Origin of the sequence: Streptomyces sp. NPDC058663, assembly GCF_042716745.1 — a bacterium.
Classification (GTDB): domain Bacteria; phylum Actinomycetota; class Actinomycetes; order Streptomycetales; family Streptomycetaceae; genus Streptomyces.
This window is the reverse complement of the sequence record NZ_JBHXRV010000001.1, coordinates 55,729-286,414: the sequence shown is the minus strand read 5'-3', so window position 1 is coordinate 286,414 and position 230,686 is coordinate 55,729. Positions and strand designations below refer to the sequence as shown.

At 71.3% G+C, this 230,686-nt stretch carries 175 protein-coding genes and 1 riboswitch (2 of these 176 running past the window's edge); of the genes, 127 read left to right on the top strand and 48 right to left on the bottom strand.

Annotated features, from left to right (window positions below; genetic code table 11):
• The 4 genes from ACFWVV_RS01125 to ACFWVV_RS01110 all read left to right on the top strand — a co-directional run.
• Positions 1–897, top strand: partial view of an IucA/IucC family protein gene (locus tag ACFWVV_RS01125; protein WP_384344119.1) — the 3' end only. 981 nt of this gene lie to the left of the window's left edge; only the last 897 of its 1,878 coding nucleotides appear in the window; its start codon lies beyond the left edge, outside the window; the stop codon is at positions 895–897.
• Between the two features lie 144 nt (positions 898–1,041).
• Complete coding sequence (locus tag ACFWVV_RS01120) at positions 1,042–1,821, top strand: GNAT family N-acetyltransferase (protein ID WP_384343666.1); 780 nt, start codon at positions 1,042–1,044, stop codon at positions 1,819–1,821.
• A gap of 135 nt (positions 1,822–1,956) precedes the next feature.
• Positions 1,957–3,885, top strand: coding sequence for an IucA/IucC family protein (locus tag ACFWVV_RS01115; RefSeq protein ID WP_384343669.1), 1,929 nt, complete (start codon positions 1,957–1,959; stop codon positions 3,883–3,885).
• 38 nt (positions 3,886–3,923) lie between these two features.
• Positions 3,924–5,927 (top strand): ATP-dependent DNA helicase, encoded by a 2,004-nt coding sequence (locus ACFWVV_RS01110; RefSeq protein WP_384343672.1) that lies wholly within the window; start codon positions 3,924–3,926, stop codon positions 5,925–5,927.
• Between the two features lie 183 nt (positions 5,928–6,110).
• Here ACFWVV_RS01110 and lexA read toward each other — a convergent pair whose 3' ends face one another.
• Positions 6,111–6,896: a transcriptional repressor LexA gene (lexA, locus tag ACFWVV_RS01105; protein WP_384343675.1), complete on the bottom strand. Its 786-nt coding sequence runs from the start codon at positions 6,894–6,896 to the stop codon at positions 6,111–6,113.
• 667 nt (positions 6,897–7,563) lie between these two features.
• Here lexA and nrdR point away from each other — a divergent pair.
• Positions 7,564–8,076, top strand: coding sequence for a transcriptional regulator NrdR (gene nrdR / locus ACFWVV_RS01100; RefSeq protein WP_384343678.1), 513 nt, complete (start codon positions 7,564–7,566; stop codon positions 8,074–8,076).
• A 175-nt stretch (positions 8,077–8,251) separates the two neighbouring features.
• Positions 8,252–11,146, top strand: coding sequence for a vitamin B12-dependent ribonucleotide reductase (locus tag ACFWVV_RS01095; RefSeq protein ID WP_384343681.1), 2,895 nt, complete (start codon positions 8,252–8,254; stop codon positions 11,144–11,146).
• Between the two features lie 173 nt (positions 11,147–11,319).
• Here ACFWVV_RS01095 and ACFWVV_RS01090 read toward each other — a convergent pair whose 3' ends face one another.
• Positions 11,320–11,850: a TerD family protein gene (locus ACFWVV_RS01090; RefSeq protein ID WP_384343684.1), complete on the bottom strand. Its 531-nt coding sequence runs from the start codon at positions 11,848–11,850 to the stop codon at positions 11,320–11,322.
• A 131-nt stretch (positions 11,851–11,981) separates the two neighbouring features.
• Between ACFWVV_RS01090 and ACFWVV_RS01085 the strand changes: the two genes are divergently transcribed.
• From ACFWVV_RS01085 to ACFWVV_RS01060, 6 genes are all read left to right on the top strand, one after another.
• A complete protein-coding gene (locus ACFWVV_RS01085; protein WP_384343687.1) occupies positions 11,982–12,587 on the top strand; it encodes a YdbC family protein in 606 nt (201 codons plus the stop codon).
• Positions 12,588–12,730: 143 nt separating this feature from the next.
• The gene (locus tag ACFWVV_RS01080; protein ID WP_384343689.1) at positions 12,731–13,411 is read left to right on the top strand and encodes a histidine phosphatase family protein; all 681 of its coding nucleotides are present in this window, start codon (positions 12,731–12,733) and stop codon (positions 13,409–13,411) included.
• Between the two features lie 11 nt (positions 13,412–13,422).
• Entirely contained in the window at positions 13,423–14,331 is a 909-nt protein-coding gene (locus ACFWVV_RS01075) for an ADP-ribosylglycohydrolase family protein (protein WP_384343692.1), read from the top strand.
• 264 nt (positions 14,332–14,595) lie between these two features.
• Positions 14,596–16,392, top strand: a complete 1,797-nt coding sequence (locus ACFWVV_RS01070; RefSeq protein WP_384344122.1) for a DUF4153 domain-containing protein — start codon at positions 14,596–14,598, stop codon at positions 16,390–16,392.
• Between the two features lie 130 nt (positions 16,393–16,522).
• On the top strand, positions 16,523–17,233 hold the full coding sequence (locus ACFWVV_RS01065) for a ribonuclease HII (protein ID WP_384343695.1): 711 nt from the start codon (positions 16,523–16,525) through the stop codon (positions 17,231–17,233).
• A 125-nt stretch (positions 17,234–17,358) separates the two neighbouring features.
• Entirely contained in the window at positions 17,359–18,051 is a 693-nt protein-coding gene (locus tag ACFWVV_RS01060; protein WP_384343698.1) for a hypothetical protein, read from the top strand.
• A gap of 44 nt (positions 18,052–18,095) precedes the next feature.
• Here the strand turns inward: ACFWVV_RS01060 and ACFWVV_RS01055 are convergent, their stop codons facing one another.
• Together ACFWVV_RS01055 and ACFWVV_RS01050 are read right to left on the bottom strand one after the other, a co-directional pair.
• Entirely contained in the window at positions 18,096–18,725 is a 630-nt protein-coding gene (locus tag ACFWVV_RS01055; protein ID WP_384343701.1) for a hypothetical protein, read from the bottom strand.
• 217 nt (positions 18,726–18,942) lie between these two features.
• Positions 18,943–21,105, bottom strand: coding sequence for a RecQ family ATP-dependent DNA helicase (locus tag ACFWVV_RS01050; RefSeq protein ID WP_384343704.1), 2,163 nt, complete (start codon positions 21,103–21,105; stop codon positions 18,943–18,945).
• A gap of 111 nt (positions 21,106–21,216) precedes the next feature.
• On the opposite strand from ACFWVV_RS01050, the gene ACFWVV_RS01045 reads away from it, so the two are divergent.
• The 7 genes from ACFWVV_RS01045 (at position 21,217) to ACFWVV_RS01015 (ending at position 31,969) form a co-directional block, all read left to right on the top strand.
• Complete coding sequence (locus tag ACFWVV_RS01045; RefSeq protein ID WP_384343707.1) at positions 21,217–22,635, top strand: DUF4192 domain-containing protein; 1,419 nt, start codon at positions 21,217–21,219, stop codon at positions 22,633–22,635.
• 392 nt (positions 22,636–23,027) lie between these two features.
• A complete protein-coding gene (locus tag ACFWVV_RS01040; RefSeq protein WP_384343710.1) occupies positions 23,028–25,067 on the top strand; it encodes a glycogen debranching N-terminal domain-containing protein in 2,040 nt (679 codons plus the stop codon).
• Between the two features lie 109 nt (positions 25,068–25,176).
• Positions 25,177–25,974 carry an NUDIX domain-containing protein gene (locus tag ACFWVV_RS01035; protein WP_384343713.1) on the top strand — a complete coding sequence of 266 codons (798 nt, stop codon included), beginning with the start codon at positions 25,177–25,179 and terminating at the stop codon, positions 25,972–25,974.
• A gap of 178 nt (positions 25,975–26,152) precedes the next feature.
• Positions 26,153–28,033 carry an ATP-binding cassette domain-containing protein gene (locus ACFWVV_RS01030; protein WP_384343716.1) on the top strand — a complete coding sequence of 627 codons (1,881 nt, stop codon included), beginning with the start codon at positions 26,153–26,155 and terminating at the stop codon, positions 28,031–28,033.
• 160 nt (positions 28,034–28,193) lie between these two features.
• Positions 28,194–29,081, top strand: coding sequence for a FadR/GntR family transcriptional regulator (locus tag ACFWVV_RS01025; RefSeq protein ID WP_384343719.1), 888 nt, complete (start codon positions 28,194–28,196; stop codon positions 29,079–29,081).
• A 351-nt stretch (positions 29,082–29,432) separates the two neighbouring features.
• Positions 29,433–30,983, top strand: a complete 1,551-nt coding sequence (locus ACFWVV_RS01020) for an RNA polymerase sigma factor (protein WP_384343721.1) — start codon at positions 29,433–29,435, stop codon at positions 30,981–30,983.
• 155 nt (positions 30,984–31,138) lie between these two features.
• The gene (locus ACFWVV_RS01015; RefSeq protein ID WP_384343724.1) at positions 31,139–31,969 is read left to right on the top strand and encodes a S1 family peptidase; all 831 of its coding nucleotides are present in this window, start codon (positions 31,139–31,141) and stop codon (positions 31,967–31,969) included.
• A gap of 249 nt (positions 31,970–32,218) precedes the next feature.
• On the opposite strand, the gene ACFWVV_RS01010 is transcribed toward ACFWVV_RS01015, so the two are convergent.
• The gene (locus ACFWVV_RS01010) at positions 32,219–32,449 is read right to left on the bottom strand and encodes a hypothetical protein (protein ID WP_384343726.1); all 231 of its coding nucleotides are present in this window, start codon (positions 32,447–32,449) and stop codon (positions 32,219–32,221) included.
• Positions 32,450–32,908: 459 nt separating this feature from the next.
• Between ACFWVV_RS01010 and ACFWVV_RS01005 the strand changes: the two genes are divergently transcribed.
• From ACFWVV_RS01005 to ACFWVV_RS00985, 5 genes are all read left to right on the top strand, one after another.
• Positions 32,909–35,029, top strand: coding sequence for a type IIA DNA topoisomerase subunit B (locus ACFWVV_RS01005; RefSeq protein ID WP_384343729.1), 2,121 nt, complete (start codon positions 32,909–32,911; stop codon positions 35,027–35,029).
• Positions 35,030–35,277: 248 nt separating this feature from the next.
• A complete protein-coding gene (locus ACFWVV_RS01000; RefSeq protein WP_384343732.1) occupies positions 35,278–36,459 on the top strand; it encodes a sensor histidine kinase in 1,182 nt (393 codons plus the stop codon).
• Between the two features lie 122 nt (positions 36,460–36,581).
• A complete protein-coding gene (locus tag ACFWVV_RS00995; protein ID WP_384422580.1) occupies positions 36,582–37,271 on the top strand; it encodes a response regulator in 690 nt (229 codons plus the stop codon).
• Between the two features lie 526 nt (positions 37,272–37,797).
• On the top strand, positions 37,798–38,241 hold the full coding sequence (locus tag ACFWVV_RS00990) for a DUF485 domain-containing protein (RefSeq protein ID WP_384344124.1): 444 nt from the start codon (positions 37,798–37,800) through the stop codon (positions 38,239–38,241).
• Complete coding sequence (locus ACFWVV_RS00985) at positions 38,238–39,836, top strand: cation acetate symporter (RefSeq protein WP_384343737.1); 1,599 nt, start codon at positions 38,238–38,240, stop codon at positions 39,834–39,836. The genes ACFWVV_RS00990 and ACFWVV_RS00985 overlap by 4 nt, the downstream gene beginning before the upstream one ends.
• A gap of 19 nt (positions 39,837–39,855) precedes the next feature.
• Here ACFWVV_RS00985 and ACFWVV_RS00980 read toward each other — a convergent pair whose 3' ends face one another.
• Positions 39,856–41,457 (bottom strand): ATP-binding protein, encoded by a 1,602-nt coding sequence (locus tag ACFWVV_RS00980; protein WP_384343740.1) that lies wholly within the window; start codon positions 41,455–41,457, stop codon positions 39,856–39,858.
• A gap of 418 nt (positions 41,458–41,875) precedes the next feature.
• On the opposite strand from ACFWVV_RS00980, the gene ACFWVV_RS00975 reads away from it, so the two are divergent.
• On the top strand, positions 41,876–42,112 hold the full coding sequence (locus ACFWVV_RS00975; protein WP_384344127.1) for a hypothetical protein: 237 nt from the start codon (positions 41,876–41,878) through the stop codon (positions 42,110–42,112).
• Between the two features lie 181 nt (positions 42,113–42,293).
• On the opposite strand, the gene ACFWVV_RS00970 is transcribed toward ACFWVV_RS00975, so the two are convergent.
• Positions 42,294–42,770 carry a DUF6082 family protein gene (locus ACFWVV_RS00970; RefSeq protein ID WP_384343743.1) on the bottom strand — a complete coding sequence of 159 codons (477 nt, stop codon included), beginning with the start codon at positions 42,768–42,770 and terminating at the stop codon, positions 42,294–42,296.
• 346 nt (positions 42,771–43,116) lie between these two features.
• On the opposite strand from ACFWVV_RS00970, the gene ACFWVV_RS00965 reads away from it, so the two are divergent.
• Entirely contained in the window at positions 43,117–44,370 is a 1,254-nt protein-coding gene (locus tag ACFWVV_RS00965) for a CobW family GTP-binding protein (RefSeq protein ID WP_384343746.1), read from the top strand.
• 77 nt (positions 44,371–44,447) lie between these two features.
• Here ACFWVV_RS00965 and ACFWVV_RS00960 read toward each other — a convergent pair whose 3' ends face one another.
• Positions 44,448–46,901 carry a DNA topoisomerase (ATP-hydrolyzing) subunit A gene (locus ACFWVV_RS00960; protein ID WP_384343749.1) on the bottom strand — a complete coding sequence of 818 codons (2,454 nt, stop codon included), beginning with the start codon at positions 46,899–46,901 and terminating at the stop codon, positions 44,448–44,450.
• Positions 46,902–47,160: 259 nt separating this feature from the next.
• Here ACFWVV_RS00960 and ACFWVV_RS00955 point away from each other — a divergent pair, with 259 nt between their 5' ends.
• The 4 genes from ACFWVV_RS00955 to ACFWVV_RS00940 all read left to right on the top strand — a co-directional run bounded on the left by ACFWVV_RS00955 (position 47,161) and on the right by ACFWVV_RS00940 (position 51,986).
• On the top strand, positions 47,161–48,501 hold the full coding sequence (locus ACFWVV_RS00955) for a M16 family metallopeptidase (protein ID WP_384344130.1): 1,341 nt from the start codon (positions 47,161–47,163) through the stop codon (positions 48,499–48,501).
• A 26-nt stretch (positions 48,502–48,527) separates the two neighbouring features.
• Entirely contained in the window at positions 48,528–49,895 is a 1,368-nt protein-coding gene (locus ACFWVV_RS00950; protein WP_384344133.1) for a M16 family metallopeptidase, read from the top strand.
• A 288-nt stretch (positions 49,896–50,183) separates the two neighbouring features.
• A riboswitch (cyclic di-AMP (ydaO/yuaA leader) is annotated at positions 50,184–50,354 on the top strand.
• Positions 50,355–50,367: 13 nt separating this feature from the next.
• Positions 50,368–51,159 (top strand): M23 family metallopeptidase, encoded by a 792-nt coding sequence (locus ACFWVV_RS00945; RefSeq protein ID WP_384343752.1) that lies wholly within the window; start codon positions 50,368–50,370, stop codon positions 51,157–51,159.
• Positions 51,160–51,326: 167 nt separating this feature from the next.
• On the top strand, positions 51,327–51,986 hold the full coding sequence (locus ACFWVV_RS00940; protein ID WP_384343755.1) for a GntR family transcriptional regulator: 660 nt from the start codon (positions 51,327–51,329) through the stop codon (positions 51,984–51,986).
• Positions 51,987–52,275: 289 nt separating this feature from the next.
• Here the strand turns inward: ACFWVV_RS00940 and ACFWVV_RS00935 are convergent, their stop codons facing one another.
• Entirely contained in the window at positions 52,276–52,557 is a 282-nt protein-coding gene (locus tag ACFWVV_RS00935; RefSeq protein ID WP_384344136.1) for an HPr family phosphocarrier protein, read from the bottom strand.
• Positions 52,558–52,764: 207 nt separating this feature from the next.
• Here ACFWVV_RS00935 and ACFWVV_RS00930 point away from each other — a divergent pair, with 207 nt between their 5' ends.
• The 4 genes from ACFWVV_RS00930 (at position 52,765) to ACFWVV_RS00915 (ending at position 58,374) form a co-directional block, all read left to right on the top strand.
• Positions 52,765–55,830 carry a GNAT family N-acetyltransferase gene (locus ACFWVV_RS00930; RefSeq protein WP_384343758.1) on the top strand — a complete coding sequence of 1,022 codons (3,066 nt, stop codon included), beginning with the start codon at positions 52,765–52,767 and terminating at the stop codon, positions 55,828–55,830.
• A gap of 63 nt (positions 55,831–55,893) precedes the next feature.
• A complete protein-coding gene (locus tag ACFWVV_RS00925; protein WP_384343761.1) occupies positions 55,894–56,490 on the top strand; it encodes a DUF5998 family protein in 597 nt (198 codons plus the stop codon).
• Positions 56,490–57,680 carry an alkaline phosphatase family protein gene (locus ACFWVV_RS00920; protein ID WP_384343764.1) on the top strand — a complete coding sequence of 397 codons (1,191 nt, stop codon included), beginning with the start codon at positions 56,490–56,492 and terminating at the stop codon, positions 57,678–57,680. Before ACFWVV_RS00925 ends, ACFWVV_RS00920 begins: the two co-directional genes overlap by 1 nt.
• A gap of 43 nt (positions 57,681–57,723) precedes the next feature.
• Positions 57,724–58,374 carry a thymidine kinase gene (locus ACFWVV_RS00915; RefSeq protein WP_384343767.1) on the top strand — a complete coding sequence of 217 codons (651 nt, stop codon included), beginning with the start codon at positions 57,724–57,726 and terminating at the stop codon, positions 58,372–58,374.
• 71 nt (positions 58,375–58,445) lie between these two features.
• Here the strand turns inward: ACFWVV_RS00915 and ACFWVV_RS00910 are convergent, their stop codons facing one another.
• The 5 genes from ACFWVV_RS00910 to ACFWVV_RS00890 form a co-directional block, all read right to left on the bottom strand.
• Positions 58,446–59,870 (bottom strand): DUF6177 family protein, encoded by a 1,425-nt coding sequence (locus ACFWVV_RS00910; RefSeq protein ID WP_384343770.1) that lies wholly within the window; start codon positions 59,868–59,870, stop codon positions 58,446–58,448.
• Between the two features lie 131 nt (positions 59,871–60,001).
• On the bottom strand, positions 60,002–63,976 hold the full coding sequence (gene eccCb / locus ACFWVV_RS00905; protein WP_384343773.1) for a type VII secretion protein EccCb: 3,975 nt from the start codon (positions 63,974–63,976) through the stop codon (positions 60,002–60,004).
• A 213-nt stretch (positions 63,977–64,189) separates the two neighbouring features.
• On the bottom strand, positions 64,190–65,437 hold the full coding sequence (locus tag ACFWVV_RS00900; RefSeq protein ID WP_384343776.1) for a MinD/ParA family protein: 1,248 nt from the start codon (positions 65,435–65,437) through the stop codon (positions 64,190–64,192).
• A 134-nt stretch (positions 65,438–65,571) separates the two neighbouring features.
• Positions 65,572–66,912, bottom strand: coding sequence for a type VII secretion integral membrane protein EccD (gene eccD, locus ACFWVV_RS00895; RefSeq protein ID WP_384344139.1), 1,341 nt, complete (start codon positions 66,910–66,912; stop codon positions 65,572–65,574).
• Between the two features lie 11 nt (positions 66,913–66,923).
• Positions 66,924–67,181 (bottom strand): hypothetical protein, encoded by a 258-nt coding sequence (locus tag ACFWVV_RS00890; RefSeq protein ID WP_384343778.1) that lies wholly within the window; start codon positions 67,179–67,181, stop codon positions 66,924–66,926.
• Positions 67,182–67,528: 347 nt separating this feature from the next.
• Here ACFWVV_RS00890 and ACFWVV_RS00885 point away from each other — a divergent pair, with 347 nt between their 5' ends.
• From ACFWVV_RS00885 to ACFWVV_RS00860, 6 genes are all read left to right on the top strand, one after another.
• Entirely contained in the window at positions 67,529–67,861 is a 333-nt protein-coding gene (locus ACFWVV_RS00885; RefSeq protein WP_384343781.1) for a hypothetical protein, read from the top strand.
• A gap of 22 nt (positions 67,862–67,883) precedes the next feature.
• A complete protein-coding gene (locus tag ACFWVV_RS00880; protein WP_384343784.1) occupies positions 67,884–68,195 on the top strand; it encodes a pore-forming ESAT-6 family protein in 312 nt (103 codons plus the stop codon).
• 184 nt (positions 68,196–68,379) lie between these two features.
• Entirely contained in the window at positions 68,380–68,772 is a 393-nt protein-coding gene (locus tag ACFWVV_RS00875) for a DUF6507 family protein (protein ID WP_384343787.1), read from the top strand.
• A complete protein-coding gene (locus tag ACFWVV_RS00870) occupies positions 68,769–71,396 on the top strand; it encodes a hypothetical protein (protein WP_384343791.1) in 2,628 nt (875 codons plus the stop codon). The genes ACFWVV_RS00875 and ACFWVV_RS00870 overlap by 4 nt, the downstream gene beginning before the upstream one ends.
• On the top strand, positions 71,393–72,406 hold the full coding sequence (locus ACFWVV_RS00865; protein WP_384343793.1) for a hypothetical protein: 1,014 nt from the start codon (positions 71,393–71,395) through the stop codon (positions 72,404–72,406). Before ACFWVV_RS00870 ends, ACFWVV_RS00865 begins: the two co-directional genes overlap by 4 nt.
• Before the next feature lie 217 nt (positions 72,407–72,623).
• Positions 72,624–73,463 (top strand): immunity 49 family protein, encoded by an 840-nt coding sequence (locus tag ACFWVV_RS00860; protein WP_384343796.1) that lies wholly within the window; start codon positions 72,624–72,626, stop codon positions 73,461–73,463.
• Positions 73,464–73,597: 134 nt separating this feature from the next.
• Here ACFWVV_RS00860 and ACFWVV_RS00855 read toward each other — a convergent pair whose 3' ends face one another.
• Positions 73,598–74,368 carry a VOC family protein gene (locus ACFWVV_RS00855; protein ID WP_384343799.1) on the bottom strand — a complete coding sequence of 257 codons (771 nt, stop codon included), beginning with the start codon at positions 74,366–74,368 and terminating at the stop codon, positions 73,598–73,600.
• 215 nt (positions 74,369–74,583) lie between these two features.
• Here ACFWVV_RS00855 and ACFWVV_RS00850 point away from each other — a divergent pair, with 215 nt between their 5' ends.
• The gene (locus ACFWVV_RS00850; RefSeq protein WP_384343802.1) at positions 74,584–75,411 is read left to right on the top strand and encodes a sulfurtransferase; all 828 of its coding nucleotides are present in this window, start codon (positions 74,584–74,586) and stop codon (positions 75,409–75,411) included.
• Positions 75,412–75,533: 122 nt separating this feature from the next.
• Here ACFWVV_RS00850 and sepH read toward each other — a convergent pair whose 3' ends face one another.
• Positions 75,534–76,625: a septation protein SepH gene (gene sepH / locus ACFWVV_RS00845; protein ID WP_384343805.1), complete on the bottom strand. Its 1,092-nt coding sequence runs from the start codon at positions 76,623–76,625 to the stop codon at positions 75,534–75,536.
• A gap of 508 nt (positions 76,626–77,133) precedes the next feature.
• Here sepH and ACFWVV_RS00840 point away from each other — a divergent pair.
• A complete protein-coding gene (locus tag ACFWVV_RS00840; protein ID WP_384343808.1) occupies positions 77,134–78,066 on the top strand; it encodes a hypothetical protein in 933 nt (310 codons plus the stop codon).
• Positions 78,067–78,203: 137 nt separating this feature from the next.
• On the opposite strand, the gene ACFWVV_RS00835 is transcribed toward ACFWVV_RS00840, so the two are convergent.
• Both ACFWVV_RS00835 and ACFWVV_RS00830 read right to left on the bottom strand, forming a co-directional pair.
• Complete coding sequence (locus ACFWVV_RS00835; protein WP_384343811.1) at positions 78,204–79,520, bottom strand: D-arabinono-1,4-lactone oxidase; 1,317 nt, start codon at positions 79,518–79,520, stop codon at positions 78,204–78,206.
• Positions 79,483–80,727 carry an MFS transporter gene (locus ACFWVV_RS00830; RefSeq protein WP_384343814.1) on the bottom strand — a complete coding sequence of 415 codons (1,245 nt, stop codon included), beginning with the start codon at positions 80,725–80,727 and terminating at the stop codon, positions 79,483–79,485. Before ACFWVV_RS00830 ends, ACFWVV_RS00835 begins: the two co-directional genes overlap by 38 nt.
• Positions 80,728–81,098: 371 nt before the next feature.
• On the opposite strand from ACFWVV_RS00830, the gene ACFWVV_RS00825 reads away from it, so the two are divergent.
• Both ACFWVV_RS00825 and ACFWVV_RS00820 read left to right on the top strand, forming a co-directional pair.
• Positions 81,099–82,304 carry a ferrochelatase gene (locus ACFWVV_RS00825; RefSeq protein WP_384343817.1) on the top strand — a complete coding sequence of 402 codons (1,206 nt, stop codon included), beginning with the start codon at positions 81,099–81,101 and terminating at the stop codon, positions 82,302–82,304.
• The gene (locus ACFWVV_RS00820; protein ID WP_384343820.1) at positions 82,301–83,128 is read left to right on the top strand and encodes an inositol monophosphatase family protein; all 828 of its coding nucleotides are present in this window, start codon (positions 82,301–82,303) and stop codon (positions 83,126–83,128) included. The genes ACFWVV_RS00825 and ACFWVV_RS00820 overlap by 4 nt, the downstream gene beginning before the upstream one ends.
• A gap of 257 nt (positions 83,129–83,385) precedes the next feature.
• Here ACFWVV_RS00820 and ACFWVV_RS00815 read toward each other — a convergent pair whose 3' ends face one another.
• Positions 83,386–83,559, bottom strand: coding sequence for a hypothetical protein (locus tag ACFWVV_RS00815; RefSeq protein WP_384343823.1), 174 nt, complete (start codon positions 83,557–83,559; stop codon positions 83,386–83,388).
• Positions 83,560–83,934: 375 nt separating this feature from the next.
• Here ACFWVV_RS00815 and ACFWVV_RS00810 point away from each other — a divergent pair, with 375 nt between their 5' ends.
• The 4 genes from ACFWVV_RS00810 (at position 83,935) to ACFWVV_RS00795 (ending at position 87,610) form a co-directional block, all read left to right on the top strand.
• The gene (locus ACFWVV_RS00810) at positions 83,935–84,588 is read left to right on the top strand and encodes a response regulator transcription factor (protein WP_185026810.1); all 654 of its coding nucleotides are present in this window, start codon (positions 83,935–83,937) and stop codon (positions 84,586–84,588) included.
• A 7-nt stretch (positions 84,589–84,595) separates the two neighbouring features.
• Entirely contained in the window at positions 84,596–85,900 is a 1,305-nt protein-coding gene (locus ACFWVV_RS00805; protein WP_384343826.1) for a sensor histidine kinase, read from the top strand.
• Between the two features lie 410 nt (positions 85,901–86,310).
• Positions 86,311–86,607, top strand: a complete 297-nt coding sequence (locus ACFWVV_RS00800) for a DUF4193 domain-containing protein (RefSeq protein WP_185026814.1) — start codon at positions 86,311–86,313, stop codon at positions 86,605–86,607.
• Between the two features lie 13 nt (positions 86,608–86,620).
• Positions 86,621–87,610, top strand: a complete 990-nt coding sequence (locus ACFWVV_RS00795; RefSeq protein WP_384343830.1) for a hypothetical protein — start codon at positions 86,621–86,623, stop codon at positions 87,608–87,610.
• 87 nt (positions 87,611–87,697) lie between these two features.
• Here ACFWVV_RS00795 and ACFWVV_RS00790 read toward each other — a convergent pair whose 3' ends face one another.
• Positions 87,698–88,165 (bottom strand): DUF3093 domain-containing protein, encoded by a 468-nt coding sequence (locus tag ACFWVV_RS00790; RefSeq protein WP_384343832.1) that lies wholly within the window; start codon positions 88,163–88,165, stop codon positions 87,698–87,700.
• A 296-nt stretch (positions 88,166–88,461) separates the two neighbouring features.
• Between ACFWVV_RS00790 and ACFWVV_RS00785 the strand changes: the two genes are divergently transcribed.
• The 7 genes from ACFWVV_RS00785 to ACFWVV_RS00755 all read left to right on the top strand — a co-directional run bounded on the left by ACFWVV_RS00785 (position 88,462) and on the right by ACFWVV_RS00755 (position 95,297).
• Positions 88,462–89,004 carry a PaaI family thioesterase gene (locus ACFWVV_RS00785; protein ID WP_384344142.1) on the top strand — a complete coding sequence of 181 codons (543 nt, stop codon included), beginning with the start codon at positions 88,462–88,464 and terminating at the stop codon, positions 89,002–89,004.
• A complete protein-coding gene (gene dut / locus ACFWVV_RS00780; RefSeq protein ID WP_384343835.1) occupies positions 89,001–89,561 on the top strand; it encodes a dUTP diphosphatase in 561 nt (186 codons plus the stop codon). Before ACFWVV_RS00785 ends, dut begins: the two co-directional genes overlap by 4 nt.
• 1 nt (position 89,562) lies before the next feature.
• Positions 89,563–90,327: a DUF3710 domain-containing protein gene (locus ACFWVV_RS00775; protein WP_384343838.1), complete on the top strand. Its 765-nt coding sequence runs from the start codon at positions 89,563–89,565 to the stop codon at positions 90,325–90,327.
• Positions 90,328–90,569: 242 nt separating this feature from the next.
• Positions 90,570–93,122, top strand: a complete 2,553-nt coding sequence (locus tag ACFWVV_RS00770) for an ATP-binding protein (RefSeq protein ID WP_384343841.1) — start codon at positions 90,570–90,572, stop codon at positions 93,120–93,122.
• A gap of 47 nt (positions 93,123–93,169) precedes the next feature.
• Positions 93,170–93,856 (top strand): response regulator, encoded by a 687-nt coding sequence (locus ACFWVV_RS00765; RefSeq protein ID WP_384343844.1) that lies wholly within the window; start codon positions 93,170–93,172, stop codon positions 93,854–93,856.
• Between the two features lie 205 nt (positions 93,857–94,061).
• Entirely contained in the window at positions 94,062–94,460 is a 399-nt protein-coding gene (locus ACFWVV_RS00760; RefSeq protein ID WP_384343847.1) for an OB-fold nucleic acid binding domain-containing protein, read from the top strand.
• 3 nt (positions 94,461–94,463) lie between these two features.
• Positions 94,464–95,297, top strand: coding sequence for a DUF3159 domain-containing protein (locus tag ACFWVV_RS00755; RefSeq protein WP_384343850.1), 834 nt, complete (start codon positions 94,464–94,466; stop codon positions 95,295–95,297).
• Positions 95,298–95,487: 190 nt separating this feature from the next.
• Here ACFWVV_RS00755 and ACFWVV_RS00750 read toward each other — a convergent pair whose 3' ends face one another.
• Positions 95,488–96,168, bottom strand: coding sequence for a potassium channel family protein (locus ACFWVV_RS00750; RefSeq protein WP_384343853.1), 681 nt, complete (start codon positions 96,166–96,168; stop codon positions 95,488–95,490).
• Positions 96,168–96,833 (bottom strand): potassium channel family protein, encoded by a 666-nt coding sequence (locus ACFWVV_RS00745; RefSeq protein WP_384343856.1) that lies wholly within the window; start codon positions 96,831–96,833, stop codon positions 96,168–96,170. The genes ACFWVV_RS00750 and ACFWVV_RS00745 overlap by 1 nt, the downstream gene beginning before the upstream one ends.
• A 232-nt stretch (positions 96,834–97,065) precedes the next feature.
• Here ACFWVV_RS00745 and ACFWVV_RS00740 point away from each other — a divergent pair, with 232 nt between their 5' ends.
• Positions 97,066–99,108, top strand: coding sequence for an APC family permease (locus tag ACFWVV_RS00740; RefSeq protein ID WP_384343859.1), 2,043 nt, complete (start codon positions 97,066–97,068; stop codon positions 99,106–99,108).
• Between the two features lie 172 nt (positions 99,109–99,280).
• A complete protein-coding gene (locus tag ACFWVV_RS00735) occupies positions 99,281–100,699 on the top strand; it encodes a class I SAM-dependent RNA methyltransferase (RefSeq protein WP_384343862.1) in 1,419 nt (472 codons plus the stop codon).
• 85 nt (positions 100,700–100,784) lie between these two features.
• Here the strand turns inward: ACFWVV_RS00735 and ACFWVV_RS00730 are convergent, their stop codons facing one another.
• The 3 genes from ACFWVV_RS00730 to ACFWVV_RS00720 form a co-directional block, all read right to left on the bottom strand.
• Positions 100,785–102,725 (bottom strand): DNA/RNA helicase domain-containing protein, encoded by a 1,941-nt coding sequence (locus ACFWVV_RS00730; protein WP_384343865.1) that lies wholly within the window; start codon positions 102,723–102,725, stop codon positions 100,785–100,787.
• Positions 102,726–102,897: 172 nt separating this feature from the next.
• On the bottom strand, positions 102,898–103,128 hold the full coding sequence (locus ACFWVV_RS00725; protein WP_384343868.1) for a hypothetical protein: 231 nt from the start codon (positions 103,126–103,128) through the stop codon (positions 102,898–102,900).
• On the bottom strand, positions 103,125–103,406 hold the full coding sequence (locus ACFWVV_RS00720; protein WP_384343871.1) for a hypothetical protein: 282 nt from the start codon (positions 103,404–103,406) through the stop codon (positions 103,125–103,127). Before ACFWVV_RS00720 ends, ACFWVV_RS00725 begins: the two co-directional genes overlap by 4 nt.
• A 223-nt stretch (positions 103,407–103,629) precedes the next feature.
• On the opposite strand from ACFWVV_RS00720, the gene ACFWVV_RS00715 reads away from it, so the two are divergent.
• From ACFWVV_RS00715 to ACFWVV_RS00690, 6 genes are all read left to right on the top strand, one after another.
• Positions 103,630–104,472: a helix-turn-helix domain-containing protein gene (locus tag ACFWVV_RS00715; protein ID WP_384343874.1), complete on the top strand. Its 843-nt coding sequence runs from the start codon at positions 103,630–103,632 to the stop codon at positions 104,470–104,472.
• Positions 104,454–104,663, top strand: coding sequence for a DUF397 domain-containing protein (locus tag ACFWVV_RS00710; protein ID WP_384343877.1), 210 nt, complete (start codon positions 104,454–104,456; stop codon positions 104,661–104,663). The genes ACFWVV_RS00715 and ACFWVV_RS00710 overlap by 19 nt, the downstream gene beginning before the upstream one ends.
• A gap of 314 nt (positions 104,664–104,977) precedes the next feature.
• Entirely contained in the window at positions 104,978–107,056 is a 2,079-nt protein-coding gene (locus tag ACFWVV_RS00705; RefSeq protein ID WP_384343880.1) for a pectinesterase family protein, read from the top strand.
• A 355-nt stretch (positions 107,057–107,411) separates the two neighbouring features.
• Positions 107,412–107,615, top strand: coding sequence for a cold-shock protein (locus ACFWVV_RS00700; protein WP_042169227.1), 204 nt, complete (start codon positions 107,412–107,414; stop codon positions 107,613–107,615).
• Positions 107,616–108,012: 397 nt separating this feature from the next.
• Positions 108,013–108,417 (top strand): CBS domain-containing protein, encoded by a 405-nt coding sequence (locus ACFWVV_RS00695; protein ID WP_384343885.1) that lies wholly within the window; start codon positions 108,013–108,015, stop codon positions 108,415–108,417.
• 50 nt (positions 108,418–108,467) lie between these two features.
• Entirely contained in the window at positions 108,468–108,776 is a 309-nt protein-coding gene (locus ACFWVV_RS00690) for an SCO5918 family protein (RefSeq protein WP_384343888.1), read from the top strand.
• Between the two features lie 129 nt (positions 108,777–108,905).
• Here the strand turns inward: ACFWVV_RS00690 and ACFWVV_RS00685 are convergent, their stop codons facing one another.
• From ACFWVV_RS00685 to ACFWVV_RS00675, 3 genes are all read right to left on the bottom strand, one after another.
• Entirely contained in the window at positions 108,906–109,265 is a 360-nt protein-coding gene (locus ACFWVV_RS00685) for a hypothetical protein (protein ID WP_384343891.1), read from the bottom strand.
• 765 nt (positions 109,266–110,030) lie between these two features.
• Positions 110,031–110,474 carry a hypothetical protein gene (locus ACFWVV_RS00680; RefSeq protein ID WP_384343894.1) on the bottom strand — a complete coding sequence of 148 codons (444 nt, stop codon included), beginning with the start codon at positions 110,472–110,474 and terminating at the stop codon, positions 110,031–110,033.
• 219 nt (positions 110,475–110,693) lie between these two features.
• Positions 110,694–111,932: a PP2C family protein-serine/threonine phosphatase gene (locus tag ACFWVV_RS00675; RefSeq protein ID WP_384344145.1), complete on the bottom strand. Its 1,239-nt coding sequence runs from the start codon at positions 111,930–111,932 to the stop codon at positions 110,694–110,696.
• A 426-nt stretch (positions 111,933–112,358) separates the two neighbouring features.
• On the opposite strand from ACFWVV_RS00675, the gene ACFWVV_RS00670 reads away from it, so the two are divergent.
• From ACFWVV_RS00670 to ACFWVV_RS00645, 6 genes are all read left to right on the top strand, one after another.
• Positions 112,359–113,609, top strand: coding sequence for an aromatic acid exporter family protein (locus ACFWVV_RS00670; RefSeq protein ID WP_384343897.1), 1,251 nt, complete (start codon positions 112,359–112,361; stop codon positions 113,607–113,609).
• Between the two features lie 143 nt (positions 113,610–113,752).
• The gene (locus ACFWVV_RS00665) at positions 113,753–115,117 is read left to right on the top strand and encodes a carbohydrate-binding protein (protein WP_384343900.1); all 1,365 of its coding nucleotides are present in this window, start codon (positions 113,753–113,755) and stop codon (positions 115,115–115,117) included.
• A gap of 217 nt (positions 115,118–115,334) precedes the next feature.
• The gene (locus tag ACFWVV_RS00660; protein ID WP_384343903.1) at positions 115,335–115,724 is read left to right on the top strand and encodes a cell division protein SepF; all 390 of its coding nucleotides are present in this window, start codon (positions 115,335–115,337) and stop codon (positions 115,722–115,724) included.
• A 55-nt stretch (positions 115,725–115,779) separates the two neighbouring features.
• The gene (locus ACFWVV_RS00655) at positions 115,780–116,991 is read left to right on the top strand and encodes an AAA family ATPase (protein ID WP_384343906.1); all 1,212 of its coding nucleotides are present in this window, start codon (positions 115,780–115,782) and stop codon (positions 116,989–116,991) included.
• Between the two features lie 68 nt (positions 116,992–117,059).
• Entirely contained in the window at positions 117,060–117,395 is a 336-nt protein-coding gene (locus ACFWVV_RS00650; RefSeq protein WP_384344148.1) for a nucleotide pyrophosphohydrolase, read from the top strand.
• Positions 117,396–117,739: 344 nt separating this feature from the next.
• Positions 117,740–118,276, top strand: coding sequence for a DUF6099 family protein (locus ACFWVV_RS00645; RefSeq protein ID WP_384343909.1), 537 nt, complete (start codon positions 117,740–117,742; stop codon positions 118,274–118,276).
• A gap of 11 nt (positions 118,277–118,287) precedes the next feature.
• Here the strand turns inward: ACFWVV_RS00645 and ACFWVV_RS00640 are convergent, their stop codons facing one another.
• A complete protein-coding gene (locus ACFWVV_RS00640) occupies positions 118,288–118,686 on the bottom strand; it encodes a hypothetical protein (protein ID WP_384343912.1) in 399 nt (132 codons plus the stop codon).
• 245 nt (positions 118,687–118,931) lie between these two features.
• On the opposite strand from ACFWVV_RS00640, the gene ACFWVV_RS00635 reads away from it, so the two are divergent.
• From ACFWVV_RS00635 to ACFWVV_RS00555, 17 genes are all read left to right on the top strand, one after another.
• Positions 118,932–119,855 carry an LLM class F420-dependent oxidoreductase gene (locus ACFWVV_RS00635; RefSeq protein ID WP_384343915.1) on the top strand — a complete coding sequence of 308 codons (924 nt, stop codon included), beginning with the start codon at positions 118,932–118,934 and terminating at the stop codon, positions 119,853–119,855.
• 73 nt (positions 119,856–119,928) lie between these two features.
• Positions 119,929–120,819, top strand: a complete 891-nt coding sequence (gene mmuM, locus ACFWVV_RS00630; protein WP_384343918.1) for a homocysteine S-methyltransferase — start codon at positions 119,929–119,931, stop codon at positions 120,817–120,819.
• A 216-nt stretch (positions 120,820–121,035) separates the two neighbouring features.
• Positions 121,036–122,568, top strand: a complete 1,533-nt coding sequence (locus tag ACFWVV_RS00625) for a 3' terminal RNA ribose 2'-O-methyltransferase Hen1 (RefSeq protein ID WP_384343921.1) — start codon at positions 121,036–121,038, stop codon at positions 122,566–122,568.
• Entirely contained in the window at positions 122,565–125,117 is a 2,553-nt protein-coding gene (locus ACFWVV_RS00620; protein WP_384343924.1) for a polynucleotide kinase-phosphatase, read from the top strand. Before ACFWVV_RS00625 ends, ACFWVV_RS00620 begins: the two co-directional genes overlap by 4 nt.
• 254 nt (positions 125,118–125,371) lie before the next feature.
• The gene (locus tag ACFWVV_RS00615) at positions 125,372–126,106 is read left to right on the top strand and encodes a Crp/Fnr family transcriptional regulator (protein ID WP_384343927.1); all 735 of its coding nucleotides are present in this window, start codon (positions 125,372–125,374) and stop codon (positions 126,104–126,106) included.
• 68 nt (positions 126,107–126,174) lie between these two features.
• Positions 126,175–127,794 (top strand): hypothetical protein, encoded by a 1,620-nt coding sequence (locus tag ACFWVV_RS00610; RefSeq protein ID WP_384343930.1) that lies wholly within the window; start codon positions 126,175–126,177, stop codon positions 127,792–127,794.
• Positions 127,791–130,232, top strand: a complete 2,442-nt coding sequence (locus ACFWVV_RS00605) for a hypothetical protein (protein ID WP_384343933.1) — start codon at positions 127,791–127,793, stop codon at positions 130,230–130,232. The genes ACFWVV_RS00610 and ACFWVV_RS00605 overlap by 4 nt, the downstream gene beginning before the upstream one ends.
• The gene (locus tag ACFWVV_RS00600; RefSeq protein ID WP_384343936.1) at positions 130,229–131,884 is read left to right on the top strand and encodes a hypothetical protein; all 1,656 of its coding nucleotides are present in this window, start codon (positions 130,229–130,231) and stop codon (positions 131,882–131,884) included. The genes ACFWVV_RS00605 and ACFWVV_RS00600 overlap by 4 nt, the downstream gene beginning before the upstream one ends.
• Positions 131,884–132,450, top strand: a complete 567-nt coding sequence (locus tag ACFWVV_RS00595) for a Pycsar system effector family protein (protein WP_384343939.1) — start codon at positions 131,884–131,886, stop codon at positions 132,448–132,450. The genes ACFWVV_RS00600 and ACFWVV_RS00595 overlap by 1 nt, the downstream gene beginning before the upstream one ends.
• A 19-nt stretch (positions 132,451–132,469) precedes the next feature.
• Positions 132,470–134,932 (top strand): VWA domain-containing protein, encoded by a 2,463-nt coding sequence (locus ACFWVV_RS00590; protein ID WP_384343942.1) that lies wholly within the window; start codon positions 132,470–132,472, stop codon positions 134,930–134,932.
• A gap of 30 nt (positions 134,933–134,962) precedes the next feature.
• A complete protein-coding gene (locus ACFWVV_RS00585; RefSeq protein ID WP_384343945.1) occupies positions 134,963–138,832 on the top strand; it encodes a tubulin-like doman-containing protein in 3,870 nt (1,289 codons plus the stop codon).
• Positions 138,829–141,666, top strand: a complete 2,838-nt coding sequence (locus ACFWVV_RS00580; protein WP_384343948.1) for a hypothetical protein — start codon at positions 138,829–138,831, stop codon at positions 141,664–141,666. The genes ACFWVV_RS00585 and ACFWVV_RS00580 overlap by 4 nt, the downstream gene beginning before the upstream one ends.
• A complete protein-coding gene (locus tag ACFWVV_RS00575; protein ID WP_384343951.1) occupies positions 141,663–143,795 on the top strand; it encodes a hypothetical protein in 2,133 nt (710 codons plus the stop codon). Before ACFWVV_RS00580 ends, ACFWVV_RS00575 begins: the two co-directional genes overlap by 4 nt.
• Entirely contained in the window at positions 143,795–146,515 is a 2,721-nt protein-coding gene (locus ACFWVV_RS00570; protein ID WP_384343953.1) for a hypothetical protein, read from the top strand. The genes ACFWVV_RS00575 and ACFWVV_RS00570 overlap by 1 nt, the downstream gene beginning before the upstream one ends.
• Positions 146,516–146,566: 51 nt before the next feature.
• Positions 146,567–147,799 carry an arginine deiminase gene (locus ACFWVV_RS00565; protein WP_384343956.1) on the top strand — a complete coding sequence of 411 codons (1,233 nt, stop codon included), beginning with the start codon at positions 146,567–146,569 and terminating at the stop codon, positions 147,797–147,799.
• Between the two features lie 111 nt (positions 147,800–147,910).
• A complete protein-coding gene (argF, locus tag ACFWVV_RS00560) occupies positions 147,911–148,930 on the top strand; it encodes an ornithine carbamoyltransferase (protein ID WP_384343959.1) in 1,020 nt (339 codons plus the stop codon).
• A 130-nt stretch (positions 148,931–149,060) separates the two neighbouring features.
• Positions 149,061–150,476: an amino acid permease gene (locus tag ACFWVV_RS00555; RefSeq protein ID WP_384343961.1), complete on the top strand. Its 1,416-nt coding sequence runs from the start codon at positions 149,061–149,063 to the stop codon at positions 150,474–150,476.
• 119 nt (positions 150,477–150,595) lie between these two features.
• On the opposite strand, the gene ACFWVV_RS00550 is transcribed toward ACFWVV_RS00555, so the two are convergent.
• On the bottom strand, positions 150,596–151,024 hold the full coding sequence (locus ACFWVV_RS00550; protein WP_384343964.1) for an ATP-binding protein: 429 nt from the start codon (positions 151,022–151,024) through the stop codon (positions 150,596–150,598).
• Between the two features lie 288 nt (positions 151,025–151,312).
• On the opposite strand from ACFWVV_RS00550, the gene ACFWVV_RS00545 reads away from it, so the two are divergent.
• Both ACFWVV_RS00545 and ACFWVV_RS00540 read left to right on the top strand, forming a co-directional pair.
• The gene (locus tag ACFWVV_RS00545; protein ID WP_384343967.1) at positions 151,313–152,140 is read left to right on the top strand and encodes an enoyl-CoA hydratase family protein; all 828 of its coding nucleotides are present in this window, start codon (positions 151,313–151,315) and stop codon (positions 152,138–152,140) included.
• Positions 152,141–152,142: 2 nt separating this feature from the next.
• Entirely contained in the window at positions 152,143–154,503 is a 2,361-nt protein-coding gene (locus ACFWVV_RS00540; protein ID WP_384343970.1) for a bifunctional salicylyl-CoA 5-hydroxylase/oxidoreductase, read from the top strand.
• On the opposite strand, the gene ACFWVV_RS00535 is transcribed toward ACFWVV_RS00540, so the two are convergent.
• Positions 154,481–155,362, bottom strand: coding sequence for a GNAT family N-acetyltransferase (locus ACFWVV_RS00535; protein ID WP_384343973.1), 882 nt, complete (start codon positions 155,360–155,362; stop codon positions 154,481–154,483). The two genes, ACFWVV_RS00540 and ACFWVV_RS00535, sit on opposite strands and share 23 nt — an antisense overlap.
• A gap of 269 nt (positions 155,363–155,631) precedes the next feature.
• Positions 155,632–157,257 carry an AMP-binding protein gene (locus tag ACFWVV_RS00530; RefSeq protein ID WP_384344150.1) on the bottom strand — a complete coding sequence of 542 codons (1,626 nt, stop codon included), beginning with the start codon at positions 157,255–157,257 and terminating at the stop codon, positions 155,632–155,634.
• Between the two features lie 250 nt (positions 157,258–157,507).
• Between ACFWVV_RS00530 and ACFWVV_RS00525 the strand changes: the two genes are divergently transcribed.
• From ACFWVV_RS00525 to ACFWVV_RS00480, 10 genes are all read left to right on the top strand, one after another.
• Complete coding sequence (locus ACFWVV_RS00525; protein ID WP_384343976.1) at positions 157,508–158,656, top strand: acyl-CoA dehydrogenase family protein; 1,149 nt, start codon at positions 157,508–157,510, stop codon at positions 158,654–158,656.
• Positions 158,657–158,829: 173 nt separating this feature from the next.
• Complete coding sequence (locus ACFWVV_RS00520; RefSeq protein WP_384344152.1) at positions 158,830–159,231, top strand: RidA family protein; 402 nt, start codon at positions 158,830–158,832, stop codon at positions 159,229–159,231.
• Positions 159,232–159,442: 211 nt separating this feature from the next.
• Entirely contained in the window at positions 159,443–160,630 is a 1,188-nt protein-coding gene (locus ACFWVV_RS00515; protein WP_384343979.1) for an NAD(P)/FAD-dependent oxidoreductase, read from the top strand.
• An 82-nt stretch (positions 160,631–160,712) separates the two neighbouring features.
• Entirely contained in the window at positions 160,713–161,045 is a 333-nt protein-coding gene (locus ACFWVV_RS00510) for a (2Fe-2S)-binding protein (protein ID WP_384343982.1), read from the top strand.
• Between the two features lie 112 nt (positions 161,046–161,157).
• On the top strand, positions 161,158–162,693 hold the full coding sequence (locus ACFWVV_RS00505; RefSeq protein ID WP_384344155.1) for an NAD(P)/FAD-dependent oxidoreductase: 1,536 nt from the start codon (positions 161,158–161,160) through the stop codon (positions 162,691–162,693).
• Positions 162,694–162,814: 121 nt separating this feature from the next.
• A complete protein-coding gene (locus ACFWVV_RS00500) occupies positions 162,815–163,741 on the top strand; it encodes a dihydrodipicolinate synthase family protein (RefSeq protein ID WP_384343985.1) in 927 nt (308 codons plus the stop codon).
• 36 nt (positions 163,742–163,777) lie between these two features.
• The gene (locus ACFWVV_RS00495; protein WP_384343988.1) at positions 163,778–164,794 is read left to right on the top strand and encodes a proline racemase family protein; all 1,017 of its coding nucleotides are present in this window, start codon (positions 163,778–163,780) and stop codon (positions 164,792–164,794) included.
• A complete protein-coding gene (locus ACFWVV_RS00490) occupies positions 164,791–166,191 on the top strand; it encodes an aldehyde dehydrogenase family protein (RefSeq protein WP_384343991.1) in 1,401 nt (466 codons plus the stop codon). The genes ACFWVV_RS00495 and ACFWVV_RS00490 overlap by 4 nt, the downstream gene beginning before the upstream one ends.
• Positions 166,192–166,232: 41 nt before the next feature.
• Positions 166,233–166,952: a GntR family transcriptional regulator gene (locus ACFWVV_RS00485; protein WP_384343994.1), complete on the top strand. Its 720-nt coding sequence runs from the start codon at positions 166,233–166,235 to the stop codon at positions 166,950–166,952.
• A gap of 74 nt (positions 166,953–167,026) precedes the next feature.
• The gene (locus tag ACFWVV_RS00480; protein WP_384343997.1) at positions 167,027–167,461 is read left to right on the top strand and encodes a VOC family protein; all 435 of its coding nucleotides are present in this window, start codon (positions 167,027–167,029) and stop codon (positions 167,459–167,461) included.
• 514 nt (positions 167,462–167,975) lie between these two features.
• Here the strand turns inward: ACFWVV_RS00480 and ACFWVV_RS00475 are convergent.
• Positions 167,976–169,367, bottom strand: coding sequence for an aminopeptidase P family protein (locus ACFWVV_RS00475; RefSeq protein WP_384344000.1), 1,392 nt, complete (start codon positions 169,365–169,367; stop codon positions 167,976–167,978).
• A gap of 164 nt (positions 169,368–169,531) precedes the next feature.
• Here ACFWVV_RS00475 and ACFWVV_RS00470 point away from each other — a divergent pair, with 164 nt between their 5' ends.
• From ACFWVV_RS00470 to ACFWVV_RS00445, 6 genes are all read left to right on the top strand, one after another.
• A complete protein-coding gene (locus ACFWVV_RS00470; protein ID WP_384344003.1) occupies positions 169,532–171,871 on the top strand; it encodes a collagenase in 2,340 nt (779 codons plus the stop codon).
• A gap of 138 nt (positions 171,872–172,009) precedes the next feature.
• Positions 172,010–173,764, top strand: coding sequence for an ABC transporter substrate-binding protein (locus ACFWVV_RS00465; RefSeq protein WP_384344006.1), 1,755 nt, complete (start codon positions 172,010–172,012; stop codon positions 173,762–173,764).
• A gap of 13 nt (positions 173,765–173,777) precedes the next feature.
• The gene (locus ACFWVV_RS00460; RefSeq protein WP_384344009.1) at positions 173,778–174,752 is read left to right on the top strand and encodes an ABC transporter permease; all 975 of its coding nucleotides are present in this window, start codon (positions 173,778–173,780) and stop codon (positions 174,750–174,752) included.
• Positions 174,749–175,735, top strand: coding sequence for an ABC transporter permease (locus ACFWVV_RS00455; protein ID WP_384344012.1), 987 nt, complete (start codon positions 174,749–174,751; stop codon positions 175,733–175,735). The genes ACFWVV_RS00460 and ACFWVV_RS00455 overlap by 4 nt, the downstream gene beginning before the upstream one ends.
• The gene (locus ACFWVV_RS00450) at positions 175,735–176,754 is read left to right on the top strand and encodes an ABC transporter ATP-binding protein (protein ID WP_384344015.1); all 1,020 of its coding nucleotides are present in this window, start codon (positions 175,735–175,737) and stop codon (positions 176,752–176,754) included. The genes ACFWVV_RS00455 and ACFWVV_RS00450 overlap by 1 nt, the downstream gene beginning before the upstream one ends.
• Positions 176,751–177,776 (top strand): ABC transporter ATP-binding protein, encoded by a 1,026-nt coding sequence (locus ACFWVV_RS00445; RefSeq protein WP_384344018.1) that lies wholly within the window; start codon positions 176,751–176,753, stop codon positions 177,774–177,776. The genes ACFWVV_RS00450 and ACFWVV_RS00445 overlap by 4 nt, the downstream gene beginning before the upstream one ends.
• Positions 177,777–177,852: 76 nt before the next feature.
• Here the strand turns inward: ACFWVV_RS00445 and ACFWVV_RS00440 are convergent, their stop codons facing one another.
• From ACFWVV_RS00440 to ACFWVV_RS00430, 3 genes are all read right to left on the bottom strand, one after another.
• On the bottom strand, positions 177,853–179,964 hold the full coding sequence (locus tag ACFWVV_RS00440; protein ID WP_384344021.1) for a prolyl oligopeptidase family serine peptidase: 2,112 nt from the start codon (positions 179,962–179,964) through the stop codon (positions 177,853–177,855).
• A gap of 161 nt (positions 179,965–180,125) precedes the next feature.
• Positions 180,126–181,376: a DUF2993 domain-containing protein gene (locus ACFWVV_RS00435; RefSeq protein WP_384344024.1), complete on the bottom strand. Its 1,251-nt coding sequence runs from the start codon at positions 181,374–181,376 to the stop codon at positions 180,126–180,128.
• Between the two features lie 168 nt (positions 181,377–181,544).
• Positions 181,545–182,588 (bottom strand): FAD-dependent oxidoreductase, encoded by a 1,044-nt coding sequence (locus tag ACFWVV_RS00430; protein WP_384344027.1) that lies wholly within the window; start codon positions 182,586–182,588, stop codon positions 181,545–181,547.
• 72 nt (positions 182,589–182,660) lie between these two features.
• Here ACFWVV_RS00430 and ACFWVV_RS00425 point away from each other — a divergent pair, with 72 nt between their 5' ends.
• A complete protein-coding gene (locus ACFWVV_RS00425; RefSeq protein WP_384344030.1) occupies positions 182,661–183,278 on the top strand; it encodes a TetR/AcrR family transcriptional regulator in 618 nt (205 codons plus the stop codon).
• Here the strand turns inward: ACFWVV_RS00425 and ACFWVV_RS00420 are convergent.
• Together ACFWVV_RS00420 and ACFWVV_RS00415 are read right to left on the bottom strand one after the other, a co-directional pair.
• Positions 183,275–184,801 carry a helix-turn-helix domain-containing protein gene (locus tag ACFWVV_RS00420; RefSeq protein WP_384344033.1) on the bottom strand — a complete coding sequence of 509 codons (1,527 nt, stop codon included), beginning with the start codon at positions 184,799–184,801 and terminating at the stop codon, positions 183,275–183,277. The two genes, ACFWVV_RS00425 and ACFWVV_RS00420, sit on opposite strands and share 4 nt — an antisense overlap.
• A gap of 109 nt (positions 184,802–184,910) precedes the next feature.
• Entirely contained in the window at positions 184,911–185,834 is a 924-nt protein-coding gene (locus ACFWVV_RS00415; RefSeq protein ID WP_384344035.1) for a virginiamycin B lyase, read from the bottom strand.
• A gap of 106 nt (positions 185,835–185,940) precedes the next feature.
• Between ACFWVV_RS00415 and ACFWVV_RS00410 the strand changes: the two genes are divergently transcribed.
• Positions 185,941–186,810 carry an LLM class flavin-dependent oxidoreductase gene (locus ACFWVV_RS00410; protein WP_384344038.1) on the top strand — a complete coding sequence of 290 codons (870 nt, stop codon included), beginning with the start codon at positions 185,941–185,943 and terminating at the stop codon, positions 186,808–186,810.
• Positions 186,811–187,075: 265 nt separating this feature from the next.
• On the top strand, positions 187,076–189,886 hold the full coding sequence (locus ACFWVV_RS00405) for an aconitate hydratase (protein ID WP_384344157.1): 2,811 nt from the start codon (positions 187,076–187,078) through the stop codon (positions 189,884–189,886).
• 102 nt (positions 189,887–189,988) lie between these two features.
• On the opposite strand, the gene ACFWVV_RS00400 is transcribed toward ACFWVV_RS00405, so the two are convergent.
• On the bottom strand, positions 189,989–190,921 hold the full coding sequence (locus ACFWVV_RS00400; protein ID WP_384344041.1) for an FG-GAP repeat domain-containing protein: 933 nt from the start codon (positions 190,919–190,921) through the stop codon (positions 189,989–189,991).
• 169 nt (positions 190,922–191,090) lie between these two features.
• Positions 191,091–194,873 (bottom strand): GH92 family glycosyl hydrolase, encoded by a 3,783-nt coding sequence (locus tag ACFWVV_RS00395; protein WP_384344044.1) that lies wholly within the window; start codon positions 194,871–194,873, stop codon positions 191,091–191,093.
• A 519-nt stretch (positions 194,874–195,392) separates the two neighbouring features.
• On the opposite strand from ACFWVV_RS00395, the gene ngcE reads away from it, so the two are divergent.
• From ngcE to ACFWVV_RS00330, 13 genes are all read left to right on the top strand, one after another.
• Complete coding sequence (gene ngcE, locus ACFWVV_RS00390; RefSeq protein ID WP_384344046.1) at positions 195,393–196,823, top strand: N-acetylglucosamine/diacetylchitobiose ABC transporter substrate-binding protein; 1,431 nt, start codon at positions 195,393–195,395, stop codon at positions 196,821–196,823.
• A gap of 128 nt (positions 196,824–196,951) precedes the next feature.
• A complete protein-coding gene (locus ACFWVV_RS00385) occupies positions 196,952–197,956 on the top strand; it encodes a carbohydrate ABC transporter permease (RefSeq protein WP_384344049.1) in 1,005 nt (334 codons plus the stop codon).
• A gap of 28 nt (positions 197,957–197,984) precedes the next feature.
• A complete protein-coding gene (locus ACFWVV_RS00380) occupies positions 197,985–198,893 on the top strand; it encodes a carbohydrate ABC transporter permease (protein WP_384344052.1) in 909 nt (302 codons plus the stop codon).
• Between the two features lie 263 nt (positions 198,894–199,156).
• Positions 199,157–200,425, top strand: a complete 1,269-nt coding sequence (locus ACFWVV_RS00375) for an extracellular solute-binding protein (RefSeq protein WP_384344054.1) — start codon at positions 199,157–199,159, stop codon at positions 200,423–200,425.
• Between the two features lie 55 nt (positions 200,426–200,480).
• Positions 200,481–201,428: a carbohydrate ABC transporter permease gene (locus ACFWVV_RS00370; protein ID WP_384344057.1), complete on the top strand. Its 948-nt coding sequence runs from the start codon at positions 200,481–200,483 to the stop codon at positions 201,426–201,428.
• Positions 201,428–202,306, top strand: coding sequence for a carbohydrate ABC transporter permease (locus tag ACFWVV_RS00365; RefSeq protein WP_384344060.1), 879 nt, complete (start codon positions 201,428–201,430; stop codon positions 202,304–202,306). Before ACFWVV_RS00370 ends, ACFWVV_RS00365 begins: the two co-directional genes overlap by 1 nt.
• 306 nt (positions 202,307–202,612) lie before the next feature.
• A complete protein-coding gene (locus ACFWVV_RS00360) occupies positions 202,613–203,836 on the top strand; it encodes an ROK family protein (protein ID WP_384344063.1) in 1,224 nt (407 codons plus the stop codon).
• Positions 203,837–203,957: 121 nt separating this feature from the next.
• Positions 203,958–205,073, top strand: a complete 1,116-nt coding sequence (locus tag ACFWVV_RS00355; RefSeq protein ID WP_384344066.1) for a substrate-binding domain-containing protein — start codon at positions 203,958–203,960, stop codon at positions 205,071–205,073.
• A 181-nt stretch (positions 205,074–205,254) separates the two neighbouring features.
• Positions 205,255–206,073, top strand: a complete 819-nt coding sequence (locus ACFWVV_RS00350) for an ATP-binding cassette domain-containing protein (protein ID WP_384344069.1) — start codon at positions 205,255–205,257, stop codon at positions 206,071–206,073.
• Positions 206,070–207,386 carry a sugar ABC transporter permease gene (locus ACFWVV_RS00345; RefSeq protein WP_384344072.1) on the top strand — a complete coding sequence of 439 codons (1,317 nt, stop codon included), beginning with the start codon at positions 206,070–206,072 and terminating at the stop codon, positions 207,384–207,386. Before ACFWVV_RS00350 ends, ACFWVV_RS00345 begins: the two co-directional genes overlap by 4 nt.
• A gap of 192 nt (positions 207,387–207,578) precedes the next feature.
• On the top strand, positions 207,579–209,549 hold the full coding sequence (gene dxs, locus ACFWVV_RS00340; protein WP_384344075.1) for a 1-deoxy-D-xylulose-5-phosphate synthase: 1,971 nt from the start codon (positions 207,579–207,581) through the stop codon (positions 209,547–209,549).
• A gap of 272 nt (positions 209,550–209,821) precedes the next feature.
• On the top strand, positions 209,822–211,396 hold the full coding sequence (locus ACFWVV_RS00335; protein WP_384344078.1) for an amino acid permease: 1,575 nt from the start codon (positions 209,822–209,824) through the stop codon (positions 211,394–211,396).
• 197 nt (positions 211,397–211,593) lie between these two features.
• Positions 211,594–213,150 (top strand): glycosyltransferase family 39 protein, encoded by a 1,557-nt coding sequence (locus tag ACFWVV_RS00330; RefSeq protein ID WP_384344081.1) that lies wholly within the window; start codon positions 211,594–211,596, stop codon positions 213,148–213,150.
• A gap of 109 nt (positions 213,151–213,259) precedes the next feature.
• Here the strand turns inward: ACFWVV_RS00330 and ACFWVV_RS00325 are convergent, their stop codons facing one another.
• The 3 genes from ACFWVV_RS00325 to ACFWVV_RS00315 all read right to left on the bottom strand — a co-directional run bounded on the left by ACFWVV_RS00325 (position 213,260) and on the right by ACFWVV_RS00315 (position 217,181).
• A complete protein-coding gene (locus tag ACFWVV_RS00325; protein WP_384344084.1) occupies positions 213,260–213,652 on the bottom strand; it encodes an NTP pyrophosphohydrolase in 393 nt (130 codons plus the stop codon).
• Between the two features lie 179 nt (positions 213,653–213,831).
• The gene (locus ACFWVV_RS00320; RefSeq protein WP_384344086.1) at positions 213,832–215,961 is read right to left on the bottom strand and encodes a 3-hydroxyacyl-CoA dehydrogenase NAD-binding domain-containing protein; all 2,130 of its coding nucleotides are present in this window, start codon (positions 215,959–215,961) and stop codon (positions 213,832–213,834) included.
• Positions 215,958–217,181: a thiolase family protein gene (locus ACFWVV_RS00315; RefSeq protein WP_384344088.1), complete on the bottom strand. Its 1,224-nt coding sequence runs from the start codon at positions 217,179–217,181 to the stop codon at positions 215,958–215,960. Before ACFWVV_RS00315 ends, ACFWVV_RS00320 begins: the two co-directional genes overlap by 4 nt.
• Before the next feature lie 441 nt (positions 217,182–217,622).
• On the opposite strand from ACFWVV_RS00315, the gene ACFWVV_RS00310 reads away from it, so the two are divergent.
• The 6 genes from ACFWVV_RS00310 to ACFWVV_RS00285 all read left to right on the top strand — a co-directional run bounded on the left by ACFWVV_RS00310 (position 217,623) and on the right by ACFWVV_RS00285 (position 224,434).
• On the top strand, positions 217,623–218,813 hold the full coding sequence (locus tag ACFWVV_RS00310) for an SAM-dependent methyltransferase (RefSeq protein WP_384344159.1): 1,191 nt from the start codon (positions 217,623–217,625) through the stop codon (positions 218,811–218,813).
• An 801-nt stretch (positions 218,814–219,614) separates the two neighbouring features.
• A complete protein-coding gene (locus ACFWVV_RS00305; RefSeq protein WP_384344090.1) occupies positions 219,615–221,126 on the top strand; it encodes a glycoside hydrolase family 3 protein in 1,512 nt (503 codons plus the stop codon).
• A gap of 42 nt (positions 221,127–221,168) precedes the next feature.
• Positions 221,169–221,843 (top strand): papain-like cysteine peptidase, encoded by a 675-nt coding sequence (locus ACFWVV_RS00300; protein ID WP_384344092.1) that lies wholly within the window; start codon positions 221,169–221,171, stop codon positions 221,841–221,843.
• A gap of 64 nt (positions 221,844–221,907) precedes the next feature.
• Positions 221,908–222,651 carry a PIG-L deacetylase family protein gene (locus ACFWVV_RS00295; RefSeq protein ID WP_384344095.1) on the top strand — a complete coding sequence of 248 codons (744 nt, stop codon included), beginning with the start codon at positions 221,908–221,910 and terminating at the stop codon, positions 222,649–222,651.
• A complete protein-coding gene (locus ACFWVV_RS00290; RefSeq protein ID WP_384344098.1) occupies positions 222,645–223,514 on the top strand; it encodes an ABC transporter ATP-binding protein in 870 nt (289 codons plus the stop codon). Before ACFWVV_RS00295 ends, ACFWVV_RS00290 begins: the two co-directional genes overlap by 7 nt.
• Entirely contained in the window at positions 223,511–224,434 is a 924-nt protein-coding gene (locus tag ACFWVV_RS00285; protein ID WP_384344101.1) for an ABC transporter permease, read from the top strand. Before ACFWVV_RS00290 ends, ACFWVV_RS00285 begins: the two co-directional genes overlap by 4 nt.
• Positions 224,435–224,569: 135 nt before the next feature.
• On the opposite strand, the gene ACFWVV_RS00280 is transcribed toward ACFWVV_RS00285, so the two are convergent.
• From ACFWVV_RS00280 to ACFWVV_RS00270, 3 genes are all read right to left on the bottom strand, one after another.
• A complete protein-coding gene (locus ACFWVV_RS00280) occupies positions 224,570–225,874 on the bottom strand; it encodes an HRDC domain-containing protein (protein ID WP_384344104.1) in 1,305 nt (434 codons plus the stop codon).
• A 187-nt stretch (positions 225,875–226,061) separates the two neighbouring features.
• Positions 226,062–226,727, bottom strand: a complete 666-nt coding sequence (locus ACFWVV_RS00275) for a LuxR C-terminal-related transcriptional regulator (RefSeq protein WP_384344107.1) — start codon at positions 226,725–226,727, stop codon at positions 226,062–226,064.
• A 336-nt stretch (positions 226,728–227,063) separates the two neighbouring features.
• Entirely contained in the window at positions 227,064–227,768 is a 705-nt protein-coding gene (locus ACFWVV_RS00270) for a DUF3000 domain-containing protein (RefSeq protein WP_384344110.1), read from the bottom strand.
• A gap of 91 nt (positions 227,769–227,859) precedes the next feature.
• On the opposite strand from ACFWVV_RS00270, the gene hemE reads away from it, so the two are divergent.
• A complete protein-coding gene (gene hemE / locus ACFWVV_RS00265) occupies positions 227,860–228,927 on the top strand; it encodes a uroporphyrinogen decarboxylase (RefSeq protein WP_384344113.1) in 1,068 nt (355 codons plus the stop codon).
• 158 nt (positions 228,928–229,085) lie between these two features.
• Here the strand turns inward: hemE and ACFWVV_RS00260 are convergent, their stop codons facing one another.
• Both ACFWVV_RS00260 and ACFWVV_RS00255 read right to left on the bottom strand, forming a co-directional pair.
• Positions 229,086–230,471: an FAD-dependent oxidoreductase gene (locus tag ACFWVV_RS00260; RefSeq protein WP_384356028.1), complete on the bottom strand. Its 1,386-nt coding sequence runs from the start codon at positions 230,469–230,471 to the stop codon at positions 229,086–229,088.
• Positions 230,472–230,602: 131 nt separating this feature from the next.
• On the bottom strand, positions 230,603–230,686 hold the 3' portion of the coding sequence (locus ACFWVV_RS00255; RefSeq protein WP_384356026.1) for a DUF4349 domain-containing protein. The gene runs 1,038 nt beyond the window's last position; only the last 84 of its 1,122 coding nucleotides appear in the window; its start codon lies beyond the right edge, outside the window; the stop codon is at positions 230,603–230,605.

The window sequence follows — 230,686 nt, the reverse complement described above, 5'->3', positions numbered from 1 at the left end:
CTCGGCGTACGCATCACCAACTCCCGCCGGGAGAACCTCCGCAAGGAACTGCACCGGGGTGTTGAGGTGCAGCGCCTGCTGCGCGCCGGTCTCGCCGAGGAATGGCACGCGGTGCACCCGGAGTTCGACATCGTGCGCGACCCGGCCTGGCTCGCCGTGGACGGCCCCGACGGTGAACCCGTGCCCGGACTGGACGTCGTACTGCGGCACAACCCCTTCGGGCCCGACGACGACGCGGTCTGCATCGCGGGCCTCACCGCGCCCCGCCCCTGGCCGGGCAGGACCGGCATGCACTCGCGGCTCGCCGAACTGGTGGCCGGGCTCGCCGCCCGTAGCGGAAGGTCCGCGGGAGCCGTCGCCGCCGAATGGTTCCTGCGCTACCTCGACCACGTCGTACGGCCGGTGCTCTGGCTCGACGGCCGGGCGGGCATCGCGCTGGAAGCGCATCAGCAGAACACCCTGGTCCTGCTCGACCGGGACGGCTGGCCCGTCGGTGGCCGCTACCGCGACAACCAGGGCTACTACTTCCGCGAGTCCCACCGCGACGCACTCCACGCACGGCTGCCCGGCATCGGCGCCCGCAGTGACACCTTCGTCGCCGACGACGTCACCGACGAACGCTTCGCCTACTACCTCGGCATCAACAACATCCTCGGCCTCATCGGCGCGTTCGGCGCCCAGCGCCTCGCCGACGAACGGGTCCTGATCGCCGCGCTGCGCCGGTTCCTCGGCAAGGCCACCGGCCTCGGCTCCGCCCTGCCTGCCCAGCTCCTGGACACCCCGGCACTCCGCTGCAAGGCCAACCTGCTCACCCGGCTGCACGGACTGGACGAGCTGGTGGGGCCGGTCGACACCCAGTCCGTCTACATCACCCTCACCAACCCCCTCCGCAGCTGACCCCCGCACTCCGGTGCCCGTTGCCCCGTCCCCCTGTCCGCGCCTCGCTCCACGTCCCGTTTCTCTCCGAACGTCCCTGTCGTCCCCGGAAGTTCCCGGTCGGCCGGTCCGGCCGACCGAACCGCTGAGAGGAAAGCGCCCGTCGTGCCTCCCCTTGACGCCGGCACCCCCACCGGCACCCCACCCCGCACCCCGACCGAAGCGGGCGCAGAACCCGAAGACCGTGCCGCAGGGGGCGGAGCCGCCCTCCGCACGCCGCCCTGCGAGGAAACCCTGGAACTCCGGCTGCCCGACGAGTTCGTCGCGCGCTTCTGGACCAGCAGCCCCGGACAGGAAGGCGCCGCGGCACGCGGTGACCTCCTGGACGCCCTCGCGGACTGGGGCCCGGCCACCACCCCCGCGGGCGAGTTCCGGCTCGTCCCCGTGCACCCCGCCCACGACCTGGCACTCGTCACCCGGTGGATGAACGACCCCGCCGTCGCCGCCTTCTGGGAACTGTCGGGCGGTGAGGACGTCACCGCCGCCCACCTGCGCGTCCAGCTCGAAGGCGACGGCCGCAGCATCCCCTGCCTGGGAGTTCTCGACGGCAGCCCCATGAGCTACTGGGAGATCTACCGCGCCGACCTCGACCCGCTGGCCCGCCACTACCCGGCCCGCCCGCACGACACCGGCGTCCACCTCCTCCTCGGCGAAGTCGCCGACCGCGGGCGCGGCCTCGGCACCATGCTCCTGCGGGCCGTGGCCGACCTCGTCCTCGACCGGCGCCCGTCCTGCGCCCGCGTCGTCGCCGAACCGGACCTGCGCAACACCCCGTCCGTCGCCGCCTTCCTCCGGGCAGGGTTCCGGCTGGGCGCCGAGGTCGAACTGCCCGACAAGAAGGCCGCGCTGATGATCCGCGACCGCGCCCACCGCCACCAGCTGTAACCGCCCGGCCCCGTCCCCCAAGCCACCGCTGCCCGGCCACCGCTCCGGGCCCCACCCCGGCCCTTGAGCTGCCACCCCGCTCCAGCTGCTTCACCACACCACTCGTTCCGCATCGGTCCACCCCGAGGAGTCACCGTGTCGAAGCCGGCCCCCGTCCCCGTCCCTCCTCCCACCTCCGTCCCGGCCCCCTCGTCCTTACCGACGCAATCGTCCGCCGCGGACCCCGTACCGGCCCACGACCGGCAGTCCGACCCGCCGGCACTCGCCGACCCGCCCGAGCTCACCGCGGACCGCTGGGACCGGGCCGGCCGCCGCCTGCTGGCCAAGACCCTCGCCGAGTTCGCGTACGAAGAGATCGTGGAGCCGGTGCCGGAAACCGTCGGGCAGGCCGCGCCCCGCGAGGACGGCGACCCGTACACACTCCAGCTCGACAACGGCGAAATAGTCTCCTTCCGCGCCCGCCGCGGCTCCTACGGCAGCTGGCAGGTGGCTGCGGAAACCATCGGGATCCAGGACCGGACCGGCGGCTGCCGCCCCTTCCACGACCCGGTGCGGTTTCTGGTACTGGCCCGTCGGCTCCTCGACCTGGACGGTGCCACCCTCGGCCACCTCGTCCGCGAACTCACCGCCACCCTCGCCGCCGACGCCCGCCTCGACCACCGCGCCCTGTCCGCAGCAGCGCTCGCCGACCTCGGCTACGCGGAGCTCGAAGGCCACCAGACCGGGCACCCCTGGCTCGTCCTCAACAAGGGCCGCGTGGGTTTCTCCGCCCAGGACGCCGCCACCTGGGCCCCCGAGGCCCGCACACCCGCCAGACTCCCCTGGATCGCGGTCAGTACCACCCTCGCCCGGTACCAGGGCGTTCCCTCCCTCGCCACCCCGGAACTGCTCTACGACCGCGAGCTCGACAGTCCCACGCGCGCGTGCTTCGACGCCGCCCTGCGCGCGCGGGGCCTGAGCCCCGCCTCGTACCTCTATCTGCCGGTGCACCCCTGGCAGTGGGACGAGTCGGTCCTGCCGCTGTTCGCACCGGCCGTGGCCCGCGACGAGATCGTGCCGCTGCCGGCCGACACCGATCTGCGGCTTCCCCAGCAGTCCATCCGTACGTTCCTGAACGTCAGCCGTCCCGACCGGCACACCGTCAAGCTCCCGCTGTCCGTCCTGAACACGCTCGTCTGGCGCGGCCTGCCCACCGAGCGCACCGTCGCCGCCCCGGCAGTCACCACGTGGGTGCAGGGGCTGTACGAGAGCGACCCGTTCCTCAAGGACGAGTGCCGGGTCGTGCTGCTCGGCGAGGTCGCCTCGGTGGCGGTCGAGCACCCCGTCTACGACCACCTCCCCGAGGCCCCGTACCAGTACAAGGAACTCCTCGGCGCCATCTGGCGCGAACCCCTGGAGAGCCGCCTGGCCCCGGGGGAGCGCGCCCGCACCCTGGCCGCCCTGCTGCACACCGACCCGCACGGCAGGGCCTTCACCGCCGAACTGGTCACCCGCTCCGGCATGGCCCCGGCCGCCTGGCTCCGCCGCCTCTTCGAGGCCTTGCTGCCCCCGCTGCTCCACTTCCTCTACCGGTACGGGACCGTCTTCTCCCCGCACGGCGAGAACGCCATCGTGATCTACGACGAGCACGACGTCCCGGTCCGCCTCGCGATCAAGGACTTCGTCGACGACGTCAACATCAGCGCCGAGCCGCTGCCGGAACACGACGACATGCCCGAGGACGTCCGCAGGACCCTGCTCACCGAGCCGCCGGCCTTCCTCACCCAGTTCATCCAGTCCGGCCTCTTCATCGGAGTGTTCCGCTATCTCGCGCCCCTGTGCGAGTCCCAACTGGGCATTCCTGAGCAGGAGTTCTGGGCTCTCGTACGCGCCGAGATCCTCCGGCACCACGCCCGCTTCCCCGAGCTGAAGGACCGCTTCGAGACCTTCGACCTGCTGGTTCCCCGGCTGGAGCGGCTCTGCCTCAACCGCAACCGCCTGCACACCGACGGATACCGCGACCGGCCGCACCGCCCGCACGCCGCCGTGCACGGCACCGTCCCCAACCCACTGCACCGGCCGTGACCGCCGTTGTCAGTGGTGCGTCGTAGGGTGGTCGAGCTATGACGAAGCCCTCACTCCCCGAGCTCCTCCACGCCGCCGTCGCCTCCGTCGGCGGCGTGGAACGGCCAGGCCAGGTCACCATGGCCCAGGCCGTCGCCGACGCGGTCGACGACAATTCCCACCTGCTCGTCCAGGCGGGCACCGGCACCGGAAAGTCCTTGGGCTATCTGGTGCCGGCGCTGGCCCACGGCGAGCGCGTCGTGGTCGCCACCGCCACGCTGGCCCTCCAGCGCCAGCTCGTGGAGCGCGATCTGCCGCGCACCGTGGAGGCGCTCAAGCCGCTGCTGCGCCGCACCCCGCAGTTCGCCATGCTCAAGGGCCGCTCCAACTACCTCTGCCTGCACCGGCTCCACGAGGGCGCCCCGCAGGACGAGGACGACGGCCTCTTCAACCCCATCGAGCAGTACGACGCCAACGCACCCAGCAGCAAACTCGGCAAGGACCTGCTGCGGATGCGGGACTGGGCCGACGAGACCGAGACGGGCGACCGCGACGACCTCACGCCCGGAGTCTCCGACAAGGCGTGGGGGCAGGTCTCCGTCTCCTCGCGCGAGTGCCTGGGCGCCAGCAAGTGCGCGTACGGCGCGGAGTGCTTCGCGGAAGCGGCGCGCGAGCGGGCCAAGCTGGCCGATGTCGTCGTCACCAACCACGCGCTGCTCGCCATCGACGCCATCGAGGGTGCCCCGGTGCTCCCGTCGCACGAGGTGCTGATCGTCGACGAGGCGCACGAGTTGGTGTCCCGGGTGACGGGCGTCGCCACCGGCGAGCTCACGCCAGGACAGGTCAACCGGGCCGTCCGCCGCGCCGCGAAGATCGTCAACGAGAAGGCCGCGGACGCCCTGCAGACCGCGTCCGACAGTTTCGAGCGGGTGATGGAGCTCTCCCTGCCCGGTCGGCTGGAGGAGATCCCGGAGGACCTCGGCTACGCGCTGATGGCACTCCGCGACGCATCGCGCACCGTCGTGTCCGCCCTCGGTTCGACCCGGGACAAGTCCGTCACCGACGAGGACGCAGTCCGCAAACAGGCCCTCGCGATGATCGAGAACATCCACGGCGTCGCCGAGCGCATCGCCAACGGTTCCGAGTGGGACGTCGTCTGGTTCGAGCGCAACGACCGTTACGGAACGGCCTCGCTGCGGGTCGCCCCGCTCTCGGTCTCCGGGCTGCTGCGCGAGAAGCTCTTCACCGACCGGTCGGTGATCCTCACCTCCGCCACCCTCAAACTGGGCGGCGACTTCAACGGCGTGGGTGCCTCACTGGGCCTGGCCCCCGAGGGCACCCGGGTCGAGACCGGTGAGGGGGATGTCGCCAGTCCGGTCTGGAAGGGACTCGACGTCGGATCGCCCTTCGACTACCCCAAGCAGGGGATCCTGTACGTCGCCAAGCACCTGGCCAAGCCGACCCGGGACTCCGGGCGCGAGGACATGCTCGACGAGCTCGCCGAGCTGATCGAAGCCGCGGGAGGCCGCACGCTCGGCCTGTTCTCCTCCATGAAGGGCGCCCAGACCGCGGCGGAGACCCTCCGCGGCAGGCTCGATGTGCCGATCCTGCTCCAGGGTGAGGACACCCTCGGTGAACTGATCAAGAACTTCGCCGCAGACCCGCAGACCTGCCTCTTCGGCACGCTGTCCCTGTGGCAGGGCGTCGACGTGCCGGGGACGAGCTGCCAGCTCGTGGTGATGGACAAGATCCCGTTCCCCCGCCCCGACGACCCGCTGATGAGCGCCCGCCAGAAGGCGGTGGAGGAGAACGGCGGCAACGGCTTCATGGCCGTCGCGGCGACGCACGCGGCCCTGCTGATGGCCCAGGGCGCCGGCCGTCTGGTGCGGGCCACGGGCGACAAGGGCGTGGTCGCCGTCCTGGACCAGCGCCTCGCCACGGCCCGCTACGGCAGTTACCTCAAGGCGTCGATGCCCGACTTCTGGTTCACCACCGACCGCAACCAGGTCCGTCGCTCGCTCGCCGCGATCGACGCTGCCGCCAAGGCCGCCGAGGGATCCTGACGCCCAGCGGCGCCCGTGGTGTGCGAGGAGCACCCGCAGGTACTGGGGAGTACCCGCAGGTACTGAGGACCCCCCGCAGGCGCGGCGGAGCCACCGGCTCCTCGCGAGGCAGGGAGCGAAAAAGGCCGGGCTCCGGAACCGACGCAGCGTGTTCCGGAGCCCGGCCCTCACCGGCGGACACGGTCAGACCCGCCGGAGCACCGCGACGACCTTGCCGAGGATGGTCGCGTCATCGCCGGGGATCGGCTGGTAGGCGGCGTTGTGCGGCAGCAGCCAGATGTGATGGTCCTCGCGCTTGAACCGCTTCACCGTGGCCTCTCCGTCCAGCATCGCGGCCACGATGTCGCCGTTCTCCGCGACGGGCTGGCGACGGACGGTGACCCAGTCGCCGTCACAGATGGCGGCCTCGATCATCGAGTCGCCGACCACCTTCAGCACGAACAGTTCGCCGTCCCCCACCAGCTGGCGGGGGAGCGGGAAGACGTCCTCGACGGACTCCTCGGCGAGGATCGGGCCACCGGCCGCGATCCGGCCCACCAGCGGCACGTACGACGCGGCGGGCTTGCCCGCGGTGTCGGTGGTCTGCGTGCTGGGCTGGTCGGAGCCGCGCACCTCGTACGCGCGGGGGCGGTGCGGGTCCCGGCGGAGGAAGCCCTTGCGTTCGAGAGCCATCAGCTGGTGGGCGACGGACGAGGTGCTGGAGAGGCCGACCGCCTGACCGATCTCGCGCATGGACGGCGGGTAGCCGCGCCGCTGCACGGAGTCCCGGATGACCTCGATGACCCGCCGCTGCCGGTCCGTGAGGCCCGAGCTGTCGGCCCTGATCCCGGGGGGTCGGCCGGGCAGCGAGCGCGCGGGCTTGGCGCCTTCGGCGTTCGTGTTCGCGTCGTTCATGGCATGCCCCGGCTCAAGTCGGCCCAGGGAGCGGTCCTGGGCTGCGATCGTTGCGCTGTCTGCGGTGGTCGTCATGGTCGGCCCCTCTCGAATGGTCTCCCTGACCGCATAACGGTAGTAGCTTTCGAAAGGTTGCGCCAAACACACGTTCGAGTGAAAAACTGCAGAGTGGCTGCCTTATTCGTACGGATGGGTGTATACGCGAGACTCGGGCCCGCCTCCGTGCCCGATCCTCCGAACGGCAATTCGGCTGATTACGGTAGCCTTCCCTGTCGGGTCGAAAGGCGCTCGAATGCGTTTCGGCGTGTTCCGAGAGTCCTTCCGGGAGGCCCGAAGGGGCCCTGGGAAGGTGCGGAGCGAGGGGTCCCCAGGGGGTCCTGAAGGGCCTGGGTGAGCCCTCGAAGGCTGCCGGCGGTGAGCACTCGAGGGGTGCCTGCAGTGAGCCCGTGACCCCCTCGCCGGCCGTCGGATGCGCCGTCCGGGGGACCGGAAGCCCGGAACCCGCCCCGCGTCCCGTACCCTCGTGGTCGGCCCGCCCGGACCCCTTTCTGCCGCGACACGCGCGTAGGGGTGATGGCCCGGCCAAACCCCAGATCTAGTGGTTGAATCTCCGCAGCTGCCCACAAGTTGTGGTCCGCGGTCTCAGAGGCCCCGGTCATCGCCTATGCTGGGTGCTGCTTCGAAGGTCCGTTCCGGGCCGGACGGAGCTGTTCAATCGTGCCGCGAAGGAGGCCTTGGAACCATGCACTGCCCCTTCTGCAGGCACCCCGACAGTCGAGTGGTCGACAGCCGGACCACGGACGACGGGACGTCGATCCGCAGGCGCCGTCAGTGTCCCGACTGCTCCCGCCGTTTCACGACGGTGGAGACGGCCTCCCTGATGGTGGTCAAGCGCAGCGGGGTGACCGAGCCCTTCAGCCGTACGAAGGTCATCACCGGAGTGCGCAAGGCGTGCCAGGGCCGTCCGGTCACCGAGGACGCCCTCGCCAAGCTCGGCCAGCAGGTCGAGGAGGCGGTGCGGGCGACCGGCAGTGCCGAGCTGACCACCCACGATGTGGGCCTGGCCATTCTGGGGCCCCTCCAGGAGCTCGACGTCGTCGCGTACCTGCGCTTCGCGTCCGTCTACCGGGCCTTCGATTCGCTGGAAGACTTCGAGGCCGCCATCACGGAACTCCGTGACCAGCGGCCGCCCGCTCAGGAGCGTGGGCCCGGTGCACCTCCCGGGGTGCCCGTGCCCGCCGCGGCCGCCGACTAGCGGCCACCGAGCAGATCGGCCCTCCTGCTGATCAGTCGCCGGACGCGAATGCCGGCGGCACCGAGAACCCGTCACGGACGAAGCGCTGCGCGCGACGGCCGGGACATCAGACACACACCGTGCCCCGGGAAGAACTGGGCACTTCTGGGCGTTTTAGCCCGATATGGGAGGCGGCATGACCGAGACGACGAGCGGCCCGGTACGAGGTTCCCGCAACAAGGGATCCAAGACGGCCAAGGGTCTGCGTATCGAGCGCATCCACACCACTCCGGGCGTGCACCCGTACGACGAGGTGGTCTGGGAGCATCGTGACGTCGTCATGACCAACTGGCGCGACGGCTCGATCAACTTCGAGCAGCGTGGCGTCGAGTTCCCCGACTTCTGGTCGGTGAACGCGGTCAACATCGTCACCAGCAAGTACTTCCGCGGCGCCGTCGGCACCCCGCAGCGCGAGACCGGTCTCAAGCAGCTCATCGACCGGATCGTGAAGACGTACCGCAAGGCCGGCGAGGACTACGGCTACTTCGTCTCCCCGGCGGACGCCGAGATCTTCGAGCACGAGCTGGCGTACGCCCTCCTGCACCAGATCTTCAGCTTCAACAGCCCGGTCTGGTTCAACGTCGGCACCCCGCAGCCGCAGCAGGTCTCCGCCTGCTTCATCCTGGCCGTCGACGACTCCATGGAGTCGATTCTCGACTGGTACAAGGAAGAGGGAATGATCTTCAAGGGCGGCTCCGGCGCCGGCCTGAACCTCTCCCGCATCCGCTCCTCCAAGGAGCTCCTGTCCTCGGGCGGCAACGCGTCCGGCCCGGTCTCCTTCATGCGCGGCGCCGACGCCTCCGCCGGAACCATCAAGTCCGGCGGCGCCACCCGCCGTGCGGCCAAGATGGTCATCCTCGACGTCGACCACCCCGACATCGAGAACTTCATCGAGACCAAGGTGAAGGAGGAGGAGAAGATCCGCGCCCTGCGCGACGCGGGCTTCGACATGGACCTGGGCGGCGACGACATCACGTCCGTCCAGTACCAGAACGCCAACAACTCGGTCCGCGTGAACGACGAGTTCATGAAGGCCGTCGAGGCCGGCGGCAAGTTCGGCCTGCGCGCCCGGATGACCGGCGAGGTCATCGAAGAGGTCGAGGCGAAGTCCCTCTTCCGCAAGATGGCCGAGGCCGCCTGGGCCTGCGCCGACCCGGGCATCCAGTACGACGACACCATCAACAAGTGGCACACCTGCCCGGAGTCCGGCCGGATCAACGGCTCGAACCCGTGCAGCGAGTACATGCACCTGGACAACACCTCGTGCAACCTGGCCTCGCTCAACCTCATGAAGTTCCTCAAGGACGACGGCCTGGGCAACCAGTCCTTCGAGTCCGAGCGCTTCGCCAAGGTCGTCGAGCTGGTCATCACCGCGATGGACATCTCGATCTGCTTCGCGGACTTCCCCACCGAGAAGATCGGTGAGAACACCCGCGCCTTCCGCCAGCTGGGCATCGGCTACGCCAACCTGGGCGCCCTCCTGATGGCGACCGGCCACGCGTACGACTCCGACGGCGGCCGCGCGCTCGCCGGTGCGATCACCTCGCTGATGACCGGCACCTCGTACAAGCGCAGCGCCGAGCTGGCGGCGGTCGTCGGCCCGTACGACGGCTACGCCCGCAACGCGCAGCCGCACCAGGCCGTCATGAAGCAGCACGCCGACGCCAATGCGGCGGCCGTCCACGTGGACGACCTGGACAACCCGATCTGGGCCGCCGCCACGGAGGCCTGGCAGGACGTCATCCGGCTCGGCGCGAAGAACGGTTTCCGCAACGCGCAGGCCTCGGTGATCGCCCCCACCGGCACCATCGGCCTCGCGATGTCCTGCGACACCACCGGCCTCGAGCCCGACCTCGCCCTGGTCAAGTTCAAGAAGCTGGTCGGCGGCGGCTCGATGCAGATCGTCAACGGCACCGTCCCGCAGGCACTGCGCCGCCTGGGCTACCAGGAGGAGCAGATCGAGGCGATCGTCGCCCACATCGCCGAGAACGGCAATGTGATCGACGCCCCGAGCCTGAAGACCGAGCACTACGAGGTCTTCGACTGCGCCATGGGCGAGCGTTCCATCTCCGCGATGGGCCACGTCCGCATGATGGCGGCCATCCAGCCGTGGATCTCCGGGGCCCTGTCCAAGACGGTCAACCTGCCGGAGACGGCGACCGTCGAGGACGTCGAGGAGGTCTACTTCGAGGCCTGGAAGCTGGGCGTCAAGGCGCTCGCGATCTACCGCGACAACTGCAAGGTCGGTCAGCCCCTCTCCGCGAAGAAGAAGGAGAAGGAGAAGACCGCGGTCACCGAGAAGGCCGAGACGGAGATCCGCAAGGCCGTCGAGAAGGTCATCGAGTACCGCCCGGTCCGCAAGCGTCTGCCCAAGGGCCGTCCGGGGATCACCACCTCCTTCACGGTCGGTGGCGCCGAGGGCTACATGACCGCCAACTCCTACCCGGACGACGGTCTCGGCGAGGTCTTCCTCAAGATGTCCAAGCAGGGCTCGACCCTCGCGGGCATGATGGACGCCTTCTCGATCGCCGTGTCCGTGGGCCTGCAGTACGGCGTCCCGCTGGAGACGTACGTCTCGAAGTTCACCAACATGCGCTTCGAGCCGGCCGGTATGACGGACGACCCGGACGTGCGGATGGCGCAGTCGATCGTCGACTACATCTTCCGCCGCCTGGCGCTGGACTTCCTCCCCTTCGAGACGCGCTCCGCGCTCGGCATCCACTCGGCCGAGGAGCGCCAGCGTCACCTCGACACCGGTTCGTACGAGCCGTCCCTGAGCGAGGACGAGCTGGACGTGGAAGGTCTTTCGCAGTCCGCGCCGCTCGCGGAGACGGTGACGGCCGTCGCCGCTCCCAAGGCGGAGGCCACTGCTCCGGCTCCCCGGCAGGCGCACAACTCGGCGGAGCTCGTCGAGATGCAGCTCGGCGTCAGCGCCGACGCACCGCTCTGCTTCTCCTGCGGTACGAAGATGCAGCGCGCGGGCAGCTGCTACATCTGCGAGGGCTGCGGCTCGACCAGCGGCTGCAGCTGAGGCCGCAGGCCGACACGCCCTGAGGGCGTGCGGCCGGGAGTGTGAAGCACAGGGCGGCGATTCCCGGGAGGGGGTCGCCGCCCTGTGCCGTGTGCTCCTTGCTGCCGTGTGCGGCTGCCTTCTGCGATGTGTACTCGCGGTGAAGATGCCCTGCCTGGCGCGGGAGGGCGCCGTCAGTCCTGGCGGGCGCCCATCAGCTCGGCGAACTCCGCGGGATCGGCGTCGAAACCCCGGACCGTCTCGCGCAGTTCCCAGGTGCCGTCCGTGTCGCGGACGAATTCGCCGATGGTCGCGGCGGTCGCCCCCGCCAGGGTGGCGAAGTCATTGCTGACGAGCTCGGTGTGGCCCTCCAGGATCCGGATCAGGGTGCTCTGTATGTCGCCGAACTCCTTTCTGCCTTCACGCTGTTGGATCGCCACACCCAGCACCACGCGCGCGTACTTCTCCGCGAGGCGGTCGAGTTCCAGCGTCATCTGCTCGTCCGTGCCGAAGCCCTGGCCGGTCTTGCTGTCCCGGTTGAGGGTGATGGTGCCGTCCGGCGACCGGCTGCCGAAGTGCACCAGGTACGCGGGACTGCCGTACGGCGCGTCCGCCCGGTAGGTCGCGGCGATGATGTCGAGGTCACTGGCCGCCGTGCCGTGCGGGCTGGGATCCCACTTCAGAGTGACCACGGCTTTGGTGATCCCCTTGTTGAAGCTGCTCAACGTGCTTGCCTCCGCTTCCTGTTGTGCGTCGATCCTCACAGGGGAGACCGAGCCGGACAAGTCGTCAGGTGACAGCCGGTGCGGCCGTCGCGGGGTGACCCGCGCCACCCTTGCGGCCGTACGATGGCGCGGTGCTGGTCAAGTGGATTCGCTGCAGTGTTGTCGACCGTCGAGGGTTCGATCGGGGCCAGCGAAAATGGGCGGGGCTGCTCGGCGAACCCGGATTCCGGGGCCAGAGCGGCGGCTGGAGCCGGGGGCGGGACGGGGTGGCCCACGTCTTCGCCTTCTGGGAGAGCCGCGCCTTCTACGACTCCTTCATGGCGCGCTCGCACGACCGGCTCGCGGCCGGTCAGGCAGGCACGTACAAGGACATCCAGGTCAAGCTGTTCGAATACCGTTTCGACGTCAAGACGGGCTTCGAGCCGCGGTTCACCGATGCCGACGTGGTGCGGGTCGCGCACTGCAAGGTGCGCGCGGACCGGGTCGAACATTTCGTGCTGATGCAGCAGAAGGTCTGGAATCCGGCCATGGCCGGCTCGCCCGGCATGCTGCGCGGGCTGTTCGGGGAAGCGCCGGGGAACGAGTTCCTGGTGCTGTCGATGTGGCGGTCGGCCGCCGAGCACGGCAAGTACCGGGCGGACCGGGTGGAGCGGCTCTCGCTGCGCGCACAGACCGAGGCGGACGTGGCGGCGCTGGCCGGCGACGTGGTGGAGCTGGAGCCGACGTGGACGGTGTGAGGGCGTGGGGCTCCTGTGGCGGGCGTTGCCCGGTGGGCGCCCTGGCCGGTGTCCGGCGTCGCTGCACCGGGCAGATACGCCGGATGGGGGCGGGGAGGCCGGCCGGTTGAGCCGCCGCCGCCCACTCGAACTAGGGTTTCGGCATGGCACGACCGCGACGCATCGTCCTCGTCCGGCACGGCGAATCCGAGGGCAACGCCGATGACACCGTGTACGAACGTGAGCCCGACCATGCCCTGAGGCTCACCGACCAGGGCCGGCAGCAGGCCCGGCAAGCGGGGGAGAGACTGAGGGAACTGTTCGGCGACGAAGGGATCAGCGCATACGTCTCCCCCTACCGGCGCACCCACGAGACCTTCCGTGCCTTCGGCCTCGACCCCGCCCAGGTGCGGGTCAGGGAGGAGCCGAGGCTGCGCGAGCAGGACTGGGGGAACTGGCAGGACCGGGACGACGTACGACTGCAGAAGGCGTACCGGGACGCGTACGGGCACTTCTTCTACCGCTTCGCGCAGGGCGAGTCGGGGGCGGACGTCTACGACCGGGTGGGCGCCTTCCTGGAGAGCCTCTACCGCAGTTTCGAGGCCGCGGACCATCCGGAGAACGTCCTGATCGTCACGCACGGTCTGACCATGCGGCTGTTCTGCATGCGCTGGTTCCACTGGCAGGTGGCCGAGTTCGAGGCGCTGTCCAACCCGGGCAACGCCGAAATGCGGGTGCTGGAGCTGGGCGACGACGGACGGTACACACTGGACCGGCCCTTCGAGCGGTGGCGGGCCCCCGAACCGTACGGAATCACTGGGGAGAGGTCGCCGGTCACCGGTTAGAGTGCACCACGATGACCGCTGACTCCGCTTCCGATCCGCGCTCCGCGCGCGCACTGGCCAGCCTGCAAGGGCTGTCCGTGGGAGACGCCCTGGGCTCCCAGTTCTTCGTACCCGCCAACTACCCCCTGCTCAAGCGCCGCGAGCTGCCCGACGGCGACTGGCAGTGGACCGACGACACCGAGATGGCCGCGTCCGTGCTGGCCGTACTCGGCGAGCACCGACGGATCGACCAGGACGCGCTCGCGCGTTCCTTCGCCGAGCACCACGACTTCGACCGCGGGTACGGCCCCGCGGTCAACCGCATGCTGCGGCTGGTCAGGGAGGGCGGTGACTGGCGCGAGCTGGCCGCCGCACTGTTCGACGGCCGCGGCTCCTGGGGCAACGGAGCCGCCATGCGGATCGCGCCGCTCGGCGCCTGGTACGCCGACGATCCGGAACAGGCGACCCATCAGGCCGAGATCTCCGCGTACGTCACCCACCAGCACCGGGAAGCCGTGATGGGCGCGATGGCGGTCGCCGCCGCGGCAGCCCTGGTGGCCGGCCCGGCAGGACCGCCGACCCCGGCCGGGCTGCTCGACGACGTGATCTCCCTCGTCCCGCGCAGTGCGGTCGCGGCCGGACTGCGCAGAGCCCGCAACATGCTCGACTACGACGACGCCACCACGGTCGCCGCCGTGCTCGGCTGCGGGCGGCGCACCAGCGCGCACGACACCGTGCCGTTCGCGCTCTGGTCCGCGGCCCGGGGGCTCGGCGACTTCGAACGGGCCTTCTGGACGACCGCGCAGGTCGGCGGCGACGTCGACACCAACTGCGCCATCGTCGGAGGGGTGCTCGCGGGGGCCGGGGCGGGAAGCCCGCCGGACGCCTGGCTGGAGCGCACCGAGGCCCTGCCCTCGTGGGTGCCGGTCCCGACAGGCTGACTCGACCGCATCGCCGCCCAGGACGGTGGTCTGTCACGGTTGTGTCCGCATCCAGGGGCCGACGGGAACGGGTGTCCAACCGGCGGGCTACCCTGACGGCCACGCCGCTCCGTCGATCTCCACGGGCGTGCGCCGAACGAGACACCGGGCCCTCCCCGCCACGCCTTGCGCGAGACGCGAAGCGCCTGGTCGGGAGGGGGTCCCGTGCCTGACGACGCAGTGCCGACCGAACCGTCCGAGGCGGCAGCCGAACCGTCCGGAGCCATGCCGCCCGGGGCGGCCGCCGCACCGCCCGCAGCGGCACCGGCGGCCGTACCGCCTGCCCCAGCGGCCGTACCGCCCGTACCGCCCGCGGCAGAGCCATCGCGGCCCGCCCCGGCAACGCCACGGCCCGCGTCGCCATCGCCTCAGCCCGTACCGGCGACGCCACGACCCGCACCCGCACCCGCGGCCGTGCCGCCCGGCGCGCGGTCGTACGCGCAGGCGCCGACCGCGGAGCAGCTGCGCCAGCAACAGCAGTGGCAGCAGTGGCAGGCCCACCAGCACTGGCAGCGCGCGCGGCAGCAGAAGGCCGCCGAGCCGCCGGCCTGGCGCGCCGGAGTCCGCCCCGCGCCACCCGCCCGGGTGCGCGCCGCCTCGCTGTGGGCGGCCCTCGCCACCGCAACTCTGAGCGGCCTCTTCCTGGGCGACGGACTCGGCCTGAACCTGCTGGTCGTGGCTGTCCCCGCCGCCCTCGCCGCGTTCTTCGCGGCCCAGGCCGCCGGTCGCCGTGTCCGCCCGTGGACGCTGCTCTGGGGACTCGGAGGGCTCGCGCTCCTCGCGATACCCGTGCTGCGGGACGCGGGCTGGCCGACCTTCCTCGCGGTGGTCTCCGCCCTCGCCCTCGGCTCACTCGCCCTGCACGGCAGCCGGACCTGGCTCGGCATCCTGATCGGCTCCCTGGGCATCGTCGGCTCGGTGGGACCGGGTGTCCGCTGGGGCTGGCGAGGGCTGCGCGAGCGGGCCGACGGTTCCCGGGACCGCTGGGCCCCGGTGGTGCGCACCGTGGCCGTCGCCGTCCTCCTGCTGGTCGTGTTCGGTGCCCTCTTCGTCAGCGCCGACGCTGCTTTCGCCGAGCTCCTCGGCAAGCTGCTGCCGGAGTTCTCGGTCCTCGACGGCCCGTGGCGCGTCCTGCTGTTCGCGCTGGGGCTCGTCGGCGCGCTGGCCGCGGCCCGTACCGCCGCCGCACCGCACCAGTGGGACAAGGCCAGGATCGCCCCGGCACGCGCGCGGGGCCGCATGGAATGGGCCCTTCCGCTCATCGTGCTCAACCTGCTCTTCGCGGCCTTCATCGCCGTGCAGTTCACCGTCCTGTTCGGTGAGTACAAGAAGGTGCTCGACGACGCCGGACTGTCCCACTCCGCCTATGCCAGGCAGGGCTTCTGGCAGCTGCTCTGGGCCACCCTGCTGACCCTCGTCGTGATCGCCCTCGCCAAGCGCTGGGCACCCCGCTCGGACGCCCGCGACGCGACCCTGGTGCGTGCCGTGCTCGGCGTGCTCTGCCTGCTCACCCTGGTCGTGGTCGTCTCCGCGCTGTACCGGATGAACATGTACGTCGACGAGTACGGCCTGACCCGGCTGCGCGTCTCGGTCACCGCGATGGAGCTGTGGCTCGGCGTGGTGATCGTGCTGATCATGGCGTCCGGGGTGTTCGGGGCCCGCTGGCTGCCCCGGGCCGTCGCGGGCAGCGCCGCGGGCGCCGTCCTGGCCTTCGGCCTCGCGTCCCCCGACGCCCTGGTCGCCGAGCGCAACGTCGCGCGCTTCAAGCACGAGAAGGGGATCGACATCGAGTACTTCCGGGACCTGTCGGCCGATGCCGTGCCCGCCCTGGACACGCTTCCCGAGCCGCAGCGGACCTGTGCGCTGCGCGGCATCATGGACGGCCTGGAGAGGGACCCGTGGTACGCCACAAGCCTCGGCCGGCAGCGTGCCCTGGACATCGTCGAGGAGCGCCCGCTCGACCCTGAGGTGACCCACTGCCGGGGACTCGGCACCGGCGGAAACGGGGAGTACGGGCGCTAGAGCCAGGCCCCGTACGGCACGCCGCGGCGTACCGTCGCGGCCCCCGGCCGCCGCCCCGGGGCCGCGAGGACGCCTGCGGGTGGGGCGGGTGTCGCGGCCGGCGCCGGGCGGGCGTACCCTGGCTGGCGCCATGCCGTACGAACCTCCCACTCACACCGTCGAGCGCTCACTGCGCGCCACCACCGGTGCCAAGACCGTTGCCGGGGTCGACGAGGTCGGGCGCGGAGCGTGGGCCGGACCCGTCACCGTGTGTGCCGCCGTCACCGGACTGCGCCGACCGCCCGCCGGACTCACCGACTCCAAGCTCCTCAGCGTCAAACGCCGCGACGCACTCGTGCTGCTGCTGGAGGAGTGGGTCACGTCCTATGCGCTCGGCCACTCCACCCCCGAGGAGATCGACGAGCTCGGGATGACGGCCGCCCTGCGGCTCGCCGCCGAACGTGCGCTAAATGCCTTGCCGGTACGGCCCGATGCGGTCATCCTCGACGGGAAGCACGACTACCTCGGGGCACCCTGGAAGGTCCGTACGGTGATCAAGGGCGATCAGTCCTGCATCGCGGTCGCGGCCGCCTCGGTGATCGCGAAGGTGCGCAGGGACGCGATGATGGCGGAGCTGGACGCGGAGGCCGGGGGCTGTGCGCCCTACGCGTTCGCGGCCAACGCCGGCTATCCGTCGCCCGTGCACAAAGCGGCCCTGGCGGAGCTCGGGCCGACCCCGCACCACCGCCTCTCCTGGTCCTATCTCGACGGACTTCCGCAGTGGCGGCATCTCAAGAAACACCGGATCCCGGCGGAGGCCGCAGCACTGGAAAGCGGGGGCCAACTCGGCTTCGATTTCTGACCGTTCACCGGCTCTGCCGGGCGCGCGGCCCGTTCCGTGCGCCGTAGTGACCCACCACCCGACGCACCATCCACCGGACCACCTGCCGGAGCCTGTCGCACCGGCGTCCCACAGATCTCCATTTCATGCCTCTCATTCCTCAGGAGCCTCAGATTCACGAGAGCGCCCAGGGTCCCCGCAGCACGCCGGCCGCCGGCCGGACCGCGCCGACCCCTCGCCCCGTACCCGGACCGCGTCCCGTGGCGGTGCCGCGCCCCGGTCCCGCACCCCGCCCCGGCCCGCCCGCCCCGCGGACGCGCGCCACGGCCGACCGGCCCCAGGCGCCCCTTGCGGAGAATCGTTCCGCGCCGCGGCCCGCGACGGCCGCTGCCGCCCCGCCGGCCGCCCCTGCCGCCCCGCCGGCGTCCCTTGGCGCCCCGGCCGCGGACCGGCCCCGGATCCAGCTGATTCCGGCTCCCGTGAACGGCGCGCTCGACGCCGCCGAGGAAGCCGTGGACCTGCTGCTCGACTCGGGCCGCGCACCGGGGGACGTACTGGTGCTGACCACGGGTGAACAACACCCCTGGGCGGCACACGAGTTGTCCTTCGGTGACGCGTCCTACTGGGCGCAGCACGACGCCGGTGACGACGTCTTCTACGCGGACATCAGCGCCGCCGGGCGGGCCGCCGCCCGCCCGGTCGTGGTCGTCGCGGTCAACGACAAGGCGGGCGAGGACCTGGTGCGCTCCCTGCCTGCGGTGCGGGAGCGCGCCGGTGTGCTGCTGATCGTCTGCGGCGACGCGGAGCAGATCAACTCGGCTCTCGGCGCCGGCGTCTGAGTCCCGGTCACCCGGCTTCGCTGATCCGGTGGTCTTCCGCCGGATCAGCGGGCCGCCGCCCGGCGCAGGGCATCCGCCGCCCCGCCGCCGGAGCTTTGCAAGGCCGGATCGGTCTCGGCCGTCGAGTCCGCGAGTCCGGCGACCGGTGAACCCGCGTGGGGCCGGCGTCCACCGCGCCCCTCGCCGAGCACCTGCCAGCCGCCCCGCGTCAGGGTGATGTACGCCCCGCAGCGCAGGCCGTGCAGAGTGCAGGCGTCCCGCAGACCCCACATCCACGCCCCGTCCTCCTCCGTCCACCGCTCGTCGCCGTCGCGGCAGTAGAGCAGTACGGCTGTCCGCACGGGAGTACGGCGGCGGAGGTCGTGCGGGATGATCCTGCGCAGGTGGGCGAGGAGCGAGTTGCGCAGTTCCCAGCCGTCCGCAGGGGAGTCGCGCCGGGTGAACGAGGCACTGGCGACCAGCCGTTCCTCGGTGTCCAGCACGGCGACCACGGCGGTCGCGTACGCGGGCGCATGGCGTGCGTACAGGCCGCTGACGACCTCACGCGGGTTGCGCAGCAGGGGAATTCCCGCCGAAGCCCACTCGGCAGGCTCCAGCGTCCGGCCCAGGCGACTGGCCGGATCGGCGGACGACGGGCTCAATGAACTCGGCGACGGAGCGAATCCGAAGGTCACGGTCCTCCCTTCGCATACGCGCCCGCGGCTGCGGGCAAGGTCGAGTGGGGGCGCACCACGGCACAGCCCTTGCGGACCACAGGAAACCGTGCGGGGAGCGCTTCCAATTCTTCCTGGCGCAAGGGAATGCGGCAACGAGCAATTGAGGCGGCCGACCGGATTCTGTGGATACGACACTGATATCCCTGCCCAGTCGAACCGCTCCCGATGCCTCCCGTCACCCCTGAACGGCGAGGACCAGCGGAAACACCCCCTCCGCGCCGGCCCGGCGCAGCAGCCGCGCCGACATGGCGAGCGTCCAGCCGGTGTCGGACAGATCGTCCACCAGCAGTACGGGACCGTCGGCCGAGGCCAGCGACTCGGCCAACTGCTGCGGCACGGTCAGCACCTGGTGCAGCGAGCGGACCCGCTGAGCGCTGTTGGCCTGCGCAAGCGGCGCCCCGGTGGACTCCGGTGCGTACTCCAGCGAACCGAGGAAGGGCATCCGGCCCACCTCGGCGACCCGCATGCCCAGCGAGGAGACCAGCCCCGGCCTGCGGTACGACGGCACCGTGACGACACCGACGGGGCGCGCGGGGGCGTCGTCCCGGCCCGAGGCCCAGCCGCCTGGCCCCTTCGCCCAGTCGGCCAGCACCGTCACCACCGCCTGCAGCACGTCGTCCGGAACAGGGCCGTCCGGAGCTTGGGACGCGAGCATGGGGCGCAGCCGGTTGCCCCAGCCGATGTCCGAGAGACGGCCCAGGGCGCGCCCGGGGAAGGCGACTTCGCCGCGCGGGATGCGGCCCTTCAGATCGACACCCACGGCGGGCAGGCCGGTGGGCCACATCTTCCGCGGCTCCACCTCCACACCGGGGCGGCCGAGCTCCCCGCGGGCGGCGTCCAGCGCGGTGCCCGAGACCTTGTCCTCGAACCTCGGGCCCGCGCAGTTGTCGCAACGGCCGCAGGGAGCGGCCTCCTCGTCGTCCAGCTGCCTGCGCAGGAACTCCATGCGGCACCCGGTCGTCGCCGCGTACTCCCGCATGGCCTGCTGTTCGGAGCTGCGCTGCTCGGCCACCCACGCGTACCGCTCGGCGTCGTACACCCAGGGCCGGCCCGTGGAGGTCCAGCCGCCCTTCTCGCGGTGCACCGCGCCGTCCACGTCGAGGACCTTGAGCATGGCCTCGAGGCGGGTGCGCCGCAGATCCACCATCGGTTCCAGCGCGGGCAGCGACAGCGGCCTCGGGGACTGCGCGAGCGCGTCCAGAGTGCGCCGTACGAGCTCCTCCGGCGGGAAGGAGACCGAGGCGAAGTACCGCCAGATCGCCTCGTCCTCCTTGCCGGGCAGCAGCAGTACTTCCGCGTGCTCCACCCCGCGTCCCGCGCGGCCCACCTGCTGGTAGTAGGCGATCGGGGACGAGGGGGAGCCGAGGTGCACCACGAATCCCAGGTCGGGCTTGTCGAAGCCCATGCCGAGCGCGGAGGTCGCGACCAAGGCCTTCACCCGGTTGGCGAGGAGATCCTCCTCGGCCTGCATACGATCGGCGTTCTCCGTGCGGCCGGTGTACGAGGAGACCGGGTGCCCGCACCGGCGCAGATACGTGGTGACCTCCTCGGCAGCCGCCACGGTCAGGGTGTAGATGATCCCGGAGCCCGGCAGTTCGTTCAGGTGGTCGGCGAGCCAGGCCAGCCTGTTCGCGGCGTCGGGGAGCTGGAGAACGCTCAGGCTCAGGCTCTCCCGGTCCAGCGGGCCCCGCAGGACCAGCGCGTCCGTTTCCGCCCCCGTGCCGAGCTGCTCGGCGACATCGGCGGTCACCCGGGAATTGGCCGTTGCGGTGGTGGCCAGGACCGGAACCCCGGCCGGCAGTTCGGCGAGCATGGTGCGAAGCCGCCGGTAGTCGGGGCGGAAATCGTGCCCCCAGTCCGAGATGCAGTGCGCCTCGTCCACCACCAGGAGCCCGGTGGTGGCGGACACTTCGGGCAGGACGTTGTCCCGGAAGTCGGGGTTGTTCAGACGTTCCGGCGACACGAGGAGCACGTCGACGTCGCCCGCGGCCACTTCGGCCCGGACGGTCTCCCATTCTTCCTGGTTGGACGAGTTGATGGTGCGCGCGCGGATGCCGGCCCTGGCGGCGGCCTCCACCTGGTTGCGCATCAGCGCCAGGAGCGGCGAGACGATCACTGTGGGCCCGTTGCCCTGCGCGCGCAGCAGCGAGGTCGCCACGAAGTACACGGCGGACTTGCCCCACCCGGTCCGCTGCACGACCAGCGCCCTGCGCTTGTCCGCGACGAGCGCCTCGATGGCCCGCCACTGGTCCTCGCGCAGCCGGGCCGTGCCGCTGGGGTCCCCGACGAGGCGGGCGAGTACGGAGTCGGCCGATGCCCTGAGATCTGCGTTGGTCATGCCCCCATGCAACCCGATGGCACCGACATTGCGCGAACGTGCCCCGCAGCCTGTGGATAACCTTATCCACAGGGGCGGCGACCTCGGCGACAGGTGATGCACCGTAGCGGCATGAACACGAACAGTGAACAGCACGGTCCGGCCAACACCGTCGAATCCACCGAGGAGCAGCAGATCACCCTGCGGGGCCCGGCTCAACTGGCAGACGCCCTGCCCTATTTGATGGGTTACTTCCCCAGCGACTCGGTGGTCATGGTGGCCTTGCACGGGCCCCGGGGCCGGTTCGGCGGACGGCTCAGGCTCGGGATCCCGAAATCTCCCCAGGAGTGGGCGCCACTCGCACGGCACCTCGCCGACTGCCTCGTGGCCACCAGTGAACGGCGCAGCGGCCGCCCCGACGGCATCGTCATCTTTCTCTGCCAGGACCCCGCCGAGGGCGAGACCGGCAAGCAGGTGATGGAGCGGCTGCGGACGTTCGCCCAGCGGCTGCGCGTCGCCTGCGGGTCCCTGGAAGTCCCGGTGTTCGAGGCGCTGTGCATTTCCGGCGGCCGGTTCTGGTCCTACTGCTGCCCGGACGGCCGCTGCTGCCCGCCCGAGGGTACGGGTCTGGCCCTGCCCGGTACGTCGGTGATGGCGGCGGCGGCCGCCTACGCGGGAATCCAAGTGCGGGGAACCCTGCGGGAGATGGAGGACCGGCTCACACCCCGGCCGCGTGACCCCGCCTCCCTCCGCGCGCAGGTCCGGGCGCTGGACGGGGCGGGAGGTGCCGTGGTCCCGCGGATCCTCAGTGAGACCGGCCGCACCGAGGTCGCGGAGGAAACCCTCGGTCTGGCCCGGGTCCTGATCAAACGCATCGGACAGGCACCGCCGCCCCGGGGCTCCTGGACCGCTGCGGACCGCGCCGACGACGACCTGATCAGCGACGAGGAGGCGGCCACCCTTGTCGTGGGCCTCCAGGACCGGGAGACCAGGGACCGGGCGGCGGAATGGATGGAGGGTCCCCGGGCGGCCCCCGCACTGCGGCTCTGGCGGGCGCTCGCCAGGCGGTGCGTCGGCCCGTACGACACCTATGCGGCTCCGCCCCTGACCCTCGCCGGCTGGGTCGCCTGGTCCACCGGCGACGAACCGGAGGCCCGTGCCGCACTGGGCCTCGCCCTCGGGGCCGACCCCGAGTACACCTTCGCCCAACTCCTCCACCAGGCCTGCAACGAGGGCCTCGACCCGGAACGGCTGCGCGCCTGCCTGCGCCGGGACCGCTCCGCGCGCCCGGGAGGAGCCGAGGGCGGCACCGAACCGGGATCGGGGAGGAGCCTCCGGCGGGCGTCGGGGGAGCAGCGGTCACGGAGCGTTCGCGCTGTCCGGGGCGCGGGGCGGGGCGGAAAGCCGGTGGGCCGGATCCGGCGGGGCGGCCCGGCCGGCCGGACCCACGTCCCCGCCACCGGGCCGCGGTCCGGGCCGGTGGTGTTCCGGGAAGGGGTGCGGCGGCGGGAGACGCCGCGGACGAGGCGCGGGACCCGGAGCCGGCGATGACGCAGCGGCCCGCGCGGCACCCGCGACGAGCTGGGGCGCGCCGCATCCCCACGGGTTCAGGCCCGCGGAGGTCCACTGGCTGGGTTCCCGTGCGGAGTTCCACCGCCGGGGTGCCGGGGCGGAGTCCCACCGCGCGGGTGCCCGTGCGGGATTCCACCGCCGGGCTGCTCGGGCGGGGTCCTACCGCCCGGGTGCCAGGGCTGAAGGCCTCTGCCGGGGTGCCCGGCTCCCGTCCGCCGGGTTCCCGGGTGCCCCGGCCACCGGTATTCGCCTTCACCGCCCCCATCGGCCGTGACTCCGTTGCCCGTGCCGCCGTTCACCCCTGTGGTGGCGCCGCACGGGCCACGCCGTCACATCGGACGCCCTCCTTCGGAGTGCAGAGAAGGCACCGCATGGCACTCACCGTCCCGCCGTCCTCCGCTGCCGGCGGTACGCCCCCGGCAGCCCGTCGACCTGGCCCGGCAGGCCCTGTCAGAGGCGGCGCCCCGGGAGGCGGGCACCCCGCCGAACTGCCCGCCGTGCACACGATGATCGTCTGCGCCGACCTGCCCTCCCTCGCCCTCTCCGCGCCGCACGGTCAGCTCACCGGAAGCGGACTCGAAGGCTTCTACCAGGCCGGGCGCAGACTGCTCTCGCGCTGCGTGCTGCGGGTGGCCGGCCGCGAGCCTGTCTCCGTGCAGGGCAGGCTGACCGGCGCGGACCGGGCCAGGTTCGTGGCGGTCGTCCGGACTCAGGGCGACGCCGGCCCGGATCCCGGGGTCCTCGTCGAGAGGGTCAGAACCGCCGACGGCATGGAGCGGATCACCTTGCGCAACGCGCTGCCCCGCCCGCTCCAGCTCCCGGTGGAGATCTCGCTGGGCACCGACCTCGCGGACCTGGGCGCCATCGGGGCGGGCCGCCCCGGCCCCGGACTGCCCGCCGGCGTCCACGGCTCCGGCCTGCGCTGGAGCACGGCCCAGGCCGTGTGCGTGGTGACGGCGGTACCGTCACCCGTCGACGCCCTCGCCTCGGCCGGGCTGCTGCGCTGGGACCTGAAGCTGCCACCGGGCGGCTCCACCACCATCGAACTGCGGGTCAGGGCCGACCGGGTGATCCGCTCGGCCGGCCGGGCGGGGACCTGCCCGCTGCCCGACGCGGACGCGGAGGGCGACGATCCCAGGGTGCGGGACTGGTTGCGCACCGCCGTCGATGACTTGCGCTCCCTGCTGCTGCGGGATCCCGCCCACCCCTCGGACATGTACCCGGCGGCCGGAATTCCCTGGCGATGCGGACTCGCCCCCTCCGAGGCGCTCTGGGCGGTCCGGATGGCACTGCCGCTCGGCACCCGGCTGACGGCCGCCACACTGCGCGTCCTCGCGCGCACCCAGCCGGACGGCGACGGCCGCATCCCAGGACCGTTCCGGGACGCGGGACCGCATCTGCCCCCGGGCTGCACCGGCGCCGAGGCCACCCTCGCCTTCCCCGCCGTACTCGCCGAGGCCAGGCGCTGGGGCATCCCCGAACAGGAGCTGGCGGAACTGCTGCCGGCGGCCGAGCGCTGCCTTCGGTGGCTGGACAACGCCCTGGGAAACGGCGTCTACCTGCGCGACGCCGGCCCCGCCGGCCTGTGCCGGGCGGAAACGCAGGCGCACTCCTACCGTGCGGCACTGCTCGGAGCCGACCTGCTGGAGGCGTGCGGGCGGCCGGGCGCCGACGGCTGGCGCGAACGGGCGGCCGCCCTGCGTGACGCCTTCCGCCGCGACTTCTGGATCGAGGACCGCGCGGGTGGCCGCCCGGCAGCTGCCAGGGCGCCCGACGGCCGGCTCGTACCGCACTTCGGGGCAGGCGCCGCGCATCTGCTGGACACCGGTCTGCTGGGAGCGGGGCAGCGGGCTCCCGGGCTGCTCGACAGGGTGCAGACGGAGCAATTGGCCCGCCTGCTCGGCGGTCCGTCCCTGGACACGGGCTGGGGGCTGCGAGGGCTGGGCGCCAAGGAGCCAGCGCACAATCCGTTCGGCCACCGCAGCGGTGCCGTACGGGTCCACGAGACGGCCGTGGCGGTCTCCGGGCTGGCCGCCGCCGGGTACGAGAAGGAGGCGGGAGCTCTGCTGCGGGGCCTGCTGGACGCTGCGGCTGCCTTCGAGTTCCGGCTGCCCGAGATGTACGCGGGGGAGCAGCGCACCGCGGGCAGCCTGCCGTCGCCGCACCCGGCGGCGTGCAGGCCGGCGGCGGTGTCGGCCGCCGCGGGAATCCACCTGCTCGCCACCCTCGTCGGCATCCTCCCGGACGCGCCGGCGGGCACGGTGCGGCTGGCACCGCTCAGCAGCGCACCGCTCGGAGCGCTGCGGCTTTCCGGGCTGCGGGTCGCCGGGGAACCCTTCGCCGTCCGGGTCAGCAGGCTCGGCCTCGGCATGATCGAGGAAGCCGCCGAAGGCCTCCAGCTGGGTGGGTGACGGACCGATGCGGGGCGACGCGGAGCAGGACGCCGCCGACGACGGCGCGAGGTGCAAGGGGAGGTCCGTGGGGACTGTTTATCGTCAGGAAGACGACTATGATCGCGGCATGTCCCCCTACGATCCGTCGGCCTTTCCGCCCTTCGCCGTCACCGTGGATCTGGCCGTGCTCACCGTGCGCCGCCACGCGCTCTGCGCCCTGGTCGTACGCCGGGGGGAGACGCCGTTCCAGGGGCGCTGGGCACTGCCCGGGGGGTTCGTCCGCGCGGACGAGGATCTCGCGGGGGCCGCGGCCAGGGAGCTGGCCGAGGAAACCGGGCTGACCGCGCTGTCGGCCCCGACCTCTCTTTCCGGTCCCACCACACACGACACTTCCGCCTGCACCCTCGGCAACGGCGCTCATCTGGAGCAGTTGGCCACCTACGGCGACCCCGGGCGCGACCCCCGGATGAGGGTGGTGAGCGTCGCGCACCTCGCGCTCGCTCCCGACCTTCCCGCCCCCCGGGCGGGTGGTGACGCGAACAGCGCCCGCTGGGCGCCGGTCGAGGACCTGCTCGGCCACAACGACGGCCGCGGCGAGGGCACACAGGGGGCCCCGCTCGCCTTCGACCACGCGCGGATCCTGGCCGACGGGGTGGAGCGGGCCCGTTCGAAGATCGAGTACTCGTCGCTCGCCACCGCCTTCTGCCCGCCGGAGTTCACGGTCGGTGAGCTGCGCAGGGTGTACGAAGCGGTGTGGGGCGTGGTCCTCGACCCCCGCAACTTCCACCGCAAGGTGACGGGCACCCCTGGTTTCCTGGTCCCCTCCGGCGGTACGACGACCCGTCAGGGGGGCCGTCCCGCCCAGCTGTTCAGGGCGGGCGGAGCCACTGTGCTCAACCCGCCGATGCTGCGCCCCGAGGTCTGATCAGCACACCGCTGCGGGCCGCTCGTGGCCGGTCCTGACACCCGCACTTCTCCTTGCTGCGCAAAAAGTCTGAAATGTCGCGTTATCTTGCTGCGGTACCCGTCCCAGCCGCCGAGCGGTCCCACCTCCCGCGGGAGAGACGGGAGATGCGGGAGACGCAACAGACGCGAGGGAAGCGATGCTCCAGGCCATCGGACTCACCAGCACCCGACGCAGGACCCGCCCGCCCGCCGTGGACGACCTGACCTTCGAGGCCAGGCCCGGCCATGTCACGGCCCTCCTCGGCGCACCCGGCTCCGGCAGGACCACCGCGCTGCGCCTGATGCTCTCGCTCGAACAGGGGCGAGGGATCACCTACTTCAGAGGGCGGCCGCTGCACCGCATCGCCCACCCGGCCCGTGAAGTGGGGGTCCTCCTGGGCGATGTACCCGGCAACCCCTCCCGTACCGCGCACGGTCAGCTCCGGATGCTGTGTGCCGCGGCGGGCGTACCCGCGTCGCGCGTCGACGAACTGCTCGACGTTGTCGGACTCACCGGACTGGGCCGGCAGCGTCTGGGATCGCTCTCGCTGGGCATGGACCGCCGCCTCGGCCTCGCCGCCGCCCTCCTCGCCGACCCGCACACCCTCCTGCTCGACGAGCCCGCAGCGGGACTCTCCCCCCGGGACACCGGATGGCTGTTCGCACTCCTGCGGGCCCATGCTGCACAAGGCGGCACCGTTCTCTACACCACGGGCGACCCCAAGGAGGCAGCCCGTACGGCAGACCGGGTCGTCACCCTCGAAGAGGGCCGCCTCGTCGCCGACCAGGACGCCGCCGACTTCTCCCGCACCCGGCTGCGCCCACGGGTCGCCGTACGCACACCGCAGGCCCTCCGGCTGGGGGCCCTCCTCGGCAAGGAGGCCAGGGCCGACCGCCGCTCCGTGGAGGTCGTTCCCGAGGGCGGCAACCGTCTCTCCGTCTACGGCAGCAGCTGTGCGGAGGTCGGCGACACCGCGTTCCGGCACGGCGTACTTCTGCATCAACTCTCCGACGAGGTCGGGGACATGGGCGGACCAGTCACCTCCGGGGCCCGGCCCGGGGCGGCGGCAGCCCGGAACCCGGAACCCGCCGCCGAGCCCCGGCCCGCGTCCGAGTCCGCATCCGTCGCCGAACCCCGGTCCACCCCCGTGCCTGTATCCACCTCCCTGCCCGTATCCACCCCCGAGCCCGTACCCCACCCCGAGCCCGTACCCACTCCCGCCCCCGAGCCGGGGCGTCCTCGTCCGACCGTCACGCCACGCGCTCTGCGCAGTCCGCTTCGCCCCCTGCGCTACGAGCTGATCCGCACCTTCGGCACCCGGGCCACCCTGGCGACGACCGCCGCCGTCCTCTGCGTCTCCGCCGTCCTCGCGGCTCTCCTCGCGCGCGGCGGCACGACTCCTCTCCCCGTCGCGCTGGCCGCCTGGCCCGACGTACTGCCACTGCCGCCCGCAGCCTTCGGTGCGGGCCTGCTCGGCGCGGTCGCCTTCGGTGACGAGTTCCGCTACCCGGCGCTCGCGGCCTCGAGGGGAACCTCCCCCCGCAAACCAGGACTGCTCCTGGCCAAGCTCGCGGTGTCCGCAGGCCTCGCACTGGCCCTCGCCGTCGGCACCGTCGCGGTCGACTTCCTGCTTCTGCACTTCCTCTACGGAACGGAGCCGGCCCAGATCGCCCCGGGCGCTCCGACCCGCTCAGCGAGCTGGGCGGCGCTCTGTGTGGGCTGCGCCTGGGCCGGGCTGCTCGGCGCCGGGGTGTTCCGGGTCACCACCGCCGGGCTGGCGGCCGTACTCGCCGTTCCCGTCGTCGTCGCACCGGCGGTCCAGTACCTGCTCACGGGTCCGGCCGCACGTTCGATGGCCGGACTCCCGGGCAGACTGCGGGAACTGATGTGGCTGAGACTGCCCGGCGCGACGGACGAGTGGCTGCTGGCCGCACTGCGGATGCTTGCCCAACCGGTCGGTACCGCGCTGGTGTTGTCGCTCCCTGCGCTCCTGTGCGCATATCTGCTCACCTGCCTTCGGCGCAGGGCCCGTTGGTGACCACAACCTGACGCGTAGGAGGCGAATCGGCCACAACTCCCCGGAGACCGCCTATTTCCGGCCGATAAGGCGTCAAGGGGGGAGTGGGCGGTGATCACCCTTTCGTGTGCTTTTCACCAAAGACCTCAAGGGGCACGGAGCTCAAGCCGACAACTGATCCGTGAGTACCCTTGCGCACACCATGATGACCGCCGCCCGCTCCGTCGACTCAGGTCTTCCCGGGCCTGGCGCACTCGACCGCTACCCCTACGCGGAGACGTCCGGCCCCGACCGCGTCGGGCCCCTCGGCTGGGACAGCCCGGAATCCGACCTGGGACGGGTCGGCCGCCGCGCGGCCGGCAACCGCGGGCGAGGCCTCCACGGCCAACTCGTCCAGCAGCTCGGCCAGATGATCGTCTCCGGTGATCTCGGGGCCGACCGCCCGCTCGTACCCGAGGAGATCGGTCAGCGGTTCGAGGTCTCCCGCACCGTCGTCCGCGAATCGCTGCGCGTACTTGAGGCCAAAGGCCTGGTCAGCGCCCGCCCCAATGTGGGCACTCGGGTCCGTCCGGTCAGCGACTGGAACCTGCTCGACCCCGACATCATCGAGTGGCGCGCCTTCGGGCCACAGCGCGACGACCAGCGCCGCGAACTCGCCGAACTCCGCTGGACGATCGAGCCGCTCGCGGCCAGGCTCGCCGCCGGCCACGACCGCGACGACGTGCAGCAGCGGCTCGGCGACATGGTCGAGATCATGGGGCACGCGCTCTCGCAGGGGGACGCACTCACCTTCTCGCGGGCCGATGCCGAATTCCACTCGCTGCTCATCCAACTCGCGGGCAACCGCATGCTGGAACACCTCTCCGGCATCGTTTCGGCTGCCCTGCAGGTGTCCGGAGGCCCGATCTTCGGCTGTGACCGGCCCACCGACGCCTCCCTCTCCCACCACGCCCGGATCGCCGACGCCCTTGCTGCGGGCGATGCTTCGGGGGCCGAGTCGGCGATGCGTCAACTCCTCACGGTGCACCCCGAAGTGGAGCGGGTTGTTCCTGCGCCGCGAGAGCACTGAGGCACGTCCATGGGAAAACCCGGCCCCGTGCCGGCGGTTGTTCCTCGTGTCGCCGGGCCCCTCGGGTCCGGCGACACGAGGGTGGGGCGTCCACTCCCCTCTGCATCATTCGTTGTCATTCCGTGGCGATTCCGTTGTGACTCGGGCCACGAAGATTGGGCGTAACACTCCTCGGAATCCCGCGATGACCTAAGAGGTGACAGCCGAGGAGGAAATGCGGAGCCGCTCACGGCCCCGCCGACCGTCTCAGCTCTTCGCCCGGTCCGCCGGTGCACCCCCAGCCGGTGGTCGTCGGCTCAGGCCCTCGCGGGCGGGGTCGGACGCCATTTCCATCGTTCCGAGAGGTTGTTCGTGTCGGCCAGCACATCCCGTACGCTCCCGCCGGAGATCGCCGAGTCCGAGTCCGTGTTGGCGCTCATCGAGCGGGGGAAGGCTGATGGGCAGATCGCGGGCGACGACGTGCGTCGGGCGTTCGACGCGGACGGGATCCCGCCGACCCAGTGGAAGAGCGTTCTGCGGAGCCTCAACGAGATCCTCGAGGAAGAGGGTGTGACGCTGATGGTCACCGCCGCGGAGACGCCGAAGAGCGTCCGCAAGAGCGCCGCAGCGAACCCCGCCGCCGAGCGGCCCGCCTCCCGGACCGTCGCGGCAAGTGCGTCCGCCCCCAGGACCGTTGCCGCCGCCGCGGCTCCCGCTGCCGGGACGGTGGACGCCGTGGCCGACGAGGAGGGCTCGGCCCCCGTCAAGGAGGCGGCCACGAAGAAGGCGGCCGCCAAGAAGGCCACCGCGAAGAAGACCGCCACGAAGAAGAGCGCCGCGAAGAAGACGGCGGCCAAGAAGGCGGTGGCGAAGAGGGACGCGGAGGGCGACGAGACGGCCGAGGAGACTCCGGGAAAGCCGGGCGAGGAGGAGGAGAGCAGCGAGGGCAAGGGCTTCGTACTCTCCGACGACGACGAGGACGACGCCCCTGCCCAGCAGGTCGCGATCGCGGGCGCCACCGCCGACCCGGTCAAGGACTACCTCAAGCAGATCGGCAAGGTGCCGCTCCTCAACGCCGAGCAGGAGGTGGAGCTGGCCAAACGCATCGAGGCCGGACTGTTCGCCGAGGACAAACTGGCGAACTCCGACAAGCTCGCCCCGAAGCTCAAGCGCGAACTGGAGATCATCTCCCAGGACGGCGGGCGCGCGAAGAACCACCTGCTGGAGGCAAACCTCCGCCTCGTCGTCTCCCTCGCCAAGCGCTACACCGGCCGCGGCATGCTCTTCCTGGACCTGATCCAGGAAGGAAATCTGGGCCTGATCCGTGCGGTCGAGAAGTTCGACTACACCAAGGGCTACAAGTTCTCCACGTACGCGACCTGGTGGATCCGGCAGGCGATCACCCGCGCCATGGCCGACCAGGCCCGCACCATCCGCATCCCGGTGCACATGGTCGAGGTCATCAACAAGCTCGCCCGCGTGCAGCGCCAGATGCTCCAGGACCTGGGCCGCGAGCCCACCCCGGAGGAGCTGGCCAAGGAACTCGACATGACGCCCGAGAAGGTCGTCGAGGTGCAGAAGTACGGCCGCGAGCCGATCTCCCTGCACACCCCGCTCGGCGAGGACGGCGACAGTGAGTTCGGTGACCTCATCGAGGACTCGGAAGCCGTGGTTCCGGCCGACGCCGTCAGCTTCACGCTGCTCCAGGAGCAGCTGCACTCGGTCCTGGACACGCTCTCCGAGCGCGAGGCGGGTGTGGTGTCCATGCGCTTCGGCCTCACGGACGGCCAGCCCAAGACGCTGGACGAGATCGGCAAGGTCTACGGCGTGACGCGTGAGCGCATCCGCCAGATCGAGTCCAAGACGATGTCCAAGCTGCGTCACCCGTCGCGCTCGCAGGTCCTGCGCGACTACCTGGACTGAGCCCGTCCTAGCGGGCCGCCCCGACGTGGCCCGGCCGTGGTGTCAGGCATCCGGCGTACGTCGCTCGGAGGCGGCCCCGGCATGCGCGAGGGTGCGGGGGAATGGGGGCTGGATGACTCTGGGTGTGCAGAGATCACCCCGAGTCAGGAGGACGCATGCGCCTACCCAGCACCCGATCACTCACCGCCGCCCTCACCCTGACCGCAGTTGTGGCCGTATCACCGCTGGTGGCACCGGGCCCGGCCGTCGCGGACGGGGTGGTCATAGGGGGCCAGAAGGTGCGGATCACGGACAGCCCGTGGGCGGTGGCCGTGTCCAGCCGTGACCGGTTCGGGGGTACGCGGGCGGGGCAGTTCTGCGGCGGAGTGGTGGTGGCGCCGACCAAGGTGGTGACGGCGGCCCACTGTCTGGGCCGGGACGTGCTCGGCGTGCCGTTGAGCGCGGTGGGCGATCTGAAGATCATCGCCGGTCGCGGGGAGCTGCGGGGGCCGGGCGGCCGGGAGATCCCGGTGCGCGGAACCTGGATCAATCCGTCGTACGACCCGGTCTCGAACTCGGGTGACGTGGCCGTCCTGACCCTGTCCGCCGCACTGCCCGCCGACCACGTCATGCGGATGGCGGGCCCGCACAGTGCCGCGGCCAGGCCGGGCACCCCCGCCATGGTCTACGGCTGGGGGGACACCACCGGGGGCGGGGACTACGCGACGTCCCTGCGCGCGACGCGGGTGCGGGTCCTGCCGGACGCGGCCTGTACCAGGGCCTACCCCGGGAAGCCGGGCGGAGCCTATCTCCCCGCCACCATGCTCTGCGCGGGAGACCCGGACGGCGGCCGCGACGCCTGTCAGGGCGACAGCGGGGGGCCCCTGGTGGCCAGGGGGCGGCTGATCGGGCTGGTGTCCTGGGGAAGTGGTTGCGGGCAGGCCGAAAACCCCGGGGTGTACACCCGGATTTCGGTGCTGTCCGAGGAGATCGCGAAGAACGGCTGAGGCAGCCGGACGCCGCCCCGCGGGCCCCTGAGGACCCCTAGCGCGCCCGTGCGGGTGGCGGGCCCCGTGGCGCCCCGGCAGGGGGCATGGTGAGCGTTCTGGCGGGGGCTGCGCGGCGGTCCTGGCGGGCCGGCGGAGCGCGACGCCCGGGGCGTACGAGAACGGGCGGCCCGCCCCGCACACCCGGGGTGGGCCGCCCGTCGACCGGTCGTGACCGGTCCTTGGCTCGTCGTGGATGCTCTCAGGGCGTCAGCGTTCGTCGTCCTCTGAGGGCGAAGGCGTGACCGTCAGCCGGTCCGTCTCGTCCTGTATTTCCGCGGCGATCTTCTTGAGCTCGGGCTCGAACTTGCGACCGTGGTGGGCGCAGAAGAGCAGTTCGCCGCCGCTGGCCAGGAGAACGCGCAGGTAAGCCTGGGCGCCGCAGCGGTCGCATCGGTCAGCGGCCGTCAGGGGGCTCGCGGGGGTCAGAACAGTAGTCACGTCGCCTCTTCTCTAGCTCGACGAGCTGTCGTACCAGGGTCAACATCCAACCAGGCCGAAAACGTTCCCGCTCGTGGCTTTTACTTGAAAATTCTTCCGGAGGTCGTCCGGAGTGGTTGTCTGTTGCCGGTTGGCGGCGAATGAGCCGTATTGCGTCGCTTTACGGTTTCGCGTTGCTGGCTTGTCTCTGGTGTGTCGGGGGTGCGTCCGCCCGGCCGGATTGCCGGGTTGTTCATGAGGACGTGCCCGGAGCCTAAATGGTTCATGCCCGGAAGGGAACGTGACATGTGCTTCACTCCCACGAGGGATCGAACGTGTGTACGCGTCTGGACTAGCATGAGTTTTCCCCAGGGTGGCGTTACACCCGCTCTACCAGGCCCCGTTACCCTCTGAGCGGCGACCGACGCCGACCCCGTACCCCACTGGGGCCCATTTGAAATTCAGCGAGGAGCGAACCGCGTGACCGCCGATACGACCGTCCCGTCCACCGCACTGCTGAGCGCTGCGGACCGTGACGGTTCCAATTACACCGCGCGGCACCTGCTCGTCCTCGAAGGCCTTGAGGCGGTCCGCAAGCGTCCCGGCATGTACATCGGGTCCACGGACAGCCGCGGTCTGATGCACTGCCTGTGGGAAATCATCGACAACTCCGTCGACGAGGCCCTCGGCGGTTACTGCGACCGCATCGAGGTGATCCTCCACGAGGACGGCTCGGTGGAGGTCCAGGACAACGGCCGGGGCATCCCCGTCGACGTCGAGCCCAAGACGGGCCTCTCCGGCGTCGAGGTCGTCATGACCAAGCTGCACGCCGGCGGAAAGTTCGGCGGAGGGTCCTACGCGGCCTCCGGCGGTCTGCACGGGGTGGGCGCCTCCGTGGTGAACGCGCTCTCCGCCCGGCTCGACGTCGAGGTCGACCGCAACAGCGCCACGCATGCGATCAGCTTCCGCCGAGGCGTTCCCGGCATCTTCACCGAATCCGGCCCCGAGTCCCCCTTCGACCCGGCGAACGGGCTGCTCAAGGGCAAGCGGGTGCCCAAGACCCGCACCGGCACCCGGGTGCGGTACTGGGCCGACCGGCAGATCTTCCTCAAGGACGCCAAGCTCTCCCTGGACAACCTCTACCAGCGCGCCCGCCAGACGGCGTTCCTGGTTCCGGGCCTGACCATCGTCGTACGGGACGAGCGGGACCTGGAAGGCGTCGGCAAGAGCGAAGAGACGTTCCGCTTCGACGGCGGCATCAGTGAGTTCTGCGAGTACCTCGCGCAGGACAAGGCGATCTGCGACGTCATGCGGCTCACCGGGCAGGGCACCTTCAAGGAGACCGTCCCGGTCCTCGACGAGCGCGGCCACATGACGCCCACCGAGGTCACCCGTGAGCTCGCCGTGGACATCGCGCTGCGCTGGGGGACCGGCTACGACAGCACGGTCAAGTCCTTCGTCAACATCATCGCCACTCCCAAGGGCGGCACCCACGTCTCCGGTTTCGAGCGCTCCCTCACCAAGACGGTGAACGAGTCGCTCCGCTCCGCCAAGCTGCTGCGCGTCGCCGAGGACGACGTCGTCAAGGACGACGCCATGGAGGGCCTCACCGCAGTGGTCACGGTGCGACTCGCCGAGCCGCAGTTCGAGGGCCAGACCAAGGAAGTCCTCGGCACGTCGGCCGCCAACCGCATCGTCGCCAATGTGGTCGCCAAGGAACTCAAGGCGTTCCTGACCTCCACCAAGCGCGACGCCAAGGCGCAGGCACGCTCGGTGATGGAGAAGATCGTCGCCGCCGCGCGCACCCGTATCGCGGCCCGCCAGCACAAGGACGCGCAGCGCCGCAAGACCGCGCTGGAGACGTCCTCGCTGCCGGCCAAGCTGGCCGACTGCCGCAGCGACGACGTGGAGCGCAGCGAGCTCTTCATCGTCGAGGGGGACTCCGCGCTCGGTACGGCCAAGCTGGCCCGGAACTCCGAATTCCAGGCGTTGCTGCCCATCCGCGGCAAGATCCTCAACGTCCAGAAGGCCTCCGTCTCGGACATGCTGAAGAACGCCGAGTGCGGGGCGATCATCCAGGTCATAGGAGCGGGGTCCGGCAGGACCTTCGACATCGACGCGGCGCGGTACGGCAAGATCGTGCTCCTGGTCGACGCCGACGTCGACGGTGCGCACATCCGCATCCTGCTGCTCACGCTCTTCCAGCGGTACATGCGCCCGATGGTGGAGGCGGGACGGGTGTTCGCGGCGGTTCCGCCCCTGCACCGGATCGAGCTCGTCCAGCCCAAGAAGGGCCAGGACAAGTACGTCTACACGTACTCGGACAACGAGCTCCGGCAGACCCTGCTGGAGTTCCAGCGCAAGAACGTCCGGTACAAGGACGACATCCAGCGCTACAAGGGCCTGGGTGAGATGGACGCGGACCAGCTGGCGGAGACGACGCTGGACCCGCGGTTCCGGACGCTGCGCCGCATCAACATCGGGGACCTGGAGTCCGCGGAACAGGTCTTCGACCTCCTCATGGGCAACGAGGTCGCGCCCCGCAAGGAGTTCATCACCAGCGCGGCGGCCACGCTGGACAGGTCGCGCATCGACGCCTGAGCCGGTGCCCGGCCTGGGCGTCAGTGCGTGCCCAGCCCGAGGGTCCGCCGGGGCCGGGGAGGGGCCGGGGCCAGGAGCGGTCGCGGGACCCGGGACCGGCCGCGAGCAGCTGTCCGCCGGGCTGCCGCGCCGCCGCGCTGGCAGATCGCCGCGCCGTCGGCCAGCAGGGATCTCAACCCGTAGGTGGAGCGAAAAGCTCCACCCACGCTCCGATCCGCTGCGCAGGCCGGATCCGTAATGTCGACGGCATGGGATCGCAGACGAAGCAGTCGAGCGGCGGATTCACCGCCTGGCCTCCGCCGGAGGCGCTGTCCCGGCTCGGGGTGCCCCGGGTCCGGATGGCCATCGACCTCGTCATGTGGCTGGGGGTGGGCTTCTGGATTCTCTGGGAGGCATACGACTCGGAGGCCTTCGGCGGGGCCGCCGCGATCGTGCCGCCGCTCGCGCTGGCGACGGTCATCGGCGCAGCCGAGCTGTACGACCGCTGGACCACGCGGCACCGGCTGCTGTTCTCGCTCGGAGTGCTCGGTGGGGTGATCCTGGTGGCCGCGGGGTCGTATGCGGTGCGTGCGGACACCGCCGGGGCCATTCTGCTGATCGTCTGTGCGATCCAGGCCATGCAACGGCTGCCGCTGTCGGTGGGGCTGCCGGCGAGCGCTGTGATCATGAGTGTGCACGCGGTGATGAGCGAGGTGAGCGCACGGGAGATGGCCGTGGTGGGCTTCGGGGTCGTCGCGATCGGATACATGCTGCGTCTGGACGCACAGGCGCGGGGCTCGGGGTTTCGGCTTCTCGCCCAGGAGCGGGCCGCCAGGAAGGCGGAGGCAGAGACGGCGGCACTGGCCGAGCGGGCCCGTATAGCCAGGGAGATACACGACGTTCTGGCGCACAGCCTCTCCGCGCAGATGGTGCACCTGGAGGCGGCCCGGCTGCTGATCGAGCGGGAGCCGCAGGGGCCGTTTCGGGACGGCGTGCTGGAGCGGGTCGTTGCGGCGCGGGGAATGGCTCGTGAGGGGCTCGCGGAGACCCGGCAGGCACTCTCGGCGCTGCGCGGGGACATGGCGCCCGTGGAGGATTACCTGCGGGAGCTGGCGGCCGCGGACAGGGCCGAGGTGCAGGTGGTGGGGACGCGGCAGAAGCTGACCGTCGACGCTTCGCAGGCGATACGGAGGGTGGCGCAGGAGGCGCTGACCAATGTGCGCAAGCACGCACCGGGTGCCGCGGTCCGGCTGGTGCTCACCTACGGTCCGGACCAAGTCGCCCTCGAAGTCAAGGACTCGGGCAGGCCCGATGCGCGCGGGGAGCTGGCTGACACAGGCGCCGGGTACGGTCTGCTCGGGATGCGCGAGCGGGCGGAACTGCTCGGGGGCACGCTGGAGGCCGGCCCGGAGGGGAAGGGGTTCGTGGTGAGGCTGCGGATGCCGGTATGAGGGAAGCGGGCGAGCAGGGCCCTGGGGCGAGGGGCCCCGCCGGGAGGGTTTCCGACGGACCGGGGAGGGGGCCGGGAGACGGTGCAGGGGGCGGTACCGGGGGTGCGTCAGAGGCTGGGGCGATCCGGGTGCTGGTGGTCGACGACCAGGCGATGGTGCGCGAGGGCATCGTGCTGCTGCTCGGGCTGCTTCCCGGGATCGAGGTGGTCGGCTCGGCCGGGGACGGGGAGGAGGCTGTCGCGCTGGTGGCGGAGCACTCGCCGGACGTGGTCCTGATGGACCTGCGGATGCCGCGCTGCGACGGTGTGGAGGCGACCCGCAGGATTCGCGACCGGTATCCGTCGACACAGGTCGTGGTGCTGACGACGTACGCGGACGACGACTGGCTGTTTCCCGCGCTGCGGGCGGGGGCGCGCGGGTACCTCACCAAGGACGCGGGCGGCACGGAGATCGCGCGGGCGGTGCAGGACGTGATGTCGGGGCAGGCGGGGCTCTCGCCCGGCGTGCAGCGCCGGCTCCTCGAGCAGGTCACGGCACCCGTGCCGGAGACGCAGGAACCGGCGGAGTTGCCGGACGGCCTCACGCCGCGCGAGGCCGAGGTGCTGGTGCTGATCGCGGAAGGGATGCCCAACGCGGACATCGCCCAGGCGCTGTGCGTCGGCCCGGCCACGGTGAAGACCCACATCAACAACCTCTTCGCCAAGACCGGAGTGCGCGACCGTACGCAGGCCGTGCGGTACGCCTACCGGCAGGGACTTGCCAGGCCGCCGGGAGTGGACGCGCCGGGGGGACGGGGCGCGGGCGGGGGATAGGCCGTACCGGCGGTCCTTCACGATGGCGTCGCGGGGTGGTACCCGCGCCGTGGCTCACCGCGTGGCGCCACCCGCGCGCCGTGGTTCGCCGGGTATGCCGGACCCGACCCGGCGGGTGAGCCCGGGGCGTCGGCCGGTGCCGATGAGCTCGCTGTGTGGGCCAGACCCGCCGCGCCCTCCAGGCCCGCCGCGCCCTCCAGGCCCGCCGCGCCCTCCAGGCCCGCCGCGCCCTCCAGGCCCGCCGCGTCCACCGGACCAGGCACGCCTTCCAGACCCGCCGAATCCATCGGGCCCGCTGCGTCCTCCAGACCCGCCGCGTCCACCGGACCCGGGGTCTCGAGTGGCCCCGGGGACTGTGCCGGACGGGCATGACGTCGGTGGTGGTTTCACCTAATGGGGTGAAGAAGAGGGGATTGCCGAGCCGAGGAGCTTTCCGGTCTGCCCATCCTGGGGCGCGCGGACCAATCCGGCCGCGGACAAGGAGAGTTGTTCGGTGGACAAGCACGAAGGGCGTGATGCCGCAGCGATGCGGTTCGACGACCCGTGGTATGACGCGCTCGCCTCCGGGTGGGGCGAAATGGACGGTGCGGGCGCCCCGGCGCACGCGGTTCCGCCCGCGCCCACCGCTCCGGAGCGCGAACCCAGTGCGGCCGACATCTATCTGGAAGTGCAGCGCAGCGCGGCATTCCGGCAAGTGCGAAGCCGCTACCGGCGGTTCGTCTTCCCCGCCACCTTCGGATTCCTCGCCTGGTACTTCGCGTACGTCGTCGCGGCGACCGCGGCACCGGAGCTGATGGCCCGGCCGGTGACCGGCGCCATCAACGTCGCCATGGTCGCCGGGCTCGGCCAGTTCCTCACCACTTTCCTGCTGACCTGGGCGTACGCCCGGCACGCCCGGCTGCGCAGGGACCGTGCCGCCCTCGAACTGCGTTGGGACACCCAGGAACTGACCAGGGGGACCACCCGGTGAACCATGGTCACCAGACCCTCGCCCTGCTGCTGTTCAGCGCGTTCGTCGCCACCACCCTCGCGATCACCACCTGGGTGAGCCGCAACCGGCACGGCTCCCCGGAGGAGTTCTACGTGGGCGGCCGCCTCTTCTCCCCCATGGAGAACGGTTTCGCCATCGCGGGCGACTACATGTCCGCCGCCTCCTTCCTCGGCATCTCCGGCCTCATCGCCCTCTACGGCTACGACGGCATGCTCTACTCCGTCGGGTTCCTGGTGGCCTGGCTCCTCGTGCTCTTCCTCGTCGCCGAACTGGTCCGCAACTGCGGCCGGTTCACCCTCGCCGACGTCGTCGCCTCCCGGATGAGCGAGCGGCCGGTACGGATCGCCTCGGGAACGTCCTCGGTCACCGTGTCCGTGCTCTACCTGGTGGCCCAGATGGTCGGCGCGGGTTCGCTCGTCGGGCTGCTGCTCGGCGGCAGCAGCGGCGCCGCCCAGACCTGGACGGTCATCGGTGTCGGCGCCCTGATGGTGATCTACGTGACGCTCGGCGGGATGCGCGCCACCACCTGGATCCAGATCGTCAAAGCCGTCCTGCTGATGGCCGGAGCCCTCACCCTGACCGTGCTCGTACTGGTGCGTTTCCACGGCGACTTCAACCAGCTGCTGAGTACCGCGGCCGACCGCAGCGGGCACGGCAGGGACTTCCTGGCGCCCGGCCTCAGGTACGGCGGGGACTGGACCGCCCGCTTCGACTTCATCAGCCTCGGACTCGCCCTCGTCCTCGGCACGGCGGGACTGCCGCACATCCTGTCGCGCTTCTACACCGTGCCCACCGCGCGTGCCGCCCGCCGGTCCGTGGTCTGGTCGATCGGCCTGATCGGCAGTTTCTACCTGATGACCATCGTGCTGGGCTTCGGTGCCGCCGCCATCCTCGGCACCGACCGGGTACGTGCGTCGAACGCGGCAGGGAACACGGCCGTCCCGCTGCTCGCCGCGGACCTCGGCGGCGGCGACGGTTCCGCAGGAGGAACGGTTCTCTTCGCGGTGGTCGCGGCCATCGCCTTCGCGACCATCCTCGCCGTCGTCGCGGGCATCACCCTGGCGTCCTCCGCCTCCGTCGCCCATGACCTCTACGCCACCCTGCGCAGCCGCAGCCGGCGTGCCAAGCAGTACAGCGAGGTGACCGTCGCCCGGGTCGCGGCAGGCGGCATCGGAGTGGTGGCCATCGCACTGGGCCTGCTCGCCCGCGATCTGAACGTGGCGTTCCTGGTCGGCCTCGCCTTCGCCGTAGCCGCCTCCGCCAACCTCCCCGTGCTGCTCTACTCGCTCTTCTGGCGCAACTTCACCACCCGCGGCGCCGTCTGGTCGGTGTACGGAGGGCTGGTCCCGGCCGTACTGCTCGTGGTGTTCTCGCCGGTGGTCTCCGGCAGCCCCGAAGCGCTGTTCCCGCACGCAGACTTCCAGTTCTTCCCGCTCCAGAACCCCGGCCTCGTCTCGATCCCGCTGGGCTTCCTCACCGGCTGGCTCGGTACCGTCACCTCGTCCGAGCCGCCGGACGAGGCCAAGCACGCGGAGACCGAGGTCCGCTCCCTCACCGGAGCCGGAGCCGCCTGAGAGCGGTCCCGCGTGCCCTTCACGGTCGTACCGCCGCAGCCTCACCGGCCAGGGCCTCCGGCAGTACGACCGTGAACTCGGCGCCGCCGCCCGCCGCTTCGGCGACCCGCGCCGAGCCGCCCTGCCGTTCGGCCAGCCGCCTCACCAGTGCGAGGCCCAGGCCGCGCTTGCCGTGCGCGGGCAGCTCCTTCGTCGACCAGCCCTCCGTGAAAATCAGCTCCCGGTGCTCCGCGGGCACGCCGGACCCGCTGTCCGTCACCCGCAGGACGACCTCGCGGCCCCGCGCGTACAGGGCTACCTCCACCGAAGCGCCGGGTGATCCGGCCGAGGCGTCCAGCGCGTTGTCCACCAGATTGCCCACCACTGTCACCAGCCCGCGCGGGTCCACCAGCCGGTCGGGCAGCAGCGTGCCGTCCGCGAGGCGCAGTACCACGGCGCGTTCCGCGGCGACGGTGGCCTTGCCGACCAGCAGGGCCGCGAGCAGCGGATCATGGATGCGCTCCGTGAACTGTTCGGCGGTGGCCCGGTGCACCCCGGCGACCTCGGTGACGAACTCGGCTGCCTCCTCGTACATCTCCAGCTCCAGCAGCCCCAGCAAGGTGTGCATCCGGTTGGCGTGCTCGTGGTCCTGGGCGCGCAGGGCGTCGATCAGCCCCCGCGTGGAGTCGAGCTCGCGGCCCAGCTGTTCCAGTTCGGTGCGGTCGCGCAGGGTCGCCACGGCCCCGCCGTCGTTGGTGGGCATGCGGTTGGCGACCAGCACGCGGGGACCACGAACGGTCAGCAGGTCGTCGCCGGAGACCCGCCCCAGCAGCACGTCCGCGGTGCGCCCCGGGTCCAGCACCTCCTCCAGCGGCCGTCCGGTGGCCTCCTCGCCGACACCCAGCAGCCGCTGCGCCTCGTCGTTGATCAGCCGCACCCGGCCGCGGGGGTCGAGGGCCACGACCCCCTCGCGGATGCCGTGCAGCATCGCCTCACGTTCGGCGAGCAGGCCTGCGAGGTCGGAGAAGGCCAGGTCGTGGACCTGCCGGTGCAGCCTGCGGGAGATCAGATAGGCAGCCAGGGCGCCAAAGGCGAGCGCCCCGCCCGCGTACACCAGCAGCCCGGGGATCGCCGCGAGCAGCCGTCCGCGCACCGACTCGTACTCGATCCCGACGGAAACGGCCCCGACGATCCGTCCGTGCGTGTCGCGCAGGGGGACCTTGCCCCGTGCGGACCGGCCGAGGGTGCCGTCGTCGATCTCCATGACCTCTGCGCCCGCGAGTGCGTCGCTGGGGTCGGTGGACACCGGCTTGCCGATCTGGCCCCGCGAGGTGTGCGACCAGCGGATGCCGCGCCCGTCCATGATCACGACGTACTCCGCGCCGGTTGCCCGCCTGATCCGTTCGGCCTCCGCCTGCACGGGCCCCCCGGGCACCGCCGGCGAACCCAGCAGCGTCCCCGCGAGCCGCGGCGAGGCGGTCGCCTGGGCGATCGACAGCGCCCGCCGCATCGCCTGGTCGTCGAGCTGCGCCCCCAGCGGGGCGAGGAAGAGGCCGGTGGCCAGCACGGTGACGCCGGCGACGATCGCCAGCTGCAAGAGCAGGAACCGGGAGACGACGCGCTGTGGCCATGGGATGCGCATGGGCGAACCGTAGGTGCAGGTGAGCCGCGAGGCGAGGGCCGGGCCGCCCGCCCGGACCCGCCGCCTCCGCATCCGGCACCCGCGGGCGGTCCCGGGCCGGCGCCGGAGACGGTCCCGCTGCCGCGGCAACGGAGGGGCGGGGGAGGGCTGGTGGGGCCCGACACGGCGGTGTGACCGCATGGGCCTGTGCGGCCTGGGAGAGAGGTCGGCACGTTGTACTGTGATGCGCGCCACCCGTTCTTCGGAGGTGTCCCGCCCGGAACGTCACGAGGCGGGTCCTCGCGTTTTCCTGCGCGGGAGGCCCCCGTGCGCATCGGAGAGCGTCACCCCGTGATCGTGCTCACGGCTCATCACCCTCAGACACCCCTGGTTTGCGCGCTGCCAGGGCACAGCACCCACTGGAAAACCTTTGAAGAACGTGAGCATCGTCCGCAGGATCGGCGCTTCGCCCAAAGAGCGGGGCAGCGCCTCTGGCCAGACCTGTCCGGACATCTTCGAACTCAGCGACGGCAACTTCGCCGTGATCGGCACGGAGTCGACCGCGGTGCTCGACGACGAATTGCCGACGGACGCGGGGCGTGCCGATTACGAGCGGATCGTGGTCATCAGCCGGGAGACCCTGATCAGAGCCAAGGCCGACATCCCGGACAGGTAGGTCCCCCGTGCCGATTGCAAGGTCCGTCCCCTTAGCCGGACCGGTGCCGGAGAGGTGACCTGCAGCCCCGGTCGGGTGACTTGCAGCCCTCGCTCAGGTGACCCAGAGTCCCCGGTCGGGTGACTTGCAGCCCTCGGTCAGGTGACCTGCAGCACCCGGCCAGGCGATCTGCACCCCCCGGTCAGGCGACCCACCAGTTGTCCCTCTCCTCGCTCGCACGCGTGACGATCCGGTCGACCAGGCGTCCCAGCACCGCCTCGGGGGAGTCGGCGGGCAGGCTCTCCCTGTGGTGCTGCGTCGCGTCCCAGAAGTCGCGGAACGCGCGGCTGCGGCAGATGCCGCGCATGTGACCCAGGGCCTCCTCGGTGTTCATGACGCCGATGCGGCAGTAGTGCAGGACGTTGCCGTACACGATGTTGGCGTACAGGAACTGACGCTGCCGCTCCGGCGTCACATCCGTCTCGTAGGTGTTCAGCACTTCGGCGAGCTGCGGGTCGTCCATGGCTTTGTAGAGCAGCTCCGCGTGCAGGTGGTGCTTCTCCATCAGCAGCAGCCGGTGGTGGATCTGTCTCTGCTGCGCCAGCAGCGCGGTGACCGCCGCGCTGAAGAGGAGGCCCGCGGCGAGGTCCCGCAGGCGTCGGTGTTCCTGCCCTGTCATGCACCCACCCCCGAATCACAGGCGATCGTCCACCGGACACCGGGGGACGGACATGGGCATGGGCCGGCGGGCGGTCGTTGACTGCGTTAGCCGCATCCCAGGTTGCCGAGCGGCTCCGATCGGCGGGAGGCGGAGAAGAGGCGCACGGAGGCACGTGTCGTCGCCATGCGCGCCGTGCCGTGTATCTGCCCGGTAACGAGGGCCAACAACCGTTCGCCGCGCCGGACGTCGCTCCACGGGGTGTGCCCGGGGGCGGCGCGCCCCCGCCCCGGTGCCCGGACAGGCGGAGTGCGGTCCGCGGTGTGCGGTGGTGGGCGGGCCGCCGCGCGGCTCTACGATCGGGGCCATGTCCAGGCAACAGATTCCGGTCGTCGTCCTCGCGGGGTTCCTGGGGGCGGGCAAGACGACCCTGCTCAACCACCTTCTGCGGCGCAGCCGTGGCACCCGTATCGGGGCCATCGTGAATGACTTCGGGTCCATCGAGATCGATGCCATGGCGGTGGCCGGGCAGCTCGGGGACTCGACGGTTTCCCTGGGCAACGGCTGTCTGTGCTGTGCCGTGGACGCGAGCGAGCTGGACCTCTACCTGGACAAGCTGGCCGAGCCCGGCGCCGGGATGGATGTGATCGTCATCGAGGCGAGCGGACTGGCCGAGCCGCAGGAACTGGTGAAGATGCTCCTTGCCAGCGAGAACCCGCGGGTGGTCTACGGAGGGCTGGTCGAGGTCGTGGACGCCGCCGAGTTCTCGGCGACCCGGGAACGGCACCCGGAGATCGTGCGCCACCTGGCTGTCGCGGACCTCGTGGTGCTCAACAAGGCGGACCGGGTGGGGGAGCAGGAGCTCGCGTCCCTGCGGGCGGAGCTGGGCACCCTGGGCGGCGGTGCCGTGCTGCCGGTCCAGTACGGGCGGGTCGACCCCGAAGTGCTCTTCGAACGCCGTACCGACGCCGAACACCGGGCGGACGGCTGGCAGTTGAGCTTCGAGGACCTGCGGGCGGAGGTCGAGGAGCCAGAAGTGGAGGAAGGTGTTCCGGGTGACGGTGCAGGCCCCCACGGCAGCGGGTGCGGGGAGGGCTGCGGCCATGGCCACGGTGATGCCGCGCACCTGCACGCCTCCTATGAGAGCGTCGCCTTCAGCTCGCACCTGCCGATGGACCCGGCGCGGCTGATGCGGTTCCTCGACGAGAGGCCCGAGGGCCTCTACCGGATCAAGGGGTACGTCGACTTCGGCGCGGCGGACCCGCGCAACCGGTACGCGGTGCACGCGGTGGGCCGGTTCCTGCGGTTCTACCCGGAGCCGTGGGGCGGCGGGGAGGAACGGCTCACCCAGCTGGTGCTCATCGGCTCGGGGACGGACGGGGCCGCGCTGCACGCCCGCCTGTCTGCCTGCCGGACGGACGAGGGGGCCGTCCCGGACGACCGGAGCGAGCGTGCGATGTGGGGCGTCCTGCGCTACGTACAGCAGCCGGACGACCCCGAGCACGGGGATTCGCAGCAGCCGGAAGCGGGCGACTCGGAACGGGGGACAGGGGCCGCGCCGGGCCCGTACTCGGATCCGGAGGACCCGTACCCGTACGCGGCTCCGCGCGGCCCGTTCTAGCCACCCGGGCCGCCCGGCACGGCGGCCCCTGGGGGCGCAGCGCCGACCTCGGCCGCCGTGCCCCCATCCGCAGGCGCCTACACCGCCCCCGCCAGCGCCGCGACCGGCTTGGCCAGCGGGGTGCCCGAGCCGTCGCGGCGCGGGTCCGGGGCCGGCAGCTCGACGGGGGTGCCGTTCTGCTGGGCGGCCCTGGCCGGAGCCGCGCCCGCCCAGGCCAGCATGAGGACGTCCTCCCCGCGCAGGAACCGCTGGCAGCGGACGCCGCCGGTGGCCCGCCCCTTGCGGGGGTACTGGTCGAACGGGGTGAGCTTCGCCGACGACTCGGCGTCGCCCATCAGCGTGCCCTTCGAGCCCGCCACCGTGAACACCACCGCGTCCACCGCCGGATCGACCGCGCTGAAGGAGATCACCTTGGCGCCGGCGGCCAGCTTGATGCCCGCCATGCCGCCTGCCGGGCGGCCCTGCGGCCGCACCTGCGTGGCCTGGAAGCGCAGCAGTTGCGCGTCGTCGGTGATGAAGACCAGGTCCTCCTCACCGGTGCGCAGTTCCCGCGCGCCCACGATGCGGTCACCGTCCTTGAGGGAGATCACCTCCAACTCGTCCTTGTGGGACGGGTAGTCGGGAACCACCCGCTTGACGACGCCCTGCTCCGTGCCGATCGCCAGGCCCGGCGACGACTCGTCGAGCGTGGTCAGGCAGATGAGCGTCTCGTCGCCGTCCAGGGACAGGAACTCCGACACCGGGGCCCCGCCCGACAGGTTGGGCGCGGCCGCCGTGTCCGGGAGCCGCGGCAGGTCGATGACCGGGAGCCGGAGCAGGCGGCCGGCCGAGGTCACCGCGCCGATGGTGCCGCGGGCCGTCGCGGGGACCGCGGAGACGATCACGTCGTGCTTGGTGCGCCGCGCGTCGTCCAGGGCGAGCGGTTCCCCGTTGGGCGTGCGGGCCAGCAGCCCGGTGGAGGACAGAAGCACCCGGCAGGGGTCGTCCGGGACCTCCAGCGGGACGGCTGCGATCGCCGAGGCGCCCGACTCCAGCAGGACGGTGCGCCGCTCGGTGCCGAACTTCTTGGCCACCGCGGCCAGTTCCCCGGACACCAGCTTGCGCAGCTCCGAGTCGGAATCCAGGATTCCGCTCAGCTCGTCGATCTCGCCGTTGAGCCGGTCGCGCTCGGACTCCAGCTCGATGCGGTCGAACTTGGTCAGCCGGCGCAGCGGAGTGTCCAGGATGTACTGCGTCTGGATCTCGGAGAGACCGAACCGCTCGATCAGCCGCTCCTTGGCCTGCGCCGAGTTCTCGCTGGAGCGGATGAGGCGGATGACCTCGTCGATGTCGATCAGCGCGACGAGCAGGCCCTCGACCAGGTGCAGCCGGTCCCGGCGCTTGGTGCGGCGGAACTCGCTGCGGCGGCGGACCACCTCGAAGCGGTGGTCGAGGTAGACCTCGAGGAGCTCCTTGAGACCCAGGGTGAGGGGCTGCCCGTCCACCAGGGCCACGTTGTTGATGCCGAAGGACTCTTCCATCGGGGTCAGCTTGTAGAGCTGTTCGAGGACGGCTTCGGGCACGAAACCGTTCTTGATCTCGATGACCAGGCGCAGGCCGTGCGAGCGGTCGGTGAGGTCCTTGACGTCGGCGATGCCCTGGATCTTCTTCGCGCCGACCAGGTCCTTGATCTTGGCGATCACCTTCTCCGGGCCGACGGTGAAGGGCAGCTCGGTGACGACCAGGCCCTTGCGGCGCGCCGTCACGTTCTCCACGGCGGCCGTGGCGCGGATCTTGAAGGACCCGCGGCCCTTCTCGTACGCGTCCTTGATGCCGGCCAGGCCGACGATCCGCCCGCCGGTCGGCAGGTCGGGCCCCGGCACGAAGCGCATCAGCGTCTCCAGGTCGGCGCCCGGGTGCTTGATCAGGTGGCGGGCGGCGGCCACGACCTCGCCCAGGTTGTGCGGGGGCATGTTGGTGGCCATGCCGACCGCGATGCCGGTGGCGCCGTTGACCAGGAGGTTCGGGTATGCAGCCGGCAGCGCGACGGGCTCGCGCTCCTTGCCGTCGTAGTTCGGGTTGAAGTCGACCGTGTTCTCGTCGATCGACTCCGTCATCAGCGACGTCGCGTCGGCCATCTTGCACTCGGTGTAACGCATCGCGGCCGGCGGGTCGTCGTTGCCGAGCGAACCGAAGTTGCCGTGCCCGTCGACAAGCGGCAGCCGCATGGAGAACGGCTGTGCCATCCGCACCAGGGCGTCGTAGATCGACGCGTCGCCGTGCGGGTGCAGCTTTCCCATCACCTCGCCGACCACACGGGCGCACTTCACGTACCCCCGGTCGGGGCGCAGGCCCATCTCGTTCATCTGGTAGACGATGCGACGGTGCACCGGCTTCAGTCCGTCCCGGGCGTCCGGCAGGGCGCGCGAGTAGATCACCGAGTAGGCGTACTCGAGGAAGGAGCCCTGCATCTCGTCGACGACGTCGACGTCGAGGATCTTCTCCTCGAACGCCTCGTCAGGCTGCGGGGTCTTCGTGCTGCGGCGGGCCATCGCGGCTGCGGCTCCTTCTCACTGTTCAACGGGCGGCGGTTCGGCGGGCGGGTGATCAGCAAACGGTGGTGCTGACGCGGACCATTGTGGACCGCCGCACCGACAACGCCGACCTCGACCCGTCCGTAGCGGTATTTGGCGCATCCCCGAGAAGAGTGCACGCAACGGGAACTTCGCGGACTGTCACTGCGCTTGCATACAGTGGCAGGACTTAATTGCAGGACTTGTCTCATACGCGATCGAAGGGACGTACATGCCCATGGGTCACACGGCCACAGCGCAGGCCGGCTCCGGCGGCCTGACAGCGACCGAGCACCGGCTTGCGAACGGTCTGCGGGTGATCCTCTCCGAGGACCACCTGACCCCGGTCGCCGCGGTCTGCCTCTGGTACGACGTCGGCTCGCGCCACGAGGTCAAGGGCCGTACCGGCCTGGCCCACCTCTTCGAGCACCTGATGTTCCAGGGCTCCGCCCAGGTGCACGGCAACGGGCACTTCGAGCTGGTGCAGGGCGCCGGCGGTTCGCTCAACGGCACCACCAGCTTCGAGCGCACCAACTACTTCGAGACGATGCCCGCGCACCAGCTTGAGCTGGCGCTGTGGCTGGAAGCCGACCGGATGGGCTCGCTGCTCACCGCGCTCGACGACGAGTCCATGGAGAACCAGCGCGACGTCGTCAAGAACGAGCGCCGCCAGCGGTACGACAACGTGCCCTACGGCACCGCGTTCGAGAAGCTCACCGCCCTGATGTACCCCGAGGGCCACCCCTACCACCACACCCCGATCGGCTCCATGGCCGACCTGGACGCGGCCACGCTGGAGGACGCCCGCGCGTTCTTCCGCACGTACTACGCGCCCAACAACGCGGTGCTGTCGGTCGTCGGCGACATCGACCCCGAGGCGACCCTCGCCTGGATCGAGAAGTACTTCGGCTCGATCCCCTCGCACGACGGCAAGCAGCCGCCGCGCGACGGCTCGCTGCCCGACGTGATCGGCGCCGAACTGCGCGAGGTCGTCGAGGAGGAGGTCCCGGCGCGTGCGCTGATGGCCGCCTACCGGCTGCCCAGCGACGGCACCCGCGAGGCGGACGCCGCCGACCTGGCGCTGACCGTACTCGGCGGCGGGGAGTCCTCCCGGCTGCACAACCGGCTGGTCCGCCGGGACCAGACGGCGGTGGCGGCCGGCTTCGGCCTGCTGCGGCTGTCCGGCGCCCCCTCGCTGGGCTGGCTGGACGTCAAGACGTCCGGCGGCGTCGAGGTCCCGCAGATCGAGGCGGCCGTCGACGAGGAGCTCGCGCGGTTCGCCGCCGAGGGCCCGACGGCCGAGGAGATGGAGCGGGCCCAGGCCCAGCTGGAGCGCGAGTGGCTGGACCGGCTCGGCACGGTGGCCGGCCGCGCCGACGAACTCTGCCGGTACGCCGTACTGTTCGGCGACCCGCAGCTCGCCCTGAGCGCCGTCTCCCGCGTGCTGGAGATCACCGCGGAGGAGGTCAGGGCCGTCGCCGAGGCACGCCTGCGCCCCGACAACCGGGCGGTCCTGGTGTACGAACCGCTCGCCGCCGCCGACGTACCGCACGACACGCAGGAAGGGGCGGACAAGTGACGGAGACCGCAGCCGTGACCAGCGAAATGCAGTTCCACCCGCAGCCGCAGGCTGGCCTCGCGACGCCGTGGGCCTTCCCGGCCCCCGAGCGCGGCGCCCTGCCCAACGGTCTGACCGTGCTCCGCAGCCACCGCCCCGGCCAGCAGCTGGTGGCCGTCGAGGTCTTCCTCGCCGCGCCGCTGGAGGCCGAGCCGGAGGGCCTGGACGGGGTGGCCACGATCATGTCGCGCGCCTTCACCGAAGGCACCGACAAGCACACCGCCGAGGAGTTCGCGGCCGAGCTGGAGCGCTGCGGCGCCACCTTCGACGCGTTCGCCGATCACCCGGGCGTGCGCGTGTCCCTGGAGGTGCCGGTCTCCCGGCTGCCCAAGGCGCTCGGCCTGTTCGCCGACGCCCTGCGCGCCCCCGCCTTCTCGGACGGCGAGATCGAGCGGTTGGTGCGCAACCGGCTCGACGAGATCCCGCACGAGGCGGCGAACCCGTCCCGGCGGGCCGCCAAGCAGCTCTCCAAGGAGCTCTTCCCGGCAGCCCTGCGGATGTCGCGCCCCCGTCAGGGCACCGAGAAGACGGTCAAGAACGTCGACTCCGCCGCCGTGCGCGCCTTCTACGAGGCACACGTCCGTCCGGCCACCGCCACCGCGGTCGTCGTCGGCGACCTGACGGGCACCGACCTGGACGCCGTCCTGGCCGACACCCTGGGCCAGTGGACGGGCAACACCGCGGAGCCGCGCCCGATGACGCCCATCACGGCCGACGACACCGCACGGGTCGTCGTCGTGGACCGTCCGGGCGCCGTGCAGACGCAGCTGCTGATCGGCCGCATCGGCGCCGACCGGCACGACCGTCTGTGGCCCGCCCAGGTCCTCGGTACGTACTGCCTGGGCGGCACCCTCACCTCCCGCCTGGACCGTGTCCTGCGCGAGGAGAAGGGCTACACCTACGGCGTACGCGCCTTCGGCCAGGTGCTGCGGTCCGCCGCCGACGGCAGCGGCGCCGCCATGCTGGCCATCAGCGGTTCCGTGGACACCGAGTCGACGGGACCCGCACTGGACGACCTCTGGAAGGTCCTGCGCAAGCTGGCGGCCGAGGGTCTCACCGACGCCGAGCGCGACGTCGCCGTGCAGAACCTGGTGGGCGTCGCCCCGCTCAAGTACGAGACGGCGTCGGCCGTCGCGGGCACGCTGGCCGACCAGGTCGAGCAGCACCTGCCCGACGACTTCCAGGCCCGGTTCTACGCCCAGCTCGCGCAGACCGGCACGGTGGAAGCCACCGCGGCCGTGGTGAACGCCTTCCCGGTGGACAAGCTGGTCACCGTACTGGTGGGCGACGCCTCCCGGATCGCCGAGCCGGTCCGTGCGCTCGGCATCGGCGAGGTCACGGTCGTCACCGGCTGACGGTGTGTACCGGGGCCGCGGCCCCGGGAGACCGCGCCGGGGCACGTGGTGGATGCCGTGCGGGTGACCGATCAAAGGTCATCCGGCACGGCCTCGCAAAGCAGGACAAGGAGGACCCTGGCGGCAGATAAGTCGCCGGGGTCTTCCTGTATGTCCGCTTTGTTGGGGAGGTGGCGTGTCTGCCGTGTGGGCTGCGTTACAAAATCCCGTCTGTGTTTGGAGATTGAAAGAGAGCCCGCTTAGCGTCGGTCCGGCTGCCCGCCAGAGTGCGCCGCAAACCGCGGCACCGGGCAGCCATCGCCGAGTCCCCGTCAGGCGCGAGCCTGGGGAGCCGGGGACCCATATGAAGTCCCTGGGGTGAATCGGACGCCATTGCCCTTCACGGGCCGGTGGGGTCCGTAGGAGACCTTCCTGCTCCGAACCCGTCAGCTAACCCGGTAGGCGAGAAGGAAGGAAAGGAAACAGCCACTTCATGGCGTTCACCCGTGCCGCCGGGAAGCACCGTCGCCCCTCCGTGCTGTCGCGCAGGAGCGCGAACATCGCCGGAGTCGCCGCCCTCACCACGACCGGCGTCATCGGGACGCTGGCCCCGCAGGCCCTCGCCGCCGAGCAGGACCTGGCCGCCGAGGACACCGGCGCCATCCGCACCGTCGTCATGGACTCGGTGCCGCAGACCCTCTCCGAGAAGGTCGAGGCCCAGGCCGCCGCGCAGCTGGAGGCCTTCGAGAAGGCCGAGGCCGAGCGGAAGGCCGCCGAGGCCCGCAAGGCGGAGGCCAAGCGCAAGGCCGAGGCGAAGATCAAGAAGGAGCGGGAGGAGCGCGAGCGCGCCGCCCGTGAGGCCGAGCGCAAGCGCCTCAACACCTTCCAGCTGCCGGTCGCCGGTTCGTACGTCTCCACCGGCTACCAGACCGGCGGTGCCATGTGGTCCTCCGGCAGCCACTCCGGCGTCGACTTCCACGCCTCCTCCGGCAGCTCCGTCGTCGCCGTGGGCGCGGGCACCGTCGTCGAGGCCGGCTGGGGCGGCGCCTACGGCAACAACGTCGTGATCAGGATGAACGACGGCTCGTACACCCAGTACGGCCACCTCTCCTCGATCGGCGTCTCCGTCGGCCAGTCCGTCACCCCCGGCCAGCAGATAGGCCTCTCCGGGTCCACCGGCAACTCCTCGGGACCGCACCTGCACTTCGAGGCCCGCACCTCCCCCGAGTACGGCTCGGACATCGACCCGGTCGCCTACCTGCGCGGCCACGGCGTCAGCGTCTGACCCGCCCGCTCCGCCCGCTCCGCCCGCTCCTCCCGCTGCGCCCCGGCTCCCCGCGAGCCGGGGCGCAGCTGTTTAACCTGCCGGTGATCTCCCGAATTCCTGCCGTAATTCCCCGGTGTTGTCATGGAGCGGACAGCAGATGCCGGTGGGCAGACGGAGGTTCGGGCATGCGCGTTCCCGCGCGTTCGGTGTGTACGGCGATCCGGGACGACATCGTCTCCGGCGTTCTGCCCCGCGGCAGCCGGCTCACCGAGGAGGTGCTGGCCCGCCGGTACGGCGTCTCGCGCGTCCCGGTCCGGGAGGCGCTGCGCACGCTGCAGGCCGAAGGCTTCGTCACCACCCGCAGGCACATGGGCGCCTGCGTCGCCGAGCCGACCGCGCAGGAGGCCGCCGACCTGCTGGAGCTGCGGGTGATGCTGGTGCCGCTGGGGGCGGCGCGTGCGGCCGTCCGGCGTACCGAGCCGCACCTGAGGGTGTTGGGCGGGCTGGTCAGGCTGGGCCGGGAGCGGGCCCGGCGGCCCGAGGGCGAGGACCTCACGGCGCTCGGCAGCTGGTTCCACGAGACGCTCGCCCAGGCCTCCGCCAGCCCCGGGCTCATCACTCTGCTCACCCAGCTGGGGCACAAGATCGCGTGGATGTACGTCGCCGAGAGCCCGGCCAGGCCCGCCGAGACGTGGGCCGAGCGCGGGGCGATCGTGGACGCGGTGGCGCGGCGGGACGCGGACCGGGCCAGGGCGCTGACCGCTCGGCACGTGGAGCAGGCGGTGTCGGCGTACCGCCTGAGGACCGTGCGGGCCGCCGCGGACCTGGCGGGCGGCAGGAGCTGACGCGGGCCTTGCCGGTCCCGGGCTGTAGGTACCGGTCCGGGCTGTAGGTACCGGTCCGGGCTGTAGGTACCGGTCCGGGCTGTACGTACCGGCCCCGGGCTGTACGTACCGGCCCCGGACCGGTTGCGCCCCGGACCGTCCCCGCCTGCCCCTGGCCGTACCCACCGGCCCCGTATACGAGCGCGGTATACGGGGCCGGGCACGCGGAAGCCGCGGCTCCCGGTGCTGGGAACCGCGGCTGCCGCGGAGATTCGCCCGTACGGGCGCGGCCTTCTGGAGGCCGCGGGGGTCAGACGGTCTCGGGGAGTTCGTCCAGGCCCTCGGCGACCAGCTTCGCGAGGCGGTCCAGGGCGGCGTCCGCGTCGGCGGACTCGGACCCCAGCACGATCTCCTCGCCGCCCTGCGCGCCCAGGCCCAGCAGCGCCAGCATCGAAGCGGCGTTGACCGGGTTGCCGCCCGCCTTGGCGATGGTGACGGGGACGCCGGTGGCCGTGACGGCGCGGACGAAGATGGAGGCGGGGCGGGCGTGCAGGCCCTCGGCCCAGCCGACGGTGACGCGGCGCTCAACCATGGTGTAGCCCTTCGTGTTCATGCTTGGTTGTCTAGACCAGTCTCTCATGTGGTGCGGGCTGCTCTGCCCGGCGGAAGCCTCGGCGAAGATCCCGCCGCACGTCCTGCCGGAAGCCCCGGTGCGGAGTACTGCCGACCGCGCCGCTCCACCCGGAACAGGACCAGACTGCCCCGCACTCTCCGGCCCCGCGAGTCGTAGGCTGCCTCCATGGGCATGGCTGCGGACGATGCGGATCAGGCGAAGCAGGACGCGGGCCCCGGGGCCCCGGAGTTCGTGTACCCGGACCACTGGGAAGCAGACGTGGTGCTGCGCGACGGCGGGACCGCGCGCATCAGGCCCATCACCACCGAGGACGCCGAGCGGCTGGTCAGCTTCTACGAGCAGGTCTCCGACGAGTCGAAGTACTACCGCTTCTTCGCGCCCTACCCGCGGCTCTCCGCCAAGGACGTGCGCCGCTTCACGCACCACGACTACATCGACCGGGTCGGCCTCGCGGTCACCGTCGGCGGAGAGTTCATCGCGACCGTCCGTTACGACCGCATCGACGCCGACGGAATGCCCGCCTCCGGGCCCGGCGCCGACCAGGCCGAGGTCGCCTTCCTCGTGCAGGACGCCCACCAGGGGCGCGGTGTGGCCTCGGCCCTCCTCGAACACATCGGGGCGGTGGCCCGCGAACGGGGCATCCGGCGCTTCGTCGCCGAGGTGCTGCCCGCCAACTCCAAGATGATCAAGGTGTTCACGGACGCCGGCTATCAGCAGCAGCGCTCCTTCGAGGACGGGGTGGTGCGCCTCGAATTCGACCTGGAGCCCACCGACCGCTCCCTGGCCGTGCAGCGCGCCCGCGAGCACCGGGCCGAAATGCGCTCCGTGCAGCGGCTGCTGACGCCCGGCTCGGTGGCCGTGGTCGGCGCGGGCCGGGCGAGCGGAGGCGTGGGCCGCACGGTCCTGCGCAACCTGCTCGCCGCCGGATTCACCGGGCGCACGTACGCGGTGAACGCGGCCCTGCCGCCGGACGTGACCGAGCTGGACGGGGCACCTGCGTACCGGTCCGTCGCGGAGATCGGCGAGGCGGTGGACCTGGCCGTCCTCGTCGTACCGGCGGAGAAGGTTCCCGAGGCCGTCACCGACTGCGGCGAGAGCGGGGTGCGCGGGCTGATCGTCCTGGCCGCCGGGTACGCCGAGAGCGGCGGTGAAGGGCGCGAGCGGCAGCGGGAGTTGGTCCGCAGGGCCCGCTCGTACGGGATGCGGATCATCGGCCCGAACGCCTTCGGCATCATCAACACCTCCGATCTCGTACGCCTCAACGCCTCACTTGCGCCGCAACTGCCGACGCGCGGCCGGATCGGGCTCTTCGCGCAGTCCGGAGCGATCGGCATCGCGCTGCTGTCCGGGCTGCACCGGCGCGGCGCGGGCGTCTCGGCCTTCATCTCGGCCGGAAACCGCGCGGACGTGTCCGGGAACGACTTCCTGCAGTACTGCTACGAGGACCCGGACACCGACACCGTCCTCCTCTACCTCGAATCCATCGGCAACCCGCGGAAGTTCACCCGGCTGGCCCGCCGCACCGCCGCGGCGAAGCCGATCGTGGTCGTCAAGGGCGCACGGCACAGCGGGAGCACCCCGCCGGGGCACGCGGTGCCCGCGGCGCGCATCCCCGACGCCACGGTCTCGGCGCTGTTCCGGCAGGCCGGAGTGATCCGTGTCGACACCGTCACCGAACTCGTCGACGCCGGGCTGATGCTGACCGACCAGCCCCTGCCGCGCGGCCCGCGCACCGCGATCCTCGGCAACTCCGAGTCCCTCGGGCTGCTCACGTACGACGCCTGCCTCGCGGAAGGGCTGCGTCCGCTGCCGCCGCGCGATCTGACCACGGCCGCCACGCCCGCCGACTTCAGGGAGGCGCTGGCCGCCGCGCTGGCGGACCCCGGGTGCGACGCGGTGGTGGTCACCGCCATTCCGTGGGTGGGGGACAACGGGACCACCGAGTCGGGGGACGGGGAGGTCCTGGCCGCGGCGCTGCACGAGGCGGCGGCGACGGCGGAGAAGCCGGTGGCGGTGGTGCACGTGGAGATGGGGGAGCTGGCTCAGGCGCTGGCGGTGGCGGCGAGTACGGGGCCGGGGAGGGGTGCGGGAGCGGGAGCGGAAGCGGGGCGGGGTGCGGCGGACCGGGCCGGGGCGGACCGGGCCGGGATGGGCCGGGGTGGAGCGGACCGGGACGAGGCGGGCCGGGGTGGGGCGGTGGTGCAGGGTGCGGCTCCGCCGGGGGGCCGCCCTGTGCCCACCCGTTCCGCCCCTCAGGGCGGCCCGATCGCCCACAGGGCGGCGGCGGGGGAAGGGGTGGCGTCTGCCCACAGGGCGGCGGCAGAGGTACGCGGGGTGGGCGGGGGGTCCGGTGGGGGGCTGCGGCGGATTCCGGCTTATCCGGCTGCCGAGCGGGCCGTGCGGGCGCTCGCCGAGGCGGTCCGCTACGCCCGGTGGCGGCGGGAGGCCGCCGAGCCGGGGAAGGTGCCCGAGTACGACGACATCGACGAGGCAGGGGCGGCCGCGCAGATCGACGCGCTGCTGACCGCCGACGGAGACCCGCGCGGCCTGCCGCTCAAGGCGGACGCCGCCCGCGAGCTGCTCGGGCGGTACGGGATCGCCGTGCGCGACGCACTGCCCGCACCAGGCCCCGACGCGGCCGTGGCCGCAGCCGGCCGGCTCGGCTACCCCGTCGCGCTCAAGACCACGGCCCCGCACCTGCGCCACCGCCCCGACCTGGGCGGCGTACGGCTGGACCTCGCCGACGAGGACGACCTGCGCCGGGCGTACGCCGAGCTGACCGACGCGCTCGGCAAACCCGAGGAGCTGTCGCTCGTCGTCCAGGCAATGGCGCCGCGCGGCGTCGACACGGTCGTACGGGCCAGCATCGACCCGGCGGCCGGGGCGGTGCTGTCGTTCGGTCTTGCCGGAGCCGCGTCCGAGCTGCTCGGGGACGTGGCGCACCGGCTGGTACCGGCCACCGACCGGGACGCCGCCGAGCTGATCAGGTCGATCAGGACCGCCCCGCTGCTGTTCGGCTGGCGCGGCTCGGCCCCGGTGGACACCCGCTCCCTGGAGGAACTGCTGCTCCGGGTCTCGCGGCTGGTCGACGACCACCCCGAGGTGGTCGGCGTCGCCCTGGAACCCGTGGTCGTGGCCCCCGACGGGCTGTCCGTGCTCGGCGCCACCGTCCGCCTCGCGCCGCCCGCCGTACGGGACGACCTCGGGCCCCGCCGGCTGCCGAGCTACTGAGCCGCACGGGCCGTCCGTAGCTCAAGGGACATCAGGGCTCCCGGGCCCCGTAGGATGGAAGGCATGGCTAAGACCGGTACGACGACCCAGGGGCTGCGCGCGGCGATCGAGCGCAGCGGCTACTACCCGGCTCTTGTGGCCGAAGCGGTGGAGGCCGCTGTCGGCTCGGAGCCCGTCTCTTCGTACCTCGTGCATCAGGAGACCACGTTCGACTCGAACGAGGTCCGCCGTCATGTGACCGTCCTGGTCCTCACCGGCACCCGTTTCATCGTCAGCCACACCGACGAGCAGAACGCCGACACCAGCTCCCCGACGCCCTACGCCACCACCTCCACCGAGTCCGTGAAGCTGGGCCGGATCTCCTCGGTGGTGGTCAGCCGGGTGGTCGCCAACCCGGAGAAGTACGTCCCGGGCACGCTGCCGCGCGAGGTCGTCCTCACCATCGGCTGGGGCGCCGTCGCCCGTCTCGACCTGGAGCCCGCCGCCTGCGGCGACCCCAACTGCGACGCCGACCACGGCTACACCGGCAACTCCACCGCCGACGACCTGAGCCTGCGCGTCAGCGAGGCCGGCGACGGCCCCGACACCGTGAAGCAGACCCTGGTCTTCGCCCAGGCGCTGTCCGAGGCGACCGCCGCGACCGGCTCCGCCGCCCGCTGATGGCGCTGCCCGCCGCCTGGCAGGACCCCGTCCCCCTCGCCCTCGACAGCGCACCGGTCCCGGAGTACGGCTCGGGTTCCCTCGCGGACCTGCTGCCCACCCTGGCCGCAGGCATGGAAGTACCCGGCACGCACGCCGCCATCGGCGAGCTGACCCCCGCCGACCGGAATTGCGTGTTCCTGATCGACGGCCTCGGCTGGGAGCAGATCAAGTCCCACCCGGACGAAGCCCCGTACCTGCACTCCCTGCTGGGCACCTCCCGGGGCGGCACGGGCCGGCCCCTCACGGCCGGTTTCCCCTCCACCACGGCGACCTCGCTCGCCTCGGTGGGCACCGGACTCACCCCCGGCGGCCACGGCCTCGCCGGCTACACCGTCCGCAACCCGGACACCAACGCGCTGATGAACCAGCTGCGTTGGCGTCCCTGGTGCGAGCCGCACGTCTGGCAGCCGCACCCCACGGTCTTCCAGCTCGCGGACGCGGCGGGCGTGCACACCGCGCAGGTGTCGTCCCCGGACTTCCAGCACACCCCGCTCACCAAGGTCGCGCTGAGCGGCGGCACCTTCCAGGGCCGGCTCACCGGCGAGGACCGGATGGACCTCGCCGCCCAGCACCTGGCCGCCGGGGACCGCTCGCTCGTCTACACGTACTACAGCGAGGTCGACGGCAACGGCCACCGCTTCGGCGTCGACTCCGATGCCTGGCGCGGTCAGCTGATGTACGTCGACCGCCTCGCACAGCGCCTCGCGGAGCAGCTCCCGCCGCGCAGTGCCCTCTACGTCACCGCGGACCACGGCATGATCGACATCCCCTTCGACGAGGAGTCGCGCATCGACTTCGACGAGGACTGGGAGCTGAGCGCGGGCGTCGCCCTGCTCGGCGGCGAGGGCCGCGCCCGGCACGTGTACGCCGTCCCGGGCGCCTCCTCGGACGTCCTGACGGTCTGGCGCGAGGTGCTCGGCGAACAGTTCTGGGTGGCGAGCCGCGACGAGGCCATCGAGCTGGGCTGGTTCGGCCCGCACGTCGAGGACCGGGTGCGCGGCCGCATCGGCGACGTCGTCGCCGCAGCCCACGCGGACGTGGTGATCACCGCCTCGCGCAACGAGCCGGGCGAGTCCTCGATGACCGGCATGCACGGCTCGATGACGCCCATCGAGCAGCATGTTCCGCTCCTCGAAGTACGCTCGTAACGCCTCCCCCCGACCCTTCCACGCCCGAAAGGCTCAACTCCTCATGTCCGAGCTGGTCTTCTTCTCCGGAACGATGGACTGCGGGAAGTCGACCCTGGCACTCCAGATCGTCCACAACCGCTCCGCGCGAGGACTGCAGGGTCTGATCTTCACCCGTGACGACCGGGCCGGCCAGGGCAAGCTCTCCTCGCGTCTCGGCCTGGTGACGGAAGCCGTCGAGGCTGCCCCTGGCATGGAGCTGTACGGGTACGTGGTTGACCAGCTCTCGCGCGGCAGCAGGGTCGACTACGTGATCGTGGACGAGGCCCAGTTCCTGGCCCCGGACCAGATCGACCAGCTCGCCCGGGTCGTGGACGACCTCGACCTGGACGTGTTCGCCTTCGGCATCACCACCGACTTCCGCACCCGGCTCTTCCCCGGCTCGCAGCGGCTGATCGAGCTGGCGGACCGGCTGGAGACGCTGCAGGTCGAGGCGATGTGCTGGTGCGGGGCGCGGGCCACGCACAACGCCCGTACGGTCGGCGGCGAGATGGTCGTCGAGGGCGAGCAGGTCGTGGTGGGCGACGTGGCCAGGCCCGCGGTGGAGGTCGGGTACGAGGTGCTGTGCCGGCGGCACCACCGCAGGCGGATGACGAGCGCGTCGGCGCAGACGGGGGTGCTGTCGCCGGACGTGCTGCCGGTTGCCTCCCACTGAGGCAGGGGCAGCGGCGGCTGACGTGAGCGGCAGCGCCGGGCCGTTCGCGGGCGTAAGTCGCCGTCCCGGCGTCATTCGCCCTTGAGGTGCTCCGTCAGCCGGGCGAAGTCCTGCCAGCCGGACAGGTCGCCGGGGTCGGCGCCGAAGGGGTAGTACAGGCCGTGGCGGGTCGCCGGTCCCAGCGGGACGGGGGCGGCGGCAAGGGGCGTACGGCGGGCCCGGTCGCCGGGCATCGCGCGGACCTCGTCGGCGCCGAGGGCGAAACCGGCCGGGACGCCCGGCGGCTCGAAGCGGGGGCGTACGGCCAGATCGCGGGGGGCCTTGCGGATCTGGGCCAGCATCGAGACCAGGTGGTGGCGGGTGGCGAGGGCCTCTGCGGCGGCGGGCAGAGCCTCCAGCGGGGGGTGTTCGCCGGTGCCGTAGCCGAAGGTGACCGTCACGTCCTGTTCGACACCCGCCGTGGTGCGGTGGACGCGCAGGGTGGCCAGGGCGGGCCGGTCCGGGACGCCGGTCACCACGAACCAGGTCGGCTCCGGTGCCCGCTCGCGCGCCAGGTCCGTCAACTGCCGCAGGGACCACGGGGTGTTGGCGGGTTCGGCGGTGCCCCAGCCCGCCGGGGCCCGGCCGGTGAGCGCGTGGAAGACCGCTTCCAGGGGGCCGCCGAGGACGAGCCGTTCGTCGGCGGGGTGGACGGTCCGGAAGGTCAGCGTGAGCTGGCGCTCGGCGGTTTCGGTGACCTCGCGGAAGGTGTCCGCGACCGGCGTCGACTGCTCGTCCTCGCCGGGTACCGGCCGGAACATGCCCTGGTGCCAGTGCAGCACCGCCCCGGTCAGGCCGTCGTAGTACCCGCACTCCTCGTCCTGGACCACCCAGCGCGACGGCGCACGGCTCAGGGGAGGGCGGACCGCAGGGGAGAGGGTGGTGCCCGGCGGGGTGACGATCTGCAGCCCGAGGCCCCCGGCGGCGGTGGCGGTCAGGGCACCGGAGAGCCAGGCGGTCATGGCGATGACCGGGCGGTCCTGGATGACGACGGCCACCTGATCGGTCAGCACGTCCACGGCGGGCTGGGCGTCGGCCGGAGCCAGCGCCGGGCCGGTGTCCTCGCCTCCCGCGGTGACGGCCGGAGGGACCACGTCGAGGGAGCGGGCCGCGCCCGGGGGCCAGACGCTGCCCCGGTTGAGGGCGGCGATGCGGGAGGCGAAGGTTCCGGCGAGGTCCTCCGCCTCCGGGACGCCCGTGGTGGCGCGCGCCTCCGTCCACCAGAACGGCACGGGGGGAGCCTCGGCACCCAGCAGCCGCTCCGCCTCGCCCTCGACCTGGATGAGCAGGGGCGCCTCGACGGCCAGGAGGGGCCGGCCCCGCTCGTCGCAGAGCTGGACGACCGCCCCGTCCCCGGTGGGGCGCACCTGCCGGTCCGGGCCGCCGGCGAGCAGCCCCGCGAGCACGCTCCAGGGGTCGGGCATCTTCGGGGTGAGGGCGACGACGTCCGTGGTCATGCGAGGGAATCCTTGTCGTGCGGGTGCGGGTGCGGGTGCGGGTGCGGGTGCGGGTGCGGGGGTGAGTGGTTCGTGCGGCCAGGTGCTGGGGGGTACGGGCCGTTACGCGGCCCGGCGCTTCGTACGGACGCTCAGCCGGCCGCCCGTACCGTCTGGACCAGCCGCGCGGGCTCCCCGCGCCGTACCAGCACTCCCCGCCCGGTGGGCTGAGCCGACGCGTAGACGCCGGAGAACAGCTGCCCCTCGCCGCGGTCGCCGGACATCACCAGGGCGGCGGCGCCGCTCTCGCGCAGGGTCTGCACCACCGGCTCGTACAGCCCCCGGGACGCACCCGCGACCCGCCGGGTGAGAACGAAGTGCAGGCCGATGTCGGCGGCGGAGGGGAGGTAGGGAAGGAAGGCGGCCAGCGGCTGCTGACCGGCCGTGGTGAGGATGTCGTAGTCGTCGACGAGGACGACGATCCGCGGCCCCGAACCCCAGTTGCCCGGCTCCGTCTCCTCGTTGTCCGCACTCTCGTCGGGCATCCGCTTGGCGAGCTCGGTGGCGATGCCGGCCGACAGGGCGGCGCAGAGCTTCGTGTTGTACGCGTAGCCGCCCCGGTACTCCTCCGGGATCGCCCCGCGCAGCGAGCGCCGCGGGTCCATCACGGCGAAGACCAGGTCGTCCTCGCCGTACCGCTCGATCAGCCCGTCGGCGACGACACGCAGCAGATTGGTCTTGCCGCATTCGCTGTCACCCATGATCAGCAGGTGCTGGTCGCGGCCGAACAGGTCGAGGAGGACGGGGGAGAGGGCGCCCTGGTCCAGGGCGAACGGCACCCGCTTCGGCTCGGCGGCAGGCCCCGGCAGCAGATGCGGCTCCAGCAGATGCGGCAACACTCGTACCGGCCGGGCGACTTCACCCGTCCAGGTGGCCCGCAGGGTGTGGGTGGCGCGCTCCAGTACGCCCCCCAGGCCCACGGTGTCGGCAGTGGCGTCCGTGCGGGGCAGGGCGGTCTGGGCGAAGAGCTTGGTGTCGGTGAGGATGCGGCCGGGCTCGTCGGGGGAGAGGGTCTCGGCGAGCTTGCGGTCGATGCTGGACTCGGACGGGTCGTTGAGCCGGAGCTCCACGCGCGTACCGAAGGCGGACTGGGTGGCGATCCGCACGTCGTTCCAGCGGAGCATCCCCGCCACCACGTGAATGCCGTAGCCGCTGCCGCGCTTGAGGAGATCGGTGACCGCGTCGTCGAGTGCCTCGAAGTCGTCGCGCAGCGCACCGAATCCGTCGATGAGCAGCACCACATCGGTGCAGGGCAGCTCCGGGTGGCGGCCGGCCGCGCGCAGGTCGCGCAGCTGCTCCACGGAGTCGATGCCGTGCTCCCGGAAGAGTTCCTCGCGCTCGGCGAGCATGGTGCGGACCTCTTCGACCGTACGGGCGGCCCGCTCGCGGTCGGCGCGGCCCGCGATGCCGCCGACGTGCGGCAGCCCGCTCAGCGCGGTCAGTCCGCCGCCGACCAGGTCCAGGCCGTAGATGCCGACCTCCTGCGGAGTGTGGGTCAGTGCCAGGGACAGGGCGAGGGTGCGCAGCCAGGTGGTCTTGCCGGACTGGGGGCCGCCGATGAGCGCGGCGTGGCCGCCCGCCACGGTGAGGTCCACGTACCACGGGCCCTGCCACTGCTTGGCCGGATCGTCGAGCAGGCCCATCGGGACCTGGAGCGGACCGCGCCGCCGGGAGAGCTGGATGCCCCGGGCTCCGACCTCCAGCGGGCCCGCGACCCGGTCCAGGGTGAGCGCCTCGGGCAGCGGGGGCAGCCAGATGCGGCGGACCGGATCGGCGGCACCCGTCAACTGGGCCACCATCACCGCAAGTTCCGTGGGTCCGCTCTCCCGTCGGCGTACCGCGGGCTCCTGCGCGGAGGCTCCCGCGTCGGGTTCGCCGAGCGTGTTGAAGGCCTCGTAACCCAGCGCGAGCGGCCCCGTGTCCTCGCTCTCCCGCAGCACCGGGCCCCGGTAGGCGCCCGACACATAGCCTGCCTTGAAGCGTTCGTACGCCGAGGTGTCTACCTTGAGGTAGCCGAAGCCTGGCAACGGCGGCAGATGGAAGGCGTCGGTGGTGTCCAGCACGGTGCGCGACTCCTCGGCGGAGAAGGTGCGCAGCCCGAGCCGGTAGGAGAGGTAGGTGTCGAGCCCCTTGAGCTTGCCGCCCTCGATGCGCTGGCTGGAGAGCAGCAGATGGACACCGATGGAGCGGCCGATCCGGCCGATGGACAGGAAGAGGTCGATGAAGTCCGGTTTGGCCGTGAGGAGTTCACCGAACTCGTCGATCACCACGAACAGGTGCGGCAACGGGTCGAGGTCCGGGCGCTCGCCCGCGCGCAGCGCCGCGTAGTCACCGATGTCGGCGACGTGGCCCGCGTCCTTGAGGACCTGCTGACGGCGCTTGACCTCGCCGGCGAGCGAGGCGTGCACCCGCTCGACGAGACCGACCTGGTTCTCCAGATTGGTGATCACTCCGGCCACGTGCGGCAGTTCGGCGAACGGGGCGAAGGTCGCACCGCCCTTGTAGTCGATCAGGACGAGCGCCAGGTCCTGGGGCGGATGCGTGGCGGCCAGCGCCAGCACCAGGGTGCGCAGCAGTTCCGACTTGCCGGAGCCGGTGGCGCCGACGCACAGACCGTGCGGACCCATGCCCAGCTCCGAGGACTCCTTCAGGTCGAGCAGCACCGGCTCGTGGGAGTCGCTGACGCCGATCGGCACCCGCAGGAACGCGCGTTCACCACGCGGCGCCCACAGCCGGTCCAGATCCAGGTCGGCCACGTCGTCGACGCCCAGCAGCCCGGCGAAGTCCACCGGACCCGACAGCGGGGCATCCGCCAGGGACTCGGCGGACAGCCGCAGCGGGGCGAGCATCCGGGCCAGGCCCTCGGCGGCGGGCAGACTCACCTCGTCCGCGGTGCCGTACGCGAGGACCGGCTCGGGCCCGCGCAGGTCCTCGATGGTCACGCTGTCGCCGTCCACGGTGATCCGTACCGAGACCTGGCCGGGCTCCTGCACCCGCTCCGCCAGCAGGTGCAGCACGCTCACCCCCATCTCGCGCAGGCCCACCGCCTCGTCGGGACGCGGCAGTTCCACCGCGTCCTCGCCGTACCCGTCGCACACCACCAGCAGGCGCGACGTCATGGCCAGGGCGTCCTTTCCGGACAGACCGCGGCGCACCTCGGCGGCGTAGGACGCACGGCGGCGCAGCGCATGGCCGATCAGCCGGGCCAGCCGCTGCGGGGAGGACGCGATCCGGCGGGCGGCGAGGGGACCGTCGAAACTCTCCGCGTCCAGTACGTGCGGCAGCCACTTGACCCACTCCCAGTCGGCCACCTGCTCCTCGGGGACGGACAGGGCGAGTGCCACGTCGTCGGGCGCGTGGCTGACGGCGGTCTGCACGAGCAGGGCGCGCACCACCCGCAGGCAGTCCTCGCGCGGACCGATCACGCTGATGTTGCCGGCCCGGTCCAGCGGGGCGGTCAGCGGGAGCTCGCTGCCGGAGGAGAAGCGGCCCATCAGCGCGGAAGCCTCGTTCAGCATGAAGCGGTCGGGCGGGGTCAGCACCGACGACCCCTGCTCGGCCAGGGCGAGGTCGCGCACCGGCATCTCCCCGGTGCCCAGGCGGACCTGCAGGAAGTCGCTGTCGACGCGGCGCCGCTCCCACAGCCGGGCCGGATCGCGAAGGAGGTCGTAGAGGGCGTCCGGCGGCGGGTTCAGCACCCGGGCCCGCTCCCGCCGCTCGCGCTCCTCGCCCACCAGCTCCTCGCGCAGATCCTCCAGGTACTCCAGATAGGCCTCGCGCTGGGTGCGCCGGGTGCGCTGGGCCTTGCCCTTCTGTGAGAAGACCAGGGCGATCGAACCGATCACGGTGACCACCAGGATCAGGGCCCCGATCGCCGCGAACTGGCTGTTGCGCAGCACCGTCATCATCACCACGGACGACATCACGCCCGCCACCGGCAGCAACGAGGTGGCGATGTTGCCCATCTTGCCCTCGGGCAGGTTGGGCGGGGCCTCGATGCTGCGAGCCGGGGTGGCGACGGGCGGCCGGGTGGTCCTGGCGGGGCGGTGGATCAGTCGGGTGGTCATCGTGGTCCGGTCCTGGTCGTCGTCATCGGAGGGCGGCTCCGGCCCGGGGCGTCGTCGTGGCGAGGGCGGTCCGGTGCTCGGCGTGGGGCGTGGTCCGGTGCTGGGCGTTCTTCCTGGCCCGGTGCTGAACGTTCTGCCCGGCCCGGTGCTGGGCGTTCTTCCTGGCCCGGTGCTGAACGTTCTGCCCGGCCCGGAACCGGTGTGGGCCCCTGCTCAGCGCCGGCTCCGGGAGAGTTGGAGGACCTCGGCGGCGATCCGGGCGGCGGCCTGACGGGTGGAGCGCGCGAGCAGCTCGGTGCGGATCGCACCGCCGCCCGCCAAGTGCCGGTCGTACGGCAGGAGCTGGACGCGGACACCGAGACCCTCCAGCTCCTTGGCTGCCCGGCCGGTGTCGACACCGGCGTGCGGCGTGGACTCAGTGAGCACGACGACCGTGTTCGCCACCACGTGCGGGGGCAGTGTCGCCATCCACCGCAGGACGGAATGGGTACTGGCCACGCCCTCGACGGTGGCGGGCACCACCACCACCCGGGCCTGGGCGGCGGACAAAGCGGTACGGGCCACCTCGGCCGGCAGCGTCTCGCAGTCCACCACGGTGACCCCGAAGTAGCGGCGCAGCGAGACCATGACCTTCTCGTACGTGGGGGTGTCCAGCATCGCCCCGACCTGCCCCCGGCTGCCCGGCAGCAGCCAGGCGTTGTCCGGCAGCTGCACCAGATAGCCGGTCACGTCAAGCAGCGACATCTGCGGCTGGACGATCCGGGCCAGGTCCCCGGCGGTCCAGCGCAGCGACTCCACCCCGAGGCGCAGCGGCAGCGTGCCGAGCGCCGGATCGGCCTCCAGGACCAGCACCGGGTCCTGCCGGTAGTGCGCGTACGTCGTCCCCAGCAGCGCCGCGAGCGTGGTCTTGCCCGCGCCGCCCCTGATCGACGTCACCACGATCTGCCGCCCGGTGATCACCGGCTGCTGCAACGCCTCGGCCGTCCGCGCGGCCTGAGTCACCTCGGCCGCCGCCGAGGACGCCACGGTCCGCCGCACCGCCCGCAGCGCCCGCCCGAGCACCGGCTCGCCCCGCCGGGGCTTGCGCCCGGCGGCGGCCAGCGCCTTCTCCACGGCGGGCCGGGACTCCGGGGTCGGCGGGTGCGGCTGCGGGACGTAACGGGTGGCCTGGTTCTGGGCGTGCGACAGGGGACTCTGGGCGTACGTTGCCGAAGCCGTCGGCGCGTCCAGGGCGGGGGCGGCGTCCGTGCGGGCCGTGCCTGGGCGGGGCGTGCCTGAGCGGGGCGTGCCCGGGCGGGGCGTGCCGGTGGAGGCCGTCGCAGTCGGGGCCGTACCTGCTCCCGCTCCTGCTCCTGCTCCTGCTCGCGGTGCTTGCTCCTGGCCGGGCGCGGAGGTTTCTCCCGTGCCTCCGGCTCTCAGGTCACGCAGTACATCGCCCTGCCAGTTGTTGCCGTTCGGCATGTCCGTCCTTCTCCCCGCCGCCGCTGGTGACCCGCCACCGATGTGACCTCGCCCGGAGCCCGCTTCGGACGAAGCCGATGAATCCGATGAATCCGGTGAATCCGGTGAATCCGATGGAGCCGACGAAGCCGATGTCAAAATCTGTTCAGCAGTTGCCCGTAGATCCCGAAGACCCCGACGGCCAGCGGGAAGAGCGCCACCACTCCCATCGATTCGACGAGGTCGGCGCCCCTGCGCAGCCGTACCCGCACATGCTCCGGTGGCTGCACCGTCAGCACGAGCAGCGGCAGCACCGCGCCCGCGCACAGGACCAGGAGCGGCCCGGCCCCCTGCGTGTGCTGCATCCAGAGCATCACCAGCCGCACGGCCAGCACCCCGGCGGCGACGAACAGCACCACCACCTCGGCGACCAGCGGGAAGGCCCGGGCCCTGGAGAGCAGCACCAGGGTGGTGCACACCGCGAGGAGCACCGTCCAGTACGTCGGCACGGCGGTCAGCGTGAGCAGCCAGCCGGCTCCGGCCGCCGACCCCGCGAGCACCACGGTCGCCAGCGCCAGACCGCGGTGGGTGGCGGCCAGCGCACCGGCCACCTGATGACGGCTGACCGAACTGCCCGCCGAGCGCCGGTCGTCCAGACCGGTCAGCCCCGACGCCATCAGTGCCAGCCGCGGCAGCATCCCGAGCAGCACCACGGACACCACGGCCATGACCGCGCCGAGCTTCGCCGGATCGTCCTGCACGGCCGCGACGGCCTGCCAGACACCGGTCAGCACCGCGGCCGCCCCGGCTCCGACGAGCCCTCCCCGCCCCAGCGGCGAGAACACCCCGAGCAGCAACAGCGCGACCACCAGCGCGACGGCGGCCAGCGCGAGCCGGGCCGTCCCGCCCCAGGCGTACGCGTCCGCAGCCGTCCATGCCGCCAGCACGCCGAGCACACCGGACGTGACGAGCAGCGCCGTCACCAGACCCTTGCCGCCCTTGCCCGTCCTGCCGACGACGGCACCCAGCACGGCGAACAGCACGGCCGCGCAGGCCAGCACCTGGGCCACCGGCCCGGGGGCGAACTCACCCCTCGCGAGCAGCGCCGCGATCACCGCGAAGGCGACCGTGGCCACCCCCGCGCTGAACCGGCGCGCCACGGGCCGCCAGCGCCAGGCCCGCAGGTCGAGATCGTCGGCGACCTCGTCGGTGACGTCGTGCACGATCGGCGCCGGGGGCGCGGCGTGCGCACGCACCAGCCGCAGTACGGCGCCGTCCGCTATGCGTGCCGAGGCCAGGGTGCTGTCGGGCGGCAGCACCCCGCCATCGGCGGTGACCAGCTGCCGGGTCATGGGCCGGGACGCAGCCCGGTCGTCGAGCAATTGGAGGATGTCGGGCAGCAGCAGGCCGACCGGGGTGTCGGACGGCAGGACGGTGTCCGCCCGCCGCCGCTCGCCCACCAGGGTCACCCGGCTCAGCTGCGCGCGGGAGGTCATTGCCGTGTTCGTCACCTGAACTGCTGCTCCTGCCGCTGCTGTTGCTTCTGCTGCTCGGCCTTCTGCTGGGCGAGGGTGTGCTGGATGAAGGACCAGCCGATGCAGCCCGCGCACAGCACGGCCGCGATGGCGATCCCGGCGAACACCTTGCCCAGCCGTTCGTCCGCACTGCGCCGGGACCGCTGCGCACCGAAGAGCAGGGCGTCCCGCAACCGGCGCCTGCGTACCGAAACGGACTCCAGCAGCTGACTGTCGTAATCCCTGGCCATGCAGCCGCCCCGCCCCGTTGCAGAATCCCTTCACTTCGCCTCTGCAACATAAATCATTCGTGAGGGCGCCGTACAACGAGGGTGCGGTGCCTCAGGCAACACCCCGTACAGTCTGCGCATTTCGGACCACCGGGGGGATCCCGCGCTTCTGCCGGGTGGGTACGCTCGCGTGGTGAGCGTCACCAACTTCCGTTCTGCAAGGGATTGCATAGGGTGGCGACGGCATGCGAGCGTGATCAACGATCATGTGGCATGAGTGACGTGTGTGCAATACGTGACTGGTGTGAGGTCGCAGGGGGTCCGGCAGCGATCCGGACGATCGACGAGTGCACGGGGGTGGAATTCCGATGAAGTTCGACATGGGGTCGACGGTCCTCACGGGACTGGTGAAGGACTCGCAAGGATCGAGTGTGGATCTCGGCACGCTGATCCAGCAGTTGATCACCGCGGCGGAGCCGCTGGAGGGCAGGTTCAACGGCGCGGGCAAGGTCGCCTTCGACCGGTTCAAGACCAACTCGGACGAGATCACGGCGGCGCTGAACAGCTCGCTCTCCTCGATCCTGGGCGGTCAGTCCGGAATGGACAGCGCCTTCACCTCGGGCCAGGGCGAGGCCGCGGACAACGCGCGCTCCACCATGGCCGCCGCCAACTTCGACGCCGCCCGCTTCGGCGGCCGCTGACCCACGGGGAGAGAACTCAAGCATGGCCGGCAACACGGACCGCAACAGTTACGACACCACTGCCTCCTCGGATGCGCAGCTCAACATCCAGGCCGTCATCGGCCGTCTGGAACAGGTCATCAGCGACCGCGACCGGCAGGTGAAGGCGGCGATGTCCGACTTCCAGGCCGACGGCGTCTCGGACGAGTACCACGGCAAGGAACTCCGCTGGAACCGCGCTTCGAACGAGGTCCGCTCCATCATCCGGCTGCTGAAGTCCACGCTGGAGAAGAACGACGGCACCGCCCAGCAGACCCTGTCCCGGGCGAAGGCGGCCGTCGACAACATCGGCTGAGGAGCCACGGGGGGCCGCGGCCGCCGCGCGGTCATGGCCACGGCCGCTGCGCGGCCACGGTCTCGGCCACCGCGTCGGCTCCGGCTGTGCGCCGCCGGGGAACGTCCTGGCGCCAGAGCACGCAGAAACGTATCGGCAGATCGGGTGGCGGCGGGTTGCCGCCGCCACAGGGGGTTGTGGGGCAATGACGGCGTGGGACATCACGGCCTCGGGCGTGCAGAAGGTGCTGACGAGCACAGGCAAGGCCGCCGAGTCGATGGGTACGACCGCCGAGGCGATCGGCACCGCGGTGGAACAGGCGGGGAAGACCGCCGGCACGGTCAAGGAGGGCGGCGTCCCGGGTGAGAACACCCCGGGGCTGGTGGCTTCCGGCCTCAACGAGTTCATGAACAAGCGCCAGAGGGACTTCCTCTACCTGGCGCTGCGCGCACGGGACTCCATCACCGGAGCGGTCGAGGCCACCAACGCGTACAACAACGGGCAGTTGGCGATGGCCGCGACGAAGCAGCGCGAGGCGTTCGACGACCCGGACGTCCAGGCCGTACTGGACAAGGCCAGGAAGGACGCCGCCAAGTGAGCGACTCCACCCCCGTCCCCGCATCCGGTGTCCCGCAGTTCACCGGAGACCTGGCCACCCTGGAACAGCAGGTCACCGCTCTGCGCAAGGGCGGCACACAGCTGGCCACCCAGGGCAAGAGCACCCACACCGCCTTCCAGGGGCTGTCCGCCTACTACCAGGCCCCCGAAGCGGACCGGCTGTTCGCCACCACCGCGCCGATCTCCACCCTCGCCCACGACATCGGCGAGGATCTTGGCACCGTCGCCGACGCCCTCGACACCTATGCCACCGCGGTACGTCCGCTGGCCAAGCGCCTGGCGGAACTCAAGGCGGAGGCGCAGACCTTCGCCAGCGAGGCCGCGGCCGACGACACCTGGCGCGAGGACGGCGACAAGGTCGAGGAGAACAACGAGCGGCGCGACGAGATCTCCCGCACCCTCGAAGCGTTCTGGACCGCCGAGATCGAGTGCCACTCCAAGATCGTCAAACTGGTCGACGGCAAGACGTACTCCCTCAACGACGGCTCCAAGAGCGACCACCTGTACGGCTACCGGGCCGATGACCTCAAGGGAGCCAAGGGGCTGCCCTGGGGCGACCCGGTCGTCGAGTCCGTCCGCTGGTACCAGTCCTACGAATACGTCGCCGACTTCGCCACGGGTGTCGTCGTCGACGGCATCGGGGGCACCCTCAAGGGCTTGGGCACCCTGGTGGGCGTGGACGGCTGGGACAAGGCGGGCGAAGCCTGGACGGGCCTGGCCAAACTGGCCACCGGTATCGCCATGGTGGTGGTGCCGGCCGGAGCCGTGGCCCCCGCCCTGCTCGGCGGCGACAAGACCCGCCGCTGGATGATGGACTCGCAGACCGCCCTGAAGGAGACCGGCAAGGCCCTGGTCGCCTGGGACCAGTGGGGCTCGAACCCCGGCCGAGCGGCGGGCGCGGTCACGTTCAACGTCGTCACCACCGTCTTCACCGGAGGCGTCGGTGCGGGTGTCAGCGGTGCCGGCAAGGCGGGCGCGGTCGCCAAGGCGCTCTCCGTCGCCGGCAAGGCAGGCCGCGTCATCGACCCCACCACGTACGTCTTCAAGGCCGGTGCCTATACCGGCACCAAGATCCGTGACCTCTTCGTGGGCCTCAAGAACCTGAAGCAGGTCGACGTCAGCCTGCCGCCCGGCACCATCGAACTGCCCGAAGGCACCCTGCGCAACGCGGACGGCACGGTGACGATCCCCGCGGACGTCACACCCCCCAAGGGGGCCGTCGCACAGCCCAACGGCACCTACACCCTCACCGACGACGCGGTCCCGGCCGGCTCCCTCAGGAACCCCGACGGCTCCGACACCTACCTGACCCCCGAGGGCCACGTCGTCAACGGCAAGGGCGAGGTCCTCTCCGAGCTCAAGAACGCCCCCGACGACATCGTCAACAACCCGGCCACGCACGCGGAACGCCCTGGCGCTCCCTCTCGCGCCGAGACCCCCGGCACTCCCTCCCGCGCCGAGACCCCGGTACCCGAGCGGGTCCTCGTCTCGGTCGGCGCGGACACCGTGCGCGCCACGCCCGGCGGCACCGGCCAACTCGGCGACATGGCACGCCTGGGCGACAACGCACCCGACCACGCACCCCGCATGGGCAACGACACCCCGGGCGGTACGACTCCCGGGGGCTCCGCGGCTACGAACCCCGGTGATGCCGTATCCCGGGGCGACGCTCGCGACCTGCCTGGCAACGGCGCGGACAATCCGTCCCGTGGCGGCTCCGGCAGCTCCGGCGGACCCGAAGCCCCGGGCGGGCCGCGGGGCGACGGTCCTGGTGGGGGCAGCCACGGTGGCGGTGGCCTGGACGACTTGGGGCGTGCGGGCAGCGATGCGGAGCTACCTGGAAGCCAGGCAGACGGACCTCCCAGCGGCACCGATGGCACCGATCAGAGTGCTGGTGACCCAGGTGGTGCGAACGGTGCGTCATCGCAAGGCGACGGTCAGCCCATGCTTCGCGGAGGTAGCGAAGAGCAGGGCGTTCGCGATGGTGTTAAGTCGCTTCCCGGCAAACTCCGTCCAAAACCAGACGTCCTTGAAAGGGCTCTCGAGCGACTCGCTTCAGAACCGGATGGTGCGCAAGTTGCGGAGGTCATTGCCTCGGGACGCTTCAGTGAGAGCGACAAGTTCGGGGAGGTCGTGTCCGCTCTGGGGGCTCGGAAAGCGCAGATGTATCAGCCGAGTGCCGACCAGATCCTTTTCGCGGACGAGCTTGTCCGGAGTGGTGTGCCAGCTCGGTCCATCGACTTTGAGCAGAAGATCCCGGTTGGTGCGGATATGGACATCCGTATCAAGGCCGAGGACGGCTCCATTTACGCCTATCAGATGAAGCATCTGAACGATCCTGCGAATCCGGTTGGGGAGATCACGCGCAACAAGTACCTCCTGCAATTGGCGAGGGCGGAGGCTGACCACCACATCCTGCTGGTGGACGGTGGTCGAGGAACTCGAGCAGACTGGTTGTCCAGGGGGTCCTACGACGAGCTCATGGAGATTCACGGCGGCGCGCGTGGACCCAAGGGGCAAGGAATCACGTTCGTTATCCGCCTGGAGGATGGAACACTGGTGATCCCGCCAGGCAGCAAGACCGACCCCAAGGACATGTTGTGATTACCTCCTCAGACCCCATCGGCGACTGGACTTGGGAAATCACCTCGCACATCGAACGAGTCCGTCCGAGTCGTTCTGTGGAGCTCGCGGCCTCGGTGTGGGAGGTGCTGGCTGCGCATGAGCTGGCAATCCCGGCAGGTAAAGCATGCTTCTCCGTGCATGCTGTTGGTGAGATGCGGAATGCTCGAATCAATGAGACCGGACTGGTTTTCGAGGGGCGCCCGTCGGCGGCTGAGGACAGGCTGACGCAAGCTGTTGAGCGAGTGGAACCCATCGCAGACGAGTCCCTGGTGACTCTTCGCGTCGAATGCCCGGGCCTCTGGTCGGAGCCGATGGGGATCAAGCATCGGGTCGAGAAGCTGTTCGCGATTCAGGTCGATATTTGGAAGGGTCAGCTGATTGTGGTGACCCTGGAGACTTATTCCGACGCATGGCTCACGATGGACACGCGTGAGCATGTGCAGGCCGAGGTATACGCGGAGAATGCGCCGAGGCTTGCCGCTGTCCTGCAGGAAATTTCAGAACTGCTTGGTGTTGCGATCGAGCCCGGAGACCCCAACCGCCACGCGACACCGACAGAAACAGGGTTCGAAGACATTCTGGCCGAAGGGCCTGCCTACAGTGATTCGTGGGGGACTTTTGAAGTACCTGCGCGCTCTCGGCACCTCCTTGCCGGTCTTGACCGTACCGGCGAGGATTACGCGGATATCACTGAGTATCCGGTCCATTATTGCGCTGTCGTAAAAGAGCGAACGCTCGGATACGTATGGGCCTCGCTCGGCGACGATGCTGCAGGCTTTGAGCCCCGAACTGCGGCTGGCGAAGAGGCTTTCGAGGTGGGACGCGGATGGCTGCGATGGTTTCGGAGGGCCCATGAGCAAGGACTCAGCGGGCTCGATGCACTTGCCTGGCTGCGCACCCTTCCGGCGCGCCCGGAACTTGGCTCGCTCGGGACGCTCGAAGAGGCGGCGTCGCTTGACGCCTTGGAGGAGTTGTCCGGAAGGTATTAGTTCCCTGGAGCGATCTGGCGAACCTGAGTCACCTCGGGGAATTCTCCACGTGATGTAAGCCAATTCCTCATGTAAACCAATCCGATTTGGGTCGCCCGCCATGAGGGTCCCCATGCCTGCCGAAGTATATCCTGCAGAGGAACTGGCTCGGGGAATTCCCCACTGATAGGAAATCAATCTGATGCGCGTCCCCCGTCATGAGTATCCCCCAAGTCTCGTGCGAGACATCGACACGGCAGCGGGTGCTGAGGCACTCGCCAGCAATGTTGAGGGGCTGCTGGAGAATATCGAGCGGTCGGACATGGCCCGGCGGCAGGCGTTCGATACCACGCTGATTCTGGCGGAGACGCGCTGCAAGCTGGATCCGGACGCCGAGATGTTCGAGACCTGGGAGGCCTGGGTTACTGCGATGCAGTTGGGGTCGGCCCGGTTCGCCATGGCTATCGCGCCCGAGGGCAGCACGGTGACGTGCCGGATCAAGGAGAAGGAACGGCGCCTTCCCGCCTCCGGGCCTCAGCCTCACGTGAACGCCGGCTCATGGGTGACGGCGTTCTACCTGGCGTTGATCTGCCGGGAGAGTGAACGGCTGAACGAGCTGGCTCAGGTGCCCGTTTCCCTGTTGCGTGAGTCGGGTGCGACGTTCGACGAGTACATCTACTCGTGGGTGGAGACGCTCCAGCGTTTTTGGCTGGGCAGGGATGGCGTGAGCGAGCACCTGGTCGCTGCTGTGGACGGCACCGGTCCCGAGTCGGCCGAGCATGCGGATCAGATCCTGATGTCTTTGGTCCTGTATCCGCCGATCATTCTCTTCTACCGCCTCTTGCGCGGGGATCATACGCAGTTCAACGAGGCGTTGGTGCACGCGGTCAAGTGGCACAGGTCCTACTGGGGTGTGGGCGACGACGACATGGCGATCGACAGCAACGGTTTTGTGGCACTTGGCCCGTTGGCCATTGCCTGCCTGGCCCGGGACCACGGTTTCCCCATCGAGGTCGACTCCGAGTACCTCCCCAAGGCGTTGCTGAACTTCGCCTGGGCGGGCGAGATCGACACCTGAGTCCTGAGTCGGGCAAGCAGCGCAGTCGAACCGGCGTGCGGCGGGGACGTGCCTGCGTCCCTATCGCCTCGACAGCCGCTGTGGCTCGGTGACCTGAGGGGCCCCGGCGCGTCCCGCCCCCGGGCCCCCGGACGTCACATCCCCGCCACGATCGTGAAGACCGCTCCCTCCGGGTCCGCGACCACCGCCTGGCGGCCGTTGGTGCCCTCGCGCGGGGGCTGCACGATGTGGCCGCCGAGCTCGGTGACGAGGCGGGCGGACTCGTCGGTGTCCGCGACCGCGAAATACGTCATCCAGTGCGCACCCCGGTCGCGGGGGAGTGCGTTGCCCACGCCGTGCAGCGAGGCGACCGGGTTCCCGTCGAGCAGCAGGGTGGTGAAGTCGAAGTCGGCGGAGACCACCGCGTCCGTGTCGTAACCGAAGAGCGCCTGGTAGAACTTCATGATGCCCGGGGTCTCGTGCGTCACCAGCTCGTTCCAGACCGGAGTGCCCGGCGCACCCGCGGAGGACGTGCCCAGGTGGACGGCCGCCTGCCAGAGGCCGAAGACCGCGCCCGAGGGGTCCGAGGCGATCGCCAGCCGGCCCGCCTCGCCCGCGTCCAGCGGGCCCACGGCGACCGTCCCGCCGTGACTGACGACGGCCTGGGCGGTGGCCCCCGCGTCGTCGGTCGCCAGGTACGGGGTCCAGGCCGTGGACAGATGGCGGTCGGGCGGCAGCTGGCCGATGCCGGCGACCTCGCGTCCCGCCAGCAGGGCCCGAACGTACGGGCCCAGCTGCTCGGGTCCCGGCCGGAACTCCCAGCCGAACAGGGCACCGTAGAACTCCTGGGTGGTGGCCAGCTGATGCACCATCAGGCTCACCCAGCAGGGAGTGCCGGGCATGTGCCCGGAGGCAGCCTCGGTCATCGTCTCTTCTCCTCGGACCATTCGTGGTGGCCGTACGGGATCACGGGGCGTGCACGCCGTTGTGCGGAACGGATTCGTGCCCCGTGCAGATGCTTGCACCCCCCGGCGCGCGGCGCGCCCCGGCCGCGCCGCGCGTCCCGTTTCGACCTCGTTACGAGGCAGTCCGCCCGAGATACGGCTACGGGCGGACCGGGCACTGCGCGAGGATGGCACGCATGGAACCCATCATCTCCGCGGCAGATCTCGCGGGCGAGTCGGCCGGGGCCCGGCCGCCCGTTCTCCTCGACGTGCGCTGGCGGCTCGGCGGCCCGAACCTCAGGACCGAGTACGAGGCCGGTCATCTGCCGGGCGCCGTATACGTCGACCTGGACACGGAACTCGCAGGTCCGCCGGGTGACGGCGGTCGGCACCCGCTGCCCGACCCGGAGGTTTTCGGGGCCGTGATGCGCCGGGCCGGAGTCTCGGCGGGGACGCCGGTGGTCGTGTACGACGGAGGTCTCGGCTGGGCCGCGGCCCGCGCCTGGTGGCTGCTGCGGTGGGCCGGGCACCGGAACGTACGCGTGCTGGACGGTGGGCTAGCGGCCTGGGAAGGACCGCTGACGACCGAGATTCCCGTGCCCGCACAAGGCGATTTCCGGCCGATTCCGGGCGATCTGGAGCTGCTGAACGCGGATGAGGCGGCCGCTCTCGCGCGCAAGGGGCTGCTGCTGGATGCCCGTGCGGCCGAGCGCTACCGCGGCGATGTGGAGCCCATCGACCGGGTCGGCGGCCACATCCCCGGTGCGGTCTCCGCCCCGACCAGCGAGAACACGGCCGGGGACGGCCGCTTCAGGCCCGCCGCCGAGCTGGCCGCCCGCTTCACCGCCCTGGGAGCGAAGGATGCCTCCGCGGTCGGTGTGTACTGCGGCTCCGGGGTCTCGGGCGCCCACCAGGTGCTGGCCCTGGAGATCGCGGGCATCCCGGCCGCGCTGTACGCGGGGTCGTGGTCCCAGTGGTCCTCGGACGCGTCGCGCCCTGTGGCCACCGGGCCCGAGCCCGGATAGTCGGCCACGGGCCCGAGCCCGGACGACCGCGCAGGGGAGGGGCCCGTACGCCTGGCGTACGGGCCCCTCCCCTGACCGGTGGCTGCTGCTGCCCCTGCGGTGACGGCAGCTTGCAGAAACGCTTACTCCTGCTTCTTCCTGCGCGTACCGAAGACGATCTCGTCCCAGCTCGGCACGGCGGCCCGACGGCCCGGACGCACCCCGTCGGCCTCCGCCTGCCGGTCCGTCGTACCGACCAGCCGGTCCCGGTGCCCGGCCACGGCGCGCGGCATCAGCACGTCCGCGTACGCCGATCCCGCACCGGCGGCCGCGGGCGGCTCCTCGGCCACCGGGTTCTGCTCGTCCAGGTCGAGCGCCGGCGGGGGCTCGGGCGGGGCTGGCGGAGCGGGCCGCTCCGGCACCACCATCTCGCCGCGGAAGCTCGGTACCGCCTCCAGCAGGCTGGTCAGCGAATCGCGCTCACCGCTCCCGTCGTCCGCCTCCATCGCGGGCGGCGGAGCGGGGCGCTCCAGCTGTCGGTCCAGAGCCCGGTCGAGCGGCCGCTCCAGCGAACGGTCGAGGGCACGGTCCAGCGGCCGGTCGCGCGGCAGGCGCGCGATGCGGGGAACGAAGGGGAAACTCGGCTCGGGAGCCGCGGGGAGGTCGTCGCTCTCGCCGATCAGCGAGCGCGCCTCGTCGTCCACGGCCGCGACCAGGCGGCGCGGCGGGTCGTAGGTCCAGCTCGCCGAGTGCGGTTCGCCCGCGACCCGGTAGACGAGCAGCACCTCCCAGGTGCCGTCGTCGCGGCGCCAGGAGTCCCACAGCACGGTTTCCTTGTCGGCGCCGCGCAGCAGCAGCCGCTCCTGCACCGCCTCGCCGAGCTGGGGTCCGGCGTTCTCGCCGGGACGGCGGACCGGGGTCTTGCGGGCGCGCTCGGCCATGAAGGCGCGCTCGGCAAGCACGGGGCCCTCGAAGCGGCGCACCCGGTCGACCGGGATACCGGCCATCTGGGCGACCTCTTCGGCGGAGGCTCCCGCTCGTATCCGCGCCTGGATGTCGCGAGGGCGGAGGTGACTCTCCACCTCGATCTCGATCTGGCCGAGTCGGGCGCGGTCGTTGCGGACGGCGGCACGCAGTCGCTCGTCGATCGGAAGCGTGTACTCCGTGCTGTCCGCAGCCTTCAAAACCAGCCGTGTGCCGTCGTTGCTGACGGCCACGACACGCAGTTCGGGCATGGGGACCTCCCGGGTGGTGCCTGCCGACGTCACGTGCGTCGCTGCTTCCGCTAGTCGAGTGTGGCCTGCCCGGGTGCAGCCTGCCACTACCTTGCCGTGTTGCCCGGCGTGTCGGGCGTTGCGCCCTGGTTCGCCGTTATGGCACGGTGACCTGTTGTCGACGCAAAGTGACTGTTGGTCACCCTGCGTAGCAGGTACCCGTTCGATGCCGTGGCGCCGCCGGTGCGAGTGCCGATTCGGCCCCCTCCCGAAGGGTCCGGACGCCCATGGGGGGACCGGATCCAGGGCTCGCCACAGTACTCCATTTGGGCCACATGGGTGGACCGGCGCGCCACCGGACTTCTGCCCGGCTACCGGAGTTGCCGGGGTCCCGACGGGTCAACCTCATGAGCCCCCTCCTGCCCCGTCGGCAAGGTCATGACGCCGCCGAGTGTCCTGATTCACAGAAAGATCAGAATCGGAACTTTCCGCTCCTCCCAAATGTCTCTTCTGTAGCAAGGTGGAACAGATGGGCAAGCAGAGGCTGGAGATGGACAAGAAGCTGGATACCGGCGAAGAACCGACGAAGCGCCGCATCGATCTGAGCGTGGCTCAGGTGGCGGGCAGCGCCGTGGCCGCCGTGGTCGCCGCCGTGCTGGCGTCCCAGCTCGGGGTGTACGGCACGGTCATCGGCGCCGGCGTCGTGAGCGTGGTCGCCACCAGTGGTGGAACGATTTTCCAGCACGTCTTCAAGCGCACCGGCGAGCAGCTCCGCGAGGTCACGGTGCACGCCAAGCCGAAGGCGGGCCGGCCCTTCCTCGACAACGAGACGCGGGTGCTGCGGACCGTCGAGGTGCCGGCCGATCTTGGCGCCGGGCAGGCGCCGGGCGACGGCGAGTTCACCGAGGCCACCGTGCACGGCACGAAGGTGCGCGGCTGGAAGCGGTCCGCTCTCGCGGCCGCGGCGGTGTTCGCCGTGGCGATGGGCGGGATCACCACGTACGAACTGGTCTCACAGAAGGACCTGAGCGGCGGTGAGGGCACCAGCATCGGGAACTTCGTGCGCGGTGGCGGTGAGCGGAAGACCCCGCCCGCCGAGCAGCCGGCCACCAGTCCCGGCCCCGGTGCCTCCGGACACGGCACCCCCGGCACCGGCGGGAGCACCGGCCCCGGCGCCGGCGAGCAGAGCCCGGGGGCCGGCTCGGGGAACGGCGACAAGCAGACGCCCGCCCCCGGCGCCAGCAGCACGCCCGACCCGGGCAGCAGCGAGGACGGCGCGGTGGACGGCGCGAACGGCGGCGGCTCCCCGTCGTCCACGCCGCCCGCCAAGGAGACGCCCGCGGGCAACGGCGGCGCGGACGGCTCCGACGAAGGGTCCGCCGAAGGCAAGGACGACGGCCCGGGCGGCGCGGAACGCCAGCAGGCCCCGCCCCCGCAGCCCGGCGCCACCAGCGCCCCGTAACGCCTGTGCCCCGTAACGCCTGCGGGGCGTCACTCACCGGCCGGCCTCCCACCGCGCCGCCCCCTGGACCCTCGTACGGCCACCGGAGCCCCGCCACGCGGCGGGGCTCCGGTGCGTGGCGGGGCTCCGGCGCCCGGTCAGTCGCCCAGGACGCGCCGCAGGTAGTCGTTGCCGAACAGGCGGTCCGGATCGAGCCGGTCGCGCAGTGCCGTGAACTCGCCGAAGCGCGGGTAGGCGGCCGCCAGGTACTCGGCGTCACGGGTGTGCAGCTTGCCCCAGTGCGGACGCCCGCCGTGGGCGGTCATGATGCGCTCGACGGCGGTGAAGTACCCCTGGTACGGCGTGCCCTTGTACATGTGGACCGCGAGGTACGTGGTTTCGCGGCCGGACGCGGTGGAGAGCGGGATGTCGTCGGCGGGCGCGGTCCGCACCTCCACCGGGAAGCTGATCTTCAGCGGCGAGCGCTCGATCATCGCGCGCACCTCGCGCAGCGCGTCGACGGTGGCTTCGCGCGGCAGCGCGTACTCCATCTCCACGAAGCGCACCCGGCGCGGGCTCGTGTAGACCTTGTACGGAATGTCCGTGTAGGTGCGCGCGGACAGGGCGCGACTGGAGAGCTGGGCGATGGCGGGGACGGTCCGCGGAACGGCCCGGCCGATCGAATTGACCACCTGGAAGAGCCCGTTGGACATCAGCTCGTCCTCGACCCAGCCCGCGATCCGGCCGGGCGGGGCGGCCGGGCCCAGACTGCGGTTGTTGCGCTTGGTGTTGCAGTTGTCGGTGTGCGGGAACCAGTAGAACTCGAAGTGCTCGTTCTCGGCGACGAGCTCCTCGAAGTCCGACAGGACCGTGCCGAAGGACATCGGCTCCTCGCGCGCGGTGAGGAAGAAGATCGGCTCCACGGCGAAGGTGAGTGCCGTGATGATGCCGAGTGCCCCCAGGCCGATCCGGGCCGCCGCGAAGACCTCCGGGTTCTCCTTCTCCGAGCAGGTCAGGATCCGGCCGTCCGCGGTGATCAGCTCGAGTGCCACGATCTGGGCGGCCAGTGAGGCCGAGGTGCGGCCCGTGCCGTGGGTGCCGGTGCTGGTGGCCCCGGCCACCGTCTGCTCCATGATGTCGCCCATGTTCGTCAGCGACAGCCCCTCACGGGCCAGGGCGACGTTGAGGCGCTTGAGTGGAGTGCCCGCCTCCACGGTGACCGTGCCCGCCTCGCGGTCGATGTCGCGGATGCCGGTGAGGAGGTCGGGGCGGATGTGCGTGCCGTCGGTGGCGGCGATGGCGGTGAACGAGTGGCCGGTGCCGACGGGTTTGAGCCGCAGGCCCTCGGCGGCAGCCCTGCGTACCGTCTCGGCCAGTTCCTCGACGGAGGAGGGGGTGAGGGCCCGCGCGGGGCGGGCGGTGACGTTGCCGGCCCAGTTATGCCACGCGTGGCCCGTCTTCGTGGTGTCGCTCATCGGCGTCGTGCCCTCCCCGAGTCGGTGCCGGCCTGCCCAGCCGGCGGTACCCCAGGAACGCCACCGCGGCCGCGAGAGCCCCCGACAGAACGGGCACCACGTACGCCGCGTCCGCCCCCATCCCGTCGACCGCCCACCCTGCGGCGGACGAGCCGATCGAGATGCCGACGGCGAGCCCGGTGCTGGTCCAGGTCATGCCCTCGGTCAGTTGGGTACGGGGTACGTGCTGTTCGACGAGGGCCATCGTGGTCACCATCGTCGGTGCGACGGCCAGGCCCGAGACGAAGAGCGCCACGGCCAGAAACGGCAGGTTCCCGGCCAGTTGGAGGGGGATCATACTCACGGCCATCGCACAGACACCCAGCAGCCACCGTTTCGTCGGCGGCCCCTGGAGGTGCAGCAGCCCGAACACCGCGCCGGCCAGGCACGAACCGAGGGCGTAGGCCGCGAGCACCAGGCTGGCCATCGCCTTGTGGCCCTGCTCGTCGGCGAAGGCGACCGTCACCACGTCCACCGAGCCGAAGACGGCGCCGGTGGCGACGAAGGTGGCCACCAGCACCTGGAGGCCACCGGACCGCATCGCCGACCCTGTGCCCTGCTGCTGACGCGGGTGCGGTGCGGGTTCGGTGGCCTTCTGGGTGGTCAGCCAGAAGACACCGACGACCAGGAAGCAGCCCGCGATCAGCGGGCCCGCCTCGGGGAACCACGCCGTCGACAGACCGATGGAGACGATCGGGCCGAAGATGAAGCAGATCTCGTCGGCGATGGACTCCCACGAGTAGGCCGTGTGCAGCTCGCGCGGTGAGCCCCGGTAGAGCGCCGCCCAGCGCGCCCGCACCATGGACCCCACGCTGGGCACCGTGCCCGCGCCCGCCGCGAACACGAACAGCGTCCAGTCGGGGGCGCCCTGCTGTGCGCAGACCAGCAGGCCGGCGACGGCGACGGTGGAGATCAGGGTGGCCGGGCGCAGCACCCGGCTCTGCCCGTGCCGGTCGACCAGCCGGGAGATCTGCGGGCCGAAGACGGCCGCCGACATCGCGAGGGTCGCCGAAAGAGCACCCGCCAGCCCGTAACGGCCGGTGAGCTGCGAAATCATCGTGACGATGCCGATGCCCATCATCGACAGCGGCATCCGGCCGAGCAGGCCGGCCGCGGAGAACGCCTTGCTGCCGGGAGCGGCGAAGATGGCACGGTAGGGACTGGACAACTGAGCTTCCGCCGATCAGGCGCGCGGCCGTGGGCGGCGCCGGTCACACACGTACATGGTTCATACAGGTTACGTAGTCCGGCGGGGGAACGGGGGCACGGCCCGGGTCCGGTCCACGAGGGGGCACGGGCCCGGTCCGCGGAAGGGCACGGGCCCGGCCCGCGGTAGGGCCCGGGCCCGGCCCGCGGTAGGGCCCGGGCCCGGTCCGCGGTAGGGCCCGGGCCCGGCCCGCGGTAGGGCCCGGGCCCGGTCCGCGGTAGGGCCCAGGCCCGGTCCCGGCCCGCCTGCGCAAGGGTCCGCCCCGGCCTGCGACATGGCCCGTCCCGGGTGCCGGGCGGCGGATTGTCGGAGGGGGGTGGCAGGATCGATACATGCCTGATCAGCTCGATGCAGCCCCCGACCTCGCGTCCCGCGCGGTGTCCGGCCCCGACTCCGGTGCGACGCCCGACGCGGCTCCCTACGACGCCCTGCTGCTGCTGTCCTTCGGCGGCCCCGAGGGCCCCGACGACGTGGTCCCGTTCCTGCAGAACGTGACGCGCGGCCGGGGCATCCCCGAGGAACGGCTGAAGGAAGTGGGGCAGCACTACTTCCTGTTCGACGGGATCAGCCCGATCAACGGGCAGAACCGCGAGCTGCTCGACGCCCTCCGCGAGGACTTCGCCGGACACGGCCTGGCGGACCTCCCCGTCTACTGGGGCAACCGCAACTGGGCCCCGTACCTGACCGACACCCTGCGCGAGATCACCCGGGACGGACACCGCCGCGTCGCGGTCCTGGCGACCAGCGCGTACGCCTCGTACTCCGGCTGCCGGCAGTACCGGGAGAATCTCGCCGAGTCGATCGCCGCGCTCCGGACGGAAGGACTGCGTCCGCCGCGCGTCGACAAGCTGCGGCACTACTTCAACCATCCCGGTTTCGTCGCCCCGATGGTGGACGGTGTCCTCGCCTCCCTGGCGGAGCTGCCCGAGGCGGTGCGCGCGGGCGCACACCTCGCCTTCACCACGCACTCCATCCCGACCGCCGCGGCCGACACCTCGGGCCCCCGCGAGGCGCACGGCGACGGCGGGGCGTACGTAGCCCAGCACCTGGAGGTCGCCGGCCTGATTGCCGACGCCGTACGGGAGGCGACCGGCGTCGCGGACCGTCCCTGGGAGCTGGTCTACCAGTCGCGCTCCGGCGCGCCGCACATCCCGTGGCTGGAGCCGGACATCTGCGACCACCTGGAGGCGCTGCACGGAGCCGGTGCCCCCGCAGTCGTCATGGTCCCGATCGGCTTCGTCTCCGACCACATGGAGGTGCTGTACGACCTGGACACCGAGGCGACCGCGAAGGCGGCCGAACTCGGGCTGCCGGTGGCCAGGTCGGCGACGGTCGGTGCGGACCCGCGGTTCGCTGCCGCGGTACGGGACCTGGTCCTGGAGCGGGCTGCCACGGAGCGCGGCCGCACGGTTTCGCCGTGTGCGCTCGGCGGGCTCGGCCCGAGCCACGACCTGTGCCCGGTCGGCTGCTGCCCCTCGCGTGCGCCGAAGCCCGCGGCGGCGGGGGCCGACAGCCCGTTCGAGGAGGAGACGGCGTGAGCGGGACAGCGGGCGACGACCTCAAGTCCGAACTCCTGGCCGTCGCCCTGGAGGCCGCCCGGCGGGCCGGTGAGCTGCTGCGGGACGGCCGTCCCGACGACCTCGGGGTGGCCGCCACCAAGACGAGCTCGGTCGACGTCGTCACCGAGATGGACATCGCCGCCGAGAAGCTGATCACCGGCTTCCTCGCCGAGCACCGGCCGGACGACGGCGTCCTCGGCGAGGAGGGCGCCGCGAGAGAGGGCTCCAGCGGGGTGCGCTGGATCGTCGACCCGCTCGACGGCACCGTCAACTACCTGTACGGACTGCCTTCCTGGGCGGTCTCCATCGCCGCCGAGTACCGGGGCGAGACGCTGGCCGGTGTCGTCGAGGCGCCGTTGCGGCGGGAGACGTACCGGGCTGTGCTGGGACGCGGGGCGTTCTGCGTCGGGCCGTCCGGAGCCGCCCGCAGGCTAGCCGTACGGCCCGCGCCGCCGTTGGAGCGGGCGCTGATCGGAACCGGGTTCGGGTACCTGGCCGAGCGGCGGGCCAGGCAGGCGGCGATCGTGGGTCAGCTGATCCCCGGCTTCCGGGACATCAGGCGCGGCGGGTCGGCGGCGATCGACCTCTGCGACGTGGCGGGCGGCCGGCTGGACGGGTACTACGAGCGGGGCCTGAACCCCTGGGACTACGCGGCCGGTGACCTGATCGCCCGTGAGGCGGGGGCGCTGACCGGTGGCCGGCCGGGGGAGCGCCTCTCCACCGAGCTGACCGTCGCGGCCTCGCCGGGCGTCTTCGCCCCGCTCCAGCAGCTGCTGGAGGAGCGGGGAGCCTGGCACGACTAGGACATGCAGGGAGGGCAGCCAGGACGTGCACCGGGCGGGCCCTGCGCCCCTGCGCGGTGCCGGGCAGGGGATTCGGTCCCCTTGCGGGCGCGCGGCGGCCCACAGGCCCTCTCTCCGGCGCGCGTGCCCGCCCCGAGGCCCCCTTCACGAGCCCGGCGCGTGCCCGCGCTCCAAGGCCCCCTCACGGCCCCCGTACCCGCTCACGACGGAGGCCCGCCCCCAGGTCAGGGGCGGGCCTCCGGGCGGTTCCGGTGCCGTCAGGCGGCTGCCGCATCGATCCGCACGCCGTGCTCGGCGGCGATCCGGTGCAGATCGTTGAGCTCTTCCTGCTCGACGTCGACCAGGAAGTCGTCGCCTGCCTCACGGGCCCTGGACAGGTCCGACTGGGCGTCCTTTATGCGGTGCAGGAGACTGGTGGTGAACGCGTCCATGTGCGCCCCCTCGTCATGGGTCGGTGGCACGGGGGTGTGCCGAGGGTGTTTCGATCACGCGCACCTTCCCTCTGGGGGACAGAGCGGGCTGTGGCGTGCCACATACAGGGCGTGATCGCGGGTGTTCTGTCGTCCTCCCCATGGCGCACCTCGGGGAAACCTCAACTGCCCCGGAGAACATGGACGTCGCACCGCCGCTGCCCCCTCCCCGGGCCCGCTCGGGGTACCCCCGCAGGCCGTCTTACAGCCGGTTTACTGCTGAAACGGGCAGGATGGTGCGTGGAAGAGATCCCGCACGGCATGTCCCTGCGGTCACTTGGAATCACCACTGCCCCACGGCACCACTGCCCCACGGCACCAGAGGAAGGAACCGACGTGCGCGTACTCGTCGTCGAGGACGAGCAGCTGCTCGCCGATGCGGTGGCCACCGGACTGCGCCGGGAGGCCATGGCTGTCGACGTCGTGTACGACGGCGCCGCCGCTCTCGAACGGATCGGGGTCAACGACTACGACGTGGTCGTCCTGGACCGCGACCTCCCGCTGGTGCACGGTGACGACGTCTGCCGCAAGATCGTCGAGCTGGGCATGCCCACCCGCGTCCTGATGCTCACCGCGTCCGGCGACGTCAGCGACCGGGTGGAGGGCCTGGAGATCGGGGCCGACGACTACCTGCCCAAGCCCTTCGCCTTCACCGAGCTGACCGCCCGGGTGCGCGCGCTGGGCCGGCGCACGACCGTCGCGCTCCCTCCCGTGCTGGAGCGCTCCGGGATCAAGCTGGACCCCAACCGGCGCGAGGTGTTCCGCGACGGCCGGGAGATCCAGCTCGCGCCCAAGGAGTTCGCGGTCCTGGAGGTGCTCATGCGCAGCGAGGGCGCCGTGGTCTCCGCCGAGCAGCTGCTGGAGAAGGCCTGGGACGAGAACACCGACCCGTTCACCAACGTCGTACGGGTGACGGTGATGACCCTGCGCCGCAAGCTGGGCGAGCCCCCGGTGATCGTCACGGTGCCCGGCTCCGGCTACCGGATCTGAGGCCGAGGTGACGAGCACATCCGCCCCACCAGGCACCCCGCCCAAGCCGAACTGGGACCCCCGCCAGCCCGAGGCGGCCTTCCCGTGGATCCGGTCCACGATCCGGATACGCCTCACCCTGCTGTACGGCGGGATGTTCCTGATCGCGGGCATCCTGCTGCTGTCGATCATCTATCTGCTGACTGCGCAGGCCCTGCGCGACGGCACCCAGCAGCCGGACTTCCAGGTGATCGGTGCGGCGGGCAGCCGGGTCCACCTGGCCAGTGAGGCCTGTCCCGAGCTGGTGAACGCCCGGGACAACGACGAGCTGAACGCGGTCCTGCGCGCCTGTCTCGTCAACACCCGCCAGGAAGCCCTCAACGACCTGCTCAACCGCTCCCTGCTGGCCCTGGTCGGCCTCAGCGTCATCGCCTTCGCCTTCGGGTACGCGATGGCGGGCCGCGTGCTGTCGCCGCTCGGCCGGATCACCCGTACCGCCCGCAGGGTCGCCGGTACGGACCTGTCCCGGCGCATCGAGATGGACGGCCCCGACGACGAGCTGAAGGAGCTCGCGGACACCTTCGACGACATGCTGGACAGGCTGGAGCGGGCCTTCACCGCCCAGCAGCGCTTCGTCGCCAACGCCTCGCACGAGCTGCGCACGCCGCTGGCGATCAACCGGACCCTGCTGGAGGTCCACCTCTCGGACCCCGGAGCCCCGGTGGAGCTCCAGCAGCTGGGCAAGACGCTGCTGGCCACCAACGAACGCAGCGAACAGCTCGTCGAGGGGCTGCTGCTGCTCGCCCGCAGCGACAACCAGATCGTCGAGCGCAAGCCCGTGGACCTGGCGGAGGTGGCCACCCGGGCCCTCGACCAGACCCGCGGCGAGGCCCAGGACAAGGGCGTGGAGCTCCGCGGCGAGCAGAAGGCCGCGGTGGTCCAGGGCAACGGCGTACTGCTGGAGAGGATCGCGCTGAACCTCGTGCAGAACGCGGTCCGGTACAACGTGTCCGCCAAGGATGCGGGGGAAGCGGTATCGGGCGAAGGTGGTGGTGCGGGCCGGGAGAGCGGCTGGGTCGAAGTGACGACCGACATCGAGCACGGTCAGGCGGTACTCGTGGTGTCGAACACAGGTCCCGTGGTTCCCGCGTACGAGATCGACAACCTCTTCGAGCCGTTCAGGAGGCTGCGCACCGAGCGGACGGGCAGTGACAAGGGCGTCGGCCTGGGGCTGTCCATCGCGCGCAGCGTCGCGAGGGCCCACGGAGGCCGTATCATCGCGGAGCCTCGCGAGGGCGGCGGTCTCGTCATGCGCGTGACGCTGCCGGTGTGAGGCACGGAATGTACAGAAGGGCACCTCGGCCCAGTCGCCGAAGTGTTCGCTTTAAGCGGAAACCCCGGGGCGGAAACCTCGGAGTTCCGTGTGTGATCGATCACAGCGCGCACTTTCCTGCCACCTACTCTGCGTGATCACCGACCCTCCGTAAAGCCGGGAAAAGTCCGGGTTTCCAGGGGGTGGGATCACGGGAAGTACACGGGGTGGCGCTCGGGCAGTGCGACATTCGGACCGTGTACGGTCCGATCGCCATCCAGGACGACCACTCCACGGAGTGCGTCTGAGGTGTCGATTGAGTAACAGACCTTGATGTGAGGCAAAATCTCCGCCTCAGGTCGGGCACAAGTCCGGCCTCTCACGCGTTACTGCGCTGGAGACACCGCAACCACCCAGAGGGGGAGAGCGACATGGCAACGGATTACGACACCCCACGTAAGACCGATGACGACCTCAACGAGGACAGCATCGAAGAACTCAAGGCGAGGCGGAACGACAAGTCGAACACGACCGTCGACGTCGACGAGTTCGAGCAGGCTGAAGGCCTGGAGCTGCCCGGCGCGGACCTTTCCAACGAGGAACTGTCCGTCCGTGTGCTGCCCCGGCAGGCCGACGAGTTCACCTGCATGAGCTGCTTCCTGGTCCACCACCGCAGTCAGCTGGCCCGCGAGAAGAACGGCCAGCCGATCTGCCGCGACTGCGACTAGGACGGGGTCGGCCGTGACTGGCGCGACACCGTTCAGGAAGCGGCCTTTCCGGCGCAAGAAGGCGTCGGAGGCACCACAGGAATCACACCCGGAAGGCACGGGCCCGCAGGACGCCGCACTGGCGCCCGGCGAGTCCGCGACTCTCCTGCCGTCCACCTCGTCCACCGGTTCCGAGGTTTCGGCCACCGGACGGGCGGGCGGCGATCGGAGTGACGCCGCCGGCGCACATGACGGCGGGCGGGGCCTTGTGGCCCGGCTCGGCGCATCGAAGGGGTCCGTGACCGGGACCCGGCGTCTGGCGGCCCTCAGACAGGGCGTACGCAAGAGCGGGGAGAGTGCCAGGGCGGGGATCGGCCACCTCGCCGACCGGATCATCGAGAACGCCCCGCGCGTTCCCGTGCGGGACCTGGCGACCCTGCGCCGGCAGTTCCCGGGGCTCACCCCGGACCAGCTGGCGGACAAACTGGTGGCGGGTGCCGCCAACGCCACGTCCACCGTGGGCGCGGGCATCGGAGCGGCCGCGATGCTGCCCGTGCCGCTCGCCATGCCGGCCGAGCTGGCCGCCGAGATCACCGGCGTCGCCGCGATCGAGCTCAAGCTCATCGCGGAGCTGCACGAGGTCTACGGACAGCGCCCGCCGGGCAATCTCAAGCAGCGCACCGTCGCCTATCTCGGCTCCTGGACCGAGGAGCGCGGTGTCGACATCACCAAGCCCACCACGCTGAACCTGGCGCTCGGCGGGCAGATGAAGCGCGAACTGCGCCAGCAGATCATGAAGCGCATGGTGCGCAACCTGCCGAACCTGATGCCGTTCATGGTCGGCGCCGCCGTGGGCGCGGTCATGAACCGCCGCGACACCAGAAAGCTCGCCGAGCACGTCTGCGAGGACCTGCGGCGCAGGCAGATTCCCTGGGACGCTCTGCCGGAGCTGCCCGCGCTGGACCACGCGAAGGAGCTCAGGGAACTGGAGGCAGGCGAGGACCCCGGAAAGCCGGCCGACTGACCCCGGCACGGGCCGGGGATCCGGCGCCGGGCCTGCAGGCGGTGGCATCGGCCCGCAGTCGGCGGTGTCCGCCCCGGGCCGGCCGCGTCAGCCCTCGGCGGGCTCGGCCGTCCTCGTCCGCGCCGCCGCCAGCGTGTCCGCCAGGGCCTGCGGATGGCGGGTCGAGAGGTACGCGTACGGCGTCGGGTCCGAGGGGTCCGTGACGCGGACCCGCAGCGCCGTCGGGATGTAGGCGCGCAGCAGCATGTAGGCGCGCGGGTCGGCCTTGTGGGTGCGCCAGGCGCGGGCCTCCTCGGCGTCCAGCACCTCGGCCTCGCCCAGCGCGGACACCGGAATCCGGGCGTCGCCCGCGATGAGCGAGCCGCCCACCACCCTGATCCGCGCCGAGCCGTACGTGCTCACGGCGACGGCCGACAGCGCGATCCCGCCGATCACCCCGCCCAGCATCGGCAGCAACCCCAGGGGCAGCAGGATCAGCCCGCACGCGATGCCCACCAGGACGGCGATGAACCACCAGGAACGGGGCGCGGTCAGGCGTTCTTCGTAGGACTGCATGCCGTCCAGCTTGGCACGGCGCGGCCCGCGCTCCGCGACGCGGGGCCGGACCTCCGGACGGACACCGGGGAACAGCCCCCGTACCCCGGCCGCGCGGGGCGGGGCCGTACTTCTGGGCGGACAACGGCGAACAGTCCCCGTACCCCGGCCGCACGGGCGGGCCGGCGGCCGGGGACCGACTGCCTTCCAGGAGCCAAACCGAAGTAAGGTCTGCGCCTGTGAGTACTGAGAACCTCCGGGAGTCGACCCCCGGACGCCCGGCCGGCTCCACGGCCCTGACGCCCCCGGCCGAGGCCATAACCCCCGTCCGGCATCCCGAAGCCCCTGCCCCGGGAGAGCTCCTCGGCGCGCACTACGAACACTGCTTCGGCTGCGGCGACGGACAGCCGCACGGGCTGCACCTGCAGGCCAGGGCAGGCGAGGGCGTGTGCGTGAGTGCCGAGTTCACCGTCCAGGCGGCCCACCAGGGAGCCCCCGGGCTCGCCCACGGCGGCGTACTGGCGACGGCTCTGGACGAGACGCTCGGCTCGCTGAACTGGCTGCTGCGGGTGATCGCGGTGACCGGAAGGCTGGAGACCGATTTCGTCCGCCCGGTGCCCGTCGGCACCGTGCTGCACCTCGACGCCGAGGTCACCGCGGTCCACGGGCGGAAGATCTACTCCACGGCGACCGGCCGGATCGGCGGCCCCGAGGGGCCCGTCGCGGTCCGCGCGGACGCCCTCTTCATCGAAGTCAAGGTCGACCACTTCATCGACAACGGCCGCCCGGAGGAGATCCGGGCCGCCATGGCCGACCCCGACCAGGCCAGGCGCGCCCGCGCCTTCGAGGTGAACCCATGAGCCGCAACCCCGTCGACGTACTCATCCGCCGGGTGGACCCCGGCGTACCGCTTCCGTCGTACGGCCACCCCGGTGACGCCGGGGCAGACCTGGTCACCACCGAGGCCTGTGAACTCGCTCCCGGCGAGCGGGCGGTGCTGCCCACCGGAGTCTCGATCGCGCTGCCCGACGGGTACGCCGCCTTCGTGCACCCGCGTTCCGGGCTCGCCGCCCGCTGCGGTCTGGCTCTCGTGAATGCCCCGGGGACGGTGGATGCCGGGTACCGTGGGGAGATCAAGGTGATCGTGGTCAATCTGGACCCGCGCGAGAGCGTGCGGTTCGAGCGGTTCGACCGGATTGCCCAACTGGTCGTCCAGCAGGTCGAGAAGGTGCGCTTCCACGAGGTCGCGGAACTTCCCGGCTCGGCGCGGGCCGAGGGGGGCTTCGGGTCCACCGGCGGCCACGCCGCGGTGGGCGGCCCCGCGGGTGCTCCGGGGGACGGCTCGGTGGACGGCCCGGATGACTCAACGGGTGGGAACTCATACGCTTCGGTCGTTACCGACCGGGAAGGACAGTGACGTGTTCGGACGTCGCAAGAAGAGCGAATCCGCCGAGGACGAGGCGGGCGTGACCGAGCAGGTCGCCGAGGACCGGTCCGACGGTGCCGAGGCCGCGGACGGCGAGCGCAGGGTGAACCTGCCGCCGGCGCCGCGCCCCGACGGCCCCTGGGACGTCTCCGAGGTCTCCGAGCCCGGCCAGGACCGGGTCGACCTGGGCGGCATCTTCGTGCCCGGGGTCGACGGCATGGAGCTGCGGGTGGAGGTCGCGGGCGACGCGATCGTCGCCGCCACGGTCGTCCTGCGGGACAGCGCCATCCAGTTGCAGGCCTTCGCGGCGCCGAAGAAGGAAGGCATCTGGGGCGAGGTCCGCGAGGAGATCGCCACCGGCATCACCGCGCAGGGAGGCGTCATCGACGAGGTCGAGGGGCCGCTGGGCTGGGAGCTGCGCGCCCAGGTCCCCGTACAGCTGCCCGACGGCAACAGCGGTGTGCAGATGGTGCGTTTCGTCGGTGTGGACGGGCCCCGCTGGTTCCTGCGCGGAGTGATCTCCGGTCAGGGCGCGGTGCAGCCGGAGGCCGCGGGCGTCCTGGAGCAGATCTTCCTGGACACCGTGGTCGTCCGGGGCGAGGGGCCGATGGCTCCGCGCGACCCGATCGTCCTGAAGCTTCCCGACGACGCGCAGATGGTCGCCGAGGGCGTCCAGCAGGAGGAGCAGGCGGAGTCCCGCTTCTCCGGCGGCATGGGGCAGCTGCAGCGCGGCCCCGAGATCACCGAGGTGCGCTGAGCGTCTTCGTGCAGGGCGCGTCCGGTTGACGCGCGACGCGTACGCGGCCGGTGGCCCGCATCCCCGAGGGGTGCGGGCCACTGGCCTTTCCGGTCCCCGGCTCCCTTGCCGCCCGCTACATCAGAATCGCGTCAAGGCCACCCCGCCGACCAGGACCATGTCGGATTTGTCGGCATCCCTGGACGTAGGGTCGGCAGCAGCGCACACAGGCTGCCTGTGTCCACGTGAAAGACAATGAGGCCATGGGACGCGGGACACGAGGAAAACTCCGGATCTACCTCGGCGCGGCACCGGGAGTGGGCAAGACGTACGCCATGCTCTCCGAGGCCCACCGCCGGGTGGAGCGCGGTACCGACTGCGTGGTCGCCTTCGTCGAGCACCACGGCCGCCCGCGCACCGAGGTCATGCTGCACGGCCTCGAAGAGGTGCCCCGCCGCGAGATCGCCTACCGCGGCACCACCTTCACCGAGATGGACGTGGACGCCGTCCTGGCCCGCGATCCCGCCGTCGCGCTCGTCGACGAACTGCCGCACACCAACGTCCCCGGTTCCCGCAACGCCAAGCGCTGGCAGGACGTCGAAGTACTCCTCCAGGCCGGCATCGACGTCATATCGACGGTCAACATCCAGCACCTGGAGTCGCTGGGCGACGTGGTCGAGTCGATAACCGGCGTGCGCCAGCGCGAGACCGTCCCCGACGAGGTGGTCCGCCGCGCCGATCAGATAGAGCTGGTCGACATGTCGCCCCAGGCGCTGCGCCGCCGGATGGCGCACGGCAACATCTACCGGCACGACAAGATCGACGCGTCCCTCTCGAACTACTTCCGCCCCGGCAACCTCACCGCCCTGCGCGAGCTGGCCCTGCTGTGGGTCGCCGACCGGGTCGACGAATACCTCCAGCAGTACCGGGGCGAGCACAACATCCGCTCCACCTGGCAGGCCCGCGAGCGGATCGCCGTCGGCCTCACCGGCGGGCCCGAGGGCCGCACCCTCATCCGCCGGGCCTCGCGGATGGCCGCCAAGGGCTCAGGCAGCGAGATCCTCGCCGTGTACGTCGCCCGCAGCGACGGCCTGACCTCCGCGTCCCCCAAGGAGCTCGCCGTCCAGCGCACCCTCGTCGAGGACCTGGGCGGCACCTTCCACCACGTCATAGGCGACGACGTACCGAGTTCCCTGCTGGAGTTCGCCCGCGGGGTCAACGCCACCCAGATCGTGCTCGGCTCCAGCCGCCGCAAGACCTGGCAGTACGTCTTCGGCCCCGGTGTCGGCCAGACCGTCGCCCGCGACTCGGGACCCGACCTCGACGTCCACATCGTCACCCACGACGAGGTCGCCAAGGGCCGCGGCCTCCCGGTCGCCCGGGGCGCCAGACTGGGCGCCTCCCGGATCCTGGCGGGCTGGCTGGTCGGCGTCCTCGGCCCGGTCCTGCTGACCTTCCTGCTGCTCAGCATCTACAACGTCCCCGGCCTCGCCAACGACGTCCTGCTCTACCTCTTCCTGACGGTGCTCGCCGCCCTGCTCGGCGGCCTGTGGCCGGCCCTGGCCGCCGCCGCCTCGGGCTCGCTACTGCTCAACTTCTACTTCACCCCGCCCACCCGCACCCTCACGATCGACGATCCCAAGAACATCGTCGCCATCGTGATCTTCTTCGCGGTCGGCGTCTCCGTCGCCTCCGTCGTCGACCTGGCCGCCCGCCGCACCCACCAGGCGGCCAGGCTGCGCGCCGAGTCCGAGATCCTGTCCTTCCTCGCGGGCAGCGTGCTGCGCGGCGAGACCAGCCTGGACGCCCTGCTGGAGCGGGTCAGGGAGACCTTCTCCATGGAGTCCGTGGCCCTCCTGGAGCGGGCCGGCGACGTCGCCCCCTGGACCTGCGCGGGCAGCGTCGGCCCCCGGCCCGCCGAGCGCCCCGAGGACGCCGAGGTCGACATGCCGGTCGGCGACCACATGGCGCTCGCCCTCTCCGGCCGGGTGCTGCCCGCCGAGGACCGCCGGGTGCTCGCCGCCTTCGCCGCCCAGGCCGCCGTCGTACTGGACCGCCAGCGCCTGGTCGGACAGGCCGAGGAGGCCCGCAGGCTGGCCGAGGGCAACAAGATCCGCACCTCCCTGCTCGCCGCCGTCAGCCACGACCTGCGCACCCCCCTCGCCTCCATCAAGGCCGCCGTGACCTCCCTGCGGTCCGACGACGTGTCCTGGTCAGCGGAGGACGAGGCGGAGCTGCTGGCAGGCATCGAGGAGGGCGCCGACCGGCTCGACCACCTCGTCGGCAACCTGCTCGACATGTCCCGCCTCCAGACCGGCACCGTCACCCCGCTGATCCGCGAGACCGACCTCGACGAGGTCATCCCGATGGCACTGGTCGGCGTCCCCGACGACAGCGTGCACCTGGACATCCCGGAGACCCTGCCGATGGTCGCGGTCGACCGCGGCCTGCTGGAGCGCGCCGCCGCCAACCTCGTCGAGAACGCCGTCAAGTACAGCCCCGGAAACGCCCCGGTCACGGTGTCCGCGAGCGCGCTCGGCGACCGCGTGGAAGTCCGGATCACCGACCGCGGCCCCGGCGTCCCCGACGACAGCAAGGAACGCATCTTCGAACCGTTCCAGCGGTACGGGGACGCCCCCCGCGGCGCCGGGGTCGGCCTCGGTCTCGCGGTCGCCCGCGGATTCGTCGAGTCGATGGGCGGCACGCTCAGCGCCGAGGACACCCCCGGCGGCGGCATGACCATGGTCGTCACCCTCAAGGTGGCACCGGGACAGGCCCCGGTGCACCCCGCATTCCCGGCCCAGGTGCTCTCATGAGCCCGCGGCCCCCTACGACAGCTCCGACAGCAGTGAGGAAGGTCCCCATGACCCGGGTGCTCGTGGTCGACGACGAGCCGCAGATCGTGCGCGCCCTCGTGATCAACCTGAAGGCGCGCAAGTACGAGGTGGACGCGGCGGCCGACGGGGCCTCCGCCCTGCAGCTGGCCGCCGCCCGCCACCCCGACGTGGTGGTGCTCGACCTCGGGCTGCCCGACATGGACGGCGTCGACGTCATCAAGGGGCTGCGCGGCTGGACCCGCGTACCGATCCTGGTGCTGTCCGCCCGGCACACCTCCGACGAGAAGGTCGAGGCGCTGGACGCGGGCGCCGACGACTACGTCACCAAGCCGTTCGGCATGGACGAGCTCCTCGCCCGGCTGCGCGCCGCGGTCCGCAGGGCCGAGCCCGTCGGCGGGGCCGAGGAGGGCGACGTAATCGTGGAGACCGAGGGCTTCGCCGTCGACCTCGCCGCGAAGAAGGTGCACCGGGAGGGCCGCGACGTACGGCTCACCCCGACCGAGTGGCACCTGCTGGAGGTGCTGGTCCGCAACACCGGCCGCCTGGTCAGCCAGAAGCAGCTGCTCCAGGAGGTGTGGGGCCCCTCGTACGGCACCGAGACCAACTATCTGCGGGTCTACATGGCACAGCTCCGCCGCAAGCTGGAGACCGACCCGGCCCACCCCAGGCACTTCATCACGGAGCCGGGGATGGGGTACCGCTTCGAGCGGTAGGGGCCGGGCCGGGGGCGTGGCCGGGGGTCCGGGGGTTGCCCCGGGGGGTGCGGCATCACGGAGCCGGGGATGGGGTACCGCTTCGAGCGGTGAGTACTCGGCCGTGGGAGGCGAGCAGGGACGGTGACCGGCCGCAGGCGGCCGACGGGCAGGTCGTGACTACGGCGGGTGACCCCGCGGGTCCATACCCCGGTACGCTTCCGGTATGAGTGCCGTACCACGACCCGACAAGCCGACCGGGCGGTTCCGCCGGATGCTCGACCGCCTGTCCAGCTCGCAGGAGGACCTGCACTCCGCCGAGCTCCAGGAGGACACCCAGTCCACCGGCTGCACCCCCATATCTGCCTGCAACGACCGGCAGATCGTCAAGGTGACTGGTACGTTGCGCACGGTCACGCTGCGCCCGCGCGCCGGAGTGCCCGCCCTGGAGGCCGAGCTGTTCGACGGCACGGCGCCCCTGGACGTCGTCTGGCTGGGCCGCCGCTCCATCGTGGGCATCGAGCCGGGCCGCAAACTCATCGCGAGCGGCCGGATCTCCATGAGCCACGGCCGCCGCGTGCTCTTCAACCCCAAATACGAACTCCGACCGCTCGGACAGGAGTAGCCGGTGACGTCTTTCGACAAGCCGACCGCGTCCCCCCACCAGGACGACGCTGCCGCAGGGCCCCATGAGTCGGCCGAGGCCGCCGCCCAGGGGCCGGACTCCCCGCGCCCCTACGTCGTACCCGCGGACGCGCCGCCGCAGGACCCCGCCGCGAAGGCCGTCACCGAAGCGGCACTCTTCGACGCGTTCGGCGGCGTGCGCGGCATGGTGGAGACCGTGCTGCCGGGCCTGCTCTTCGTGACCATCTTCACGATCAACAAGGACCTGCACATCTCGGCGATCGCGGCCCTCGGGGTCTCGCTGCTGCTGGTCCTCGTCCGGCTGATCCGCAAGGACACCATGAAGCACGCCTTCAGCGGCGTCTTCGGAGTGGCCTTCGGCGTGGTCTTCGCGATGATGACCGGCAACGCCAAGGACTTCATGCTGCCGGGCATGCTCTACACCCTCGGCCTCTCCCTCGCGTACCTGATCAGCGCGGCCGCCGGAGTGCCGCTGATCGGACTGATCCTGGGCCCGGTGTTCAAGGAGAACCTCTCCTGGCGCACCCGTAACCCCGGACGCAAGAAGGCGTACACGAAGGCCAGCTATGCCTGGGGCCTGATCCTGTTCACCAAGTGCGCGATCCTCTTCCCGCTGTACTGGTGGGCGGACACCACCAAGTTCGGCTGGGTGGTCGTGGCGCTCAAGATCCCGCCGTTCCTGCTCGCGGTCTGGCTGACCTGGGTCTTCCTCGCCAAGGCACCCGCCCCCATCGACGTCTTCGCGGAGATGGAGGCCGAGGAGAAGGCCGAGCAGGAGCGCAAGGCCGCTGCGTCGGCCCGGCGCAACGAGGCCTGATTCCGGCCGCAGGTACGCAAGGAGGGCCCCGCACCGTCATTCGGTGCGGGGCCCTCCTTGCGTATCGGACCGGACGGCCCTCCTTGCGTATCGGACCGGACGGCCCTCCTGCGTACCGGACCGGGCCGGCCTCGTCCGGCCGGGCCTCGGGGGAAGCCTTTCGGACCACCCCCCGCCCGCCCCGCCGGACTCAGCTCTTCGGCGCGCCCTCGCTGCGTACCGACAACAGGTCCTCCAGCTGCTCCTCGCGTGCCTGCGCCGCCACGAACAGCAGCTCGTCGCCCGGCTCCAGGGTCTCCTCCGGAGTCGGTGTCAGCACCCGGGTGCCGCGGATGATGGTGACCAGCGAGGTGTCCACCGGCCAGTCCACGTCGCCGACCTGGATGCCCGCCAGCGCGGACTCGGGCGGCAGCGTCAGCTCGACCAGGTTGGCGTCGCCGTGGCTGAAGCGCAGCAGCCGTACGAGATCGCCGACGCTCACCGCCTCCTCGACCAGCGCCGACATCAGGCGCGGCGTGGACACCGCGACATCGACGCCCCACGACTCGTTGAACAGCCACTCGTTCTTCGGGTTGTTGACCCGGGCCACCACCCTCGGCACCCCGTACTCGGTCTTGGCGAGGAGCGAGACGACCAGGTTGACCTTGTCGTCACCGGTCGCCGCGATCACGACGTTGCAGCGCTGCAGCGCCGCCTCGTCCAGCGAGGTGATCTCACAGGCGTCGGCCAGCAGCCACTCCGCCGTCGGCACCCGCTCCACCGAGATGGCGGTCGGCGCCTTGTCGATCAGGAGCACCTCGTGCCCGTTCTCCAGCAGCTCGCCCGCGATGGAACGCCCCACCGCACCGGCTCCGGCAATCGCGACCCTCATCACTGACCTTCCTCGGGACCCAGCGAACAGGCCGCCTCGACCTTCGCGATCTCGTGCGTGTGCATCATCACGTGGACGAGGTCGCCCTCTTGCAGCACCGTCTGCGAGGACGGCAGGACCGCCTCGCCCAGCCGGGTGAGAAACGCGACGCGCACGCCCGTCTCCTCCTGCAGCTTGCTGATCTTGTGACCGATCCAGGACGGCGCGATGTGCACTTCGGCGAGCTGCACACCCCCGCTCGGGTCGCGCCACAGCGGCTCCGCGCCCGAAGGCAGCAGCCGGCGCAGCATCTGGTCGGCGGTCCAGCGGACCGTGGCGACCGTGGGAATGCCCAGGCGCTGGTACACCTCGGCGCGGCGCGGGTCGTAGATACGGGCAGCGACGTGCTCGATGCCGAACATCTCGCGGGCCACCCGGGCCGCGATGATGTTCGAGTTGTCCCCGCTGCTGACGGCGGCGAACGCCCCGGCCTCCTCGATGCCCGCCTCGCGGAGGGTGTCCTGATCGAAACCGACCCCGGTGACCCTGCGGCCACCGAACCCGGATCCCAGTCGGCGGAAGGCCGTGGGGTCCTGGTCGACCACTGCGACCGTGTGCCCCTGCTGCTCCAGAGTCTGCGCGAGAGCGGCTCCCACTCGCCCGCAGCCCATGATGACGACGTGCACGTCCGTCCTTCCGGCCGTTAAGAGTCCATCAATAGTTTTCGCCGACTTCGAGTCGGACTCACAAGAGTCTCAGACCGCCGCCAAAGCTACACACGCGCGGTGTCCCCCGGGGACCCCCGGTCAGCGACCTTCCCGACCGACCGGACCGCGCCCCGCCGGGTCCCTGATGATTCCGCGTCGCCCCTGGGGTGGTGGACGGGCCATGCCCGTTCGACCCCTTACGATCCTCTGCGTGTCCAAACTGACCGACGTGCCCAAACGGATCCTGATCGGCCGGGCCCTGCGCAGCGACAAGCTGGGAGAAACGCTCCTCCCCAAGCGCATCGCACTTCCCGTCTTCGCCTCCGACCCGCTCTCCTCCGTCGCCTACGCGCCCGGAGAAGTCCTGCTCGTACTCTCCATCGCGGGCGTCTCGGCGTACCACTTCAGCCCGTGGATCGCACTCGCGGTCGTCGTCCTGATGTTCACCGTGGTGGCCTCCTACCGACAGAACGTGCACGCCTACCCGAGCGGCGGCGGCGACTACGAGGTCGCCAACACCAACCTCGGCCCGAAGGCCGGACTCACCGTCGCCAGCGCCCTGCTGGTCGACTACGTCCTGACGGTCGCCGTGTCGATCTCCTCCGGCATCGAGAACCTCGGCTCGGCCGTCCCCTTCGTCGTCGAGCACAAGGTGCTCTGCGCGGTAGGCGTCATCGTGCTGCTCACCCTGCTCAACCTGCGCGGCATGAAGGAGTCCGGGAAGCTCTTCGCCATCCCCACCTACGTCTTCGTCGCCGGCGTCTTCATCATGCTGGCCTGGGGCACCTACCGGGCGCTGACCGGCGACAGCATGAGCGCGCCCACCGCCGACCTGGAGATCAAACCCGAACATCCGGGACTGGCCGGATTTGCCCTGGTCTTCCTGCTTCTGCGCGCCTTCTCCTCCGGCTGTGCCGCCCTCACCGGCGTCGAGGCGATCTCCAACGGCGTACCCGCCTTCCGCAAGCCGAAGTCCAAGAACGCCGCCTCGACGCTGGCCATGATGGGCACGCTGGCCGTCGTCATGTTCTGCGGCATCATCGCGCTCGCCATGGAAACCGGCGTCAAGATGGCCGAGAAGCCGGCCGTCGACCTGATCCGCGACGGTGTCCCGGTCGGCGACGGCTACGTCCAGAACCCGGTGATCTCCCAGGTCGCCGCCGCGGTCTTCGGCCAGGGCACCTTCTTCTTCATCCTGCTCGCCGCCGCGACCGCCCTGGTGCTCTTCCTGGCCGCCAACACCGCGTACAACGGCTTCCCGCTCCTCGGCTCGATCCTCGCCCAGGACCGGTACCTGCCCCGCCAACTGCACACCCGCGGCGACCGCCTCGCCTTCTCCAACGGCATCGTGCTCCTGGCCGGCGCCGCCGTCCTGCTGGTCGTGATCTACGGCGCCGACTCCACCAAGCTCATCCAGCTCTACATCGTCGGAGTCTTCGTCTCCTTCACTCTGAGCCAGATCGGCATGGTCCGGCACTGGAACCGCCATCTGAAGACCACCAAGGACCAGGCCAAGCGCCGCCGCATGATCCGCTCGCGCGCGATCAACACCTTCGGCGCCTTCTTCACGGGCCTCGTCCTGGTCGTCGTGCTCGCCACCAAGTTCACCCACGGCGCGTGGGTCGCCCTGCTCGGCATGGTGATCTTCTACGGCACGATGTCCGCGATCCGGAAGCACTACGACCGGGTCGCCGACGAGATCGCCGCCGCCGACGGCCCCTCCGACGACAGCCTGCGTCCCTCCCGGGTGCACTCCATCGTCCTCGTCTCCAAGGTCCACAAGCCGACGCTGCGCGCCCTCGCGTACGCCAAGCTGATGCGCTCCGACCGCCTCGAAGCGCTCTCCATCAGCGTCGACCCGGCCGAGACCAAGGCCCTGCGCGACGAGTGGGAGCGCCGGGGCATCAACGTGCCGCTCAAGGTCCTCGACTCCCCGTACCGCGAGATCACCCGCCCGATCGTCGAGTACGTGAAGGGCCTGCGCCGCGAAAGCCCGCGCGACGTGGTCTCCGTCTACATCCCGGAGTACGTGGTCGGCCACTGGTACGAGCACCTGCTGCACAACCAGTCCGCCCTGCGCCTCAAGGGCCGGCTGCTCTTCACGCCGGGCGTCATGGTCACCTCCGTCCCCTACCAGCTCGAATCCTCCGAGGCGGCCAAGAAGCGCGCCAAGCGGCGCGCGGACTGGAACGCCCCGGGCGCGGTGCGCAGGGGCCCGGTGGACCGGCGCCCCAAGGAGACCTCGAAGAGCTGACCCGGCTACGGCGCGGGCCGGGACTCGCCCTGCCCGGCGGGCGAGGGCCTCCTCGGCCGCGCCGACAGTCAGCAGGTCAGGGTTGCCTTGGTAGGACGGCCGGACGACACCCACGTAGACTGGTGGGCTGTTGTCCGGCCGTTTCCCTTTGATCCCCTGGAGCCACCCCACCATGCAGTCCGAATCCCAGGCATCGAAGGAAGCGGCCGCCCCGCAGGAGCCGAAGGCCGCTGTGGCCGGTACGGAGCCCAAGGCGTCTCCGGCCGGCACGGAGCCCAAGACCTCCCTCGTCGGTACGGAGTACGAGGTCGAGGTCGGCCCCGTCGCGCACGGCGGCCACTGCATCGCCCGCACCTCCGAGGGTCAGGTCCTCTTCGTCCGCCACACCCTCCCCGGCGAGCGGATCATCGCCCGCGTCACCGACGGCGACGAGGGCGCGCGCTTCCTGCGCGCCGACGCGGTGACGATCCTGGAAGCCTCCAAGGACCGGATCGAATCCCCCTGCCCGTTCTCCGGCCCCGGCAAGTGCGGCGGCTGCGACTGGCAGCACGCCAAGCCCGGCGCCCAGCGCCGGCTCAAGGGCGAAGTCGTCGCCGAACAGCTGCTGCGCCTCGCCGGCCTCACCCCCGAGGACGCGGGGTGGGACGGCACGGTCATGCCCGCCGAGGGCGACAAGCTGCCGGCCGGCCAGGTCCCGCAGTGGCGCACCCGCGTCCAGTACGCCATCGACGCCGAAGGCAAGGCGGGCCTGCGCAAGCACCGCTCGCACGACGTCCAGCCCATCGACCACTGCATGATCGCCTCGGAGGGCGTCTCCGAGCTCGGCATCGAGAAGCGCGAGTGGCCGCAGATGGCCTCCGTCGAGGCCATCGCCGCCACCGGCTCGGGCGACCGCCAGGTCATCCTCACCCCCGCCCCCGGCGGGCGCCTCCCCCTGGTCGAGCTCGACAAGCCGGTCTCCGTGCTCCGCGTCCACGAGAAGGACGGCGGCGTCCACAAGGTCCACGGCCGCGCCTTCGTCCGCGAGCGGGCGGACGGCCGCACCTACCGCGTCGGCATGGGCGGCTTCTGGCAGATCCACCCGCAGGCCGCCGACACCCTGATGCGCGCGGTCATGCAGGGCCTCATGCCCCGCAAGGGCGAGACCGCCCTCGACCTCTACTGCGGCGTCGGCCTCTTCGCCGGCTCGGTCGCGGAGCGCGTCGGCGAACGCGGCGCCGTCCTCGGCATCGAATCCGGCAAGCGCGCCGTCGAGGACGCCCGCCACAACCTCGCCTCGATGGAGAACGTCCGCATCGAACAGGGCAAGGTCGACCAGGTCCTCCCGCGCACCGGCATCACCGAAACGGACCTGATCGTCCTCGACCCGCCCCGCGCCGGCGCCGGCAAGCAGACGGTCAAGCACCTCTCCACCCTCGGCGCCCGCCGCATCGCCTACGTCGCCTGCGACCCGGCCGCCCTGGCCCGCGACCTGGCGTACTTCGCGGAGGGCGGCTACAAGGTCCGGACGCTGCGGGTTTTCGACCTTTTCCCGATGACGCATCACGTGGAGTGTGTGGCGATTCTGGAGCCGGTGAAAAAGGACGACTGAGGTGGACTCGTAGTCAAGAAGCAGCTGCTCGACCTGATTCCTTCCGGGGAACGGATCGGGCGGACGCGCCCCTCGCTCGCACTGACTACACGCGCGCGGGTACCTGCACGCCGGACGCCGGTTGCACGAGCGAGCGCAGTTTGTCGCGCGTCTCCTGGTCCGTCGAGAAGATGACCGTGCCGACCATGCCCCGGGTCAGCAACACCTTGTAGGTGTTGCGGATCAGACGGTTGATCTCGTCGTCCGGCGTCGCCTTCGTGAAGATCGGGTCCTTGGACGCCGAGCGGTCGACGACCCAGTGGTCGGTCCGCCACACCAGGTCGGGACCGATGATGACGCCCGACCAGTCGTACTCGAAGCCCTGTGCTGTGTAGACGCAGCCGACCTGCCCGAATCCGGCGGGGTCGTTGGCCCACAACGGGGCGGGCGGCGCGCCGAGGACGGCCCGGTCGCCGAATACGTTCCAAGGCTTCGCCCACTCGCCGATGACGACGTCGGTGGGCAACTCCGTGGTGCCCGGAGGGATTTCACGGGTCCACTTCCAGCAGTACCCGGCCGAGATCCGTGCGCCGTACCCTTCCGCCCGCCGTGCGACGAGGAAGTCCTCCAGCTCCTGCGGGCTCTCGGCGGTCCGCAGTCGCAGCTTGCCGTCCGGCTCCCATGCGTGGGGTGTGCCGCCGTCGAGCCCGAGCAGGTCCACGACCCACTTCTCGTACGCGTCACTGCCCCCGCACCGGAACTGCCCGTCCAGCTCCACGACGGTGCACTCAAGGCCCTGTGCGGTCGCGGCCCGCTGGATCTCCTCCTTCGTGCCCATCTCGCCGGGCCGTACGACCTGGTGCTGGTCGAGCAGGAACACCGGCACCCGGGCGGCGTCGATCAGTTCGTCCACCTGCGGCCGGCCGGTGCGGTTCTCCGCCTTGGTGTACCGGTTCGCGGACGTCTTGCGCAGCCGGTGGGCCTCGTCACAGAGCAGTACGTCGATGTCGTTCGGTTCGGCGGCCGTAAAGCTGTTGAAGTACATGAACAGCTTCTGCACGACAGGCTTCCGCGCCCCGGCGATCTTGCGCATGGTCTTGGTGAACGACGCCGATCCGGTGGCGTGCAGTGCCGTCACCCCCTGCCGGTACAGCTCGCCCAGCAACGACAGCGCGACGACGCTCTTACCGGAGCCGGGACCGCCGGTCACGACCACGACCTGCTTGTGATTGGAGCGCTTCGCCTTACGGACGGCGGACATGACCTGCTCGTAGGCGACTCGCTGCTCGGCGATGAGGACGAACTGCTCGCGGTCGCGGATCTCGGCCGCCGCGAGAGCCATAAGCTGCTTCGACGGGCGGATCCTCCCCGCGAGCAGGGCGTCGGCGGCCTGGGCGCCGGGCTTCGCGGCGAGACGCGAGCGAAGGAAGTCCATGAACGCACCGCGCTGCTCACCGGTGTACATGCGGCCGTGCTGGTCCTCCTTGACGTCGCGCAGGCCCGCGATGCGGTGCTCGGTCGCGTTGTGCAGGAAGGCCACCCCGGCGAGAGCCTCGGGCATGCGCTCCAGTGCGCCGTTGAACGACAGCAGGTACTCGCAGTAGCCCCGGACCTGCTCGATGGGGTTGAGGACGGCGTCCCGGTACGCGTCGATCCGACACAGCAGCGGCTCGTCCTCCTGCGGGTAGGCCTCGCCCCACTGCTTCAACTCCACGACGACGTACGACGGGTCGCCCGTGACCGGGTGCACACCGGCGAGTACGGCGTCCGCGCGCTTGCTGGTGAGGGGCAGGCTGTACTCGATCAGCACCTCGACGTCGTCGAGCCCGGCCTCAGAGAGCGCGTTGACGAGAGCGGGGAGACTGCGTTCCCAGGACCTGACTTCCGACTGCCCGGCGCTCCGGCCGTGCAGATGACGGAAGTTCTCGGTCAGGTGCAGCGCCAGCGACCCTTCCAGGATGCGGGCGGCCACGGACGACGCGGACTCACGGAACAGCAAGGGAATGCCCCCAGGCAGCACGAAGAAGACTCGTGCGGGTGGGGGCATGTCCTCCGGTGCCCGCCGCGCGCTCACGCGAGGCGGATCAGGAAGCCCGTCGGGCCGCTGATGAGATGGTTGTGGTCATCCTAGGGGAGGGTGTTGATCAAGGGGCAGGGGATTGATGGAGCCTCGTAGGTCCGGCGACGGCGGAGTCGGTGATGCGTGGTCGTGCTGCCCGTCATCTCGGCTGTCTGCTGCGGGCGTTCGCCACGGCAACGAGAGCGCTGAGCAGTTCAGACTGGTTAAGGGTCCGGAGTTGACTCGGGTCGGCGTCCCACTCCCGGCCGCCGGCGAGCGGGCGTAGCTGGATGTACGGGCCGACGTGTCCCATGACCCGCCCCACCCGGTCGAGGGAGGCGTGGTGCACGACGTCACCCACGGCGGGCAGCGCGTCAGCGCCCTCGGTCACCCGGCGATTCCCCTGCTGATCACGTCCGCGAGCAGGTGAGCCACGGGAGCCGAGCAGACGCCCAGGTGGACGAGGGCGTACGGGATGTCACCGCTGTCGTTCCCGTCGTGGTCGTCCTTCTGGTTGCCCAGGGAGTAGGTGCGGATGTCCATCGCGGGGAGTTGGACTCCGGCCCGAGTGAGGGCGGCGGCAAGTGCGTCCCGGGCGTGGAGGGCTTCTTGGATCTTGGGGTTGCGGGGAGTGCGGCGGGGGAGGGGGGTGCGCGGTGCAGAAGTCATGTTCGTCCTCGTCGGGGTGCGGTTGTGGGGGAGTCCTGCTGTTTCCAGGTCCCGGCTGCGCTGGCTGAACTACGCTGCGTAGTCCGGTTGTTACCTCGTGACGAGTACGAGAGTGCGGCCGGATGCGAGGGACCGGGGTGTGGGCGGGACTCTGCTTCCCGGCCACGCGAAGGTCGTTCCACGCGTTCCACAGCGGTCACGCGTACATTCCGGAGGGAGCGGTATGTCGCAGCGACGCGTCATCACGGGCCGCAGCCAGGAACCCCGTCAGCGGTTCGCCGAGGAATTGCGGACGTTGCGGACCGCGAGCGGAATAAGTCTGCGGGCGCTCGGGGAAAGGCTCGGCTGGGACTGGTCGCTGTTCGGCAAGATGGAGAAGGGCGAGACACTCGGCAGTCCGGAGGTCGTCCAGGCGCTGGACACGCATTACGGGACGCCAGGGTTGTTGCTGGCGCTGTGGGAGTTGGCGGCCGGCGACCATACGCAGTTCCGTGAGCGCTACCGGCGGTACATGGCGCTGGAGGCCGAGGCGGTGAGCCTGTGGCACTTCGCGGTGAGCGTGCTGCCGGGGCTGTTGCAGACACCGGGGTACGCGCGGGAGGTGCTGGCGGCAGGCGGGCTCAAGGGAAAGGAGCTCGAGCAGCAGGTGGAGGCGCGGATGGGGCGACGGGAGTTGCTGGAGGGGGAGGATGCGCCGCCGTTCCGGACGATTCTGTCGGAGGCGGTGCTGCGAGCGCCGTTGCGGGATTCCGGCGAGTGGCGCGGGCAGTTGCAGTACGTGGCGGAACTGTCAGAGCGGCCGAATGTGACGATGCAGGTACTGCCGTTGGCCGTCGGGCTGCATGGCCTGATGAACGCCACCGTGATGTTCCTGCGGGTCGCCGACGGACGTACGGTTGCTTACACGGAGAACGGCTACAGAGGCGATCTCATCGAGGAGAACCCTCCGGTTGAGCGCTTGCAACGTGCGTACGATGCGATGCGCGACCTGGCGTTGTCCCCAGCTGAGTCGCGGAAGTTCGTCTTGGCCATGTTGGAGGAAGTGCTGTGCGACCCATCGACCTGAGTGCCGCAGCTTGGCGCAAGAGCAGCTACAGCAATCAGGACGGAGGCGAGTGCCTTGAGGTTTCTGACGGCTTTGCTGCCGTGATCCCAGTGCGGGACAGCAAGCTTCCGCATGGACCGGTGCTCGTGTTCCCGGCGACGCGCTGGGCCACTTTCATCTCGGCCGTCACCGCTGGACAGTTGGGGGACTGACCAGGCAAGGCAGCGGCCCCGAGACCTTTTCGGATCGCGGGGCCGTCGCCCGTTGCTCGAAGGGCTACCTCTTTGGGGTACGGCGTCCTCTGGTCGCGGCGGCCGGTCGCCGCGCACGCAGGACATCGTCGGTGAGACCGTGCTTGCGCTGCTCCATCTGCCGGTCGCCCTCGAGGAACTTGGAGGGGGCCGGGGGAAGAGTTCCACGGCGTCTTTACCCGCCAGGACGGCAACCTTTCCCCGCCCAGCGGCAACTGTCGAACGCCCCGCTCCTCGCGGGTGCCCCCGCGTTCGTACAGATGGGAAACACACGCATGACGAAGTCGCACGGCCACGGCAAGGCGCGGCACCGGAAGAGGAAGACGGTCCTGCTGGTGGGGGGTCCGCTGGCGTTGGCCGCGGCGGGGGCCATGGCCTATGGCACCGCCTTCGGGGTGTTCGGCGAGGATGCTCAGCCGAAGGCCGCGGCCGCCGCCGCACCGGGGTGGGCCGATGACACCGCCGACGGGTTCGCCTCGGTCCACGCGCTGGGGCAGAAGGGGACGTACGGCGGCAGGGGCGGGAAGACCGTCACCGTGCGGACCCTGGCCGACCTGGAGAAGTACGCGACCGCCCGGGAGCCGTACGTCATCGTGGTGGCCGCCGCGATCCCGGTGAACCCCAAGGGCAAGGAGATCAAGGTCGCCTCCGACAAGACGATCGTCGGCGCGGGCACCTCGGGGCACATCGTCGGCGGCGGGTTCTTCCTCGGCCAGGGCGTGCACAACGTGATCATCCGGAACCTGACGATCCGTGACTCGCACCACGGCATCTGGAACGACAAGGAGCACGACTGGGACGCCATCCAGATGGACGGCGCGCACCACGTGTGGATCGACCACAACGACCTGCGGCACATGGCCGACGGGCTGATAGACAGCCGCAAGGACACCACCTACGTGACGGTGTCCTGGAACCGGCTGAGCAACAACAACAAGACCTTCGGCATCGGCTGGACCAGCAACGCGACCGCCGACCTGACGATCCACCACAACTGGTTCCGGGAGACCGGGCAGCGCAACCCCTCCACGGACAACGTCGCCCACGCCCACCTCTACAACAACTACCTCCAGGACGACCCGGGCACCGCCGTCACCTCGTCGTACGGCAACTACGCGCGCGGCAGGACCAGGATGGTCCTGGAGAACAGCTACTTCCAGGGCGTGAACAACCCCGTCATCAAGGACGGCACGGCCGGTCTCGTCCAGCGCGGCAACGTCTTCTCCGGGACCAGCGGCCGCAACGAGAGCGGAGGCACGGCGTTCGACCCGGCGAAGTACTACCGGTACTCCCTCGACAAGGCGGTGAACGTCCCCGCGCTCCTCAAGGGCGGTGCGGGCCCCCGGAGTTCGATCGGTGCGCCGGTGAGCGCCGGGACCCTGGCCGGCGCCGCACCGGGCAGCCCGACCGTGGCCAAGGACGGCAGCGGCCGGTACAGGAGCGTGCAGCAGGCCGTCGACGCCGTCCCGGCGGGCAACACCTCGCGCGTCGTGATCCGGATCGCCCCCGGCACCTACCGCGAGACGGTCAAGGTCCCGGCGAACAAGCCGCACGTCACCTTCGAGGGCACCGGCCGCAGCCGCAAGGACACTGTCATCGTGGAGGGCCACGCCTCGGGGATGACCAAGCCCGACGGATCGGGCACGTACGGCACCGGCGGCAGCGCGACCGTCGCCGTGGAGGCCGACGACTTCCAGGCCCGCAACCTGACCATCTCCAACGACTTCGACGAGGCGAAGCACCAGCAGCTGAACGGTCAGCAGGCGGTGGCACTGCGCACCGCGGCCGACCGCGTCCGCCTGGACGCCCTCATCATCAGCGGCGACCAGGACACCCTCCTTCTCGACACGGCGGGCAAGGAGAGGACGGGGCGGGTCTACCTGACCAACTCCTACGTCATCGGCAACACCGACTTCGTCTTCGGCCGTGCCACCGCGGTCATCGACAGGTCCGTCCTCACCCTGAAGAAGCGCTGGAACGGCACCTCGGCCGGATACGTCACCGCGCCCAGCACCCCCGCCGGCCGCAAGGGGTTCCTCATCACCCGCACCACCGTCGACGGCGACGTGGCCGCCCGGAGCTTCCACCTCGGCCGTCCCTGGCACGCCGGCGGCGACGCGAGCCTGGACCCGCAGACCACTGTCCGCGACAGCACCCTCGGCGCGGCCGTCAAGGCCGCTCCCTGGACCGACATGGGCGGCTTCTCCTGGAAGAACGACCGCTTCGCCGAGTACCGGAACGGCGGTCCGGGCGCGGGCGCGGCCGGCGGTGACCGCCCGCACCTGACGGACGCCCAGGCCGCCGCCCAGGAGACGGCGGACTGGTTCGGCGACTGGAAGCCCACCACCGTCTGAGCCTTCGTGGGGGCGTTCCCCCGGGGGACGCCCCCATGCCCGGGGGCGAGCAGCGGTTTTTCGTGGGCTCGCAAATCAATATCTGTGACCGTGAGGGGAGAGTTTAGTGAACGGGGTGGTGAGAGTTTTTACCGCGATGAGCGAAGTGGAAATGGGCACTCCGCACACCCCTTAGTGGCGTGCTACTGTCGATCTCAGTTGCAGTTGTGGTTCCCAAACTTCAAGTGCCCCCGCCCGGCTCCTGCCGGTGGGAGCACTTTTGTATTTCCGGTCTTTTCCGGTCGGGGCAATCATCGCGGCGACACGGAGTCCGTGCAGTGCGGATTCCGATGTACTGCCCCAAAGGAGATTCAAAATGGCTACTGGTACCGTGAAGTGGTTCAACGCGGAAAAGGGCTTCGGCTTCATCGAGCAGGACGGTGGCGGCGCTGACGTGTTCGCCCACTACTCGAACATTGCCGCCCAGGGCTTCCGTGAGCTGCTCGAAGGCCAGAAGGTGAACTTCGACATCGCTCAGGGCCAGAAGGGCCCGACGGCCGAGAACATCGTTCCGGCCTGACGCTGACGCGCTCTCTGCAGCTGGGGCCCGCATCCTTCGGGGTGCGGGCCCCAGCTGCACGCATTTCCGGTGCCGGATTCACCGGCAGGGTCGTGCGGAGGAATCCGTAACCCCCCACACGAGGCGCCCCGCAGGATGCGGTTCCCAGCCGCAGAGTGATGTCGCAGCCGACGCCCCGGTATTTTTCTCCCCGCCGCGTCTCCCTCTTCAGTACCTCGCCCTCTTCCGTACCTGCGCCCGCGTCCTTTCCGTCGGCAGGCTCTGCTTTCTCTGTTTCACCGGCCGGGATTCGTGGATTTCGATGTGCCGGTCATCGCTGCGGGGGTCACCCGTCTCGACGTGTCGGCCCGGATCCTCCGTGATCAGGAAGCTCGCTCATCTCTGTAGGAGGCACCTTGTGACGCCGGTTCCGACACAGCCCCGTCCGACGCCCGCCCACCCCGCACCCAGGACGGTGGCCGAGAGCATGGACGCGGGCGGTCCCCAGGTCTGTGACGACATGAGCGTCGAGGTGGCGCTCTCCGTCATGGCCGCGGCCCGCACGGGCCGACTGGTCGTCTGCGACCAGGACGGTCAGTGCACCGGCCTGGTCACCCGGACCGAACTCACCGCTGTCCGCGGCAGTTCCGCGTACACGGACCGCGTCCGCCTGCGTGACCTCCTCGGCGATCACGGGGCTTTCCCCTCGCCCGTGACCGCGATGGCCGAAGCCGAGCACGCGATGCGCTCGCGCAGGCTCGGTGCCCTTCCGGTGGTCGACGGGCAGGGCTGCGCACTGGGCGTCCTCGCCCTGTCCCGCTGAGCCGTCCCCCCCCTGGCCGTACCGTTCTCCCCTTCTCCCTGTGAGGCCACATGCGCTGCGTCATCGCCCGCTTCCCCTTCGAGCTCACCAAGAGCGACGTACTGGAAACGATGAAGGGCATCAAGCCCGAGCGGGGCACCGGTGAGTCCGTGATCATCGGCCGCCGCAACTACCCCGTCAAGCAGGTCGGCCAGGTGATCACCCGGCAGGACCGGCGTGACTTCACCGCCGGCGAAGTCACCCGCGCCATGGCGCGGCTCGGCTTCACCTGCCGCACCCTCCCCGCGGCGGCCCCCGCGCTCCTCCTCGGCTCGCTCCAGCGCGCCTCCGCGTCGCTCGGCACCCCCGCGGCCGTCTGACCGGGGCGACGGGCGCGAGTCGCAGCCTGAACAGCGATGTGGGCCCCACCGGCACGTGCCGGTGGGGCCCACATCGCGTGGACGGGGGTTCCGTCGCAGGGATCGCTCAGCGGTCGGGTGAGTGAGGGTTCAGCGGTCGGAGTAGCTGAAGTCGCCCACCGTCCAGGCGCTGACGTCAGCGATCGCCACGCGGTACATACCGCCCGTCTCCGGAATCCCCACCGTGCCCTGGAGGATCCGGGCGACGTGGAAGTGCAGATGCGTCGGCGGGCCGTCCTTCTTCACGGGGGTCTTGAAAACGGCGGAGAACTCGCCCAGGCGGTCCGAGTCCGTGAGTACGTCCGACACCCTCTGCCGCCACACGGCTTCGGGGGCCAGTCGACCGGTGATCACAGCACCACCGGCGACCACGGTCAGGGACATTTGGTTGCTCTGCCCGGCTTCCACCAGGGCGGCGACGTCAACGAGCAGCTCGTCAGGCTTCGACATGGGACAGATTATATTCACCGGCCGTCCCGCTGCCCGAGCGCGGTACCGCACTGTACGCCTTCGACGCGCCGCTGCCGCCCAGCGGCCCCGGCAGGGCCTCCCCGCTCCCTCGACTGCCCGTAGGTGGGCGAGGCAGGCTACCTCGTCTCAGGGGATACGAAAATCTATGCTCGCTGGAGTAGACATTGGGTGCTGGTGTGGTTATGGTTTCTCTCGTAACCCAGAGAGACCGCAGGGCCCGGCAGGGACGAACTGCCGGGCAGCAGTAACCGAGTTCGCAGTACGCAGGACGGTGCGGCGGTGGAGTTCCGAAGCCAGGGCGGTTGCAGGACGGCGACGGGACTGACCACCGCACCGGGCGGCCCGCAGTCATCAGGGGCGGCCGTGAGCAGTACCGCTCAGCAGGCAGTTGATCACTGAGGGAAAGAACGGAGGAGCCGAAGCGCCATCAGGATCGCCCGGGCGAGGCCCGGGTACCGCAGGACATCGATAGTGAGGTGGTCTCCGGTCGAGCAACCGCGATCCCCGCACCCCCGGCAGCATCTCGGCCGGGTCGGCGGACTCAGAGGGCCGGCACAGTTCCAGAGCCGGCAGATGGTGTAGCAGTTCCTTCGGGGCCCTGGTGCCACACGGCACCGGGGCCCCTCCATGTGTTCCGCTGCCGACGCGGCGACGGCGGACCGGTGCGGGGCCCGTCCACACGTCGGCGCAGGCACACGCCCGTCCACGCGGCGGCGTCAAAAGCCCGTCCACGCGACAGAGGCGTCAGATGCCCGTCCACGCGTCGGCGAAGGCTGTCCGTCCGGCGGCGTCGTCCGCCCTGTGCCCGGCGTGCAGGACGCGCCAGGCGGTGAGTTCGATGTCCCGGAGCCACAGTTCCCCGATGACCTGTGTCTTGAGATCGGGAAGGTGGTCGGACTCGGCGAGGGCCTGGCCGATCACCTCCCCGGCGGCGAGTCGCTGGGGAGGCGTCATCTCGGCGACGGCCGAAAGGATTTGCCGGGCCAGCGGTGCTCCCTCTCCCGCCAAGGAACGCAGCACCAGTTCCCTGAGGTTGACGGGCAGCAGATAAGCGGTGCCCGACGACCTCCACAGCTCCGACCAGAAGCGTTCTCCCGCCTTGGTGGGGGCGGGCAGGCCGGCCAGCAGCCCGAGGAGATGGCCGGTGGCCGGACAGCTTTCGGGGCGGGGGTGGATCTCAGGAAGCATCGGCGATCCTTGCGCGTAGGCGAGCGGAGATGCCCGGTCGGGAGACCTGATCGTTCCCACGCGCAGCCGATCTACTCGGCTTCCGCAGCCCCAATCGGCCGACGTCGCCGTGCGGAGCACTACCCGTCCCTCTGGCCCCGCCGGCCGCTCTCGTGCGGAGCACCCACCCCTCCCTCCGGCCCCGTCGGCCGCAGTGGGCCCCCTTCCGCGCCCGCCCAGTCACCGCCCGGAAGCGGAGTGCCCCGTCCGTGAGGGTGCGGAGGCGTCGGTGAGGTCGGCACCGGTGTCGGCGTCCCGCCGGGAGTTGCCGATGCCGTGCCAGTCCAGACACATCACGGTCGCGTCGTCCTCCAGGCTGCCTTCGCTGGCATCGACGATCGCCGCGACGAGGGCGCGGGCCGCCTCGCGGGGATGCAGCACGCGGGTGCGCACGATCAGGTCCGACAGGTCGAGGCTGTCGGCATTGCGCTCCAGCATGCCGTCGGTCAGCATCACCAGCCGGTCGCCCGGCCGCAGATCCAGCGGCTGGACCTGATAGGTGTGCGGGACGTCGAAGCCGAACGGCATGTCGATCTTCGGAGTGATCTCCCGCACCTGCCCGTCCCGCATGAGCAGCGGCCAGGGGTGCCCGGCATTGATGAACTCGGTCGTGCCGTCGATCAGGCTGATGCGCAGGAGCTGGCCGGTGACGTAGCTCTGGCGGCCGTGCTCGCGCATGGCCAGATCGGCTTGACGGGCCTGCTCGGCCAGCGTGGCACCGGCCCGCCGCGCGCGGCGCAGGGCGCCCACGAGGAGGGTGGCCAGCAGCGCGGCGTCGACATCGTGTCCCATGGCATCGGTGACGGAGAGCTGGACCGTGTCCCGGTCGATCACATAGTCGAAGGTGTCACCCCCGACGTGGTCGGCCGGCTCCAGCGCCCCGGCCACCGCGAACTGCGCCGCCTCACAGGCCAGCGAATCCGGGAGCAGCCGGTGCTGGATCTCCGCGGCCAGGCTCAGCGGATTGGTCCGGCGGCCCCACTGGTACACGTCGGTGTAGGACCGGTTCGCGATGACGATGTACGCCAGGGCGTGCGCGGTCTCGCCGATCTCCCGCATCACCTCCCCGTCCGGCGCCGCGGGCAGGAACAGTTCGAGGAGCCCGATCGCGTCCCCACGGTTGGTCACCGGAGCGACGACCCGCACCAGCGCGCCCTCGCCCTTGTCCTCCACGCTCGGCCGCTGGGTGCGGATCACGTCGTCGTACAGGGTGCCCCGCAGGGTGATGCGCCGGGCGGGCTCATCGGTCTCGACGGTGCCGGCCGCCCCCAGCCGTACGACCGAGCCGCCGGTGAAGTCGGTGATGAGGAACGACACCGATGCGGCCCCCAGTCGCTCCTTGAGCATGCGCGCCACCACGTCGAGCGACTCCACGGGCGCGGAGGTCTCCGCCGCCGCCAGCGTCGCCGCCAGGGTCATCGCCCCGTCCGGGCGACCGCCGTTCCCGGAAGGACCGGCACTCGTCCCCCTGTCCCCGTCAGGCAGGCCTACGGTCACGCTGACTCCTCGCTCGCTGGTCCTCAGGGCCGCTGCCCAGGTGTGCGGGGGCCGGCGCCGAGCCCGGTGCCGGGCAGATGTCATTGCACCACAGAGCCCCCGAAACGGATGAGCCGGTCGGGCGGCCGCCCGCCGTACGGCACGGCCATCGGGGGAGCGGCACTGCTACTGCTCCGGCGGTGATCCGCGCCCAGCCGTACGGTGCGATGTCCGTCGTACGGGGTGTCCTGCACGCCGTACCGGGCCCGGTACGGGCGCGGCGGCCGCCCCAGCTGATTACGTGCGTGTGGCAGACCCCGTGCGAGGGCCCGCCACCGGTGGGAATGAGTACCGCTCAGCCGGGCACACGTGTGCAGCCAGACCGAGGAGGGTACCGAGATCGCACAAAAGGACAAGAGCCGCGCCGGTGCCGTGCCGAGACTGCGTGCCAGTGCGTGGCGGCGGGTGAAGGACTGGTTCCGGAGGCCGCGCGACCCGTCAAGCGGGGAACGGTACACGCTGCTGCTGACCGGCAAGAGCGCCCTTGCGGCCACCCTCGCCTGGGTGATCGCGCACGACCTGCTCGGGGCGCAGTCGCCCGCGTTCGCCCCGTTCTCGGCGGTGCTCCTCATGCAGGTGACGATCTACCGGTCGGTGTCGCAGGCCCTGCGGTACGTCGGTGCCGTCACGGCCGGCGTCCTCGTGCAGGCGGCACTGGCCTTCCTGGGCGGGCCCGATCTGCTCACCTTCGTCCTGGTCGCGGTCATCGCCCTGTTCATCGGGCGATGGCCCGCGCTCGGGGCGCAGGGCAACCAGGTCGCCACCGCCGCGTTCTTCGCCTTCTCCACGTACATCTCGGCGCGCGACGGGAGCCAGACCGCCCTGCAGCTCGGGCAGATCGTTCTGCTGGTGTGCGTGGGGGCGGTGGTCGCACTCGTCGTCAACGGCGCCATCGTGCCGCCGCTGCGCTACCGCGGCGCCGAGTACGCCATCCGCATGCTCGCCGGCGCCATGGGCGAACTGCTCGCGGACATGTGGCCCCACTTCGGCGAGGGGCACGTCGCGGGGGAGGACACCGCGAGGTGGCGCGCCCGCGCGGAGCGGCTGGAGGTGCGCATCGAACAGGCCAGGGCGGAGCTGCGGACCGCCAGGGAAAGCCTGCTCTACAACCCGCTGCGGCTGTTCGGCCGACGCCGGACCAGGGCCAGGACCCAGGCCACCTTCCACGGGTACGCCGCCGTGCTCTCCGCGCTGGAGCGCGTGCTGCACCAGCTGACGTCGCTCACGCGGAGCCTGGACCTGTGGCGCCAGGAGGAGAACGACTTCACCTACGAGCCCTTCCTCCGGCGCTACGGCGCTTTCCTGCACGCGCTCGAGGACATCACCCAGGTGCTCGCCGCGATCGACGAGGACTCGCTCGGGGAGCAGACGGAACTGCTCGACCGGCTCGTCGGCGAGGCCCGGCGCTGCCGGCAGGAGGCCGCCGACGAGGCCGAGCACCGCTCTCTCCCGCTGACCGACCCGACCCGGCCGTACGGGGTGCTGGTCGTCGAGGCCACCCGTCTGACGGAAGAGCTCCAGCACACCTCCAACGTGCTGCGCGAGCACGCACAGGGGTGACGGGGGCCGCGGGCGTGCGCGGGCCCCGCAGGGCCGGCGGGCCCGGGGCATAACACCGAGCGAGGGGGCAACTGGCAGTTCCTGCACAGCGGTTGTCGCTTCTACGGTTTCGGTACCCCACCCGAAACCGAGGAGATCCCCCCATGCTCCACAGACATGCCAAAGCGGCCTGTGCCGCGTTCGCGGTCGTCGGCGCGCTGGTGCTGGCAGGGCTGCCCGGCACCGCCTCCGCGGACGCGGCCCCACCCGCACCGCCCACTGCGGCCGTGACGATGGGCGTCGGCGAGGCTCCGCCCGAGTTGCTGCGGGCCATGCAGCGCGACCTGGGGGTGACCGGGGCGCAGGCCAGGGCGCGGCTGGCGAACGAGGCCGAGGCAGGCACAGTCGCCGGAGGGCTGCGGCTCGCGCTCGGCGGGGACTTCGCCGGAGCCTGGGTACACGGCGCCGACTCCGGGAAGCTCAGTGTGGCCACCACCGACGCCTCGGACGTGCCCGCGATCGAGGCCCGGGGCGCGCGTGCCGTCGTCGTACCGCACACCCTGCGCCGGCTGGACGCAGCGCTGCAGAAGCTGGACCTGGCAGCGTCCGCCGCCACGTCCGCGGCCGTCGAGGTGCCCGTCCGGTACGTCGACGTCACGGCGAACCGCGTGACGCTGCAGGCGATACGGCCGGCCGCGGCGAAGGCCCTGACCGCGGCGGCGGGGGTCGACCCCGCGCTCGTACGCGTGGAGACATCGGCGGAACGTCCGCGTCCGCTGTACGACCTGAGGGGCGGCGACGCCTACTACATGAACGGCAGCGGCCGCTGTTCCATCGGGTTCCCGGTCACCAAGGGGACCCAGCAGGGCTTCGCCACCGCCGGACACTGCGGGCGGCCCGGCACGACGACCACCGGCTACAACCAGGTCGCCCAGGGCTCCTTCCAGGCCTCCACCTTCCCCGGTCGTGACACCGCGTGGGTGGCCACCAACACCAACTGGACCGCCACCCCCTACGTCAAGAGCAGCAGCGGAAACGTCCAGGTCACCGGCTCGACACAGGCCGCCGTCGGCGCGTCGGTCTGCCGCTCGGGATCCACCACCGGCTGGCACTGCGGCACCATCCAGCAGCACAACACCAGCGTCACCTACCCCGAGGGCACCATCAGCGGAGTGACGCGCACCTCGGTCTGCGCCGAACCCGGTGACTCCGGCGGCTCATACATCTCCGGCAGCCAGGCCCAGGGGGTGACCTCCGGGGGCTCGGGCAACTGCCGCTCCGGCGGCACCACCTATTACCAGCCGATCAACCCGCTGCTCCAGAGCTACGGGCTGACGCTCAAAACCACCTCGGACGACCCCGGCCCGGGTGAGCCGGGGGAGCCCGGCGGCACGTGGGCCGCGGGAACCGTCTACGCGGCGGGAGCCCAGGTGACGTACGGCGGCGCCACCTACCGGTGCCTCCAGGGACACCAGGCGCAGGCGGGCTGGGAACCCCCGAACGTGCCCGCCCTCTGGCAGCGGGTGTGATCCGCGTCCCGTGACCGGCGCGCGCCCGACCCGGCGCGACCTTCCCCGCCCCGTCGCGGACGCCCGGCCCCACAGGCCCGAGCCGCGCATTCCCTGGACCCCCGGGTCCGGAGAATGTGCGGCTCATCCGGTTGTGCGCCGTGTCGCTGGTAGGCCGTACGGGTGAGGGAGGTCAGAATTGGCGGATGCAGATACAGCACGTGGGTGGGGTGGTCCGGTGAGCAGGTATGACGTCACCGACGAGCAGTGGGAAGGGCTCGCCCAGGTCGTACCGCTGCGCAGCCGCAACGAATGGCCGTCCAGAACCGATCACCGCACGGTGCCGCAGGGGTACGAGGCGGCGGAACAGCGGCGCATGATCGTCCTGCGCGTGCAGATCTTCTCGGACGCGCGTGAGGTCGCCGAGTACCTGATCGCGCAGATTCCGGTGCTCCTCGACCTGACCAGCGCGGAGCCCGATGTGGCCAAGCGGATCCTGGACTTCAGCAGCGGGGTGGTCTTCGGCCTCGGCAGCGGGATGCACCGGGTCGACAAGAACGTGTTCCTGCTCGCACCGGTCGGCATGGAGGTCGAGGGCGTGGAGGCGGCGGCCATCCCCCGATCGTAGGAGGGTTTTCAGAGGTAACGGTTCGCCACTGATGCGGACGCATAGCGTCCGCATCATGACTCTGCCTTCGCCGACCCGCCCTTCCGTTCCGGCTCCCGACCTCCCCCCGACCGGCGCCCCTTCACCGGCTTCCCCTTCCCCTTCCCCTTCCGCTCGCCCGCACCGCCCCACGGTCACCGAACTGCGGCTCTCCGCCTTCGGGGCGCACCGCGGGGCGGTGTTCGCGCTGGGGCCGCTGACTCTCTTCGCCGGACCCAGCGGCAGCGGCAAAACAACGGCCCTGCGGGCGTACGAGGCGCTGGCCCGGCTCGCGTCCGGCGAGGAGACCGGTGACGTCTTTCCCGACCCGGAGCAGTGCGTCCCGGAGCGGGCCGTGGCCGACGGACAGGCGCGGCGCGGATTCCGCATCGGCTGTACGGTCGACGGCCCCGCCGGTTCCGTACGACTCGATCTCGCCGTCCAGGCGCAGCCGGAACTCAGAGTCGTCGGCGAACGTTTGACCTGTGACGGGCAGGAACTCCTGTCGACCTCGCTGCGTGATCCGGGCCGGCCCTCCGTCCAGGCCGCCTGGTTCACGGGCCCCGCGCGGGTGACGCGTGCGCCGCTGCCGGACAACCGGCTGGGGACCTCGCTGCTGCCCCTGCGGGTGGCGGGCAGGACCGAAGGGGAGCTGCGGGTGCTGGCCGCCGCCGAGCAACTCCTCGTCGCGCTGCGGTCGGTCTACGCGTGCGATCCGCAGCCGCACCGGATGCGCGTGCCGGTCGCGGCCGGCGACGGGCTGCTCAGGCGGGACTGCGACAACCTGGCCGCGGTGCTGCGCCGCACGGGCGGGGAGTGCGCGACCCGGCACGCCGCGCTGATCGCGGCGGCCAGGACGGGCTGCGCGGGTCCGGTCGAGGCCCTGACCGTGGAGGAGAACGCCGACGGTACGGTACGGGCCCTGCTCGGGCGGGGCGCACGGGGCACGACGCCTCTCGCGAGGCTGGGCGACGGGGAGTTGCGGTATCTGGCGCTGGCCCTGGTGCTGCTGACCGGACCGGGAGTGCTGGATGTGGAGCAGGAGATCGGGGTGCCCGACGCCCACCGGACGCTCACGGTGCTGGCCGACGGGTTCGACCGCGGACTCGACCGGCGGCAGGCGCGAGCCCTGGCCGAGCTGGCCGTGCGGATGTGTGCCCGCGGGCACATCCGGCTGGTCGGCACGGTGGGCGACGCCGCGTGCGCGGACGGGGTGGCGGGTGCGACGGTGGTAGACCTGGGGGAGTGACGGACGATGCGGCGGTGGCGGCGGGCGTGAGCGGTGCGGACGGGGCGGATGCGGAGGCAGACGTGGGCATGGAGAGCGCGGTGCTCGATGTGGCCGGCCTGCAGCGACGGCTGGCCGCCTTCGCCGCGGCGCGGGACTGGGGGCAGTACCACACCCCGAAGAACCTGGTGGCCGCGCTCAGCGTCGAGGCATCCGAACTGGTGGAGATCTTCCAGTGGTTGACCCCCGAGCAGTCCGCTCGCGTCATGGAGAAGCCGGAGTCCGCGCACCGGGTCGCGGACGAGGTCGCCGACGTACTGGCGTATCTGCTCCAGTTCTGCGAAGTGCTCGGGATCGATCCGTTGGCGGCGCTGGCCGCGAAGATCGAGCGGAACGAAGTGCGCTTTCCTGCACCCGGGGCCTGAGTGCGGAGGGCCGCCGGGTGCGGCGAAGCCCCGGGCGCGGGAGTGGGGGCGTGGGGTGTGGCGAGGTCCCGGGCGTTGTGGCGAGGTCCCGGGCGTGGGGGCACGGGGCCTGGCCGGCCCCTCGGGTGTGGCGGGCACCGGGCGAGGTGGGTGTCCGGTGCGGAGGGTCAGGTGCGCGGTCCGGCACAGGTTTCGTCACTCTGCGGAGTGGTGACGTTATCCACAACCGCCTTAGTATCCACAGATTTCCGCACAGCACTGGCTTTCCAGGCCCGTTCCCCTCACTCTGGGTAGTGGATGCGGTGCGGGATGTGGAGCGAGCGGGACGGCGACGGGGGTGGCAGATGGACGCGGTGAGACTCATCCGGGTCAGCAGACACGCACTGGCTCAGAGCCAGGCGTCGCGGGAGATCCTGACGGAGGCGTGGCAGGCGCAGGCACTGACCCAGGCGATCGGCGGGTTGCTCGCCATAAAGGGGCCTCCCGAGCTGAGAGGGGAGGCGCAGGGGCTCTGCGAGGCGGGCGGCAGAGGAAGCGGTTCGATCGACTGGCCGGCCCCGCGGCCGGGAGGCCTGGACGCGGCGGGGTTCCCGGCAGGGCTGCCGCCGAACCCTCGCCCGCGAGCCCTGCAGCTGACCGAAGTCCCTGACGCGCGCACCACGTTGGTGGACCTGGGCGGACTGCTGGGTGAGGTGGGAATAGCGCTCGTCGGGGTGGCCTGTGCCACTGACGAGGACGGGTTCTACTGGCAGACCATCGAGGCGATCGACGCCGCCGACGAGTCGAACGACCGGGTGCGCGGACTGCTGCGCCGGCTCACGGTGTGGGAACACAGCAGGCTGCAGGGCGCGGCCCAGGACTCGGCGGCGGGGGCGTCATGACCTTGTTGCTGTCAGCGGGACCGGTCGCGGTCGCCGTCGTATTGGCCCTGGGCATCGCGGGTGCGGGGGTCCTCACGGTGCTCCCCGGCGGTACCGGTGGGGCCGGTCCCGCGGGTTGTGCCGATGGCGCCGCTCGTGCCGGTCGCGATGGTCCCGCCGGTCGTGCGGGTCCCGTCGCCGGTGCCCTGCCCGTTGCCCGTGCCGGTCCCGCCGCTCGTGCCGGCGGTGGCAGGCGGGCGGTCGGCCGTGCTCTGCAGGTCGGCGTCGAGCTGCGAGAGATCGGCGGTCAGCGCCGCCATCAGTTCCTCCATCTGCTGCAACAGGCCCTTGGGGGCGGACTGCCGGCCCGGTTCGGACGTCGGTACCGGGTTCGCGGGCGTGGCCTGTTCGGGCACGGCTTCCTGGGACATGGCGGCCTCCTCGGCCCGGGCCCTACCGGTGCGGGAGGGCGGTGTTGCCAGCGACGCCCCGGCCATGTGCGCCGGTGCGCGGGCCGGGCTGTCCGGCTCCTTCCGACCAAACGAGTGCCTGGGTCACCAGTCACTGACACGGAAGTGCGAGGACCCCCCTGATGGCGCATTTCACTCGACGGTGCAGACGGGGGACAGCTGAGACCGACGGGGTTGACGGCAGTTCGAAGGTGCAGGATGAAGGCATGGACCTTCGCATCTTCACCGAGCCCCAGCAAGGGGCGAGCTACGACAAGCTGCTGACCGTCGCGAAAGCGACCGAGGACCTCGGATTCGACGCGTTCTTCCGCTCGGACCACTACCTGCGGATGGGGTCCGCCGACGGGCTCCCCGGCCCGACGGACGCCTGGATCACCCTGGCCGGACTCGCCCGGGAGACCCGGCGCATCCGGCTCGGGACGCTGATGACCGCAGGCACGTTCCGCCTTCCCGGAGTCCTGGCCATCCAGGTCGCGCAGGTCGACCAGATGTCGGGCGGCCGAGTCGAGCTGGGCCTGGGAGCAGGGTGGTTCGAGGACGAGCACAAGGCCTACGGGATCCCCTTCCCGAAGGAGAAGTTCGGCAGGCTGGAGGAGCAACTGGCCATCGTCACGGGACTGTGGGAGACGGAGGTGGGCAAGACCTTCAGCTACGACGGGACCTACTACCAGCTGACGGACTCGCCGGCTCTGCCCAAGCCCGCGCAGCCCAAGGTGCCGGTGCTGATCGGAGGCCACGGGGCGACGCGCACTCCCCGGCTGGCCGCGCAGTACGCCGACGAGTTCAACATCCCCTTCGCCTCGCTCGACGACACGGCGCGCCAGTTCGCCCGGGTGCGGGCGGCGGCGGAGCAGGCCGGGCGGAAACCGGGCGGCCTGGTGTACTCCAACGCGCTGGTGGCATGCGTCGGCAGCAACGACGCGGAGGTGGCCCGCCGGGCGGCGGCCATCGGGCGGGAGGTGGACGAACTCAAGGCCAACGGGCTGGCGGGCTCGCCGGCGGAGGTGGTGGACCGGATCGGAGAGTTCTCAGCGATCGGATCGTCCCGGGTGTATCTCCAGATGCTGGACCTGGACGACCTCGACCACCTGGATCTGATCTCCTCGCAGGTGCTGTCCCAGCTGGGCTGAGCCCCGCCGGAGCAGAGCACAGCAGAGCCGAGCAGATCAGCGCAGCACAGAGCCGAGCCGTACAGGAGTCACCGTGAAGCCCACCCGCCCGCTCGCCGCCGTACTCGCCGAGAGGGCCGTTGCCCTCGACGGCGGGTTGTCCAACCAACTGGGGGCGCAGGGATGCGACTTGTCCGACGCACTCTGGTCGGCACGGCTGCTCGCCGACGACCCGGGACAGATCCGGGCGGCGCACACGGCCTATGTGCGGGCGGGTGCCCAGGTGCTCATCACCTCCAGTTACCAGGCCACCTACCAGGGGTTCGCGGAGCGGGGTATCAGGCGCGGCGAGGCGACGGAGCTGCTCGGCCGCAGTGTGTCGCTGGCGCGGGAGGCAGGGGAGGCGGAGGAGCGGTCCGTATGGGTGGCCGCGTCGGTCGGGCCGTACGGGGCGATGCTCGCGGACGGCAGCGAGTACCGCGGGCGGTACGGACTGTCGGTCGCGGAGCTCGAGCGGTTCCACCGGCCGAGGATCGAGGCGCTGGCAGCGGCGGAGCCCGATGTGCTGGCGCTGGAGACGGTGCCGGACATCGACGAGGCCGACGCCCTGCTGCGCGCGGCCGAGGGGAGCAGGCTGCCGGTCTGGCTGTCGTACAGCATCGCCGGGGAGAGCACCCGGGCCGGCCAGCCGCTGACGGAGGCCTTCGCGGTGGCGGCCGGCAACGACCAGGTGATCGCCGTCGGCGTGAACTGCTGCGTGCCGGGCGATGTGGACCGGGCCGTGGAGCTGGCCGCCCGGGTGACGGGCAAGCCGGTCGTCGTCTACCCCAACAGCGGTGAGGAGTGGGACGCCGACGGGAGGGAGTGGAAGGGGGTGGGCACCTTCGACGCGGACCGGGTACGGGGGTGGCGCGAGGGCGGCGCCCGGCTGATCGGCGGATGCTGCCGGGTCGGCCCGGAGCAGATCGCGGGCCTGCCGCTGTAGGCGCGCTGCTCCACCGTGCACGCGCGCGGGGTGGCTCCGCCCCGCGTTCTGCTTCCGGAGCCGCTCGATCCTCACGGAGCCGTTCGATCCTGACGAAGCCGTTCGATCCTCACGGAGCCGCTCGCTCCTCACCGTGCACGCGCGCGGGGTGGCTCCCGGCGGGGGGTGCCGGTAAATACGTGGTCGGGGAGAGCGGGGGTGGCAATACTCGGTCGGGTGTTCTTGACGATCAGTACCTTCGGCGACCAGGAACGTCCGGCTACCGACCTCGGATTTCTGCTGCACAAGCATCCCGGGCGCCACCAGACGTTCGCCACCTCGCACGGCACGGCCCACGTCTTCTACCCCGAGGCGACCGACGCGCGCTGCACGGCCGCGCTGCTCCTCGAAGTGGATCCGGTGGCGCTCGTGCGGCGCGGCAAGGGCAAGGGACGGGGCGGCTCGCCCGATGCGGCGCTCTCGCAGTACGTCAACGACCGCCCCTACGCCGCCTCGTCCCTGCTGGCCGTGGCGCTGAGCACCGTCTTCAAGAGCGCCCTGCACGGGGTGTGCCACGCCAGGCCCGAGCGGGCCGCGCAGCCGTTGCCGTTGCGGATCGAGGTGCCCGCGGTGCCCGCCCGAGGGGGCGCTGCGCTGGTGGAGAAGCTGTTCGCGCCGCTGGGCTGGAGCAGCGTGCGCGCGGTGCCCGTACCGCTGGACGAACAGTTTCCGGAGTGGGGCGACTCCCGCTACGTACAGCTGGTGCTGGAGGGGGAGCTGAGGCTGGAGGAGGCGCTGCGCCACCTCTATGTCCTGCTGCCGGTGCTCGACGACGCCAAGCACTACTGGGTGTCGCCCGACGAGGTGGACAAGCTGTTGCGGGCGGGGGAGGGGTGGCTGCCGACGCACCCCGAGCAGAAGCTGATCACCAGCCGGTACCTGGCACGACGCTGGGGGCTGACCCGGCAGGCAGCCGAGCGGCTGGAGCTGGCGCGGCTCGCGGCCTCCGACGACCTCGCCGTGGAGGAGATCGACAACGCGGTGGCGGAGGAGACCGGGGAGCCCGAGGAGCGGCCGACGCCGCTCGCGGTCCAACGCCGGGAGGCGATCCTCGCGGCACTGCGCGGCGCCGGGGCGAGCCGGGTGCTCGACCTCGGCTGCGGGCAGGGGCAGCTGGTGCAGGCGTTGCTCAAGGACGTGAAGTTCCGCGAGATCGTCGGCGTGGACGTGTCGGTGCGGGCGCTGGCCATGGCCTCGCGGCGGCTCAAGCTGGAGACGATGGGCGAGCGTCAGGCCGCGCGGATCCAGCTGATGCAGGGCTCGTTGACATACACCGACAAGCGGTTGGCGGGCTACGACGCCGCCGTGCTGAGCGAGGTGATCGAGCACTTGGACCTGCCCAGGCTCCCCGCGCTGGAGTACTCCGTCTTCGGCGCGGCACGGCCCGGCACGGTCGTCGTCACCACGCCCAACGTGGAGTACAACGTGCGCTGGGAATCCCTGCCCGCCGGGCACGTCAGGCACGGCGACCACCGCTTCGAGTGGACGCGCGAGGAGTTCCGCGGCTGGGCGGGCGACGTGGCGGAGCGGTACGGGTACGGCGTCGCGTTCGTGCCCGTGGGGCCCGACGACCCCGAGGTGGGACCGCCCACCCAGATGGCGGTGTTCTCCCGGAAGAGCACCAGTGACGGAACAACGGACAGTGCGCAGGACAGCGCGGTGCGGCACGCGAGCGCCGGTACGACCCAGAAGGAGGGCAAGGCGGCATGACCACGACAGAACCGACCACCGCACCCCGCAGGCTGCCCGTCCCCGACCTCTCCCTCGTGGTCCTCGTCGGAGCCACCGGCTCCGGCAAGTCCACCTTTGCGAAACGGCACTTCAAGCCCACCGAGGTCCTCTCCTCGGACTTCTGCCGCGGTCTGGTCGCCGACGACGAGAACGACCAGAGCGCCAGCCGCGACGCCTTCGACGTCCTGCACTACATCGCGGGCAAGAGGCTGGAGGCCGGGCGGCTGACCGTCGTCGACGCGACAAGCGTGCAGCCGGAGAGCCGCAAGCAGCTCGTGCAGCTGGCCAGGAAGTACGACGTGCTGCCGGTCGCCATCGTGCTCGACCTCCCCGAAGAGGTCTGCGCCGCGCGCAACGCCGAGCGCCCCGACCGGGCCGGCCTGCCCCGCCGCGTCATCCAGCGCCACCGGCGCGAACTGCGCCGCTCGCTCCGGGGACTGGAACGTGAAGGCTTCCGCAAGGTGCACATCCTGCGGAGCGCGGACGAGGTGGAAGCGGCCCAGGTGGTACTGGAGAAGCGCTTCAACGATCTCACCCACCTCACCGGCCCGTTCGACATCATCGGCGACATCCACGGCTGCCGCTCCGAGCTGGAGACGCTGCTCGGAAAGCTCGGATACGTCGACGGGGCACACCCGCAGGGGCGGACCGCCGTCTTCGTCGGAGACCTCGTCGACCGGGGGCCCGACAGCCCCGGCGTGTTGCGCAGGGTCATGGGAATGGTCAAGTCCGGTAACGCGCTGTGTGTGCCCGGGAACCACGAGAACAAGCTCGGACGTTGGCTCAAGGGAAGGAACGTCCAGCACACCCACGGACTCGCGGAAACCATCGAACAGCTGGCTGAGGAGGACGACGACTTCAAGGAGCAGGTGCGGGAGTTCATCGACGGCCTCGTCAGCCACTACGTCCTCGACGGCGGAAAGCTCGTCGTCTGCCACGCCGGGCTGCCCGAGAAGTACCACGGGCGCACCTCGGGGCGGGTCCGCTCCCACGCGCTGTACGGGGACACCACCGGCGAGACCGACGAGTTCGGCCTGCCCGTGCGCTACCCGTGGGCCGAGGAGTACCGGGGCCGGGCGGCCGTCGTGTACGGGCACACGCCCGTCCCCAGCACCTCGTGGATCAACAACACCCTCTGCCTCGACACCGGTGCCGTGTTCGGCGGGCGGATGACCGCGCTGCGCTGGCCGGAGCGCGAACTCGTCGACGTACCCGCCGAGAAGGTCTGGTACGAACCGGTCAAGCCGCTGGTCACCGAGGTGCCGGGCGGCCAGGACGGGCGCCCGCTGGACCTCGGCGACGTGGCAGGACGACGGGTGGTGGAGACCCGGGAGCACGGGCGCGTCGCGGTCCGTGAGGAGAACGCGGCGGCGGCTCTCGAAGTGATGAGCCGGTTCGCTGTGGACCCGCAGCTGCTCATGTACCTGCCGCCGACCATGGCACCGACGGCGACCTCGAAGACCGAGGGGTACCTGGAGCACCCCGTCGAAGCGTTCGCCCAGTACCGGGCGGACGGGGTCGCCAAGGTCGTGTGCGAGGAGAAGCACATGGGCTCGCGAGCGGTGGTGCTGGTGTGCCGGGATGCGGACGCCGCACGCAAGCGGTTCGGGGTGGACGGGCCGACGGGGGCCGTGCACACCCGCACCGGGCGGCCGTTCTTCGACGACTCGGCCGTCAGCGAGCTGGTGCTGGCGCGCCTGCGGACCGCGATCGGCGAGGCCGGGCTCTGGGACGAGCTGGAAAGCGACTGGCTGCTGCTCGACGCCGAGCTGATGCCGTGGTCGCTCAAGGCGTCCGGGCTGCTCCGGCAGCAGTACGCGGCAGTGGGCGCGGCGTCCGGTGCGGCGTTCCCGGCGGCGCTGGGCGCCCTTGAGGCTGCTGCGGGCCGTGGCGTAGAGGGTGCGGACGAGCTGCTGGCGAGGCAGCGGGAGCGGGCGGCGGACGCGGGCCTGTTCACCGAGGCGTACCGGCGGTACTGCTGGACGACGGAAGGGCTGGACGGGGTGCGGCTGGCACCCTTCCAGCTGCTGGCCGTGGAAGGGCGGTCGCTCGCGGCCGTACCGCACGACCGGCAGCTCGGCTGGCTGGACCGGCTGGTCGAACACGACCCGACAGGACTCCTGCAGACCACCCGCCGGCTGGTCGTCGACACCGGCGACGAGTCCTCGGTGGGTGCCGGAGTGGACTGGTGGCTGGAGATGACCGGCCGGGGCGGTGAGGGCATGGTCGTCAAGCCGCTGGACGCCCTGGTGCGGGACCGCAAGGGACGGCTGGTGCAGCCCGGCATCAAGGTGCGGGGACGGGAGTACCTGCGGATCATCTACGGACCCGAGTACACCCGGCCCGAGCAGCTGGCGCGGCTGCGGGAGAGGCACCTCGGGCACAAGAGGTCGCTGGCGCTGCGGGAGTACGCGCTGGGGGTCGAGGGACTGGAGAGGCTGGCGGAGGGGGAGGCGCTGTGGCGGGTGCACGAGGTGGTGTTCGCGGTGCTGGCGTTGGAGTCGGAGGCGGTTGATCCGCGGTTGTAGGGGGTGCGGGGCCGGGCGGTGTGGCTCCGCTGTGGTGGGGCGGGGGTGCGTTGTGCGGGAGCGGGGTCCGGCGGGGCCGGGGTGTGCGGCTCCGCCGGGCGCCGTCGTCCCAAGGGGCTGGGGGCGTCAAGGGGGTTCCGAGACAGTGGAGTTGATCGTTCTTGACTCGGGTGGGGTGGGTGCCTAGTCTTCCTGTTCTCTCTGCTTGACGCACCGTCACCACGTCGCGTCCGAGGCGCCATCGGGGGCGAGCGATGAGTCTGTTCGGGCAAGGACGCCCCTTCTTGGACGCGCTGTCGCGCCAGGACCGGGACAGCCTGCTCGCGCTCGGAGCCCCGCGCCACTACGAGGCCGGACAGGTCATGCTCCAGGAGCGCGACACCGGTACCTTCGTGCTCGCGGTGCGCGAGGGATGGTCCGTCGTCTCCGTCTCCACCGAGCGCGGCGCCCGCCTCATCCTCGCCCTGCGTGGTGCGGGGGAGGTGATCGGCGACCTCGCCGCCGTCGACCACGGGCCTCGCAGTGCCACCGTGACCGCCCTCGGCGCCGTCGAGGCAACCTCCATCAGCGGCGAGCGGTTCCGGCACTTCCTCTCCGCCAGGCCGCATGCCACCGCTCTGATCATGCGGCAGTTCAGCGCCCGGCTGCGCAGCGCCGACAGCGAGCGCCGCTCCCTCGCCTCCGAAACCGTGCTGCGCCGGCTGGCAGTGCGTCTCCTCGAACTCGCCCAGCGAGCCGGCCGCGAAGACGCGGAGGGCGCGCTTGTCGTCGAACTCCCGCTCCCGCAACACGACTTGGCGTCTGCGGTCGGGGCTACCAGGGAGGCGGTGGCCAAAGCGTTGCGGCTGCTGCGCGAGCAGGACGTCGTACACACCGGGAACCGGCGGGTGACCGTCACCGACATCGAACTGCTCAGGCTGCTGGCGCAGGGGAGGGCAGGGCCGCCCCCGCGCGGCGGACCCGGAGAGAAAATTCGCCCGGATGTGTAAACGGCTACATCGCACGGTGGCGGACGGTACGAAAGTGATTCCGGCGGACGACGGCACAGGAGGCACCGGTGTACGGAGCGGCAGGCGCGGCGGACAGGTCGCGGGTGGAGGCGGCTGCGGCGGCCCCGCGGGCGATACCGGCCGGCGCGCCCGGGATGCCTGGGACGTACGGTGCGGTCAACCGGCTGGTGGTCTCCGCGGACGCCTGTGGGTCCGGGTCGATGGGGATGGAGACCAAGACGCGGATGCGGGCGGCGATGTACGCGGCCTTCGCGGAGGCGTTCGAAGCGGTCGGGGTGCTGCCGGGCAGGCCCCACCAGGAGGACCGCGGCGACGGCATCCTGGCCGCACTGCCCCCGGACGTACCGCCGTCGTTCATGGTCGGCCGCTGGCTGAGCACGTTCTACGAGAACCTCCGGGAGCACAATCACGGCAGGTCGGACCGGTTACGGGTGCGGGTCGCGATGCACATGGGGCCCGTGCTCGACGACGGGAGGGGGCTGGTGGGGCGGACGGTCGATCTGACCTGCCGGCTGTGCGACAGCGACACCGCGAAGCAGGTGATGGCGGCGGCGGTGGAGTCGGAGCTGATGATCGTCGTCTCCGACTGGCTGTACACGGAGGTGGTCGCGCAGGGCGGACGGCACATCGAGCCGCGGCAGTACCGGCGCGGACGAGTCCGTTCCAAGGAGACCGACGAGACCGCCTGGTTCCATGTCCCGGGACTCGCGGAGCCGCCGATGGACGCGATGACCGCATCCCGGGGACCTACCGCGGCGAAAGAGGCCGCGGAACCCGGACGCGATGATGGGCCGCAACAGGGGGGCGGCCCATCATCGCCCGGCGCAGGAGTGGCGTCGAGGCCCCCACTGAACGGGCTGAGCCAGGAGATCCGCATCGCTGGTGACGGTCTGAACGTCACCGGCAGCACCATCCACGGCGATTTCACGGGCTTCCGCAAGGAGCGGGAGGCGCCGCCTGAGCGGCGGCCCGATCGGGAGCGCCCGCCGGAGCCGGAGCCGGAGTTGGAGCCCGAGCCGGAGCCGGAGCAGTGGCCGGGGCGCGAGTCCGGGCCCGGGCAGTGGACACCCCACTCGCGGTTCGCGCAGGGCGAGCGGCACCCCGAGTGGCAGCACGGGCCGGAAGGGCAGCCGGAGCCGGAGTGGGACCCGGAGTGGGAGCCCGCTCCGTATCCGCGGTCGCACCTTGCAAGGAGGCAGCCCGACCGCGAGCCGGAGCTGTGGAGCCCCAGCGAGCCGGAGCCGTGGCCCCGCCCGGAGTGGGAGCGGGACGACGAGCCGCAGGACGAGCCGCCGAGCGGGTTACGTCCCGGGCTGCCACGCGCGCCCGGGGCCGGGTCCGGGTCCGGACCCGACTGCGAGGACGACGGCTTACTGCCGCGAGCGCGGCGCGAGCCCGGCGGGAACAACGGGGGGCCACGGTTCGGAGCGCGGCCGGAACTTCCCAGCGCCCCGCACACCGAAGGGGAGCGCGGGCCCAGGGCGGACCCCGGGCAGCGCGCGTACCAGCGGGGTGAACCGCAGCGGGAGTACGAGCCGGAGCTGAAGTACGAACCGGAGCGGGACTACGAACCGGAGCGGGAGTACGAGCCGGAGCGGGAGTACGAGCCGGAGCGCGGACAGGGCAGCGGTGCGAACCGCCGCGCCGGTGACGGGGGCAGCACATGAGCGATGCGGACGAGGGCGCCGGCCAGGACGCGGGCCCCGCAGGTGCCGAATCCCCGCAAGGGGCCTCTCCGGGGCAGGACGGCCCGGGCGGGAAGGGCGGCAAGGACGGCCCGGGCGGGAAGGGCGGCCAGGGCGGCAAAGGCGGGCCGGCCGGCAAGGGCGGCGGCAAGGACCCCGACGGGAGTCCGGCCGACGGCGCGGCCGGCGCGGAGGAACAACAGACCGAGGCCAGCCCCTTCGATCAGGTGGGGCGCGGGCCTCTGGGCGGCGGCGGTGGCGGAACTGGGGGATCCGGCACCGCCCAGGCCGCCCGCCAGAACTTCCCCGGGCGCGGAACGGACAGGGATCACTTCCGCATCGGTGGCGACGGTCAGGTCTACACGGGCAACACCATCAACCACCACCACGCCCCGTCGGGCGGCAGCAGCAGCCCCATGGTCGCGGGTCCCGTGCCCAGGGAGGAACTGGACCGGCTGGAGGACGTCTACTGCGAGCCGGCCGGCTACCAGCGGATGAAGGACCTGCTGCGCGAGGGCAGGCTCCTGGTGCTGTGCGGCGAACCGGGCAGTGGCCGCACCGCCACCGGGCTCGCCCTCCTTTCCGAGCTCACCCACCACCAGGTCGACCGGCTGGACCCGAGTATTCCGCTGCACCGCGTGCAGGCCGAACACCTGAAGGAGAAACACGGCTACCTGCTCGAACTGCCCCTCGACGACGGACGCAGGCAGCCGCTGTCCGACACCGGCCAGGACCGGCGCAGCGATGCCGGGACGAACCCACCGCGCGGCACGGGACGCCCCACCGAACTCCACCTCGACCGGCTCAGCGGACTGCTGGCCGCCTCCGAGGGGTTCGCGGTCGTCCTGGCCGGCGGCGGCGAGGTGGCGGGGCAGTTCCTGCGTGGGCGTTACGGGCTGCCCTGCCCGCAGCCGCGCACCGAGGACGTGCTCCACCGCCACCTGCGCGTACTCCTCAAGGAAGCACCCGAGGGAGCCCTCGCACGGGCGCGGGCCCGCTTCGAGGAGACGGACCTCAAGGACGCCCTGGGCCTGGAGCAACTGAGGCCCCGGGAGGCCGCCCGGCTCGCCGAACTGCTCTCCCTCAGGCAGCGGGGTTCCCTGACGGACGCTCAACTCCTGGCCGACTGCGCGGCGTTCGTGCGCGTCCAGGCGCGTGCCTGGTTCGCCGACGCGGACCGCCCCGGCACCCTCCCGGCGGCGCTCCCCGTCCTCGACGCCACCGCCTTCCGCATCGCGGTCGCGGTGTTCAACGGCTCCTCCTACAGCCTCACCGCCGAGGCCGGTGAGCAGCTGGCCTGGGAACTCGCGGTGACCCTCGACCCCGAACAGGCTGCGGGGCGCAGGCTGTTCGCAGTGCACGACGCGGACCGGCCCGTGCTCGCCAGGGCCGTCGTCGAGGACGGCGAGTTCGACCTGGGCGACGCCAAGGTACCCATGCGCGCCGTCCGCTTCCAGGGGCGCAGCCTGGCCACCGCCGTACTCCAGGAGGTGTGGCACGGCTACCACAACGTACGCGGCCCGCTGACGCGCTGGCTGCGCACCCTGTGCGACGACCCGCGCCCCCACCTGTGGGTACGGGCGTCTGTCGCCGCCGGGGTGCTGAGCTCCTGGGACTGGGTGTACGGGGCGGGGGAGCTGCTCCACCCCATGGCGGCGACGGACAGTCCGACCCTCCAGATGGCCGCGGCGACCGCCCTGGCGGAGGCCTCCCGCGAGGCCTCGGTGTGCCCGGCGGCCCGGGTGATGCTCAAGGAGTGGACGGACAGCGGCGACGATGCGCTGCTCACGACCGCTCTGCTGACCCACGGGTACGGCATGGCCGCCGGTTCCGTCGCCGCCTCGCTCGACGCCCTGGCCAAGGTGGTCCGGCGCGAGGACGTCGAGCTCGACGACCTCGCCACCGCCTCCTTCAGCGTGACCCGCCTGCTCGCGGGGGCCGAACCCGCCACCGTCGTCGGCAGGCTCGGCGGCTGGCTGCGCGAGGACCGAAAGGACCTCGCCAACCTCGTCCTGCTCGCGGTGATCGGCGCGCTGCGCACCAAGGCCACGTACCTGTGGGGGCTGCACGAGGACGAGGAGATGGCTAGGCACGGATCGAAACCGCTGATCGCCGCCCTGCTGGAGACCCGGCCCGACCTGCGGCGCAAACTGGCCGACCTGGTCCGGCACGCGCTGGTCACCGCACGCTCCGGCGAGGCCACGCTGGACGCACTGGGCAGCTGGCTGCGCCGGGCCGGGTCGGACCCCGAACAGCTGGGCCCCGCCTGCGGGTTCCTGTCGCTGCTCGCCGTCGACCGCCGGGACCGCGACCGGCTGCGGCACCTGCTGAACCGGCTCGTGCGCGACCCCGGCGAAGCACTGGACAAGGCGGCGGCCCGCCGGATGTGGGACGCCGTGGGAGAGGGAGCCGAAGGATGACGGACCGGGAGTTCGAGGAGCGGCGCGACCAGCCGCGGGCACAGGACCGGCAGCAGCAGAAACCGCCGGCGCAGCGGCAGGGCGGCCGGTCGCAGCCGCGCGACCGGGGCGGACAGCACGGCAGCTCCGGACGGGGGAAAGGCCAGGGGCTGCGCGGTCCGCTGCTCGGCGAGTACTCACCGCCCTACGTCCGCCGCACCAGCCAGGTCGCCGCCGTGATGCTGTACAACAACGGCGGATACAGCGTGCTGTGGCCCGACCACCGCGAGGACGTCAACAAACCGTGGGTGGGCCGCCCTTACAGCATCGTCGAGATCCAACTCGGCGTACACGTCACCTCCTTCGACCTGCGGCTCCCGGCCGCGGGCGACGCGGCGTTCTTCGATGCGACGGCGCGGGTGCACTGGGAGGTCGTCGACCCCCGCCTCGTCGTCCGCCGCAACCTCAGGGACGTCGGCGAACTGCTGCACGACGAACTGCTCGCCGGACTGCGCAGCGTCTCCCGCCGTTTCCGGCTCACCGAATCCCACCGCGCGGACGAAGCCGTCCGCGCCGAGGTGGAGGCCGGCCGCATCGCGCTCGGCCAGGACCTCGGTCTCTCCACCCGGGTCCATGTGTTCATCGATCTCAGTGACGACGTCAAGACGCGTGTCCAGGAAAAGGACACGCTCACCATCGACATGGAGAACGACGACGTCAGGGCGGAATCGGAGCGCCGCAAGAACGCGCGCAAGCACGAGGCGATCCGCGCGGAGGCCAAGGTGCTCCAGGAGATCCTGAGCCGGGGCGAGGAGAGCGAGATCGCCTACTACATGGCCACCAACCCCGACAAGCAGTGGGAGATCCGTCAGGCCATCAGGGAGGAACGCCGGGAAGGGCAGGCGGACTTCATCGGCCTGTTCCACAAACTGCTCGACACCGGAAACCTGGAACGGCACGACATCGGCGACCACATGTACGAGGTGCTCCAGTATCTGCGGGAGAACTCCGGCGGGGTCCTCGGCGGCGTCATCGACTCCGTCGGACTGCCACTTTCCGGTGGTTCTCGCCACGCACTGGAGCAGAACCGGAACCGGAACGGACGCCCCGGGCGTGATGGGGACCATGGTCGGCAACTGGAGCGCGGCGACGACGAAGGACGGCGGGAGCGGGCTGAGCCCCGCCACCCTTTCTGGGAGGAAGAGTCCACCCCAGGACCCGACGGGGAGGGGCGGGTGTACGAGCCCACCCGCGTGGACTCCTCGGCCGACCAGGAACGCGAACGGGAGCGGGAGCGGCAAAGGGAACGCGGGCGCGACTACGGCCGAGATGTCGACCGGGACCGCGAGGCCGACCGGCGCCGCGACGCCGACCGGGACTGGGACGGCGACCGGGACCGCGACCGGGGCTGGGACGGCGACCGGGAACGCCCGTCCGTCCGGGACCGGCACCGCGACCGCGACCTCGGGCGTGATGAGGACTTCGGCCGGGGCCGTGGGCACGGCCCGGAACAGGACGACCTCTGGGGTCCGGACGAGTACCACGTCAACAGTCGCTCCGAGGCGCGAGGTTCGGGAGCGGACCGTCTGTCCCACAGGAGTGACTCCTCCCGCCGGGACGACGGGCGACGGGCCGGACCGCCGAGCGCGGGCTTCGACGACTGGGACGACTGATGACCACCACCGACCCGCGCCGTACGACCGGCCCGGAGCCGGCCCCGGATGCACCCGCGCCCGCCGACCCCGCGCCCGGCCCCGCGCCCGCCCGTGCGGCCGACGACCCCGATGTGCGGTTCGTGGCCGAGCGGCTGCTGGAGTCCGTACGGGAGGACATCGGGCGGGCCGACTCGAAGGCGGCGATCCTGCTGTCCGGCGGGCTCGCGTTCCTGGCCGTCGTCTGGGCACGGGAGGGAACTGCCGCGCCGAACGGCTTCGCGCTGGGGCTCGTGGTGGCCGGTGGACTCCTCTGGCTGGCCGGACTGTTGATGCTCATAGGTGTGGTGCTGCCGCGCACCCGGATAGGTGCCGACGCGACATTCCTTCGCGATCTCACCGGCAACACTCCGCCGGAGGTGCTGCACGCGCGGCTGACCGAGTCCGGGGGGGACGTCGTGCGCTGGATGCTCAGCCAGGCGACCGTCCTCGGCGCGGTGCTCACCGCCAAATACCGCTGGCTGCGCGCGGGGGTCTGCTCTCTGACCCTCGGCGTAGTGCTTTCCGTAATCGGCCAGGTGTGGTGACGAGACGATGGAACAGCAGATGAACGCGACCGCACGAACCGAACGCCCCGCAAGAGGCGGAAAACTTCCGGCGACCGCACGGCGGTTACCGGGCAGGGCGCGCACGCTGGGGCGTGCCGCCGGACTGGGACTCGTACTCCTGGCACTGGCGGGGGCGGCGCTCCCCGCACCGCGGGCCCACGCGCCGCAACGCGCCGCGCAGGCCGCCGAGGGGCCCGATCCGATCGACTTCGCCATCGTCGTGGACCTCTCCAAGAGCCTCTCCGACCAGGATCTGGCCCGCGAAGTGGAAGCCGCGGCCCTGCTCAGCCAGGGTGAGATCTCCGAACGTTCGCGCGCCGCGGTGATCGGCTTCGGCAGCGCCGAGAAGTCCGGGCAGTCCGCGGTGCGCCAGGTGTGCGGACTGATCGCGGTGAGTGCGGCGGGCCGCCAGGAGCTCAGTGACTGCGTCCAGCAGCTCGGGAACCGGGCCAAGAACGCCACAGGACCCGGCACCGACTTCCCGGCCGCCATCCGGCAGGCAGTGAACCGGCTCACCAAGGACGGCAAACCGGGCACCCCGAAGGTGGTGTTCCTGCTCACCGACGGCAAACTGGACGTCGGCGACAGCCCCGAATACGGCACCGACACCGCCAGCCGGCAGGCCAACGCGGCCGGACAGCTCACCGACGAACTCGCCCGCGCACGCCGGGAGTCGGTGCAGATCTGGCCGCTCGGATTCGGCAGCCAGATCGACAGCGGGGCACTCGACGCGATGGCCAGGGGCGGCTTCCGCAACGGCTGTGCCAACCTCCCGGGCGCCACCCCGAAGGCCCGCGTCGTCGCCGACTCCGCACAGATCGACAAGGTCCTCCAGGAGACCTTCGCCGCCGCACGCTGCGCCCAGGTGGTCGAGGGCGAGCGGGGCAAGCCGCCCGGGGACCTCTCGGTGACCATTCCGCCGATCGCCACCGACGGATCCCTCACGGTCAGCAAGCACGACCGCAAGGTGTCCGTGACGTACTTCGACCCCAACGGGGACAAGGTCCCCACCAGCGGATCCGCCAACGGGTCCAGCTTCGAGGTCAGCGGCCAGGACGGCCCGGTGGAGGCTCTGCGGGTGAAGAACCCGATGCCCGGAAAGTGGCGGGTGCACGTCGAGGCGCCGGAAGGGCACCAGGGGCAGGACGTCGTGGTACGGGCCATCTGGCAGGGCCGGCTCCGCTCCGCGATCACCCTCGACCCCGCCTCGCCGACCGCCGGCGAACAGGCCGTCGTGGAAATGCGGATGCAGACCCGGCGCGGCGTCGTCATCACCGACCAGAACCTCCTCAAGGGGATCCAGGTCGGGGTCAAGGTCACCGGACGGGGCTTCGAGCCGGTGAACGTGCGGCTCAAGGACGACGGGACGAAGCCCGACGCCAAGGCGGGCGACGCCCGGTTCACCGGCACGCTCGCCGTGCCCGACGGAGCCACCGGGGACCTCGCCGTCGTGGGGGAGATGTCCGCACCCGGGGTGACCGGCGACCAACGGCCGCTGTACACCGCGCTCGGCACCGGCAAAGCACCCGTCGAGGCCGGACTGACCGTCGAGCGCAGCACCGTCCACCCCGGGGGAACCCTCCGTGGAACCCTGGACGTCACCAACAACGACACCGTGGCGCACACCCTCACCCTCGGGCTCGCCGACCAGCCCTCCGGCACCCGGCTGGCGGTGGACCCGGTCAAGGTGCGTGCGGAGCCCGGCAGTTCGCACCACACCTTCACGGTGTCCGTCGGCGCGGACGCCCCGCTCGGCGAGCTCGGGGGCGGGATCGTCGTCACCGACGCCGACGACCGCGGCCGCACCCTCGACCAGACCTTCCTCGACGCCCTCGTGGAGGCCGAACCCACCTGGTGGGACCGCTGGTGGTGGGCCGTCCTGGGTGCCGCGGCCCTGCTGCTGGCGGCCGCGGCCGTCCTGGGCGTACTTCTCAGGGCTCGCAAACGGCTGCGCGACCTGACCGGCGTGAAGCTCGAACTGCGCAGGGGCGGCACCCTCGACACGCTGACCGTCCGACCGGGCCAGAGCGGCGGTGGCAACTTCCACTTCACCGTGGAGCGGGCCAGCGGCTCCGCACCCAAACTCCATCGGGTGACCGGCTCAGGGGCCGGGCACCGGCTGAGCCGCACCGGCGCGGGAGTGCTCGCCCTGCGCCTGCACCGCGGCCGTGAGCGGGCCCTGGCGGCGGGGGAGGTGGTGGAGCTGGACGACGGCCTGGAGCTGCTCGTGCACGACAACCGGCGGGCCACCTCGGTCCGGCCGCCGCGCGGCCGCACCCCGGGCGGAACCAACGAGCCGCGCAGGGGCGACGGTGGTCCGGGCGGCGGTTCGGGCCGGACACCGCGCCGCCCGTTCGGCCCCCGTTCCGGCGGCTCCGGCGGCGCCTCCGACAGCGGACGCGGCGCACCCCGCGACCCGGCCACCGGGTCCGGCAGCCGCCAGTACGACGCCAACTTCTGAGCCCGGGCACCAAGGGGAGACAAGAGACAGATGAAGATCTACCAGCCCATGCTCTTCGTCGGACTGGGCGGCACAGGCGGCCGCATCGGCGCCGAGCTGGAACGCGGACTGCGCCGCGAACTCTGCGGCCCGGACGGCACCAAGCTGGCCGTCGACGACCGGCGCAAGCGCTTCCAGCTGCCCGACTGCCTCCAGTTCGTGTACGCCGACTTCAGCGAGTCCGAGCTCGACCAGCTGCCGCACCTCCAGGCCAAGGGCGCGGAGGCGGCCGCGTACGCCCGCACCTCACGGGTCGTCCACGACCTGCTGCCCGCCCACTACGACAGCTCCCCGGACGTCGCCCGGATGCTACGGGTGGCCCTGCACGAGGAGACCCGGAGCTGGCTGCCGCCCAAGGAACGCGAACCCCGGGTCGCGCCCCTGCACAACGGGGCGGGCCAGCTGCCCACCGTCGGGCGTTCCGCGCTCTTCGCCACCCTCCGCGGCGGCCTGGAACCGGTGCTAGGCCAGCTCCGCGCCGCCATCAGCGCGATCAGCAACTCGGCAGGCGACCTGCGGGACGTCGGCGGCCGGCAGATCCGCGGCTGCGACGTGTTCGTGGCGTTCTCCGTGGCCGGCGGCACCGGCGCGGGCATCTTCTACGACTTCATCCACCTCATCGGGCACGAGTTCCGCAAGTCGAAGGTGCCCGGGGTGAAGATCTACCCGCTGGTCGTCATGCCCTCCGCATTCCCGCCCGGGGCAGGCGGCGGCCGGGACGCCGAACTCAACGCGTCCCGCGCCCTGGTGGACCTCTCCCGGCTTGTGGACGACCAGAACGTGCCCAGCGCCCAGTCCGACTTCGGCGACGTCGAACAGCAGGGCTCGCTCGCGGTGCGCTACCCGGGGGAGGGGCTGGTGCGGCTGCGCTCCTCGACGGTGCAGACGGCGTTCCTGTTCAGCAAGCCGTCCGGGATCCGGCCGGAGGACCTGCGCCGTTCGGCGACCGCGATGGTGATGTCCCTGATCGGCACCGAACTCGGCGACGACACGGCGGGCGGGCGCTCCGAGGGCGACTACATGTCGTTCGCCGCCAGCTTCGTCAACAAGAGCGTCGAGCGTTCCACCCCGTCCCGCTCCGGCATCGGCCACCGCGGCATGTCCACCAGCCTGGCCGCCTCCCTGACCGTGCCGGTCGACGACCTCGCGGAGATCGTCGCAAGCCGGCTGCTCGCCCAGGCGGTACGCGACATGGGCGAGCGGGCCGTGCGCGCCGACGACCAGGGCACCGAACGGGTCCGCGACCTGTTCGACCGCTCCGGCATCGGCAGGCTGTGGACCCGCGAGGCCCCGGAGGTCCCGGCCCCCGACCCGCTGCCCAAGGGCACCAAGGAGATCGGGCAGGCCCTCAGGGACCGCATCGGTGACATGGAGGACGGCCTGAACCGCCTCGACCGGGAACTCGACCGAGAGATCCCGCGCATGGTCGAGGACTTCAAGCCGGGCACCGGGGCCAGGGAACTCCTCGGCCTGGTCGGCCCGTTCAAGGCCGAGCGGGTCCTGCTCGGGCTGCCCGAGCACCCGCAGCGGGCCGCCGCCGTCGGCTTCGCCGGGATGCTCGACAACCGCAAGAACGACCCGGAGAAGCCCGACGGGGTCACCCCCTCCGCGCCCCAAATCCCGCGCATCAGGCGCAGCGTCGGCGGCATCGTCCCCGCCCGCTGGGGCGACCCCGACGTACAGCTGGCGGTCGAGGAGCAGGACCGCTGGTACCAGTGGCGGGCCAACCGGCTGTGGCACCGCAGCTGGAAGGACCACGAACTGCGCTGGCGCGCCCCCCTCGCCCGTACCATCAAGGAAGTGTCCGCCCTGGTCAGGGCGTTGCGGGCACACGAGGACGACGAGCGCAAGTCCTTCCGGGACCGCCGCAAGGAGCTCTACCGCGACGACCGCACCGGGGTCTCCTACCTGCTGCCCCCGCAGGGCACGCTCGGCGCCTTCTACGACGACGTCTTCGACCGGCTGCGGCAGAACGAGGGCCTCCCCGAGAACCAGGACGCGGCCGGCCTGCTCGACAAACTGGTCCAGCCCGCCGACTGGCAGCTCGCCCTCGACGCGGTGAAGCGCTCCCCGCGCGACGCCGTCAAGGAGGTCAAGCAGGTCGTCGAACGGCGCGTGAAGGGCCTCTTCGGCGAGGCCAGCATGCTCAACGACCGGCCGCTGCTGCCCTCGCTCGGCGTGCTGCTCCAGGCGGCCGCGGGGGACGAGGACGCGGAGGCGTCCGTCGACGCGCGCTGGCTGGAACAATTCCGCTCCCAGCTCGCCGGCCTGCTCCCGGTCGGCTTCACCCCCGACGGCAACGGCCCCCTCAAGGTCCTCATCGTCTACCCGCAGAGCGAGACCAACGAGCGCAACGCCCGGTTCCTCCAGGAGGAGCTGAACCTGCCCCGCGACCTGGTCGGCAGGCCGGAGACCCGGGCCGTGGACACCCAGGCGATCACCGTGGTGCTGTTCCGCAGCGGCATGAGCCTCACCGACGTGTCCGAGGTACGGCACGTCCTGCGGCTGTGGGCCCAGTCCAGGGACGCCGCGGGCACCGACGACTTCCTGCAGTGGCGCCAGCGGCTCGGCTACCGCGACGACTGGCTGGCCAGCACCGAGGACGACCGTCGGCGCATCCTGCACCGCATCCTGTGCGCCATGTGGAACGGACGCGTCGAGGTCCGCGGGCCGCGGCACTCGCCCGAGGCCATCCGGATCCGTCTTCAGGACGGCGACTCCGCCACCATGACGCTCCGGCTCGAAGCGTTCGACGAGAACGTCTCCAGCTGGTCGGGCCTGCTCAGGGCGTACGAACAGTGGGCACTGCTCGACGAGGGCGAGATCATCGAGGACTTCTGCGACCAGCTGATGGCCGCCCAGCCGCACGGCCTCACCACCACCCCCACGCCCCCCTCGGACCTCTTCCGCGCCTTCGTGCAGGAAGTGGCTCCGCAGCAGATCGAGCTCCTCGGACAGCTGGCCGAGGAGTACGGGGCCGAGGACGAGGAGTGGATGGTTCCGCTCCGCAGCTTCTGGGAGCGCACCCTCCAGGGCGCGCTGGACCTCCGCTTCCCGGGCGCACAGCGGCCCAATCGCCCCAACCTGCGGGCCCTCTTCCAGCGTCACGGGGTGGAACGGGGCCCTGGCACGGGCACCGCGGGCGGACCCGTCGCACCGGGCGGGGGCGTCCCAGGGGCCCGCCGCGCCCCGGGCGGCCGGAGTCGGGCACACGCCGCACACCTGCCGGTGGGCGACGGACCCGCGCAGGCGCAGGAGCGGTACGCGGCGGGCGAGAGGTACGCGCCCGGTGGCCGGTCCCGGCTGAATGGACACGGCCCCACCGACAGCAGGGGCGCGGAAGAGTGGACCGCCGGCCACGGGACCGCCGGCCACGGGACCGGCGGCAGCGGTGCGCCCGACGAAGGGTGGCCGGCGGACGAGGAGTGGGTGGTCGCGAGCGACGGCGCGCAGGCCGGTGCCTTCCACGGCGAAGGACCGCTGTGGCTGGACGAGGAATCGGCCTGGCCGCAGGAGCCCGGGCCGGCGGACGGCCAGGGCGGCCGGGGCGACCCCGAGTGGCCGCGGCGCGACGCCCCCTCGGGCGGATTCGCCTGGCGGGACGGGGGCGAGGACGAGGGCACGGATGAGGGCGGTGGCGCCCGGGGCGAGAGGGATTCACGCGGCGAGAGGGACCCACGCGGCGAGAGGGATGCACGGAGTGAATGGGACCCACGGAGTGAGTGGAGCGACCGGACCCGGGGCGACGGGGCGTACGGCGACAAGGAGTCCGGCGGTCCGGACGCGGGGCGCCCGGAGCCGGACGCGGACCGGTTCCGAAAGCCCTCGCCCGGGCAGGGCCCGGAAGGGGACCAGTGGTGATCATCGAACAAGGGCTGCCCGCACACGCGGTCTGTCTCGATCTGCGCCCGGTGACCGGACCGGGCGCACAGCCGGGTGAGGCCGCCCGCACGGTGCGCGAGGCACTCGCCGCCGTGCGCACGTCCACCGACGCGCGGCGTCGCTTCCTCGTCGTGGACGACGCGGTCCGGCTGGACCGGAATCAACTGCTCTACGAGCAGCTCTTCGCCCACGGCTCCGCCCGCATCATCTGTCTCGCGGTCGGACCGGCCGAGGACGATCCGATCGGTGGCGGATACACGGAGTACCCGGCCGTCCCGCCGGCCCGCGACGCCACCCACCGTGACGCCACCCACCGGGACCCCGCCCGGCACGGCACCGTGCCGCCGCCGTCGACGGCAGCCCGCCCGCTGGCCCGTCCGCTCTCGCTGCGGCCGCCGGACGCCGGAGTCCTGTGGATCCTCGACCCGCTCGCGGGCGAAGCACCCCCCGCCGGCACCGGGTACGACGACGACATCCTGCGCCCCCTGCTCGAAGTGCTCTCCGAGCCCGGCGTGTTCGACGCCGTACTGCATGCCCTGGGCAAGGTGATGGACGGCGTCGCCGTGCCCGGTGTACGCATCCTCGAACACGATCTGACGGAGGCCGCCCGCCGCCGGACCTGGCGGCAGGCCCTCGACACCCTGGCCGGTCAGGACGTCCCGGCCCCCGCGCTCGTCACCGCCGCCTCGCCCGCCGCCCACTCCGGGTACGCAGACCCCGGAGAATCTGCGTCCGGCCCCCCGGAGGCCGTCCCCGCAGCACTGGCACCGCTGCTCGGCGGCGGCATCCCCCGTAGCATCCGCGACCGGGCCTGGCTGGTGCACGGCGGGGACGCCGAGCTCCGCCACCGCAGGTGCGAGAGCGCACTGCGGGACGCCGAAGCAGCGTACGAACAGACCCGCCCCGCATCCGGCCTCTTCGCCTCCGCTCGCCAACGGGCCGACGTGCCCGGCGCGTTGGCGGAGCTTTCGGCGGCCCTGGAGAGCTATCGCGAAGCCGTCGCGGGCGCCCTCACCGACGGCGACGGTCTGCGCCTGTTGCCCGAGCAGCGCAGCCGTCTGGGGCGGCGCGGCATCGAACTTCCCGAGATCACCGAGGTCTCCCGGGAGAGCGTCGGCCCAGGACTGCGCGGCTACACCGAACAACTCCTCGCCAGGGGGCTCCCGTTGAGGTCGGTCGCCGCCAGGCTCGGCGGCCTCTCCGACCAGTCCGCGCCCGTGGGCAGTGCCGCCCGCCTCACCGAACTCGACCAGGCCTGCCCGAGCGGCTACGCACGTGATCTCGCCCGCCCCGCCCCCTTCGTCGTGGGTGGCGACCGGCCGCGCGCGGTCGATCCCCTGATGGCCCTCGTGCTGGCCTTCGCCGCCGGGCTGTGGCCCTGGTTCGGCTGGCTCGTCGTACCGGTGGCAGGTGCCGTGATGGCGGGGCCGGCCCTGCTCATGATGAGCCGCAGGCCCAGCCGTTCGCCGGACAGGCAGCGCGACGGCGGCGGCCGCACGGGCTGGTCCGGCCGGCTCGTCGCGGGACTGGCCGGGGGAGCGGCAGGCGGTCTTGTCGGCCAGCTCGCCGCGGTGCCACCCTGGCTGGGGGGCGGCGCGCTGGTGCTCGCTCTCGCCCTGTCCGTCACCCTCTCGGTACGCGACTGGACGCGAGCCGTCGACGCCTGGTGGAGGGAGATGCGGGTGCGGGAGGCCGCCGGCTGCGTGGACGACATCGACCGGCTGCTCGCCGAAACCGCCGTGCACGACTGGCTGTTCGCCGACGCCCGCTACCACTGCTCCGACGGTGCGCGCGCCGTCGCCGTACTGCTGAGGCGGGTCGCCGAACAGGTGGAGTCCTACCAACCGCCACGACGGCCCGCGCGGGCCGCTCGCGTGCGTCCCGTACCGGAGCCCCCGGCCGATCCGGGGGCGAACGCCGGCTACGAGTACGAGAGCACCCACCACGACGACCCCGGTTCCGCTCCGGAGAGGGAAGCGCGCACGGGCCCGCAGCCGGGCGAAGCCCCCCGCCCGGCCACCCAGGTGTGGAGCTGGGACACCTGGAGCGACGCCGTCGAGACCGAGCCCGCGTCCGGCCCGCTCGACGACCTCTTCGCGGCCGACAGGCCCGGCGCCCCGGAGCAGGCCGCCTCCGCCTTCGCCCCGGACGACTTCTTCACCGACCCGCCTCGCACGCACAAGGCCCAGCAGGACACCTGGGAGTGGGACGAGGACGCCCGGCCGCCGTGGCTGGTGCGGGAGACCGGCGACGGAGGCACCGCGCTCGTGCCCACCCTCGTCTCCGACCTGACCCACGGCATCACCCTCCTGCTCGCCTCCTGCTGGGCGACTGTGGAACGCGACCCGGACGCCGCCTCCCGGCTTCCCCTCGCCCCCAAGGTCGGCGAACTCCTCGACCAGGAACACGCGGCACTGCGCCGGGACGCCGTCGCTGCACCCCCGCCCTTCGCCCCTGCCCCCGAGACCCGTCCCGGAGCGGCCCTGCTGCTCGGAGTCGCCGTCGACCGCACCGCCGAAATGCTCGACTCGGACTCCTTCGCCGAGCGCGCGCTCCGACTGTGCGCCGCCGAACACCGCCGGATGCTCTCCAAGGACCCGGAAGCCGAACGCCGGGTGCGGTTCGCCCCCGAAGCCGCCCGCCGGGGCGCCGAGGCCACCGACCCCGACGGCTGGCACGGCGCCGCCGACGACGTGGTCTGGACCCCCGCGGGACGGCACGCCGGAGTGCTCAGCCTGGTGCCGCTGCGCGCGGGCGGCGTCCGCACCGTGCGCAGTTACGACGAACCGGAAGCGGAAGGCGAGTACGCATGACAGAGGCTCTACCGGTCGAGGAGCTGGAGTTCTTCCTGCTCAAGGGGGACTCCGTCCGTTTCGCGGCCGGGTTCGGCGACGACCGCCGCGCAAGCGGCCGGACGGCGGCACTGAGCCGGGAGGCGAAACTCGGCGACGGCTGGCACGTCATCCAGCACCGGCTGCCGCTCTCCGCCCGCTCCCACCCCGCGGCCTACGACGCCCTGGAGCGCGAGGTCGCCGCCGCAGTCGCCGTCGAACGGAGCTACGGCGCCGAACCGTACGGCGAGATCTTCACCCGGCTCGTCGGCTTCAACCTGGACGCCCCCGAACCCTTCGTGCTGTACAAGCGGCCCGAGGGCGACCCGCTCGCCGACCGGCTCGGCGCACTCGGCATCCAGGCCCAGCGCCAGGTGATCAGCCAACTCGTCCTCGCCGTACGCCTGCTGGGCGCCGCGGGTCTCGTCCACCGGGCACTCGCCCCGCACACCGTCCGCTGGAACGGCACCAGGATCCAGCTCGCCGAACCGTACGCGGCGATCCGTGTCGGCGACCCCAGGGACGCCTTCGGCACCGGCCCCTGGGCTTCCCCCGAACAACGGGCGGGCCGGGGCGTTGCCGACGAACGCGACGACGTGTGGGCCGTCGCCCAGCTCGCCTACACCCTGCTCTCCGGCCGCCAGAGCAACGGCGCGGGCCCACCCGCAGACCTCGCCGACTACCGGCAGCTCGCCGCCCTCGGTGGCAGCGGACCCTTCGCCCCCCAGGCAGCCGACCGGCCGGACGCCGCGGACCTGCTGCGCCTCCTCGGCTTCCCCGACCCCCTGGGCACCACCCCCAGCACCGGCGACCCCCTGGCCAGGGACCGGGCCGACTTCGACGCCCGTACAGCGGTGAAACGCCGGACCAGGGGAATCGGCACCGCACCGCACGGCACCCCGGACCCGGACGGACAGGAGTGGAACGGCGGCTACGAATACCCCACCGGACGCACCGGCCGCCGCTTCCTGCGCGACTGGTTCGCCCCCCACGGCTCCCGCAGGCCCGCCGCCGCGCCGCCCGAACCGCCTCCCCTCCCACGGGTTGCCACCCCGCGCCCGCCGCTCTGCCCGCACTGCAGGCTCCCCGTCGTCCACGACGAGAGCCGGCTCTTCGCACGCAACGCCAAGAAGGAGTACAAACCCCTCGACCTCACCGGTGAACTGCGGCCGATGCACCGCAAGGAAGCGCTGCGCCACGCCTTCCAGAAGTGCCCGCACGCCCCCGCCGACCGCCCCCACTACCTGCCCGTGCCGTACCTGACCAACGGCGAGCCCCTCACCATCGCCATGGTCGGCAGCTCCGCCGCGGGCAAGACCCACCTCCTCGCCGCCATGCTCGGCGAGATCGAGCAGGGCGGCCTGGAGCCGTACGGACTGACCTGCCTTCCGCTGAACCCGGACTGGCACCGCGAATTCCTCCAGGAGAAGGTGCAACGGCTGCACCAGGGCGAAATGCTCGACGGCACCCACCAGGAACCCTTCGCCGACTTCGCCGACGGTCTGCTGGTCACCGGCCACGGCGTGAACCGTCCTGTGCTCTTCTTCGACCTCGCCGGCGAGGACCTGGCGCAGGACAACGAGGTGACCCGCTTCCTCGGCGAGGTCGGCGCGTTCATCTTCGTACTCGACCCGCTGCGCGCCCTGCACCTGCCCACCCTCGACCCGGTCCGCGCCCGCGTCGGACTGCACCAACGGGACCTGGGGGACGAGGCGTTCACCACCGTCCTCAACCGCATCCCCAGGAACGGCCGTTACGTCGACGCCGCGGCAGCCGTCGCCGTCAACAAGAGCGACCTCGTACGGTTCGACCCCGCCGTGGACCGCTGGCTCAACCGCTCCGCCCCACCGGTGTTCGACGCCGCGACGGTACGCGAGGAGAGCCGGGACGCCTACGCGTTCGTCCAGCACCACGGCAGCCGGGCCTGGCTGAAACCGTTCGACGACTGCGGTCGGTGCACCCTGCACTTCGTGGCCGCCACCGGGGGACAGGAACGCGACTCGGCCTTCCCCCACGGCGTACGCCCCCGCCGGGTACTGACGCCCCTGCTGTCGATCTTTGCCATGTGCGGGCTGCTGCCCGGCGCGGACCGGGAAGAGGTGGGTGCCTGATGGGCAGGCGGCAGCAGGACGAACCGGTCCACCAGATCGTCTTCCGCTGGGACGCGGGGAACCGCTCGGGCAACACCGGGTTCGGCCCGGTGGCCTGGTCCTGCGACCCGGACTCGGCCCAGGACTACTTCCACAAAGTGGCACCGCTGCTGCGCGGCAACCACAGCGCGGGCGACGGACCGGACGCCGCCGGACTCGTGCGGCTGCAGCGCGGGAACACCGTCATGCTGCTGCGCCGCACCCCCCGGCGCGACCCGGGCGGCCGCCCCGGCACGCTCTGCCACGCACTGATCGGCTCCACCGCCTTCCTCGACCCGGAGACCTGCATCGCGCTGGACGCCTGGACCTGGGCGCAGGACGGGCCGGACTGGGGGGAGGTACGCGGCGAACTGGCCCAGATCCGCTCCTCCTTCCTCGAGGAACACGCCGCCCACGGCCGGAACGAGCTGATCGGCGACTTCAAGGACTTCACCCGGCCGGCCGCCGCCCCGCTGATCGCCGCCACCGCCGAACTGCTGCGGGAACCGCAGAGCGGCCTGATGCTGCTGGACCGGCTGGGTGGACGCAGCGCCTGCCGCACCCTGATGGGCCTCTACGGGATCTTCAGCGGGGTCTACCCCGACCGCTGGACGTACGCCACCAGGGACACCGCCGAGTCCGAGTCGATCCGGTTCGCCTTCGTCCGCCGCTGGCCGGGCTCCACGGCACAGGGCACCCGGCTCACCCGGGTCGACCCCGACGAAAAGCTCGACGACCGGGCGGAAAAGCTCGCGGTCCATCTGGTCGGCCACTTCCTGACCAGGATCGGCCGGCCGGAACTCATGTACCAGGTGCCGGAAGCCCTTGCGCAGGCGCTGGGACCCGGCAGGACCGGCCACCCGAGCAGCGACCAGCTGCACCGCGCCGCCGAACGCGCCCTGCACGAACTGGAATCGGCCCCCGCCGCACGCCCCCAGGCGGAGGAGGAGCGCCGTCGGCAGGAGCGGGCCCACCAGCAGGAGCTGGAGCGGGAGCGCGAGCACCGCAGAGCCCAGTCCCGGGCGCAGGCCCGCGCCCAGACCCTGGAGCACCGTCTGGAGCAGGAGCGGGAACAGGCACTCGAACAGGAGCGCCAGCGCAACCTCCGGCGCCAGCGCGCACGCCAGGAGGAGAACCGGCGGTCCCGGGAGCGCGAGGAGAACGGGGACGCGGGCTGGGACCGCGACCGCTCGCAGGACCCGGAACGGGCGCGGGAAGGCGACCGGACCCGGAGCCAGGAGCGCGACCCCGACGGGAGCCGGGAAACGGGCGGGCACCAACCCCCGATGCCACGCACCGGCCCGCGTACTGACCTGCGCCCCGATCCGCGCCCCGATCCGCGCCCCGATCCGCGCCCCGAGCTGCGTACCGCCCCGCATACCGATCCCGGGGCCGGCCCCCGCCGTGAATCCCCCGTGCACCCGCCGCCCGCCCTGCCTTCCCAGCCCCCGCAGCACCCGGCGACGCAGCGGGCCGGTACGAGGGCGTCCGCGCCCACGGGCACGGACGCACCCACAGGCACGGCCCCGCACGCGGGCACGGCCCCGCACCCCGTGACCGGTTCAGCCCCGCCTGCCGGAGCTCCGTACACCCATGGCCCGTACGCCGGCCCCGCGTACACCGGCACGCGGGACGGCGACCCCGGCACCTCCGCTCCCGAGGGGCCGCACCCCGCAGGCCCCAGGACGGAGGAGCCGCCCGGGTCCGTCCATGGGCAGTGGCCCGTACCCTCCGGGGCCCGGTGGCGGCCCGCGCTGCGCCGCCGCAAGCCGTCGCTGACGTACCCCCAACTGCTCGACCTGCTGGTACCGCTCGACGACACCGCCGACGACGCGGCACGGCAGCAGGCGGCGGACGCCGTCGCGGAGGCCGGGGACCCGGAGCTGATCACGGCCCTGCGCGAGAAGCTCAGCTTCACGGCGACGACCCTGCTGATCACGCAGGCCACCGAGCGCTGGACCCACTGGCGCGAGGGCACCCGGCTGCAGCTCTGCGAGGCCGTGCTGGACGCCGGGCTCTTCCTGGACCGGGGCCGGGGGCCTGCCGGGACATACCCCGGGGACGACATCAGGGCGGCCAACGCGGTCGCCCTGTACGAGTGGGCGGTCCGGCCCCTGGCCCGGGAGAGCGGGCCGAGCGAGCGGCTGGCTGAACTGCTGCCCGCGCTGCGCGGCGGACCCGACGCGGCCGGCAGGACCGCCGTACGCGTGATCCTGGAAGAGGGGGAACTGCCGGGCCTGCGCGAAGAGGTGTGGCGGGCGGTGCTCACCAGAGGCCGCGAGCCACGCGGCAGCCGGACCGACGAACCCGGCCGACCACCCCCGGAGGGCGGGCCGCCTGCCGGGGCGGTGCGGCCCTCCTCGACCGGTGCGGACCGGGGGCACCCACAGGGCGCCGCACTGCCACAGTCGCAGCAGCAGCAGCAGCAACAGCAACAGCAACAGCCAAAGCCACGGTCGCGGAACCGAAGCCGGGGCCGACACTCCTGGCGCCGGGGCCGGAGCAAGGGACAACGGTCGGGGCCCGAAGAGCAGGGCCGTCCCCCGGGGTCCGAGGACCAGGGGCGACAGGCACCCTCCGAGGACCAGGCCCGCGACCGTGAGGACGGCCACGCCCGCAGGATCAGGCTCGTCCTGCTCCTCTTCGGGGTGCTGGCCGTCCTGGTGATCACCCTGCTGGTGCTGATCGCGCTGACCTTCTGAAACCGGCCATCAGCAGGGCGTGAGCCGCCCGTCTCGGCCAGGATGGGACCCATGGGATTCCATGTCGACTCCGAGACCGGGCGGCTGCGCCGCGTCATCCTCCACCGTCCCGACCTGGAGCTGAAGCGGCTCACGCCGAGCAACAAGGACGCACTCCTCTTCGACGACGTGCTGTGGGTGCGCCGGGCGAGGCAGGAGCACGACGGATTCGCGGACGTACTGCGCGATCGCGGGGTGGAGGTGCACCTCTTCGGCGATCTGCTCACCGACGCACTCGAACTCCCCGACGCCAGACGCCTCGTACTGGACAGGGTCTTCGACGAGAAGGAGTACGGGCCGCTCGCCACCGACCACCTGCGTGCCGCCTTCGACGAGCTGTCCGCGCCCGAACTGTGCGAGGCGCTGGTCGGCGGCATGACCAAGCGCGAGTACCTGGAACGCCACCCGGAGCCGACCTCGGTGCGCTTCCACGTCATGGAGCCCGACGACTTCCTGCTCGGCCCGCTGCCCAACCACCTCTTCACCCGCGACACCTCCGCCTGGATCTACGACGGGGTGTCGATCAACGCCATGCGCTGGCCGGCCAGGCAGCGCGAGACCGTGCACTTCGAGGCGATCTACCGGCACCACCCGCTGTTCACGGGCCCCGAGGCGGGCACGTTCCACACCTGGTCCGAGGGGCAGAGCGACTACCCGTCCACCATCGAGGGCGGTGACGTCCTGGTCATCGGGAACGGGGCCGTGCTCATCGGCATGAGCGAGCGGACCACCCCGCAGGCGGTGGAGATGCTGGCCAGAGGGCTGTTCGCGGCCGGGTCCGCGCGGACCATCGTTGCGCTGGACATGCCGAAGCGGCGTGCGTTCATGCACCTGGACACCGTCATGACGATGGTCGACGGCGACACCTTCACCCAGTACGCGGGTCTCGGCATGCTCCGCTCGTACACGATCGAACCCGGCGTCTGCGGCAACGAACTCAAGGTCACCGACCACCCGCCGGAGCACATGCACCGTGCGATCGCCGCCGCACTCGGCCTGGACTCGGTCCGGGTGCTCACCGCGACCCAGGACGTCCATGCGGCGGAACGTGAGCAGTGGGACGACGGCTGCAATGTGCTCGCGGTCGAGCCAGGGGTCGTGGTGGCCTACGAAAGAAATGTGACCACCAACACCCACCTGCGGAAACAAGGCATCGAGGTGATCGAGATCAGGGGCAGTGAACTGGGCAGGGGCCGGGGCGGGCCGCGCTGCATGAGCTGCCCGATCGAACGGGAATCCGTATAGAAGTCCAGTCGGTCGTATAGTGATGCGCTCCTCTGTATAAGATTCCCCTACTCGCGCAGTCGTGCACCTGTGCAGGCGCACAGCCGTCCGGTCGTCCCCTGGAGCATCACCATGACGTCACCTCACACCGATCTCGCAGGCCGCCACTTCCTCAAGGAGCTGGACTTCTCCGCCGAGGAGTTCCGCGGCCTGATCGCCCTGGCCGGCGCGCTGAAGGCCGCCAGGAAGTCAGGCACCGAGGTGCAGCGGCTGCGCGGCAGGAACATCGCGCTGATCTTCGAGAAGACGTCCACCCGCACCCGCTGCGCCTTCGAGGTCGCCGCGGCCGACCAGGGGGCCGCCACCACCTACCTCGACCCGTCCGGCTCCCAGATCGGGCACAAGGAGTCGCCCAAGGACACGGCGCGGGTACTGGGCCGGATGTTCGACGGCATCGAGTACCGCGGTGACGCCCAGGCCACCGTCGAGGAACTCGCCGCACACGCCGGCGTCCCCGTCTTCAACGGACTCACCGACGACTGGCACCCCACCCAGATGCTCGCCGACGTGCTCACCATGACCGAGCACTCGCCGGGCAAGCCGCTGGAGCGGATCTCCTACGCCTACCTCGGTGACGCCCGCTTCAACATGGGCAACTCCTACCTGGTCACCGGCGCCCTGCTCGGCATGGACGTCCGGATCATCGCCCCCCGCGCCTACTGGCCGGCCGAATCCGTCGTCGCCGAAGCCCGCAGGCTGGCCGAGCACAGCGGCGCCCGCATCACCCTCACCGAGGAAGTCGCGGAAGGCGTCCGGGACGCCGACTTCGTCGTCACCGACGTATGGGTGTCGATGGGGGAGCCCAAGGAGGTCTGGGCGGAGCGCATCGAGGCGCTCGGTCCGTACGCCGTGACCATGGACGTGCTCCGGGCCACCGGCAACCCGGACGTCAAGTTCATGCACTGCCTGCCCGCCTACCACGACCTGGGCACCACGATCGGCCGGCAGATCCACGAGCAGTACGGGCTGAGTTCCCTCGAAGTCACCGACGAGGTGTTCGAGTCCGCCCACTCGATCGTTTTCGACGAAGCGGAGAACCGGCTGCACACGATCAAGGCGGTGCTGGTCGCCACCCTGGCCGGACCCGTATAGCAATACGCCCAATTGGGTGAATATGCGATGCCCTGGTTAGGATGGCGCCGCTTGAAGGGGGCCCGAGCTCTGAGACTCGGACCCCCTTCGTTTTGCGTACGTCGTGCACCAGAGAAGAGAACCGCCCCACATGCCACCCCTGAAGCGCATCAAGTCGCCCGACCTCCTCGTCGCCGAATCCGGCGCGGACCTAGAGGGCCACGGCCTGAAGCGCACCATGGGGCTCTTCCAGCTCGTGTGCTTCGGCGTCGGCGCCATCGTCGGCACCGGCATCTTCGTCGGCCTCTCCGACAGCGTCGCGGAGGCGGGACCCGCCGTCGTCGTCTCCTTCGTCCTCGCGGCGATCACCTGCATCTTCACCGCGTTCTCCTTCGCGGAACTCGGCGGCGCAATCCCGGTCTCCGGCAGCTCGTACTCCTTCGCGTACGCCACCCTCGGCGAGCGCATCGCCTTCCTCGTCGGCTGGTGCCTGCTCCTGGAGTACGGCGTCTCCGTCTCCGCCGTCGCGGTCGGCTGGGGCCAGTACCTCAACGAACTCCTCGACAGCCTGATCGGCTGGCAGCTGCCCGCCGCGCTCTCCAGCCCGCCCGGCGACGGCGGCGTCGTCAACGTCCCGGCTGTCATCGTGATCCTGCTCGCCGCACTGCTCCTGGTGCGCGGCATCCGCGAGAGCGCCCGCGCCACCGCCGTCATGGCGGTGGTGAAGATCGCGGTGCTGGTGCTGTTCTGCGCGATCGCCTTCACCGCGTTCCGCTCGGACAACCTGTCGCCGTTCGCCACGCACGGCCTGATGGGCGTCACCTCGGGTGCCTCGGTCGCGTTCTTCTCCTACATCGGCTTCGACGCGATCACCACGGCAGGCGAAGAGGTCAAGAACCCGCGCAAGAACATCCCCGTCGCGATCATGATCTGCATCGGCATCGTCACCCTGCTGTACTGCCTGGTCGCGGTCGCCGCCATCGGTGCGATGTCCGCCGACGAGGTGGCCGCCAAGCCCGCCGCGCTCTCCCTGATTGTCAACCAGGTCACCGACTCCTCGCTCGGCGGCGGCATCATCGCCTTCGGCGCGGTCGTCGCCATCGCGTCGGTGGTCCTCGCGGTGATGTACGGCCAGACCCGCATCCTGATGTCGATGTCCCGCGACGGACTCGTCCCGCGCGTCTTCGAACGCGTCTCGCCCAGGACCTCCACCCCCGTCGCCAACACCTGGATCGTCGCCTGCGTCTTCGCGATCCCGGCGGCGGTCGTCCCGCTCGACGTCGTCATGAACCTCACGACCATCGGCACCCTGGCCATCATGGCCGTCGTGAACATCGCGGTGATCGCGCTGCGCCGCCGCAACCCGGACCTCCAGCGGTCCTTCCGGGTGCCGCTGTTCCCGGTACTGCCGGTGCTCGGTGTGCTCTTCTGCCTGTACTTGATCTACGGAACGGGCTGGCGGACCTGGCTCCAGTTCGGCGCGTTCCTCGTCGTGGGGGCGCTCGTGTACGGGCTCTACGGACGTCGGCACTCCCGTCTCGGCAAGGCGGAGGCCGCCACCCGCTGATCCGCCACCCGGTGACACGGCACCCCTTGAACCGCCACCCGCCACCCGCCGCCCGGCGACTGGCCGGCCGCAGGCGGTGCGGGCTCAGCTGCCGGTGCCCGCCTGCCGGTCCGGGGCGGTCACCGGTCGGTGTGCGCGGGGAGCGTGAACCAGACCGCCTTGCCGGTGGGGGTACGCCGATGGCCGCAGGCCGAACTGAGCGTACGGATCAGCAACAGGCCGCGGCCGTGCTCCTGCCAGGGGTCGGGGCAGGCGTCCTGGGCCGAACGGTCCAGATTCCCCGGCGGCTCGGGATCGCCGTCGTGCACCTCGACCTGGCAGCCCGCCTCCAGTAGCTCCACCACCAGCTCGATGGGGGCATCGCTGTTGGCGTGCTGGACGGCGTTCGCCACCAGCTCGGCGGTCAGCAGCTCGGCCGTGTGGCAGTCCGCCGCCGGCGCGTCCAGGTCCGCCAGGGCCGTGCGGACCAGGGCGCGCGCCATCGGCACCGCGTACGGGGAGTGCGGCAGTTCGATGCGCCAGGAGGCGGGTCCGGAAGCAGAGAGCAAGGCGGGTTCCGATCGGGCAGCAGGGGTCCTCCCCTCCACGGTACGAAGCGAAAAGCCGTTCCCATAGGGCCTCTCGCCGGGACGGGCAGGGACTTGCGCCACAGGACCTCGGGACCAACGGCGTGGTACAGGCCACAGGGCACACAAAATATCGCGCAGTCGTGACGGGGGTCACAGGGAGGTGATAGCTTCGAAGGGCCCCACGGGACCCCCACGGGACACTCACGGACCCCCACGGGACCGCCTCGACGGGACCGCAAGGGACCGCCACCGAAGGAAGGCGCCCTCATGAGCCCGTTCCTGAGCTCCGCCCCGCGCACCGAGAAGTGGCGCCACCTTCGGCTGAGCCTGGACGGCGGGGTGGCCACCGTCACCCTCGCCCGGCCCGAGAAGCTCAACGCGCTCACCTTCGGCGCGTACGCGGACCTGCGCGACCTCCTGGCCGAACTCGCCCGGGAGCGCTCCGTCCGGGCCCTGGTCCTCGCAGGGGAGGGGCGCGGCTTCTGCTCGGGCGGCGACGTGGACGAGATCATCGGCGCCACCCTCGCCATGGACACCGCACAGCTCCTGGACTTCAACCGCATGACGGGACAGGTCGTGCGCGCACTGCGCGAGTGCCCCTTCCCGGTGATCGCGGCCGTGCACGGGGTGGCCGCAGGTGCCGGTGCCGTCCTCGCGCTCGCCGCCGACTTCCGGATCGCCGACCCGACCGCCCGGTTCGCCTTCCTCTTCACCAAGGTCGGCCTGTCCGGCGGCGACATGGGCGCCGCCTACCTGCTGCCCCGGGTCGTCGGTCTCGGCCACGCCACCCGCCTGCTGATGCTCGGCGAGCCCGTCCGCGCACCCGAAGCCGAACGGATCGGACTGCTCAGCGAGCTGACCGACGAGGGCCGGGCGGACGCCCGCGCCACCGCCCTCGCCCACCGCCTCGCCGAGGGCCCGGCCCTCGCGTACGCCCAGACCAAGGCCCTGCTGACCGCCGAACTCGACATGCCCCTGGCCGCCTCGGTCGAACTCGACGCCGCCACCCAGGCCCTGCTCATGAACGGCGAGGACTACGCCGAGTTCCACGCTGCCTTCACGGAGAAGCGGCCCCCGAAGTGGCAGGGACGCTGACCATGACCCACGCCCCGGGCAGCCCTGCCTTCTCCCCGCTGCGGGTCGCCGTCATCGGCGGCGGGCCCGGCGGGCTGTACGCGGCAGCCCTGCTCAAACGGCTCGACCCCGGCCGTACGGTCACCGTCTGGGAGCGCGGTGCCCCCGAGGACACCTTCGGCTTCGGTGTCGTCCTCTCCGACGAGACCCTGGGCGGCATCGAGGACGCCGACCCCGAGGTCTACCGGGCCCTGCAGGACGAGTTCGTCCGATGGGACGACATCGACGTGGTGCACCGGGGCCGGCGCCTCACCTCCGGCGGCCACGGCTTCGCCGCCCTCGGCCGGCGCAGGCTCCTGGAGATCCTGCACGCACGGTGCCGCTCCCTCGGCGTCACCCTGCACGCCCGCACCGAAGCGCCCGCCGCCGCCGAACTGGCCCGTTCCCACGACCTGGTGGTCGCCGCCGACGGAGTGCACAGCCTCACCCGGCAGGCCCACGCCGACATCTTCCGGCCCCGCGTCACCTCGCACCGCTGCCGCTACATCTGGCTCGCCGCCGACTTCGCCCTCGACGCCTTCCGCTTCGAGATCGCCGAAACCGCGCACGGAGTGATGCAACTCCACGGCTACCCCTACACGAAGGACCCCGCCACCGGGACGGGCTCCTCCACCGTCATCGTCGAGATGCGCGAAGAGGTCTGGCGGGCTGCCGGCTTCGACACCTGCGACGAGGCCGAAGCCGCCGAGCGCTGCGGCAAGATCTTCGCCGACGCCCTCGGCGGCCGCCCGCTCCGGGGCAACAACTCCTCCTGGACCGCGTTCCGTACCGTCGTCAACGACCGCTGGTCGCACGAGAACATCGTGCTGCTCGGCGACGCCGCCCACACCGCGCACTTCTCCATCGGCTCCGGCACCAAACTCGCCGTCGAGGACGCCCTCGCCCTGGCCGCCTGCGTCGAGGAGCAACCCGATCTGCACACCGCCCTCGCCGCGTACGAGACCGAGCGCCGGCCCGTCGTCGAGTCCACCCAGCGTGCCGCCGCAGCCAGCCTCCGCTGGTTCGAGGACCTGGCCCGTTATCTCGACCAGCCGCCCCGCCAGTTCGCCTTCAACCTCCTCACCCGCAGCCGCCGCGTCACCCACGGCAATCTCCGGCTGCGCGACAGCACCTTCACCGAAGCCGTCGAAAAGGACTTCGGCTGCCCCTCGCCCGGCACGCCCCCGATGTTCACCCCCTTCAGGCTGCGCGGTCTCACTCTGCGCAACCGCGTCGTCGTCTCACCCATGGACATGTACTCCGCCGAAGACGGCGTGCCCGGCGACTTCCACCTCGTCCACCTCGGCGCCCGCGCCCTGGGCGGCGCCGGACTGGTCATGACCGAGATGGTCTGCGTGAGCCCCCAGGGCCGTATCACCCCCGGCTGCACCGGTCTCTACAGCTCCGAACAGGCCACCGCCTGGCGGCGGATCACCGACTTCGTCCACCGGCAGTCCCCGGGCACCGCCATCGGAGTACAGCTCGGCCACTCCGGCCGCAAGGGCTCCACCAAGCTGATGTGGGACGGCATCGACCAGCCGCTCGACGACGCCAACTGGCCCCTCGTGGCCCCCTCCCCGCTGCCCTACCGCCCGGGCGTCCACCAGACCCCGGCCCCGCTCGACCGCTCCGGCCTCATCGACATCCGCGAACAGTTCGCCGCCTCGGCCTGGCGCGCCGCCCGCTGCGGCTTCGACCTCCTCGAACTCCACTGCGCCCACGGCTATCTGCTCTCCAGCTTCCTCTCCCCCCTCACCAACCAGCGGACCGACTCCTACGGCGGGTCCCTCGCCCACCGCCTGCGCTTCCCCCTCGAGGTCTTCGACACCATCCGCGGTATCTGGCCCGACGACAAACCCATGACCGTCCGGATCTCCGCCACCGACTGGGCCGAAGGCGGCACCACCGAGGAGGAAGCCGTCGAGATCGCCCGCGCCTTCACCGCCCACGGCGCCGACGCCATCGACGTCTCCACCGGGCAGGTCGTCGCCGACGAGTCCCCCGAATTCGGCCGCTCCTACCAGACCCCGTACGCCGACCGCATCCGCAACTCCCTCGGTGTCCCCGTCATCGCCGTGGGCGCCATCTCCTCCTGGGACGACGTCAACTCCCTCCTCCTCGCAGGCCGGGCCGACCTCTGCGCCCTGGCCCGCCCGCACCTCTACGACCCGCACTGGACCCTGCATGCCGCCGCCGAACAGGACTACTCCGGCCCCGGCGCACCCTGGCCCCTCCCGTACCGGGCCGGCAGCCGCCGCCCTCCGGCCGGCCGCACGGACGGCCCCAAACCGCGCCTCAGCCTGCACGGAATCCAGCGGTCGTTCACCCCGGAGCAAACGCGGTGAGCACCACCCTCGTCGACACCCCCTCGTAGCCCAGACGCCGGTAGATCCGATTGCTGACCGGGTTCGCCACGTCCGCGAACAGCACCACCTCCTTCGCTCCCGCCGCCACGACGGCCGTGCTCACGTCCGCCGTCAGCGCGGCCGCGTACCCCTTCCCCCGCTGGTCCGGCGGTGTGTAGACCAGGGAGAGCCGCACCATGCCCTCCGCCGGGAGGGAGGCGCCGGCCATCGACACCGGCACGCCGCAGGGGTCCTCCCACACGGTCAAGCCGCCGTGCTCCAGCTGTGCGTCGACGATCGCCACCGCCCGGTCCCCGGGCTGCCCGGTGTCCTCGGCGAACGCCCGCACCCAGCCCGCCAGCAGCTCCCGGTCGGCCGGTGTCGCGGTCCGGGACCCGCCCGCGGCCGGACTGGCAGGCGGTATCAACCCACCCAACCGGTACAGCCGGTGCGCGGCTCCGCGCCGCAGACCGGGTCGCCCCGCACGCTCGAGCTCCCCCCAGGCAGCGGCCACGTCCGTCGCCGCTTCGGCCTCCACGGAGAAGCCCGCGACCCCGCGGCCGCCCAGCACCGCTTCGTCGTCCAGCGCCCGCACCAGCGGACGGACCGATTCCGTAGGCAGTGCCCCCACCAGCACGGGGGCCGGCGGGGTCCAGATCAGCGCCCCGTCCACAGTGCCGTCGGCCGGGCGACGCCACCAGCCGAAGAGCGGCGGCACCTCCCCGTAGGCGTCCAGTCCCCGACGTGCCAGCGTCGCGGACACCGTCAGCAAGAGGGTGTCCCGCACCGGTCTGGACGTCCGCGACTCACTCGTGGCGTCCTTGAATTCCTTGAGGTCCTCCGTGAAAGTCCAGGTCATGCCTCATCATGCGCAGACCGCTGAAAAGGGTGCCCGCGAGTATCCACAGGCATGACCGTTTGTCGTACGAATGCCGTGGATGCCTGTCCGGCACCCCTCGGCGGCGGCCTCCGGCGGCATCCCTCGGCGGCGGCCTCCGTTCCTGGTCAGGGCCTCGCCGCGCCCGCAGGCGCCGTACAGCGTGACGACCAAAGAGCAGCAAGCGGGCAGGTGAGCCACCTGGTTACTGCACGGTCCGGGGCCCGCGGGGCGCCCCGGCCCGGCTGGTCCTACGGCTGGTCCGTGCGCAGCCGGAAGCGCTGGAGTTTGCCCGTGGGCGTGCGTGGCAGTGCGTCCAGGAAGACGATCTCGCGCGGGCACTTGTACGGCACCAGCTCCGCCTTCACGAAGTCCCGCAGCAGCGCCGCCGTCGCCCCGGTCCGTGCCACCCCTTCCCTCAGCACCACATGGGCGGTGACGATCTGACCGCGCACCTCGTCGTCCCTGCCGACCACCGCGGCCTCCAGCACGTCCGGGTGACGCAGCAGGACATCCTCGACCTCGGGGCCCGCGATGTTGTACCCGGCCGAGATGATCATGTCGTCGGCGCGGGCCACATAGCGGAAATAGCCCTCCGCGTCACGCACGTAGGTGTCCCCGGTGATGTTCCAGCCGCCGCGCACGTACACCTGCTGACGGGCATCCGACAGATAGCGGCAGCCCACCGGGCCCCGGACGGCCAGCAGTCCCGGCTCGCCGTCCGGCACCTCGGCGCCCGTCGCGTCCACCACGCGCGCGTGCCAGCCGGGGACCGGCCGGCCGGTGGTACCGGGACGGATGTCGTCCCCGGCCGCCGAGAGGAAGATGTGCAGCAGTTCCGTCGCTCCGATGCCGTTGATGATGCGCAGCCCGGTGCGCTCCCGCCAGGCCTGCCAGGTGGCGGCCGGCAGGTTCTCGCCCGCCGACACACAGCGGCGCAGTGCGCTCAGGTCGTACGAGGCCGTCGAGGCCAGGTCGTCGAGCATCAGCCGGTACGCGGTCGGAGCCGTGAACACCACCGACACCCGGTGCGCGGCCAGCGCGGGCAGCAGCTGCCTGGGCCCCGACTGTTCGAGGAGCAGCGCCGAAGCGCCCACCCGCAGCGGAAAGATCACCAGACCGCCGAGGCCGAAGGTGAAGCCGAGCGGCGGACTGCCCGTGAACACGTCGTCCGGCTCCGGGCGGAGCACGTGCCTGGCGAACGTGTCCGCGACGGCCAGCACGTCCCGGTGGAAGTGCATGCACCCCTTGGGGCGGCCCGTCGTCCCCGAAGTGAAGGCGATCAGCGCGACATCGTCGCAGGACGTGTCCACCGCCTCGTACCGCGCGGGCTTGATCGCCGCCCGCCGCACCAGATCGTCGGGCGCATCCCCACCGAACGCCGTGATCCGCAGCCCCGGCACCTCGGCCTTCATCAGGTCGTCCACCGCCGTGACGTCGCACAGGGCATGGCGCACCTGCGCGATGTCGCACAGGGTGGCCAGTTCTGCCGCCCGCTGCTGTGCCAGTACGGTCACCGCGACCGCGCCCGCTTTCATCACGGCGAACCAGCAGGCCACCAGCCACGGCGTGGTGGGCCCGCGCAGCAGGACCCGGTTGCCGGGCACCACCCCCAGGTCATCGGTCAGTACGTGGGCGATCTGGTCGGCGTGCTCGCGCAGATCGCCGTACGACCAGATCTCGCCGGAGAGGGTACGCAGGGCCGGCCGGTCGGCGCGGAAGGCGTCGAGCGTGCGGTCCAGCAGCTCGACCCCACAGTTGAGGCGCGCGGGATAGCGCAGTTCCGGCAGCTCGAAGAGGAGATCGGGCCACTGCTCGGCGGGCGGCAGGTGGTCGCGCGGAAAGGTGTCGGTGTGTGCCGACGGGTGCAGCTCCATGGCCATGTCGGGTTGGCCCCCTTGCAGCGAGCAGTCCGTGGTGCGACTGACGATCTGACGGGTGGGTGGTCCGGCCGTGCGGCAGTGCTGTCGTTCCCGGTACCGCGGCGCCGCTTCCGCGCTCTTGCTCCGTGCTGTGGTTCCGTGCCGTGGTTCCGTGCTCGTGCTTCGGTGCCGGTACTCCCGAGCGTATCGTGATGGTGACGACAGTCAACGCACCGCGATAATTTGCGGGGGAGAGGGGCCACGGATGCCCGGATTCGCTCTGGAGCCGGAACAGCTGAGGTGGTGCGAAGAGCTGCGCGCGCTGGCTGGCCGGCGGCTGCGTCCACTCGCGGACAAGGGGGAGCCGGGACAGCTCAACCGTCCGTTGATCGCCGAGCTCGGCGGCCTCGGCCTGCTGGAGAGACTGTTCTCCGCCGGAGCGCTCGACCTGTGCCTGATGCGGGAGTCCCTCGCCCACGGCTGCACGGAGGCGGAGACCGCGCTCGCGCTCCAGGGGCTCGGCGCGTCACCCATTGCCAGGGCGGGCAGCGACGAACAGCGGGCCCGCTGGCTGCCCGGCGTGCGGGCCGGGCGGACGGTCGCCGCCTTCGCGCTCAGCGAGCGGGCGGCCGGCTCGGACGCCGCGGCGCTGACCCTGCGGGCCGAACCCGCCGCGGGCACCAGGGGAGCGGCAGGCGCGGGCGGACGTGCGGGCGGCTGGCGGCTCAGCGGCGAGAAGTGCTGGATCTCCAACGCCCCGTACGCCGACTTCTACACCGTCTTCGCCCGTACGACGCCGGGCGCGGGCGCACGAGGAATCACCGCGTTCCTGGTGCCCGCCGACCGTCCCGGCCTGACCGGGACCGCTCTGGACATGCTCTCCCCGCACCCGCTCGGCAGCCTCACCTTCGACGGCGTGCACGTCAGCGAGGCGGACGTCATCGGCGCACCGGACAAGGGCTTCCGGGTTGCCATGGACACCCTCAACCTCTTCCGGCCGAGCGTGGGCGCCTTCGCGGTCGGCATGGCGCAGGCCGCGCTGGACGCGACGCTGGAGCACACCGCTGCGCGGACCGCGTTCGGCGGACCGCTCAAGGACCTCCAGTCCGTAGCGCACCAGGTCGCCGAGATGGCCACCCGCACGGAGGCGGCCCGGCTGCTCGTCTACGCGGCGGCGTCCGCGTACGACAGGAACGAACCGCAGGTGCCCAGGAGTTCCGCCATGGCGAAACTCTTCGCCACCGAGACCGCCCAGTTCGTCGTGGACGCCGCCGTCCAACTGCACGGCGCGCGCGCCCTTCAGCGCGGCCACGTCCTCGAACATCTCTACCGCGAAGTGCGTGCCCCGCGTATCTACGAGGGGGCGACCGAGGTCCAGCGCACCATCATCGCCAAGGAGCTGTACGCCCGATGACGCCCCCGCCCGCGACCGACGAAGGAGCCGTGCGCCCGATGCCCCAGCCGGCGCCGGAGAACGGCGAGGGGGTCGTACACCCGCAGCCCCAGTCGCCGCCCGTGGACGACGAAGGAGCCGTGCGCCCGCAGCCCCAGTCGCCGCCCGGGAACGACGAAGGAGACGTACGCCCAGTGAACCTCCAGCGCCACAACCCTGCCGAGCTCTCCCCGCCCACCGGCTTCTCGCACGCCGTCAGCGTCGCCGCCACCGGTTCCCGGCTGGTCTTCCTCGCCGGTCAGACCGCCCTCGACGGTGCCGGGAACGTGGTCGGCGATGACCTGCCCGCGCAGTTCGAAACCGCCCTCTCCAATCTGCTGGCCGCTCTCGCCGACGCGGGAGGCACCCCGGCCGCGCTCGCCCGGGTGACGGTGTACGCCACGGACGTCGCCGACTACCGCACCCACGCGCCCGAACTCGGCCGCATTTGGCGCCGGTTGGCGGGTCGGGACTATCCCGCGATGGCGGTGGTGGGTGTGGTGCGCCTGTGGGACGAACAGGCCCTCGTGGAACTGGACGGGATCGCCGTGCTCTGAGCGGGGCCGCCGTGCTCCGAGTGGGACCGTCGTGCTGTGAGCGGGGCCGCCGTGCTGTGAGCGGCTCGTGGTGCGTCACGGCTCGCGTGGGCCGCGGTAACCGCGCTGCCCCGTGCGGCGGTTGAGGGTCCGTGGGTGCCGGGAGGCAGTCGGGACAGGAGTGAATCCGGAATCCCTTGGCAGCACTTGTGTTGTGTGACATATTACTGGCGTGTTCACGAGACGCCTCTTTGACGTGGTCGTCGTCGGTGCCGGAGTCGTCGGTGCCGCCTGCGCCTTTTACGCCTCCCGTGCCGGGCTCTCCGTCGCCGTGGTCGACCGGGGCCCGGTCGCCGGCGGCACCACCGGGGCCGGCGAGGGCAACCTGCTCGTCTCCGACAAGGAGCCGGGCCCCGAACTCGACCTCGCGCTGCGGTCCACAAGGCTGTGGCGCGAGCTCGCCGAGGAATTTCCGGGCTCCTTCGAGTACGAGGCCAAGGGCGGTCTCGTCGTCGCGGCGCACGAAGCCGGCCTCGCCGCCCTGCGTGCCTTCGCCGCCGCCCAGGCCGCGGTGGGGGTGCACTGCGAGGAGGCCGACCGCCTGACCGACCTCGAACCCCACCTCGCTCCCGGGCTCGCGGGCGGCATCCGTTACTCCCAGGACGCCCAGGTGCAGCCGGCCCTCGCGGCCGCCCACCTGTTGAAGGCCTCGGGGGCGGTACTGCACCTGGGTACCGAAGTGGTGGCAGTGCTGCGTGGTGCGGACGGTTCCGTGCGGGGTGTCCGTACTCCGCGGGGGGAGCTGCACTCCGCAGCCGTGGTCAACGCGGCGGGCACCTGGGGCGGACAGCTGGCGGAGCTGGCCGGAGTCACCCTCCCCGTCCTGCCGCGCCGGGGCTTCGTACTGGTCACGGAGCCGCTGCCACGGGTCGTGCGGCACAAGGTGTACGCCGCCGACTACGTGGCCGACGTGGCGAGCGGGTCGGCGGCGCTCCAGACGTCGGCCGTGGTGGAGGGCACCGCGGCCGGTCCGGTGCTGATCGGGGCGAGCCGGGAACGGGTCGGGTTCGACCGGTCGCTGTCGGTGGAGGTGCTCGGACGGCTGGCGCGGCAGGCGGGAGAGCTGTTCCCGGTGCTGCGGGAGGTACGGGTAATGCGGACGTACCACGGTTTCCGGCCGTACCTGCCGGACCACCTGCCGGCGATCGGCCAGGACGCGCGGGCGCCGGGGCTCTGGCACGCCTGCGGTCACGAGGGCGCAGGTGTGGGACTCGCGCCGGTCACGGGGGCGCTGATCGCGGCGGGGCTGACGGGTGAGCCTGGCCCGGCGCCGGAGTCGGGTCCGGCACCGGCTTGGGCGTCGGCGGACCTTCACCCGTTCCGGCCGGAGCGGTTCGATCCGGGAGCCGCAGAGGGCTGAAGGGCGCGACCGGCGTGGACGTCGTGGCCGTCCGACCCCGCCCCCCCGCTCGACAAGAGTGTCGTCAGACAGGAGTTCGTCCGTGTTCCGTGCTCAACGAGAGTCCCGTACGCCGCTCGGCCTGACCCGGGCCGATCCCGCGACCCCCTTCGACATCACCCTCGACGGGAAGCCGATTTCGGCCCTGCCGGGACAGAGCGTCGCCGCAGCACTGTGGGCGGCCGGAGTGCTGTCCTGGCGGACCACCCGCAGAGAAGGCCGGCCGCGCGGCGCGTTCTGCGGGATCGGGTCGTGCTTCGACTGCCTCGCCACCATCAACTCCCGTGCCAACCAACGCGCGTGCCTGATTCCGGCCCGGCCGGGCGACGCGGTGACCACCCAGGAGGGGAACGGCCGTGGCGACCTCGCAGTCTGACGACACCCCGCAACACACTCCGTACGATGCCCCGCAGCACACTCCGCTCGACGCCCCACACCACTCCCCGCTCGATGCCCCAGACCACTCCCCGCGCCACGCCGGAACCGACATCCTCTACGAATCTGCGTACGGGGCCGCGGACGAAGCTCCGTACGACCTCGCCGTAGTCGGTGCAGGGCCCGCCGGGCTTGCCGCCGCCGTCACCGCCGCCGAACTCGGCCTGTACGTGGCCCTGGTGGACTCCGCCGCGCAGACCGGCGGACAGTTCTACCGGCACCCCGCACCCGGCCTGGGCGCCCGCAGGCCCGAAGCCCTGCACCACGCCTGGTCCGCCTACGAGAACCGCGCCGTCAGGCTGGCCGCCCAGGTCGCCGCCGGAAGGGTGCACCACCTGGCCGAACGCCAGGTGTGGGCCGTGACCGGCGCGGCGGGGGAGTGGCAGGTGCACGCGGTACGCGGGCCGGACGGTGGCGGGCGGCGGGAAACCGTCCGGGCGGCCAAGGTGCTGCTCGCCACCGGATCGTACGAGCGGCAACTGCCCTTTCCAGGCTGGACGTTGCCGGGAGTCGTCGGTGCGGGCGGGGCGCAGGCCATGCTCAAGGCGGGCCTGGTGCTGCCCGGGCAGCGCGTCGTCGTCGCGGGGAGCGGGCCCCTGCTGCTCGCCGTGGCGGGCTCGCTCGCCGCAGCCGGGGCCACCGTGCCGGTCGTCGTCGAGGCGAGCGGCTACACCGGGTACGCGCGCAACGCCGGCTCGCTCGCCGCAAACCCCGGCAAGCTGGCCGAAGGCGCCGTGCACGGAGCCGCACTGGTACGGCACGGGATACGCCTGCGCACCCGCAGTGCCGTCACGGCGGTGCACGGCAACGACCGCGTCGAGGCGGTGACCGTACGGCGACTCGACGCGCGGTGGCGGCCGCTGGCCGGGCAGCCCGGCGTGCGCATTCCCTGTGACGCGCTGGCCGTGGGCCACGGGCTGGTGCCGCAGATCGAGCTGGCGACCGGAATCGGCTGTGCCACCCGCCGCACCCCGGACGGCAGCCACGCCCTGGTCGTCGACCAGTACCAGCGCACCACCGTCCCCGGCATCTGGACGGCGGGCGAGACGGCAGGCATCGGAGGAGCCGGTCTCGCGCTCACCGAAGGTGAGTTGGCCGCCCGCGATATCGCCGACGGCGGCGCACCCCCGCGTTCCCTCGGCCGCCGCCGCGACCGGCTGCGCGGGTTCGCCGAAGCCATGGCTGCCGCGCACGCCCCGGGCCCGCACTGGCGTGACTGGCTGCGACCCGACACCGACGTCTGCCGGTGCGAAGAGGTCACCGCAGGACAGATCCGCGAGGCCGTCGACGAGCTGGGCGCCCGTGACGCCCGCACGGTCAAACTGCTCACCCGGGCGGGGATGGGCTGGTGCCAGGGCCGCATGTGCGGCGCGGCGGTCGCCTGCCTCGCCGCAGGTGGTACGAACGGCAGCGACGCCCCGCCCCCAGCCGCTGCGGCCCCCGGCTCAGGCTCCACGCCACCCGCCCCGGACGGGGCCGCCTCAGCCACCACGCCCTTCGGCCCGGACTCACCCGCCGCACCCGCCACACCCCCCGACCGCCGGCCCCTCGCCTGCCCCCTCACCCTCGGCGAACTGGCTGACGGCTGAGCGCCGTCGGCCGTCATGCGCGGCACCGCCCTCTCCCCGCAGGCGAGTTGATTTCCCCGCACCCTTGCCGGAACCGCACACCCTTTAATAAAATGTCACACACTACTTAAGGAGTCCTTGGATGAACGCCCTGAGCACACCGCACACCCCCGCTGCCCCCGCCCGCCCGCGCCCCTGGCACGGTGTCATGGTCGCCACCACCCTGCCCTTCCGCGACGACCTCTCCGTCGACCTCGACGCCTACGCCGCCCAGGTCTCCCGCCTCCTCGAGGCGGGCTGCGACGGCGTGGTGCCCAACGGGTCCCTCGGCGAGTACCAGACCCTCACCGACGACGAGCGCGCCCAGGTGGTCCGTACCGCGGTCGAGGTCGCCGGCGGGGACCGCGTGATGCCCGGGGTCGCCGCGTACGGCAGCGCCGAATCGCTCCGCTGGGCCGAGCAGGCAGCGGAGGCGGGGGCAGGCTCCGTCCTGCTGCTGCCGCCCAACGCCTTTCGCGCGGACCCCGGTTCGGTACGGGCGCACTACGCCGAGGTCGCCCGGGCGGGCGTCCCCGTCGTCGCGTACAACAACCCCTTCGACACCAAGGTCGACCTGACCCCCGACCTGCTCGCCGCACTGCACGCGGACGGCAGCATCGTCGCAGTCAAGGAGTTCAGCGGCGACGTCCGCCGCGCCTACGAGATCGCCGAACTCGCGCCGGAGCTGGACCTGTTGATCGGCGCCGACGACGTCCTGCTGGAACTGGCCCTGGCCGGTGCGGTCGGCTGGATCGCCGGGTACCCCAACGCGCTGCCCGCCTCCTGCGTCGCCCTCTACCGGGCCGCCGTCGCACATGACCTGGACACCGCCCTGCCCCTCTACCGCACCCTCCACCCGCTGCTGCGCTGGGACTCCAAGACCGAGTTCGTCCAGGCCATCAAGCTCTCCATGGACCTCGCCGGACAGCACGGCGGGCCCACCAGGCCGCCCCGCTTCCCGCTGCCGGACGCCGAGGCCGCGGCCGTCCGCGCCGCCACCGAGAAGCTCCTCGCCGACGGCCACCACTGACCCGCAGCGCCCCAGCAAACCCTCAGGAGACCCCAGTTGCGCACCCGTCACGTCTTCCACGCCGTCGACTCCCACACCGAGGGCATGCCCACCCGCGTCATCACCGGCGGTTTCGGCACCCTCCCCGGCGCCACCATGGCCGAACGCCGCCAGTACTTCGCCGAGCACCGCGACGCACTGCGCACCCTCCTGATGTACGAGCCCCGCGGCCACGCCTCCATGAGCGGCGCGATCCTCCAGCCGCCGACCCGCCCCGACGCCGACTACGGCGTGCTCTTCATCGAGGTCTCCGGCTACCTCCCCATGTGCGGCCACGGCACCATCGGCGTCGCCACCGTCCTCGTCGAAACCGGCATGGTCGAGGTTCGTGAACCCGTCACCACCGTCCGGCTCGACACCCCCGCGGGGCTCGTCTCCGTCGACGTCCAGGTGAAGGACGGTGCGGCCACCGCCGTCACCCTCACCAACGTGCCCGCGTTCAACGTGGCGCTCGACCGCAAGATCGACGTGCCCGGTCTCGGCCCCCTCACCTACGACCTGGCGTACGGCGGCAACTTCTACGCCTTCGTCCCCCTGGACTCCGTCGGCCCGGGAGGGCTCCCCTTCGACCGGGCCCGCAAGGACGACATCCTCGCCGCGGGTCTGGCCCTCATGGACGCGGTCAACGCCGATCCGGAACACCGCCCCGTGCACCCCGAGGACGACCGCATCAGCGGTCTCAAGCACGTGTACTTCGCCGCCCCCGGCTCCGACGCCACCCGCTCCCGGCACGCGATGGCCATCCACCCCGGCTGGTTCGACCGCTCGCCCTGCGGCACCGGCACCTCGGCCAGGATGGCCCAGCTGCACGCCCGCGGCGAACTGCCCCTCCACCGCGACTTCGTCAACGAGTCCTTCATCGGTACGCAGTTCACGGGCCGCCTCGTCGAGACCACCACCGTCGGAGGCCTTCCCGCAGTCGTGCCCACCGTCACGGGACGCGCCTGGATCACCGGCACCGCACAGTACTTCCTCGACCCCACGGACCCGTTCCCCGGAGGATTCCTCCTGTGACCAGCGCCCCTCTCCTCACCACCGCCCGGGTCATCTCCCGCAACCCCGCCCACCCGGACGAGATCGTTGCCAACGTGCCAAGTACGGGCACCTGGGCCACCGTTGAGGCCGCCGACCGCGCGCGGGACGCTCAGCGCGGCTGGTACGAAGCAGGCGCCGCGGCCCGCTCGGCCGCGCTCACCGCCGCCGCCCAGGCCGTCGAGCAGGCGGGCGCCGAGCTGGCGGAGCTGGCCGTACAGGAAGTGGGAAAACCCCTCGGCGAAGCCCGCGCGGAGGTCGCCCGTACCGTCGCCATCCTGCGCTACTACGCCCAACTCGCCTACGACGCCACCGGATCGGTCCACGAGCCCGCCACCGGAACGGGGCTCCTGCTCACCCGCCGCAGGCCGCGCGGCGTCGCCGGGCTCGTCACTCCCTGGAACTTCCCCTTCGCCATCCCCGTCTGGAAGGCCGCCCCGGCACTCGCCGCCGGGAACGCCGTCGTGCTCAAGCCCGCGCCGGAAGCCACCGCCTGCGCCCTGCGCCTGACCCAGCTCCTGCAACAGGTGCTTCCTGAAGGGGTGTTCACCGTCGTGCCCGGCGGCGCACCGGAGGGCAACGCGCTGGTCACCGCCGTGGACGTGGTGTCGTTCACCGGGTCCACCGTCACCGGCAACGCGGTCGTACGGGCCGCCACCGCGCGCGGCATCCCCGTCCAGGCCGAAACCGGCGGGCTCAACGCGGCCCTCGTACTGCCCGACGCCGACCCGGCCCTGGCTGCCGCGCACATCGCCGCCGCGATCGCCGGATACGCGGGCCAGAAGTGCACCGCCACCAGCCGGGTCATCGCCGTCGGCAGTGCACTCGACCCGCTGCGCGACGCCCTCACCGACGCACTGCGTGCCATACCGGCGGCCGACCCGTCCCAACCCGGCACCGTGTGCGGCCCGTTGATCTCCCAGGAGGCGCGTGAGAAGGTGCTGTCCGTCACCCGCGACGTACCCGTGCGGGCCGGCGGGAAGAAGGCCGAAAGGTCCGGCTGGTACGTCGAACCCACCCTCGTCGAGCACCTTCCCTCCCGACACCTGCTGCTGCGCGAGGAGGTCTTCGGCCCGGTCGCCGTCCTGCTGCACGCCGCCGACCTCGACCGTGCGGTCCGCATGACCAACTCGGTCCCGTACGGCCTCGTCACCTCTGTCCACACCGGCGACCTCGACACGGTCCTGCGGGGCCTCGACGGACTCGACACCGGCATGATCCGCGTCAACGCTCCCTCCACCGGCGTCGACTTCCACCTGCCCTTCGGCGGTACGAAGTCCTCCAGCCACGGCCCGCGGGAGCAGGGCCGCACGGCGCTCGACTTCTACACCTCGACGCGCACCTACTCCCTCCACCGGGCCACCACCGGCGCAACGTGACATTGTACGCTGGGCAGTCCGCAGCAAACCGGAGGGCCGCCATGGGCGAACTCAAGCAGCAACGCCACCTCATCACCGCGCAGGAGCGGCTCCGCGACCAGGTCGCCAACGCCCTGCGGGCCGCCCTCATCGCGGGCGAGCTCCAGCCCGGCTCCGTCTACTCGGCACCCGGCCTCGCCGCGGACTTCGGCGTCTCCGCCACCCCCGTACGCGAGGCGATGCTCGATCTGGCCAGGGAAGGCCTGGTCGAGCCCGTACGGAACAAGGGCTTTCGGGTCACCGAGGTCAGCGAGCGCGACCTCGACCAGTACGCCGAGATCCGCGCGCTCATCGAGGTGCCGATGGTCGGCAGGGTCACCAGGACCGCCGCCCGGGAGCAGCTGGAGGCGCTTCGCCCGGTGGCCGAGGAGATCGTCGCCGCCGCGCGCGAGCACGACCTCATCGGCTATCTGGAGGCCGACCACCGCTTCCACCTGACGCTTCTCGGGCTCAGCGGCAACGACCGGCTCGTCGAAACGGTCGCGGCCCTGCGCAAGCGCTCGCGGCTGTACGGGCTGACCATGCTCGACGCGCGCAACGAGCTGCTGCCCTCGGCCGAGGAGCACCTGGAACTGCTGGACCTGATGCTCACCGAGGACGCCCCGGCGGCGGAGGCGTGCATGGCCCGCCACCTGGGCCATGTGCGGTCGCTGTGGGCGCGGGCCCGCGACGAACCGGTGGAGCCGAGCCGGCCGGCGGCGCGGAAGCTGGGCGTCCGCTAGCGGGGGGCCGGGCGGCGTACCAGGATGGGGGACGTCCGAGCAGCCGGCAGTGCGGTACAGCGGAGGAATGCCCCATGGAGTGGACTCTCGAAGTCGTCAACGTGCCCGTGAGCGACCTGGACCGGGCCAAGGACTTTTACGCGCAGAAGTGCGGATTCACGGTCGACACCGACCTCCAGCTGGCCGAAGGGGTACGGGTTGTCCAGCTGACCCCGCCGGGGTCGCGGTGTGCGATCACCTTCACGGAGGGGACGACGCCGCCCGAGCAGTGGATCACCCCCGCGGAGCCGGGTTCCTTCCAGGGCGGGCAGCTGTGCGTGCTGGACGTAGCGGCGGCGCGTGAGGAGCTGGTGGGGCGGGGAGTGGAGGTGAGTCCGGTGATGCACCTGGGCGAGAAGGGGTGGGCCGAGGGCAAGGGGGACACCTGGAATTCCTGGGCCTTCTTCAAGGACCCGGACGGCAACAGCTGGACCCTCCAGGAAGCCCCGTCCCCACTGTCCGAACGCTGACCTCTCGGGGCGCGATGGTCGCTGCCCCCGTGGGCCCGGGGCCGCGCCGCCCTCCGTGGGCACAGGTGCCGCGCCGTTCCCCGTGGGCACAGGGGCCGCCCCCCTGGGGCGCGGGGGTCCCCCCTGCTCGAGCGAAGCCGAGAGCTTGGGGGAGGGTGGGCACGGGGGGCGGCCCCCGGCCCCGCCCCACTGTCCGGGTCCCGGCCCACTCCGGTGAGCCGGAGTGGCATGCCATTGGGACGCGGGCAGGGCGGTGCGGGGGTGGCGCGGGGCCGGAGGGGTGCGGCTCCGCCGGGGACCGCCCCCTTGCCCGCCCGTCCCGCCCCCGGGGGGCGGCCCCGCCGCCCAAGAGGGCTGGGGGAGAGGAGTCGGGCGGCCCCGCCGCCCAAGGGGGCGGCGGTAAGCGGGGCGGCCCCGGCGCCCAAGGGGGCTGGGGGAGGAGTGCGGGCGGCCCCGGCGCCCCAGGGGGAGAGAGGGTGCGGGTGGTCCCGTGGGCCGAGGGGTGGGCGTGGGGTCAGAGGAGCAGCGACTGCATCCAGGATTCGATGGCTTCGGGCCGGCGCGGCAACGCCCCCGACAGCATGCGCGCCCCCTCCGCCGTGATCACCAGGTCGTCCTCCACCCGCACCCCGATCCCCCTCAGCTCCCGGGGCAGCGTCTCGTCGTCCGGCTGGAGATACAGCCCCGGCTCCACCGTGAGGACCTGGCCCTCCTCCAGGACTCCGTCCAGATACTGGTCCGCCCTGGCCTGCGCGCAGTCGTGCACGTCCAGCCCCAGCATGTGGCCCGAGCTGCACAGTGAGTACCTGCGGTGCAGCCCGCTGTCCGCCCGCAGCGACTCCTCCGCGGACACCGGCAGCACGCCCCAGTCGGCCAGGCCTTCCGCGAGCACCCGTGAGCACTCGCGATGGAAGTCGCGGAAGCTGGCGCCCGGTTTGAGCGCCGCGATGCCCGCGTCCTGCGCCGCCAGCACCAGGTCGTACACCTGCCGCTGGACGGGGGAGAACCGCCCGGACAGCGGCAGGGTCCGCGTGATGTCGGCGGCGTACAGGCTGTCGGTCTCGACGCCCGCGTCCAGCAGCAGGAGCCTGCCGGGGTCCAGCGGCCCGTCGTTGCGTATCCAGTGCAGTACGCAGGCGTGCGCGCCGGAGGCGGCGATCGTGTCGTACGCGGTGCCGTTGCCCTCGGCGCGGGCGCGCAGCCCGAAGACGCCCTCGATCCAGCGCTCGCCGCGCGGATGGCGAAGAGCCGCGGGCAGCGCGCGGACGACATCCTCGAATCCGGCCACCGTGTGGTCCACCGCGAGCTGAATCTGCTCCACCTCCCAGGCGTCCTTCACCAGCCGCACCTCACTGAGGAACGTGGTCAGTTCGGTGTCACGGCCCGCCCGGCGCGCACCCGCGGCCGGGGTGAAGCCGTCCAGGCGGGCGCACCGGATGCCGGTCAACTGCGCGGCTTCCGTCAGGTCGGGCCGGCGGCCCACCCAGAACTCCCCGTACCTGCGGTCCCTGAAGAACTCGCCGCCGCCCTCCCCGCGTCCCCCCTCGCGCGGTGAGCGCGGACGCACGTAGAGCACCGCTTCGCCGTCCGGCTCGATCACCAGCACATGCCCCGGCTGGTCCTCGCCGGTCAGGCCGGTCAGCCAGGCATACGCGCTGTGCGGCCGGAACCGGTAGTCGCAGTCATTGGAGCGGACCTTCAACTCTCCTGCCGGAATGACAAGTTGATCGCCGGGGAAGCGCGCGGCCAGCCGGGCGCGGCGGTCCGCGAAGTGTGCGTAGCCCGGCACCCGGTCGCCGGACGGGGCGGGAGTCGGCGCCCAGTGGCCGCCCATGAAGGCGTCGAGGGCGGGCGAAACCGGCAAATCATGGCTGACGGTGCGGAGTTGAGGGGGCTGCGAGGTCACGTTTTCGCCTCCGGGGGCAGGAGTGTTGGCCGAAGCCTTGTCAGTGCAATTTCACATTACTATGTTACGGGTCACACCTCGGGGTGCGGAAGCCGACGGAAGCCGTCGTGCCCGGCCCCTCAACTCCCCACACAGATCCGGAGATCCAGGTGTCACACCCGCGTATGCCGCGCAGGATTCTGCTGGCCGCCACTCTCTCCACCGCCCTCGTACTGCCGGTCATCCAGTCCGCCCAGGCCGCTCCCCTGCCGCCCGCAGCGAACGCCTCCTCCGACGCCGCCCGCCCGCCGCAGCCCCGTGCGGCCGAGCCCGGCGCCAACCCCTTCGACGAGGTGGAACGCCTCGCGACCGCACCGAAGAGGACGAACAACGTCCCGGCGCCGCGCGCCATCACCAAGGAAGGGCGCATACCCGGCGCCCAGACCGAGGCACTCCCCGCCGCCAAGAGGGCCGCGGCACAGAGATCCCTGCAAGCCGCGGGCGTTCCCTGCACCCTCGACGGCATCACCCGCCTCGGCCCCGAGCAGTTCGCCGACTTCCTCACCGACCCGGCCGTCACCGCCGACGGCTGCATGCGCGACCTCATCTGGACCTGGGACGCCCGCCTCGCACCGGTCATGTCCGACGCCCACGTGCAGGCCGTCGCACGCCGCATCACCAGCCTGGCGGCCTCGCACGACGGCAAGAACAGCAGCCATCTGTACGAGATGTTCACCTACCTCCACGCGGTGGCCTACCACGACTTCTCACGCGACGAGATCGACACCACCGACACACCGACCGTGGAGAGCGTGCGCCGCGCGATCAACGCCTTCGGCACCGCCGCCCGCACCTTCGACGTCACCAAGGCCAACGCCAACACCCTGCGCGAGGCGCTCTACGCCGCGGGTCCCGGCCTGCGCCACTCGCAGCTGGGCCTGATCCGCAAGGTGCTGGCCACCATGGACCAGTACCACAACACCCAGTACGCGGACCCGGCCTGGGGCGGCGCCGCGCTGGCCGCGCTGTCGACGAACTACCTCGGGGTCTACCCCGGCAACCAGGACACCGCGTTCCACAACGTCGTCAGGCAGAACGCCCAGTACCGCGAGTCCTTCAAGAAGTTCGCCGGCTACACCCACCTCAAGGGCACCCCCAACGAGTGGGTGGTGCGCGACGCGCTCGGCGAGTACGGCCGCTTCGGCCAGATCGACGGGCTCAAGGACTCCGTCGTCGCCGACCTCGGCACCCTGCTCGCCACCACGAAGCAGAACTTCGGCGAGGGCAGCCAGCCCTGGGCCAAGGTCGCCTCCTGGCTCAACACGTACGGGGCGTGCAAGCAGTACGGGGTGTGCAAGGAGGACATCGAGAAGAAGATCTTCCCGTACACCTACGTCTATGACAACGGCGCCATCAAGGTCCGCACCGGGCTCGCCCGCGCCACCGTCGACCAGCTCTACCACGCGTCCAAGCAGGTCAAGGCACAGTTCCACCGGGTGATCGGCAGCACCGAACCCCTCGCGGGCGACACCAACACCAGCCTCAACATCGTCCTGTACGGCTCGCGCGCCGATTACGAGACCTACCACCCGCTGCTCACCGGCATGGACACCAACAACGGCGGCATCTACATCGAGCGCGGCGCCACCTTCTACACCTACCAGCGCCGCGTCCCCCAGGACTCCTCGCTCACCCTCGAGGAGCTCTTCCGCCACGAGTACGTGCACTACCTCAACGGCCGCTTCGCCGTGCACGGCTCCTTCGGCGAGGGCCCCTGGTACCGAGACGACCGCACCACCGCCATGGACGAGGGAACCGGCGAGTTCTTCGACGGAGCCACCCGCGACGACGGCGTCGCCGTCCGCAAGTCCCTGGTGAAGAGCATCATCGCCGACACCGCGGGCGGCAAGCCGCGCATGAGCGTCAACCAGCTCCTGCACGCCACCTACGACGGCGACGGCTTCCGCTTCTACTCGTACGCGGGAACCTTCTTCGAGTACCTGTGGCGCGACCACCCGGGCAAGCTCCAGGAGATGTACAGGCACCTGCGGGCCAACGACCCGGCGGCCTTCGACGCCTGGCGCAAGCAGCAGGGCTCGGACGCGAACCTCCAGCGCGGCTACGACACCTTCCTCGACCAGCAGATCGCCATCGTCGACACGCTCTTCGTGCCCGACACCAAGTACACCCCCAACGCCCAGCTCCAGTTCGCGAGCGCCGCCGAGGTGAAAGCCGCCTTCAAGGCCTCCACGTACTACGACCCCACCTGCACCGACGACGGCGGCAAGGAACTGGGCCGGTTCGTCTGCAAGGGCCGCTTCACCGCGAACCTCGCCAACTCCGCCGACCCCAGCACGGTCTTCAAGGACATGTCGGAGAGCGTCGACTACTTCCTCCTCGACCGCTCCAAGCCCGCCGCGAACAACCTCGGCGACATGAACTGCTCCTTCGGCAAGGTCGACATCTGGACCAACGGCAAGGCCGGCAGCGCGGACTACGTGTGCGAAGGCCCGCTGCGCCGCTAACAGCACCGGCAGGAGCCGGCCGCAGAACAGCACCACCGCGGCCGGCGCACCGGAACAGCACCACCTCTCACCCTCGACCGGGGCCCGGCCCGCTCAGCCGGGCCGGGCCCCGGCATGCCCGCACCAAGTGGAGTAGCCATGACCCAGCGCACCCGCATCGCCCTCGCCACCTCCCTCGTGACAGCCCTCGCCCTCGGCGCCACCGCCTGCGGCGGAGCCACCAAGGGCGAGGGAGGCAAGGGCCAGGGGCAGGGCGGGAACAACCCGGCCGCCGCCAACGAGGGCAAGGTCCTCGGCGGCACCCCGGCCAAGGGCGGCACCCTCACCATCCTGTCCAACCAGGACTTCGCCCACCTCGACCCGGCGCGCAACTGGGTCATGCCCGCCATGGACTTCGGCACCCGGCTGCTCTACCGCACCCTCGTCACCTTCAAGGCCGAGCCCGGAAAGGGCGGCAGCGAACTCGTCCCCGACCTCGCCACCGACCTCGGCAAGTCCTCGAACGGCGGCAGGACCTGGACCTTCACCCTGAAGAAGGGCCTGAAGTACGAGGACGGCTCACCGATCACGGCGCAGGACGTCAAGTACAACGTCGAGCGCTCCTTCGCCCCCGACCTCACCGGCGGCCCCGACTACGCCGCCCGCCTGCTGGCCGGCACCAAGGGCTACACAGGACCCCTCCAGGGCAAACACCTGGACTCCGTGAAGACCCCCGACGACCACACCCTCGTCTTCGAACTCAACCGGCCCGTCGCCGAGTTCTCCTCCATCGCCACCCTCACCACCTTCGCGCCGGTGCCCCGGTCCCAGGAGAAAGGCGCCCAGTACGACGCCCGCCCGTTCTCCTCGGGCCCGTACAAGATCGAGTCCTACGCACGGGACAAGAAGCTCGTCCTGGTGCGCAACCCGCACTGGGACCCCTCGAGCGACCAGGTGCGCAAGGCGTACCCGGACAAGTTCGTGGTCGTCATGGGACTCAAGGGCGGCCAGATCGACGACCGCATCATCGCCTCGGGCGGCGCCGACGCCTCCGCCGTGCAGTGGTCCGACATGAGCCCGCCCAGCGCCCCCAAGGTGCTGCCCAAGCCCGACATCAAGAAGCGGCTGGTCGCCGAGCTGAGCGGCTGCACCGACATGCTCCAGCTCAACACCTCCCGAGCGCCCTTCAACGACCCCAAGGTGCGCGAGGCCGTCCAGTACGCGCTGGACAAGGAAGCCGTCGTCACCTCCGGCGGCGGACCCGCCCTCAACGAGATCGCCACCGCCTACATGCCGCCCTCCATGACCGACGGCAAGCAGCCAGACCCCCTGAAGATCGCCCCGGCCGGCGACCCGGACAAGGCCAAGCAGCTCCTCAAGGACGCGGGCAGGACCGCCGTGGACGCCACCCTCACGGTGTCGACCGGCGACAAGACCAAGGCCGAGGCCATCCAGCAGGGCCTGGGCAGGGCCGGCATCAAGGTGAAGATCGACACCGTCGATCCGGCCGCGTACAACGACGCCATCGGCGAGATCAAGTCCGCTCCCGACATGGTCGTCAGCGGCTGGTGCCCCGACTACCCCAACGGCTCCTCCTTCCTGCCGTTCGTCTTCGACGGCCGCTACATCAAGGAGACCGGCAACTCCGGCAACAACAGCCAGTTCCGCGACGAGCCGACCATGAAGCGGATGGACGAGATCGCTGCCATGAGCGACGTCGCCCGGGCCGACAAGGCATGGCAGGAACTGGACACCCAGATCCTCGCCAAGCACCCCGCCGTGCCGATGCTCATCGAGCGCAAGCCCCTGCTGATCGGCACCAACGTCGCGGGCGCCTTCGGCCACCCCGTGTGGGCCGGTCAGCTCGACTACGCCACGATCGGCCTCAAGGACCCGTCGAAGAGCCAGGGCTGAGGTTCGCCGGACCATGACCGTCACCCCTCCTTCCGCCGTGCCGCGGGGGCCCGAAGTCCCCCGGCCGGCCACGGCCGCCGTGCCGCCCGGCAGCAGCCCCTGGCAGCTCGCCCGGTGCGAGCTGCGCGACCGCCCCGCCGTGAAGATCAGCCTCGGCGTCGTCGTCTTGTTCGTCCTGATGGCGCTCACCGCGCCCTGGCTGGCCGCCCTCGGCGGCTGGACCCCCGACGAGTTCGACAAGTCCGCCGTCGACCCGTACCTCGGCGGTCTGCCCCTTGGACCGTTCGGCGGGATCAGCTCCGAGCACTGGCTCGGCGTGGAGCCCGTCACCGGCCGCGACCTGTTCGCCCGGGTCGTGCACGGCGCGCAGGTCTCCCTGCTCATCGCGTTCACCGCCACCGCCATCGTCGTTCTCGTCGGCACCGCCGCGGGAATCGCCGCAGGCTACTTCGGCGGCCGCGTCGACTCGCTCCTCAGCCGCCTGATGGACCTCACCATGTCCTTCCCGTCCCTCATCTTCATGATCGCGATGATGTCGGTGGCCAGGGACGTCAACCGGATCGTGCTGATGACCGCGGTCATCGGCATCTTCGGCTGGCCCGGCATCGCCCGCGTCGTCCGCGGCCAGACCCTCTCCCTCAAACACCGCGAGTACGTCGACGCCGCCCGCGTCGCCGGGGCCGGCCCCTGGCGCATCCTCACCCGCGACGTCCTCCCCGGCGTCCTCGGCCCGGTCATCGCGTACACCACCCTGCTGGTCCCCGGCATGATCAGCACCGAGGCGGCCCTCAGCTACCTGGGCGTCGGCGTGCGCCCACCGACCGCCTCCTGGGGCCAGATGATCGCCGAGAGCGTCACCTTCTACGAGACCGACCCCACCTACTTCCTCATCCCCAGCACCTTCCTCTTCCTCGCGGTGCTGGCCTTCACCCTCCTCGGCGACGCCCTGCGCGACATCCTCGACCCGAGAGGAGCCCGCAGCGCATGACCCTCTACCTGCTGCGCCGCCTGGCCGGCGTCCTCGGGGTGCTGCTCGCGATCGCGGCCGTCACCTTCGTCATCTTCTACGTCCTGCCCGCCGACCCCGCCGCCGCCGCGTGCGGCAAGACGTGCAGCCCCGAACGCCTGGCGGCGGTACGCCACCACCTCGGGCTCGACCTTCCGCTGTGGCGGCAGTTCGCCGACTTCCTCACCGGCATCTTCACCGGGCGCACCCTGGGCACCGGCCAGTACGCCCTCCAGTGCGACTTCCCCTGCCTCGGCTACTCCTACGAGAACTCGCTGCCCGTCTGGGACCTGCTCCTGGACCGGCTGCCCGTCTCCGCCTCGCTGGCCGTCGGCGCCGCCGCCCTGTGGCTGGTGCTCGGCCTCGGCGCGGGCGTCACCGCCGCACTGCGCAAGAACACCCTCACCGACCGCACCCTCATGGTCGGCGCGGTCGCCGCCGCCTCACTGCCCGTCTACTTCACCTCGATCATGCTCATCTACGGGGTGATCAGGATCGCCGGAATCCTGCCCTACCCCGAATACCACGACTTCACGGCGGGCCCACTGACCTGGGCGCTCAACCTGCTGCTGCCGTGGACCGCACTCGCCCTGCTGTACGCCGCGATGTACGCCAGACAGAGCCGGGGCTCCATGATCGAAGCGATGGCCGAGCCGTACATCCGTACCGCACGCGCCAAGGGCATGCCCGAGCGCACCGTCGTCGTCAAACACGGACTGCGCTCCGGCATGACCCCGATCCTGACCCTGTTCGGCATGGACCTCGGCGGGCTGCTCGCCGGCGCCGTCATCACCGAATCCATCTTCGGCCTGCCCGGCGTGGGACGGCTCTTCTACGGCGCGCTCAGCACCGCGGACCAGCCGGTCGTGCTCGGCGTGACACTGATGGCCGCCTTCTTCATCGTTGTCGCCAACCTGGTCGTCGACCTCCTCTACGCCGTTGTCGACCCGAGGGTGAGGTACTGATGACCGACACACCGCTTCTCCAAGTCAGCGGCCTGGGCGTCGACTTCGACACCCCGGCGGGTCCCGTGCGCGCCGTGGACGGCATCGGCTTCACCGTCGGGGCCGGACGCACCCTCGGCATCGTCGGCGAGTCCGGATCGGGCAAGTCCGTCACTTCGCTGGCCGTGATGGGCCTGCACCGGGGCGCCCGCGTCGAGGGCTCCATCAGGCTCGACGGGAGGGAACTGACCACTCTCGCCGACCAGGAACTCGGCAGGCTGCGCGGCCGCCGGATGGCGATGATCTTCCAGGACCCGCTGTCCAGCCTGCACCCCTACTACACCGTCGGTGAGCAGATCGCCGAACACCACCGGGTGCACTTCCGCACCGGCCGGGCAGCAGCCCGCAGGCAAGCGCTCAACATGCTCGGCGAGGTCGGCATCCCGGAACCGGCCCGCAGGGCGGGGGAGTACCCCCACCAGTTCTCCGGCGGCATGCGGCAACGCGCCATGATCGCGATGGCACTCGCCTGCGAACCCGACCTGCTCATCGCCGACGAGCCCACCACTGCGCTCGACGTCACCGTCCAGGCGCAGATCCTGGACCTGATCGCCCGCCTCCAGCAGGACCGGGGTCTGGGCGTCGTCATGATCACCCACGATCTGGGAGTGGTCGCCCGGGTCGCCCACGACGTCCTGGTCATGTACGGCGGCCGGGCGGCCGAACAGGCCCCGGTGGACGCCCTGTTCACCGCACCCGCCCACCCCTACACCCGGGGCCTGCTCGACTCGTTGCCCCGGCTCGACGACACCGACGACGCACCCCTGCGGGCCATCCCCGGCTCCCCGCCGTCACTGCTCACCCCCACGGCGGGCTGCGCGTTCGCCCCCCGCTGCACGGCCCGGACCGCGGACCGGGTGCCCAGCGGCCTGGGTGAACGCTGCGAGAGTGAACGGCCCGCCCTGCTGCCCCTCGACGGCCCCCGCCACCGGGCCGCCTGCCATCTGACCGCCCCCCGAGCACAGGAGGCCGCCCGATGAGCGCTCCGCCCCGCACCGCACCGGACACACCGGCCACCGATCGGCCCACCGCCCCCCTGCTGTCCGTACGGGACCTGAGCATGCACTTCCCCGGCCGGCGCACCAGGTCGGGACGCAAGGGCCCGCCCGTCAAAGCGGTCGATGGCATCAGCTTCGACGTCGCACCGGGGGAGACCCTCGGTCTGGTCGGCGAGTCGGGCTGCGGCAAGTCCACCACCGGGCGGATGATCGTACGGCTCCTCGAGCCGACCTCCGGCACGGTCGCCTTCGAGGGCACGGACCTCACCCACCTCTCGCCCGGCGCCATGCGCCCGTACCGCAAACACCTCCAGATGGTCTTCCAGGACCCGCACTCCTCCCTCAACCCGCGCCAGACCGTGGCCCGCATCATCGCCGACCCCCTGCTCGTGCAGGGCCGGAGTGCCGACCGGGCCCGTGCCAGGGCGGCGGAGCTGATGGACCTGGTCGGACTCATCCCCGAGCACATCGACCGCTACCCGCACGAGTTCTCCGGCGGCCAGGCACAGCGCATCGGCATCGCCCGCGCCCTCGCCACCGAACCCCGCCTGGTGGTGGCCGACGAACCCGTCTCCGCACTCGACGTCTCCGTACAGGCGCAGGTGGTCAACCTGATGGAGCGCCTCGGGCGCGAACTCGGCCTGGGGTACGTCTTCATCGCGCACGACCTCTCGGTGGTCAAGCGGGTCTGCGACCGCGTCGCGGTGATGTACCTCGGCCGGATCGTCGAGATCGGCGACAAGCACGAGGTGTACGGCAACCCCGCGCACCCCTACACCAAGGCCCTGCTCTCCGCCGTGCCCCTGCCCGACCCGGCGGCCGAACGCTCCCGCGAACGCATCACCCTGATCGGCGACCCGCCGAGCCCGGCCGCCCCGCCGCCGGGGTGCACCTTCCACCCGAGGTGCCCGAAGGTGCAGGACATCTGCCGCACGGAGCGCCCGCTGCTGCGGATCGGGGCCCCGGGTGAAGCACAGGAGGCGGCCTGCCACTTCCCGTACTGACGGTGCCGGGACTTCTCCCCGGCAGACAGGAAGGTGCGGGGCCGGAGAACCTCTCTGCGGCCCCGCACCTGCTGTCCTACTCTCCCCACACCTTCCGCAGGTAGGCGAGCTCGCGCACCATCAGCCGCTCCCGCACACCGCCCGGGGTCATGTGGCTGACGCCGGGGAGGGTGAGCAGCTCGTGTTCCCGTCCCGCCCGGGTCAGCGCCTCGGAGAGACGGAGGCTGTGCGAGGGGTGCACGTTGTCGTCGGCGAGACCGTGGATCAGCAGCAGGGGCCTGCGCAGCGCCGCGGCGTCCTTCACCAGGCAGTCCTCCTCGTACACCCCGGGGTTCTCGTCGGGGAGACCGAGGTAGCGCTCGGTGTAGGCGGTGTCGTACGCGCGGAAGTCGGTCGGCGGGGCGCCCGCGATGCCCACGTGGAACACGTCGGGCCGGCGCAGCACCGCGAGCGCGGCCAGGTAGCCGCCGTACGACCAGCCCCGCACCGCCACTCTTCCGAGGTCCAACTCGGGGTTGAGTGAAGCGAGTTCGTGGAGGGCGGCCACCTGGTCGTCGAGGGTGACCCGGGAGAATCCGCGGTACATGGCGTGGGTGAAGGCGGGCGAGACGTTCGACGTGCCGCGGTTGTCGACCGTCACCACGGCGAAGCCCTGGTCGGCCCACCACTGCCGGTGCTGCTGCGCGCGCGGGTCGTTCGTCACGGCCTGCGCGCCGGGCCCGCCGTACACGTCGAGCAGGACCGGCAGCCGCCGCCCGGGTGCGTGTCCGCGCGGCAGGACCACCGCCGTCGGCAACCGGTGCCCGGTCACCCTGGCGAGCCGGGGAGCGACCCGGTACGGCAGCGGCTCGGAGAGGTCCCGCAGCATCAACTCCCGGCCGTCCTCCGTGTGTACGGTGCGCCGCACGCCCTCGCCGGGACGCGCGGCCGTGATCAGGAGGGTGCCCGTCGACGCGGTGACGCTGTGCACCCCGGATCCGTCCGTGAGGGGGCGGAGCGCACCGGTGTCCGGGTCGATGAGGACGACGTGCTGGTCGGCGGGTTCGTCCCGGGCCGCCGTGACGAGCAACCCGCCCGCGAACTCCCTCTCGAATGAACGTACTTGCAGATCGGTGCCGGTCAGCAGGTGCCCGTCCAGGGCAAGGCCGCGGGCCTCGCCCTGCGGAGTGTCCGCGGAGGTCAGCATCCGGCCGTCCGCGAGCCGGGCCGGAGTGCCGGGGAGCGGATCGACCCACAGGGGGTGCGAGGTGCTCGACAGCAGCCGGGTGCTGCCGGTCGCCGGGTCCGCCGCCAGCAGCAGTGCCTCGTGCTGGAGGCGGTCCTGCACGGTCAGCAGGATTTCGCCGTCCGTGTCCCAGCCGGCGTCCGTGACATAGGGGTACGCCGTCGTGTCCCAGTCCAGGCGGACACCCCCGGCCCCGCCTTCGTCCGCCGCCCCGGCGTCCAGCACCCACAGCTGGACGTCCGCGTTCGGCCCGCCCGCCCTCGGGTAGGCGAACTCGCCGCCGTAGTCGAAGCGGGGGAGCGCCGACTCGTCGACCCTGGCGGCGAGCAGCATCCGGCCGCCGGGGCTCCACCAGTGGCCGCGCGAGCGGCCCAGCTCCTCGGCCGCCGCGAACTCCGCGATGCCCCAGCGGGCGCCGTCGTCGGGCGACACCGCGACCGGGCCGCTTCGGGGGGCGGCCGAGGCCGGACCGGACCCGGCGCACCCGGAAACGTACAGCCGGTCCTCGCAGACGTAGGCGATGCGCGAGCCTTCACCGTCCGGCCGGGGGTCGAAGACCGGGCCGGGGGAGGGGATCTCCTCCGTTTCGGCCTTCGGCCCGGTGCTGGTCCTGAACAGCCGCCCGTACAGCGCGAAGACGGCGAAGCGGCCGTCGGCGGAGAGGGAGTAGGAGCCGATGCCGGGCGCCGTCAGCCGGATGCGCTCGCGCAACTGCCGCTCGGCCAGAGGGGGTTCGCCCCCCTCGGGCGCGAGCGCACGGGGGTCCGCGAGCTGCCGTTCCTCACCCGTGACGGTGTCGAGCACCCACAGGGCGTCGTACGGGTCGGCCGGTCCGGACGAGCGGAGGAAACAGAGCAGCCGCCCGCCGTCGGCGAAGGCGGCGGCACGTGGTGCGCCGTAGGAGAACCGGCCGGTGCGGGCGGACAGGGCGAGGAACGGATCGGCGAGAGGCTCTGGTGACATGCGGTCATCGTCTCCGCCCGCACGATCATGGTCAAGGATGTGACATATGAAATGGCACAACTGCACCTCGTTCCGCGCAGTCGGGGCCCGCTCGCGCTACTCGGACCGGTCCTGCCCTGCCTGGTCCTGCCCTACCCGGTCCCACCCCACCTGGCCACGCCCTACTCGGCCGCGCCCTGCTTGGCCCCGCCGGTCACGTTGCCGAACGACAGTCCCGTCCCCGCCAGGTCTGCCCGGATGCCCTCCGGCTCCACCTTGACCTCGCGGAGTCGCAGCTCGCCGGGAGTCTTCGGCAGTCTGAACGACAGCGACAGCTTCTCCGACAGTTCCGGCGGCCGCATCGCCAGCAGGGAGGCGATCATCTTCGGGTCGATGCCCACCTTCTCCAGCAGCCACGGGTGGTCGACCACCACATCCATCAGATTGAGGCCCATCAATTGCTTCACGAACCGCGGAGAACCGGTCAGCCGGTGCAGTTCGGTCTCGCTGCTGAGCGCCTTGCGCACCCACTCCTTCGGAATGCCCAGCCGGTCCACCACCGCGGGAACGGCCAGCATCTCCTTGACGCGCGTCGCCTGCTGGGCGAGCTGCGCCGCCGCCTGCGGGTGCAGCCGCAGGCCCGAGGTGGCCCGGTCCTTGCCCGGCCGGTAGGTCACCAGTCCCGGGACGTCCACCCGCATGTGGTCGATGGTGGTGGAGACCGCCTGGTCGCCGTCGCGCCGGATGTGCGCCTCCGCCCCGATCAGCACCTTCGTTCCGGCGACCGGCAGTTCCCCCGTCACCTTGACCCTGTTGTCGCCGTCCTTACTGAACTTGGCCTGGGACGAACCGAGTTCACGGTTCAGGTCGTCGAAGGACAGCAGTACGTCGCCCTCCACGCTGCCGATGACGGCACCCTGGATCGACGTCGGCAGGCTGCCGACGATGCTGATGTCCCGCGCGGTGGCCCGCACTTCGGCGATGGATACGCGGTCGGCGGCCACGTCGGGAACCGCAACCTCGACGCGGTCGAGGCGCTTGTCGAAGACCTGGGTGAGGAAGGGGAAGCCGTGGATGTCGACCTCGGGCGCGGTGGCCAGCTTCATCGACTTCTTCAGCTGCTCCTCGGCCTTGTCCTGCGCGTACAGCACGGCGAACCGGTCGGTGAGCAGCAGGAACACCGCGCAGACCAGCGCGGCCACGGCCACCTTGAAGAGCGCGGGAACGGCGGCAAGCCGGCTGCGCCCGCGGTGGTTGGGCGGCTGCCACGGCTCGTCCTCGTCGTCCTTCTCCGACTTCAGCCCGAGGCCGAGAATCCGGGCATCGGGCTCGTAGGAGCCGTAGTCGGGCTCCGGCGGGGCGAGTTTGGCGAGCTCCTCGTACGGGTTCCTGGGCCTGACCGGTTCGTGGGGGGACGTGCTGTCGGCATTCATGCGTGTGGGGGGTCGCATCGGCTCATCCCACCATGTGCACCACCCTCGAACGCAAGCTCGATGACCGTCTCCACCGCATTTGACGGGGTTTACTGCCTGGTCACAGGCCTCTCTCCCTGGGGGGCAGGCGGGCGCGACACCGCAGGGCGGCAGCTCCTCCGCCGCCCCCTACGGCAGCAGTCCGACCACCGCGTCGCGGAGACCGGCCCGCTCCGTCGACATGAAGCGGTGCAGCGTGCGCGAGCCGAAGGCGACCCGCTGTGCGCTGCGGCGCCGCTCCGTGTCGTAGGCGCGGAGCGCGGTGGGCAGGTCCGGCCGCTCGGCGACGGCCCGCGTCAGGGCATCCGCGTCCAGGATCGCCGTACACGCGCCCTGCCCCAGATTGGGCGTCATGGCATGCGCCGCGTCGCCGACCAGGGCCACCTTGCCGCCCCGCACGAAGGTGGGCAGCGCGGGGTGGAGGTGCCGCATCTCGTACCGGATCCAGTGCGCGGGGTCGGTCTCCGCCAGCAGGCGGGGGATCGGGTCGTGCCATCCCTCGAAGCAGCCGCGCAGCTCGTCGGCGGTGGTGGCCCCCGGCACGGTGGCGTACCAGTTGGTCCGGCCCGGCTCGACCGGGGTCATCCCGAAGAACCTGCCCCGGCCCCAGGTCTCCCCGTACACCCCGCTCTCGAAGTCCGCGATGCCGATCCACGCGACGGACCCGATCTCCCGGGGGCCGCTGCGTCCGCCGAACGTGGCGGTGCGCACCGCGCTGCGGATGCCGTCGGCGCCGACCACCAGGTCGTGCCCGGCCACCAGCGCGTCCACGCCGCTGCCGTCCGCTGCGTTCTCGCCGAACTTCAGCGGAACGTCACCGAAACCCTCCAGCTCGGCCAGCAGCGACTGGATCAAGTACGGCCGGGAGATGAGCAGTTCGGGCCGCCCGGCCTTCTTCTCGATGCGCTCCAGCGGCAGGCTCGCCAGGACCTTGCCCCGGGGATCGCGGATCTGTGCGTTCCGGTAGGGCACCGCGCGGCGCTCCAGTACCTCGCCGAGCCCGAGGCGGCCGAGCGCGCCCTGTGCGTTCGGGTGGATGCCGAACGCGGCGCCGTACTGCTCCAGATCCGCCCGCCGCTCCAGGACCGAGACGCTCCATCCCGCGCGGCGCAGCCCGATCGCCGTGCTCAGCCCGCCGATCCCCGCGCCCACGACCACTGCCGTTCCCGCCATGACGTACCCCGCTCATCGCCGTGCACCGGTCTACCACAACTGTGGTACCACGGGTGGGGTAGTCTTGGCCAGGTGAATCAGGAAAGGCGGGACCGGCTGCGCGACGCGGCCCTGGCAGTACTGGCCGGAACGGGCGGGCGCGGGCTGACGCACCGGGCCGTCGACGCGGCAGCCGACGTACCGTCGGGTACCGCCAAGAACTACTTCCCCTCCCGCGACGCCCTGCTGCGCGCGGTGGCCGAACGCTGCCTGGAGCAGTACCGCGAGCTCTCCGCCCGGGCGGCGGGCGGAGAGCCGCCGCAGGACCGCGAAGCCCTGGCGGCGATGGCCGCCGCCCTGCTGCGGGATGTCGCGGGGCCGGGCCGAGACCGGCTCCTCGCGGTGCTGGAGCTGCAGGCCGAGGCGGCCCGCCGCCCCTGGCTCTCGGCCATTCTCGACCCCATCGCCGCGGCCGACTTCGCGCGCCTGGAAGCGGCGCAGCGCGCCGCCGGCCTGCCGGTCACGCCGCAGCGCGCGGCCACCGTCACGCTCGCGCTGCACGCCGCCATCCCGCACCTGCTGGCCGGCGGCCCCGCCACGCTGGAGGCCGCCGGCCTGCACGACCTGGACCGCTTCGTCCGGGACCTGCTGCACGCGGTGTACCCGGAGCCCGGCGGCGGGGCCGGCCCCGAAGGGCAGGAGCGGCCCTAGATGTCGCGGAAGATCTCGATCTGCGCGCCCACCGAGTTCAGGCGCTCGGCCAGGTCCTCGTAACCGCGGTTGATGACATACACATTGCGCAGCACCGACGTGCCCTCGGCGGCCATCATGGCCAGCAGGACGACCACGGCCGGGCGCAGGGCCGGCGGGCACATCATCTCCGCCGCGCGCCAGCGGGTCGGGCCCTCGACCAGTACCCGGTGGGGGTCCAGGAGCTGGAGGCGACCGCCGAGGCGGTTGAGGTCGGTGAGGTAGATCGCCCGGTTGTCGTAGACCCAGTCGTGGATCAGCGTCTGGCCCTGGGCGGTGGCGGCGATGGCCGCGAAGAAGGGGACGTTGTCGATGTTCAGGCCCGGGAAGGGCATCGGGTGGATCTTGTCGATCGGTGCTTCGAGCTTGGAGGGCCGGACCGTCAGGTCGACCAGCCGGGTGCGGCCGTTGTCCGCGCAGTACTCGGCGGAACGGTCGTGGTCGAGTCCCATCTCCTCCAGGACCGCCAGCTCGATCTCCAGGAACTCGATCGGGACCCGGCGGATCGTCAGTTCCGACTCCGTCACGACGGCCGCGGCCAGCAGGCTCATCGCCTCGACCGGGTCCTCGGAGGGGGAGTAGTCGACGTCCACGTCGATCTCCGGCACCCCGTGCACGGTCAGCGTGGTCGTGCCGACGCCGTCGACCCTGACGCCCAGCGCTTCGAGGAAGAAACACAGGTCCTGGACCATGTAGTTGGAGGAGGCGTTGCGGATGACGGTCCTGCCGTCGTAACGGGCGGCCGCCAGCAGCGCGTTCTCGGTGACGGTGTCGCCGCGCTCGGTCAGCACGATCGGACGGTCCGGGCCCGCCTTCTCGACCTGCGCGTGGTAGATGCCCTCGGTGGCCGTGATGTCCAGGCCGAACCGGCGCAGCGCGATCATGTGCGGCTCGATGGTGCGGGTGCCGAGGTCGCAACCGCCCGCGTACGGCAGCTTGAAGCGGTCCATCCGGTGCAGCAGCGGGCCCAGGAACATGATGATGGAGCGGGTGCGGCGGGCCGCGTCCGCGTCCATCGACGCCATGTCCAGGTCCGCGGGCGGGACGATCTCCAGGTCCTTGCCGTCGTTGATCCAGCGGGTCCGCACGCCGATGGAGCTCAGTACCTCCAGAAGGCGGTACACCTCCTCGATCCTCGCGACCTTCCGCAGCACCGTGCGGCCCTTGTTGAGGAGGGTGGCGCACAGCAGTGCCACACACGCGTTCTTGCTGGTCTTGACGTCGATGGCGCCGGACAGGCGCCGGCCGCCCACCACTCGCAGATGCATCGGACCCGAGTACCCCAACGACACGATCTCACTGTCGAGGGCTTCACCGATTCGGGCGATCATCTCAAGGCTGATGTTTTGATTGCCGCGCTCGATGCGGTTCACCGCACTCTGGCTGGTGCCCAGGGCGTCCGCGAGCTGCGTCTGGGTCCAGCCACGGTGCTGACGCGCGTCACGGATGAGCTTGCCGATGCGTACGAGGTAGTCGTCTGCCATGGGGGAAGGCTATCTCAGATATGAGATGACAACTCACTCGGATGGGCCAAAGGGGTGACGGCCCTGGCGGCACGTCAACTCCCTGCGGGTGCCCAGCAGACGGCTGCCGTTACTCAGGTGCGATCCGCGCCAGCTTCCCCGTCTCCAGCGCCACCCACAGCGCGCCGTCGCCGCCGAGCGTGATGCCGTGCGGCTCGGAGGCGGGGGAGGGAAGGTCGTAGGAGTCGATCCTGCCGCCGTCTGCGGTGATCCGGCCGACCCGGTTGGCGCCCCACTCGGTGAACCACAGCGCGCCGTCCGCACCCGTCACCAGGGCGTGCGGGCGTGCGCCCCGGTCCGGCAGCGGGAACTCGTCGATGGTGCCGTCGGCGGTGATCCGGCCGAGCTGCCCGGCCCCGATCTCCACCCACCACATCGCCCCGTCCGGCCCCGCTGCGATACCCACAGGACCGGCGTCGGGCGTCGGCAGCCGGTGGATCACGATGCCGTCGCCGTCGAGACCGATCACGCCGACCGCGTTGGCCTGGTTCAGCGTGAACCACATCCGGCCGCCGCCCGGGTCCGCGGCGATGGCCGACGGGAAGCTGCCGGTGACCGGCAGATCGAACTCCGTCATCGCACCGGCAGGCGTGATCCGCCCGATCCGGTCGTGGTTCATCTGCGTGAACCACAGGGCGCCGTCCCCGCCCACCGCGATCCCGTACGGCCCGGACCCAGCGCCCGGCGAGAAGCTGCTGACCGTGCCGTCCAGGGCCATCCGCCCGATCCGGTCCCCCTTGTACTCGGTGAACCACAGCGCCCCGTCCGGTCCCGGCACGATCACGGTGGGGCCGCCGTCGGCCTTGGGCAGCGGGTACGAGGACACCTCACCGCCCGTCACGGGCACCCGGCCGACGGCCCCCTCGTGCACCTTGGTGAACCAGAGGGCCCCGTCCGGCCCCGAGGTCACCCCGTACGGCCCGGCCTCGGGGCCGGAGACGGGGATCTCGGTGATCGTCACGCGCGGGCGCGGGGACGGTCCGGTGGGTGACATGACGTGCGGCTCCTCGCATCGGGGGGTGGTGGGCCGGGGCCCTGCAACCGGGCTCCGGCGCATGTTAGTTGTTGCCCCTCGGCCGCCGGACATGCACCATGCCGGGATGCGCTTCTCCGTGAACATCCCGTGCTTCGGTGATTTCGCCGACCCCCGCACGGTCGCCGAACTGGCCCGTGCCGCCGAGGAGGCGGGCTGGGACGGTCTCTTCGTCTGGGACCACGTCCAGCACCGCGCCCACGGCGACCGCCCCTTCGCGGACCCCTGGATGCTGCTGACCGCCGCCGCCCTGGCGACGAGCCGCATCAAGCTGGGCACCCTGGTGACCGCGGTCCCACGCCGGCGGCCGCAGGAACTCGCCCGCCAGAGCGCCACGCTCGACTCGCTCAGCAACGGCAGGCTCGTCCTCGGCGCGGGCCTCGGCGGCCCCATCGAGGACGAGTACGAGAGCTTCGGCGACACGGCGCGCCCCGTCGAGCTCGCCGAGCGTCTCGACGAGGGCCTGGGCCTGATCCAGCGGTTCTGGACGGGCGAGCCCGTCGACCACGAGGGCCGCCACTACACGGCCCACGACGTGACCCTGCTGCCCGCGACGGTGCAGCGCCCCCGCCCGCCGGTCTGGATCGCCGGGTTCTGGCCGGCCAGGCCCCCGATGCGCCGGGCCGCCCGCTGGGACGGCGCCGTCCCGCTCTTCGATTCCGCCAAGCACGGCCACGCACCTGACCCGCAGGAGTTCCGCGAGCTGGTCGCCTACGTACGCAAGCACCGCGGGCAGGACCCACCGGCCGCCCACCCCTTCGAGTTCGTCGCCGGCGGGGCGAGCCCCGGAGACCCGGCGGCGGCCCGTGACCTGATCGGCCCGCTCGCGGACGCCGGGGCGACCTGGTGGGACGAGCGGCAGTACGAGCGCCACGAGGACATCGACCGGCTCGGCCCCATTCTGCGCAGGGTCGAACAGGGGCCGCCGCGGCTCTAGCACCTCCCGCCGGGCCGCCCCGGGTCCGCTGACGAGGACAGGAAAGTGACGCACGGCTCATGCCCGGGCGCGCCGCACGGCCGCGCCCGGGCATGACCGCGCTGCGGCCATGTACTAGAGTTATCTCGACATCGAGATATCTGCCCAGCGCGCCGCAGTCGCCACTTCTCGGTAAGGGTTACCTAACTAAGCCTTACCTTAGCGGGTCGGCCCGGAGTCGTGGCGGCAGGATTGCTGTATTGCGGTAGAACGCGCACTTTTTTGACTGAAGGAGACTGTCGTGTCGGCGAACAGCTTCGACGCCCGCAGCACGCTGCGCGTGGGTGACGAGTCGTACGAGATCTTCAAGCTGGACAAGGTCGAGGGCTCCGCGCGCCTCCCTTACAGCCTGAAGGTCCTGCTGGAGAACCTGCTGCGTACGGAGGACGGCGCGAACATCACCGCCGACCACATCCGGGCGATCGGCAGCTGGGACTCCCAGGCCCAGCCCAGCCAGGAGATCCAGTTCACGCCGGCCCGCGTGATCATGCAGGACTTCACGGGCGTGCCCTGCGTCGTGGACCTCGCCACGATGCGTGAGGCCGTGAAGGAGCTGGGCGGCGACCCGGCGAAGATCAACCCGCTGGCCCCGGCCGAGCTGGTCATCGACCACTCCGTCATCGCCGACAAGTTCGGCACCGCCAACGCCTTCCAGCAGAACGTGGAGCTGGAGTACGGCCGCAACAAGGAGCGCTACCAGTTCCTGCGCTGGGGCCAGACCGCCTTCGACGAGTTCAAGGTCGTCCCCCCGGGCACCGGCATCGTCCACCAGGTCAACATCGAGCACCTGGCCCGCACCGTCATGGTCCGGGGTGGCCAGGCGTACCCCGACACCCTCGTCGGCACCGACTCGCACACCACCATGGTCAACGGCCTGGGCGTGCTGGGCTGGGGCGTCGGCGGCATCGAGGCCGAGGCCGCGATGCTCGGCCAGCCGGTCTCCATGCTGATCCCGCGCGTCGTCGGCTTCAAGCTGACCGGCGAGCTGCCGGCCGGCACCACCGCCACCGACCTGGTCCTCACGATCACCGAGATGCTGCGCAAGCACGGTGTCGTCGGCAAGTTCGTCGAGTTCTACGGTGAGGGCGTCGCCGCCACCTCGCTCGCCAACCGCGCCACCATCGGCAACATGTCGCCGGAGTTCGGTTCCACCGCGGCGATCTTCCCGATCGACGACGAGACGCTCAAGTACCTGCGTCTGACCGGCCGCGACAAGCAGCAGGTCGCGCTCGTCGAGGCGTACGCCAAGGAGCAGGGCCTCTGGCTCGACCCGGCCGCCGAGCCCGACTTCTCCGAGAAGCTGGAGCTCGACCTCTCCACGGTCGTCCCCTCCATCGCCGGTCCCAAGCGCCCGCAGGACCGCATCGTCCTCGCCAACGCCGCCGAGCAGTTCGCCGTGGACGTCCTCAACTACGTCGACGCGCCCGTCCCGCAGCCGGCCAAGGCGCAGGGCTCCCCGGTCGACGAGGCCAGCGACGAGTCCTTCCCGGCCAGTGACGCCCCGGCCTACGGCAGCGACGACAACGGCGCCGGCGCGCCCGAGCACGGTTCCTCCACGGGCGTCCCGGTACCGTCCAACCCGGTCACCGTGACCGCCGCCGACGGTTCCACCTACGAGCTGGACCACGGTGCGGTGACGGTCGCGGCCATCACCTCCTGCACCAACACCTCGAACCCGTACGTGATGGTCGCCGCCGCGCTCGTCGCGAAGAAGGCCGTCGAGAAGGGCCTGACCCGCAAGCCGTGGGTCAAGACCACGCTCGCCCCGGGCTCCAAGGTCGTCACCGACTACTTCGACAAGGCCGGGCTCACCCCCTACCTCGACAAGGTCGGCTTCAACCTGGTCGGTTACGGCTGCACGACCTGCATCGGCAACTCGGGCCCGCTGCCCGAGGAGGTCTCCAAGGCCGTCAACGACAACGACCTCGCGGTCACGTCGGTCCTCTCCGGCAACCGGAACTTCGAGGGCCGCATCAACCCCGACGTCAAGATGAACTACCTGGCCTCCCCGCCGCTGGTCGTCGCGTACGCCCTCGCCGGTTCGATGAAGGTCGACATCACCACCGAAGCCCTGGGCACCGACCAGGAGGGCAAGCCGGTCTACCTGGCCGACATCTGGCCGACCGAGGCCGAGGTGAACGACGTCGTCGCCAACTCCATCGGTGAGGACATGTTCAACAAGTCCTACCAGGACGTCTTCGCGGGCGACGCCCAGTGGCAGGCCCTCTCGATCCCCACCGGCAACACCTTCGAGTGGGACAACGAGTCCACCTACGTGCGCAAGCCCCCGTACTTCGAGGGCATGACGATGGAGACGACCCCGGTCGAGGACATCGCGGGCGCCCGTGTGCTGGCCAAGCTGGGCGACTCGGTCACCACCGACCACATCTCCCCGGCCGGTGCGATCAAGGCCGACACCCCGGCCGGCAAGTACCTCACGGAGCACGGCGTCGAGCGCCGCGAGTTCAACTCGTACGGCTCGCGCCGCGGCAACCACGAGGTCATGATCCGTGGCACGTTCGCCAACATCCGCCTGCGCAACCAGATCGCGCCGGGCACCGAGGGCGGCTTCACGCGTGACTTCACGCAGGCCGACGCCCCCGTCTCGTACATCTACGACGCCTCGCAGAACTACCAGGCCGCCGGCACCCCGCTGGTCATCCTGGCGGGCAAGGAGTACGGCTCGGGCTCGTCCCGCGACTGGGCGGCCAAGGGCACCGCGCTCCTGGGCGTCAAGGCCGTCATCGCCGAGTCGTACGAGCGCATCCACCGCTCGAACCTCATCGGCATGGGCGTCCTTCCGCTCCAGTACCCGGAGGGCGCCTCGGCCGAGTCGCTGGGCCTGACCGGCGAGGAGACCTTCTCGATCACGGGCGTCACCGGTCTCAACGACGGCGGCATCCCGGACACGCTGAAGGTCAAGGCAGGCGACGTGGAGTTCGACGCCAAGCTGCGCATCGACACCCCCGGCGAGGCGGACTACTACCGCAACGGCGGCATCCTCCAGTACGTGCTGCGTTCGCTGATCCGCAGCTAGTACCGGCAGGTCCATGACGAAGGGCCGCACCCCCTAAATCCGGGAGTGCGGCCCTTCGCCGTGCACCGGGCCGGCCCGCAAGCGCGCCGGCCCGGCAGCGGATCAGAACATCAGGCCGTACTGCTGGTAGCCCGTGCCGACCTTGCCGCGCGCGGCGACCGGGGCGGCGGCGTCGCCGGTGCCCGAGTGGCGCCACAGCGTGCCCGAGGTGTCGCGCGCGATGATGTCGACGATGCCGTCGTTGTCCAGGTCGCCCGCGCCCTGGATGAGGTTGTACTGGTTCCAGCCGGTACCGATCTTGGTCGGGTACTTGAACGGCTTGGCGATGTCGCCGGTGCCGGCGTGCAGCCACAGCGTGCCGGAGGAGTCCCGGGCCACGATGTCTGCGTTGCCGTCACCGCTGATGTCGCCCAGACCTGCGATCTGCGTGTACTGGCCCCAGCCCGTGCCGACCTTGGTGCGGCCGGTGGTGGTGCCGATGGCCGTGCCGTCGTGCACCCAGAGCGCACCGGTGGCGTCACGGCCGATGAGGTCGTAGCCCGAGGTCGAGCCGCCCAGGTCGCCGGGGGAGAACGACCGGTTGTAGGTGTTCCAGCCCGGACCGACCGAGTAGCTGAGCTCGCCGTCGGAGAAGTGCAGCTCGCCCTCGGGCGTCCACGTCCAGATGCCGTCCACGGCGCCGTCGCCGTCGGTGTCCGCCTGTGCGGCGTTCGGGAACGTGTATCCGTCGGTGACGAACTCACGGGCTGCGAGGCCGCCGACACCGTTCGGCTTGTGCATGTACAGGTCCGAGCCGACCACGCCGAACGTGCCCTTGACCACGGCGGGAGCGGCGGCGGCAGCCGCGCGCGACTGCTTCGGGGCGGCGGCGCGGTCCGCCTTCTTGACGGCGACGGCCGCGTCGGCCGCCTTGTCGCGCTGCGGGTTCTCCGCTGCGTGGGCACCGGTCGTGGTGGCCACGAGTGCCGCGGCGATCGCCGCAACGGTGACGCGGGACAGGAAGCGTCCGCGCTGGGGGCCAGAGAGTTCGGCCACGGTATGACTCCAGGGGCATGAAGGAGCCGTGACGCGTCCTCGTGGGGGCGTCACGGCTCCGGCAGGATCTATCCACTTCATCTTCACATGCCAATTACCTTCACGGAATTGGTATATGGAGCGCGAGAATGATCATTGTGGGGCAATTGGTGATCACTTGGGGGCGTGATCAAGACAGCAGTTCCAGCTCTGCCAGCGTCCCTCCGTCCGCGCCCTGAACATCCGTCACCAGCCGGTAGTGCCGGTACTCGCCGGGGGCGGCCACCATGAAGACCCGGGTCTGGCGGTCCCAGGCGAACTCCTCCCGCTTGCGCTCGTCCAGTACGTCCCACTTCTTGCCGTCCGCGGAGCCCTGCAGCACCCAGCCGGCCGGGGCCTTGCGGTGGTCGGCCGAGGTGAGGGTGTACTGGAGGGCGCGGGTCGGCGCGGCGACGGACAGGTCCGTCGTGGCCGTGAGCGGTGCCTCGGTGGTGGAGGAGTTGTCGAAGAGCGGTCCTGAGCCGGTGAGGGCGTCGGCGCGCGGGGCCGGGGCCCTGTCGTCCTGGGTGAGGGAGACCGGGGCACCGCCACGGCCTGAGCCCCAGGCGGTGGGCCGCTCGCCCATCGCGAAGTCCAGGGTGGCGCCGCGCGCGAGGAGGCTGTGCGGCAGCGCCGTGGAGTTCCATGGCTTGCCGTTCACCCGCAGGGACTGGACGTAGACGTTCTTCGCGTTGTTCTTCGGCGCGCGGACCACCAGGTCGCGGCCGTTCTCCAGGTGCACGGTCGCCTTGGTGAAGAGCGGCGAGCCGACCGCGTACTCCCCGCTGCCCATCACCAGCGGATAGAAGCCGAGCGCGGAGAAGAGGAACCAGGCGGACTGCTCGCCGTTGTCCTCGTCGCCGTGATAGCCCTGGCCGATCTCGCTGCCCGTGTAGAGGCGGGAGAGCACCTCGCGGACCTTGGCCTGGGTCTTCCAGGGCTGGGCTGCCGCGTTGTACATGTAGGTGGCGTGGTGGGCGACCTGGTTGGAGTGCCCGTACATGCCCATCCGCACGTCACGGGCCTCGGTCATCTCGTGGATGACGCTGCCGTACGAACCGGTGAACTCGGGGGACGCGGTCTCCGGGGTGGCGAAGTACGTGTCCAGTTTCTTGCCCAGGCCCGGGCGGCCGCCGTAGAGGTTGGCGAGGCCGCGGCTGTCCTGCGGGGCGGTGAACGCGTAACCCCAGCCGTTCGTTTCGGTGTAGTCGTGACCCCAGACGCGCGGGTCGAACTTCTCGGACGGGACCCGCCAGTCGCCCTTCAGGTCACGGCCCTGGAAGAAGCCGGCCCTGGAGTCGAAGAGCTTCACGTAGTTCTGCGCCCGGTTGAGGAAGTAGGCCGACTCCTCCTTGTAGCGGGCCTTCTTCGTCTTCTTGTGGAGGGCCTCGCCCATCTTGGCGAGTCCGTAGTCGTTGAGGTATCCCTCCAGCGACCAGGACAGGCCCTCATGGGTCTTGGTGGAGGCGTACCCGAGGAACGGGGAGGTGTCCATGCCCTTGCGGCCGACCCCGGAGAACGGCGGCAGGACGGTGGCGTTCTTGAGCGCCGCCTCGTACGCGGCGGTCGCGTCGAAGTCCACACCCTTGACGAACGCGTCGGCGAACGCGACGTCCGAGGAGGTACCGGTCATCAGGTCCGCGTAACCCGGCGACGACCAGCGGGAGATCCAGCCGCCGTCCTTGTACTGCTGCACGAAACCGTCGACCAGCTTCCCCGCCTTCTTCGGTGTGAGGAAGGAGTACGCGGGCCAGGTCGTGCGGTAGGTGTCCCAGAAGCCGTTGTTGACGAACACCTCACCGTCGACGATCTTCGCGCCGGTGTGGGTGGGGGTGTCGGGCCCGGTCTGCGGGGAGAAGGGGCTCGCGTACCTGGTCTTCCCGCCCACCTTCTCGTGCCCGGCATTGGGGTAGAGGTAGAGGCGGTAGAGACTGGAGTAGAGGGTGGTCAGCTGGTCGTGGCTCGCGCCCTCCACCTCGACCCGGCCCAGGAGACCGTCCCAGGCGTCCTGGGCGCGGTCGCGGATCCGCTCGAAGCGGGAGCCCGCCGGGATCTCCTGCGCCAGGTTCTCCTTGGCCTGGTCCACGCTGATCAGCGAGGTGGCCAGGCGCAGGGTGACCTGCCTGTCCGCGGACGGCTTGAAACGGAGGTAGCCGGTGACGTCCGCGCCCCCGCCGCCGCTGAGCTTGCCGCTCGCGGTGACCGGCGCGTCGAAGACTCCGTACACGAAGAGCCTGGTGGCGCCGGTGGACAGACCGCTCTTCACATCGGAGAAGCCGGTGAAGGAGCGGGTCGCCGGATCGAGGGTGAGACCGCCGTCGTTGGAGACGTTGTCGAAGACGATGCTGGCGTCCTCACCCGGATAGGTGAAGCGCATCATCGCCGCGTGGTCGGTCGGCGTCATCTCGGTGCGCAGACCGTTCTCGAAGGTCACGCCGTAGTAGTGCGGCTTCGCGGTCTCGTTCTCGTGGCGGAAGGGCAGCGCGCGGGCGGTGCGGGAGGCGTCCGGGGTGCCCGCCGCCGCGGAGGGCATCACCTGGAAGGTCTGCCGGTCGCCCATCCAGGGGCTCGGCTCGTGGCTCGCGCTGAAGGCCTGGAGGGTGGGCAGGTTGTCGCTGTTGTTGCCGCGCGCGTAGTCGTACAGCCAGCTGGTGGAGCCCGCGTTGGTGACCGGCGTCCAGAAGTTGAAGCCGTGCGGGACGGCGGTGGCCGGGATGTTGTTGCCGCGCGAGTACGAGCCGCTGGAGTTGGTCCCCCGGGTGGTGTTCGCGTAGTCGGACAGGCGGGCGAGCCGCTTCTCGGGGGCCTTCTCCGCGATCCTCACGTCGTCGAGCCAGCCGCGGAAGGCGGCCGGGCCCTTCGGGTTGTCGTACGCCACCAGGATGCGGTCGACCGTCTTTCCGGCAGCCACCGAGCCGATCCGGGACGCCTTGTGGTTCCACTGGTTGGCGTACAGCGTCTTGGAGGCGCCCTGCCCCTGCGGGGAGAGCACCGCACCGTGCTGGTCGAGGGCGCGCAGGTCACTCAGATAGGTGCCGTCGGTGAATGCCAGGTCCACCGCCACGTTCGTGGCCGGGTAACTGAGGTCGGCGCCCTTCTCGTCCGTGGGCAGCGACGGGAAGACGCGGTAGGAGAGCTCGGTGTTGCGGCCGATCCGCGTGTTCACGTCGAAGACCTTGTTGTACGAGTACGCCCGGCCCGCCGCCTTGTGCGTGCCCGCGTACCGCAGCGCCCGCTTGCCCGTGAAACCGGCACCCGACTTGGCGGTGGGGGAGCCGGAGGGGCCGCGGTCCACCTGGCTGCGCATGTCCTCGGGGGTGGGAGTGGAGGTGTCCCCGTTCGAGAACTGCACGTCCGCCAGCTGGAGCAGTGGAGCCCCACCGTTTCGGGTGATCTCCAGCCGGTAGTGCGGGTAGGCCGCGTCGTTGGCGAAACTGTACGACTTCGTCTGGAAGCGGGACGTGAAGGTCTCGTCCTTGCGGGTGTCCAGCGTCTTCCAGGTCTTGCCGTCGGCGGAACCCTGGAGGGTCCAGTCCTTCGGGTCGCGCTCGGCGGCGTCGTTGGCCGAAGTCAGCGCGTACGAGACGACCTTGACCGGCTCCTCCAGGTCGAACTCGACCCAGCCCACCGGCAGGAAGGTCAGCCACTTGCTGCCCGGGGTGATGTCGACGAGGTTCTCCTTGACCTCGCCGCCCGCCGGGTTCTCGGCGCTGGCCCGCAGCGCGGTCACCCGGTCGGTGACGTTGCCCGGGATGCCTGCCACGTCACCGCCGTCGACGCCGGAGGCCCGCTTGCGCCCCTTGGCGTCCGTCTCGACCGTGTTGCGCCAGCTGGGTGCGGGCTCGTCCGCCTCGAAGGAGGAATGGAAACCCCGGCTGACGGGCGGGGGTTGGCCCGGCGCCGCCGGTACGGCGACGGCGGCCGTCGGCGCCATGACGGCGAGCGCCAGAGCACCCGCCGCGAGGCTCGCGAGGGGCGCCGGGGCGCCCCTGCCAGATCTGGATCCGGTTCTCCCACTGGGCGGCATCCCGCAGGCTCCCTCTACTCGGACAACGTTGTCATGAGCGTACGTACCCCCAGTAGGGAGTCAAGTTGCCAGTGGTGTCAAGGGTGTTGTGGCAGAACACGTTGGACAAAAGTGGGCCTAGATATCCAAGAGGTCTCAACTAGGGAAAGAAGGCCGCGCAACCCTGCTTTCGATCTTGCCCAGTTGACGGGAAGTGGACTATACCTATCGGCGTCCGCAGTGCTCTTGAAACCGGCTGCGGACCAGGGGGAACGGGGACCACGGGGGCGGTACGGGAAGCCCCTCGCGCACTCCGGAATTCCGCTGAATCATTCGAGTCGACCGACCGCGGTGGCGGGGCCTTCGCCCGAGACGCATTCCGGTGCGGGCTTGTGCGGGGCAACTCCGGTACACCGCCTGAGTCCTGAAGAGGGCGAGGACTTGAGCATGGGACCCACCCACGTCAACCGTCGTGACGTACTGAAGAGGACGGCGGCCGCCGGTCTGCTCGCGGTGCCCGGAGTCGGTGCCCTCAGCTCCTGCGCGAGCGGCGGCGGAGCCGAAAAGGAAGCCGAGAAGGGCACGAAGTCCGACAAGAACCCGCTGGCCGTCAAGGAGGACGCCGCGCTTTCGGTGTACATCTTCAACGGTGGCTACGGTGACAAGTACGCCCAGTACGTCACCGACATGTACCAGAAGCACTACCCCAGGTCGAAGGCCGCGCAGAAGTCCACGGAGAAGATCGCCACCCAGCTCCAGCCGAAGATCGTCCGGGGCAACCCGTCGGCCGACGTGATCAACAACTCCGGCGCCGACCAGATGAACATCAGCAAGCTGGTCCACAACAAGCAGGTCGCCGACTTCACCGAGCTCCTGGACGCCCCCTCCTGGGACGACCCCAAGGTCAAGGTCCGCGACACCCTCTCGCCCGCCATGCAGGCGATGGGCGCCTTCGGCACCAAGGGCTGCTTCCAGCTGAACATCGCCATGACGGCGTACGGCAACTGGTACTCCGAGCGGATGCTCAAGGAGACCCTGGAGGCCGAGTACCCCACGACCTGGGACGCGATGATCGAGGTCTGCAAGAAGGCCAAGGCCAAGGGAATCCACGGCTGGAGCTACCCGGGCGGCCACCCCCGCTACATGCTCTTCTCCATGTACGGCATGTTCGCCCAGGCCGGCGGGCGCCCCGTGCTGGACGCCATGGACTACCTGGAGCCGAACGCCTGGAAGCACGACGCCGTGAAGTCCGTCTTCGAGGCCTTCGAGGAACTCGTCGCCAAGAAGTACGTCCTCACCGGCTTCGACGGCACCGAGGGCCACACCGAGATGCAGACCGCCTGGACCAAGGGCAAGTGCGTCTTCGTGCCCAACGGCTCCTGGGTGGAGAACGAGGCCAAGGACACCACGCCCAAGGGCTTCGAGATGCGGGTCGGCGCCACCCCGGCGCTCGGCAAGAGCGACGTCATGCCGTTCGGCACGCTGTACGCCCCGCCCGGCGAGCCCTTCATCGTCCCGGCCAAGGCGGCCAACCTCCAGGGCGGCCTGGAGTGGATGCGGATGATGTACAGCAAGGAAGCCGCCAAGAACTTCTTCAAGGAGGTCGGCTCGATCCCCGCCGTCACCGGCGCCATCGAGGGCGTCCAGCTGCCGCCCGGCACCGACAGCGCGCAGAAGGCCATCACCGCGGCCGGCGACAACATCGTCATCCCCTTCTTCAAGGAGTGGTACGGCGAGTTGTTCACCGAGGACTTCAACGCGGTGATGGGCAAGTTCATGATGGGCGACATGTCGACGAAGGAGGCCCTGGACACCATGCAGAAGGCCGCCGACCGGGTCGCCAAGGACCCCGACGTGACCAAGATCCAGAAGGGCTGAGGGACCACCACGGCCGGCGCGGGCCCGGATGCCGGCGGGCCCGCAGCGAGGTACGCGGTACGCGCCCCGGCGGGCGTGCGTGGACGAACGGGTGAAATGCGTGAATGAACGGGTGAAATCGGAGCGGCATGAGCACTGAGACACGGGCCGAAAAGCCCCCCCACCGGCTGTTGTTCCTGTTGGCAGTTCTCCTGCCGCCCCGATTCACCCCGGAGCGGGTGCGGTACGACCGCAGGTACCGCACGCTCGACAAGTACCGCTTCATCGCGGGCTTTCTCGCGGTCCCGCTGGCCTTCTACGCCGTATTCGTCATCTCGCCCTTCCTGCAGGCGATCTATTACTCGTTCACCGACTGGGCGGGCGGGCCGATCGCGAATTTCGTCGGCTTCGACAACTACGTCAAAATGTGGAACGACGAGCGGTTCTGGGAGTCCACGACCACCAGCCTCACGCTGCTGGTGATCGCCCCGCTCATCACCCTGGTCCTCGGCATGTTCTTCGCCTACATGATCACCGCGGGCGGCCGGCACCGTAAGGGCCAGGCGATCGCGGGGGTGGCGGGCTCCTCCCTCTACAAGGTCGTCTACTTCTTTCCGCAGGTCCTGTCCGTCGCGATCATCGCGGTGGTCTGGGGGCGCGTCTTCAACACCAACAGCGGGCTGCTCAACGGCGGTCTGAACTCGGTCGGCATCAAGGGCCCCGCCTGGCTCGGCGGCGAGTACAGCCTCGCCCTGATCGCCACCCTCACCGTCATCTGCTGGAGCTTCGTCGGCTTCTACGTGGTGCTGTTCTCAGCCGCGATGGGCGCCGTCCCCAAGGACATCTACGAAGCCGCACTGCTCGACGGAGCCGGCCGCGGCACCACCTTCTTCAAGGTCACGCTGCCGCTGATCTGGGACACCGTACGCACGGGCTGGATCTACATGGGCATCCAGGCCCTGGACTCCTTCGCCATCGTCCTCGTCATGATGCCCAAGCACGCCATGAAGGTGACCCCGGTCTTCCTCTACGAGCGGTTCCGGGACGGCCAGTTCGGCTACGCCACCGCCATCGGCGTCGTGCTCCTGGTCCTCAGCGTGGTGTTCTCCCTGATCATCATGCGGGTCGGGAACCGCGACCGGATCGAATACTGAAGCGCGAAGACCTGGGAGCCACCGCACCATGACGACACTCGACGCAGGGGCCAGGACCGACGGAACCGCCGCGCCCGCCCCCTCGGCCGCACCACCGAAGCCGGTCCGCGAGGGCACCACCCTCAACGTCTTCTCGCACGCCTTCCTCGTCCTGTGGGTGGTGATGGCGGCGGGACCACTGATCTGGGTCGCGCTGACCGCCTTCCGCACCTCGGGCGAGATCCTGGGCGACCCGATGGGACTGCCCTCCTCGCTGCACTGGGAGAACTTCACCAACGCCTGGACCAAGGCACACATCGGGCAGTACGCCATCAACTCGCTGGTCGTCCTGGCCGGCTCGCTGACCGGGACCATGCTGCTCGGGTCGATGGCCGCCTATGTGATCGCCCGCTTCACCTTCCCCGGCAACCGGTTCGTGTTCATGCTCTTCGCGGGCGGGATGATGTTCCCGGTGATCCTGGCGCTGATCCCGCTGTTCGCGGTGATGGAGAACCTCCAGCTGCTCGACACCAAGCTGGGCCTGATCATCTCGTACATTGCCTACTCACTGCCCTTCACCACCTTCTTCCTGACGTCCTTCTTCCGCACGCTGCCCACGGGGGTGCAGGAGGCGGCCATGGTGGACGGCGCGTCGCACACCCGTACGTTCTTCCAGATCATGCTGCCGATGGCCAAGCCGGGCCTGGTCAGCATCGGCATCTTCAACTTCCTCGGCCAGTGGAACCAGTACCTGCTGCCACTGCTGCTCAACAGCGAGGACGAGACCAGTTACGTGCTGCCGCAGGGCCTCGCCTCCCTCGCCATCGCCCAGGGCTACCGGGGCGACTGGGGTGCGCTCTTCGCGGGTCTGACGATCGCCATGGTGCCGGTGCTCGTGGTGTACGCGGTCTTCCAGCGCCAGGTGCAGGCGGGACTCACGGCGGGTGCCCTCAAGTAGACACCCGGGGGACACCGGAGCAGGCCCCTGGGCGGACGTCCGGGAGGGCCCTCAAGTGACTTGTGCAGGAACACTTTTGAAGCCTCATTTCGGCTTGGACACGAAAGTGGTCTAGGCCTGTTGCGTCTTCGCGGAGGCTGAGTAGTGTCTGCGCCACGGCGCGGCGGGGAGATCTTCACCCGGGCCGGTGGTCCGGGGCCGACCCCGGGAAGTGGCAGCAAGTCGACGCTGATGTCGAAGGGTTGGACAGTATGAGGAATCGGATGATCGCCACCGGAGCGGCGACGCTCGTGATGGCACTCGGGCTCACCGCGTGCGGCGGCGACGGCGACGGCAGTGGCGGCGGCGAAGGCAAGGGCAAGACCATCAAGGTCGTCGCCGCCGACTACGGCGACAAGGCCTCCAACGCCTCGAAGATCTTCTGGGACAAGGTCGCCAAGGACTTCGAGGCCGCCAACTCCGGTTACCAGGTCGATGTTCAGGTCATCAACTGGAACGACATCGACAAGAACGTCAAAAACATGATCGCGGCCGGCAACGAGCCGGACATCCTGCAGACCGGCGGTTACGCCGACAAGGTGGCCGACGACCTGCTCTACAAGGTCGACGACGTGCTCTCGCCCGCCACCAAGGCCAACATCGTCCCCGCCTTCGCCAAGGCCGGAGAGGTCAAGGGCGCGGCCTACGGCATCCCGTGGGTGTCCTCCAGTCGGGTGCTCTTCTACAACAAGAAGGTCTTCTCCGCCGCGGGCGTCACCAAGCCGCCCACCACCTGGGCCGAGGTCGCCGACGCCGCCAAGAAGATCAAGGACAAGAAGGCCGCGGACACCCCCTACGCCCTCCCCCTCGGCCCCGAGGAGGCCCAGGGCGAGACCATGATGTGGGAGATGGGCAACGGCGGCGGGTACACCGACGCGGGCGGCAAGTACACCCTGAACAGCCCGCAGAACATCGAGACCTTCAAGTGGCTCCAGGACAACCTGGTCAAGCCCGGCCTCACGTACCCCAACCCCGCCTCCACCGACCGCAAGACGGCCTTCGCCGACTTCGCCGCCGGCAAGGTCGGCATGATGAACGGCCACCCGAGCGTCGTGCAGATGGCCAAGGACGGCAAGGTCGAGTACGGCGTCACCACCATCCCCGGCAAGACCGGACCGCTGCAGAACACCCTGGGCGTGGCCGACTGGACCATGGCCTTCAAGGACGGCGGCGCCGAGAAGGACGCCGTGAAGAAGTTCCTCGACTTCACGTACACCAAGAAGAATCTGGTGGCGTTCGCCGAGATGTACAACTTCATGCCGGTCACCACCGACGCGGTCGCCGAGATGCAGGGCAACCCGAAGCACGAGTCCCTGAAGCCGTTCTTCGAGGCGCTGCCGACGGCGAAGTTCTACCCCGTCAACGACACCGCCTGGGACGTCATCTCCGCCGAGATCAAGAAGACCGGCGGCAAGGCCGCGTCCGACGACCCGAAGGCGGTCCTGGACGACCTGCAGAAGAAGGCCGACGACGAGGCGGCAGCGGCCAAGTAACGCGCTTCACCGGCTCGTTCCTTCCGAACCTCGCTCCCTGTCCCAGGAGAAACCCGTGTCACTCAAGGCCCCTCCGTCCCCCGCCGGTACCGGCGGGGGACGGGGCGGGCGCGCCCCCAGGCCGGTGAGCCGCCGCAGCGGACTGGCCAGGCTCGGCCCACTGCCCTGGATTGCGCCCGTCATTCTGTTGATCCTCTTCGTGGTCGTCTGGCCGGTCCTCGAGCTGATCCGCACCTCGTTCCTCAACATCTCCATCTCCGGCAAGGTGCGCGGCAGCGCCGGTACCGACAAGTACACGAAGCTCTTCGAGGAGAGCGACCTCGGTGCCGTTCTGGTCTGGACGGTGATCTGGACGATCGTCGTCGTGACCTTCACGATGCTGATCTCGCTGGCCCTCGCCCAGCTGTTCAACCAGCAGTTCCCAGGCCGCACCCTGACGCGCTGGGCGCTGATCGCCCCCTGGGCCGCCTCCGTGCTGATGACGGCCATCGGCTTCAAGTGGATGCTCAACCAGACGGCCGGTGTGCTCAACACGGTGATGATGGACCTCGGTCTCATCGACGCGCCGGAGGACTGGCTGGGCACCGCGTCCACCGCGTGGCCCTGGATGATGGCCGTCGCCGTGTTCGTCTCGCTGCCCTTCACCACGTACACCCTGCTCGCCGGGCTCCAGACGATCCCCGGCGAGGTCTACGAGGCTTCGCGCATCGACGGTGCCGGGACCTGGCAGACGTACCGGCACATCACCCTGCCGATGCTGCGTCCGGCGTTCCTGATCGGCGTCGTGATCAACCTGATCAACGTCTTCAACTCCTTCCCGATCATCTGGGCCATGACCCAGGGCGGTCCGGGCTACGACACCTCCACGTCGATGGTGTTCATGTACAAGCTGAAGGAGACGGACATCGGGGAGTCGGCCGCGATGTCGGTCGTCAACTTCGCCCTGGTCGTGGTGCTCGTGCTGATCTTCCTGAAGGTCAGCCGCTGGAACGAGGAGGACTGATGGCCACCGCGACGGCCGCCCGGCCGAAGACGAAGGGCCCCTCTCCCAAGCCCCCGAAGCGGGCCTTCCGGCCGCGCACCCTGGTGATCGCCGTAGTGGCCTGGGGGCTCGCGGCGCTCTTCCTCGCCCCGTACCTGGAAATGATCATCACCGCGCTGCGGCCGAAGTCGGAACTGCGCGACCGCACCTATCTGCCCAGCTCCTTCGAGTGGTCGAACTTCATCGACGTCTGGAAGGAGTCCACGCTCGGGCAGAACCTGCAGGTGACGCTGGTGGTCGCGGGCGGGGCGACGCTGCTGGTGCTGCTGGTGGCGCTGCCCGCCGCGTACTACACGGCGCGGATGAGGTTCCGCGGGCGGAAGATCTTCCTGCTGCTGGTGCTGGTCACCCAGATGTTCCAGCCGACCGCGCTGCTGATCGGTCTGTACCGCGAGTTCTACCAGCTGGGGATGCTCAACTCGGTCTGGACGCTGATCCTCACCAACGCGGCGTTCAACCTGGCGTTCGCGGTGTGGATCCTCACGGCGTACATCGGCTCCATTCCGGCGGAGCTGGAGGAGGCGGCGATGGTGGACGGCACCAGCCGCTTCGGCGCCATGATCAAGGTGACGCTGCCGCTGGCGCTGCCCGGTGTGGTCACCGCGCTCATCTTCACGTTCATCACGACCTGGAACGAGTTCGCGATGGGCCTGACGCTGACCACCGACCCGGCGAGCCAGCCGCTGACGGTCGGCATCAACAACTTCATCGGTGCCTACACGGTGCAGTGGAACTACCTGTTCGCGGCGTCCGTCGTGGCGATCGTGCCGGTGATCATCCTGTTCGCGTTCATCGAGCGGCACGTGGTCTCCGGACTGACGGCGGGTTCCGTCAAGTAGGGGCTCCAGGTCAAGTAGCGCTCCAGGCAGGGCGCATACGGTACGAAAGCGCCCGTCGGCCACGGTCGGCGGGCGCTTTCGCGCGTTCGGGGTGCGGTTCTCGTGCGTACGGTGGACGGCCCTCTTGCGTGCGGGAGGTGAACGGAGACGCGTGGCGCAAGCCCCTCGCTCAAGGTCTTGACGGGAGCAGGCGGCAAAGTCTCTGCTTAGGGTTCACATGTTGGAAGAACGGCGGGGGCCTCACAGTCGCGGCCCCGGAGCGGACGGCCGTCGTGCCGTCCGACGGGATCAGGAGTGGATGAGTCGATGGAGACTCCGGGGTCGCAGACCTCTTTGCACCGGGCCAACCTGGAGCGGGTCGTGCGCGCGGTGCGCATGGCGGGCTCGCTGACCCAGGCGGAGATCGCGAGAAGCACCGGTCTCTCCGCCGCCACGGTCTCCAACATCGTGCGGGAGCTGAAGGACGGCGGCACGGTCGAGGTCACCCCGACCTCGGCGGGTGGGCGCCGGGCCCGCAGCGTCTCCCTGAGCGGGGACGCCGGCGTGGTCATCGGCGTCGACTTCGGCCATACGCATCTGCGCGTCGCGGTCGGCAACCTGGCCCACCAGGTACTGGCCGAGGAGGCCGAGCCGCTGGACGTCGACGCCTCCGCCGCCCAGGGCTTCGATCGGGCGGAACAGCTGGTCAAGCGGCTGATCGAGGCCACCGGCATCAGCCAGGGCAAGGTCATCGGGGTCGGTCTCGGCGTCCCGGGACCCATCGACGTGGAATCCGGACGTCTGGGTTCCACCGCGATCCTGCCGGGCTGGCAGGGCATCAACCCGAGCGAGGAGCTGTCGGGGCGGCTGGGCGTCCCGGTGTACGTCGACAACGACGCCAACCTCGGTGCGCTCGGCGAACTCGTCTGGGGCGCCGGGCGCGGGGTGAAGGACCTCGCGTACATCAAGGTCGCCAGCGGTGTCGGCGCCGGCCTGGTGATCGACGGCCGGGTCTACCGGGGCCCCGGCGGTACGGCGGGGGAGATCGGGCACATCACGCTCGATGAGTCAGGACCGGTCTGCCGCTGCGGCAACCGCGGCTGCCTGGAGACCTTCGCGGCCGCCCGTTACGTACTTCCGCTGCTGATGCCGGGGCACGGCCCCGACCTCACCATGGAGCGCGTCGTGCGGCTCGCGCGGGACGGAGACCCCGGCTGCCGCCGGGTGATCGCGGACGTCGGACGGCACATCGGCAGTGGCGTCGCCAACCTCTGCAACCTGCTCAATCCCCGCCGGGTCGTCCTGGGCGGCGACCTCGCGGAGGCCGGTGAGCTGGTGCTCGGCCCGATCCGCGACTCGGTCTCCCGGTACGCGATCCCGAGCGCGGCCCGGCAGCTGAGCGTGCTGCCGGGGGCGCTGGGCGGCCGCGCGGAGGTGCTCGGCGCCCTCGCGCTCGTACTGAGCGAAATGGGGGATTCGACACTTCTGGACGGGTCGCGCACCCCCAATTCCTTTGGTACGGACCAGCATTCCACCCCCGCCTTCACTTAGATAACGAATGGCACCGTTGTCATCTCGTTAAGGGTTTACTCCTTGACGCTATGGCGGCGCGCGAGTTGACTTCTCGACACCTCGGCCGCAACGACGCGGCCTCGTCAGGGAGGCAATCCACATGAACGCAATGACGCGTCGCGTCGTCATAGCCACGGCCGCGATCTCGATGGCCGTCTCGCTCTCCGCCTGTGGCAAGGCGGGCGAGGGCGACAAGGCCGACGGCGGTGCCACGAAGGGCGGCGGCGACCTCGGCAAGTCCATCGGTCTGCTGCTGCCGGAGAACAAGACCACGCGCTACGAGACCTTCGACCGCCCCATCATGGAGGCGAAGATCAAGGCTCTCTGCTCGGACTGCGAGGTCAAGTACAACAACGCCGCGCAGGATGTCGAGACGCAGAAGAAGCAGTTCGACGCGCTGGTCACGCAGGGCGTCAAGGTGATCATCCTGGACGCGGTCGACTTCAAGGCCACGAAGTCCTGGGTCACCACGGCCGCGAAGCAGGGCGTCAAGGTCGTCGCGTACGACCGCCTCGCCGAGGGCCCGATCGCCGCGTACGTGTCGTACGACAACGAGAAGATCGGCAACCTGCAGGGCCAGGCGCTGGTCAAGGCGCTGGGCGCCAAGGCCAAGGAATCCAATGTCGTCATGATCAACGGTTCCCCGACCGACCCGAATGCCGGGTTCTTCAAGAAGGGAGCCGAGGACGTCCTGAAGAAGGAGACGAAGAAGATCGTCTACACCCAGGACATCCCGGACTGGTCGCCCGACGAGGCGAACAAGAAGATGGGCGCCGCCATCGACTCCCTCGGCAAGACCGGCTTCCAGGGCGTGTACTCCGCCAACGACGGCATGGCGGGCGGCATCATCACCGCGCTCTCCAAGCAGGGCATCAAGGTTCCCGTCGGCGGCCAGGACGCCGAGCTGGCCGGACTGCAGCGCATCCTGAAGGGCGAGCAGGCCTTCACGATCTACAAGCAGATCAAGCCGGAGGCCGAGACGACCGCCGAGATCGCGGTGAAGATCCTCAAGGGCGAGAAGTTCGACGACCTGGCCCCCACCAAGGTCGACAGCATCTCGGGCGAGTTCACGGGCACCCCCTCCAAGCTCTACGACGCGCAGATCGTGACCAAGGGCGAGATCGCCGGCACGGTCGTCAAGGACGAGGTCTACAAGGCCTCGGACATCTGCACGCCCGAGTTCAAGGCCGCCTGCGACGCGGCGGGCATCAAGTAACTCCCCCTTCCGGTACGTGCGTCGAAGAGCTCCGCACGACCGAGCCGACCCGTACCCGGCAGAGTCGGCGCCCCGCCTTCCCCCTACAGGCGGGGCGCCGGCCGGCCCCCGGCCGGCCCCTTCCTTTGTGCCCCCCCGTGCACCACGCACCACCATCCCCGCCGGTCAGGCGGCGAAGGAGATGATTCACGTGTCCGCTACGCCCGTGCTGGCGTTGCGCGGAGTCTCCAAGCGGTTCGGCGCCGTCCAGGCGCTCACCGACGTAGACCTGGAGATCCAGCCCGGCGAGGTGGTCGCCCTCGTCGGCGACAACGGCGCCGGAAAGTCCACCCTCGTCAAGACGATCTCGGGAGTCCACCCGATCGACGAGGGCACCATCGAATGGGACGGCAGGCCCGTCCACGTCAACCGGCCGCAGGACGCCCAGAACCTCGGCATCGCCACCGTCTACCAGGACCTGGCGCTCTGCGACAACCTCGACGTCGTCGCCAACCTCTTCCTCGGCAGCGAGATCCGGCGTGGCTCGATCCTCGACGAGATCGCGATGGAGAAGCGCGCCAAGGAACTCCTGGACACCCTGTCCATCCGGATTCCGAGCGTCCGCATCCCGGTCGCTTCGCTCTCCGGCGGTCAGCGCCAGGTCGTGGCCATCGCCCGCGCGCTGGTCGGCGACCCCAAGGTGGTCATCCTCGACGAGCCGACCGCAGCCCTGGGCGTCGAGCAGACCGCGCAGGTCCTCGACCTGGTCGAGCGGCTGCGCGAGCGCGGCCACGGCGTCATCCTCATCAGCCACAACATGGAGGACGTGCGCGCCGTCGCGGACACGGTCGCGGTACTGCGTCTGGGCCGCAACAACGGCGTCTTCGACGTGAAGACGACCTCCCACGAAGTGATCATCTCGGCCATCACCGGCGCCACGGACAACGCCGTGACCCGCCGCAAGGCGCGGACCGCCCAGGCTTCGGCCGCGGCCACGGCAACGAAGGAGGACGCGAAGTGAGCGACCTCGCCAAGACCCCCGAAAAGTCCGGCGGCTCCGGTGCCTCCGGTGGTTCCGCCCCCGAGACTCAGAGCGCGCCGGCCGCCCCGGCCGTCGACCCCCGCCTCCTCGTCCGCGAGGAAGGCTTCAAGGGCTACCTGAGCGAGTTCGGCCGCAAGGTGCGCGGCGGTGAGCTGGGCTCGCTGCCGGTGTTCCTGGGACTGGTCGTGATCGCGGTCGTCTTCCAGCTCCAGAACAGCAACTTCCTCTCCGCCAGCTCGATCGCCAACATCGCCGTCTACACCTCCGGCCTCGGCATCATGGCGGTCGGCATCGTCTTCGTGCTGATCCTCGGCGAGATCGACCTCTCGGTCGGCTCGGTCGCGGGCGTCGGCGCCGCGATATGGGCGGTGCTCAACGTCTCCAACGGCTGGAACGACTGGCTCGCCATCATCGTCGCCCTGCTCTCGGGCCTCGCCCTCGGCCTGGTGCACGGCTTCTTCTTCGCCAAGATCGGCGTCCCCGCCTTCGTCGTCACCCTGGCCGGCTTCCTCGGCTGGAGCGGTCTGCAGATCTGGCTGATGGGCAAGGAAGGCTCGATCAACGCGCCGACCGGCAGCATCGTCGAGAACCTGACGGGCTACTACTTCGAGGACAAGTTCGCCGCCTACGGCCTCGCCATCGCGGCGATCCTGGCCTACGCGGGGTCCCTGCTGCTCGACAGCAAGCGCCGCAGGGCCGCCGCCCTGCCGTCCCGCCCGAACAGCGAGATCGCCCTGCGCACCCTCGTGGTCGCGGTGCTGTGCCTGCTCGTCGCGTACGTCCTGAACGAGCCGGTAGGCGCCCGCGGCCTGCCGCTCGCCCTGGTGCTCTTCCTCGCGGTCCTGCTCATCGCGGACTTCGTGGCCCGCCGTACCACCTTCGGCCGCCAGGTCTTCGCGGTCGGCGGTAACGCCGAGGCAGCCCGCCGCGCGGGCATCAGCGTCGACCGCATCCGGATCATCGTGTTCGGCATGTCGGGCCTGCTGGCCGCCTTCGGCGGCCTCTTCGTCGCGAGCCTCTCCGGCGGCGCCACCAAGAGCCTCGGTGCGGGCAACACCCTGATGCTCGTCATCGCCGCCGCCGTCATCGGCGGTACGAGTCTCTTCGGCGGCCGCGGCAAGGTCTGGTCCGCGTTGCTCGGCATGATCGTGATTCAGGCCATTCAGCAGGGCCTGAACATGCTCGGCATGGCGAGCGAGATCCAGTACATGATCACCGGTGCCGTCCTGCTGGCCGCCGTCGTCATCGACTCGGTGTCCCGCCGTACGCAGAAATCCGCAGGTCGCGCTTAGCGCCGCTTAGCAGCCAAACCCGGATGTGCCCGGCACCGACACCCAGGTGCCGGGCACATCCGTGCGCTCATTGATCCAAACGAGTGATGCACGTCGCACAACCCGCCGACCGTCGCCGCGCGAGGAACATTAGACTCGGCAGATCGGCACGAATGTCCAAGCACGCCGGATCAACCGCAAGGAGGCACAGAGATGCAGGTGCCGCGCGAAGCGCGTCAGGCAGGGGTGGTGGCGGGCGACGGGCGGGACCTGCTGACCCGCATCGAGGGACCGCGCGATCTGGACCGGCTGTCCCCGGAGCAGCTGGATCAGCTGGCTGCGGAGATCCGGACCTTCCTCGTCGGCGAGGTGTCCAAGACCGGCGGCCACCTGGGGCCGAACCTGGGCGTGGTCGAGCTGACCATCGCCCTGCACCGTGTCTTCGAGTCCCCGAAGGACAAGGTCCTCTGGGACACCGGCCACCAGAGCTATGTGCACAAGCTGCTCACCGGTCGGCAGGACTTCACCCGGCTGAAGATGAAGGGCGGTCTCTCCGGCTACCCGGCGCGTGCCGAGTCCGAGCACGACATCATCGAGAACAGCCACGCCTCCACCGTGCTGGGCTGGGCCGACGGGCTCGCCAAGGCCAATGAGGTGCTCGGCAAGGACGACGCGGTCGTCGCCGTCATCGGTGACGGCGCCCTGACCGGCGGTATGGCCTGGGAGGCGCTGAACAACATCGCCGTCGCCAAGGACCGCCCGCTGGTCATCGTCGTCAACGACAACGAGCGCTCCTACGCGCCCACCATCGGCGGCCTCGCCAACCACCTGGCCACGCTGCGCACCACCGACGGTTACGAGCGCTTCCTGGCCAAGGGCAAGGACCTGCTGGAGCGCACCCCCGTGGTCGGCAGGCCGCTCTACGAGACGCTGCACGGCGCGAAGAAGGGCCTCAAGGACTTCATCGCCCCGCAGGGCATGTTCGAGGACCTGGGGCTCAAGTACGTCGGCCCGATCGACGGCCACGACATCGAGGCCCTGGAGTCCGCCCTGCAGCGCGCCAAGCGCTTCGGCGGGCCGGTCATCGTGCACTGCCTCACCGAGAAGGGCCGCGGCTACCAGCCCGCCCTCGCGGACGAGGCCGACCGCTTCCACGCCGTCGGCAAGATCCACCCGGACACCGGCCTGCCCATCGCCTCCTCCGGCGTCGACTGGACCTCGGTCTTCGGCGAGGAGATGGTCAAGCTCGGCAAGGAGCGGAAGGACATCGTCGCGATCACCGCGGCCATGCTCCAGCCGGTCGGCCTGGACAGGTTCGCCAAGGCGTTCCCGGACCGGGTCTACGACGTGGGCATCGCCGAGCAGCACGGTGCAGTCTCGGCGGCGGGCCTGGCGACCGGGGGACTGCACCCGGTCTTCGCCGTCTACGCGACCTTCCTCAACCGTGCCTTCGACCAGGTCCTCATGGACGTGGCCCTCCACAAGTGCGGGGTGACCTTCGTACTGGACCGCGCGGGCGTCACCGGTACCGACGGCGCCTCGCACAACGGCATGTGGGACATGTCGATCCTCCAGGTCGTCCCGACCCTGCGGATCGCCGCGCCGCGCGACGCCGACCAGGTCCGCGCCCAGCTGCGCGAGGCCGTCCAGGTCGAGGACGCCCCGACCGTCGTCCGCTTCTCCAAGGGTGCGGTCGGCCCGGCGGTCAAGGCCGTCGGCAAGGTCGGCGGGATGGACGTGCTGCGCAAGCCCACCACCGACGTGGCCCGCCCCGACGTCCTCCTGGTGTCGGTCGGCGCACTGGCGCCGATGTGCCTGGAGATCGCCGAGCTGCTGGACGCGCAGGGCATCTCCTCCACCGTCGTCGACCCGCGCTGGGTCAAGCCGGTCGACGAGGCGATGGCCCCGCTCGCCGAGCAGCACCGCGTGGTCGTCACCGTCGAGGACAACTCCCGTGTCGGCGGAGTCGGGTCGGCCGTCGCCCAGGCGCTGCGCGATGCCGACGTCGACGTACCGCTCCGCGACTTCGGCATTCCGCCGGTCTTCCTGGACCACGCGTCCCGCAAGGAGGTCATGGCCGAGATCGGGCTGACCGCTCCTGACATCGCCCGCCAGGTCACCGGTCTGGTCGCGAAGATCGACGGCCGGCTGGAGAAGGCGACGGCGAACGCCGTGCGCGACTGACCCACCGACCGCAGCGTGCCCGGCGGTACCCGCCGCGGTACTGGCAGCGTCCACCGCATGACCAGCGTGCACCGCATGACCAGCGTGCACCGCATGACCTGCGAAAGAGGCCCTGACCGGCAATAAAACCCGGTCAGGGCCTTTTCGTACGGCTTCGTCCTATTGGGTGAAACCCGAACGCACCTCTCGTGGTCCTGGATGAGTGATCACCATCATTGCGGAGACTCGCTCACTCAAGAGTTGGGCGACAGCCGACAGGCGGAGGTGCGCCGGTGAGCACAGCACAAGGTCCCACCAGCAAGAACAGCAGCAGGAATCCGAACGGACTGTTCCGGACCAAAACGGTCGAACAGTCGATCCAGGACACCGAGGAACCGGAACACTCACTCAAGAAGTCCCTTTCGGCCCTCGATCTCACGGTCTTCGGTGTCGGTGTCATCATCGGCACCGGCATCTTCGTCCTGACCGGCAAGATCGCCAAGGAGACGGCGGGACCCTCCGTCGCGCTGGCCTTCGTCGCCGCGGGCGTCGTCTGCGGACTCGCGGCTCTCTGTTACGCCGAGTTCGCCTCGACCGTCCCGGTCGCCGGCTCCGCGTACACCTTCTCGTACGCCTCCCTCGGTGAGCTGCCGGCCTGGATCATCGGCTGGGACCTGATCCTGGAGCTGGCGCTCGGCTGCGCGGTGGTCGCGGTCGGCTGGTCCGGCTACATGCGCTCACTGCTCGACACCGCCGGATTCCACCTTCCGGACTTCCTGGCCGGCACCCAGGACGGAAAGTTCGGTTTCGACCTGCTGGCCTGCATCCTGGTGCTGGTGATCACCGCGGTCCTGGTCGCCGGAATGAAGCTGTCCTCCCGGGTGACCAGCGTCATCGTCGGCATCAAGGTGACGGTCGTGCTGCTCGTCATCATCGTCGGCGCCTTCTTCATCACCGGCTCGAACTACAAGCCGTTCATCCCGCCGTCCCAGGACACCGAAGGCGGCACCGGGCTCACCGCCCCGCTCGTCCAGGTGCTCTTCGGCTTCACCCCGACGACCTTCGGCGTGATGGGCATCTTCACGGCGGCGGCCGTCGTCTTCTTCGCGTTCATCGGCTTCGACATCGTCGCCACCGCGGCGGAAGAGACCCGCAACCCGCAGCGCGACGTGCCGCGCGGCATCCTCGGCTCGCTGATCATCTGCACGCTCCTCTACGTGGCCGTCTCCGTCGTGGTGACCGGCATGCAGAAATACAGCAGTCTGTCGACGGACGCACCGCTCGCCGACGCCTTCAAGTCGGTGGGTCACCCCTTCTGGGCCGGCGTGATCAGTTTCGGTGCGGCCGTCGGTCTCACCTCGGTCTGCATGATCCTGCTCCTCGGCCAGTCCCGGGTCTTCTTCGCGATGAGCCGCGACGGCCTGCTCCCGAGGACGTTCTCGCACGTCCACCCGCGCTTCGGGACCCCGTACCGCTCGACGATCCTGCTCGGTGCGGTCGTCGCCGTCGTCGCCGGTTTCACCTCCATCGACGAGCTCGCCGAACTGGTCAACATCGGCACGCTCTTCGCGTTCGTCGTGGTCGCGATCGGCGTCGTCATCCTGCGCCGCCAGCGCCCCGACCTGCCGCGCTCCTTCAGGACCCCGCTGGTACCGCTGGTGCCGGCGCTGTCGGTGCTGGCCTCCCTGTGGCTGATGCTCAATCTGCCGACGGAGACCTGGCTGCGGTTCGGCGTGTGGATGCTGATCGGCGTCGTCGTGTACTTCGTGTACGGGAAGAAGCACAGCAAGCTGGGCCTCGGACAGGCGGGCCGGGGACAGGCGGGCCGGGGGAGCGGCACACTCCCGCCGGCTGGGGACACGCGCTGAGGATGCCGCTCGGCCCTCATCAGGCACCCCGGCGCGCATCGCGCGGCGCGGGGCGCCCAGGCGTGCGCCGCCCCCGGCGTGCGTCCAGGTCTGCGGCGAAGCACGCGGAGCCGCGAGGAAGCCATTAGTACGACCATCGTTCCGGCCCTGTGGATGCGCCCCGACGGCGTTCCGCGGGGCCGGATACGTTGGGGGACATGAACACCACCCAGCCTGTGACGACCCGGACCGGGAGCGCGGCCGAGGAGCCCGCCGCCGGGGCCTCCCGGGCCGCCTACTGGCTGCGGCTCCTGCCCCTGCTCGCGCTGACGGCAGTGCTCACCCGCATTCCGTCCTTCCTGCACCCCCTCTGGAACCCGGACGAGGGCTTCCTCGCCGTCCAGGCACGGCAACTGGCCGCGGGCGGCACGCTCTACGACACGGTCGTCGACCGGAAGCCCCCCTTCCTGCCCTGGCTCTACGAAGCCTCCTTCGCGCTTTTCGGCGACGACTCGCTCGTCCCGCTCAAGGTCCTCGCGATCCTGGCGCTCCTCGTCACCGCCGCCCTGCTCGCCTCGCTCGCCCGCCGCCGCTGGGGCGACCGCGCGGGGGCCGTGGCGGGCATCCTCTTCCTGCTGATCTCGGTCGGCATGCCCCCGGAGGACACCCAGGCGGCCTCCTTCGGCCTCTTCATGCTGCCCTGCACGGCACTGGCCGTGTGGTGCGCGGACCGCCGGGCCTGGACCGCGGCAGGTGCGGCGGTCGCCTTCGCGTTCCTGACGAAGCAGACGGGTGGGGCGGTGCTGCTGCCGGTGCTGTGGCTCCTCTGGACGACCGCGGGGACACCGGCGTCCGGGACCCGGCCCGGTGGCCTGCCGGAGACCGGAGCCGTGCGGCCGGCGGCCCGGGCGCCGGGGTGGACGACGGCGCGGTCCCTGGCCCTGCTCCGCACCGCCCTCGGCTTCGCCGTCCCGGTGGCCGCGGTGGCGCTGGCCACCGGCCCGTCCCGCTTCCTCTTCTGGGTCGTCACGGGCTCCGGTGCGTACGCGGACCTCACGGGTTCCGGTCTGCACGCACTCGGCCGCGGCCTGGGCAACACGCTGATCCTGGCGGGCGCCTGCCTCGGACTCCTCGTCCCGCTGCTGCGCCGCCCGAAGGCGCCGGGGGCGGACCTGTGGCTCTGGCTGGCGGCCTCCGCCGTGGCCGTGGCCACCGGCTTCCACTTCTTCGGCCACTACTACCTGCAACTCATGCCGCCCCTGGCCCTCTTGGCCACGGCTGCCCTGCACGCCCTGCCGCGCCGCTGGACCACCGCGGCCCTCACCGTTACCGCGGTCACCTGTACGGCCTTCCTCACCTGGGGATCGGCGGCCCCACGCCCCGAACTGGCGCACGCGCAGCGCGTCGCCGAAGCCGTCCGGGCGCGCACCGCCCCGGCCGACCCGGTCCTGATCTGGGGCATGCACCCGGAGACATACTGGCTCGCCGACCGCACCCCGGCGAGCCGCTACCTCACCGCGGGCCTGCTCACGAACTTCAGCGGCGGCCGGAACGGCTCGCTGGTGGGCGAGCAGTACGGGGTCGAGGGCAGCTGGACCCAGTTCCGCGCCGAACTCGCCGCCCGCCCCCCGAAGCTCATCGTCGACGACTCGCGCGGCAAACCGTACGCACCGGAGCGGATACCGACGCTGCGCGAGGTGCTGCGGGAGGGGTACGACCGGGTGGAGACGGTCGAGGGCACGGACCTCTACGTGCGCCGGGGCACCCAGGGCTGAACGCGCCCCGCCGAGCCGGGCCGAGCCCCGCCGAGCCGGGCCGAGCCGGGCGGGAGCGGGACCCACGGGGGACAACCCCGCACGCCGCAGTGGCCGCGAGGGGGGCGGTTCAGTCCCTGCCCCGCACGGTGCGGGGGCCGACACACCGTGCCCCGTACTCCTCGACCCGTCGGCGCAGTTCGCGGTCGGCGGTGACCACCACGCACTCCTCGTGCCCGCGCTCCGCGACAAGCTCGACGATGCGGTCGTCACCACTGCCGGGCGCGGAGACCACCCGTACCCCGGGCACCGATTCCACGCCGCGCGCTGCGCCCTCCACGACCAGCACGAGGTCGAGCGGCCCCGGCAGCCCGTCGATCCCCTGGGCCGCGTACGCCGGCAGCCGGTCCCGCAGCCGCTCGGCCGCGCCGTGCCGGTCCTTCCACCAGCCGTCGGGCACGGACCCGACGACATTGGCGGCGTCCACGACGAGGAGGGGGAGCGGCGGGGGCGTGAGCGTCATGGAGCCAGCGTCCCACGCCTGCGGCACCGGACAGCGAAGGATCGGGGCAGGGCACGGCGGAGGGCGGGGCGGGGCACGGTGAGGGGGCGGGGCAGGGCGCGGCGGGCGGGGCTCGGCGGGGCACGGCAAAGGGGCCGTGCGGAGTCGAACTCCGCACGGCCCCTCGCACTGTCCAGCGGTTACGCCGGTACGCTCGCCACGCCCGCAGCCAGGAACTTCTTCCCGGTGACGCGCTCGGAGTAGCCCTCGCGGTCCAGGTACGGCGTGATGCCGCCCAGGTGGAAGGGCCAGCCCGCGCCCGTGATCAGGCAGAGGTCGATGTCCTGGGCCTCGGCGACGACGCCCTCGTCGAGCATCAGGCCGATCTCCTGGGCGACCGCGCTCATCACGCGGTCACGGACCTGCTCCTCGGTCAGGACGGAGTCGCCCTGCTTGAGGAGTGCGGCCACCTCGGGGTCGAGCACCGGGGCGCCCGAGTCGTAGAGGTAGAAGCCGCGCTTGCCGGCCTTGACCACGGCGGCCAGGTTCGGCGAGACCGTGAAGCGGTCCGGGAACGCGCGGTTCAGGGTCTCCGAGACGTGCAGACCGATGGCCGGGCCGACCAGCTCCAGCAGGACCAGCGGCGACATCGGCAGGCCGAGCGGCTCGACGGCCTTCTCGGCGACGGCGACCGGGGTGCCCTCGTCGATGACGTTCTGGATCTCGCCCATGAAGCGGGTCAGGATGCGGTTGACGACGAACGCCGGGGCGTCCTTCACCAGCACGGCCGTCTTCTTGAGCTTGCGGGCCACGCCGAAGGCGGTGGCCAGCGACGCGTCGTCCGTCTTCTCGCCGCGGACGATCTCCAGGAGGGGGAGGATCGCGACCGGGTTGAAGAAGTGGAAGCCGACGACCCGCTCGGGGTTCTTCAGCTTCGACGCCATCTCGGTGACCGAGAGCGACGAGGTGTTGGTGGCCAGGATCGCGTGGGCGGGGGCGACCGCCTCGACCTCGGCGAAGACGGTCTGCTTGACCGACATCTCCTCGAAGACGGCCTCGATGATGAAGTCGGCGTCGGAGAAGCCCTCCGCCTTGTCGAGGACGCCGGACACCAGGGCCTTGAGACGGTTGGCCTTGTCCTGGTTGATGCGGCCCTTGCCGCGCAGCTTCTCGATCTCCATGTGGACGTAGCCCACACCCTTGTCGATCCGCTCCTGGTCGATGTCCGTGAGGACGACCGGGACTTCGAGGCGACGCAGGAACAGCAGGGCGAGCTGCGAGGCCATCAGGCCCGCGCCGACCACGCCGACCTTGGTGACCGGGCGTGCCAGGTTCTTGTCCGGGGCACCGGCCGGGCGCTTGGCGCGCTTCTGGACCAGGTTGAAGGCGTAGATGCCGGAGCGGAGCTCGCCGCCCATGATCAGGTCCGCGAGGGCCTGGTCCTCGGCGTCGAAGCCGGCGGACAGGTCACCGGACTTGGCGGCCTCGATGATCTCCAGCGCGCGGTAGGCGGCCGGGGCCGCACCGTGCACCTTGGAGTCGGCGATGGCGCGGCCGCGGGCGACGGCGGCGTCCCAGCCCTCGCCGCGGTCGATCTCCGGGCGCTGCACCTGGAGTTCGCCGCGCAGGATCGCGGAGGTCCACAGCAGCGACTGCTCCAGGAAGTCGGCGCCCTCGAAGATCGCGTCGGCGATGCCGAGCTCGAAGACCTGCTGGCCCTTGAGCTGACGGTTCTGGTTCAGCGAGTTCTCGATGATGACCGAGACGGCCTTGTCGGCGCCGATCAGGTTGGGAAGCAGCGCGCAGCCGCCCCAGCCCGGGACCAGGCCGAGGAAGACCTCGGGGAGCGAGAAGGCGGGCAGCGACTGCGACACCGTGCGGTAGGTGCAGTGCAGACCGACCTCGACGCCGCCGCCCATCGCCGCACCGTTGTAGTACGCGAAGGTGGGGACCGCGAGGCCCGAAAGACGGCGGAAGACGTCGTGGCCGCCCTTGCCGATGGCCAGCGCGTCCTCGTGGCGCTTCAGCAGCTCCACGCCCTTGAGGTCGGCGCCGACCGCGAAGATGAACGGCTTGCCGGTGAGGCCGATGCCGACGATGGAGCCCTCGGCGGCCTCCTTCTCGACCTGGTCGACGGCGGCGTTCAGGTTCGCCAGCGACTGCGGTCCGAAGGTGGTCGGCTTGGTGTGGTCCAGGCCGTTGTCCAGGGTGATGAGGGCGAAGTTGCCCACGCCGCCCGGGAGCGCCAGGTGCCGTACGTGCGCCTGGGTGACGACCTCGTCCGGGAACAGCTCGGCCGCGCCCTTCAGGAGCTCAGTGGTGGTGCTCACTTGTTGTCGCCTCCGTTGAAGTGCGGGTTCTCCCAGATGACCGTTCCGCCCATGCCGAAGCCGACGCACATGCTCGTCAGGCCGTAGCGGACGTGCGGCTGGTCCTCGAACTGGCGGGCCAGCTGCGTCATCAGACGCACGCCGGAGGAGGCCAGCGGGTGACCGAAGGCGATGGCGCCGCCGTACTGGTTCACCCGGGCGTCGTCCTCGGGGATGCCGAAGTGGTCGAGCATGGCCAGCACCTGGACGGCGAAGGCCTCGTTGATCTCGAACAGGCCGATGTCGCCGATGGACAGGCCCGCCTTGGCGAGCGCCTTCTCGGTCGCCGGGACCGGGCCGATGCCCATGACCTCGGGCTCGACGCCCGCGAAGGCGTAGGAGACCAGGCGCATCTTGACCGGCAGGCCCAGCTCGCGCGCGACGTCCTCGGCGGCGATCAGGGAGGCGGTGGCGCCGTCGTTGAGGCCTGCGGCGTTACCGGCGGTGACGCGGCCGTGCGGGCGGAACGGCGTCTTGAGGCCCGCGAGGGACTCCAGCGTGGTGCCCGGGCGCATCGGCTCGTCGACGGTGGCCAGGCCCCAGCCGGTCTCGCCGGCCTCGGCGTTCGTACGACGCACCGAGACGGGGACCAGGTCGGCCTGGATCTTGCCGTCCGCGTACGCCTTGGCGGCCTTCTCCTGCGAGCGCACGGCGTACTCGTCGGCGCGCTGCTTGGAGATGCCCGGGTAGCGGTCGTGCAGGTTCTCGGCGGTCATGCCCATGAAGAGGGCGGACTCGTCGACCAGCTTGTCGGAGACAAAGCGCGGGTTGGGGTCCACGCCCTCACCCATGGGGTGGCGGCCCATGTGCTCGACGCCGCCCGCGAGGGCGATGTCGTACGCACCGAAGGCCACGCCGCCCGCGACGGACGTCACGGCGGTCATCGCGCCGGCGCACATGCGGTCGATCGAGAAGCCGGGGACGCTGGTCGGCAGTCCCGCCAGGATCCCTGCGGTACGGCCCAGCGTCAGGCCCTGGTCGCCGATCTGGGTGGTCGCGGCGATCGCGACCTCGTCCACGAGTGCGGGGTCCAGGTCCGGGTTGCGGCGCAGCAGCTCCCGGATCGCCTTGACAACGAGATCGTCGGCCCGGGTCTCGTGGTAGATGCCCTTCGGGCCCGCCTTGCCGAACGGGGTGCGGACGCCGTCGACGAAGACGACGTCCCTGACGGTACGAGGCACGATGGCTCTCCTCCAGGTGCGGGGTGGCACTGCTGCACGTGCGGAGACACCGAGTGGGCGTACCGCACGACCCCATGCTACTTACGAGTAACCAAGCTGCCCACCCTTCTCGTCCGGAGCGGCGAAGGTCACACTCGGCAGTCGGCGTACGAAGTGCGCCCGGATGGCGGAAAGCGTGCGGTGGTGCCGGGCCGCGGTGTGGCATCGGGTGGCCGCGCCGGGCGGTCCGGGCGGTCGCCGGTCAGCGGGTTCGCGGTCACCGGCCGCCTCGCCCCGTACGGAATTCCGGCCCTTTCGGTTCCCTTTCGCGGCCGGAAAATTGGTCTGGACCATACTCCCCGGTAGCCCTTAGGCTCGCCACAAGATCGTGCGCCCTACGGCCGCGAAGCCCCCCTCACCTGCCCATTTCCGCTGTGCCGTGCCTGCTGATGGGAAATGACCATGCTCGACTTAGTGGTGGTTCTGAGGGCCGAGGACGCGGTCCTCGACTTCCTCTCCGTACTCACCGGCCAGAGCGGTGAGCAGCCCCGCGAGACCCGGGTGCTGTGCTGCGACACCGGCCACTGGATCACCCTGCCGCCCGGCGGCACCCCGCACGAACGACTGCACGCTCTCGCCCCGCACGTACGCCGTCCGGACGCACCCGCCCAGTCGCCCGGGGAAGAGGCGCTGACCGCGCTCCTCGCCGAGGCGGCCGAGGCAGCGGGAGGTGGCCCGGCCCGGATCTGGACCCACTCGCCCGCGGACAACCGCCGCAGCAGGGGCAGCCTCGGCAGGGACGTCGCCGCCGCCGGTCACGGACTTCCCGTGCGGCACGCCGTCGGCTACTCGCCGTTCCTCCAGTTCGTCAGCGACGAGGACCGCCCGCTGGACAGGTCCCTGGTCGCCGCCAAGCTGGACTTCGTCAACCGGCACTGCGGGGCGCTGCTGGACAGCGACTCGCCCGACTTCATGATCTACACCGCGCGGGTCCCGGCCACCGAGCGCTTCTTCGCGGCGGGCGACCCCCGCGAGCGGGAAGGCCTGTACGCCCTGCTGGCCAGCCTCGACGAGGAGGCCGCGACGGTCGCCGACCCGTGGGAGTTCGACAGCTCCGCCTACGAACGCGCCCGGCTCGACGCCACCACCGCCTGGGTCGCCGGGCACCGTCTGCCCGGCGACGGACCCCTGGTCGAGGTGGGTGCCTGCGAGGGTGCCCTCACCGCCCGGCTCGCCGCCAAGGGGTACGCGGTCGACGCGACCGAACCCAACGCCCTCTTCAGGGAACGGCTCGCCCAGCGGGTCGAGACCGGCTCGGAAGGCGTACGGGTCCACCCGCACGACCTGGCCGACCTCGCCGTGGGGACCGGGGCGCAGGGCCTGCCGGGAGCCGCGTACCTGCTGATCGAGATGCTCTACTACGGCCAGGACCTCGCCCTGCTGGACGACCTGCCCACCGGCCTCGTCCTCCTCGCCCTGGAGCCCGCGGCACTGGCCGAACGGGTACGCCCGTGGCTGGCCACCACGTCCCGCTGGGAAGTCGCCGAGGAGACCGTCCTGGTCGCCCCCGCACTGGAACCGGTGTGCGGCGGCCGCGCCTACCTGAGCAAACGGGGCAGCATCGGCCTGGCCCTGCGCCGCAGGGAGGGCTGAGGGGGGAGGGGCGGGGGCCGGCGGGTGTCCGGCTGGGGGGCTGAACGGGGTGGGGGGTCGGCTCGGATCCGGGCCGACCGCCGGGGCCGGGGCCCGCCGCCGGGCTCGAGACCGCAGCCGCGCTTGCCGGGTCCGCAGGTGGGCTTGCCGGGTCAGGCCCGGGGCTCAGGGTCCGGGGCTGCGCGTGGGGCCCTGCGCCTGGCCAGTCCCAGGGCCCGGGATCACATGGCCCTCGCGTGCCGGATGCGCTCCGTCCGGCGCCTTCTCGCCTTTCGCCACCACCTTCGCGGGTTCGCGCGCCCCCCTCGCAGGCCGTCCGTGCAAGCGGGCCCCTTCGTGCCGGGCACCCGCGTCCCGTACTCGCGTCCCGCGCCCGGAGTGGGCGTCCGGCCCCTCTGCACACCGGCCCGGAGCCCGCGCGACCATTCCGCCCCCCTCCGAACCCGCAGCCATCCACCGTCCCACCCCACCTCAACCCGAGCCGGTCGCCCGCCGGAGCGCCCTTCCGGCATGCGCCGGGGCCGGCGGTTCCGAGACGGACATGTGCCGGGGCGCAGGCGTGGTACCGAGCCCGGCCGGTGCGAAGAACGGCAATACCGAGGCCAGTTGGTGGCGACATGGCGCCTGCACCGACGCGCCGGGCCGCGGCCTGAGCGCGGCCGACCCCGGTCCGGCCGACCCGGCACCGGGCCACTGACCGCTTCCGCAACCGGCCCCGCCGGACGGGCCCCGTGCCGACGTCAACCCTCCTCCCGAACTCCAGAAACCCCGAACCCCCAAATCCCCGAAGGTGTACCTGCCGTGACCGTGAGCTCTGCCGATTCACTCGTGTCCCTGGTGAACGCATGCCTGATGCCCGCGTACGACGGGCGGACCCCACCCGACTGGATCAAGCGTGCCCTCGACCGGGGCCTCGCCGGGGTGGGCCTCTTCGGGACCAATCTGCTTCCGGCCGGCGGCCCCCTGCGCGAGGACATCGTCGACCCGTTGCGCGCGGTACGGCCCGACGCGCTGATCGCCCTCGACGAGGAGGGTGGCGACGTCACCCGGCTCGACTACCACCGGGGCAGCATCTACCCCGGAAACCACGCCCTCGGGGCCGTGGATGACACCGCGCTGACCCGGCAGGTCGCCGAAGCCATCGCCGACGACCTGCTGGCCACCGGCATCAATCTCTGCCTCGGACCGTGTGCGGACGTCAATTCCCGGCCCGCCAACCCGATCATCGGCGTACGTTCCTTCGGTGCGACCCCCGACCTGGTCGCCCGGCACACCCGGGCCTTCGTCGAGGGACTCCAGGGGCGCGGCGTGGCCGCCACCCTCAAGCACTTCCCCGGACATGGCGACACCGGCACCGACTCGCACGACTGGCTGCCCGACATCCCCCGCTCGCTCGACGCGCTGCGCGTCCAGGAACTGCCGCCGTTCGCGGCGGGCGGTACGGCGGGAGCCAAGGCCGTGATGACCGGACACATCCGGCTTCCCCAGCTCGACGACCTGCCCGCCACCCTCAGCCGCCGCGTCGTCACCGGACTGCTGCGTGAGGAACTCGGTTACGACGGTGTGGTCATCAGCGACGCGCTGGAGATGGCCCCCGTCCGGGACCGCTGGGGCTTCGGCGGGGCCGCCGTGCTCGCCTGGACGGCGGGCGTGGACCTGGTCCTGCTCGGCGCGACGGACGGGGAGAAGCTTCTCCCGGAGGTGTACGACGCGGTCGAACGCGCCCTGCTCGTTGGGGAATTGACGGTCGACCGCCTGGAGGAGGCCGCCGCCCGCATCGCCGCCCTGCGCGCCTGGGCCACCCCCGCCACCACCCCTCCTCCGCGCCCGCCCGCCGTCGAGGGCATCGGACTCGCCGCTGCCCGGCGTGCGCTGGCCGGGGTGGCGTTGCCCGCACTGCCGCTCGCCGGCCCCGCACATGTCCTGCGGCTCGGGGCGGGGACCAACATGGCGGTGGGGGAGGCCCCGTGGGGGCTCGCCCCGAGCCTGGAGCGCCTCGGCCGCCTCGCCTCCGCGACCGAGGTGGAGCCGGGCACCGACCCCGACCGCATCCCGCTGCCCGACGGCGACGGCGCGGGGAGCGCGTCCCTGGTCGTGGTCGTACGGGACGCCGTGCGCGACCCCTGGCAACAGGAGGTGCTGGCGGCCCTGCGGGCGCGGCGACCGGGCCTGATCACGGTCGAAATGGGACTGACCCCCGTACCGCCACCCGAACACCCGACCCTGCTGACCCGAGGCGCCGGCCTGGCCAACGCCATGGCCGCAGCAGAAGCCCTCACCGGCCACCCCTGCACCACCCCCCTCCGCACCTGACCCGCCACCCCCAACTCCCGCCCCACCCACACCGGAGACCGCATGCCCCCCGCCCCCACGCCGCCCCGCACCCCCACCCCACCCCCGTACGACACCTGCCTCGGCCTCGGCTACCACTGCGAGTCCACCCACCAGATCCGCCGCCTCACCCGCAACCACCGTGCCCACTTCTTCGACTGGCTCGACCTCGACTTCGAGTCCGTCCTCACGCTCCTGGACACCGACTTCAGGGACGTACTGCTGCCCGGCAGCACGGAGCCCTTCAGCGACGGCCTCTGCGCACACGACCGGGGGACAGGCATCCGCTTCTTCCACGAGTTCCGCTCGGCCGCCGAGGGCGATCCGCTCACACAGGCCGACATCGAGCGCCAGATTGCCTCTGTGCGGGCCAAGTTCCTGCACCTGGCGGAACGCTGGCGGGAACTGGGCCGCTCACCGGCCCGGGTGCTGTACGTGCACCACGACGCCTTCGACGAACTGGCGGACACCGATCTCGGCCGGCTGCGAGAAGTGTTGGAGCGCCGCCACCCGTACCAGCGGTTCGCGGTGCTCTGGCTGCGCCGCACCCCGCCCGCAAGCGTCACCGCGCTCCCACCGGGCGTCGTGTGGGACACGGTCCCGGAGGTACCGGGGCGCTGGGAGGGGTCCGACGAGGCATGGGACCGCGCCTTCGCCGCCCTGGACCCGCAAACCCTGTGGCCCGCCTCCCCTTCCTGACCACCTGATCACCTGCCCAGCAACCAGCAACCAGCAACCACCACCGCCCCCGAAGGGACCCCGCATGCCCGAATCCCCGCACCGCCCCTGGCACACCGTCGTCCTCTCCCCCCACTTCGACGACGCCGTCTTCTCGCTCGGCGGCCTGCTCACCACACTCCCCGGCCCCGTCGCGGTCGTCACCGTGCACGGGGGCGCGCCCGCGTCCGAGGCGCCCGTTTCCTGGTGGGACGGCATCTGCGGGTTCTCCTCCGCGCAGGAGGCCCACCGGGCCCGGGTGGCCGAGGACGCCGCGGCGTGCGCCCGGCTCGGCGTCACCCCCGTGGTGCTTGACCACCCCGACGGCCCCTACGCCGACGGCGGCGAACTCACCGGCCTGGACGCCTTCCTCAAGGAACTCCCCGCCACCACGCAGGTGTGGGTGCCGCTCGGCAGCAACCAGCCCGACCACGAGAAGGTACGGCTGCGTGCCATGAGCGTGCTCGCCGGGCTCGGCGCCCCGCTGCCCTGCGTCTACGCGGACCTCCCGTACACCGGGCACCTCCCCGAGTGGGCCACCGACGCCGCGAGCGGAGCCCTCGCCCGGAGCCCGATGTGCGGCCTCGCCTACCAGGAGATGCTGCGCACCCACCGCACCACCGTCCGCCACGACCTCCGGCTGACCGACGCCCAGTGGTCCGCCAAGCGCGAGGCCGTCCAGTGCTACGCCTCCCAGCTCGCCCCGCTCGCCGCCGACCACGGCAACTTCCTGGCCCGTACAGGCCCCCTGCGCGCCGAGCTCGTCTGGTCGCTGGAACCGGCGTGCTGAGCCCGGCCGACGGCTCCGGGCCGGGCGCGGGGAGCGAAGGCCCCCACGACTCCCGCCCCCCGGTGCTCGTGGCGGACGCCCTCGTCAAGGAGTACGCGCGCGGCCGAGCCGTCGACGGCGTCACGCTGAGCGTCCGGGCCGGCGAACGCCTCGGCCTGCTCGGCCCGAACGGGGCGGGCAAGACCACCACCCTCCTGATGTGTCTCGGTGCGGTCGAACCGGACGCGGGCAGCGTGCGGATCCTTGGCCATCAACTGCCCGGCAGCAGGGCCCGCGCCATGCAGGGCGTCGGCTTCGTCGCCGGATACCTGCCGCTGCCCGACCGGATACGGGTCAGCGAGTACCTGCGGCTGTACGCGGACCTGTACGGCCTGCGGGACCCGCACGCCGCGGTCGCCGAGGCACTGGAGAGGTTCGGCATCGGGCACCTCGCCGCGGCCATCGGCACGCAGCTCTCCAGCGGCCAGCGCACCCTGGTGGGCATCGCCAAGGCGGCCCTGCACCGGCCCAGGCTGCTGATCCTCGACGAACCCACCGCCTCCCTGGACCCGGACATCGCCCTGCGCGTCCGTACCGCCCTGCTCGCCCTGTCCGCGGAACGCGGCACCGCGCTCCTGGTCACCAGTCACGACATGACCGAGGTGGAGCGGCTCTGCGAACGCGTCGTCTTCCTGCACGGCGGTCGCATCGCGGCCGACGGCGCACCCGCCGAAGTGGCGCGCACCTTCGGCCGCAAGGACCTGGAAGGGGTCTTCCTCCACCTGGCAGCCGAGCGCGACCGAGAACGCGCCCGGGAGAGTGACCGCGGGCGCGACCCGGAGACCGACCGCGAGCGCGACCGAGAAAGGGCCTCCACCCCGTGACCAGCCCCGGCACCCCCACCGAGCCGCACCCGTACGAGAGCCCCACCGAGCCGCACCCGTACGAGAGCCCCACCGAGCCGCACCCCTACGAGGGCCCCGCCCTGCGCACCCCCGCCAGCGCCTCCGCCCACCGGGTGCTGGCCGTCGCCCGACGCCACTGGCTGGTGCTCAGACGCAGCCCGCACCGCTTCTTCGACGTCCTGGTCTGGCCCCTCGTCGACACCCTGCTCTACGGGTCGATCGGCCTGTTCGCAGCCGAGGCCGCGGGCGAAGGGCCGTCCGCCACGACCACGGTCGCCGTCTACCTGCTCAGCGGCACCGTCCTGTGGCACCTGGTCCACCAGACGCAGATCTCACTCGCCACCGGCTTCCTGGAGGAGACCTGGTCCCGCAACGTGCTGAGCCTGCTGGCCACCCCGATGCGCGACTGGGAGTACCTCGCCGGCGTCGGCCTCTTCGCCCTCGCACGCACGGCCGCCAGCACCTTCGCGGTGGCCGCGCTCGCCTTCGCCGCGTACGCCTTCGACGTCACCCGGCTCGGTCTCGGCCTGATCCCGGTGGCCGCCCTGCTGCTCGCCTCGGGATGGGCGGTGGCGCTCCTGGTCGTCGGTCTGGTGCTCCGGTACGGCAGCGGGGCCGAGGCCCTGGTCTGGGGTGCGCTGTCCGTGGTGATGCCGCTGTCCGGGGTCTTCTACCCGGTCACCACCCTGCCGGGGGTGCTGCAGCCGGTCGCCCAGATCCTGCCGACCACACATGTCTTCGCCGTCGGCAGGACCCTGGCCTCCGGCGGCGCGATGCCCTGGGGAGAACTCGCGGTCGCGGCCGCCGGTACCGCCGTACTGATCCTGCTCAGCCTGCTCGCCCTGCGCCGTATGCTGCGCACCTTCCGCAAGCGGGGCCTGGTGACCCGCTACTCCTGAGCCACCAACGGGAGCACGGACCGAAAGGCCCGTCACGAGAGGCGCGCCCGGGCTACGTCGGCGACCCGCGCCGCCGGACACGGCGCGGGCCCGTCCGGGGCGGGCCCGCCCGCCCCGGACGGCTCACTCCACCGATCACTCCGCGGCCGCGGGCGCCGCGGCCGTCGTCGCGGTCGCCTGCAGCGCCTCCACCAGCAGCGGCGTCACCAGCTCGATCTGCCACTGCCGCGCCCCGTATCCGGTCAGCGCCTCGGCCACCGTCTCCGCGGTCGGCGGCTTCGGCGGCTCCCAGCAGACCCGCCGCACCGTGTCCGGGGTGATCAGGTTCTCCTGCGGCATGTTGATCTCCTCGGCCTGTGCCGAGACCGCCGCCCGCGCCGCGGACAGCCGGGCGGCCGCCGCGGGGTCCTTGTCGGCCCAGGACCGGGGCGGCGGAGGGCCCGCCACCGCCTGGCCCGGCTGCGGCAGCTCGATGTCGGGCAGCGCCTTGGCCCGGTCGATGGCCGCCTGCCACTGTTCCAGCTGACGCCGGCCCATCCGGTGCCCGAACCCGGGCAGCGCGGCCAGCACGTTCACGTTCAGCGGGACGGCCAGGGAGGCCTCGACGATGGCCGCGTCGCTCAGCACCTTCCCCGGCGACACGTCACGCCGCTGGGCGATCGCGTCCCGGGCGTTCCACAGCTCGCGCACCACCGCGAGCCGGCGACGGCCGCGCACCTTGTGCATGCCGGACGTACGGCGCCACGGGTCCTTGCGCGGCGGGGCCGGGGGCGCCTCGGCGATCGCCCGGAACTCCTGCAGGGCCCAGTCCAGCTTGCCCTGCCTGTCGAGCTCCTTCTCCAGGGCGTCCCGCAGGTCGACGAGGAGTTCCACGTCCAGGGCCGCGTACCGCAGCCACGGCTCGGGCAGCGGGCGGGTGGACCAGTCGACGGCGGAGTGGCCCTTCTCCAGGGCGTACCCGAGGAGGTTCTCCACGATGGCGCCGAGGCCGACGCGCGGGATGCCCGCGAGGCGTCCGGCCAGCTCCGTGTCGAAGATCCGGGTCGGGATCATGCCTATTTCGCGCAGACAGGGGAGGTCCTGGGTAGCGGCGTGCAGTACCCACTCCGCGTCCGCGATGGCCTCGCCGAGGCCGGAGAGGTCGGGGCAGCCGACCGGGTCGATCATCGCGCTGCCGGCGCCCTCGCGGCGCAGCTGTACGAGATAGGCCTTCTGTCCGTACCGGTAGCCGGACGCGCGCTCGGCGTCGACGGCCACGGGGCCGGTTCCGGCGGCGAATGCCGCGATCACTTCGTCGAGGGCCTCCTGCGTCGCCACGACGGGGGGAATGCCCTCGCGTGGCTCCAACAACGGGATCGGCGCCGGTTCGACGTCGTCCGGGGGGCCGCCCCCGGTGGTTCGCAGGTCTGCTTCTGCTGCGGTCTCTTGGGCGTCGGTCACGTGCCCAGGGTATCTGTGTATGGCAGGAGCCCGGCGACGGAACGTTCCGTCGCCGGGCTCCTGGTGCTGGAGGACCTGTGCCGAGCGTCCGCCGGCTGCCGGGAAGACCCCCGGACGCCACTCCCGGTGCTGCCGTGGGCGGCTCGGTCAGTGGGAAATTCCGGTACTCAGTGGATGAATCCCGTACTCAGTGGATGATTCCGGTACGCAGTGCCACCGCGACCATGCCCGCCCGGTCGCCCGTACCCAGCTTGCGGGCGATGCGTGCCAGGTGGCTCTTGACGGTCAGGGCGGACAACCCCATGGAAACGCCGATGGCCTTGTTGGACTGGCCCTCCGCGACGAGTCTCAGCACTTCGACCTCACGGCCGGAGAGCTCGCGGTAGCCGCCCGGGTGGCTCGGGGAACCCGGGGGACGGCGGTGCATGCGGGCGGCCGCTGCCCCGACGGGGGCGCTGCCGGGACGGCCGGGGTGGTGGCCGACGGCGTTGCGGGTGCCGGTGACGACATAGCCCTTCACGCCGCCCGCGAGGGCGTTGCGCACGGCGCCGATGTCGTCGGCGGCGGACAGGGCCAGACCGTTCGGCCAGCCCGCTGCCCGGGTTTCGGACAGCAGGGTCAGGCCGGAGCCGTCGGGGAGGTGGACGTCGGCGACGCAGATGTCGCGCGGGTTGCCGACTCGGGGGCGGGCCTCGGCGATGGAGGACGCCTCGATGACGTCACGTACTCCGAGGGCCCACAGGTGACGGGTGACGGTGGAGCGGACGCGCGGGTCGGCCACGACGACCATGGCGGTCGGCTTGTTCGGCCGGTAGCCGACCAGGCTTGCGGGCTGCTCGAGGAGAACGGACACCAGGCCTCCGGGGAAGTGACGGGAAGGCTCCGGCCGATGGGTCAAGCCGGGGCGAACCGTGCTGGAAGGGTCACTGACCTCTTCGGCACTAAACCCGCCCGGCTTTAGAGAAAGATCACGAATTGATGAGAATAATTCGGGCAATTCGGACGGGCGATCGATGAAGTCGCTGATCAGAGCGGTGAACGGAGGGCCCATCAGACCCGCCGCCCACAAGCCCCGCGTTCCCCGGCCGCCAGTCGCCCGCCCAGGAACAAGCCCGCCGCTCACCCGCCGCCCGGGAACAAGCCCGCGGCTCACCAGCCGCCCGCCCAGGAACAGCCCGCCGCCCGCCCGTCAGGGCGTCTGCGGGCCGCGGCGCTGCGGCAGCGACACCACGCCCGGCAGAGCCTGCATCCCGGTCTCCTGGCCGCCCACCCCGGACATCGGGGCCGGTGGCAGCCCCGCGACCTGGCACAGCAGATCGCACCAGGCGGTCAGGTACGACGCCGTGTCCGGTACGCCACCGAGCCCCTCGCGGGGCGTCCAGGAGGCCCGGATCTCGATCTGGGTGGCCGGGCGCCGGTCCGCGAGCCCGCCGAAGTAGTGCGAACCGGCCCGGGTGACCGTGCCACTCGCCTCCCCGTAGCTGAGACCGCGAGCGTCCATCGCGCCGGTCAGCCACGACCAGCAGACCTCGGGCAGCAACGGGTCGGCAGCCATCTCCGGCTCCAGTTCCGCCCGTACGAGCGTCACCAGACGGAAGGTGCCCTGCCAGGCGTCGTGGCCGGCCGGGTCGTGGAGCAGGACGAGACGGCCGTCCGCGAGGTCCTCGTCCCCCTCCACGGCCGCCGCCTCCAGGGCGTAGGCGTACGGGGCGAGGCGCTTGGGGGGCTTGGTCGGGTCGACTTCCACCTCGGGACGGAGCCGGGCAGCGCGCAGCGCGTCCACCGCCTGGCGAAAAGGGAGCGGGGCGGTGTTGTCCTCGGTGCCCTCCCTGTCGTCTCTGCCGTGTGGGTGACTGTGCGCGTCATCTGAAAATCGTCCCTGAGCCGGAGCCATGCGGGGAAGGGTAGGCGGAAGGGGACCCCTACGGCGGGAGGGACACCCGGCCCGGGGCGAGTGCTTCCGCACGCGTGCGAAGATTCTGGGCGTGAGTGCCAACCAGGTCCCCGCGGGCCCCGCGCAGAGCAAGACGTACGACTCCGCCTTCCTCAAGGCGTGCAGGCGCGAGGAGGTGCCGCACACCCCGGTGTGGTTCATGCGGCAGGCGGGGCGCTCGCTGCCGGAGTACCTGAAGGTGCGCGAGGGCATCCCGATGCTGGAGTCGTGCATGCGGCCCGAGCTGGTCAAGGAGATCACCCTCCAGCCGGTGCGCCGGCACAAGGTCGACGCCGCCATCTACTTCAGCGACATCGTCGTCCCCCTCAAGGCCATCGGCATCGACCTCGACATCAAGCCCGGCGTCGGCCCCGTCGTCGCCGAGCCGATCCGTACGCGCGCCGATCTGGACCGGCTGCGCGACCTGACCTCCGAGGACGTCTGGTACGTCACCGAGGCGATCGGCATGCTCGTCGAGGAGCTCGGCGAGACCCCGTTGATCGGTTTCGCGGGCGCGCCTTTCACTCTCGCGAGTTACCTCGTGGAGGGCGGCCCGTCCCGCAACCACGAGTACACCAAGGCCATGATGTACGGCGACCCGCAGCTGTGGGCCGACCTCGTGGACCGGCTGGCCGCCATCACCGGCGACTTCCTGAAGGTGCAGATCGAGGCGGGCGCCAGTGCCGTCCAGCTCTTCGACTCGTGGGTGGGCGCCCTGGCACCCGCCGACTACGTGAAGTCCGTGATGCCCGCCTCGGCGAAGGTCTTCGACGCGGTCGCCTCCTACGGCGTCCCGCGCATCCACTTCGGTGTGGGCACCGGCGAACTGCTCGGCCTGATGGGCGAGGCGGGCGCGGACGTCGTCGGCGTCGACTGGCGGGTCCCGCTCGACGAGGCCGCCCGCCGCGTCGGCCCCGGCAAGGCCCTCCAGGGCAACCTCGACCCCGCCGTCCTCTTCGCCCCGCCCGAGGCGGTCATGGCGAAGACGGACGAGGTACTGGCCGCGGCCAAGGGCCTGGAGGGGCACATCTTCAACCTCGGGCACGGGGTGCTGCCCTCGATGGACCCGGACGCGCTGTCCCGGCTCGTGGAGTACGTCCACACGCGGACCGCGCGCTGACGGCAGGCACTGGAAACCGACTGTCCGCGGGGCGGTGCCGGCGGCCTCGCGGGGCGGCGGCGGTCTCGCGGGGCGGCGGCGGTCCCGCGGCGGGGCGGCGGCGGTCCCGCGGGGCGGCGGCGGCCCCGCGGGCGATGCCGACGGTCTGCCGGGCGCTGTCAGTGGCCCGCTTCGCGGACCGCTGACACCGCCTTGCGGGCGGCCACCAGGACCGGGTCCCAGACCGGGGAGAACGGCGGGGCGTAGCCCAGGTCGAGAGCGGTCATCTCGTTGACCGTCATCCGCGCGGTGAGCGCGACGGCCGCGACGTCCACGCGCTTGCCCGCGCCCTCGCGGCCGACGATCTGCACGCCGAGCAGGCGGCCCGTGCCGCGCTCCGCGGTCATCTTGACCGTCATGAGGGACGCGCCGGGGTAGTAACCGGCCCGGCTCGTCGACTCGATGCGTACGGTCACGAACTGCAGGCCCTCCGCCTTCGCGTCCTTCTCGCGCAGCCCGGTGCGGGCGATCTCCAGGTCGCACACCTTGCTGACGGCGGTGCCCACGACTCCGGGGAAGGTGGCGTAACCGCCGCCCACGCCCGAGCCGATGACCTGGCCGTGCTTGTTGGCGTGCGTGCCGAGGGGAATGTGGCGGGGGCGGCCCGCCACCAGGTCGAGGACCTCGACGCAGTCGCCGCCCGCCCAGATGTCGTCATGGCCGCGCACCCGCATGGCCAGGTCGGTGACGAGAGCGCCGGACGGGCCGATGGGCAGGCCCGCGGCCTTCGCGAGGGTGACCTCGGGTTCGACGCCGATGCCCAGGACAACGACGTCGGCCGGGTAGGTGGCCTCCTCAGTGGCCACTCCGGTGACCCGGCCGTCCGACCCGGTGAGGATCTTGGTGACCTCGGCGCGGGAGACGGTGGTGATGCCCATGCCGTTCATCGCGTCGTGGACGAGGGCGCCCATGTCCGGGTCGAGGGTGGCCATCGGCTGCTCGCCCCGGTTGAGGACGGTGACCTCGTAACCGCGGTGCAGCAGGGCCTCGGCCATCTCCACGCCGATGTAGCCCGCTCCGACGACGACCGCGCGCCGGCCCTCCGTACGCTCCAGGGTCTCGATCAGGGAATGGCCGTCCTCCAGGTTCTGCACACCGTGCACGCCGGGTGCGTCGATGCCGGGCAGCGGCGGGCGGACCGGGCGGGCACCGGTGGCGATGACGAGTTTGTCCCAGGACGTCCACGACTCGCTCCCGTCGGCCAGGTCGCGGGAGCGCACCCGGCGGTTCTCGACGTCGATCGCGGTGACCTCGGTGCGCATGCGCAGGTCGATGTCGCGCTCGCGGTGCTGCTCGGGGGTGCGGGCGACCAGGTCGTCGGCGGAATCCACTTCGCCGCCGACCCAGTACGGGATGCCACAGGCGGAGTACGAGGTGTAGTGGCCGCGTTCGAACGCGACGATCTCCAGCTCGTCCGGGCCCTTGAGGCGCCTGGCCTGGGAGGCGGCGGCCATGCCGGTGGCGTCGCCGCCGACGACGACGAGGGTTTCTCGGGTGGTGGTCATGGGGGACACGGTAGACAGACGCGGGGGCCGAGTGGCGGGAGAGGCCCTGGTTGCGCGCGTGGTGCCCCGCGCCACCGCGTGTACGGGGCGCGGCGGCGCGGGGCACGGGGACGGGCGGCCGCCCTCCGGGGTCAGCCCCTGTCCGCGTCCCTGCCCGTGTCCTGGCCCGGGGCCGTGCCCCTGCCCGTGTCCTGGCCCGGGGCCGTGCCCGGCGT

Bases quoted from the DNA above. Each gene is read 5' to 3' on its own strand.
- ACFWVV_RS00800 (WP_185026814.1), top strand. From the start codon at position 86,311: ATGGCAACGGATTACGACACCCCACGTAAGACCGATGACGACCTCAAC.
- ACFWVV_RS00875 (WP_384343787.1), top strand. From the start codon at position 68,380: ATGACGGCGTGGGACATCACGGCCTCGGGCGTGCAGAAGGTGCTGACG.
- ACFWVV_RS00450 (WP_384344015.1), top strand. From the start codon at position 175,735: ATGACCGACACACCGCTTCTCCAAGTCAGCGGCCTGGGCGTCGACTTC.
- ACFWVV_RS00730 (WP_384343865.1), bottom strand. From the start codon at position 102,725: ATGCCCCCACCCGCACGAGTCTTCTTCGTGCTGCCTGGGGGCATTCCC.
- ACFWVV_RS00890 (WP_384343778.1), bottom strand. From the start codon at position 67,181: ATGGCCAGGGATTACGACAGTCAGCTGCTGGAGTCCGTTTCGGTACGC.
- ACFWVV_RS00385 (WP_384344049.1), top strand. From the start codon at position 196,952: ATGAGCACTGAGACACGGGCCGAAAAGCCCCCCCACCGGCTGTTGTTC.
- ACFWVV_RS00680 (WP_384343894.1), bottom strand. From the start codon at position 110,474: ATGCTTCCTGAGATCCACCCCCGCCCCGAAAGCTGTCCGGCCACCGGC.
- ACFWVV_RS00685 (WP_384343891.1), bottom strand. From the start codon at position 109,265: ATGTCGAAGCCTGACGAGCTGCTCGTTGACGTCGCCGCCCTGGTGGAA.
- ACFWVV_RS00955 (WP_384344130.1), top strand. From the start codon at position 47,161: ATGGGTCACACGGCCACAGCGCAGGCCGGCTCCGGCGGCCTGACAGCG.
- ACFWVV_RS00930 (WP_384343758.1), top strand. From the start codon at position 52,765: ATGGGCATGGCTGCGGACGATGCGGATCAGGCGAAGCAGGACGCGGGC.
- ACFWVV_RS00920 (WP_384343764.1), top strand. From the start codon at position 56,490: ATGGCGCTGCCCGCCGCCTGGCAGGACCCCGTCCCCCTCGCCCTCGAC.
- ACFWVV_RS00395 (WP_384344044.1), bottom strand. From the start codon at position 194,873: ATGGCGCCGACGGCCGCCGTCGCCGTACCGGCGGCGCCGGGCCAACCC.
- ACFWVV_RS00885 (WP_384343781.1), top strand. From the start codon at position 67,529: ATGAAGTTCGACATGGGGTCGACGGTCCTCACGGGACTGGTGAAGGAC.
- ACFWVV_RS00715 (WP_384343874.1), top strand. From the start codon at position 103,630: ATGTCGCAGCGACGCGTCATCACGGGCCGCAGCCAGGAACCCCGTCAG.
- ACFWVV_RS00620 (WP_384343924.1), top strand. From the start codon at position 122,565: ATGACCACGACAGAACCGACCACCGCACCCCGCAGGCTGCCCGTCCCC.
- ACFWVV_RS00765 (WP_384343844.1), top strand. From the start codon at position 93,170: ATGACCCGGGTGCTCGTGGTCGACGACGAGCCGCAGATCGTGCGCGCC.
- ACFWVV_RS00595 (WP_384343939.1), top strand. From the start codon at position 131,884: ATGACCACCACCGACCCGCGCCGTACGACCGGCCCGGAGCCGGCCCCG.
- ACFWVV_RS00605 (WP_384343933.1), top strand. From the start codon at position 127,791: ATGAGCGATGCGGACGAGGGCGCCGGCCAGGACGCGGGCCCCGCAGGT.
- ngcE (WP_384344046.1), top strand. From the start codon at position 195,393: ATGGGACCCACCCACGTCAACCGTCGTGACGTACTGAAGAGGACGGCG.
- ACFWVV_RS01075 (WP_384343692.1), top strand. From the start codon at position 13,423: ATGACCGCTGACTCCGCTTCCGATCCGCGCTCCGCGCGCGCACTGGCC.
- ACFWVV_RS00570 (WP_384343953.1), top strand. From the start codon at position 143,795: ATGGGCAGGCGGCAGCAGGACGAACCGGTCCACCAGATCGTCTTCCGC.
- ACFWVV_RS01045 (WP_384343707.1), top strand. From the start codon at position 21,217: ATGAACACGAACAGTGAACAGCACGGTCCGGCCAACACCGTCGAATCC.
- ACFWVV_RS00635 (WP_384343915.1), top strand. From the start codon at position 118,932: ATGGACCTTCGCATCTTCACCGAGCCCCAGCAAGGGGCGAGCTACGAC.
- ACFWVV_RS01000 (WP_384343732.1), top strand. From the start codon at position 35,278: ATGGGATCGCAGACGAAGCAGTCGAGCGGCGGATTCACCGCCTGGCCT.
- ACFWVV_RS00415 (WP_384344035.1), bottom strand. From the start codon at position 185,834: ATGTCACCCACCGGACCGTCCCCGCGCCCGCGCGTGACGATCACCGAG.
- ACFWVV_RS00375 (WP_384344054.1), top strand. From the start codon at position 199,157: ATGATCGCCACCGGAGCGGCGACGCTCGTGATGGCACTCGGGCTCACC.
- ACFWVV_RS00485 (WP_384343994.1), top strand. From the start codon at position 166,233: ATGGGCGAACTCAAGCAGCAACGCCACCTCATCACCGCGCAGGAGCGG.
- ACFWVV_RS00690 (WP_384343888.1), top strand. From the start codon at position 108,468: ATGCGCTGCGTCATCGCCCGCTTCCCCTTCGAGCTCACCAAGAGCGAC.
- ACFWVV_RS00350 (WP_384344069.1), top strand. From the start codon at position 205,255: ATGATTCACGTGTCCGCTACGCCCGTGCTGGCGTTGCGCGGAGTCTCC.
- ACFWVV_RS00465 (WP_384344006.1), top strand. From the start codon at position 172,010: ATGACCCAGCGCACCCGCATCGCCCTCGCCACCTCCCTCGTGACAGCC.
- ACFWVV_RS00470 (WP_384344003.1), top strand. From the start codon at position 169,532: ATGCCGCGCAGGATTCTGCTGGCCGCCACTCTCTCCACCGCCCTCGTA.
- ACFWVV_RS00380 (WP_384344052.1), top strand. From the start codon at position 197,985: ATGACGACACTCGACGCAGGGGCCAGGACCGACGGAACCGCCGCGCCC.
- ACFWVV_RS00850 (WP_384343802.1), top strand. From the start codon at position 74,584: ATGGAACCCATCATCTCCGCGGCAGATCTCGCGGGCGAGTCGGCCGGG.
- ACFWVV_RS00835 (WP_384343811.1), bottom strand. From the start codon at position 79,520: ATGAGCGACACCACGAAGACGGGCCACGCGTGGCATAACTGGGCCGGC.
- eccD (WP_384344139.1), bottom strand. From the start codon at position 66,912: ATGACCTCCCGCGCGCAGCTGAGCCGGGTGACCCTGGTGGGCGAGCGG.
- ACFWVV_RS00420 (WP_384344033.1), bottom strand. From the start codon at position 184,801: ATGGCAGACGACTACCTCGTACGCATCGGCAAGCTCATCCGTGACGCG.
- lexA (WP_384343675.1), bottom strand. From the start codon at position 6,896: ATGACGACCACCGCAGACAGCGCAACGATCGCAGCCCAGGACCGCTCC.
- ACFWVV_RS00950 (WP_384344133.1), top strand. From the start codon at position 48,528: ATGCAGTTCCACCCGCAGCCGCAGGCTGGCCTCGCGACGCCGTGGGCC.
- ACFWVV_RS00455 (WP_384344012.1), top strand. From the start codon at position 174,749: ATGACCCTCTACCTGCTGCGCCGCCTGGCCGGCGTCCTCGGGGTGCTG.
- ACFWVV_RS00565 (WP_384343956.1), top strand. From the start codon at position 146,567: ATGGGATTCCATGTCGACTCCGAGACCGGGCGGCTGCGCCGCGTCATC.
- ACFWVV_RS00910 (WP_384343770.1), bottom strand. From the start codon at position 59,870: ATGACCACGGACGTCGTCGCCCTCACCCCGAAGATGCCCGACCCCTGG.
- ACFWVV_RS00650 (WP_384344148.1), top strand. From the start codon at position 117,060: ATGGAGAGCGCGGTGCTCGATGTGGCCGGCCTGCAGCGACGGCTGGCC.
- dxs (WP_384344075.1), top strand. From the start codon at position 207,579: ATGCAGGTGCCGCGCGAAGCGCGTCAGGCAGGGGTGGTGGCGGGCGAC.
- ACFWVV_RS00445 (WP_384344018.1), top strand. From the start codon at position 176,751: ATGAGCGCTCCGCCCCGCACCGCACCGGACACACCGGCCACCGATCGG.
- ACFWVV_RS00360 (WP_384344063.1), top strand. From the start codon at position 202,613: ATGGAGACTCCGGGGTCGCAGACCTCTTTGCACCGGGCCAACCTGGAG.
- ACFWVV_RS00945 (WP_384343752.1), top strand. From the start codon at position 50,368: ATGGCGTTCACCCGTGCCGCCGGGAAGCACCGTCGCCCCTCCGTGCTG.
- ACFWVV_RS00575 (WP_384343951.1), top strand. From the start codon at position 141,663: ATGACAGAGGCTCTACCGGTCGAGGAGCTGGAGTTCTTCCTGCTCAAG.
- ACFWVV_RS00640 (WP_384343912.1), bottom strand. From the start codon at position 118,686: ATGTCCCAGGAAGCCGTGCCCGAACAGGCCACGCCCGCGAACCCGGTA.
- ACFWVV_RS00915 (WP_384343767.1), top strand. From the start codon at position 57,724: ATGTCCGAGCTGGTCTTCTTCTCCGGAACGATGGACTGCGGGAAGTCG.
- eccCb (WP_384343773.1), bottom strand. From the start codon at position 63,976: ATGACCACCCGACTGATCCACCGCCCCGCCAGGACCACCCGGCCGCCC.
- ACFWVV_RS00530 (WP_384344150.1), bottom strand. From the start codon at position 157,257: ATGGAGCTGCACCCGTCGGCACACACCGACACCTTTCCGCGCGACCAC.
- ACFWVV_RS00960 (WP_384343749.1), bottom strand. From the start codon at position 46,901: ATGGCCCGCCGCAGCACGAAGACCCCGCAGCCTGACGAGGCGTTCGAG.
- ACFWVV_RS01110 (WP_384343672.1), top strand. From the start codon at position 3,924: ATGACGAAGCCCTCACTCCCCGAGCTCCTCCACGCCGCCGTCGCCTCC.
- ACFWVV_RS00880 (WP_384343784.1), top strand. From the start codon at position 67,884: ATGGCCGGCAACACGGACCGCAACAGTTACGACACCACTGCCTCCTCG.
- ACFWVV_RS00295 (WP_384344095.1), top strand. From the start codon at position 221,908: ATGCCCGAATCCCCGCACCGCCCCTGGCACACCGTCGTCCTCTCCCCC.
- ACFWVV_RS00980 (WP_384343740.1), bottom strand. From the start codon at position 41,457: ATGCGCATCCCATGGCCACAGCGCGTCGTCTCCCGGTTCCTGCTCTTG.
- ACFWVV_RS00615 (WP_384343927.1), top strand. From the start codon at position 125,372: ATGAGTCTGTTCGGGCAAGGACGCCCCTTCTTGGACGCGCTGTCGCGC.
- ACFWVV_RS00500 (WP_384343985.1), top strand. From the start codon at position 162,815: ATGAACGCCCTGAGCACACCGCACACCCCCGCTGCCCCCGCCCGCCCG.
- ACFWVV_RS00855 (WP_384343799.1), bottom strand. From the start codon at position 74,368: ATGACCGAGGCTGCCTCCGGGCACATGCCCGGCACTCCCTGCTGGGTG.
- ACFWVV_RS00430 (WP_384344027.1), bottom strand. From the start codon at position 182,588: ATGGCGGGAACGGCAGTGGTCGTGGGCGCGGGGATCGGCGGGCTGAGC.
- ACFWVV_RS01040 (WP_384343710.1), top strand. From the start codon at position 23,028: ATGGCACTCACCGTCCCGCCGTCCTCCGCTGCCGGCGGTACGCCCCCG.
- ACFWVV_RS00480 (WP_384343997.1), top strand. From the start codon at position 167,027: ATGGAGTGGACTCTCGAAGTCGTCAACGTGCCCGTGAGCGACCTGGAC.
- ACFWVV_RS00545 (WP_384343967.1), top strand. From the start codon at position 151,313: ATGAGCCCGTTCCTGAGCTCCGCCCCGCGCACCGAGAAGTGGCGCCAC.
- ACFWVV_RS00330 (WP_384344081.1), top strand. From the start codon at position 211,594: ATGAACACCACCCAGCCTGTGACGACCCGGACCGGGAGCGCGGCCGAG.
- ACFWVV_RS00555 (WP_384343961.1), top strand. From the start codon at position 149,061: ATGCCACCCCTGAAGCGCATCAAGTCGCCCGACCTCCTCGTCGCCGAA.
- ACFWVV_RS01030 (WP_384343716.1), top strand. From the start codon at position 26,153: ATGCTCCAGGCCATCGGACTCACCAGCACCCGACGCAGGACCCGCCCG.
- ACFWVV_RS00665 (WP_384343900.1), top strand. From the start codon at position 113,753: ATGCTCCACAGACATGCCAAAGCGGCCTGTGCCGCGTTCGCGGTCGTC.
- ACFWVV_RS00925 (WP_384343761.1), top strand. From the start codon at position 55,894: ATGGCTAAGACCGGTACGACGACCCAGGGGCTGCGCGCGGCGATCGAG.
- ACFWVV_RS00260 (WP_384356028.1), bottom strand. From the start codon at position 230,471: ATGACCACCACCCGAGAAACCCTCGTCGTCGTCGGCGGCGACGCCACC.
- ACFWVV_RS00300 (WP_384344092.1), top strand. From the start codon at position 221,169: ATGCCCCCCGCCCCCACGCCGCCCCGCACCCCCACCCCACCCCCGTAC.
- ACFWVV_RS00435 (WP_384344024.1), bottom strand. From the start codon at position 181,376: ATGAATGCCGACAGCACGTCCCCCCACGAACCGGTCAGGCCCAGGAAC.
- ACFWVV_RS00900 (WP_384343776.1), bottom strand. From the start codon at position 65,437: ATGCCGAACGGCAACAACTGGCAGGGCGATGTACTGCGTGACCTGAGA.
- nrdR (WP_384343678.1), top strand. From the start codon at position 7,564: ATGCACTGCCCCTTCTGCAGGCACCCCGACAGTCGAGTGGTCGACAGC.
- ACFWVV_RS00355 (WP_384344066.1), top strand. From the start codon at position 203,958: ATGAACGCAATGACGCGTCGCGTCGTCATAGCCACGGCCGCGATCTCG.
- ACFWVV_RS00310 (WP_384344159.1), top strand. From the start codon at position 217,623: ATGCTCGACTTAGTGGTGGTTCTGAGGGCCGAGGACGCGGTCCTCGAC.
- ACFWVV_RS01070 (WP_384344122.1), top strand. From the start codon at position 14,596: ATGCCGCCCGGGGCGGCCGCCGCACCGCCCGCAGCGGCACCGGCGGCC.
- sepH (WP_384343805.1), bottom strand. From the start codon at position 76,625: ATGCCCGAACTGCGTGTCGTGGCCGTCAGCAACGACGGCACACGGCTG.
- ACFWVV_RS00815 (WP_384343823.1), bottom strand. From the start codon at position 83,559: ATGGACGCGTTCACCACCAGTCTCCTGCACCGCATAAAGGACGCCCAG.
- ACFWVV_RS00585 (WP_384343945.1), top strand. From the start codon at position 134,963: ATGAAGATCTACCAGCCCATGCTCTTCGTCGGACTGGGCGGCACAGGC.
- ACFWVV_RS00600 (WP_384343936.1), top strand. From the start codon at position 130,229: ATGACGGACCGGGAGTTCGAGGAGCGGCGCGACCAGCCGCGGGCACAG.
- ACFWVV_RS00720 (WP_384343871.1), bottom strand. From the start codon at position 103,406: ATGACTTCTGCACCGCGCACCCCCCTCCCCCGCCGCACTCCCCGCAAC.
- ACFWVV_RS01015 (WP_384343724.1), top strand. From the start codon at position 31,139: ATGCGCCTACCCAGCACCCGATCACTCACCGCCGCCCTCACCCTGACC.
- ACFWVV_RS00750 (WP_384343853.1), bottom strand. From the start codon at position 96,168: ATGAGGGTCGCGATTGCCGGAGCCGGTGCGGTGGGGCGTTCCATCGCG.
- ACFWVV_RS00325 (WP_384344084.1), bottom strand. From the start codon at position 213,652: ATGACGCTCACGCCCCCGCCGCTCCCCCTCCTCGTCGTGGACGCCGCC.
- ACFWVV_RS01065 (WP_384343695.1), top strand. From the start codon at position 16,523: ATGCCGTACGAACCTCCCACTCACACCGTCGAGCGCTCACTGCGCGCC.
- ACFWVV_RS00705 (WP_384343880.1), top strand. From the start codon at position 104,978: ATGACGAAGTCGCACGGCCACGGCAAGGCGCGGCACCGGAAGAGGAAG.
- ACFWVV_RS00760 (WP_384343847.1), top strand. From the start codon at position 94,062: ATGAGTGCCGTACCACGACCCGACAAGCCGACCGGGCGGTTCCGCCGG.
- ACFWVV_RS00825 (WP_384343817.1), top strand. From the start codon at position 81,099: ATGCCTGATCAGCTCGATGCAGCCCCCGACCTCGCGTCCCGCGCGGTG.
- ACFWVV_RS01060 (WP_384343698.1), top strand. From the start codon at position 17,359: ATGCCTCTCATTCCTCAGGAGCCTCAGATTCACGAGAGCGCCCAGGGT.
- ACFWVV_RS00675 (WP_384344145.1), bottom strand. From the start codon at position 111,932: ATGACCCTGGCGGCGACGCTGGCGGCGGCGGAGACCTCCGCGCCCGTG.
- ACFWVV_RS00970 (WP_384343743.1), bottom strand. From the start codon at position 42,770: ATGACAGGGCAGGAACACCGACGCCTGCGGGACCTCGCCGCGGGCCTC.
- ACFWVV_RS00700 (WP_042169227.1), top strand. From the start codon at position 107,412: ATGGCTACTGGTACCGTGAAGTGGTTCAACGCGGAAAAGGGCTTCGGC.
- ACFWVV_RS00270 (WP_384344110.1), bottom strand. From the start codon at position 227,768: ATGGCTCCGGCTCAGGGACGATTTTCAGATGACGCGCACAGTCACCCA.
- ACFWVV_RS00735 (WP_384343862.1), top strand. From the start codon at position 99,281: ATGCAGTCCGAATCCCAGGCATCGAAGGAAGCGGCCGCCCCGCAGGAG.
- ACFWVV_RS01080 (WP_384343689.1), top strand. From the start codon at position 12,731: ATGGCACGACCGCGACGCATCGTCCTCGTCCGGCACGGCGAATCCGAG.
- ACFWVV_RS00540 (WP_384343970.1), top strand. From the start codon at position 152,143: ATGACCCACGCCCCGGGCAGCCCTGCCTTCTCCCCGCTGCGGGTCGCC.
- ACFWVV_RS00770 (WP_384343841.1), top strand. From the start codon at position 90,570: ATGGGACGCGGGACACGAGGAAAACTCCGGATCTACCTCGGCGCGGCA.
- ACFWVV_RS00790 (WP_384343832.1), bottom strand. From the start codon at position 88,165: ATGCAGTCCTACGAAGAACGCCTGACCGCGCCCCGTTCCTGGTGGTTC.
- dut (WP_384343835.1), top strand. From the start codon at position 89,001: ATGAGCCGCAACCCCGTCGACGTACTCATCCGCCGGGTGGACCCCGGC.
- ACFWVV_RS00990 (WP_384344124.1), top strand. From the start codon at position 37,798: ATGCGGTTCGACGACCCGTGGTATGACGCGCTCGCCTCCGGGTGGGGC.
- ACFWVV_RS00935 (WP_384344136.1), bottom strand. From the start codon at position 52,557: ATGGTTGAGCGCCGCGTCACCGTCGGCTGGGCCGAGGGCCTGCACGCC.
- ACFWVV_RS00460 (WP_384344009.1), top strand. From the start codon at position 173,778: ATGACCGTCACCCCTCCTTCCGCCGTGCCGCGGGGGCCCGAAGTCCCC.
- ACFWVV_RS00525 (WP_384343976.1), top strand. From the start codon at position 157,508: ATGCCCGGATTCGCTCTGGAGCCGGAACAGCTGAGGTGGTGCGAAGAG.
- ACFWVV_RS00535 (WP_384343973.1), bottom strand. From the start codon at position 155,362: ATGACCTGGACTTTCACGGAGGACCTCAAGGAATTCAAGGACGCCACG.
- ACFWVV_RS00840 (WP_384343808.1), top strand. From the start codon at position 77,134: ATGGGCAAGCAGAGGCTGGAGATGGACAAGAAGCTGGATACCGGCGAA.
- ACFWVV_RS01050 (WP_384343704.1), bottom strand. From the start codon at position 21,105: ATGACCAACGCAGATCTCAGGGCATCGGCCGACTCCGTACTCGCCCGC.
- ACFWVV_RS00410 (WP_384344038.1), top strand. From the start codon at position 185,941: ATGCGCTTCTCCGTGAACATCCCGTGCTTCGGTGATTTCGCCGACCCC.
- ACFWVV_RS00365 (WP_384344060.1), top strand. From the start codon at position 201,428: ATGGCCACCGCGACGGCCGCCCGGCCGAAGACGAAGGGCCCCTCTCCC.
- ACFWVV_RS00940 (WP_384343755.1), top strand. From the start codon at position 51,327: ATGCGCGTTCCCGCGCGTTCGGTGTGTACGGCGATCCGGGACGACATC.
- ACFWVV_RS00645 (WP_384343909.1), top strand. From the start codon at position 117,740: ATGGACGCGGTGAGACTCATCCGGGTCAGCAGACACGCACTGGCTCAG.
- ACFWVV_RS01095 (WP_384343681.1), top strand. From the start codon at position 8,252: ATGACCGAGACGACGAGCGGCCCGGTACGAGGTTCCCGCAACAAGGGA.
- ACFWVV_RS00440 (WP_384344021.1), bottom strand. From the start codon at position 179,964: ATGTCACCAGAGCCTCTCGCCGATCCGTTCCTCGCCCTGTCCGCCCGC.
- ACFWVV_RS00655 (WP_384343906.1), top strand. From the start codon at position 115,780: ATGACTCTGCCTTCGCCGACCCGCCCTTCCGTTCCGGCTCCCGACCTC.
- ACFWVV_RS00965 (WP_384343746.1), top strand. From the start codon at position 43,117: ATGTCCAGGCAACAGATTCCGGTCGTCGTCCTCGCGGGGTTCCTGGGG.
- argF (WP_384343959.1), top strand. From the start codon at position 147,911: ATGACGTCACCTCACACCGATCTCGCAGGCCGCCACTTCCTCAAGGAG.
- ACFWVV_RS00590 (WP_384343942.1), top strand. From the start codon at position 132,470: ATGAACGCGACCGCACGAACCGAACGCCCCGCAAGAGGCGGAAAACTT.
- ACFWVV_RS01035 (WP_384343713.1), top strand. From the start codon at position 25,177: ATGTCCCCCTACGATCCGTCGGCCTTTCCGCCCTTCGCCGTCACCGTG.